The following is a 230686-nucleotide window of genomic DNA, read 5'->3' on the forward strand; positions in this document are numbered from 1 at the left end:
GGGTGCGATTGCACGTGTCGGCCAAGACGAAGCTGGACGCGGCGCTGGTCGGGACCGGTCAGGCGATGCCGGGTGAGGACCGTGAAACCTACCGCCGCATCGGCCAGTCCGTCACCGCGATGCTCGAAAACGCCCTGGTCCTCCGCGTGTCGGTGCCGGCGACCCTTCAGCTCATTCAGGTCGCGGCTGGGCGGATGGACGCCTTCTGGCAATACAGCCAGGTCCGCTCCGGACTGCTGGCGGGCGCCCTGCTGGTCGAGGAAGCCGGAGGGAGGATCTCCGATACCCAGGGTCGTCCGTGGAGCTTGACGAGTGGCGACTTCCTGGCCGCCGCTTCGCCCCTCCACGGCGCCGCGGTCGACGTGCTGTCCTCGATCTCCTGAGCAGACTTTCCCTCCACACTCACCGAAAGGGAGAACACTTGAATCGCATTGGCATCTTTGGAACAGGCCGTGTCGCCACGGCCCTTGCAACCCGGCTCGCCTCCAGCGGGCGCGACGTGATGATCGGGACACGGAACGTCGCCGACGCCTCGGCGAGGTGGGCCGGTCCGGCGGTCACGTTCGCGAATCACTCCCAGACCGCGCGCGAGGCCTCCCTCCTCATCAATGCAACTCCCGGTGACACCAGCCTGGAGCGGCTCGGTGCGCTCCGTGAGGAGTTGGACGGGAAGATCCTGGTGGATGTCTCGAATGCGACCCGTCGCGGCGCGGAAGGGCTGCCGGCGGGCCTGCTCTATCCCGACAGCAGCCTGGCCGAGCACCTGCAACAGGCTCTGCCCGGCACTCGGGTCGTCAAGACGCTCAACACCATGATCTTCACCGTCATGGTCGCCCCGCGCGGCCTCTCCGTTCCTCCGACAGCGTTCCTGTCGGGCAACGACGGCGAGGCGAAGGCGACCGTCCGCGAGCTGCTTCACGACCTGGGGTGGCCCTCCGACTGGATCGAGGACCTGGGTGACATCTTCACCGCCCGGGGGACGGAGGCCCTCATGCTGCTCGTGCCACACCTCATCCGTCGCCGTGGTTTCGCTCCCTTCGCGCTCACGGTCGCGAGGTGACCCGGCCACCGGGCGGCCCGCGATGTCGCCGTGCCGCCCTGTGAGTCAGGTCACAGCGCACGGGGAATCCACTGGCATAGAGTGGGTGGGGTCTCACCGCGAATGAACAGGCGCTGGCCTCCGAAGGAGACGCCGTGGCACACCGGGCAGGGTATTCCCTTCACGAGCAGCTTCACTCCAGCCACCGCTCGACGATCTTCCGGGCCACCCGGCTCAGGGACCAGTGCCCGGTCATCCTCAAGCTGACCAGCAGCGACTATCTCGACCGGCGCCGCACCCTGGAGCTGCGCCGCGAGTACGCCATCGCCCGCCGCGTCGCGGGGGAGGGCATCGTCCAGGTCCTGGGGCTGGAGCAGTTCCCCGACCGGGCGGCCCTCGTGCTGGAGGACTTCGGGGGCGCCTCCCTGCGCCATCTGCTGGACGAGCGTGGACCCCTGGAGGTGACCACCTTCCTCGACTTCGCCGTGCGCATCGGCACGGCACTGGGGCACATCCACCAGCACGGCGTCATCCACAAGGACATCAAGCCGCACAACATCATCGTCAATCCGGCCACCGGGGTGCTGAAGATCACCGACTTCTCCCTCGCGGTAGCTCTCTCGCTGGAGACCGTCCCGCCCGAACTCCCCACGCATCTGACAGGCACACTGGCCTACATGGCGCCCGAGCAGACCGGACGCATGAACCGGGGCGTGGACTGCCGTGCGGACTTCTACGCCCTGGGCGCCACCTTCTTCGAGCTGCTCACCGGCCGGCGCGTCTTCTCCACGATGGCACCGCTGGAGCTGCTCCACGCGCACGTCGCCCAGGTGCCTCCCTCGCCGCGAGACTTCAACCCCGAGGTGCCGGAGTTCCTCGCGGCCATCGTGCTCAAGCTGCTGGCCAAGGCTCCGGAGGACCGTTACCAGAGCACCTGGGGGCTCATCGCCGACCTCGAGGCGTGTCAGCACCAGCTTCGCGAAGGGGGCGGGCTGCCTCCCTTCTCCCTGGGCCTCTCGGACCGGCCCCACCAGTACCACCCACCCCAGGGACTGTATGGACGCGGCTCGGACGTCGCCGTGCTGACCGGGACGTATGCGCACGCCGCGGCCGGCCGTGGCCAGCTCCTGTTCGTGTCCGGCCCCACGGGCATTGGCAAGTCCTCGCTCGTCAACGAGCTGTACCGGGTGACGGCCGCCAGCCGGGGGCGTGTCGCCATTGGCAAGTGTGACCAGTTCCTGCGCAGCGAGCCCTTCGACGCCGTCCACCAGGCGCTGCAACACCTGGTGCGGCAGACGCTCGAGGAAGGGGAGGTGGAGACGGCCGTCATGCGCGAGCGCCTCCAGCAGGTGCTTGGGGTGAACACCTCCGTCCTCGTCGAGGCCGTCCCGGACACCCGCGCGCTGGTGGGTGAGCAACCTGCGTCCCCACCGCTGCCCGCCTCCGAGTCCAGGAACCGCCTCACCCTCGTGCTCGCGCGCGCGCTCCAGGCGTTCGCGACCTCCGAGCGTCCACTCGCCCTCTTCCTGGATGATCTGCAGTGGACCGACAGCGCCACGCTCTCCCTGCTGCGGACCCTCGCCCGGGACTCGTCCACCCAGCACCTGCTGCTCGTTGGCGCCTACCGTGATACCGAGGTCTCCACGACGCACCCACTCACCCTCGCCCTCGACGAGCTGCGCGCCGGCGGCACGCCCTGGGTGCAACTCCCGCTGACGCCCCTGGGTCTCGAGGATGTTGCCCGGATGGTGCGGGAGACCACCGCCGCGGAAGCCGGGCGCGCGCTGGAGTTCGCCCGTCTCATCCATTCCAGGACGGGTGGCAATCCCTTCTCCGTCAAGTTGTTCCTGCGCTTCCTGTACGAGCAAGGGCTGCTCCGCTTCGACCCACGAAACCGCCGGTGGCAGTGGGACCTCGCCCGCATCGAGACCCAGGGAGTCCCGGAGGACGTCGCCGTGCAGTTGGTGGCCGAGAGCCTCCGGTTGCCGGAGGAGACCCGAGTCCTGCTCCAACTCGCGGCGTGCCTGGGCGTGGCGTTTGGCTTCCGCGACCTCACGCTGGCCCATGGCGCCACGGCCGGGGAGACGGCACGCGCCCTCTGGACCGCCATCGAGCAGCGACTCGTGTTCCCGCTCGGCAAGGACTACGTCCTGCTCGATCCACAGAGCGGCGCGGTGGACCTCACGGACCTCGATGTGTCCTTCCGCTTCGTGCACGACCGGGTCCGGCAGGCCACCTATTCGCTCATTCCCGAGGAGGAGCGCGCCGGGCGGCATCTGGAGGTGGGCCTGCGCCTGTACGAGCATGCCCGCGCCACGAAGACGCTCGACGAGCGGGTATTCGCCATCCTTCCGCACCTGAGCCACGCGCCGGAGCGCATCGGCCCGGACGCACTGAGGCTGGAGCTGGCCGACCTCCACCTGGTGGCGGGACAGCGGGCGAAGGCCTCGGGCGCCTACCGCGCCGCGGGTGAGTTCCTCCGCACCGGTGGCAGGCTCATCCCTCCCTCGGCCCGTGAGCGCGAGCACGAGCGGACGTTCGCGCTCCAGAAGGAGCTCATGGAGTGCCTCTATCTGGCGGGCGAATTCGAGGTGGCGGCCGCCGGATTCTCCACCCTGCTCGCCCAGGCGCGCACCCCGGCCCAGCGAGCCAGCGTCCTCTGCCTGCAGGCCATCTTGAGCTCCCTCGGGCATCGGCACGGCGAGGCGGTGGAGCTCGGCCTCGAGGGACTGCGCCTGCTCGGAATCGACCTTCCCTCCGCACCCGACGAGGCCACCCTCGCCGCGGAGCTGCGGGAGGTGGAGACCGTGCTGGCGGGCCGAGAGCCCCAGGCGTTGCTCGACCTGCCCCGGATGAGCGATTCCAACGCGGAGCTCGCCTCCGAGTTGCTCAATGCCATCTCGGTCGCCGCCTACATGGCCGCCCAGAAGCTCCTCGTCCTCATGGCGTTCCGGCAGGTCCGGCTGAGCCTGGAGCATGGCAACTGCCGCTTCTCGCCTCATGGTTACTCCGCCTATGGCTTCGTCGTCTCGACGCTCCTCGACGACCCCGTCAACGGCCGGCGTTTCGGCCTGCTCGCCATCGAGCTCGCCACGCGCATCCAGGAGCCGAGGCAATACGCGCGTGCCCTCTACATTCAGGGAGGTTTCATCGAGTTTTGGACGCAGAGCGCACGGGCCGACATTCCCCAGCTCGCTGAGGTCTGCAATATCCTCCTGGAGAGTGGGGACTGGCCGTATGCGGAAGTTTGCTTCATCTTGCTGTGCTGGCGGCGCCTGTCCCTGGGAGAGCCACTCCCAGAACTCCTGACGGAGAGCCAGAAATTCACCGACCTGTTGGGGACCCTGAAGGATCCCGACAACCAATATCTGCACAGCCTGTTCCGACAGACGTTGTTGTTGCTGACCGGCGTCCAGGAGCTGCCAGGACAGACCCTCCAGCTCTCCCTGCTCCAGTGGCCCGCGAACAAGGCTCACGCCGGGCGGGTGTTGCTCGAGCAGCACTATCTGTTCCGTCAATTCGAGCAGGCAATGGGGGTGGCGGAGGAGAGCGCCGGGACGATGAGCGCGGTTCCCGGGATGTTCCTGCAGACCACACATGCTTTCTATTACGCACTGAGCGCGGCCGCGGTGTTCCCGGCGGCCAGCGAGCACCGCAAACAGGAGTTGCTCGCGCTCATGGAGCAGCGGTGTGCGTACCTGGAGAAATGCGCCCAGCGCGCGCCGGAGAACTTCTCACCCTATCTCCTGCTGGTCCGCGCGGAGTTCGCCCGCGTGCGGGGGCAGCACGCCGAGGCGCACACCCGTTACGAGGAAGCCATCGCCGCGGCGCGCGCCAGCGGCTTCACCAGCGTGGAAGCCATCGCCTGTGAACAGGCCTGTCGCTTCCAGGCGGAGCTGAACCGTCCACCCCTGGCCGCCGCCTACCTGATGGAAGCCCTCAACACGTATGAGCGGTGGGGTGCCGCGGGCAAGGTCCTGCACCTCGCCGCCGAGCAGGCGCACCTCCTGCATTTCCACAGCGGCACCCTCCGCGGATGGGATCACAAGCTCCAGCGTGACGGCCTGCCGAGGGCACGCCCCCCGAGCGGCGAGTTCCCGGTGCTCGCTTCCACCTCCGACCTGTCCAGCACGGACTCCTTCACCGAGGTGCTCGACGTGTCCTCGGTGATGAAGGCCTCCCAGGCCATCTCCCGGGAGCTGCACTTCCCGCAGCTCGCCGCCAAACTCATCGACATCCTCATGGAGAGCACGGGCGCCCAGCGCGGTGTGCTCGTGCTCCAACGGGAGGAGGACTTCTTCGTCGAGGCCTCGGGCGAGGTGGGCAATGGCAGCGCGCCACTGCAGCCCGTGCAACGCATGGCCCACAGCGACATGCTCTGCCAGAGCATCGCCGAGCTGGTGCTCCACACCGGCACGCACCTGCTGCTCGACGATGCCTCCGCCCAGGAGCCCTTCCGGGGCGAGCCCTATATCACCCGCCACGGCGTCCGCTCGGTGCTCTGCGTCCCCATCCTCCACCGCAAGCAATTGCTCGGCCTCGTCTACCTGGAGAACAACCTCACCGCGGGTGCCTTCAACGCCAATCGCCTCCGGGCGGCTGGCATGCTGTTGGCCCAGGCCGCCATCTCCATCGAGAACGCCGGGCTCTACCGCAAGCTCGCGGAGTCCAACCGGACGCTCGAGCAGCGTGTCCAGGAGCGCACGGAGCAGCTGCACTCCAAGAACGCCGAGCTGCAGCGCGCCTTGCAAAGCCTCAAGACGATGCAGGCGCAGATCATCACCCAGGAGAAGTTCGCCTTCCTCGGCTCGCTCACCGCGGGGATCGCCCACGAGCTGAAGAATCCCCTGAACTTCGTGAAGAACTTCTCCGAGCTCTCCCTCGAGCTGGTGCGGGAGCTTCGCGAGGCAGGGGTCAATCGGGAGGAGTCCGGCCCCTTGTTGGAGGAGTTGGAGCAGAACATCTCCAAGGTGTGTACGCACGAGCAGCGGGCCAGCGGCATCATCAATGGGATGCTGCGGCACGCGCGCAACAACCGGAGTGAGCCGCAGCCCATCTCCATCAACCAGATCGTGGAGGAGGCGGTCCGGCTCGTCCACCACGGGCTGCGCGCCATGCGTCCTCCGCGCGACGTGCGCATCGACACCTTCTTCGACGACACCTTGCCCCAGTGTCACCTGGTGCCCGAGGACCTGAGCCGCGTCATTCTCAACCTGGTGGACAACGCCTGTTACTCGGCCCACCAGAAGGCCCAGCGCAACCCGGTGGAGTCCCCCCGGTTGAAGGTGTCCACCTGCTGGACAGGCTCCGAGGTGGAGATCCGCGTCCATGACAACGGCGGCGGTGTCCCCGCCACGGTGCGCGACAAGCTCTTCACGCCTTTCTTCACCACGAAGCCGGCGGGCGAGGGAACCGGGCTGGGCCTGTCCCTCAGTCATGAGATCATCGTCGGCGCGCTCGGCGGCAAGATGCGGGTGGAGTCCGAGGAGGGGCTCTACGCGCAGTTCACCGTGGTGCTCCCGGGTGAACTCGCGCGACGTCCGGCCAGGGGCTGACCTCGGGTTTTGCTCGGTCGCCTCGGACTCCGGCTGCCGTGGGAGGGGCCCCTGTGCCTGAGTCCAGGAAGTTGTCGACCAGTCAACACGAGGCTTAATGTTGCTCTTGACATGGGTGGATGACACCCAGGTGGGAGAACGTCCATGCTGTCTTGCTCGGAGGGACGGAGAAGCCGCTCATCCGCCGGCCGGTCCTCGAGCCCTGGAACTCCCTGCGCCAGGGACTCCCCGGGCCGACCGGCTCCTTCGTGCCAGATGACGGCCGGGTGGCCGCCCTCCTCGACATGGCCGCATTCCCCCCCGCGGGCCTTGAAGGTGGCGCAGCCCGTCGCCGCGGCCTGAAACCTTCCTCTCCGCTGCTGCCTCCCATGATCTGGTTCCAGAATCTGAAGATCGCCACGAAGCTGCTCGTCTCCTTCCTCACCCTGCTTGCCCTGATGGGCTTCATGGGCCTCTTCGCGCTCGAACAGATGCGTCAGATGCGCCATGCGTCCGACGAGGTCATCGACAACTGGATGCCGAGCACCCTCCACGTCTCGGACGCGAACACCAATACCTCGGACTTCCGCATCGCCGAGCTGCAGCACGTCCTCTCCCTCAACCCCGAGGAGATGTCCGGCTACGAGCGGCAGATGCGCGAGCAGCTCGACAGGCTCGATCGCAACCTCGACCGGTACGAGGCGCTCATCTCCCTGGAGGAGGAGCGCCGCGTGTTCGACGAGTTCATGGTGCTCTGGAAGGAGTACCTCGAGGAGCACGACAAGGTCATCGCTCTCTCGAGGGGCAACAAGAACCAGGAGGCTCGCGGTCTGCTCCGCCGCCGTTCCCAGCAGGCCTTCGACGCCGCCAGCGCCAAGCTGTCCCAGCTGGCGGAGATCAATCTGAAGGCGGGTCAGCGGGCCTCGGATTCGGCGGACAGGACCCATGAGACGGCGCAGCAGTGGATCCTCTGGGCGCTGGGGGGCGCCATGCTCGTGGGCCTGCTGCTCTGCTACTTCCTCGCCCGGGCCATCTCGCGGCCGCTGCTCGGCGCGGTGACGGTGGCGAACCGCATCGCCGAGGGAGACCTCACCGTGCGCATCGACGTGGCGACGGAGGACGAGACGGGCCGGTTGCTGGCGGCCATGCAGCGCATGGTGCGCAAGCTGGCCGAGGTCATCGGTGAGGTGCGCGAGGGCTCCGATGCGCTCGCCTCGGCCTCCGCGCAGGTGTCCTCCTCCTCGCAGAGTCTGGCGCAGGGCACCAGCGAGCAGGCCAGCAGCGTGGAGGAGACCACCTCCAGCCTGGAGCAGATGTCGGCCAGCATTGGCCAGAACCGGGATCACAGCCGACAGATGGCGCAGATGGCCCTGCAGGGGGCCCAGGATGCCGAGGAGAGTGGCCAGGCGGTGAAGGAGACGGTGGTGGCCATGGGCTCCATCGCGGAGAAGATCTCCATCATCGAGGAGATCGCCTACCAGACGAACCTGCTGGCGCTCAACGCGGCCATCGAGGCGGCGAGGGCGGGAGTGCACGGCAAGGGCTTCGCGGTGGTGGCCACGGAGGTGCGCAAGCTGGCGGAGCGCAGCCGGACGGCGGCACGGGAGATCTCGGGGCTGGCCGCGGGCAGCGTGAAGGTGGCGACACGCTCGGGGGAGCTGTTGTCGGAGCTGGTGCCCTCCATCCGCAAGACGACGGACCTGGTGCAGGAGGTGGTGGCGGCCTCGGTGGAGCAGGCCAGCGGCGTGGGGCAGATGAGCAAGGCGATGGCGCACGTGGACCAGGTGACGCAGCGCAACGCGTCGGCCTCGGAGGAGCTGGCGTCCACGGCGGAGGAGCTCTCCTCCCAGGCGGAGGCGCTCAGTCAGTTGGTGTCCTTCTTCCGAGTGGCCGAAGGGGAGCGCGGCTCACGGCCGAGGCAGCGCCCCGCGGCACCGAGGGCGTCCATCTCGCATGGGCTGAAGGCCACGGCGCGGGAGCTCGGGTCCGCGGCGCCGTCCGCGCGGGAGTCGCCCTCCACGGCACTCCCGGACGAGGACCGTGAGTACAAGCGCTTCTAGGAGACGGCCATGAGCGAAGAGGTTCCCGAGACCTCCACGCAGTACCTCAGCTTCATCCTGGCCGGGGAGGAGTTCGCGCTCGGCATCCTGCAGGTGAAGGAGATCATCGAGTACGACACGGTGACGCGCATCCCCGGCGCGCCCGTGTGGGTGAGAGGGGTCTTCAACCTGAGAGGCAGCGTGGTGCCCGTGGTGGACCTGGCGGTGAAGCTGGGTCTGCCGCCGGCCACGGTGACGAAGTGGAGCTGCATCGTGGTGGTGGAGGTGAAGCTGGGCGGGGAGCAGCTCGTGCTGGGCCTGCTGGTGGATGCCATCGGGCAGGCGCTGGAGCTCCAGCCCTCGGAGGTGGTGCCGCCGCCGTCGTTCGGCGCGCCGGTGCATGTGGACTACCTGCTGGGGATGGGGCTGCCCGCGGGGGAGAAGAAGTTCGTGTTGTTGATGGATCTCGACAAGGTGCTCAGCACCCAGGAAGTGCTGCTGGCCAGCACGCTGCGGACCGAGGCGGAGGCACCCGTCCAGGAGGAGCCCTGAACCAGGCCGGCGGCCATGGAGGCCCCTCGTATTAGCGCCGGACATCCGGGTTGCGGCCGGTATTCGGCCCACGTATAGGGAAGGGCACCGTGTCGCTGGCTCTTCGTCTCTTCACGCTCGCTCTTCTCCTCGGCTGGCAGGCCGTCGCCAGCGGCGTGGGGCTCGCGCACTTCTGCCCGAAGCAGGCCGCGACGCTCTCCGCCTGCAACTGCCCTCACGGGGAGAAGAAGGTGGAGACGGCCCCGCGCGACGAGACGACGTTGCGCAAGGACTGCTGCGACGCGCTGGACCGGGACATCCCCGCGCCGGCCCTCGTGGATGTGTCCAGTCACGTCTCTCCGCCCGGAGTACCCCAGTCTCCACCGCCGGTGTGGCTCACCGTCCAGGCTCCCGAGGACAGCGGCCGCTTGTCACTCGCCCTCTGGGACGCGCCCCATGCCCAGGGGCCCCCCGTCTTCCTCCGCATCCGCTCGCTCCTCATCTGAGCCCTTCGGGCGCGCGCCCCGGGACCCTGGCCCTCCTTCCGCCCTGGCGAGAAGAGGCTCGAGTCCCCGAGCGCCGCGGCGAACGGGAGAGGAGTGGCCTGGCTCATTCGCGCCGCGCTGCCCCTCCGCCTGTCGAAAAGCTCTGAGGGGTCGGGCGTGCTTTCGCGCTCCGCCCAGTCATTCCCTTTGATTGATTCGAGAAGGACTGAGAGGAACCCATGGAAATCGTACTGGTCTCGTTGGTGGGCATGTTGGCGTTCGGTGGCCTCTTCCTCCTGCTGTGTCCGGAGTGGTGGAGCACGAGCCTGGGGACACTCAAGGAGGAGAAGCCGCCGGAGAAGAGGAAGGATTCCGGCGGGGACGCTCGGGGCACCAAGACAGGCACGTGAGCGGAATGGGGGCGCGGCTGAGCGCCGGCTCCCGTGGAGTCAGACGAGCCGCTTGCCCTTGACCAGGTCGAGACCCAGCGGGTTGCCGCGGAAGTGGATGGGATCCAGCATCACCCGGCGGATCCTCCAGCCCTCGGCGGTCTTCTCCAGATCATGGGTATAGCGGATGACGACGGTCCACTCCTGGGTGACGCCGCCCACGGAGAAGAAGTGGCCGACGTCCGCATAGGCCATCACCTGGGCCTCCGTGTCGCCCTTGAAGTGGGTCCGCACGGTGTTGGCCGTGGCGTGCTGGACCCTGCTGAAGGCGGCCAGGGCGTTGCCGCCCACCTGGGCCATCTGCTCCCGCGCCATGGTGACGGGCTCGCCCTCGAAGAGCCGACTGTAGTCCGCGGTGACCTGGGGCGTGAAGACGTTCACCCAGCGGCTCCAGTCTCCCGTGTCCTTGCCGAAGTCGATGGCCTGTCCGTACTCGGCCACCAGTTCCCGGATGGCGATCCAATCCAGTGTGTACTGGAGATCCTGAGCCTTCATGTCGGTACACCTCCGTGTGAGGCCCGAGCATTCAACGAACAGGGCCTCCACGGCCAGCACCTGGGCGCGGCGAGGAGGCGATGGACGCGCGGCGGCGAAGGTTCAGTCGAGCAGGTGGGGGTTGCGCAGGACGAGGAGTCCGGCCTGCACGGTGCTCACGTAGTCATTGAGGTGGCCGGCGCGGGCGAGCGCGCTGGCATCGCGCAGGCCCGTCGCGCTCAGCACCTCGTCCACCTTCTTGTCGCCCTGGTTGTAGGCCGCGAGCGCCAGGCGCCAGTCGCCATAGCGGCCGTGCAGATCGGAGAAGAGGGCCGCGGCGGCCTCCGTCTCGCGCGCCACGTCGAGCCGCTCGTCACGCTCCGCGTCGACCTGGAGTCCATACTGGCGCGCCGTCGAGGGGATGAACATCCACACCCCCGCGCCCCTCATGCCTGGAGCCAGCGAGGGACTCGTCGACGTCTCCGGCATGTTGGACACCGCCGACTCCACCATCGCCACGGCCAGCAGCCCCTCCGGCAGCCCCCGGGCGCGCAGCGTGCGCGTGAGCGCCTCGCGGTGGGTGGCCAGGTTCCCCAGGGCCTTCTTCATGAAGGCGCGACCCTTGGGCGTGGTCACCAGGTGGTTGAGTTTCTCCACCACCAGCTCATCCATCACCACGGGAAGGTCGCCTTCGGGCTGCGAGGAGCGCGCGAGCGACTGGGCCTCGGCGAGTGTCACCGCGCGGCCACGGGTGGCGCTCTGCGCCCACAGGGTGAGGGGGACGAGCGTCAGGGCGATGGTGGCGACGAGCCCGAGGGCGCGGTGGTTCCGGCTCGGACGGGATTGGAACAGCATTTCGATCCTCCTGGTGGTGGGGTGGGCCATGCCCGTGACACTGACGGGAAGCGGGGGGGAGCCGGAGGCGCGCAGGGCCGCGTCGAGCAGGCAGCGCGCGTAGTCGTGCGGACGGGCCTTGCCTCCAGACACGAGCGCCTCGTCACAGGCGAGCTCCTGGCAGGTGGCGAGCCACCGCCCGAAGGCGCGCACCGCGGGGTTCCAGAAGAAGAGCCCGTCCAGCAACAGGCGCACGTAGGCGAGCACCGTGTCGCGTTGGCGGTGGTGTTGCAACTCGTGCAGGACCGTCATCCGCAGGGCCGCTGGGTCCTCCAGGAGATGGGCGGGCACTGCCACCCAGGCGCTGGGGTGGGGCACCGGACGTGGGAACCAGGTGGAGAAGGCGGTGGCCCCGGTATCGAGGAGGACCACGGCCACACGGCCCACCTGGCGCACACGGGGCAGCGCGTCGAGCTGGCGGAGCAGCCGCAGGTGTTGGCGGAGTTCCCGCGCGCAGTGCACCCCCGTGGCCGTCCCGAGCAGCAGCGCCACGGCCAGCCCCACCGGGAAGGACGTGGGCGTCTCGGTGGGGCGGGGCACGGTGGCGCGCGGTGGCGCGTTCCAGGCCGGCTCTGGCAGTCGCGTGGTGAGCCGCACCACGGAGCGATCGAAGGTGAAGAGCGGTCCGGTGGGCACCAGCCCGCGCACGCTCATGCACGCGGGAGGGAGCAGGAGCGCGAGCGCCAACGTCACGCGCCCGGCCCACAACGTCTGCCGTGCCGACAGCGGGAAGCCCAGCCGCCCCAAGAGGGCGAGGGCGGCACGCAGCAGCGCGTAGCCCAAGGGGAGCAGCAGTGCCACGCTCACATAGCCCGTGGTCCACGTGCTCGCGAGGGCGCTCATGACCGGGAGCCCTTCTTGGCGAGCAGCTTGCGGATCTGCTCCACCTCCTCGGGGGAGAGCGGAACGGCCTCGACCAGGCGCTCCACCAGCGCGGAGGGCGTGCCGTCGAACACCGTCTCCACCAGGTGGCGCACGCTCTGCAGCTCGTAGGCCTCGCGCGGCAGGAGCGCCGAGTACAGGTGACCCCGGCCCTCCTTCCGGCTGCGCAGCACCCCCTTCTGCTCGAGGATGCGCAGCACGGTGGACACCGACGTGTAGGCCAGCTTCCGCTCCGGCGGCAGCGCCTCGAGCACGTCCGCTACGCTCACCTCGTCGTGGCGCCAGACGATCTGCATCAACTCCAGCTCCACCGGCGTGAGCGGCTTGGGAGCTTCGCTCTGCGATGACTTGGACACGGTCCCGACCTCCGAGACCGTAAACTACTAAGACCTTAGTCGATTGGCAACTAAGGTCTTAGTTCTTCGTCATCCGGGAGCCGGGGAGGGTGGGGGACGTCCTATTGCAGCGCGCCGTGGATGGCGCGAAGCAGGGACTGCTCGCTCGAGGTGCTCTGGTCGCCGGCCAGCTCCCAGATCATGATTCCGCCGTACTGCTTGCCCAGGGTCGTCTTCGCGCGCATGGTCGCGAGCCCGTTGTACGAGTACTGGGCGCCGTCGGCGTTGATCCAATCCGCGTTCCAGGCGTTCGGGTACTTCGCCAGGATGTCCTTGTAGAGCACGTACTTGCTGCTCTGGCCGCCACAGTTGCCCCAGCAGTAGCCGTAGAAGGGCACGCCGAGCACGATCTTGTCCTTCGACACTCCCTTGTTCGCATAGAAGGTGAGCGCGGTCTGGGCCTGCGCATAGCTCGAGTGCTCGCCCGCGCCCGTCCAGGTGCCCGCGTTGTCGTAGGACATGACGGTGATGAAGTCGAAGGAGCGCAGCGTGGTGTCCGACATGCCGTACTGCATCCACTGCGCGACGGCGGCCGTCACGGGAAGACCGCGCGGACGCGCCTTGGCGATCAATTTCGCGATGAACGTGTCGTACAAGGTGCCCATGCGATCCGGCGCTTCCACGTCCACGTCGATGCCGTCCATGTTGTTGGAGACCACGAAGTCGATGATGTGGTCCACGAAGGCATCGACCTTGTCGGGCTGGTAGAAGGGCGTGATCCGACCGTCTCCACCGCCACCACAGAGCGAGGGGAACACCTTCACGCCCTTGGCATGCGCGGCGTTCACGAACGTCGCGAGATCACTGCTCGGCGCCAGCTCGAGGTGCCCGTTCGCATCGCCCAGGGCGAAGGCGAGGTTCACATGCGTGAGCTTGGCGAAGTCCACCCGGCCGACCCAGCTCGCGTAGGAGCCGTACCAGTTGGGCAGATAGCCCACGACGCGCGTGCCCGTCGTCGTCGGCGGCGGCGTCGTCGGGCCCGAGGGCAGGCCGGAGATCGCCAACTGCTCCCAACTGCCGAACGCGCCGCCGTACGCGAACACCGTGCCGCCGCCGCCATTCTCCGCGGACACCCAGTGGCCCGTCGTCACCGTCTGCAGGCCGACGATGTCGCCGTTGGCGATCACTCCGCTTCCACTCTGCTTGACGATGCGGAACGTCTCCCACCCGAGCGCATTCGCGCTGGCGGCGTTGAGCGAGGAGCCTCCGCCGTTGGCGGCCTGGAAGTACTGCCCGGTGCCCGCGATGATGAAGACCGTGTCCCCGCTCTCGAGCGAGCCACCGTTGATGTCATCGAGGGTGAACTTCTCCCAGGCCTGGGCGCTCGTCGCCGTCGCGATGACCGCGCCACCGCCGTTGTTCTGGGCACCCACGTAGCGGTTGCCGAGCACCGTCTTGAAACTCACGCCCGAGGTGCGCAACGCACTCGCGGAGACCTCGGAGGCACCGTCTTGCCCGTCGGGCGAGCCGCTCGCCGGGGTGCACGCGCTCGTGAGCAACAGCGTCGCGCACGCGGCACCCAGGATCCACCTGGAGGGGTTGTCATGGCGTCTGGAACGGGTCTTGGTCGGACGAAGGCTGGAATGGGTCATTTCGACCAAGGAGATGCCGGACCCTCGCTTCGGGTCAAAAGGAATTAACCGTCAAACCCGGAAAATGGAGATTTTGACCTTTCTTGTAAAATTTACATTCCCCGGTTTCCAGGCTCAGAGTCCGAAGGGGTTCTTTCCCGCGTAGAGAACCTCATTCTGGTGCAACTTGAGGGTGTCCTGGATGCGGAACTCATAGAGGTCGGACGTCTTCATGATCCGGATCCCCGGATCGAGGCGTACCACGAGGATGTGGGAACCCCGGCCCTCGTGCGTCGGTTGTGCCAGGAAGAGGTTCATGTGCGCGTCTGGTTGGCTGAAAGGCTCCTGGGTGAAGTAGACGTGCCCCTTGCGATTGGGACGGATGAGGCCCTCCTGGAGGATGGTCCGAAGCCCTGTCTCATCGGTGTAGTGAATGAATACGTCCGGATCTGCCTGCAGCAGACTGCGGATTTCGATGGAGTTCATGGCCATTTGCCTTTCGGGTCAGGGGGCTCGCGCGGGCAGGACGGAGAGCCGATGGGGCTCATCGTCGGGTTCGAAGGCCAGGGTGTGGATGGGCCCGAGGAATTCCTCGCGTTGTCGCGCCGAGCAGGTGGGCAGGAAGACTCTCAACACACGCGGATCATAGAACCGGAAGTAGAGGCGATGGTCGTTGTCCTCGGCCTCGACCATCAAGAACTTGCGCAGATGGCGCCTGAGCTCGAGGAACGGTGAGGGACAGGTCAGGTAGATGCCCCAGTTCTGCATCCAGCCCTCGAGCGTCAAGGACTCCAGCAGCCGTGACCGAGGCGGAAGGCTCACGAGGTAGGGGGCCACCTCCGCGAGTGCTTGTCCCTGTGGACCCTCGTAGAGGGATTGGTACTCCTCCACGGACTCCTGGAGCAACTCCAGGATCCGGGGCGTGCGCGCGGCGTCGAGGATGGCGAACAGCGGCGCCTCCGCGGCGAGCGACTGCAAGACCCGAAGGTGTTGCTGTGCGGCATCTCTCGCCTCGGGAGGAGGCGGCTCCTTGGGAGGGGTGAAGCCCTCGATGAACACCGAGAAGTCGGTCGAGCCCGCGCGGATCCAGCTCTTGTTGAAGACCTCCGCGGCCGCTGCCTTCTGTCCATCCAGCAGGGTGCCCGTGGCGCTTCCCAGGTCGCGAAGCCGGCAGTGCTGACCGTCCCACGACAGCTCGAAGTGCTCCTGGGACATCCCCGCATCGTTGGGGAGCGAAACCCCCACGGTCTTCCCTCGTCCGACGCGAAGCGCCTGGGCCGGCTGGACGATGAACTTGTTGGGGGAGAGGGCCCCCCAAAGAACCTGGATGATCAGTCGTCTTGCTTCCATCATACCCACTCGGTGCCGAGCGCCGCCGCGGGCATGTGCGCGAGTGGCTCGGCCTCCAGATCGATGCCGTGCGCGGTCAGCCAGGGGCTCATGCCAGTGCCAATCTCGTCCGAATCGATTTGCCAGGAGCCTCCCAATTCGAGGGTCTTGGCTTCCACGGCCTTGAGGAACGCGTTCAACCGCGGGGTGTGGCGGCCCGCGAGTTCGCGATTGCCGAACATCCGCTTGTCGTCGAACTCGGGATGCGCCATGCCGAAGATCCACGGAAACCAGATGTCGGAGTGGATGGAGAAGCGCACCTCGGGTGGCCAATCCAGGGGAGCGTTCTTCGGCTCGCGTGAACCCGGGGGATATTCGAGGCGCCTGCCCGTCACCCGGACCGGTGGGTAATGCCTCAGGCAGTCGAGTGGAAAGGCGTCCGGCGCCGGCTCGAACCGGAGCAGCAATGCTCCCAGATCGGTGCATGCTCCTTCCACGACCTTTCCGTTGACGCCGTGCCACGACAGGGTGGCCTGGGCCGTGGATGACTGCGGATGCCCCGGCGCCATCGCGGCTCCCGTGAAGCCGAAAAGGTCGACGACGTGATGCTCCTGGTACAGCTTGGACAAGAGGGGTCCGAGTTCGCCGCCATGTTCCGCGGTGTAGCCGAGGAGCGGCGCCTCGATGATCTTCAGCACCTGGTAGCGAGCTCCCTCTTCGAGCACGTCGAGGACGAACCGCAGCAGCGACTCGGGCTGGGAGCGCAGTGGCGTCAGGTCCGCGACCCAGGTGGCTAAGGGGTTATCGGTTTGTGCCCACAGATTGCGCATGGTCATTTCAGTTCGCCGGGCGAGAAGGTGTGGGTTCCGTGCTGGTTGACGATTCGCACGACCCCGGGCGTGGTGTCTTTGGGTTGCAGGCTATCAAGGTTGTCGGCTCTCCCGCGCCACCCAACTGCTCCACCGCTGATTGCAGGTTGCCGAGGAACGTGTTGAGCGACGTTCCCGTCACGGACTTCATCTGGATGGCTTCCATGCCTGTGTGATCGACGACATCCGCCTGGCCACTCCGCGCATCGTTCTTCTGCAACTTACGGCCCTCCAGGGCCACTTCGTGGCCCCTCCTCGCGCGATGATGGACTTCCAGGAGCTTAGGCCTGGGACTGCGCGTCCCGCTGGGCTTGCTCTTGCTCCCTCTTCCTCTTCTCACACTCCTCACAGAAGGGCGTACCGTCCCGAGCGGCCACCACGACGGTCTGCGCTTGCGCGGACGAGCCGATGATGACCGTGGGGCAACCGGCCACGAGGACCCCCCCATGGGAGGTGCCATCCCCCAGGCGCGCGGCGGGCTTGCCCCCGATGATGACCGTGGACTCGCCCTGGGAGATGGAGTCGGGTGGTCCGCCGAAGCACACCAGGCTGTCACCTATGCGAGCGGCGGGCATGCCGCCGATGATGACGGTGGACTCGCCGGAGGAGGTGGGCCCTCCGACATGGGGGACCGGTCCAGGCTCCACCTTGGGACACACATGCATGTCGCTGATGCGCGCGGCTGGAGGCATGGGGTTCTCCCTCGGCGTCAGGTGCCGTCGTCGGCCAGGGTGGGCTGGGTGGGCTGCGCTGGAGCGGCATCCGTGGGCGCGGTGGGTTTCGCGCCGCTGCCAGGTATGGGCGCCCCGCTGGTGTTGATGTAGACCATGGTGCCCTTGATGGAGATGCCACTGGCGTCGATGGTGATGAACCCTCCCGGCCCCCGGATGGTCAATCCACTCGCGGCCTCGATGACGACGTTCGTGGACTTGAGGTGGATTTCCTGGCCGGCCTCCAGTGCGTGTTTCTGTCCCACCGTCACCTGGAGATCCTTGCCCACGGTGAGCGATTGGGTTGCGTCCACCTGCTCGTTGAGGTTGCCCTTCACGTGCAGATGGCTGTTCTTGAGGATGAGTTCCTTCTTGTGGGCCTCGATGATGATGTCCTGGTTTCCCTCGCCGTCGATGCCGCCCACCAGCAGCTTCATGTCTCCGCCGATGTGCTCCTGGTGGTGCCGGTGGATCTTGAGGCTCTTGTCCCGGTAGATCATCTCGTTCTGATCGCCGACCTTCCCCTCCTTGAGCTGGCTGCCAATGGTCTGGTGGCGATCATGCAGGATGTTCTCGAAGGAGTCGTTCTTCACATGCTTGTCCATGTTGCGCTGGGCATGCATGAAGATCTGCTCCTGGCCCTTCTTGTCCTCGAAGCGCAGCTCGTTGTAGCCGTTGCCGTCCAGGGAAGTGTTGGACTTGATGGTGCTCTTGGTCTTCTCGTCCGGTAGCGGGTAGGGCACCGGGTTGGCTCCGTTGTACACGCGCCCGGTGATGATGGGCCGGTCCGGGTCGCCCTCGATGAAGTCGACGATGACCTCCTGCCCGATACGGGGGATGAACATCGCGCCCCAGGACTCGCCCGCCCAGAGCTGGCTCACGCGGATCCAACAGGAGCTGCGCTCATTGCGCTGGCCTTGCCGATCCCAGTGGAACTGGACCTTCACCCGTCCGTACTCGTCCGTGTAGATCTCCTCTCCCGAGGGGCCAACGACCACCGCGGTCTGCACCCCACGCACCTGGGGCCGAGGTGTCGTCCGGGGCGGGCGGAAGGGCGTCTGCTCCGCGATGCAGGTGAAGTTGTTGGAGTAGTTGAAGTCTCCTCCGTCGGACTCCTCGTCGAGCACCTGGGACTGGTGGCCATAATGGCCCACGCTGGTGAGCAGGTAGCGCGCGTTGTAGTCGACGCGGGAGTGCTCCGACAGCGTGAACAGGGAGCCCGGGCAGAAGCGCTCGCAATCGCTCTCGCCCTGGCCCACCTTGCGGCCCGCCTGCCACTCCTCCAGCCGCAGCTTCGCCAGGCGCTTGCCCTTGGCGGAGCTGCCCTCGCCGGGGTGTTGGTACTCGCCCGGATAGTCGTAGACCTCCAGGTCCGCGTCCTCCTGCGCCTTGCCATCCGCGTGCAGGGACAGGTCCGGCTTCTTGAAGTTGAAGTCGCGCAGGCTCACCGTGCCGGGTTGGATCTCCTCGGCGAAGCGGAACCGCTGGACGTGTTCCTCTTCGGTGACGAAGCCGGCCGGCCGGCGGAAGGGCAGCAGCTCGCCGCCCGGGATGGGCTGGTTCGCCGAGACGCTGTCTCCCATGACGAGGACATGTTTGTCCGCGTGGTGCTCGAAGTAATAGAAGATGCCATCTTCTTCCATGAGCCGGCTGACGAACGCCCAGTCCGACTCGCGGTACTGCACGCAGTAGTTGCGGGGCTCGTAGGTGTTGCTCAAGGAGAACTTGAAGTGGTCGCTCGAGATGCCCGCTTTCTCGAAGACCTTCTTGAGGATGTCCGGGGTGGTCTCGTCCTGGAAGATGCGGCAGTCGTGGCGGTGCCGGAGGCGCCACGTCTGGGGCACGAGGCTGGCGTGGTAGATGGCATGGCGGTGCAGCTCGTTGACCTGCTCGAAGCGGCTGATGATGCCATGCACGAAGCGCGGCTCCGACTCCCCCACCAGGGTGAGCAGGGCCGTCTTGCCCACCACGTCGGAGAAGTCGAGCGATTGATTCTCGCAGGCCAGCTTCAGGTGGAACTCGAACGGGCTCGACATCGCCTCGGTTCCGGAGAATTGGATGACCCGCATCTCGTCCGGACAGCCGTTGACGGCGAAGCGGAACAACGAGGTGCTTCCCAGCAATGAGGCTCGTGCGACCATGACACCTTCCCTGGGGACTCAGCCGCCAATGACGGGAGATTTCCGGACGTACCGGGGGGAACGAAGCTGCTCGAGCATGAACGCGGCCAGATCGGCCCGCGCGATGCGCAACGGCACCTTGCCCTGATCGATGGATACCTGATGCCGTCCGCTCGCCGCGGCATCCGTGAGCCGCGTGGGCCGGACGATCACCCACTCGAGGGCGCTCTCTCGAATCACCTCCACGCGCTGCTGCCAGCCGCTGGTGTTCGTCCTCGGGCGGAAGCGGGCCATGAGCTTGTCGAAGAGCGCCGCGGGTCCCCAGCCATCTCCCTGCTCGTGGAAGGGGACATAGATGAGGCGCCACACCTGATGACGTTGCATCGCCGCGACGATGTTCTCCGTCCCGCGGGCGATGGCCTCGGCGTCCTTGCGCCCCGTGGGGCCCAGCGCGCAGAGCACGGCGTGGTGGTTCTTCACGGCATCCTCCACCGCGCTGGCGTCCTCGACCCGGCCCTGGATGTGCCGCAGCCGGGCATGGGCCGGGGGGAGCGCGCGCGTGTCCCGCGCGAACGCGGTGACCCGGTGTCCCGCCGCGAGCGCCTGCTCCACCAGACACCGCCCCGTGCGGCCCGTGGCACCGAAGACGAGCAGCGGCAGGCCGGGCTCCGGAGCCGGCTCCTTCTTGCGCTCCGGCCCGTACGTGACCGCGTCTCCCCGGCCCGTCACCGAGACGCCAATCTCCTCTGGCAGGGGCTTCTTCACGGCGTGCTCTTCGCCTGGGCCACGGAGGCAGGCTCGATGGGGATGGCGCCCGCCAACAACTCCAGCTCCATCAACCGCACCCACATGGACGCGTCCGTCGCCACCAGGCGGTTGCCCTCGACCCGGAGCTTGCGCTCGGACTGGGCCCGCCGGTACGCGCGGGGCGGCATGGCGGGGAGCTTGGGATTCAGATCGTCCATCGCCACCTCCTCGTTGATGGAGATGCCCTCGGGCGTGTACTTGAGCGTGGCGGTCTGCTGCACCTTGCGGTGCATCCCGCTGGGCAGCTTGAGCAACTGCTCCCGGGCGAAGGGGAACCACGCGGGGCCCAGGCACTTGCCGTCCTTGCTCATCACGGACTCGGAGAAGAACCGGCCATTGCGCATGGGGAGGATGCGGGCGAACCGCCGGCACACCGTGGGAGTGTCCAGGCTGCATTGCTCGCCCTCGGCGACCAGGAGGGTCGTGTCACCGCTGCGCTCCAGCCGGAGCTGGGAGTGGAGGGGAAAGGCGCGGAGGCTGCCGAGCGCGCGCACGACGATGCCCTTGTCCGTGCGCTCCACCAGTCCCACGGGTCCCAGGGCCTCGCCGTTGGCGTAGCGCCGCGCGATGACCCACACCAACCGGAGGTCCGCCCGGAGTGTCGTCATCACGAGATCCTCGTCCGAGAGCTGCTTGGACATGGGCAGGAGTTCGGCGTCGGGGCCGGCTTCCCGGCACTCGTCCGCCACGGGCTCCTGCCACACCACCGGGGAGCCCGAGCAGTCCAGCGTGGGCCTCGCCAGGGTGCGCGCCTCACGGTCGAAGCCGTGGAGCAACAGGTCGAACCACTCCTCCGCGGAGAGGACGGGCCGCTTCTCCCGGGCCACGTCGATGGAGCAGAGGGCTTGGGAAGGGGGCCGGGCCGCGCATCCGAAGAGGAGCAGCAGTCCCGTGCTCACAAGGGTCGTCAGTCGTTTCATGGTGTTCCTGGCCTCTCGACGCAAGGCATCACGCCCGGGTCTCGGTGAAGTGGGTGTCCCAGCCGCCCTCGGAGGTGAGCCCCACGTGCAGGCGGGCTGGAGCACTTCCTCCGGCCAGGCACTGCAACAGGTTCCGGGAGACCTCGGGCATCAGCGAGCCGCGCAGCAGGTGTTCCACGTTGCGCGCGCCCGTCTCCGACTCGGTGCACCGGCGGGCCAGCACGTCCACGAGCTCGGGGGCGAAGGTCGTTTCAATCCGATGGGTGGCGCGCAGCCGGTCGGCGAGCACCGTGAGCTTCATGGCGGCGATCTGCTTCATCACCTCCTGGCCCACGGGGAAGAAGGGGACGATCGTCATGCGCGCGAGCAGGGCGGGCTTGAAGTGCTGGCTGAGCGTGGGCCGGATCGCCGCCACCACGTCCTCCGTGCTCGGCGTGGCGCCCCGCTCGTGCATCCGCATCACCACGTCCGAGCCCAGGTTGCTGGTGAGGATGAGCACGGTGTTGCGGAAGTCGACCGCGCGGCCCTCGCCGTCGGTGAGCATCCCCTTGTCGAACACCTGGTAGAAGAGGTTCATCACCTCCAGGTCGGCCTTCTCGCACTCGTCCAGGAGGACGACGGAGTAGGGCCGCTGGCGCACCGCCTCCGTCAGCAGGCCTCCCTCGCCATACCCCACGTACCCCGGTGGAGAGCCGATGAGCCGGGAGACGGTGTGCTTCTCCTGGAACTCGGACATGTTGAGCGTGGTCATGAACCGCTCGCCGCCATAGAGGCTGTCGGCCAGCGCGAGCGCTGTCTCCGTCTTCCCCACGCCGCTGGGGCCCACGAAGAGCAGCACCCCGATGGGGGCTTCCGGATCGCGGATGCCGGCCTGGGCGACGCGCAGCGTCTCGGCCACCTTCTGGATCGCCGCGGGCTGTCCGCGCACCCGCGCCTCGAGCCGCTGCTCCAGGTTGAGCACGGCCTCCATCGCGTCGGTGCGCATCTTCCCCACGGGAATGCCGGTCCACCCCGCCACCACCTGGGCCACCACCTCCGCGTCCACGTCCCCGTGCACCAGCGGCTCCTCGCCCCGGACCCGGGCCAGCGCCGCCGCTGCCTCGTCCACCGCGCTCCGGAACGCTCCGGGCTCCTGTCCGGCGGGTACCTCCGACAAGGCCTTGCGCGCCGCCTGGAGCGCGGCCACCGAGGCGCGCTCCTCCTCCCAGCGTCCCTTCAGGGTGGCCACCTGATCGTGCAGGGCGCGCAGCTTCGCCTCCAGGTCCTCCAGCTCCGCCGCGTCTCCCGAGTGGCCGTCCGCGAGATCCCTGCGCCGCGCGTCCCGCTCCCGCTCCACGCCGGCGATCCGGGCCTCCAGCCCCGTCAGCTCCTCGGGCCGGGTGGACTGCGCGATGCGCACGCGCGCGGCCGCCGTGTCCAGCAGATCCACCGCCTTGTCCGGCAACTGCCGCCCGGTGATGTAGCGCTGGGACAGGCGCACCGCCGCGGTGATGGCCTCGTCCCGGATGATGACGCCATGGGCCGTCTCGTAGGTGGCGCGCAGGCCCCGGAGCATCAGCACCGCGTCCTCCTCGCCCGGCTCCTCCACCTTGACGGGCTGGAAGCGGCGCTCCAGCGCGGCGTCCTTCTCGAAGTACTTCTTGTACTCGGACCAGGTGGTGGCCGCGATGGTGCGCAGCTCGCCCCGGGCGAGCGCGGGCTTGAGCAGGTTGGCGGCGTCACTGCCCCCCGCGGCGCCTCCCGCCCCGATGAGGGTGTGCGCCTCGTCGATGAAGAGCACGAGCGGCACGGCGGAGGCCTTCACCTCGGCGATCACCGCCTTGAGCCGGTTCTCGAACTCGCCCCGCACCCCCGCGCCCGCCTGCAGGAGCCCGATGTCCAGGCCCAGCACCTCCACGTTCTTCAGCGAGTCGGGCACCTCGCCCTTCACGATGGCCCAGGCCAGGCCCTCCACCAGCGCCGTCTTGCCCACGCCCGGCTCGCCCACCAGCAGGGGGTTGTTCTTGCGGCGCCGCGAGAGGATGTCCACGAGCTGCCCCACCTCGCGGTGCCGGCCGAAGACGGGATCGATCTTCCCCTCGCGCACCCGGGCGGTGAACGACGTGGCGAAGCGCTTCAGGGCGCCTTCCTCGGCTCCGCCCGCGGACGTGGGAGTGGAGGTGGGCCGTCCGCCCTCGGGCGGCGCCACCTCGACCGTCTCCGCCGAGGGCCGCAGCACCTCCGCGAGCGAGCGCTTGAGCTCATCGACGGGAATGGCGTCCAGCTCCGGGAAGTACTCGGCGGTGTAGCGGCTGCGCCGCAGGATGAACTGGGCGAAGAGCACCCCGGAGCGGATGCTCGAGTCCCCCAGGTGCAGGGACGCGAGCAGCCAGGCATCCTCGAACCACTGGAAGACGGACTCGGAGAAGACGGGCCGGGCGGCGCTCCCGGTGCGCAGCTCGCGCAGCGCCCGCTCCACGCCCTGGAGCAGCCGCCGTCGCTCCACCCCGAAGCGCTGGGCCAGCAGCGCCGTGTCGGAGTCCTCGGCCTCCAGCAGTTGCGCGAGCAGGTGCTCGACGACGATTTCGTGGCAGTGGCTGGTGTTGGCCCGGCCCACCGCTCCCTCGAGCAGCTGGGTCGCGGTGGGAGTCAGTCGCTTCACGAGGGCATGGGGTTCGACGCGCATGGTAGGGGCTCCGGAGACGGCTGGACTCAAGTGGAACCCGGCACGGTGATCCGGTTCTGCCGGTTCGTGCCGAGCCAGGTATCCCGTCCGAGCCGGGAGGGCTCTCGCTGGGCGAGTTGGAAGGTGTGCTGGACGCTCTCGCTGAGGAACAACTCGAAGGAGTACTCGAGGGGATCTCGCACGCAGAGCGACACCACCTCGCGCGCCATCGGGTACAGGTCCCCCTCGGGCATCAACCGCCGCCACGTCTGGGGCGGGAGCGGACCGATCTCGACCTTGAACCGGCCCGTCCTGTCGAAGGCCCGGCCTCCGAGCAGTGTGTTGCGTCCGAGCTGGTGGTTGGCGCGGCCCAGTTCCATCCTCGCGTCGATCTCCACCCACCGGCCCACGAACTGGTGCACGGTGACGCGGGCGCCGCCCAGGTCCTCCCCGAGCACGTCCTGCAGGGCCATCTCCAGCTTCTCGGCGGTGCGCACGTAGCTGGCGAGGATGGGGACGATGCGCAGCATCTTCCAGGCGGGCAGCTTGCTGGGCCGGCCGCGGTCGTAGGTGTCGAAACCGGCCAGGGCCAGCATGCGCCGGGACCACTGGTCGTCACAGCTGGACGTCAGCTCCGTGGTGACGCGGTAGCGCGACTCGATGCGGTAGAGCAGTGAGAGCAGCCGGTGGTGGAAGAGATCCAGGAACTCGCGCCGCACGGGGCGGTCGGGATCCTCCTGGGCGACCTCCTCGGCCACGTACATGGGCAGGGGCGACACCGAGCCGGTGAGGCCCAGGAACGAGGTGACGACCTCGAAGAGGGGCCGCTTGGTCAGCACGTCGTCTTCCTGGGCGGGCACCTGGCGCAACGCCATGTCGCTGACGTCCCCCGAGGAGAAACCCAGGGAGGGGTCATGCCGGAAGCGGATCTGCTCCTGGAGCACGGGCCCCAGCTCGCCCACCCGGGCGGCCCCCGCGGTGAGCCGCTCGAGGAACGCCACCAGGGGGAAGAACCCCAGGCGGTTGACCCGGGGCGCCAGGGCCGCGGAGGCCGCTACAAGAGCGTCTGGGTGCCGTTCCTCGGGAGCCACGAATACTCCATCTGCGAGGGCTGGAGCCGGAGCGCCAGCTCGTTGAAGGCGTTGAGGGTGACGTTCGACGCGAGCAGCTCGTCGAGGATGCAGCCGAAGAGGAAGGCGTCGCCGGTGCCCATGAAGCTCGTTCCGTCGATCTCCAGGAGGGTGCGGGTTCCCCGCACGGGCACGCCTTGCAGGAAGCGGGTGCAGGCGCGCACCTCCACCTTGCGCATGGCGTTGATGCGCAGCCGGTTGGCACGGCCCGTCAGGTCATCCGTGAGGGAGTGGAAGTTGTAGAGCTCCAGCAGGCGGCGCAGCACGTCGGCGTCCGCGAGCGACATCTGGTTGATGGCGAGGTGGGAGAGCAGCCGCCAGTGCAGCTCGGTGCCGAGCGGAGCCCGGGCGGGGCGGCTGACGGGGGTGATGTTCTTGAAGCGCGCCTGGGTGGGCGAGGTGAACGTGGCGAGGCACACGTCGCCCACCTGCAAGCGGGTGGGCAGCGAGCGGTTGGTGCACGTCAAGTCGACGGACAGGGTCTCCTCGGAGATCGACGGCACCACGTCCCGGGCCGTTTCAAGGGAGAGGTAGGTGTCGATGCCGTCATCGATGGGCGAGGCCGCGCGCCGCAGACGGTAGAAGGCGGGCTCGGCACCCTCGCCCGCGCCGTGCGCGAAGTCGAAGAAGGGCCGGTAGTTGCGCCGCTCGTTGCGGCCCGGCTGCAACCCCGTCACCTGATCCACCGAGTACACCTCGGAGTGCCGCGGCTCCATGTCCGAGGCGCGCAGCAGGTGCTCGCCATCCAGCGTGTGGTGGCGCAGCGGGTGGGCCGAGGCCGAGAAGAGGTTGAGGGCGGGCGTGCAGTGCAGCCGGAACATGTCCTGGCCGATCCGTGCCTCCAGCGGGGGCGGACGCGACAGGTGGAAGGCCAGCTCGAAGCGATCCTCCGCCACGGCCGCGACGGTCTCCAACTGGTGCACCTCGAAGAAGAGGAACTTCTCGGGCAGGGTGAAGTACTCCTGGAGCTGCCGGTAGCCCTCGGACGAGCGGGGCCAGGGCAGCAGCCGGAAGTTCCGATCGAACCCGATGGGCTTGATGGCCTGCGGCGGCAGCCACACGCTCTGGCCGGAGCCCAGCCGCACCTCCACCCCGCGGCAGTAGCGCAGCAACCACAGCAGGATGAGGGCGCTGGTGGCGAGCTCCGAGTGGATGAACAGCCGCAAGCCGCCGGGCTTGAAGACCTCCAGGCGGCCCTGCTCGTGCGCCAGGAAGGACAGGCGCAGCACGGGGGCGGTGCTGGACGACTTGTCGAGCGACGCGTCCTCCAGCGTCAGGGGCAGCAGGTCCACCGGGGACGTGGTCCGGAAGAGACACGAGGTGCCGTCGATGGGGTTGGCCGCCAGCTCCGCGCCCGCCGGCACGTGGGCACGGCCGCGCAGCGCGCGCATCTGCGGGGTGAACTCGATGATGGTGGAGGCGGGCAGGGGGCGCAGGTAGTGGGGCAGCAGCAGGTCCGTCAGGACGTGCACCATCTCCGGGATGTCGTCCTCCACCCGCTCGCGGATGCGCGCCGTGAGGAAGGCGAAGCCCTCGAGCAGCCGCTCGACGTCGGGATCCGCCCCGCGCTCCACCAGCAGGCCCGCGATGGTGGGGTTGGCCAGGCCGAACGCCCGTCCCATCTCCCGGAGGTAGGTGAGTTCACTCAGGTAGTACTTGCTGAACATGCGCCCGCCTCACGGATTCACCACAACTCGAGCTGGCCGCCGGCACCGACCCTCGTCCGGAAGCGGAGGACCTCGCGGCTGCCCTTCAGGGCGAGCTGCGCGGTGATTTCGAACTTCAGCGCCGCGGGCTCGTGCACATCCGGCACGTGCACGACCACGACGTTCTTCAAACGCGGCTCGTACTCCTGGATGGCCGTCCGGATGGACGTCTGGATCTTCTGGAGGGCCGAGGGGTAGGAGTGGACGACATCGTTGAAGTCCAGGATGCCGTAGCCGGGGGAAGAGACGGACTCCCCCCGGCGGGTGTTGAGCAGCACCCGCAGGTGCCGGGTGATGGACTCGAGAGGTGTCTCCTTGTGGGAAGACGGATGCAGGTGGCCCTTCTCGAGCCGGGACAGGAGCCCGCGGGTAGACATGGGGTGGAACCTCGGGGGAACGCCTGGCTAGCGCTGATCCGACCAGGTGTCCTCGTGCTGCACGCCACCGTTCGTGTACGTCCACGAGATGGTGTGGAACACGAACGACAGCTCCTCGAGGGGCGGCTCGAAGGAGGTGGCGGGGACGATGGTGCTGGGCACGTACTGCTTGATGTGGTTGATGCGGCCCTGCTTGATGACGACGGTGTAGAACTGCTCCGTCGTGCCGTCACCCGTGGGGTTGGGGCGGAAGAACTTCATCGTCCCCTCGATGACGGCGTTCTCCACCAGCGCCTTCATGAGCAGGGGCGAGCTCTTGTCGATGCGCTTGCGGATGAGCAGCGGCGAGTACTGGCGCCGGCCGGACGCGATGCCCGAGCCGCGCTCACGCGCCGTGATGACCTCCTGCTCGTAATAGACGCACTCGATGGAGCCGTCGCGCCCGAGGCTCTTCTGGGTGCTCTCTCCCTTGATGTCCGCGCCATTGGCCTTCAGAAAGAGGTGTACTGTCTCTGCCATGTTGGGCTCTCCCGTTCAGTTACGTAGGGGTGGGTGAAGCGCCGGAGCACCGGCTCCGGACATGAGGAAGGCGGGACGGGCCGCTTTTGCGCCGCGGCGGCCCGTCTGGGATTGCGGCCCTCGGAGGGGGCCTATTCCTTGTCGAGCTTGCCGACGAGCGACAGGGTGAAGGACGCACCCATGTACTTGAAGTGCGGACGGACCTGGATGTTGCAGCGGTACCAGCCCGGCTGCCCGTCCACGTCCTCCACCTTCACCTGGGCCGCGCGCAGCGGCCGGCGCGAGCGCACCACGGGCGCGGGGTCATCCATGTCGGCCACGTACTGGCTCAGCCAGTGGTTGAGCTCGCGCTCCAGGTCCGAGCGCTCCTTCCAGCTGCCGATCTGCTCACGCTGCAGCACCTTGATGTAGTGCGCCAGGCGGCTCATGATGAACATGTAGGGCAGCTGGGTGCTCAGCCGGTAGTTCGTCTCCGCCTGCTTGCCCTCGGGCGTGCCACCGAAGTACTTGGCGCGCTGGACGGAGTTGGCCGAGAAGAAGGCCGCGTTGTCCGCGGACTTGCGGAACACCAGGCCGATGAAGCCTTCCTCGGACAGCTCGTACTCGCGGCGCTCGGTGAGCAGCACCTCGGTGGGAATCTTCGTCTGGATTTCCCCCAGCGCCTCGTACTGGTGCAGCGGGAGGTTCTCCACGGCGCCACCGGACTGGGGCCCGATGATGTTCGGGCTCCAGCGGAACTTGGCGAACGAGTCGGCCACCCGGCTGGCGAGCGCGATGGAGGCATGGCCCCACAGGTAGCGCTCGTGCTCGCCCACCACGTCCTCCTGGAAGTTGAAGGACTTCACGGGGATCGTCTTCTCCCCATAGGGCAGACGCAGCAGGAAGCGCGGCAGGCACAGGCCCACGTAACGCGAGTCCTCGCTGTCGCGGAACGAGTGCCAGCGGGCGTACTGGGGACCTCCCAACAGCGAGTTGAGGTCCTTCAGGTTGGGCATGTTGAGGTAGTTCGGCTCCCCGAAGAACTCCGCGCTGGCGTTGGAGAGGAACGGCGCGTGCGCCATGGAGGCCACCGCCGCGCACTTGCGCAACAGCTCGATGTCCTGGGGGCCCGGCCCGAAGTCGTAGTTGCCGCACAAGAGCCCGTAGGGCTTGCCGCCGAACACGCCGTACTCGTTCGAGTAGACGAGCCGGTACAGCCCGCTCTTGACCACCTCCGGCGCGTCCTCGAAGTCCTTGAGCAGATCCTCCTTGGAGACATTGAGCATCTCCACCCGGATGTTCTCGCGGAAGTCCACCTTGTCGATGAGGAACTTCAGCGAGCGCCACGTGGACTCCATCGCCTGGAAGTCCTTGTGGTGGATGATCTCGTTGACCTGGGAGCTCAGCCGCCGGTCCACCTCCGCGATCATCGCGTCCACCAGCGCCTTGTCCACGCGCTCCTCGGTGGAGCGCTGGGGCGACAGCATCTCGGTGATGAAGGCCTGCACACCGCGCATGGCGATGTCATAGCCCTCGTCCTGCGGCTTGAGCCGCGTCTCGGCCAGGATGGAGTTGAGCAGAGAGGCATTCGTCTGCACCGTCTCCACCGCGAGGCCGCCATTCTTCAGGACATTCGTCTCGGTGCTCATGGGTGTCTTTCCCTCTGGCGATTACTGCTTCTCGGGGGTGGTTTCGTCCTGGATGCCCAACTCGCGCATCAGCTTCTGCCGGCTGTCCGGATCTCCCAGCAGGGACTGGAGCTTGCGGCGGAACGCGGGGAGGTTGCCCAGGGGGCCCTTGAGCGCGTGCAGCGCCGAGCGCAACTCCAACAGCGTCTTGAGCTCCGGCACCTGGTTGACGACGCTCTCCGGCGAGAAATCCGCCAATGTCTTGAATTCCAGCGTCATCGGCAGCTCGGCGTCCTTGTCATTGGACAGACGGTCCGGCACCGACAGCGTCACCTTCAACTCCTGCTGCGCCATCACCTCGTTGAAGTTGTCCTTGTCCACGTTGATGGGCGCCCGCTCCTCCAGGGGCCGCGGGTCCGGCCGGTGGGTGAAGTCCCCCATCGTCAGGATCTTGAGCGGCAGCTCCACCTGCTCCTGGGCATTGCCGGTGGCGGGCTTGTAGACAATGTTGACGCGTTCAGTGGGCGCGACAGAACTTTCCTTGCTCATCGGCAGGGTGCTCCTTTGGGTGAGAGTCGAGGGGAGAAACAGCGCGGCGAACGGAGGGGTACTGGACGAACTGCGCGCGAGCGAGGATGAGCGAGCGGAGAAGAGTCACGCTGCCAGGAGTCTACTGTCCTAAACGGAAAGCAGCGGCCGGGTCAAGCTTTGACAGACGAATAAAGTGAGGCCAGCACTCGCGAGGAAGAGAAGAGGTGTTTTTTTGCACAGTGCGCGTCACGAGGAGGAGTCCTTCCAGGCACTCCGCGGACAACTGGGGCTCCCATTCATCCATCCCCTGGGTGGTGCTCTCGGCGACGAGCGTTTCGTAAAGGGCTTGTGCCATCAGGTGTTGTCCGGAAAGGACACACAACCTCCCAAGTAGGAGGCGTGCCTTGAAGCGGGCGCGGCCCGTGGTGGCCGTGGTCACCTGTTGTTGCAGCCGCGCGAGGGCCTCGGCAACCCGGTCCGCGGCGAGCAGTTCCCGGACGTCCGGGGGCAGGGTGTCGGCGCCATCCTCCGGGCGCTCGGTCGTGCGCGGCAGGGGCGCCGAGGGCACGGAGCGCTCCAGCACCTCGGCCTCCACCCACTTCCGGGTGCGCTCGTCGGCGAGCGGCGTCCCATCCGAGGCGAGCAGGCCCAACACCTCGGGCATCCGCTGCAGCAGCGCGCGCAGCTCCAGGCGCACGGCCTCGCGCGCGGGGGCATGCGTGGGCCCCAGGCCCGCCAGCGCGGCGGCGCCGTAGCGCTGGAGATCCAGCGCGAAGCGGTGCTGCCCCAGGTTCGACTCCGCTTCCTCCAGCAACTCCGCCCAGCGCGCATGGGTCTCCAGCCGGTCCAGCTTCTCGCGCAGGGACGCGGGGAGCGCGGGCAGCGGTGTCTTGCCCTCGGGTCCGGGCGCGGGGGGCTGGGTGAAGTGCAACCAGAGGCCCACCCGCAGCAGCCGGTAGGCGAGCGGGTTCGCCGCGTTCGCCTCGCGCAGCAGCCGGGCGGACTCGGCCAGCGAGGCGCCGAGGCCGCGCAGGGTGTCCAGGACGTTGTCCGGGCTTCCGGGCTGCTCCGCGGGAGGCACGGGCGGCGAGGCAAGCACCGGGGACGGCGCGGCCGGAACCGGAGGTGCCGCCAGACGTGCCGAGGGCTCGGCCGCGGGCATGGGGGGAGGTGGGGGGCGGGGTGTCGCGGAAGCGGGGAGGCGATTGCGCAGCCGCTCGACGCCCTCCAGCAGGGGCTTCAGAACGGGCCCCTGATCCTCGAAGCGGACGCGCGTGACCTCCGCCAGCCTCCGCGTGGCGGTCTCCAGGCCCTCCACCAACTCCCAGTCCTCGCCCGTGACCTGGACCGAGGGCAGGGACTCCGTCATCCGGGCCACGAACCAGCTCACGGCGTTCACGCGTCCGCGCAGGCGCTGGGCCTCCGGAAACAGCGTGGGCCAGTAGCGGTCGAGCACCTCGGTGAGCACCGTCACGCCCGTCACCGCGCCCCGGAGTCCCTCGGTGGCGTGGAGCCCATGGGCCAGGTACGAGGTGAGCCAGAGATCCTTGGTGCTCCGCTGGAGCAGCTCGCCCGCGTTGGCCACCACCTTGCTCCAGCTCACGGGCGTGCCCGTGGGGGACTCCAGCCGGGCCACTTCCTGCGCGACGAGATCGTACGCGGGCTCGTGTTTGGCGGACCGGCCGGCGGGCGCCTCCTCGGAGATGGGCTCCGTCCAGGTCCGGGCGCGCTCGCGAAGCTCTTCGAGGGAAGGGGGCATGAGGGGGCGCGCGGCTCAGCACGACAGGGCGTGGAGCAGTTCCTCGAGGTTCGTGGTGGGCGAGTCGATGCGCTGGCGCTGGGGCTCGGTCAGGGACTGGGCGGCCTGGCCGATGGCGGCCTCGCGGGGAGTCCGCAGGGGCCACACGCGGCGTCCCCCCTGGCTGGTGCGCGAGAGGTGGAGGAAGAGATCGGGCGTCATGGAGCCCAGGCACAGCAGGAGGCGGGGCTCTGGCGCGCCGGACCAGACGAAGGCCGGAGGCGCGGACGTCCAGTGCAACAGCCGGGTGGCGAGCTCCAGCCACGCCGAGGGTCCGAGTCCGGGGGCGACGGGACACTCGAGGACGACCTGCGCCGTGCCCTGCTGCCGGTGGTGCTCCCCGGCGCAGGCCGTGCGGAAGGTGTGGAAGGCGTAATAGGCGCCACCCGGCGGATCCTCGGGGCGGCGCAGGGGCTCGAGCAGCTCCGCGCCGCGCCGCCGCGCCAGGGTTCCCCGCCAGAGCCGCTCCGCATCGGAGAAGGCTCCGGACGGGGGGAAGGGCAGGGCGTCCACCCGCGCGGTGAGCATGGGGAGCGCCATGGACGCGGCGGCGTCCAGGAGCGCGGCCCCCTCCGAGAGGAAGGGGTGGAAGACGAGGGGCAGCAGGGCGAGCCGGTGGGCCGCCGTGGAGGCGGGCAGCTCGGTGAAGATCGCCAGGGGAAAGGCGCGGCCCACGCCGTCCGTGCTCGGCGCGAAGACCCCCAGCAGCACGTTCTTCTCCTTCGGGGCCGTGAACAGGAAGGAGGCCGTCCCGGAGGGCAGCTCGCAGCGGGCGGCGCGGGCCGCCTCGACCCCCTCCGCCAGCCAGCGCTGGAGCTGGAAGGCGAGGGGGCTGGCGGCGTTGATCCTCAGGAAGTCGGGCTGGCAGGGCGCCTTGCCCACCATACCGGCCCGGACGGAGAGGGCGCGCATGTCAGCGCACCGTGTCGTTGGCGATCAGCGTCTGGCAGCCCTTGCCGCGCAAGGCGATTCCCTGCGGCGGCAGCACCTTGGGATCCCGGAACAACTGCATCAACTTCATGGAGGTGTTCCCCGCCGCTCCGAAGAACGGGTGGGCCAGCCGCTCCGGGCGGATGTCGACGGAGACTTGGGCGCCGTTGAACTCCTGGATCTCCCAGGTGGCGGTGAAGAAGCGCCCGTCCGTGCTGGGCTCGATGTTCTTCACCCGCTCCAACAGCCGGAACAATCCCCACTCCCCCGGCTCCTTGAGTTCCGACATATCGCCCCTGATGTTGACGACCTGCAAGGTAGCGCCCAATTCACCGGCCTGCCCGGGCCAGATCAAACGCTGCCAGATATTGTCGGGGCCGTTGCGGTAGAGCACCTCGGTGCCGTCCATGATGAATTTGATGGAGGCGATTTCCGAGGCCGAGGTGTCCGGAGAGGTTCCCGCGCGGATGCGGATCTGGAACCGCACGAGTGGCTGCACCTCGTCCCCGGGGAACAGCGCCGTCGACAAGGAATTGAGCCGTTCCAGATAGCGGCACAAATCCTCCTTGTACATGTCCCTGGAGCCCAGGGCGAGGGAGCACCGCCTGCCATCCAGGATGACATCCTCCTGGAGCTGGCTCTTCACGAAGGTCTTCACCTGGCCATTGGCGGGGCGGAGGAACTCGGACAGCTCGGACAACGGAGCGTCCTGCTCCGAGTCCTTGGCGAACGGATAGCGGTTGCCCATGACGTTCATGAAGGGAGTCACGATCTCCTCGCACCACTGCTCGCTCTTCTTCGCGGACACGTCGCGGAAGACGATGTCGCGCACATCCCGCAGGGGGGGAAGGAGCAGCCTCGTGAAGAGGGCCTGATTTCCCTCCTGGGCCTTGATGAGCATCTCCACATCCCGGCGGGTGGTCTTGATCTTCTCCAGCAGCAGCCCGGATTCGCCCGGTTTGTCACGGACCACCAGGATGGTGTCGAGCACCAGGCGGAGCTGATCCTGGTAGGAGTCGAGCTGGGTCAGCTTCTCTTCCTTGTCGTTCGTGGCGAACTTCTTGTTGATGAAGGCGCTCACGCCACTGAAGTGGTCCGCCACGTTCCGCGGCCTGTACTGGGGTGCTTGGGGAACGCCCCCGGGCACCACGTCATCGAAATCCAACACGCCCTTGCGTGGATCAGGCATGAGGAAATCCATGACTCTCTCCTTGGTCGTGGGAGTCTTTTCCTCCGCGCCCTTCTCCACCAGGGGCTCGAGCTGGACGTTGTGCGTCACCGCCTGGAAGAGCCGGCCCAGGGGCGGAGTCGCGCCACGGGTGAGGCTCGTCAGCAGGCGCTCGGTCTGGTCGATGGTCTGGGGCTCCTCGACGCTGATCGACGACAGGAAGTCGCTCCATTCCTCGATGTACTGCTGGTAGTAGCGCGTGCGCAGCTCGGCCCTCAGGTTGCTCTCTTCCTCCCTCGAGTCACGATCGAGCACCCAGGCTTGCCGCTCCCGGAAGGACTCGTCCAGCACACGCTTGAGCCGGTCGTCCCAGGCCCGCTTGGTGAAAGCACCTCGCACCTTCTTTCCAGAGCGCATTTCCGGCACGGCGCCCACCATGTCGCCCAGCGCCAGGTCTGGGAATTCCTGCGCCGCATCGGCGATGAGTTGCTGAAGCTCCAGCTCCGCCAGCGGAACGCGGTTGAGCGCACGGCGCGCCTTGATGACCACCTCCGCGTCCCGGACGAAGCCCAGCTGCTGGGGATCGCGGGCCATCATCGCGATGTACATCTTGGCGTGTTGGACGATCTGCTCCTCCACCGACGTGTCCCGATCCTGCCCGCGGATGTTCCGCCAGTGCGTCACGATCTGCCAGACGAGCCAGGACTGGTGGTCCGCGTCGAGTTCCGGCTCCCGGATGCTGCGCGGCTGGGTGATGAGCAGGTACATCTTCAAGTCATTGAAGCTGCGCCCATAGGTGTCGGTACTGGGCGCCCACTCGGGACGCTCCTGGAGTTCGGAGAATTTTTGCAGATCCTGCTTGATGCGCGCGTGCTGCTTGCCGAGCAGCAGCCCCTTGAGCTGGTCGTTGTAGAACGACTGGGCCAGGGGAAAGAGCCGCCCTCCCTGGTACATGCCCATGCGTAGCCAGAACGGCGGCCCCTTCACCTGGTGCTGGTCCAGCACCTCGAGCTGACGTTGAAGGGGCGTCAGCTCCACGACCCGGCCGATGTCGTCCGTGGCCTCGAGCTTCACCGAGGTGATGGTGTCACGCACGCCCCGCACCAGCTCGAAGTTCTCCACGTAGGACACGGCGGGAAGCAGCAGCACCAGGGCGGCCGTGGCCAGGAAGGCCAGGGTGAGCGTGTAGCGCTGCTTGCGCAGCCGCATCTCCTCCATGGAGCTGCGCACCGCGAGCTTCTGATCCTGGAACATCACCTTGTTGAAGACATCCCAGAGGAAGAAGCTGCGCCCCTCCGTCTGCTCCACCGCGTTGCGTTGGGAACCGAAGACCTCGGCCGCCGCCCCCCGCACCTGCTGCCGCTCCGAGAGGCGCACGTCCTGGGTGCCGCTGGTGAAGTAGAGCCCGCGCATCACGGGCGTGTCCTGGAAGACGCTCTCCATGAACAGCGGCTGGATGAACTCCACCATGCTCTTGCGCAGGGCATCGAAGCGCTGGGGGAACTGGTAGATGCGCTCGCGCGTCTCGAGCTGACGCTCCTGCCCGACGCGCCGGATGGAGCGCTGCTCCAGCACGGCCGTCAGCTCATCGAAGCGCTTGAGCAGCAGCTCCGAGGGCGCTTCCTGCTGGGCGGACAACGGCACGGTGAAACCCCAGATCTGTCCCCGCTCCGAGCGCGGCAGGTCCGAGAACATCTCCACGAAGCCGTTGATCAGGTCGCACTTGGTGATCATCACGTAGATGGGCACCACGACCTTGAGCCGGGTCGTCACCTCGTCCACGCGCTCGCGGATGCGCTGGCCCAGCTCGCCGGCCGCCTGCGGGTCCGCGTTCATGAGATCCGTCACGCTCACCGTGACGATGAGCCCGTTGATGGGCCGGCTGGGGCGGTTGCGCGCCAGGATGTCGAGGAAGGACATCCACTCGTCCCGATCCTCCTCGCCCGTCGTGTAGCGGCCCGCCGTGTCCAGGAAGACGGCTTCGTTGGTGAGCCACCAGTCGCAGTTGCGCGTGCCACCCACGCCGCGAACGGCGCCGCCCCCCTTGCTCGACAGGTAGGGGAACTTCAGGCCCGAGTTGCGCAGGGCCGTGCTCTTGCCCGTCCCGGGCGGGCCGACCATCAGGTACCAGGGCAGCACCGCGAGGGCATCCCTGCCACCGCGCGCGAGCTTGGAGTTCTTGAGCGAGGCCACCGCCCGCGAGAACTCGGCCTTCATGGCCTGGACCTCGGGCTGGAGGTCCGGGCGCACCGTCCGGGCCTGTTCCTCTGCCTGGGCGGTGATGTCGTCCTCGATCTTCTTCGCCGCCGCCTTGCGCGCGCGTCGGCGGCGAATGAACGTCCGCACCAACATCAGCAGGAGAACGGCCCCCGTGGCGGCCAGGCCCATCCACGGCGCCAGGGCGAACTTGTAGACGGCTCCCCAGATGAGGGCGAGCAGGAGCGTGGCGAGGAGCGAGGCGATCATGGCGTGGCCCTCGTGATGTTGGCCAGGTGCAGCTCAATCTCGTGGATCATCCCGGAGGTGCCCCGGTCCAGGCTGAGCAGGAGCCCACCGTAGACGAGCAGCGCCAGGGCCACGGCGCCCAGGGACATGGCGAGCAGGGAGACCCGCCGCTTGGCGGTGGCCAACACCTCCGAGGGACGCTCGCCGTGGGGGGCGAGCACGCTGAAGTCGAAGGGGCTGGCCCGCTCCAGCTCCTTCTGCACGGTGTCGATGAGCGTGAGCAGCTCCAGCTCTCCGCCCCGGATGCGGTAGTGGCCCTGGAAGCCGAATAACAGGCAGAGGTAGTAGACCCGGAGGACCTCCGCGCCGTGGGGATCCTTGCGCAGGGCGTTCAGCCGGACGAAGAAGCCGTCACCCGCCACGTTCTCCTTGAAGTAGTGCAGCTGCAGCGGGTGCGTCATCCAGAACTGGCGATACTGATCGGACTTGCCGAGCACCAGCTCGTCCAGCAGCGCCACCAGGGCATAGGCCATGTCCTGCGCGTCCTGGTGGCTGAAGCCGAGCGCCGCGGCCCGCCGCAGCACCTCGTCCACGACGCCCCGGAGGCTGTGGCTCAGCTTCTCGGGAGGCGGCACCTGGCTCGCCTCCTTCTGTCGAAGCTGGATGATGACGTCGAAACAGTCCCTGGTGGCTTCGTTGACTCGATCCATGTCGCTCCCCCCGTGGCCTGGCGGTGATGGCGCTCACTGGCCGTTGGTCGGCACGGCGAGCAGCTCGATGGTGGTGCGGCTGATGTCGAAGGGATGCGGCAGGTACAGGGCCACGTTGCGCTCGCGCATCACGTTCTTCCAGTAGCCGTCCTGCACGGAGAGCGTGAAGTACGACGTCCCCGGCTGCACGGGGATCTCCGGCGGAGGCCGGTAGGTGACCTTGATGGGCACGCCCGGCGAGGCGGCATGGACGATGTCGCGGATCTCCGAGCCGCACGCCACCTTGACGAGCTTGGGGAGCTGCTCGGCCACCTGGGCCTCGGGCAGCTCGCTGCGCACGGTGAGGAAGAACTGGCCACAGCGCTCCATCCGCTCGTCCGAGAGCGACCCGCGGAAGATGCGGTCCGCGCCGAGCTCCATGAACACCGTCAGGCACTGCTCCAGGGCCACGGCGCGCAGCAGCTCGTTGATGCGGCGGAAGAGATCCTCGAAGGTGGCGCGCAGGTGGGTGTACTGGAACGTCGGCAACGCGGAGGGATCCGCGTCCGGGGTGAAGGTGCACAGCTGGCCCGCGCACCGCAGCAGCGTCTGGTACAGCTGCTGCGGGCTCACATTGCCGGCTTCCAGGACGTGCTGGAGGTAGGGGATGACGCCATTGAGGGCGTTGAGCTCCAGGAAGAGCGTGACGTCCGAGGCGGTGAACTCGAGCGCGGACTCGTTGCGGTGCCGCCGCCGCGAGGAGAGGGTGCGCTGCTTGCTGACCAGCAGGCGCAGCAGCAGCCGCAGCTCGTGCATCAGATAGGGCGAGGCGTCGATGCGCAGACAGGGCGGCACGTAGTTCGACACGAGCAGCAGGTTGCCGGACTTGTCCCGGGCCAGCTCGGCGATCTTGATGGCGTCGAAGTCGTCACGCTGCTCGTTCTCGAACAGCAGCCGCATGTTGCGCTGCGCGAAGGACACCGGCATGACCGAGGTGGAGGCGTGCAGGTCGCTGATGGGCTGGTTCTTGGGCGTGAAGCGGGGGCTCGCCCCCACCTGCCCACTGGGGCCGTAGCTCTCCACCCCGTTGCGCTCCTTGGGAATGCCCAGATAGACATTCAGGGTGTGCTCGGCGACCGCGAAGTGCCCCTCCACGAGCCGGGCCGCGGGAGCTTCTTCCTGCCCCCGCGAGAAGCTCACGGGCAGGCCATCCGGCAGCACTCCGGAGAAGCGCAGCAGTTGCACCTGGCCCGCGCGCAGCGCCTCCAGATCGAACTCCTGGGACACCACTCCCCACGTATAGGGAAACAGGGAGCCCAGCCGCGCCTCGACCAGGTTCTCGTGGTACAGGTCCTGCTGCTGCATGTGGTGGGGACTCATGAACATCCCCTCTGACCAGACGACGCGCTGCGGGGGCTTCATGACTTGCTCCACTGCGGCGTCACGCCGCCTTCCAGGTCGTCGAGGACCGGGTTGTTCATGGGGGAGGACGAGTTACGGAGGAGATCGATCTGGTAGCCCTGGAGCTTGAAGCGCAGCTGCTCGTCGGTGGTTCTCGGTCCACGCTGGCCCACGGGCTCGTCGGTACAGAGGTTCTTGGGAACGGAGGGCAGCACCGTCAGCGTTCGCCAGGAGTAGCCCAGGGGCTGACGGAACAGGCCCATCGCCACCACGAACTGGGTCTTGGGATCCCTCGGAATCCACCGCTCCACGGATTGGCCTGGCGCCACGGTGAACTCAGCGACCTGGAGGAGATCCTCCTTGAGCTGGGCTTCGGGTTTGTCCCACAGGGTGCGGAAGCTGGATTGCTCCGCGCGGAGGCTGTCCCGGAGTTGCAGGATTTGCACGAGGGTGGGCATGGATCGCCCGCGAGGATCAGGGTTGACGCGATCCGAGGCTTCCAGTCGGAGATAGAATGGCGGTGGCTTGTCACACGCCTCGAAGCGCTTTACCGAGCAAGCGGTGCTGGCGAGCACCATGAGTAGAGGCAGCACGAACCGGGCGAGCCCCGGATGGTCGAGACCATGGCCTGTCTGTCGCTTCTCTGATCGAACCCCTGGCATTGCCCCCTCGACTTCCGCGTCACGTTTCCCCGCCCCCCCCCACGTTCACGCGCGCTAGCAGCCAGACACGCCGCCCACTGGAGGACGAAGGAACGCGGCTCCAGGGCACGGTCTGTTGTGCGCGTTCGACGAATGACATGTGTCTTCGCGAAATCGCAAGGTGGCGACCCCGAACGGCTTCACTATTCGTTTAAGAGTCATTGACAGTGGGTGGAAGTGAACAAAGCCCCGGCCTGGAGTGTCCGGAAGACGACGTTCTCGGCTCCATGCCCGGAGTCATAGGGCTGGCGGACTTGCTGTGAACACTTCAAAACCTGTACGTCCTTAGCACCGCACCAGTCTGGGTTCCGCGAGCAGCAGGTGAGGGTTTCCCTTCGCCCGACGCGAAAACCTTGTTTTCCTTTGATTGAAACGGGCTCATGGTGGTTGTCACTAGCGGACTGAACATCCTGCGAGGGGGGGAGGCATGATTCGAGGCCAGTCCGTGTGGGGCATGTCTCCGAGAGAACTCGCGCTGACGGTGGGCCTGCTGCTCGTGGCGGGACCCGCGGGAGCGCAAGGCGTCTCCTTGGAACGGCTGGAGCTGAATCCCGGTGCCGCGGGCTCGCTCCTCCTGGGAACGGGAGAGTTGTTACCCCAGGGCGACATGCGCTTGTCTGTCGTGGGGCACTACCAGCACAACCCCTATGTCCTGTCCCGTGGTGGGGTCGTCGAGCAAATCGTCGGGAACCGGCTCACCACACACCTGGCGGCGGCCTACTCCCTGACGAACTGGCTCGAGGTGGAGGCGCAGGTTCCCGTGGTGGCCTTCCAGCGGGGGACGAATCTGATCGACAAGGGAATCGATTCGCCGGTTCGTTATGGACTGTCTACCCCGAGGTTGGGCGCGCGCTGGGGGCTCCTTTCCCAGCGAGACGGGAAGTGGGCGGACCTCGCGCTGGGGCTGGATGTCGGCTTGCCGCTCGGCAATGCGTCGGGGCTCTCGAGAGAGTCCGAGGCGCATGTCACACCGCAATTGATGTTCGGTCGGCGCCTCGGCTGGTTCCGGCTGGCGCTGGAGGCCCGGGCGCTGCTGCGCAAGAAGAGCCAGCCTTCGGCCGACGCCACCATCGAACGGTCGGAGGTCGGCAGCGAGCTGCGCTTTGGAGTCGTGGCGGCCACGGTGGGCCGGCGGTTGCGGTGGGAGTTCAACGTGGCGGGAACCGTTCCCCTGGTGAACCAGCCGAGATCGGTGGAGTTGTTGGTGGGCCCCCGCTACCTGGTGAATCCCACCTTGGAGGTGTTCGCGCTCGGGAGCGTGGGGGTGGGGGTCGCGCCAGGAACGCCGTTGTTCCGAGTGATGGTGGGGACCGCTTTTGGTGGTGTGACGCCTCCGCGGCTGCCCGGGGAGTCATCCGTCAATTGTTCGACGGACCTGAAGCACACGGCGGAGGAGTGCCCCGACCTCGACGAGGATTCGGATCAGATCCGTAATGGTATGGATCGATGCCCCTACGAGGTGGGCACGCTGGAGCGCAGTGGTTGTCCCTGGCGGGACGCGGACGGTGACGGAATCGAGGATGCGCTGGATGCGTGCCCGAACGAGGTGGGCGATGCGGCGTGGAAAGGCTGTCCCATGCCCGATGACGATGGGGACGGCGTGGAGAATGAGCGGGACTCCTGTCCGACCGTGGCGGGCCCACCGGACTCGCGCGGCTGCCCGAAGCATGACCAGGATGACGACGGAATCGAGGATGACGTCGACCTGTGCCCCCAGCAAAAGGGCGAGCCCAAGCTTCAAGGCTGTCCGGAGTCGGATCGGGACGGGGACACCATCGCCAACCGGTTTGACAGTTGCCCCAACGTAGCGGGGACCGTGGAGAACCATGGCTGTCCTCAGTACGAATTGCCGATGGTGACGCTCCAGCGCGCCCGCATGGACCTGATGGTGAAGGTCATGTTCGTGCCCTCTCAACCGGTGCTGGATTCCAGCTCGTATGCCCTCCTGAACTGGGTGGTGAAGGTCATGAACGAACACCCGGAGTTTCCGCTCGTCTCGGTGGGGGCCCACACGGACAACCGGGGTTCCCCCGATGCCAACCTGCAACTGTCACGCGCCCGGGCCGTGGCGGTGATGACGTACCTCATCCAGAAGGGTGTGGCCCCGGAACGGCTGGAGGCCAGAGGGTACGGCGATACACGGCCCATCGATAGCAATGCCACGTCCATCGGGCGAGAGAAGAACCGCCGGGTGGAGTTCGAAATCATCTGGCCCGACTAGGGCCCGTACGACGCGAGGACAGTGAACCCATGAATGCATGGTTGCGGGTCGTGCTGTTATTTGTGGGGCTCGGCTCGGTGCCGGTTCTGGCTGAAGAGCCTGATTCGATTGGGTTGGGTACTGGGCGGGACGGGCCTCTGACGGTGACGGAGGTGGGCCAGGTCATCAATCGTTATGCCCAGGTGATCGGGCCGGTCGCTCCAGGAGATGACGTCCTGCTGGTGGAGGATGCGAACGGATTCTCAGCGGGCGAGTTGGTAATGGTGCTGCAGGTGATGGGCTTGGCGCCGGAGCCTTCACCCGGGGCATCCAAGCCCCGGGCAGTTCCCCAGGATGCCGTGGGCCAGTGGGAGTTCGCTCGAGTGGCGAGGGTTGAAGAAGGGTCGCTGACGTTGACTGAACCGCTGGAGCATCCCTACGCGAATCAGGTGACCCAGGTGATTCGGGTTCCTGAATACACCCGAGTTCATGTCCAGAATGGAGCCAGCCTCCGCGCGGTGCCCTGGAATGGTCGTACGGGGGGGGTGATCGCGTTCCTTGCCACCGAGACTCTGCTCAATGACGGAGAGATCAGCGCGACGGGCGCCGGCTTCCGTGGCGGCAGCCATGTGCCGGAGTCGTTCAAGACAATGAGTTGCATGGGCATGGTCGTGGATACGAGCCCAAGCGCGCAAAAGGGAGAGGGTGCTGTCGTGAGTCAGTATGGTTTCACGGAAATGAGTCGTGAAGCCATGTCAACTGGAGGGAGTGGGGGATTTTGTCCGATGGCGGGAGGGGGAGGCGGTGGTAATGGAGAGGATGGTATCCGAGGCGCTGGGGTCGTGGAGTTGGGCGAAGATGGTCTGAAGTGGGGCGGGCCAGGGGGGACGAAGATCGTGTATACGATGTCTACCCCATTGGTGTTCGGAGGAGGCGGCGGGGCAGGGGGTGGGTATGGAGTGGATTGGCTTGTTCCCAGAGGTGGTTCTGGTGGGGGAGGGCTCATTGTTCGTGCTCGAGAGTTGATTGGGGCAGGCTTGCTCTCCGCTGATGGCGAGAAGGGTGAAGCCGCGAGCACTGGCGGAGCAGGAGGGGGCGGGGCAGGAGGCAGTATCTCCTTGCGATTTACTGGTTCTGCGGTGTGCGACGTTGTTTCGGCTCGTGGTGGCGCCGGTGGCGCTGCTGGGACCCACTTCATGGGCCCAGGTGGTGTCGGTGGAGATGGTGGTTCCGGACGCGTGGCACTTATGGCCGATTCTCATGGAAAGTGCCCTCTCCTCGTTGATTCTGGGCTCATGCGCAACCCACCCCCCCCACCAGTGATTCATGCCAACCAAGAAGCATATCAGAAAATGGAGGGACAGCTTTTCCCTAATCACGATGAAGCTGACGCTTGTGAGGCTCGTGATAATTTCGGGATTGATGCGCCAAAGGACAACATTTACATAAGGGCAGATGGAACACATGCTTTGGTTGTCGAAGGGCACGCCCCTAAACTTTCCGCTGGAGATGTCATCAGGGTGAAAGTCTTCTTCGGGGAAGAGCCTGGTGAGTTCGCTGCCGAGACAGATACCAATGAACATGGGTATTGGACGGTAACCATCAATCGTCCTCCAGGCAAGACTGGCGGCGAATTCAAAGACAATGAGTATTATGTGATTTATGCGAAGGCTGATAAGCCTTCGTGTAGGACTGAGTATGTTGATTTTCGAGTAGATCTGACGCCGCCTGATATTGTTTTTAATGTCAAGCCAATCTTGGTTTCTGATTCAAAATCGACTGTTTTTGAATTTTCGTCCACATCCGGCGATGTAGAGAAATTCGAATGCGCTAGGGGGATTGCTGACGATGCCACGCTAGATTTTGATGAATGCTACGACCCTATTCTTTCTAGTTGCGCCGCAGGTTATTTGCGCTGCGGGGCTGATCGGTTCACGGCCTTGGAAGGTTTTAACGTTTTCAAGGTGAAGGCTACTGATCATGTGGGAAATGAGAAGGTTTCCAACGCGTTCATATGGGAGGTTGACACAAGCGTTCAGGCCGTTGTGTTCCAGCGGCCCTCGGTTGATGATGATTTGTTTAATACTAAAAGGCCTTTCTTTTTTGGCCGGGTCGAGCCTGTTGAGGCTGGAGTCAATGTATCCATTAGTGTTGACAAGGAGGGTGGTCCCAGTGGTGTGGTTTCCGGAGTAGCGGTTTCGGATAAGTTTGGATATTGGTTTTTCTTTCTGCCTGATAAAGTGGAACTCGATCAAGGCCACTATAAGGTGGTTCCCAGGGCGGTTGATCGTGCGAAACATTCGTGGCCGCCGGATGGGGTAGATGAGTCCGTGGAATTTGTGATTGATACGGAGCCCCCTGTGACGACGATTAAGGGCCCGCCACGATCGCCTGAGTTGCATAAGTCACGAAAGTCGAGTTTTGTTTTTTCTACTGATGAAGAGGAGGGAGATGCCGTTACGTTTGAGTGTCAGTTTGTTGAGGGTGGGGTCAATGGTGGCCTTTCTTTCTCTTGTCCAAGGAATGTAAGTTTCGATAAGTTGGCAAATGGTAAGTATACCCTTTCGGTTCTAGCTAAGGATAAAGCGGGCAATGGGGCCACGGATGCGGTGACGTATACGTGGGAGGTTAGTATTGAGCCACCACTTCATCCAAGTATTACTGAGCCGGTTGATGGGTCGGTCGTGGATACGAGGACTCCCATGGTCTCCGGAACAGCTCTGGCTAAGGGTAAGGTGTATATTAGTGTTGATGGCGTTCCTGTTGGTAATTTCGTCCCTGTTGGTGAGGACAGTTCGTGGGCTTTTCAGCTGCCTTTCCGGCTGGATCCTGGCACGCATTCACTGCGTGGTCAGGTCGTGGATGAGAACGATACGTCTAGCGAGTTTTCCCCGGAGATCCATTTTGTTGTTTCGACTCCCCTTGATGAGGATGTGAGCCAAGCCATTGGTGGAGGTCTGGGGTGTAATGGCTCAGGCTCTGCTGGTTTCTTCTCTTATTTCTGGGGAGTGATGGTTTTGATTACGCTTGGTCGAAAGTATCACTCCTGATGCTTGACGGGACCGTTGATGTACAAATGGTGCCCGGCGGCCGACCCGGAATGGCTTCTGGGCTCAGGGGGTGGCGGCGGGCGAGATCCAGACCCCCCGGAACCGCTTGGAGGCGGGCTCCTTCAAGCGCTTGCACTCCACGCCGTCGATCAGGTGGGTTCCGTCGTCACTGAGCACGAGGATCTCGTCCTTGTCCTCGTACGAGACGAAGGCCTCCGGGTTGAGGCCGGAGAAGTCGGCACCGGTGACGACCGTGGGCCGCTCCGCTTTCCCATCCCAGACGAACAGGCGAGAGCCCTCGCTGCCGGACGCGGAGCCTCCGATGATGAGGTAGCGGCCCCTCCACCGGGACATGGAGCGGATGCCCTGGCCCCCCAGGTCCAGCAGCAGCGCGGGGCCCAGTCGCGCGGGCTTGCCCTGGAGCAACTCCAGCGGATTGAGCAGCGTGACGGCGAGCGCCTTGCCCTGGGGCCGCGGATTGCGGAAGCCGATCAGGAAGGACTTCCCATCCGCCATCACCGTCAGGCCCTCGATGTTGAGCCCGCCTTCCTCCTTGGGCGCCTTCTGGGAGGCTGGGGCGAGGCCGAATGGCTTGAGCTGGGGCGCGGCGAGCAGCTCGTCCAACAGGCGCGTGTACGGCTTGCCCTCGAGCCGCACGTCCTTGCCGTCCTCAGATGTACGGGTGGCGAAGAAGCGGAAGCGGTTGGTGTCGAGCTTCCCGGAGCTCTTGCGCCCATGCGACGTCATCCAGAAGGAGAGAGGAGGCAGGGGCGTCGCCGCCTCGATGTCCGTCTCGGGTGCCTGCTTCTTCCCCGCGGGAAGCCCCAGTGAGGAGGACAGGTCGAAGGTCTGCACCGGAGGGCCTCCGGTGTTGCCGTCGTAGACGCGCAGCACGTTGTTCTCGTCATCCCCCACGAGGAACAGGCCGCCCTTGAGCTCCACCGCGCCAGACGCGTCACACGTGCCCTCGAACGTCACGACTTTCCGGGTCGCGGGAGGGGGTGGGGTGGTGATCGCGGGCGCGGCGCCCAGGAAGGTGGTCAGCAGAAGCGAAGTCGTGAACATGGTCTCCCACCCTAGACCCTTCTCCTTACGGGGAGATGTCGTGCGGCTTTCTTCCTCGTCACCCTGGCGTGCCGCGGAGCGTGTCCGGGCCCGGGGGGTGAGGTAGATTGCGGAGATTCGGATGACCCTCTACGCGGAGATCGCCACCCTCATCGCCGAAGGCCGCGCCTTCGTGCTCGCCACGGTCATCGAGAGCGCGGGCAGTACGCCCCAGAAGCCCGGCTCGAAGATGGTGGTGCTCGAGGATGGTTCGCTGCGCGGCACCGTGGGCGGCGGCGCCATCGAGTTCCAGATCATCGAGGCCGCGCGCCAGCTCCTCTCGTCCCCCGAGCGCACCCGCACCCTCGAGACCCACCTCACCCACGAGCTGGGCATGTGCTGCGGCGGCCGGATGAAGGTCTTCCTCGAGAAGCACGAGGCCCCCATGCGCCTCACCCTCTTCGGCGCCGGGCACGTGGCCCGGGAGGTGGCGGCGCTCGCCCTCCACGTGGGCTTCCGCGTCTCCGTGGTGGACGCCCGGCCCGAGTGGGCCACGTCCGAGCGCTTCCCCGGGTGCGAGGTGCTCCTGAAGGATCCCGCTGACCACGCGCGCGCCCTGCGCTCCGACACCCGGGACTGCTTCTGCGTCACCACGCACGATCACCCCCTGGACCAGGCGGTGCTGGAGGCCCTGCTGCCCAAGCCCTCGGCCTACGTGGGCGTCATCGGGAGCCGGCGCAAGGCGGAGCGCTTCCGGATGCGCCTGGCGGCGGCCGGCGTGGAGGCGGCTGCACTGGAACGCCTCCGCTCACCCATGGGCCTGCCCATCGGCGCGCTGACGCCCGCGGAGATCGCCGTCTCCATCGTGGCGGAGCTCATCCAGGTGCACCGGAGCGCGTCTCCCCGGAAGTGAACCTCAGCGCTTCTTGAAGAGTGCCTCCGCGGCGCTCAGGAGCGCATCCCTCCGGTCCGCGTCGGGCCGTCCGCCCTCGCCCATCTGGAAGAGATCGCAGAAGTTGATGACGTCCTTGTCCGAGGGCACCTCGGCGAAGGGCTCCTTGCACTGCTTGGCCGCCGCCTCGTCGAAGTGGCGGCAGTTGCGGCAGTTGCGCAGCGCCGCGCCACAGTGGGGGCACGTCTCGCGCCTCCCCACCTGCGTGCCCACGATGTCCAGCCGGCCTCCGCACCGCGCACACCCTGGCATGCCTCACCTCCCGATTGGAGAGGCCCTCAGTCTACTCAGGTGCGCGAGCGCTGGACGCGCGCATGCAGGGGCACGGGCACCGGCTCGCTGGCCTGGGCCACCTGCACGTCCTCGCTGACTTCCTCCAGCTCGCCGTTGAGCTTGCGCAGCAGCCTCAGCACCCAGGCCGCCGCCGCCGCCGCCGCCGCGAACAGGATGCCCAGCGTCTGGCCGCGCTGCCACAGGTACGCCTGCTCCAGCACCGCCCGCCGCCTGGCGAACGTCTCCAGCTGCTGCGTGGCCAGCGTGTCGTTGAAGCTCTCGGCGTACTCGCTGGCCTGGGCCTTGCTCCGCTCCAGCAACCAGGCCGCCTCCGAGCGCAACTGCTCCGCGCGGTACCAGGACGCACCCGCCCCCGCCGCGGACAGCAGGCACACGCACACCGCAGTCGTCACGCTGAACAGTCGCATGTCCCCTCCAGCCCAAGGAAACCGAGGTTGGAAGACAACCCCTCACTGCTCCGGCTTTGCGAAGACAGTAGCCGATGGTAGGGACCCCGTCCGCCATGGGCAAGCCCTACCGTCCGAAAGACCATTATTTCAAGAAAGCCAAGCAAGAGGGTCTCCGCGCCCGTTCCGCCTTCAAGGTGGACGAGATTCTCAAACGCTACCCCTTCTTGAAGAAGGGGGCCACGGTGCTCGACCTGGGGGCGGCCCCCGGGGGCTTCCTGCAGATCCTCGCCGACACGGTGGGGCCGGGGGGACGCGTCATCGGCGTGGACATCGTGCCCATCCGGCCCTTCACCCAGCCCTTCGTGAAGACGGCGGTGCTGGACGTGCTGGCCGACGACTTCGACGCCAAGCTGCGCGAGATGTACGACGGGCCCTTCGACGCCGTCATCTCCGACATGGCCCCCAAGACGAGCGGCATCCGCACCACCGACGAGGCGCGCAGCCTGCGGCTGGCCCGCAAGGCGCTCGAGGTGTCCGTCACCCGGGGCCGCCCGGGTTCGGCCTTCGTCGCCAAGCTCTTCATGGGCGGCGAATTCGAGGAATTCCGTCAGGAGGTGCGTGCCCACTTCGAGGAGGTGAAGCTCGTCCGCCCGGAGGCCACTCGAGGGGCGAGTATGGAAGTGTACGTCATCGGGCTGGTTCGCATGGCCAGCGGGCCGAAATCAGAATAGACTGGATCCATGTCCAACCAGAAACCCCCCACGCGAGGCAATCGCTCGCGCAAGGCGATCACCGCCCTCGATGGCAACGACGAGTTCAGCGTCTTTTCCGTGGAGCCGGAGGCCTACCGGGATCCCGTCGATCTCGGCAAGGGAGGAGATACCCGGGGCCGCCCGGAGGACACGGCGGCGACGAGCTCGGTGGTGCGCTTCTTCCGCCGGATCTTCGGCGAGTAGTCCTCCCCCGGTGGCCGGGCCTCCGCCTCGTGCCGGAGGGGCCGGGGCCCCGGGGTGGATGGCCACATGCGGCCCACGGAGACCTTCGTCGTCGAGGACATCAACGAGGCCCACGGCTTCGCGCGGCTGCGCGTGGAAGGCGGCTCGGGCCTCTTGCACTGTGGGCTCTTTCCCGAGCAGGGCGATGGGGAGCTCAGCCCCCTGCGGCTGCAGATGGGAGACCGGGTGAGGGGCGTGCGCCGGGGACAGACGGTGTCCCAGGTGCAGTGGGTGTCGCGCGCCGCCCCGCCAGAGGCCCTGGTGCGGCGGATGGAGGAGCTGTCACGGCGGCTCGAGGCCCGTGGCCTGCGCGTCGCCGTGGCCCCCGAGTCGCTCGCGGACCACCAGTGGCGCGAGGGTCCCGGCAGTCCGCTCCTGGAGGCGCTCCAGCCCCAGCTGCGGCTCTTCTTCGCCTGGGACACGGCCCATCCCTTCGAGGACGAGCGGCTGCTCGACCGGGTGGAACAGGCCACGGCGGAGCACCTGCCGGGCTTCTCCGTGCTGCCGGTGCCCGGAGTCGCCCGGTTCCGCGTCGAGCCCGGCGCGCACGTCATCGTCGGCGGCGAGCCGGACTGGGAGGAGCCCGCCCGGCTCTTCGATCCGCTCGTGGAGCACATCAACCAGGAGCTGGGCCGCGCCAAGGCGCTCGTGCGCTGGATGCCCGTGCGCGACAACTGGGTGCTCGCCACCCAGGAGCTGGTGGACCTGCTGGTGTCCAATGGCGTCCTGCAGGGCCGCGCCTCGGCCTGAGCCCCGCCAGAGCCCGTTCGGGCTCTCATCGGACCTTCATCGGACCTTCAGAGGAGGGCGGGCTGGCTGGCCACGCGCTCCACGCACGCCACCACGTCGTTGGTGGGAGAGTTCACCACCCGGCCAACCTCCCAGGCCACCAGGGGCTCGTCCTCGTTGGGCACCAGCAGGGGCTGGAGCTCCGCGGCGTCCTGGGGCTCGGGGCGCAGCCATACCGCTTGCGCTTCCGGGCGCAGGATGACGGGCATGCGATCGTGGATGGGCGCCATGAGGCGGTTGGGGCCCGTGGTGATGACGGCGCAGGTTCGCAGCACCTCACCGGTGTCCGGGGCGGTCCACTCCTCCCACAGGCCGGCGAAGGCCAGGGGCCGTCCGTCCTCGCGCTTGAAGAGGTAGGGCGTCTTGGGCTTCGTGGACTGCTTCCACTCGAACCAGCCATCCACGAGCACCAGGCAGCGCCGGCGCTTGAGGGCGGAGCGGAAGCTGGGCTTCTCCGCCACCGTCTCGCCCCGGGCGTTGATGAGCTTGTTGCCGATGGAGGCCTCCTTGGCCCAGGAGGGGATGAGGCCCCAGCGCACGGCGTCCAGCATCCGCTCCCCGTCGTTGAGGACCACGGGCATCAGCTGGGTGGGGGCGAGGTTGTAGCGGGGGCGCTCGAGGGCGGAGCGGACGCCGGCGAGGCCCAGCTCACGGGCGATCGCCAGGGCGGGGGTCTGGATGGTGACGCGGCCACACATGCGCCCAGTATGCCCGGGAGCGGGGGGGCGTGCACGGGCCGCTCACTCGCCGCAGGTCGGCCGCTCGTCGGTGGGGTAGAGCGAGGCGATGCCATAGGTGCCGTTGCGCGTGCCGCACCAGATCCGCCACGCGGTGGGGCCCAGGTCCGCCGCCGCGTACACGCCGCCCTCCTTGCGGCCCCCATCACGGGCGCAGCAGCGGGCGAAGGCGCGGGTGCCAATGGCCACCATCCCCACGGGATCCGCCTGCTGGGTGAAGCCGCCGAGCTTCTTCTCGGCGCAGGACCAGGGCGCCACTCCCCGGTAGCGGATGACGTACTGGCCCTCGCGCAGTGCCTGGCCGCCACGCACCGGCCCGTCGAAGCACAGCTTGCCCTCGGACTCGAGCTGGGCGTAGCGCGGCAGGTAGTGCAGCCCGCCGATGGTGCGCGTGGTCCAGTCATCGCCGCAGAAGACGTGGGTGAAGGCGTTGCGCGGGCCGGTGCTCACCCAGAGGCCGGTGAGCCAGTCGACCTGGGTCTGGCGCGTGCCCGTCCGGCCCGCCGCGGACAGGGCCCGTTGGACGCGGGGATCCTCGTAGTGCGCGGCCATGAAGCGCCGCACGTCCCCCGCGCTCACCGCGGCGTCGGGACGCGCCGGGCACATGCCGAGCACCTCGCGGTCCACCGGCGTGAGCGCGGGCGCCTGGCTCATCAGGGGAGGGCGGGTGCACCGGGTCTCACAGCCCGTGGCCACGGGTGCCTGGGCGGGCAGGGGAGCCACCTCGGGCGCCCTGTCCCGCGAGGCGAGGAACTCACCACTCATGCGCGGCTTCTCGGGCAGATCCGCCGTGCCGTCGCACTTCACCCAGCCCTCGCCCGTCGCCGCCTTCAACTTGCACCACTCGCGTCCGGGCCCTCCCTTCTTGAGCACCGGGTAGGCGACGCCCGGCTCCACGGTGAAGACGACCGCGGAGGAACCGGGCTCCTTCACCGCGCGCAGGGTCTCGCCGGACACGAAGGCTCCCGCGGCGAGGGCGCGCGCGGGGGCGAGACACAGCAGGCTCAGGACGACAAGGAGGGCGGAGAGGCGGACGGGGCGCATGGCGCCGGGAGGATACCCTCTCCGGCCCGAAGGTCGGGCGGACGACGGTGGCCCGGTGCCTAGGCGAGCTTGAGCCGCGCCGACTTGTGCTTGCCCACCTGCACGAGGAACTCGCCCGCGGGCAGCTCGTGCTTGGGGTCCATGACCTTCTCGCCATTGACCCGGACGCCCCCCTGGCCCATGAGCTTGCGGCCCTCGGTGCCGGACGCCACGAGCTTCGCCTCCGCCAGCGCCTTGGCGAGCGCGATCGTCGGCGCGCCCCCGAGCGACACCTCCACCAGCGGTTGATCCTCGACGACGAGCTTCTTCTGCGAGTAGCGCTGCTCCCAGGCCTGCATGGCCTGCTCGGCGGCCTCGGGGGTGTGGAAGCGCGCGGCGATCTCCCGCGCGAAGCCCGACTTGGCCGTCTTGGGGTGCACGGCGCCGCTCGTCACCTGCTCCTTGAGCGTGGCGATCTCCTTGAGCGTGCGCGCGGAGAGCAGCTCGTAGTAGCGCCACATCAGGTCATCCGTGATGCTCATGAGCTTGCCGTAGATCTGCTCCGGCGACTCGCTCAGGCCCACGTAGTTGTCCAGGCTCTTGGACATCTTGTCGCCGGTGATCTTCCCGTCGACCAGCCGGGCATCCAGACCCTCGAGGATGGGGCCCGTCATGATGACCTGGGCCTCCATGCCCTCTTCCTTCATGAGCTGGCGGCCCACCAGCAGGTTGAAGAGCTGATCCGTCGCGCCCAGCTCCACGTCCGCCTTGAGCGCCACCGAGTCGTAGCCTTGCAGGAGCGGGTAGAGGAACTCGTGGATGGCGATGGAGCGGTTTTCACGGAAGCGCTTCTTGAAGTCATCGCGCTCGAGGATGCGCTGCACCGAGTAGCGAGCCGCCAGGCGGATCATCCCCTCGGTGCCCAGCTTGTCCAACCACTCGGAGTTGAAGCGCACCAGGGTGCGCTCCGGGTCGAGCACCTTGAACACCTGCTCCTGGTACGTCTGGGCGTTGACCTTGACCTCGTCGCGCGTGAGCGCGGGGCGCGTGGTGTTCTTGCCCGAGGGGTCTCCGATGAGCGCGGTGAAGTCGCCGATGAGGAACACCACCTGGTGGCCGAACTCCTGGAAGCGCCGCATGCGCGTGAGCAGCAGCGAGTGGCCCAGGTGCAGGTCGGGCCGGCTCGGATCGAAGCCCGCCTTGATGATGAGCGGCTTGCCCGTCTCATACGAGCGCTCGAGCTTCTTCTTGAGATCCTCGGGCACCTGGAGATCCACGGTGCCGCGGGTGACTTCCTCGAACTGCTCCTGGGGGGTCGCCTTGCGCAGGGGGGTTTCGGACATGACGGCGCGGAACCCTAGCCGAAGCGGCCGTGTTTGGCATGTCCTGAAGCCGGTGTCCGCGCGCCGGTCTATATACGTTCCCCCCCTGGACTCATCTCGATCGGGCGCCATGCTCCAGCTTCCTGGCTATTCGCTTCTCGGACTCCTGCAGTCCAGCTCCTCCAGCCTCCTCTACCGAGCCGTACGCGAGGCGGATCGCCAGCCCGTCATCCTCAAGACCCCTCGCTCCGAGTTTCCCGGCGCCCGGGAGCACGCCCGCCTGCGGGGCGAGTACTCGCTGCTGCGGCGCCTGAAGGGGGCGCCCGGTGTGCTCCAGGCCCACGGCCTCGAGTTCCTCCTGGCGCGGCCCGTGCTCGTCCTCGAGGACGTGGGGGGACGGGCCCTGTCGGAAGCGTTGGACCGGCCCTTCGGGCCCGAGCGCTTCCTGCCCCTGGCGCTCGCCCTGTGCACGACGCTGGCCGAGGTGCACCGCCGCGGCGTCATCCACAAGGACATCAAGCCCGCCAACATCCTGGTGTCGCCCGAGGGGCAGCCGTGGCTCATCGACTTCGGCATCGCGACGCTCCAGCAGGCCGAGCACGTGGAGGCCTCGTCCCCCCAGCTGGTGGAAGGGACGCTGGCCTACATGTCCCCGGAGCAGACCGGGCGGATGAACCGGACGCTGGACTACCGCACGGACTTCTACTCCCTGGGCGTCACCTTCTATCAGGTGCTCACCGGGCGGCTGCCGTTGCAGGGCCGGGACACGCTCGAGTGGTTCCATGCGCACCTGGCCCAGGCGCCCGTGCCCCCCCATCAGGTGGAGCCCTCCGTCCCGCCCATCCTCTCGGCGCTGGTGATGAAGCTTTTGTCCAAGGTGGCCGAGGAGCGCTACCAGGGGGCGGAGGGGTTGCGGTTGGATCTGGAGCGGTGCCAGCGGGGCTGGGAGGCGGGCGCGCTGGAGGACTTCCCGCTGGGACGCGAGGACGTGCCCGCGCGCTTCCAACTGCCCCAGCGCCTGTACGGCCGGGAGGCCGAGGTGGCCGCGCTGCGCTCGGCGTTCGAGCGGGTGGCGGGCGGGGGCGGGCTGGAGTGGGTGCTGGTCCGCGGCTACTCGGGCATCGGCAAGTCCTCCGTCGTGAATGAGCTGCAACAGCCCGTGCTGCGCCGCCGGGGCTTCTTCCTCCAGGGCAAGTTCGACCAGTTCCAGCGGGACGTGCCCTACGCCACGCTGGTGCAGGCCCTGCGGGGGCTCGTCCAGCAGGTGCTGGCGGGCAGTGACGCGCAGGTGGACGCCTGGCGCCAGCGGCTGCTGGAGGCGCTGGAGGGCCAGGGCCAGGTGATGGTGGAGCTGGTGCCCCAGCTGGCGCTGATCCTGGGCGAGCAGCCCGCCGCCGCCGAGCTGCCTCCGGCGGAGACCCAGAACCGCTTCCACCAGCTCTTCCTGCGCTTGCTGGGCGTGTTCGCCACGCGCGAGCACCCGCTGGTGCTCTTCCTCGATGACCTGCAGTGGGCGGACCTCGCCAGCCTCAAGCTGTTGGAAACGCTGACGTCGCGGCGGGAGCTGCCCTGGCTGTTGTTGATTGGGGCCTACCGGGACAACGAGGTGACGGCCGCGCACCCCCTGGCGTCGTTGCTGGAGGAAGCGCGCGCGTCGGGGGTACGGCTGGAGGACATCCAGCTCCAGCCCCTGTCGCTCGATCAGACGCGGCAACTGGTGGCGGACTCGCTGCCCGGCGCCGACGCGCGGGTGGTGGCGCCCCTGTCGGTCCTGGTGCAGGAGAAGACCGCGGGCAACCTCTTCTTCCTGCTCCAGTTGTTGCAGACGCTCCACCAGGAGCGGTTGGTGTTCCGGGCGCCCGGAGGGGGCTGGCGCTGGGACGAGGAGGGCGTGAAGGCGCGCGGCTATTCGGACAACGTGGTGGACTTCATGGCGGGGCGGCTGCGGCAGTTGCCCGAGGTCACACGGCGCCTGCTGCAACTGGCCTCGTATGGAGGCAACGTCATCTCCCTGTCCCTGCTCGGGCTCCTGTCCGGGCGGGACGTGGCGGAGGTGGAGAGCGGGCTGGAGCCCGCCCTGATGGAGGGGCTGGTGGTGCGCTCGGGGCCCCAGCACCTGCGCTTCCCGCACGATCGCATCCAGCAGGCCGCCCATGAGCTCATCCCCGCCGGGGAGCGGGACGCCCTCCACCTGCGCGTGGGCCGCTTGCTGCTCGACAGCCTCTCCGCCGAGGAGCTCTCGGAACGGCTCTTCGAGGTGGTGGGTCATCTCAACGCGGGCGTGGCGGGAATGGACGACGCCGCGGAGCGACTGCGGCTGGCCCACCTCAACGCCGAGGCGGGCTCGCGCGCCAGGTCCTCCACCGCCTATCACTCCGCCAGTGGCTACTTCGCCATGGCGTTCTCCCTGCTGCCCGGGGACCCCTGGGAGGCGGATCCCGACTTCGCGTTCAAGGTGCGTCTGGCGCAGGCGAGCAGCGAGTTGATGCGCGGCAATCTTTCCGAGTCGCTCGAGATGGTGAATGAGGCCTTGCCGCGGGCGCGCAGCCACGCGGACATGGCCAATGCCTATATCCTCAGGAGCGAGCTGCTGCGGACTTCCCAGCGCGCGCAGGTCTCCGTGGAGGGCCTCCTGGAGTGCCTGGCGAAGCTGGGCATGCCGCTGCCGCTCACTCCCTCGCCACGGGAACTCGGGGAGATGGAAGCGGAGGTGTGGGCGCTGTTGGATCGCCACCCCATCGAGAGCCTCCTCGCGCTGCCCGCCATGACGGACCCGGACATGAAGGTGCTCATGAGTGTGCTGTCCTCCCTGGCGCCCATGGCCTTTCCCATCGGCGTCGGCTTCGCCGCCCTGGTTTCGGGACGGATGGTGGCCTTGAGCATCCGCCATGGCAACGCGGAGGGGTCCGCGGTCGGATATGTCTCGTTCGCGCTCTGGTATGGCGGAACCCGCGGAAGATACCGCGAGGCGTATGCCATTGGACGGCTCGCGGTCGAGCTGGCCGAGCGCCAGGGCTTGTCCGCCTCCAAGAGCATGATTCTCACCATGTTCGCCTCCATCAACAGCTGGATCCGTCCGCTCTCCGATACGCGGAAGATCATGCTGTCGGGCTACCATCATGCCCAGATGACAGGCGGCTACTCGGTGGCGTGTTACACCTGCTTCACCCTCGTCTTGAACGCCATCATCAGCGGGCGGGAGCTGGGCGAGGTCTATCGGGAGGCGGAGAGCTTCCTGCCGTTCACGCGCAAGTATGCCGTCGCGCACGACATCATTCTCTATCTGCAGCGCATCGTGCAGCAGCTGCGAGGGTTGTCGCGGACGTTCCAATCCCCGAGCGGCGATGGCATCGAGGAAGACGCGCTCATGGCGCGGATCGCGAGAGGGGAGGGCTTCTTCTACTCCGTCTGGGCATCCATCATCCGGATGAAATCCGCCTACCTGTCGGGGGACCACGAGCACGCGCTCCGGCTGCGTGCCCAGGTCGAGCCCCTCATGGTGCACACGCCGCTCGAGGCCTCGCACATTCCCTTCAACCTGTATGGGGCGCTCGCCCTGGCCGTGGCCCATCGGAGCACGCCCGAGCCCGGGCGGCCCGCGGTGCTGGAGGAGATGAGGAAGCACCAGCGCCGGCTCGCGGAGTGGGCCGAGCATTGCCCCGCGAACTTCCTCGCACCCGAGCGCCTGGTGTCCGCGGAGCTGGCACGTGTGGAGGAGCGGCCACAAGAGGCCCTGCGCGCCTATGAGGGCGCCATCCAGGCCGCGCGCGTGCACGACACCCTCCCGTACGTGGGGCTCGCCAGTGAGCTGGCCGCGCGCTTTGGCGAGGAGCAGGGCCTGCACACCCTCGTCACCGCCTTCATCCGCCAGGCGCGCGAGGCCTACTTCCAATGGGGCGCGATGGGCAAGGTGCGCCAGTTGGACGAGCAGTGGCCCCTGCTCCTCACCGCCGTGTCGGTGTCCCAGGGCGGCACCACCACCCGGGACTCGGACACCCACGGCGTGGATGCCCTGGCCGTCATCCGGGCCCAACAGGCCATCTCCAGTGAGATCGTCCTGGATCGGCTGGTGGACACGCTCATGCGCGTGGCGGTGGAGAGCTCCGGCGCCCAGCGCGGCGCCTTGCTGCTGCTCCAGGAGGACGTGCTCCAGTTCGCCGCCGGGGTGCCCCCGCTGTCCACCACGGAAGCCGGGGCGCCCCCCTCCCCGGAGATGTTGCCGCTGTCGCTCGTGGCCTATGCGCGCCGCACCGGCGACTACGTCCTGCTGGATGACCTCGCCCAGCCCCATCCCTTCTCCGCCGACCCCTACTTCGCCACCAACGACGCGCGCTCCCTGCTCTGCCTGCCCCTGCGCCGCCAGGAGACCTTCTACGGGTTGCTGTACCTGGAGAACTCGCTCACCACCCAGGCCTTCTCCCATGGGCGCATCGCGCTCCTGGAGCACCTGGCGTCCCAGGCGTCCATCTCCATCGAGAACGCCCGCCTGTACGCCGAGGTCCGCAAGGCCGGGGCCGCCCTGCGCGAGGCCAACGAGGAGCTGGAAGCGCGCGTGCGCGAGCGCACCCAGGAGCTGAAACAGGCCCAGGCCCAGCTCGTGGAGACCGCCCGCATGGTGGGCATGGCGGAGGTCGCCTCCAGCGTCCTGCACGACGTGGGCAATGTCCTCAACAGCATCGTCGTGGACACCCAGCTCATGCGCGGCGCCGTGTCCAGCTCGCGCATGAGTCGGCTGCAGCAGCTCGCCTCCCTGTTGGAGGAGAAGCGCCCGGTGCTCGCGGACTTCTTCACCCGGGACACGCGCGGCCGCCACCTGGTGGACTACCTGCGCGCTCTCTCCGACGCGCTCTCCGCGGAGCACTCCACCCTGAGCCGGAGCCTGGAGGCGCTGGACGGCAACGTCTCGCGCGTGCGCGCCATCGTCCAGAACCAGCAGGCCCATGTCACCTCCACCCTGCTGATGGAGGAGTGCGATCTGCCCGCGCTGGTGGAGGAGGCCCTGCGGCTGCAGGAGGGCGCCTTGCGGCAGGCCGGCATCACCGTATCCCGGGAGCTGTGCCCCCTGCCGCCGGTGAAGGCCGACAAGCACCAGGTGTTGAAGATCCTGCTCAACCTGTTGAGCAATGCCCGTCAGGCCATGGAGGCCCAGGCGCCCGAGCGGCCGCGCCACCTCGTCATCCGTCTGTCGGCGGAAGGGGGCTGGGTGAGCCTGCAGGTGGTGGACACCGGCAAGGGCATCGCCTCGGAGGTGCGCCCGCGGCTCTTCACCCAGGGCTTCACCACGCGCGAGGGCGGCCATGGCATCGGCCTGCACTCGAGCGCCCTGGCCGCGCGGCTCATGCACGCCCACCTGTCGCTGGACAGCGGCGGGCCGGGCATGGGCGCCACCGCGACGCTGCTGCTGCCCCTCGCGCCCGTCCCGTCCGAGGAGGGGCGGGCACGGGGGAACTAGGTGCCCGGCAGGTGCTCACGGATGCGCTGGATGGAGCGCGCCTTGCCCGTCTTGTCATCCAGATCGAGGACCACGCCCTGGAGGTAGACGAGGTTCTTGGCGACTTCGTACTGGTTGTGGCGCAGCGTGACGAAGCGCTCGATGGACAGCTCCTTGCGTACGCCGATGACGGAGTCGAGCGGGCCGCACATGCCCACGTCGGTGATGAAGGCGGTGCCGCCCGGGAGGATGCGCTCGTCGGCCGTCTGCACGTGGGTGTGCGTGCCCACCACGGCGGACACCTTGCCGTCCAGGTGCGCGCCCATGGCGTTCTTCTCGCTGGTGGCCTCGCAGTGCATGTCCACGAGGATGCAGGGCGTCTGCTTGCGCAGCTCCGCCACGAGTTCCGGCGCCACCGCGAACGGGTTGTCCAGGGGCTTCATGAACACGCGCCCCTCGAGGTTGAGCACCCCGAGCTTGCGCCCGTCCGGCGTCTGGATGACGGTGTGCCCGCGTCCCGGCGCCCCCTTGGGGTAGTTGGCCGGCCGCAAGAGCAGGTGCGGATGCTCCTCCACCCACGGGAGGATGACCTTCTTGGTCCAGAAATGGTTGCCGCTCGTCAGGAGGTTGACCTCACTGTCGAGCAGCGCCTCGGCGGACTCGGGGGAGATGCCGGCACCGCCCTCGCTGTTCTCAGCGTTGGCGATGACCAGGTCCACCGAGTGCCGCGCGATCAACTTGGGCAGAAGGGTGCGCACGGCCAGCACTCCTGGCTTGCCCACCACATCACCCATGAAAAGGACTATCACGTGTCGAGGAAATCCCAGTCGCGGTAGAGCCCGCGCATCGTCTGCGACTCGGTGACGACGAGGTCCATGTCCACGTCGTCATTCGTCGTGGGCAGGGTGTCGACGATCTGGTCGCCGAAGGCAAGTCCCACGCGCCGGCTGCGCGCGGAGGCCGCCTTGAGGGTGGCGTCGTAGTAGCCGCCCCCACGTCCCAGCCGCTTGCCATCGCGCGTGAAGCCCAGGCCGGGCACCACGAAGAGATCGATCTGATCCACCGCGATGAGTTCCGACGAGTTGGTGGGCTCGCGCACCCCCAGGCGTCCCGGCTCCAGCTCCGCCTCGGACTTGATGGCGCGGAAGGCCAGGATGCGCCCGTGCACATGCGACAGCGGATAGCAGACGATCTTCTCGTCCTGCAGGGCCGCGATCAGGATGTCCCGGGTGGGCACCTCGCCTCGGATGGGGGCGTAGAGCGCCACCGTCCTCGCCTTGTTGTAGTAGGGGGTCGCCAGGAAGCGCGACTGAACCTTCAACCCCCGCTCGTCGATGATGTCGGGTGTCATCGCCTTGCGACGAGCCGTCAGCTCTTCACGCAGCGTCACCTTCCGACCCACTCCCTCTTGCGCCACCGTCTCGCTCACCTGCCCCACTCCCCGCCAAGAGAAAGAAAAAGCCCCCCGCGAAATGGCCGTGTGCCTAGCGTCCATTGAACCCTAAAAAGCCAGGTGGGGTTCGAAGTCATGGAACCGTAGGCTTCCCTCATCCCCGAAGGGGAGGGCTTGCTCATGGAACCTGAAACGGACCCCGTGATGGACGTATCGGTTCGAATTTCTGCTGGGCATCACGCGCCCCGCAGGGGACAAGACCTTACAATCAAATTCTAACGGACTTCGACACCAGGAAACTCCTGGAAACCCCAGAAGCATCTACGGGAATGATAAGGACGTGGGGGTGATGGGTCAAGCCATCGCCGCGCGTTTACAAGGCGGTCGGGGCCCTCGTATGATGCGGCGCTCCATCCATGGTGTCCGTTTCGAGAACAATCAGCCTGGCGGCGTTGATCGCCGTTGTTCCTGGCGCGCGGGGGGCGGAGCTCCCCCTCCAGGGCAGCTACCAGGCGGACATCTGGGGCACGGTGGAGTTGAGCACCGAGGGCGAACGCCTGGTGGGCCGGGCGAGCAAGGGCAACCCATGTGGGCTCGAGCCCGGGACGCCGGTGCTCGACGGGACGTTGCAGGGCCGGGTGCTCGTGGGGCAGTTCGAGCTGTGCCTGCAGGGCGAGGGCTGCCCGGAGCGGCAGTCCCTGCCGGTGCTCGGCTTCCACAGCCCCGAGGAGGGCTCGCTGACGGCCTACGTGCGCATCCAACAGGGGTGCCTGTCGCCGGTGTTGGGTCAGGAGGGGCTGGTGGTGCTGCGCTCGCCCAGGGCGGTGAGCGCGGCCCAGGAAGCCGCCGCGGCGGCGCGCGCCAGCCTGATGTCCGGGCGGGGGGCGAGCAGGCGCAACCCCGAGGCCGCCAAGGCGGCGCTGGAGCGGGGCGAGCAGTTGCTGCGCGAGAAGAAGTGGGGCGGCTCGGTCGCCGAGTTCGAGCGCAGCATCGCCCTGGGTGAGCAGAGCTGGGTGGCCTTCTTCGGGCTGGGCACCGCCCAGTTGATGCGCAACCAGCTCCCCGAGGCCGTCGAGATGCTGAGCCGGGCCCAGAAGCTCAACAAGCGCGAGCCGAACATCGCCTACACCCTGGCGTGTGCCTACAGCCGGCTGGGAAAGAAGGATCAGGCGCTGCTGTTCCTGGAGCAGGCGGTGAAGTCGGGATACGCGATCAAGGCGGGCTCGCAGGATCTCGGGCTGGAGAAGCTCCTGTTGTCGGATCCCGGCTCCATCGCGCGGTACACGGAGAACATCCAGGAGGCCTTCAAGAACGCCGAGGCCCCCGCCAGAAGGCGACAAGCCCAGGGACCGTGAGCGCGTGAGTTCCTCTGCTTCTCCGAGGGTTCCTCGCATCCTCGGCCACTACGAAATCCTGTCCGCCCTGGGCAAGGGGGGCATGGCCGAGGTCTTCCGCGCCCGGGTCCTGTCCGGACCGCGCCAGGGCTGGGTCGTGGCCCTCAAGCGGCTGTTGCCCTCGCTCGTGCAGGATCCCGCCTCGCTCGCGCTCTTCGACGCCGAGGCGCGCCTCACCCAGCTGCTCAACCACCCCAACATCGTCCAGGTGCTGGACGTGGGCTCGGTGGCCGATCAGCACTTCATGGTGATGGAGCTGGTGGACGGGCGCGACCTGGGCCACATCCTGCGCCGCTGCAAGCAGCGCGGCATCTACCTGCCCCTGGATTTCGCCCTCTACCTGTGCCGGGTGCTGCTCGACGCGCTCTCCTACGCCCACTCGCTCCCGGGGCCCAACGGCGGGCCGCTCGGGCTCTTCCACTGCGATGTGTCGCCCTCCAACCTGTTCATCTCCCGCCTGGGCGACATCAAGCTGGGGGACTTCGGCGTGGCGCGCCTGCGCGTGGACGGCGTGCTCCAGGGCGGGGAAGTGCTCGGCAAGCCCTACTACCTCTCGCCCGAGGCGCTCCAGGGCGAGCTGTCCCCTCAGGTGGACCTGTGGGCCGCCTGCGTCGTGCTGTACGAGCTGCTCACGCTCCAGCGCCCCTTCGTCGGCGCCACGCCGGAGGAGGTCTTCAAGAAGATCATCTACCGGGACTACGTGGCGCCCAGCCTCATCCGCCCGGAGATCCCCGAGCCCCTGGAGGAGATCATCGCCCGGGGCTTCAGCATCACCCCCGCGGAGCGCTTCACCAGCGCCGAGGACTTCGCCGCCGCCCTGACGCCCCACTACGACGAGTGGGTGGGCACGCCCCTGGCCATCGCCGCCGTGGTGCGCGGCCTGTTCGGCATCACCGACGCGAAGTAGCGAACTGGGCGGGAGGTGGGCGCCTGGTGGGTTGCTCGCCGCTGCCTGCCGGGAGCGCCGTGCGTGCGGAGATTTCTTCTCTGCGCGGGCGCAGGTGCGCCCAGGGAGGACGACGATCATGGCGAACCAGGAGCAGAAGAAGCCCCAGGAGCAGCGGGAGGCCCAACCGGAGCGCGAGACGGAGCGCCAGCCGTCCAAGCCCCAGGAGTCCCACGAGGGGCTGCCGGGCTATGGGCAGCCTCCGGACGAGGTGCGCAAGGGCTGGCTCCCCGAGCAGAAGTGGTGAGCAGAAGGGGTGCGCGACGCGGGGCGGGAGGCTAGGGGGTATTCAGCTCACGGGCCCGGGGCACGTGCCGCACGAGCGCCTCCACGACGCGCTCGACTTCCTCGCGGGTCGTGGTGGGGCCCAGGGAGAAGCGCAGGGTGGCGTGGGTGCGAGCCGGGGAGAGCCCCATGGCCCGCAGCACGTGCGAGGGCGTCAGCGTCCCCGAGGCACAGGCCGCTCCCGACGAGGCACAGATGCCGTCCAGGTCCAGGGCGATGAGCAGCGCCTCGCCGTCCGCTCCCTCCAGGGTGAGGCTGCTCGTGTTGGGCACCCGCGGGGCCACCTCGCCATTCACCGTCACGTCCGCGAGCCGTGAGCGCACCTCGCGCTCGAAGGTGTCGCGCAGGGCGCCCAGCCGCTCGGCGACGGCCGGCTGTTCCTGCCAGGCCAGCTCCAGCGCCAGGGCGAACGCCTCCGCGTAGGGGACGTTCTGGGTGCCACCGCGCCGCCCGGCCTCCTGGTGCCCGGGCGTCAGGGCCTGCACGTCCACGCCCTTGCGCACCACGAGCACTCCCGCGCCCGCGGGCCCGCCGAACTTGTGCGCCGAGAGCGAGAGCAGGTCCGCGTCCACCTCGCTCAGGCGCAGGGGCAGCTTTCCCGCCGCCTGCACCGCGTCCGTGTGGAACAGGATGCCGCGCTGACGGCACGCGCGCGACACGTCCGCCACCGGCTGCACCACGCCCGTCTCGTTGTTCGCCCACATCAGCGAGCACAACAGCGTGTCGGGCGTCAGGGCCTCGAGCAGCGCCTCGCGTGGCACCTGGCCCGTGGCGTCCGGCGGCAGCCGCACCACCTCCGCGCCCAGGGCCTCCAGGTGGTGGAGCGCCGCCAGCGCCGACGGATGCTCGATGGCCGTGCTCACCACGCGCCGCTTCCGGGGCTCCTTCCTCCCGAGCCACACCCCCTTGAGCGCCAGCGCGTCCGCCTCCGAGCCCGAGCCGGTGAAGCACACCTCCTTCGGCTCGCAGCCCAGCACCCGGGCCACCCGTGCGCGCGCCGCGTCCAGCCGGCCCCTCGCCTCGCGGCCCATCCGGTGCACGCTGGAGGCATTGCCGAAACCACCCTCGGTGAAGGCCCGCGACAGCAGCGTGGCCACCTCGGGCCGCACCGGCGCCGCCGCGTTGTAGTCCCAGTAGATCACGGCGAGGGCGCCGACAGGAGCGCCACCGGCCGCTCGTCCGCGACCCCGAAGGCATCGAGGAAGCGGTGCACCAGCTCGCGCTTGATGGCCTTGCGCTGGTTGGCGCGGCCCGACAACGGAATGCGCGCGCCCGCCATGCTGCCGTGGCCTCCGGCCGAGCCGCCGTAGTCCCCGCAGATCTCCCGGATGAGCCGGCCCGCGTTCATCCGCCGGTCCTTCACCCGCAGGGACAGGAAGAGCTGATTGCGGAACGTGGCGTACGCCAGCGACCACTTCATCCCCTCGAGGAACATCAGGCGCTCGGCCACCTCGGCCACCATGTCCGGCGAGTAGACCTCCTTGAGGTCCGTGACGATCGCCGTGTCCCCGTACACCTTCGCCCGCTCGTAGGCCGTGTGGTACATCTGGAAGTAGCGCGCGGGCAGCTCCGGGTGTTCGATCTGCCCGAGCAACTGCTTGTCCGCCCGGGGGAACAACCACAGGTACGTGTCGATGTCCGTCGGGGTCGTCTCGCGCCCCAGGTCGCGCGTGTCCGCCTTCAGGCCGTAGAAGAGCGCGGTGGCCACCTCCGTCGAGGGCTCCAGGCGCGCGGCGCGCAGGTACTCCACGAGCATCGTCGAGGTGGAGCCGTAGTCGCCGCCCACGTCCGCGAAGGGGGCCTCCAGGCTCTCGTCGCGCAGGGGGTGGTGGTCGATGATGATGTCCACCTCGCGGCGCAGCCGGGGCGGCACCGCGTGGTTGCCCGTGGGCGGCTGCGTGTCCACCAGCCCGAGCAGATCGTACTCGTCCAGGTCGACCTGGGAGATGGGCACCACGGGCAGGCGCAGCACCTTCACCAGCGCGATGTTCTCCGCGCGGCCGATGAGTCCGCTGTAGGCCACGCGCGCCTCGGCCACGTCCGCCCGCTCGCGCAGCAGTTGGGCCAGGGCCACCGCGGAAGCGAGCGAGTCGGGATCCGGGTTGTCGTGGGTGAGCACGAGGGCCTTCTTGTGCCCTCGGGCCACTTGAATCATCCGCTCCAACTTCGCTCGAGCGGGGAGGGTCGCCAGACGCGGTGGCGGAGGCTCGGTTTCTCCACCTCCGGACATCTTCCGGCCATTGGCTGTGGGGGTCGCGGGCATGAGATGGGTGTTTACTCGCTGTTGGCTCGCTCGGGCGTGGCGATTCGAGGAGGATCGGAAAGGAACCGCGCTTCTCCAAGAATGTTGACGGCGCGCCGCGCCTTCACGGGGAAGCCCCCGGGCGGGGGCCCGAGTGCTTCCCTGTCCACCATCCCGTGTCGCCGTCTAGTTGATCGCCTTGTAGCGCCGGGCCATGTCCTTGAAATACTTGATGCCGTTGTCGAGTGAGTTCTCGATGGCATCCATGAGCAGCGTGCGGAACAGGCCTTCCGCGCCGCGCAGGGACTCGTAGTAGCGCTGGCGATCGATGGAGTGGATGATCGCCGGCATGTAGCCGTGGCGCAGCAGCACGAGGTTGGTGAGCATCCGCCCCACCTTGCCGCTGTTCTCCGTGAAGGGGAACACCTGCATGAAGCGGTGCTGTACCACCGCCGCCTGCTTGATGGGATGGAACTCACGGAACTCGGCGCTGGCCGTGTAGTCCACGAGCTTCTCCAGTCCGGGCTGGATCTTCGCCGGCTGGGCGATCTCGTGGAAGTACGTGCGGTGCAGGGGCATGTCCTTGCGGTAGCCGCTGCGCTCGCGCTCCTTGGCGAGCTCCTTCTCGGTGCGATCCCGCCGCTCGATGTTGGCGCGCGTCGCCAGGGCCTCGGGCGTGTTGCCGCAGAGCAGATCGTGGATGCGCTTGATGGTGGTGAGGGTGATCTGCGCCTGCTTCTTGCCCGTGGCCGCCGCCTCCTCGCGCAGGTAGTCGCACGCGGCCTTGTGGTTGCGCACCTCGAGCACCACGGGGATCATCGCGGGATCCATGGTGGAGCGCTCGGGGAAGAGCGCCGAGACCAGCTCCTGCTGGGTGTACACCGTCCCCTCGAGCGCCGCGTCGTGGTAGATCCACGACATCTCGAAGCGCTCCAGGAAATCGCGGCCCTTGTCCTTGTAGATGCCAAGGTAGTCGCGCAGCGCTTCGTTCTTCTCGTCAATCTCTTGGTAGCGTTCCTTCACGGACGTGACGCTCCTTCACACCGGCTCACTATTATATACCGGCGGACTGGGACCGACAGGGCCCGGCCGGGCGATGAAACGGGCACGGGATTGTAGAAATTCCAGGGGGTTAGGGCAACGACGACACCGCGGCTCTATAGACTGACGAGGAAGACTTCACACGCCTGGTCCAACAAGTCCTTGGACAGGGCTGGGGGAATCTGCCGGTAGCGGGCAGCGTCCCGGATGAGCTGCACCAGGTCTCTCGGATGGCAGGCGCGCATCTGCATGTTGCGCGGCCGGTAGTAGTGCTCGAACAGGTAGGTGACCGCCTGGTCCACGTAGGGAATGCCGGCCGCCTGGCACACCTGGGCGAAGATCTCCCGGTAGACCTCCTCGTCGGGATTGCCGACTTCGATCTTGTACTTGATGCGCCGCAGGAAGGCGTCGTCCACCAGCTCCTTGGGGTCCAGGTTGGTGGAGAAGACGAGCAGCTGATCAAAGGGGATCTCGAACTTCTTGCCCGTGTGCAGGGTGAGGAAGTCCACCCGCTTCTCCAGGGGGACGATCCACCGGTTGAGCAAGTCCGTGGGGTGGACCTTCTGGCGGCCGAAGTCGTCGATGAGGAGCATCCCGCCGTTGGCCTTCACCTGGAAGGGCGCCTCGTAGAAGCGCGCGGTGGGCGAGTAGATGAGATCCAACGTCTCGAGCGTCAGCTCGCCGCCCACCACCACCGCCGGGCGCCGGCACAACTGCCAGCGGTGGTCCATCTCGAAGGTCTGCCGCCGACCGGCCGCGTCGCGCTCGGACTCGAGGTGGACGGGGGTGTGGTTGAGGGCATCGAAGACCTTGATGATCTGGTTGTCGATCTCCAGGCAGTGGGGGATGAAGACCTCGCCGCCGAACATGCGGCTGATGGCCTCCGCCAGGCTCGTCTTGCCATTGCCCGGAGGGCCGTAGAGGAAGAGCGAGCGGCCGGAGTTCACCGCCGGGCCCAGCTTGTCCATCAGGTCCGCGGACACGGTGAGGTGGGACAGGCCCAGCACCAGGTCCTCGCGGCTGATGACGGGGCTCTCCTCGGTCTGCGCGGTGATGAGGGCGTTGTACTGCTCGATGGGCACGGGGGCGGGACCCACGTAGGTGCTGCGCTCGATGGCGCCGCGCGCGTACTCCCGGCCCCGCTCGCTGAGCACGAAGTCCACCGAGGCGCGGCCAAAGCCCTTGCCTCCCCGCAGGTCCACCAGCTTCTCGGTGGCGAGGAAGTCCACCACGCGCTCCATCACATCCGGCCAGGGCAGGCGCAGCTCCTGGGCGATGTCCATGCCCGTGGCCGTGCCCTGGTAGTACAGGTAGCGCAGGGCGATGTCCGACAGCAGACCCATCTTCAACCCCGTCTCCTCCAGCGACTTCGGCTCCGGCGGAGCGATGTCGAGGATGGTGGGGTTTTCCAGGTTGAAGGGGTTGGGTGGGGCGGCGTACTCGGGACGCATCGATTCCTCTTTTAGCCTATCCGCCCCTGTCGGGGCACGTCTCGCGACGTGACCCCCTGGTTGCCAGGCGACTCAGATGTAGGTGAGCCAGTGCGTGTAGCGCGGCTCCAGGCCCCGGACGGCGCGGAAGTACGTCTCCTGGACGTACTGGGTGATGGGGCCGGGCTTGCCGGTGCCCACCATGCGGTCGTCCACCTCGCGCACGGGGGTGATTTCCGCGGCGGTGCCGGTGAAGAAGACCTCGTTGCAGATGTAGAGGGCGTCGCGGGTGACGGTGACCTCCTCCACCTCGCGGCCCGAGTCGCGCAGGATCTTCAGCACCGAGTCGCGGGTGATGCCGTCGAGGATGGGGGAGGAGAGGGGGGGCGTCTTGATGATGCCCTTCTTGTTGACGAGGAAGAGGTTCTCGCCGGAGGCCTCGGCGACGAAGCCGCTGATGTCCAGGAGGATGGCCTCGTCGTAGCCGCCGAGCACCGCCTCGCGCTTGGCGAGGATGGAGTTGACGTACTGGCCGGTGATCTTCCCGCGCACCATGTTGACGTTGACGTGCATGCGGGTGAAGGAGCTCACCTTGGCGCGGATGCCCTCGCGGATGCCCTTGTCGCCGAGGTACGCGCCCCAGTCCCAGGCGGTGACGGCCACGCGCGTGGGGTTGATGGCGCCCAGGCCCATGGCGCCATCGCCCATGAAGACGATGGGGCGCAGGTAGGCGCCATTGGCGAACAGCTCCTTCTGCGCGCGCAACAGATCCAAGCACGCCTCGGCGACCTGCTCGCGCGTGAAGGGCATCTTCATCATGCAGATGTGCGCCGAGTCGAACAGCCGATCGATGTGCTCCTGCAGGCGGAAGATGGCCAGCCGGCCGTCATGCGTGCGGTAGGCGCGGATGCCCTCGAAGCAGCCCAGCCCGTAGTGCAGGGCGTGGGTCATGACGTGCACCTGGCCCTCGTCCCATTTGACCATCTTGCCGTCGAGCCAGATCCGGTCGGAGCGCAGCACACTGGAGGAGGTGGAACTCATTCGGGAAGCTTCCTTTGGGACGGAGAGAGGTACGGACGCGGCGGCATTCTTCGCGGGCGGGATTTTCAAGTCAAAGCATCTGGTGGAGAACCGGCACGAAGCACCCGGGGCCGGTTCTCCACCCGCCGCGGGAAGAGGTAGCCCTGACGCAGCACGTCGGCCTCCCCGGCGGCGAGCAGTCCCTCGCGTCCTCGCTCCAGGGCCTGTCTTGGCGCCTCTCGTGGGGAGCCCGGGGCGCTCAGGCCTGGGCGATGCGCGCGAGCTGCTCCCGGGCCTTCTCGAGGTCCGACTCGTGCTTGAGCACCAGGTTCAACGTCGCCGCCACCAGCTCCGCCGACAGCACCTCCGCGTTGAGCAGGGCGAGGCCGCGCACCCAGTCGAGCGTCTCGCTGATGGAGGGCGACTTCTTCAAGTCCAGCTCGCGCAGCGCCGCCACCGCCTCCACCACCTGGGTGGCGAGCGTCTGGGACACCTCGGGCAGGCGCTGGCGGATGATGCGCAGCTCGCGCTCGCGGTCCGGAAAGCCGATGTGCAGGTGCAGGCAGCGCCGCTTGAGCGCGTCCGACAGCTCCCGCGCGTTGTTCGACGTGAGCACCACCCGCGGCACGTGCCTCGCCTCCAGGGTGCCCAGCTCGGGAATCGTCACCGCGTTGTCCGACAGCACCTCCAGCAGGAAGGCCTCGAACTCCGGATCCGCCTTGTCGATCTCGTCCACCAGCAGCAGCGCCGGCCGCTCCGAGCGCAGCGCCTGGAGCACCGGCCGCGGCAGCAGGAAGCGCTCGGAGAAGAACACCGCGTCGCTCGCCGCCAGCCGCTCGGCCGCCTCGCCCAGGGTGCCCGCTCCCTGGACCAGCTCGCCAATCTTGTCCTTGAGCAACTGGGTGTAGAGCAGCTGCTTGGCGTACTCCCACTCGTAGAGCGCCTTGGTCTCGTCCAACCCCTCGTAGCACTGCAGGCGGATGAACTCGCGACCCAGCGCCCGCGCGAGCGCCCGCGCCAGCTCCGTCTTGCCCACTCCCGCCGGGCCCTCCACCAGGATGGGTTTGGCCAGCCGGTCCGCCAGGAAGCTCGCCGTGGCGATCTCCGGCGAGGCCAGGTAGCCCACCTGCTCGAGCCGCGTCGCCGCGTCTTCCACGCCGCGCAGCGTGTGGGTGTCGGTCGGAGGGGGGGGGAGGCTCACACCCGTCAAATTAGTCGAAGAACTTTCAGACGACTGCGGCAAAAATGCCAGGGTGCCTGCCTCGCCGCTGCCCAGGCGACACACGCGGCTCGCGGCAAACGGGCGGAACGACTGCGGAATATTTTTCCCCATGCTGGGCACGTCACGTGCATGGAAACCGTCGAAGATCGAGCGACGGAGGCAGTGATGATGTCCTGGGTGTGGCGGATGATGCTGGTGGCGGTGGTGACCCTGGTTCCCGGGGCCTTCATGCTGCTCGTGTCCTACCTCGCGACCCGGACGATGTGGGAGCACTGGCGGCAGGCACAGCAGGAGTCCCTGGAGAGCGGCGTGCCGGTGTCGTTCCGGGACGTGCTGGCCACGGTGCACCTCAAGGAGCTGGTGCAGCAGGCGCGCGCCACGCTGTAGGCGTTCGCCGCGCGCGGTGAGCGCGGGACCCGGAGGCCCCGCGCTCCCAACGGCCGGAGTTACTTGTCCAGCTCGTCCACGAGCGACGTCCAGTCGGCCTCGTCCTCGGCGGCGGCGCCGGGCACCGGCATGATCATGGTGCGCTCGGGGGCGCTCTCGTCATCGGCGAGCGAGGGAGCCGGAGCCGGAGCGGGACGCTTCGCGGTGGCACCCGCGGCGGGCTTGGCGCCGGGACGAGCCGCGGGAGCGGCCCGGGGCGCCGCGGGAGCGATGGTGGGAACGGCCTGCTGGGTGGCCAGCAGATCGTCATCCTCCACCGGGGGCCTGGTGGCGGCCGGCTTCACCGTGTTGGGGGCGGCGCCGCCCTTCGTCTTGAAGCGGGCCAGCTCCAGCTCGGCGACCTTGAGGGCCTTGCTCTTCTCCTGCACGGACTGCTGCAGGCGCGCGATCTCCTGGGCCTTGAGCGCCTCGCGACGCTCCAGCTCCGCCTTCTGACGGACGGCGAGATCCTCGAGCTCCTTCTGCTGCTTGGCCTCCAGCTCCTTGCGCTCCTTGAGGGCGGTGGCGAGCTTGGTGGAGGCGTCGGTGGCCTTGGCCTCGGCGGCAGCCAGCTTCGCGTTGAGTTCCTTCTCCGCGCGCACCTTGGCACCCGCGGCGTTCTCCACCGCGAGCTCCATCTCCTGGACCTTCTTGGCGCGGGCGGCGAGCTGGGCCTGGGCCTCCTTGACGCGCTCCTCGGCCTCGGCGGCGCGGGCCTGGGCTTCCTGGCCGAGCTGGGCCACACGGGCCTCGGAGCGAGACAGCTTCGCGTTCAGCTCCTCCTGGGCACGCTTCGCCTCGGCGCGCTCCTGGGCCTGGGCCTGCTGGAGGGCCTGGGCCTGGGCGTGGGTCGCGGAGAGGTTGGCCGCGAGGCCCTCGCGCTCGGACTGGAGCTTGGACTGGGCGGCGGCGGCGGCGCGCAGTTGCTCGTCGCGGGCGGCCATCTGCTTGCGCAGGGCCTCCAGCTCCGAGTTGAGGCCGGCGAGCTGACGGGACAGCTCTTCCTGGGCGCGGCGCGCCTGCTCCGCCTCGTGCTGGCGGCGCTCCTCCTGCTGCTTGAGCTGCTCGGAGCGGGCGGCCACCTCGCCGCGCAGACGCTCGCGCTCCTGCGACAGGCCGCTGAGCTTCTGGAGGGTGTCGGACAGCTCCTGGTTCTTTCGCTCGGAGTCCTGCTCGAGGATGTCGATGCGGCGCTGGGACTCGGCGCTGAGCGTGTCGAGCCGCTCCTGCAGGTCGTTGCGCTCCCCCTCGGCCTGCGAGAGCTGCGAGCCGAGCTGGGTGACCTCGGAGACGCGGCTGCCCAGCTCCTGCTTGACGAGGAAGAGCTGCTCCTCGAGCTCCTGACCCTGATCGCGCGCCTGGGCGAGCTGGGACTCCAGGTCGGCCTGGGTGCTGGCCGCCTGCTGCTGGGTCTGCACGTGGGCGGCCTGTTCACCCGCGAGCGCCTCGCGCGTGGCGGAGAGGTTGCCCTGGGTCTCGGCCAGCTCGGCGCGCGTGAGGCCGAGCTGCTCGGACAGCTCCTCCTCCATGGCCTGCTTGAGGGCCTCGGTCTCCTGGAGGAGGCTGTTGACGCGGGCGATCTCCTTGTTCGCGGAGATCAGCTCGGCCTCGCGCTCGGCGCGCGCCTGCACGGTCTGGGCGAGCTCGTCGCGGGTCTGATCCAGCTGGCCCTGGGTCTCGGTGAAGGCCTGGGTGGTGGCATCCAGCTCGCCACGCGTGGCGGAGAGCGACTCCTCGGTCTGGGCCAGGGTGTCCTGGGTGGTGGCGAGGGTGGTCTGCGTCTCGGTCAGCGCCTGGGTGGTGGCGTCCAGCTCACCGCGCGTGGTGAGGAGCGTCTCCTCGGCCTGGGCGAGCTTGTCCTGGGTGTCGGTGAGGGTGGCCTGGGTGCTGGTGAGCGTCTGGGTGGTGGCATCCAGCTCGCCGCGCGTGGCGGAGAGCGACTCCTCGGTCTGGGCCAGGGTGTCCTGGGTGGTGGCGAGGGTGGTCTGCGTCTCGGTCAGCGCCTGGGTGGTGGCGTCCAGCTCGCCGCGCGTGGTGAGGAGCGTCTCCTCGGCCTGCGCGAGCTTGTCCTGGGTGTCGGTGAGGGTGGACTGCGTCTCGTTGAGCGTGGCCTGGGTGCTGGTGAGCGCCTGGGTGGTGGCGTCCAGCTCGCCGCGCGTGGTGAGCAGCGTCTCCTCGGCCTGGGCGAGCTTGTCCTCGGTGTCGGTGAGGGTGGACTGCGTCTCGCGGAGCGTCTGCGAGGTGGCGTCCAGCTCCCCGCGCGTGGTGGAGAGCGTCTCCTCGGTGGTGGCCAGCCGGGACTGGGTGTCGGTGAGCGTCTGGGTGGTGGCGTCCAGCTCCCCGCGCAGGGTGGCGAGGTCCGCGTCGCGCTCGGCGACGGTCTCCTGGAGCGCCTGCACCTGTCCGGTGAAGTCCGCCTCCATGGCGTTCTTGGCGGCTTCCAGCTCGTTGCGCGCCAGGGTGAGCGCTTCCAGCTCGGCCGTCAGCTCGTTCTCGCGATCGGCCAGGTGCGCCTTGGCGGCCTCGACCTCGCCTTCCAGCTCGCCGATGCGCTCCATCTGCTGCTGGATGTTGGCGTTGAGCTCCGCCTCGTGGTTCTCGTTGCGGGCGATCGTCTCCTGCAGCTCGGTCTCGAGCGTGGCGACCTTCGCGTCGCGCTCCTCCAGGCGCTGGTTGAGCAGCTGCTCCTCGGCGTCCTTGTCGAGCTGGAGCTGCTCGCGCTCGGCGGTGGTGCGCGCCAGGTCCGCGGAGAGGACGGAGATCTGCTCGTTGAGCCGGGCCTCGAGCTCGGCGCGCTCGGCGGAGATGCGCTGGATCTCCGCGTCCGCCTGGGCGCCATGCTGCTCGGCGGCGAGGGCGCGCGCCTCCAGGGTGCGCACGGTCGTGTCGCGCTCCTGCTCGGTCTGGGCCAGCCGCTCCTGCAGCGCCTGGATCTCCCCGGTGAGCTCGGAGTAGCGCTGATCGCGCTCGCCGATGGTGCGCGCCAGCTCGCCTTCCACTTCCTCGATGCGCTGCTGGCGGCGGCCGAGTTCGGCCTCGTGCGCCTGCACCGTCGTGGTGAGCCCCTGCTCCTTCACCTCGAACTCGAGGGTGACGATGTTCAGGTGCTTCTCGAGCTTCTCGTACTCGTCGCGCAGATAGCTCAGCTCGCCCCCGCGACGCGACAGCTCGTCCTCGAGGTTGGTCACCGAGCGGCGCAGGACGTTGATGTCCTTCTCCTTGGAGGCGACGACCTCGATGAGATCCTTCTCCGCGGAGAACTTCTGCAAGAGCAGGTCGTCCACGGTCGCGCCGTGCTCGCGCTCCTTCTGGAGCATGCCCTGCTGGGCCTCGTTGAAGCGGCGCAGCAGGTCATCCACCTGCATCTTCAGGCCCTGCAGCTCCACGTCCTTCTCGTGGAGGCGGTCCTCGACCGAGAGCAGCTCGCGCTCGCGCACGTTCCACACCTCGGACAGCCGGGCGATCTGCGCCTCGCGCACCTTCAACTCATCGCGCAACAGCTGCACCTTGCCCTCGGGCGTGCCCATCATGTCGCGTCGCGGCGGCGGGCGCCGGAGTTGACGCGACTCGGCGAGCAGCTCGGCCTTGCGGTCGGCGATGGACTGGAAGGCGCGCTCGAGGAAGGTGCGATCCTCCTCGGTGATGGCGCTGCGGCGCTCGCGCTTGGGCAGCCGGGGCGGAGCGCCCGCGGCGGTGGGGGCGCCCTTGAGCGGCGGCGGCGTGGAGGGCGCGCCGTCACGCGGTGCGGCATCCTGCTCGGATTCGCCCGGCGGCATGATGTCCACGCTCAGCGACGCGAGCTCTCCCATCTCGAAGGGGATGGAGAGGTAGCCGTCCGCGGCGCCCGGCGTCTGACGGTGCTGCTGCAGCCCGTCCGCGCCCGTGTCCGAGGAGAGCAGCAGCACCCGCAGGTTCTGCCCCCACTTGCCCTTCTTGATCTGCCCACAGAGGGAAAAGCCCGACTGGTCCGGCAGCTCGGCGCGGACCACGATGAGATCCGGGCGCCGCTTCTCCATCTCCCGCTGAGCATCGGCGGCGGTGGCCGCCATGGCCGTTTGATAACCCGCGCTCTTGAGCACGGTGGCCATGCTCAGGGCGAAGTCATTCTGGCTTTCAACAATGAGGACGCGACGCTCCATGAGCTCTTTTTTTTCCAGGCAAAAAGTTCAATGAAAACCGGCACATCCTAGACCCGGCAGGCAAGCCTTGGAAAGTTCCCCTTCCAAGCTTGGTCGGTTGGCACACGAGTCGCAGGAAGATCTGAATATTTATGAGGGTTTGCCGCGCGCACCGCCCTGGACCTTGGGGGGAGCGGCCGAGGAGGCGGGCAGCTCGTCCCGGCCGGGGAAGGTGGTGGGCGGGGTGTGCCGGGCGAAGTGGGTGCCCTCGGGCGGGCAGTAGCCGTGGGCGAGCTGGGCGAACCACGGGTTGAGCCGCGACTCGGGCGGCTGGCGCGGGGGAGCCTCGGTCTCCTGGATTTCCTCGCTGCTGATCTCCTCGGGCTCCTCCAGCGGATGGGCGTGGCGGGGCGTGGGCGAGGCCTCCTCCTCGGAGAGCACCTCGGCATGAGAGGAGGAGATCTCCTCGGGCTCCTCCTCGGCGACGGGCTGGAGGACGGGGGGCGCGGGAGCAGGGGGCGCGGGCACCGGCATGAGCACGGGGGGTTCGCTGGGTCGCGAGCCACTGGGAGGCCGGGGGGCCCGGGGCGGCAGCGGCGGAATGATGAGCGAGCCGCGCGCGGGAGTCGGCAGCTCCACGGACGGCCGGGAGGGCAGGGCGGGGGGCCGGAGTGGCTCGGGCTCCGGGACCACCGCGCGGCGCGGCTCGGGGGGCGTGGTGCGGCGCAGCTCGGGGGGCATGGGGCGCGGACCCATGGAGGGCCGGCTGGGAATGGGCGGAGGCGCTGGGACGGAGGGCGCGGCCGTCACGGCGGCTGGCGCCGGAATCGGGGGCGGAACCGAGGCTGGCGCCGGGACGGGGGCTGGAGCCGGGGCCGGGAGTGGAGCCGGAGGCCGCACGTGCTGCTCGGTCAGGGACTGGTCCTGATCGGCGGCGGGGGGATCACGTAGGGGGAGACCCATCACCACGGGTGGGCCCTCGGGACGGCGGGTGTCGGGCTCGGTCTTGACGAGCCGGGTATCGAGGCCGTCCTCGGACAGCAGCGCCTGGCCCACGACGACGGGCGGATCATCCAGCGCCGGAGGACCCTGTCCGGGATCCGTATCCTGGGTGTGGGTGGCCGGCCCGTCGGGCTCGACGGCCTGGACGGCGGGAGGGGCGGGCTCGGGAGCGGCCTCGGCGCTCACCGTGCCCATCATGCCGAGGACGCGGTTGGTGGGGGTGCCGGTGACGGCCGTGAGCTGAGGCTCGTTCTGCCGCTCGCCGGGACTCGCGCGTGCCGCGGCGTCCTTGCCGAGCAGCCCGTCATAGATGTCCAGGAGCTGGCCGCGGATGAGCCCCGCGTCGAGCGACCTGCTGGCGAAGGCCCGGGCGTGCTCACCGAGCGACAGGCGCCGGGGCACGTCGCGGGCGAGGGCGATGAGCTGCTCGGCGAGCGCCTGGGCATCTCCGGGCGGGTAGAAGACCCCCGCCGCGGCCGGGATGAGTTCGCGCGTGAGGGGCAGGTCCGCGGCGAGCACGGGCCGGCCCGCGGCGAGGTACTCGGACACCTTGGCGAGCGCGCCGCCCTGGACGCGGTTGCGGTCCACGTCGTCGAGCGGCACCACCCCCACGTCCGCGAGGGTGAGCACCTTGGCCAGGTTGTCATGGCTGACGGCGGGCTGGAACTCGACGTGTTGCTTGAGGTCGAGCTCGGCGACGAGATCTTCCAGGTGGGGCTGCCAGTCGGGGTGGCGCGGACCGACGAGCGACAGCCGCACGTCCACCTCGCGCACCGCGAGCGCCAGTCCCCGCAGCAGCCCGGCGAGGCCCTGCCAGGAGACCTGACTGCCCAGGTACATCAGCCGCATGGGGGCGCCGTCGGGCACGCCGAGCGCCTCGGGCTCATAGGGCCCCATGTCCACGGGGGCGCGCACCACGTGCACCGACTCGCTCGGCACGCCCAGGGATTGGATGAAGTCGCTCGTGGTGGTCGAGCCGGTGATGACCCGATCCACGTTCATCAGGCAGAACAGCTCCTGGCGCCGGATCTTGGAGAGGAACTTGCGGTCTCCCTCCAACTGCGGATGCGTGTAGCGCAGCTCCTGCGAGGGGAAGCTCTGCGCCTCGTAGACGAGCCGGTAGCCGTAGTCCCCCTTGAGCTCGCACAGGGCATAGCCGCCGAAGGGATCGGTGAAGTGGGCGAGGGCGTACTCCTCGCTCTCCAACTGGCGCCGCACGGCGCGCTCGAAGGCCTGGATGCGCGAGGCCAGGTCTCCCGAGCCCACGGGCACCCGGAGCAGACGCGCGTTCTCGTACTTCTCGATATGGGTGTGATCCGGCGTCTTGACCGAGAGCACCACCACCGAGAACCGATCGGGCAGTGCCTTCAAATACTCGGTCAGCCGGCGCGAGGAACCCGACGGGCCGGGGATGACGTCGAAGCTGCACAGCAGGAGTCTGGGCAGATCACTCAAGGCGGGCCGGAGAATACAAAGCCCGCTCCCGCCTTGTCACCGTCCCTCGCCACCTCGCGAGGTATCCCCACGAACAGTCGCGAAATCGTCCGTTGACCCGGGTTTGCGCCGGCCCTAAGCCCAGGTCCGCTTATGGCCGACCGCAAGAGCATCATGGTGGAACACCTCCGGGAATTCGCGCACACGCAGTGGGGGCGCGGGGTGGACAGGCTCAAGGCGCGCAAGGGCCTGCTCGGCGCACTGGTGACGCGCGTGGACGAGCTCGTCACCCTCATGGGGCTGCGCGAGCGGGCTGACGGCTCGACCGAGGCCCCCCCGGGTGTCTCCGCGACCCGGTCCCCTCCGGAACGGGAACAGCCCACGCCCCGGTCCGAGGCTCCCGCCGCGTCGAAGCGGCCCCTGCCCGGGGATGATGACGAGAAGACCCCCGTGTACGTGCCGACCCGGCCCGCGCGGGTGGTCGACTTCCCACCCAAGCAGTCGGCTCCACTCGAGGCCACTGCTTCTTCGGACGTGTCGACCCCCGCGCCCGTCGCGCCTCCCGAGCCCGCGAGGACCTCCGCCGAGCCGCTCGTGGAGGGCTTCTTCGTGGCGCGCATCGTCACCGGGGCTTCGAACGCGCCGCCTCCCGATGCGCCGGGCGGGCTGATCTCCAACGGGTCGCTCGGCTCGCTGCCGGTGGACTACGCGGACGACACCGTCATGTTGCTGCCCCGGGATCCCCACACGCTCTTCGTGTTCTGGGACTTCAAGGTCACCACCCGGGAGCGCGCCGCGCAGGGGCTGGAGTACCCACGGACCGTGATGCGGCTGTACGACGATCATGACACCCTGCTCGGCGTCATCGACGTCGCGCTCGAGTCGCGGAGCTTCTACATCGGCGGGCTGCCCGCGGGCCGGCCCTACCGGGTGGAGCTGCACTTCGTCGGCCGGGATGGCCGTTCGCGCCGCATCGGACACTCGTCCAACCGCGTCTTCCTGCCTCCAGCGGGGCCTTCCTCGGACACCTCGGTGCGCTTCCTGCGGGTGCCGTCCCCCGCCGCCTTGCGCGCCGTGCCTCGTCCCGGCTCCGTGTCCCTGCGGTTCGAGCCCGACGAGGAGCGCGACTACATCACCTGGCGCCGCGTGCTCCTGCCGGGAAGCGCCGAGCGTCTCGAGCCCCACGTTCCGTCGCGCGCGGCGCCTCCTGGCGAGCAGGTCGCTCCCACTCCGGGGTATCTGCACGTCCCGCGCGCCGAGGGCTCCTCGTCGGAAGGACGCGTGGGTGCGCCGAGGCCCGCCGAGAGTCCCTCCGGCGAGGCGCCAGTGCCGCCGGAGTCCGAGCGCGCGCCCCCGGAGCGTTGGGTGTGGTCGCACGGGCCTGGAGGCTCATCCGAGATCTGGCTGGATTCGGCCGGACCGTCGGGTTCCTCGGAGCAAGGGGCCCGGCCGATGGGAGTTCCCGCGGCGGGTGGTGACTCCCGAGGGCCCGCCGGGCCTTCCGCGCACGGGTTCGTGTCCCAGGGGCCCGCAGGCTCCTCGGAGCAGGCGTCGGGCGTGCCACGTGCGCGCGAAGGGGTCGTTCAGTGGATCGGCTCGCACGGGCCCGCGGGTTCCTCGGAGCAGGGGCCGGGCGTGTCGGGTGCGCGCGAAGGGGTCGTTCAGTGGATTGGCTCGCACGGGCCCGCGGGCTCCTCGGAGCAGGTGCCGGGCGCGTCGCAGCGAGGGGAAGGGGTTGTGCAATGGATGTGGGTCTACGGGCCGGTGGCCTCGGAACAGGGGCCGGGCCTGGCGGGTCCGCCCGGGGCTTCCGGGCAGTGGGTGTGGTCGAGCGGGCCGGCGGGCTCCTCGGAGCAGGGCCCCGGTCCAGCGGGTCCTCCTGGCGCCGCCGGGCAGTGGGTGTGGTCGAGCGGACCGGCGGGCTCCTCGGAGCAGGGCCCCGGTCCAGGAGGCCCATCCGGGGCCACCGGACTGTGGGTGTGGTCGAGCGGACCGGCGGGCTCCTCGGGTCCGGGGTGGTGAGGGAAAGACCATGAGCATCGGTTCCCTTGCCCTCGTGCTGCATGCGCACCTGCCGTTCGTGCGCCATCCCGAGTACGAGAACTTCCTGGAGGAGGACTGGCTCTACGAGGCCATCTCCGAGACGTATCTCCCGCTGCTGCTCACCTTCGATCGGCTGGCGGAGGAGGACGTTCCCTTCCGGTTGACGCTCACGCTCACGCCCACGCTCGTCACCATGTTGCGTGACGAGCTGCTCATGAGCCGTTATGCCCGGCGCCTGGATCAGCTCTGCGAGCTGGGCGCGCGCGAGGTGCATCGCACCCGGAACGATCCCGTCTTCGGCCGGCTCGCCCGCTTCCACCGCGACCACTTCGAGTCCCTGCGCCAGGCCTTCCATGATCGCTACAAGCGCGATCTGGTGAGCGCCTTCCGCCGGCTCCAGGACGCGGGGCACCTGGAGATCATCACCTGCAACGCCACGCACGGCTTCCTGCCGCTGATGCAGCAGACGCCCGAGGCGGTGCGCGCGCAGATCTCCGTGGCCGCCAGCCACTACCGGCTCACCTTCGGGCGGGACGCGCCGGGCATCTGGCTCGCCGAGTGTGGCTACTTCCCCGGGGTGGAGAAGTTCCTCGCGGCCGAGCGCATCCGCTACTTCTTCGTGGACACCCACGGCCTCACGGACGCGACGCCCCGGCCGCTCAATGGCCCCTTCGCGCCCATCTACACCGAGGTGGGCGTGGCCGCGTACGCGCGGGATCCGGAGAGCAGCCAGCAGGTGTGGAGCGCCGAGCGCGGCTATCCCGGCGATCCCCACTACCGGGAGTTCTACCGGGACATCGGCTGGGACCTGGAGCTGGACTACGTCCGGCCCTACATCCAGCCCACGGGAGACCGCAAGAACACGGGCTTCAAGTACTACCGCATCACCGGCAAGGGGCAGGACAAGCAGCCGTATGATCCGGACCTGGCGCGCGAGCGGGCGCACGTCCACGCGGGCAACTTCCTCTTCAACCGCGAGAAGCAGTTCGAGTGGCTCTCGGGCAAGGTGCGCGGACGCAAGCCGGTGGTGGTGGCGCCCTACGACGCGGAGCTCTTCGGCCACTGGTGGTTCGAGGGGCCCTGGTTCCTCGAGGCGCTGCTGCGCAAGGTGGCGCAGGAGCAGAAGACGTTCTCGCTGGTGACGCCCTCGGACGATCTCGCCGCGCATCCGGAGAACCAGGTGGCCACGCCGCCCCTGTGCTCCTGGGGAGCGGGGGGCTATGCGACCATGTGGCTGGATGGCTCCAACGATTGGATCTACCGCCACCTCCACCACTGCGCCCGGCAGATGATCGCCCTGGCGAAGGACTTCCCGGACGACTCGCCCACGCTGCAGCGCAGGGCCCTCAACCAGGCCGCGCGCGAGTTGCTGCTCGCGCAGTCCTCGGACTGGGCCTTCATCATGAAGACGGGGACCATGGTGGACTACGCGGTGCGCCGTACCCAGGAGCACGTGCTGCGCTTCCTGCGCCTGCACGAGCAGTTGCGCGGGGGCCGCATCGACGAGGAGCAACTCACCCGCTTCGAGGCGACGAGCACCGTGTTTCCCGAAATCGATTACCGCGTCTACCGTCCAGAGTGAGACAGCCGGAATCGGGCACCGCCCGCTCGTTCCCTTTGCTTTCGGGGAAGAGGGGGCGGCCCGCGTTGTTATGTCGCGCGGACAGGGCGCTTCCGCCTTGCTTCGCTGCCTTCGTGTCTTATGTCGGGAGAGTCATGACCAAACGAACGAATTTTCCGCGGAGTGCCATCGCGGGTGCCGCCCTCGTCGCACTGCCCTTGCTGGCGCACTCCCAGACGTCTCCGCAGCCTCCCCAGAACGTGCTCCAGCCCGCCACGAAGGAGGCGCAGGCCCTGCCCTCGCTCGCTCCGTTGGTCGAGTCCGTCAAGGGCGCCGTCGTCAACGTGGACGTCCAGGCCACCTCCACCCGGGGTGAGCGGCCGACGTCTCCCTTCGATCGTTTCTTCGGAGGCGAGGATCCGCGGGGCTCCCGCCGCGAGCCCATCCGCCAGGGCACGGGCTCGGGCTTCATCATCGACCCCAAGGGTCTGGTGCTGACCAACAACCACGTCGTGGAAGGCGCGGTGGCCATCCGCGTCCGGCTGGATGACGGGCGCAGCTTCGACGCGGAGATCGTCGGCAGGGATCCCCTCACCGACGTGGCGCTCATCCGGGTCAAGGCCAAGACGGACAACCTGCCCACGGTGAAGCTCGGTGACTCGGACGCGATGCGCGTGGGCGACTGGGTGGTGGCCATCGGCAACCCGTTCGGGCTGGCCTCGAGCGTGAGCAGCGGCATCCTCTCCGCGCGCGCGCGCAACATCCACTCCGGTCCCTATGACGACTTCCTGCAGACGGACGCCGCCATCAATCCGGGCAACTCGGGCGGTCCGCTCTTCAACCTCAAGGGCGAGGTGGTGGGCATCAACACCGCCATCGTCGGCGGCGGCACGGGCATTGGCTTCGCGGTGCCGAGCAACCAGGTGAAGGCGCTGCTGCCCCAGCTCGAGAAGGAGGGCGCGGTGACGCGCGCCTGGCTGGGCATCGGCATCCAGGACCTGGACGAGGATCTCGCCCGGGCCCTGCAACTGCCCGTCAAGGAAGGCGCCGTCGTCAACCAGGTGAACGACAACTCCCCGGCGGGACGCGCGGGCGTGAAGATGGATGACGTCATCGTCTCCATCGACGGGCAGAAGGTGGGCTCGGGCAGCTCGCTCACCCGCTCGGTGGCGCTCAAGAAGCCGGGCAGCACCTCCGCGCTGGATGTCTTCCGCGAGGGCAAGCGCCAGACGATCAAGGTGCAACTGGGCACGCGTCCGGACCTGGAGAACCTCGGGGTGCGTCCGCGCCAGGGCCAGGAGGACGAGGAGCAGTCCTCCAAGGCTCGCGTGGGCCTGTCCTTGAGCAACCTGGATCCGCGCATCGCCGAGCGGGCCGGGTTGGACTCGGCCAAGGGCGCGATGGTGACGGAGGTGCAGCCGGGCTCGCCCGCCGAGCGCGCCCAGTTGGAGCCGGGCATGGTGGTGGTGGAGGTCAACCGCAAGCCGGTGGCCAACGCTCAGGAGCTGGCGGGCATCATCCGCAAGGCGCCCGCGGGCAGCACGCTGCTGCTCCGCGTGGCGTTGCCGGGCGGGCGCGCGCTGCGTGCCCTGACCCTGCCCTGAGCCCGCCGCTCAGGCCTTGGCCATGGGGGCCGCGGACGGATCATGGGGGCGGCTCAAGCCCCGCTCCCGATCCGGGTGGACCTCCATGCCGGGCTCGTAGCTGGTGACGCGGTTGCGGCCGCCGCGCTTGCTCGCGTAGAGGGCGGAGTCGGCGCAATCCACCAGGTGATCCTGGGCGGCCGCGTCGGTGGGCAGGGTGGCCACGCCAATGGACACGGTGATGTGGCCGCCCGGCTGGGTGGGCGCGGCGAGCTGGGGGGCCTCCGCCACGGCGCGCCGCAGCTTCTCGGCCACCTCGTGCGCGTCCTTCTTGGACACGTTGGACAGCACGAGCATGAACTCCTCGCCGCCGTAGCGCGCGAGCGTGTCCACCTTGCGCACGCGCGCGCGCAGCACGTCGCACACCTTGCGCAGCGCCTCGTCGCCCGCGCGGTGGCCCGCGGCGTCGTTGAGCTTCTTGAAGTGATCGATGTCCACCATGAGGATGGACACGCTGGTGCCGAAGCGCTGGGCGCGCGCCACCTCCAGCTCCAGCCGGGAGAAGAGGTGGCGGCGGTTGGGCACGCCGGTGAGGGGATCCGTCAGGGTGAGCCGCACCGCCTCGGTGTGCAAGAGGGCGTTCTTCACCGCCGCGGCGACCTGGTCGGCCACCGTGGTGAGCAACTCCAGCTCCTGGGGAGAGAAGCTGGCCACCTCCGGGCGCTGGAAGTTGAGCACGCCCAGCACCGACTTCGTGTGCACCAGGGGCACGCTCAAGAGCGCCCCACGCTCCTGCTCTGGCCGCTCGTCGCGCCGGGCGTACTGGCTCGAGGGCTCCGCCACGTCCGGCACGTACACGCCGCGCTGGGTCGCCGCCGCGCGCCCGCAGATGCCCTCGCCGAAGCGGAACGTCATCCCCTCGAGTGCCGGGTCCGCCGGGAAGGTGCTCTTGATCTCCAGGAGCCCCTCCGCGTTGACGAGCATGATGGAGAAGTCCTGGATGTGGAGCCGCTCGGGGACGAGCTGGGTGATGCGCGCGAGCATCTCCGGCAGCTCGAGCGTGGAGTTGAGCGAGTGCGCCACGTCGAAGAGCAGGCCCAGCTCCGCGACGCGCTCCTCCAGCTCCTCGTTGAGGGAGAGCTTGTGCTTCGTCTCCTCGAGATCCCGGTGGGTGTCGATCTCCTCGGCCTTCATGGAGGTGAGGCGCGCCAGCATGGCGTTGAAGGCCGAGCCGAGCCGCGCCAGCTCGTCCGAGTCCCCCGCCTCGGCGCGCACCAGCACATCCCCCTCCTCGGCGCGTCGCATGGCGGCCATCAGCCGGCGCAGGGGGCGCACGAGGAAGAAGTGCAGCGACGTGCCGGTGGCGACGATGAGCAGGGTGCCCAGCACGAACACCGCCACCAGCGCGCCCATCAAGGCGTCGGTCAGCTCGCGGTGCACCACGGGCTCCGCCGCGCGCAGGTGCAGCAGACCCACGGGCCGCTCGCTCGCGCCCGCGTGACACCCCTCGCACGCCTTGTCCCCGAGTGGACGGAGCACTTCCGTCTGGTGCTCGTCCGAGCGCGCCCACTGGGGCCCGGGCGCCGTCAGCAGCGCCGCCGCCGGGTGGCGCAGGCCCACCTCTCGCGGCCGGATCGACCAGAGGATGCGCCCCTCGGGCGACAGCACGTTGAGCTCCGTGGTGGCGCCCAGCAGCCGGGTGTCGCTCGCCAGGAGCTCGGCGACGGGCGAGTGCGGGGGCTTGCCCGCGGGCGTGGTCAACCGGAAGGTGGCGTCCACGAACTCCGCGAGCACCAACGCTTCGTCATGGGTGGCGTCCCGCGTCGCCACGTGGGCCTGCCGCCAGAACAGCGCCACGACCACCAGGGCCGTGAACAGCCCCGGCAGGGCGACGCTCCGCAGGAGCTTCCTGCCGATGGTGTTGAAACCCGATGGCATGAGAGGGTGAGGGCCTCGCGAATGGGTGGATTGTCGGCCCGGTTAACGAACACTGTCAAACTGCATTCCTCCTGTATTCTCTGAAAAGGGAAGAACGAGGTTGCGTGGCGCGTCGGAAAGAATATCCGGGAGAGTTCCCTTCATGAGCCGTTCCTTCATTCAATCGTCCCTGCTCCCGGTTCCCCATGGCTTCTCCACCCGGGAGGGGGGAGTGTCCGAGGAGCCCTTCGCCTCGCTCAACCTGGGCTTCGCCGTGGGCGACGAGCGTGAGCGCGTGGTGGAGAACCACCGGCGCCTGGCCGAGCGACTGGGCGTCCCGCTCGCCACGCTGCACACGGTGAAGCAGGTGCACGGAGATCGCGTGGTGGAGGCGGGGGCGGGGGAGGGGAGCGAGGAGCCGCGGCCTCCCGAGGGCGAGGCGGATGGCCTCTGGACGGATCGGCCGGGGCATTGGGTGGGCGTGGGGACGGCGGACTGCGTGCCGGTGTTGCTGGTGGACCCCGAGGGCCAGCGCGTGGCGGCGGTGCACTCGGGCTGGAGGGGGACGGAGGCGCGCATCGTGGCGCGCGCGGTGGAGGCCCTGGCCGCGCGCGGCTCACGTCCGGAGCGGCTGCTCGCGGCGGTGGGCCCGTGCATCCAGCGCTGCTGCTACGTCGTCTCCGAGGAACTGGGCGAGCGCTTCACCGCTCGCTTCGGTCCCCAGGTCGTGGTGCGCGAGGGCGCCCAGGTGCGCCTGGATTTGTCACTCGCCGTGCGTGAGACGCTGCTGGGGGTGGGGTTGCTCGCGCAGCGGGTGGATGTGCTCACCCCCTGCAACGCGTGTGACGCGCGCCAGTTCTTCTCCCACCGGCGGGACGCGGGGCGCACGGGGCGTCACCTGAACTTCGTGGTGCACCGGTTTCCGGCCGCGTCCGGGCCGATTTCTTGACGGTCTCCGGCGCTGCTTCCTATCCTCCGCGAGGATCTCCCCCCAGGTCGCTCCGGAGCACCGCGCCATTCGCCGACTGCTTGCCATCGTCCCGCTGTGTGCGCTGACCGCGTGCGCCACCACGAACTCCGCCTCCCACACGACGGAGGTGGTGTCGTTGAGGGCCGAGGTGCGCTCGCTGCGCGAGGCCCAGTCGCACCTGGAAAAGCGCCTCGAGCGGATGGAGATGCTCGCGAGCGTGAAGCAGGCCCGGTCCTCGCGAGCCGACACGCCCGCCGCCGAGCCCGCCCCGGCCCCCGAGGCTCCGGCCACGGCCACGTCCGCCTTCGTCACGCCCGAGCTGGCGGTGGTGAAGCTCAAGCCCCGTGCCGAGCCCGCGCCCGCGCTGCCCGTGCGCGTGGACGTCGTCGAGCCCTCGGAAGACGACGTGGAGATGTTCGTGAGCGCCTCGCCCGACGAGGGCGCCACCGGTGACGAGGCCTTGTCGCCGAAGACGTCGGACTCCGGACTGGACGCCGCCTTCGAGCAGGCCGTGGCGGCGCTGCGCACCGGCAACGTGGAGGGCGGGGTGAGCACCCTGCTGGGCTTCGCCGAGAAGAACCCCCGTCACGCCCGCGCCGACAACGCGCTCTACTTCAGCGGGCTCGGGCAGATGGGGCTCAAGGACTTCTCCTCCGCGGCCGGCACGTTCGAGCGGCTCATCACCCGCTATCCCGCCGGCGACGCCGTGCTGGACGGCATGCTCCGGCTGGCCGAGTGCCGGCTGCGGCTCGAGCAGAAGGACGATGCCCGGGCCCTCTACACCCGTATCCTCACCCAGTTTCCGGGCACGGCCGCCGCTACCCAGGCGGAACAGCGGCTCGCGTCCCTCTCGCACTAAGCAGTCCGAAAGGAAGTCATCCGAATGCGCTCGCGGATCCTCTCCTCGCTCCTTCTCGCCGCCGTCCTCGCGCCGCCTGTCTGGGCGCAGTCGGACGAATCGGAGCCCGAGACCGGTGACGAGACCGAAGGCAGTGACGTGGTGGACGAGCCCCCCGCCGCGCGGCCGGGTCGCGTCACGCTTCCCCCGGGGCAGGGCGGCCGCGAGTCCGCGCCCGGCGAGGTCCACACCGTGCAGACCGGTGACACGCTGTGGGACCTGTCCCAGCGCTACCTGGGCAGCCCCTGGTACTGGCCCAAGGTCTGGTCCTACAACCCGGAGATCGCCAACCCGCACTGGATCTACCCCGGCAACAACGTGCGCTTCTTCGCCGCGGGCGAGGAAGTGCCCTCGCGCGTGGAGGCGGGCGTGGGCCCCGTGGGCCCCGGGGATTCCGGTGATGACGTCGTGCTCTCGGAGACGACGGGCGGCGACGTGGAGGTGAGCGGGAAGATCTCCTACACGCCCAAGTCCGGGCGCTCGGTGATGACGCAGGCCTTCGTCACCGCGCGCGAGCTGGACGAGGCGGGCCGCATCGAGGGCTCCAGCAGCGGCGCGGAGATGCTCTCCTTCCCGGACACCACCTACGTGCGCTTCAAGCGCAAGACGGACGCGAAGCTCGGCGACCGGTACGTGGTGTTCCACACCGCGGAGCAGATCTTCCACCCGGTGACGAAGAAGCCGGTGGGCTACCTCACCGAGTTCGTGGGCATGCTGCGCGTGACGGCGCTGGGCAAGGACTACGTCAAGGCGCAGGTCATGGAGACGTGGGATCCCGTGGTGCGCGGCGATCTGGTGGGCCCCTACGGCGAGCGCATGGCCGACGCCGTGGTTCCCCGCCGCAACGAGAAGGAGGTCAAGGGCATCATCCTCACCGCGCTCGTGCCCTACCTGAGCCTCAACGCGGAGCATCACATCCTGGTGATCGATCGGGGCAGCGCCGATGGCGTCCAGCCGGGCAACACCTTCACCGTCACCCGCCAGGGAGATCCCGCCCGGCAGGAAGTGCTCAAGCTGGAGCTGTCCTTCGGCAAGAAGACCCCACAGTCGACGCTGCCCACGGAGGACGTCGCCCTGTGCATGGTGACCGAGGTCAAGGAGCGCACCTCCAACTGCCTCATCGTCCGCTCCATCCAGGAAGTGGGCCCGGGCGACCCGGTGGTGATGCGCGTGGACGCGGCCCCCACGGCCCAGCGCTGACGCGCCCGCCTCGCCGCCCGGTCCAGGCGTCCGTGTGGACATCACACCCACGGAATCGCCCCCCGTGGGCCCTACTTCCAGGGACGTCCCGCTTGACCACCGGCGGTCAGGTGTTTATGTGTGCCGACCTCTTTCCGTCGGACCCATCTTCTATATAGGTGGCTCGGGGAAGGGGGTGGGGCATGGTGGACGTCACGGCGAACAGCTACACGGCGGAGCAACGCGCGCTCCTGGCACTCTGGTCGGTTCCGGGTCTGGGTCCGAGGACCCTGGAGCGTCTGCGCTCCTTTGCCAGGGGAGGGCTCGCTTCCCTGGCCGCCTGTCCGGTGAGGGATTGGCTCGCCGAAGCGCCGCTGCCGCCTCCCGTTCGCCGCCGGCTCGCCGAGGTCTCCGCGCTGGAACCGCTCGCCACCCAGTTGCTGGAGCGCTGTGCCCGGGCGGAGATGGGCCTGGCCTTCCAGGGCGAGCCCGCCTACCCGGCGCGCCTGGCCGAAACGGACGATGCCCCTCCGCTTCTGTTCTACCGGGGACAGGTGGGTCCGCCCCGGCGACGCGCCGCGTTGGTGGGCAGCCGTCATCCGGATCAGGGATTTCTTCCCTTTGCCCGGACGTTCGCGCGGCAGGTCGCGGAAGGGGGCGTGGGGGTGGTGTCGGGCGCCGCGGCTGGGGTGGACCGGGCGTGCCACTGGGGCGCGATGGATGCCGGGGGCGAGACGTGGGCCTTCCTCGGCTCGGCGCTGGACGAGCTGGATCCCGCCCAGGCCCGGCTGCTGCCGCACTTCCTGGCCCGAGGTGGGGTGTTCTTCAGCGAACTGCCCCCGGGCGTGCGGGCGAGCACGACGACGTTTCCCCGGCGCAACCGGCTCATTTCTGGCGCGTCGGATGCAGTGGTGGTTCTTCGGGCGGGGGTGGGTTCGGGCAGTCTCTACACGGCGGAGGCGGGCCGGGCGCAGGGCCGGGCGGTGCTCGCCCTGCCCGGAGACGTGCTGAACGAGGGGGCGGCGGGGTGCAATGCGTTGTTGCGTGATGGTCACGCCCGCGCGTGTCTGTCCGTTGAGGATGTCTGGCGGGCCGTGGGGATGCATCCCCTCCGGTACGTGCCGCCAGCGGAGGGTTCTTCATGGGAAGAACTCTCGGTGGAAGCGAGAGGGGCCTATCAGGTGTTGAACCGGGTTCCCAAGTCATTCGATGAGGTGTTGGCCGGCAGCCAGCTCTCCCCCGCGGCGCTCACCAGCGCCCTGGTGGAGTTGGAGCTGTCGGGATTCGTGATCCAGCACCCCGGCAGGTTGTTCGAGAGGGTCTGAGGAAAAGCATGGCGACGCGCACGAAGAAGACGGCGACCGCGGGCGAGCAGGAGGTCGAGGAGACGGCGGCCCCCGAGAAGCCGACCAAGAAGCCAGCGGCGCGCAAGAAGAGCGCCGCCAAGAAGAAGACCGCCGCGAAGAAGGCCTCCGCGAAGAAGGCGGCCGTCAAGCGCGGCAAGAAGGGCGAGCTCGCCACGGTGGAGGCCTCCGCCGAGGACGCCGACGCCGAGGCCGAGGCTCCCCGCCGCGGCAAGGGGCCGCACTACCTCGTGGTCGTCGAGTCGCCCGCCAAGGCGAAGACGATCAAGAAGTACCTGGGCTCGGGCTACACGGTGAAGGCGTCCGTGGGCCACATCCTCGACCTGCCCAAGAGCAAGATGGGCGTGGACCTGGAGCACGACTTCGAGCCCCAGTACGAGGTGATCAAAGGCAAGGAGAAGGTGCTCAACGAGCTGAAGAAGGCCGCCCAGGGCGTGGACAAGGTCTTCCTCGCCACGGACCCGGATCGCGAGGGCGAGGCCATCGCCTGGCACATCAACCAGCAGCTCGGCCACCCGGTCTCCTTCCGGGTGATGTTCAACGAGATCACCAAGCCGGCCATCCAGGAGGCCATCTCCAACCCGCGCCAGCTCAGCCAGGAGAACTACGACTCCCAGCAGACGCGCCGCATCCTGGACCGGCTCGTGGGCTATCAGATCTCGCCCATCCTCTGGAAGAAGGTGCGCCGGGGCCTGTCCGCGGGCCGCGTGCAGTCCGTCGCCGTGCGCCTCATCTGCGAGCGTGAGAGCGAGATCAAGGCCTTCGTGCCCCAGGAGTACTGGACGCTGGACGCGCTCTTGCAAGGCCAGTCCGGGCCGCCGTCCTTCAAGGCGAAGCTGTCGCGCGTGGACGGCAAGAAGGTGGAGCTCAAGGACCAGGCCACCACCCAGGGCCTCGTCGCCGAGGTGAAGAACGCTCCCTTCACCGTGAGCAAGGTGGACAAGCGTGAGCGGCGCCGCAACGCCCCCGCGCCCTTCATCACCTCCAAGCTCCAGCAGGAGGCCGCCAACCGGCTGCACTTCACCGCCAAGAAGACCATGGCGCTCGCCCAGCGGCTGTATGAAGGCGTGCTGCTCGGCGAGGAGGGCCAGACGGCGCTCATCACGTACATGCGTACGGACTCCACCCGTCTGTCCGATCAGGCCGTGGCGGGGGTGCGCGACTTCATCCTCCAGACGTATGGCGCGGACTACCTGCCCGAGGAGCCCGTCGTCTACCGCACCAAGAAGGGCGCCCAGGACGCGCACGAGGCCATCCGTCCCACCTCGCTCGAGTACCCGCCCTCCAAGGTGAAGGCCGCCTTCGACGCGATGAACGACGACATGGCCGCGGACATGTTCCGCCTCTACGAGCTCATCTGGAACCGCTTCGTGGCGTGCCAGACGAAGCCGGCCGTGTATGACCAGACGAGCGCGGACATCACCTCGGGCCGGGCCACGTTCCGCGCCTCGGGCTCCACGCTGAAGTTCCCCGGCTACCTGGCCATCTACGGCGCGAGCCTCACCCCCGAGGAGGAGGCCGCCCAGGAGAAGGCGCGCGCCGCCGGCGACGAGAGCGCCGACGACGCCACGGGCGAGCTGCCCGTGCTCAACGAGGGCGACAGCCTCGTGCTGCAGAAGCTGCTCGACGAGCAGCACTTCACCCAGCCCCCTCCGCGCTTCTCCGAGGCCACGCTCGTCAAGGAACTGGAGGAGCGGGGCATCGGCCGTCCCTCCACCTACGCCGCCATCCTCTCCACCATCCAGGACAAGAAGTACGCGGAGAAGATCGAGGGCCGCTTCCGCCCCACGGACCTGGGCCTCATCTGCAACGACTTGCTCGTCAAGCACTTCCCCCACGAGCTGGACGTGACGTTCACGGCCAGCATGGAGGAGAAGCTGGATCAGATCTCCGAGGGCGAGGCCAACTGGAAGGCCGTGCTCAAGGACTTCTACGCGCCCTTCAAGGAGACGCTCGAGAAGGCCGAGGCGGAGATGCGCGACGTCAAGCGCGAGGAGGTGAAGACCGACGTGGCGTGCGAGAAGTGCGGCAACGTCATGGTGATCAAATGGGGGAAGATGGGCCACTTCCTCGCGTGCTCGAACTATCCCGAGTGCAAGAACACCAAGGACTTCAAGCGCGACGCGGAAGGGAAGATCGTCATCGTGGAGGAGGAGACCACGGACGAGATGTGCGAGAACTGCGGCAAGAACATGGTCGTCAAGCGCGGCCGGTTCGGCAAGTTCCTCGCCTGCTCGGGCTACCCCGAGTGCAAGACGTCCAAGCCCATCTCCATCGGCGTGACGTGCCCGGACTGCAAGCAGGGCTACCTCACCGAGCGCCGCAGCCGTTTCGGGAAGATCTTCTTCGGGTGCAACCGCTACCCCGACTGCAAGTTCGCCGCGTGGGACCGGCCGCTGCCCGAGGCGTGCCCGCAGTGCCAGTCGCCCTACCTGGTGCAGAAGTTCTCCAAGCGTGACGGCCCCTTCGTGGCCTGCCCGAACAAGGAGTGCGACTACCGCCGGCAGATCACCGAGCCCGAGGCCATCCCTCCGGCGGCCAACGGGCCCGACGCGTCCTCGGCGGCCTGAGCCGTCCGTCTCGCGAAACCGGGGCGCTCGGGCAGACCGAGCGCCCTTGCCGCCTAGAGGGTGGGCACCGACTGGGCGTGGCCTCCGCGCGTCTCCAGCTCGTGGCTCGTCGCGTCCTCCTCGCAGCGGATGGCGAAGGGCATCGCCTCCAGCCGCTCGAGGGTGATGTCCGCGCCGCAATCCACGCACTCGCCGAACACGCCCGTGTCCATGCGACGCAGCGCGGCATCGATGAGCATCACCTCGCGCCGCTGCGCCTCCATCAGGCTGGACAGGGTGTAGTCCGCCAGCTCGGCCTGGGCCTGCTCCTCGTACTCGGGATCCCGATCCGAGGCCTTGAGCGCCGCGAGCTCGCGTTGGGCCCCCTCGCTCGTGCTGAGGATGGCGCGGCGGCGGCGCTGGAGGAGATCCCGAATCTTCAAGAGGTCATTGGCTCGCGTCATGGCCTGTCGCTCCATCAAAAGGGTGCACTGCGTTGGGTTCCTGCTTCGCGGTTTCGCGAGTCGAACTCGGCAAAAGTAGGAGTCCCCAAAAGGTAGGGTAACTGCCGTCGGCTGTCCCACCTGGAGCCTCGGCCGGAGAGCAAGCGGGGAAACGGGCACCGGCGGTCAGTTGGCGCGCCGGTCCGAGCGGAAGGGAGGGACAGGGCGGAAGGGGCCTGCTAACAGAGGCCGGATGGCTCGGGGCGGCGAGGGCCGCGCCCGGGAGAGAGGCAGGAAGCGGCACGTGAAGCATCAGCGGGTGACGGTGATTGGCGGGGGCCTCGCGGGCAGCGAGTGCGCCTGGCAACTGGCGAAGCGCGGAGTGCCGGTGACGTTGCGGGAGATGAAGCCGCAGCGGCGCTCGCCCGCGCACAAGACGGACACGTTCGCGGAGCTGGTGTGCTCCAACTCTTTGCGCTCGGACAACCCGGAGAGCGCCATTGGCTTGTTGCACGCGGAGCTGCGCGCGCTGTCCTCGGTGATTCTGGGCTGCGCGGACACGCACCGGGTGCCGGCCGGTGACGCGCTGGCGGTGGACCGGGACGCCTTCTCGGCGGCGGTGACGCGCTCGGTGCACGAGGCGCCCGGCGTGGAGGTGGTGGCGGGCGAGGTGGAGCAGCTGCCCGAGGGCGTGGTGGTGATCGCCACGGGGCCGCTCACCTCGGACGCGCTGACGAAGGAGCTCGAGCGCTACGTGGGGGAGAAGCTCTATTTCTACGACTCCATCGCGCCCATCGTCGCCGGGGACTCCATCGACATGAACATCGCCTTTCGCGCGAGCCGCTATGGCAAGGGCGGAGGGGACGACTACATCAACCTGCCGCTCACCGCCGAGGAGTACGCGCGCTTCATCGCCGAGGTGAAGGCGGGCCAGAAGCTGCAGCCGCACAGCTTCGAGGAACCCCGGTACTTCGAGGGGTGTCTGCCCATCGAGGTGATGGTGGAGCGGGGAGACCAGACGCTCGCCTTCGGGCCGATGAAGCCGGTGGGGCTGGTGGATCCGCGCACGGGCAAGGAGTCCCACGCGGTGGTGCAGCTGCGCATGGAGGACAAGGCGGGCACGTCGTGGAACATGGTGGGCTTCCAGACGCGGCTCACGTGGGGTGAGCAGAAGCGCATCTTCACCTCCTGCATCCCGGGCCTGGCCCAGGCCGAGTTCCTGCGCATGGGGCAGATCCACCGCAACACCTTCATCGACGCGCCGCGGCTGCTCGGGCGGGACTTGTCGCTCAAGGCCGAGTCGCGGCTGTTCTTCGCGGGGCAGATCACGGGGGTGGAGGGGTACGTGGAGTCGGCGGCGTGTGGCTACCTGGCGGCGCTGGCGGTGTACGCGCGGCTCACCGGCGGCGAGTTCGTGCCGCCGCCGGCCACCACGGCGCTCGGCGCGCTCTACCGGCACGTGACGGGCGAGGCGCACCCGGAGGACTACGACTACCAGCCCTCCAACATCATCTTCGGGCTGTTTCCGCCGCTGCAGGGCCGGCACAAGAAGGCGGACAAGCGGGTGAAGTACGCGGAGCGGGCGCGGGCGGACTTGGCCACGTGGCTGCCGAGCGTGCCCCCCGCCGAGGCGCCTGGGAGGACGGTATGAACCGACGAGCGGTGTGCATGGGAGCGCTGGTGGCGCTCGCGCTGGTGGGGTGCAAGCGCGGCGGGGACGACAAGGCGACCGGAGGAGGCGGGGCGGCCCGGGGCGCGGCGGTGGTGGGCGGCGCCGGGGTGCCGCTCGCCGTGGGCCCCGCGGAGGATCTGCGGGTGACGGAGGATGGGCGCTTCGCCTCGTACCTGACGAAGACGCGCAAGCCGACGGTGGAGGGCATTCCGCCGCAGATGCGCCTGGGCGAGCTGTACGTGGTGCCGGTGGAGGGCGGCGTGCCGCGCCGGCTGGGGGATGGGGTGACGAACGTGCCTGGCGGGCAGTTGTTCACCCCGGACTCCAAGCACGTGCTGTTCCTCACCGGGTACAACCTGGCCAACCAGTCCGGGGGGCTGCACGTGCTGGATCTGAACGAGCCCACGGCCGAGCCGAAGAAACTGGGCGAGGGGGTGACGTACTTCGTGCCGAGCCCCGACGGGACGAAGCTGGCCTTCGTGGAGGGGGGCGTGCTGAAGCTGGGCGCGCTGCCCGCGGGGCCCTTCCGCCCGGTGGGGGGCGAGGTGTCCACGGCGGGCTTCTCCCCGGATGGGGCGACGCTCCTCTTCAAGCGCAAGCTGACGGCGGGCGGGGGCCTGGTGGCGGTGGCGGTGGACTCGCCCGCGGACAAGCCGGCCGAGCCGCGCAAGCTGGCGGACCAGGTGGGCGACTTCGTGTCGTCGCCGGACTCGAAGTACGTGGCCTACCAGGTACGCAGCAGCGGCAACTCGACGTACGACTTGTACGTGGCGTCGCCGCCGGAGTGGACGGGCCTCAAGGTGGCCTCGGGCACGACGTCGTTCGCCTTCTCGCCGGACTCGAAGTGGCTGGCGCGCAACGACGGGGGCAAGCCCGAGGTGATGGGCGACCTGTACGTGGGCCCGGCGTCCGGGGAGCCCGGGCGCAAGGTGGGCGAGCGCGTGAAGGACGTGGCCTTCAGCCCGGACTCGCGCGCGCTGGGCTTCCTGGCGAAGTACGATCAGCCGGCGGGGGCGGGGCTGATGGGCGTGGTGACGCTGCCCGACGGCGAGCCGAAGCTCGTGGGCGGCCGCGTGCCCAACTTCACCTGGGGCACGGACGGCCAGTACGTGGCCTACCTCTCGCGCTTCCTCAAGCCCGTGTACTCGGTGGACCTGATGGTCTACCCGGTGGGTGCGGAGAAGGCGATCAAGGCCCAGGCGGGGGTGTTCGGCTATGGCTTCGCCCCGGGCAACTCGGCGCTCGTCTTCCGCTCGGGCTGCACCCGCGAGGGCCGGGCGTGTGACTTCCAGGCGCTGCCGCTGCCCCTCTCCGCCGAGGCGGCTCCCCAGCCGGCCACGTGGCTGCAGGGCATCTACAGCTACAAGCTGTCCGCGGATGGGGAGCGCGTGCTGGCGACGTCGGCGCGCATGGACTCGGACGCGTTCGACGTGGCCGTCTATGACGTGAAGACGAAGGCGCGCAAGACGCTGGACCAGGGGGCCCAGTTGCCGGCGTATTTCGCTGGCCCCGGGGACTCGCTGGCGGTGTACGTGCTCAAGGGCGCCAACGCGGGCGTGTACGCGGCGCCGGCGCGGCCGTGAGAAGCTTGCGGGAGGCCCGGCCGCGTCTAGGCTGGGGCCTCCCATGAGCACCGAGCCGCTGTCACCCCTGCTGGAGAAGTTCCGCGTCCACCTCGTCGACGAGAAGGGCGCCAGTGTGCACACGGTGCGCAACTACTTCATCGACCTGGTGGACTTCGAGCGCTACCTCGTCGAGCGCGCGAAGCTCTCGCTCCTGTCCGCCTCGCACGCCGCCATCCGCGGCTACCTGGGCACGCTGGCGGTGGAGCACGCGCCCGCCAGCCGCGCGCGCCGGCTCGCGAGCATCAAGAGCTTCTACAAGTTCCTGGTGCGCCAGAAGCTCCTGCCGGGCAGCCCCGCCAAGCTGGTGAAGAGCCCCAAGCTGCCCAAGAAGCTGCCCAAGGTGCTGCCGGTGGAGGAGCTGTTCGCCATCCTCGACATGCCTCCCCAGGACACGGTGCTGGGGCTGCGCGACCGGGCCATCCTCGAAATCCTCTACGGCGGCGGCCTGCGCATCAGCGAGCTGTGCGGGCTGAACCTGCTGGACGTGGAGCGGCGCGAGCGCATCATCCGGGTGATGGGCAAGGGCAGCAAGGAGCGCCTGTGCCCGGTGAACGCGCAGTCCATTCGCGCGCTGGAGGCCTACTTGGAGCGCCGGGGCGAGTTGCTCGCGGTGCCGCACGCGGGGCAGGACGCGGAGGCGGTGTTCCTCAACTACCGCGGCGGCCGGCTCACGCCCCGCAGCATCGCGCGGCACCTGGACGCCTACGTGCTGCAATGCGCGCTGCAGCGCAAGGTGAGCCCCCACGCGCTGCGCCACTCGTTCGCCACGCACCTGCTCGGCGGCGGGGCGGACATCCGCAGCATCCAGGAGCTGCTCGGCCACGCGAGCCTGTCCACCACCCAGCGCTACACGCACGTGAGCTGGGAGCAGCTCCAGGCCGTCTACGACGCCGCGCACCCCCGGGCGTGAGCGCGCGGCGCCGGGGCACTCACCACTCGATGTAGTACTCCGCTTCGTCCATCCCCATCCGGCGCACCTCCACCCGGCCCGTGCAGCCCACGCCCTGGAGCGCCGCCTCCAGCAGGCCCTGGTGGAACTCCACCGGCTGCATGTCGCCCTTGAAGTGCAGGCTCACGCGCCGCTCGCCCACCACGCTGAACTTGCGCTGCCCATAGCTCACGGCCGTGGAGTAGGCCGTGGGCGCGCTGGAGAACAGCCGCTTGGGGTCTCCCTGCCCGATGATGGTGGTCAACGTCCGGCCCACCCCGGACTGGAAGAACCCACCGACGGCCGCGGCGCCACACGCCCGGATGGCCGCTTGCGCGGAGCCGTACTGCGGGGCGAGCAGCTCACCCGCTTCGAAGAGCACCTGGAGGAAGTCGCGCGCGGGGTATGAGAAGAAATCCACCAGGGGTTTCTTGGCAATCTTGGCTCTCAACTCCGCCGCCGCGGCGGCCCCACGATGCTGCTCCACCAACTTGAAGACCGCGTTGAAGATGAGTCCTCGCACGGTGGCGGTCTCCGGCGCGAGTCCCATCCGCTGTGTGCACTCCTGGCTATTGAGCGATGGCATGGTTCAGGAATTCTGACACAATTAGCGCTCGGAATCTCCCCCCTGGGCACCGTGCCTCTCCACGGTAGATAGATAAGCCTTGAACCCTCTCCATCTCCTGGCTTCTGAGTCGTCTTCAGCGTTCGCAACGACACTCGCAGTCTTGGGTGCCTGGCTGAAGGAATTGGAAAATTCCGAGCGTGTCACAAAGACTCCCACTCAATTGGATTCATCTCGTCTGAGTGAACTCTTGATGGATGTCTGGAGAGCAGGAGGTGCGTCAAGGGCACCGGGCCTGGCGCGTGGCTCTCCGGACCAGAGCCGCTTCCGCGCCGAGCTCGGGCCCTACTTCTGGAAGAGCGCGGTGCTGCGGCGCTGCTGGGAGAAGCCCCGCGGCTACGCGGGAGACTTCCTGATGATGGAGGCGCTCTACCGGCGCAAGCCCGAGGGCCAGACGCCCATGGAGCTGTGGATGGACTCCTGGGCCCTGGAGCTGCCGGGCTTCCAGGCGGTGCGCAACCGACGGGATCTGCTGGCCCAGATGCTTCGCGCGGAGCATGCCCGGGGCGCACGCAAAGTGATGAACGTGGCGTCTGGTTCGGCGCCCGAGCTCGTCGCGGTGGCGCGCGACGTCTCCTTCGAGTCCGTGACGCTGTTGGATCAAGACCAGGGCGCGCTGGACTCGGCGCTCGGCCACTTCACGCGGGTGGGGGCGATGCCGGCCACGCGCCATCAGGCGCTGCGGCTGTGGTGCGGCTCGGTGCTGGAGCTCTTGCGCAACCGCAGCGACCTGCCCTCGGCCTCCCAGGACTTCATCTACTCCATCGGGCTCTTCGACTACCTGACGGAGCGCTTCGCCCGGCGGCTCACCACGAAGCTCTGGGATGGGCTGGCTCCGGGCGGTCTGCTGGTGCTGGGCAACTTCAACGCGAAGAACCCCATGCACCTGTTCACCGAGACCGCGCTGGACTGGTACCTCATCTACCGGGATCCGGAGGATCTGCTCAAGCTCGTGGAGGGCTTGCCCGGGCTGGAGCGCGCGGAGGTGCGGACCGAGGACACCGGCTGCCTTCACCTCCTGGTGGCGCGCAAGGCGAAGTAGCTCCGCCTCAGAACAGCTGCTCGGGATCTTCCTGGACGCCCGAGTCCTGGCTGGCGAGCTTGAGGATGGGGGCCTCGTCGGGCAGTTGGGACTCGAAGTGGGTCGCCACGGCGAACCACTCGCCCACCCGGCGCGTGCGCACCACCTTGATGGAGAAGGTCGAGCCCGGGAGCACGGGCAGGTGCACGGTGTAGTGATCCCCCACGCGCATCGCCACGGGGGTCACGAGCAGACACCCCGAGCGGGAGATGTTGAAGATCTCTCCGGCGAGCTCGACTTCTCCGCGCAGGATCTTGATGCGCATGCGAACGCGGTGGCGGGTATGGCGACGCCGATCAGAACTGCTCAGGTTGCTCACGGTGGATCTCCTGGCTCAGGGGCAGGAATGAGTGTGCCTTTCGGCCCCCCCCGGGCTTCATCATACCGGAGTCCACGCGCGGCCACCGAGCGCGTTCATCATGTGTTGGGTTGAAAGTCGCGTTCTTCGTGCGATGAGGGGCGAACGTTCCACCACGCTCTGCTCTCAAGGATTCGACCCATGCCCCCCGAGCCTTCCACGCCCTTCTTCCGCACGCTGTCCTGCGAGGGCGCCGCCTACTTCCTGCTGCGGCTCGCCCTGGGCCTCAACATCTTCCTGCACGGCGCGGTGCGTCTGCCCGCCCTGGGCGCCTTCGCCGACACGCTCGTGCAGGGCTTCGCCCAGACGCCCCTGCCGTCGCCGCTCGTGCGCGCCTTCGCGCTGCTGCTTCCCTTCCTCGAGGCCGTGCTCGGACTGCTGCTCACGCTGGGGCTGCTGACACGTGCCGCGCTCTTCGGCGGAGGGCTGCTCATGGTGGTGCTCATCTTCGGCACCGCGCTGCGCGGCCAGTGGGAGACGCTCGGGTTGCAGATGGGCTACGTGTTCCTCTACGCCGTGCTCCTGGTGACGGTGCGCTTCAATGCGCTCGCCCTCGACGGCGGGTGGAACGTCCACAAGCGGTGAGGGGGCGGACAGGCCCGTCGGGAGTCGTGGAAACGCCCGCGTCGCCTTGTTAAATGCCCCGGCATGTTCCATGGCACCACCATCCTCTGTGTTCGCCGAGAGGCGAAGGTCGTCATCGCCGGTGACGGTCAGATCAGTCTCGACAAGACGATCATGAAGAACACCGCGAAGAAGGTCCGCCGCATCGGTGACGGCTCCGTGCTCGCCGGCTTCGCGGGCAGCACCGCCGACGCCTTCACCCTCTTCGATCGCTTCGAGGCGCGGCTCAAGGAGCACCAGAAGAACCTCACCCGCGCCTGCGTGGAGCTGGGAAAGGATTGGAGAACCGACCGCTTCCTCCGCCGCCTGGAGGCCCTGCTCATCGTGGCCGACCGCGAGAAGACGTTCATCCTCTCCGGCTCGGGCGACGTCATCGAGCCGGACTTCGGCATCGCCGCGGTGGGCAGCGGGGGCACCTACGCGCTCGCCGCCGCCCGGGCCCTCATGACGCACACCCAATTGCCCGCGCGCGAGGTGGCCACCCACGCCATGCAGATCGCCGCCGACATCTGCGTCTACACCAACTCCAACGTCACCTACGAAGAGCTCTGAAGGGAGCCGCCACCGTGAGCAACACACGCAAGAGCCCCACCTTCACGCCCCGCGAGGTGGTGGGCGAGTTGGATCGCTACATCGTCGGGCAGAACGCCGCCAAGCGCGCCGTGGCCATCGCGCTGCGCAACCGCTGGCGCCGCCAGCAGGTCTCCGAGGACCTGCGCGATGAGATCCACCCGAAGAACATCATCATGATCGGCCCCACCGGCGTGGGGAAGACGGAGATCGCCCGGCGGCTGGCGAAGCTCGCCCAGGCCCCCTTCGTCAAGGTGGAGGCCTCCAAGTTCACCGAGGTGGGCTACGTGGGCCGCGACGTGGAGTCCATGGTGCGCGACCTCGTCGAGTCCGCCATCGCGCTCGTGCGCGACGAGGAGATGGAGCGGGTGCGCGCGCGCGCCACCGAGAACGCCGAGGACCGGCTCGCCCAGCTGCTCTCCGGCCAGGCCCCCGCCGCCCGTCCCACCGGCGGCATGGGCTTCATGGCGCCCCCGCCCCCGCCTCCCGCCGTGCCCCGGCTCAGCGACACCGAGCGCGACAAGCTCCGGGCCCAGCTGCGCGCCGGCACGCTCGATGACCAGGAGGTGGAGCTGGAGACGAGCGAGGGCGGCTCGCCCACCTTCCTGCGCAACTTCTCCGGCCAGGGCATGGAGGAGATCGGCGTCAACCTGCAGGATCTGTTCAAGAACATGCCCGGCATGAGCCGCTCGCGGCGGCGCAAGGTGCGCGCCCCCGAGGCGCTCAAGCTCCTGGAGCAGGAGGAGGCCGCGCGGCTGGTGGACACCGAGCGCGTCAACCGCGAGGCCCTGGTGCGCGCCGAGCACAGCGGCATCATCTTCATCGACGAGATCGACAAGATCGCCAGCCGCGAGGGGGGCGGCAAGGGCGCGGGCCCGGACGTGTCGCGCGAGGGCGTGCAGCGCGACATCCTCCCCATCGTCGAGGGCTCCACCGTCAACACCAAGTACGGCCAGGTGAAGACGGACCACATGCTCTTCATCGCCGCGGGCGCCTTCCACGTCTCCAAGCCGAGCGATCTCATCCCCGAGCTCCAGGGCCGCTTCCCCATCCGCGTGGAGCTCGAGCCGCTCAGCGGCGAGGATCTGGTCCGCATTCTGCGAGAGCCTCGCAATTCCCTCCTGCGCCAGTACACGGCGCTGCTCGACACGGAGGGCGTGCACCTGGATTTCTCCGACGAAGCCGTGTTGGAGATCGCCCGGATCGCACAGGGAGTCAACGAGCGGACGGAAAACATCGGGGCCCGGCGCCTGCATACGGTGCTCGAACGTCTGCTCGACGATGTATCATTCAACGCCAGTGAGCAGGGGCCCCGGACCCTGTTCATCGATGCATCCTATGTTCGCGAGCGGCTCGCGTCCGTGGTCCAGGACGAGGATCTCTCGCGTTACATCCTCTAGCAGACCCCAGGTCAGGAGAGTGCCCGTGTCGTCCACGCCTTCGCTGAACTCCACCCAGACCGAGACCACCCCTCGGGCGCCTTCCCCTTCGGCCAAGAACGAACAGTGGATCGAGAAAGCCAAGGCCCACCTGCTGCAGAACTACAAGCAGCAGCCGATCGTCCTGGAGCGCGGGTTGGGCTCGCGCGTGTGGGACGCGGACGGGCGCGAATATCTGGATCTGCTCGGGGGCATCGCCACGTGTGGACTCGGCCACTGCCACCCCGAGGTGGTCGCCGCGGTGCGCGGTCAGCTCGACAAGCTGTGGCACGTGTCCAACGTCTTCTACTCGGAGCCGCAGATCGAGCTGGCCGCCCGGCTCACCGCCGCCTCGGGTCTGGCTCGCGCCTTCTTCTGTAACTCGGGGGCCGAGGCCAACGAGGCGCTCATCAAGCTGGCGCGCAAGGTCCAGAAGGACCGCGGCCAGACCGAGCGCTACGAGGTCATCACGTTCGAGAACTCCTTCCACGGGCGCACGCTCGCCACGGTCACCGCCACGGGCCAGACGAAGTACCAGAAGGGCTTCGAGCCGCTGCCGCAGGGCTTCACGCACGTGCCCTATGGGGACCTCGAAGCGGTGCGCAAGGCGGTGGGTCCGCGTACCGCCGCCATCCTCGTGGAGCCCATCCAGGGCGAGGGTGGGGTGCGCGCGGCGCCTCCGGGCTTCCTCAAGGCCCTGCGCGCCCTGTGCGACGAGCACGGCCTGCTGCTGATGATCGATGAGATCCAGACCGGCATGGGCCGCACCGGCAAGGTCTTCGCCTTCCAGCACGAGGACGTCCTCCCGGACGCCATCAGCCTGGCGAAGTCGCTCGGCAACGGCCTGCCCATCGGCGCCATGCTGTGCTCCGAGGAGGCTGGCAAGAGCCTCACGGCGGGCACCCACGGCTCCACGTTCGGTGGCAACCTCATCGCCGCCGTCGCCGCCAACGTCGTGGCGCGCAAGGTGACCGAGCCCCAGATGCTGCGCGACGTGACGCAGAAGGGCGAGTACTTCCTCGGCCGCCTGCGCGAGCTGCAGCGCCGCCTGCCCACCATCATCAAGGAGGCGCGCGGTCTGGGTCTGCTCATCGGCGTGGAGCTCTTCCAGGACAGCGCCCCCATCATCGCCCGGTGCCGGGAGCTCGGCCTGCTCCTCAACGCCGCGGGCGAGAAGACGCTGCGCTTCGCCCCCGCCTTCACCGTGTCCCACGACGACCTCGACCACGGCGTGCGCATCCTCGAGCGGGCTCTCAAGCCCTGAGCCGCTCGCGGCCTGGCGCGGGGCGCGCTTCCCTCGACGACGCGCGCCTGTCCGTCGTCACTTCCACCGGGGAAAATTGATTTTCCCCCGAGTGAAACAATCCGTTGTCCGTGTTGACGCCCTTCCCGGGGAATCGTAGGATTCCAAGACCTCAGAAATTGAGAGGGAAGGGGAGTGGCCGGTGAAGAGAGATGCTCCGCGATCCGCGGCTCTGGGACTGGCGGCGACTCCAACCGCGATGGCGGCCCGTGCGGTCTCTCCCTTCCATCGCACCCCGCCCGAGGTGGTCCTGCCCGAGCTCGAGGTGAGCGTCGTCCTGCTGGAGGAGGAGGAGACGCCGTCCTATGGCACGGCCTCCCTGCCTTCCATCACCGCGGATGTGCTCGCCTTCCTCTCCGAGGGCGACATGGCCCAGGAGGAAGAGGCCCCGCCCGAGCCTCCCGCGCGCAAGGGCCCGGGGGTGAACACGCTGCTGGTGGGCGTGGACGAGTTGCTGTCGCTCGGGGATGTGTCCAGCGCGCTGGAACTGCTGGAGAAGGCCGAGCAGCTCGATCCGCTGGAGTCCCGGTTGGAGGGGGCGCGTGCGCGGTGCGAGCAGGCGCAGCGCGCCGCGCTGGAGCAGCGGCTGGGGAGCGTGAAGCAGGTGCCCCGGCTGAAGCTGCGCATGGCGGAGTTGATGAAGCTCAGCCTGGATGCGCGCATGGGCTTCCTGCTGTCGCGCATCGACGGACACCTGAACTATGAGGCGCTCTTCTCCGTGTCTGGCATGTCCCGAATGGAGACGATGCGCGTGCTGGTCCAGTTGTTGGATCAGGACATCATCACCCTCGCGCCCCGCTGACGCCGTGTGGAGGGGACGTCAATTCCCCAAGTTCGTCCACACCGCGCCCTCATCTCCGGCACACTGAGGCTTCCCCCAAGGACGGGAAGCCATCGTTACCGAACTCGCCATCATCCTGTTGCTCGTGCTCGCCAACGGCATCTTCGCGGGCGCGGAGCTCGCGCTCATCTCCATCCGCAAGACGCGGCTCCAGGAACTCCTCGAGCAGCGCAGCTCCGGCGCGCGTGCCGTCAAGGCGCTCCGGGACAATCCCGAGCGGTTGCTGGCCACGGTGCAGATTGGCATCACCGTGGTGGGCTCCACGGCGGCGGCTTTTGGTGGCGCGTCCATCGCCCAGCGCTTGAGTGGCCCCCTGGAAGGGCTCGGGCTGTCGGCGCACCAGGCCGAGAACCTGGCCTTCGCCCTGGTGGTGGGACTGGTGTCCTACCTCTCGCTGGTGCTGGGCGAGCTGGTGCCCAAGTCGCTCGCCCTGCGCTATTCCGAGCGCTACGCGCTCCTCATCGGCGCGCCCCTGCATGGACTGTCGCGGTTGATGAAGCCCATCGTGTGGCTGCTCACCTTCAGCTCCAACCTGGTGCTGCGCCTCTTCGGTGACAGCACTTCCTTCACCGAGTCGCGCCTGTCGTCCGATGAGCTCCAGCAGCTCGTGGAGGAGGCGGCGCGCAGCGGCAGCGTGCACCCGCGCACCGGGGAGATCGCCTCGCGGGCCTTCGATCTGGCGGAGCTCACCGTGACGGACGTCATGGTGCCGCGCACGAAGGTGGTGGCGATCCGCCGACATGCCACGCCCGACGAGGTCCGGCAGGTGCTCCTGGAGCAGAGCCACAGCCGGATGCCCGTGTACGAGGGGGATCTGGATCACATCTCCGGGTACGTGGTGGCCAAGGATCTGCTGTCCTTCGCGCTCGAGCAGCAGCTCATCCTCCTGGAGGACGTGCTGCGTCCGGCCTATTTCATCCCGGACTCGATGCGCGCCCTGGACGCGCTCCATCAGATGCAGGCGCGAAGGATCCAGCTCGCCCTCGTGGTGGATGAGCAGGGCGGGCTGCTCGGGCTCGTCACCATGAAGGATCTGGTGGAGGAACTGGTGGGCAGCATCTCCAGTGAGCGCGAGGTCCCGCCCGAGCACATCCGGCGCGAGCCGGACGGGACGGTGCTCGTGGACGCCACCCTCCCCATCCGGGAGGTGAACCGGGCGGTGGAGAGGCTGGAGCTGCCCGAGGACGGCAACTGGAGCACCCTGGGCGGGCTGTGTCTGTCGCTGGCCGGCGCCATCCCTCCCGCGGGGGCGCGCTTCACCCTGGGCGATGGCACCGTGCTCGAGGTGGCGGAGGCCTCGGCGCGCCGGGTGAAGCAGGTGCGCATCCACCCCCCGCCTCCCCGGAACGGGGACACCTGAGCCGCGCTCAGCGGTACTCGTACACCCGGAAGGCGTAGGTGCTCGCGGTCTCGTTGGCCGAGTAGAGATCGATGAACACCGTGGTGCTCGAGGCCGCCTGGAACTCCACGAAGGATTTCTGCTGGGTGAGGAAGGGGCTCTTCACGTTCTCGCGGATGAAGGCGGCCACCGTGGGCACGGTCCGGGTGGTGTCGAACTCGATGCGGTAGATGGCGTTGAGCACGACGGGGAAGGAGAACCAGTCCTCGTCCTGCCCGTACTCGAAGCGGCCGGAGACGAGGGTGCCGGAGGTGCCGCCCTGGGCGGGCACGAGCGCCGTGGCCTCCTCCGGGATGTCGCCGAAGTCATCCTGCACGGGGGTGGCGAGCTGGAGGGTGTAGGTGCCGATGGCGGGCGAGGGATCTCTCGGCGAGTGGCTCACGCGCACGGTGTAGGGCGCGCTGACGCGGGCCTTGAAGCCCACCTGCACGCCGGGGCTGCCATCCTGCGCCCTTATCCACCTGCCCTCGGGATCGAACACGTCCACGCGGGGCAGCAGCGCGCCCGGTCCCGGCGTCGCGGTGAGCACGTAGGCGTTGCGCGCGGTGGCGTCGATGCGGAAGAAGTCATAGTCGCCCACCGGCTCGATGCCCTGGGTGCGCGAGCGCGTGGCGTCGAGCGGCGCGGCCCGGGCGATACAGTCATCCGGCTCGGCGCTGTCCCCGGGGTGCTCGGGGCAGTTGGCGCTGGTGACGGGCTCGCAGCTCCCATTGGGCCTGGGCAGCGTGCCCTCGCGGCACAGGCAGATGGCCTGGCCGTTGTCGTTGGCGCAGGTGTTCTTGTCCGCCTGGGTGCAGGGGTTGGGATCGCAGGGATTCTTGGTGGGGGGCGTGCCCGGCTGCGACATGTCCAGACAGGCCGGGGCGAAGAGGAGGGAGGAGAGGAGGACGAGGCGGGAAGTGAGGGGGTTCATGGTCAGCGGCTCCCGGAGCGGTCGGCGTCCGGTGCGTCGCGCGAGCCGGGGGGCCGGTGATCGAGGGGATCCTCCACCTCGGAGGACGCCTCGCGGCGCTGGCGGTACTGCTCGCGCACGTAGGCGACGAGCTGGTCGAGGTAGGAGGAGAGGGGAGGGCAGCGGATGCCGGTGCCGTCCAGCAGCTCCAGGGTGTTGTGGGAGTTGTAGATGGCCAGGTGGTTGACGTAGCCGAGCGCGGTGCGCTGGGGGCGGGCGAGCTTCTCCAGCACGGGCAGGCGCAGCACCACGTCCGCGGCCCGGGCCGAGAGGTTGAAGCGCGGCAGCTTCTTGTTGGACTGCTCGGCGATGCGCTCGTAGACGCGGCGGGCGCTCATGGGGTTGGGGTCCACGAGGTGGAAGGTGCGGCCCACGGCGCGCGCGTCATGCGCCAGCGCCCACACGGCCCTCACCACGTAGTCCACCGGCACCACGTTGAGCGGGGCCACGCCGTTGCCCGGCAGGGGCATGGGGGCCACCAGCGGGCTCGTCACCAGGAGGATGCCCAGGTAGTAGGGCCCCTCGAAGCGATCGATCTCCCCGGTGCGCGAGTCGCCCACCACGGTGCTCGGGCGGAAGATGGTGATGGGCAGGCTGGAGGCGGCGCGCTGCAGGCGCTGCTCGGCGTGGAACTTGGTCTCCTCGTAGACGTTGCGGAAGGTCTGCCCGCAGTCCAGCTCGTCCTCGGCGATGACGCCCACCCGGTCCCCGGAGACATGGCAGGTGGAGAAGTGGTTGAAGCGCTCGAGGTGCTCGCAGTCGCGCGCCAGCTCCAGCATGTTGCGCGTGCCATCCACGTTGACGCGCCAGGCGGTCTCCTTGGGCACGCCCATGTAGAAGACGGCGGCCAGGTGGAAGATGTGCGTCACCCGGGAGCACAGCCGCTGGTACTCCTGGCCGGACAGGCCCAGGTGCATGTCCACGATGTCGCCGGTGAGCAGCTCCAGCGTGGCGCCCTTGCCGCGCAGGCCGGCGGCCAGCTGCTGGGCTTCCTTGAAGTGCTTGGGCTGCACCAGGGCGTAGACGTGGGCCTGGGGCTCCTCGCGGACGATGTGCTCGACCAGCCGTTAGCCGATGAAGCCGGGGTAGCCGGTGACGAAGTACGTCGGGGCCTTGCCGCTGGCTACCTTGCGCGTGTCGCTCATGGGCGGCGGAGCATACTCGGCCCTCAGCCGCGCGCGAGCAACGCGCGCCAGACCTCCTCGACCTGGACCCGGGTGGCTTCCAGGGTGCCCGAATTATCCACCACCCATGTGGCGTGCTCCCGCTTGCCGTCCAAGGGGAGCTGGGCGGCCAGCCGGGCCTCGGCCGCGGCCTCGTCCAGGCCATCGCGCCGCATCAGCCGGGCCCGTTGCAGCTCGCGCGGCACCCACACCAGCACCACGCCCTCCATCGCCCCGTGCAGCCGGTTCTCGATGAGCAGGGGGGCGTCGTAGAGCACGCGCTCCACGCCCGCCTCGGCGAGCGCCTGGGTGCGCTCGAGGAAGCGCTGGCCGATGAGCGGGTGGAGCAGGGCGTTGAGGGCGGCGCGCTCGGTGGCGTCCCCGAAGACCCGCGCGCCCAGCGCCGCCCGGTCCAGGCGCCCATCCGGCCCCACCACGCCGGGGAAGCGCTCGGCCACGGCCGCCAGTCCGGGGGTGCCCGGCTCCACCACCTCCCGGGCGATGAGGTCCGCGTCGAGCACCTCCGCGCCCAGCTCGCGGAACATCCGGCTCACCGTGCTCTTGCCGGAGGCGATCCCACCCGTCAGTCCATAGAGCTTCACCGGCGGCCTACTTCGCGGCCTGCGCGGAGGTGAAGGTGAGCGACTGCACCGTCTTGCCGTCCTCGTTGAGGAACACGGCCAGCCCCTGGCGGGCGTAGAAGAGGTAGGTGCGGAAGTCGTCCGTCAGCTTCTTCTGGTAGCACGGGGTGGAGGGCTGCTTGCCGGAGGACGGGCAGGCGGGCCCGTAGGTGCTCTCGATGGACTCCTTCTCGATCACCGGGCCCGGGAAGACCGAGATGCGCTCGACGTGCTGCGTGCCCACGTCCACGGTGAACTGCACCTGGCGCGTGCCCTTGATGGCCTTCTCGTCGAAGTAGGCGACCACCTCCTTGCCCTCGGTGGTGACCACGCGCGAGGGCTCTCCGAACTTCTGGATGAGGCTGTCGCGCTTGGTCTGTCCGGGCTCGATGCCCTGCCACGGTTTGGCCACCGCGGACGCGGCGGCGAGGAGCACGGCGACGCAGAAGAGGGTCTTCATCCTTCCTGGTGTACCGGATCTCCCCTCGCCCCCTCAAGCGCTCCGGGTGTTGCCAAGCCCTCTGTCGGCGGGGGGTGTTCCCCACCCGCGCCTTGCCCCCCTTGGAGGCGTCTGCTAGTGACCGGACCCGATGCCTGCTCGTGGCCCCTGGCTCCTGTCCCTCCTGCTCGTCCTCGTTCTCTCCGGTGCCGCCGGCGCGGCGGATTTCCTTGGCCCGGAGAGTTGCAAGGGCTGCCATCCGGCCGCCTATGAAGCCTGGATGCAGTCCAAGCATGCCCGGGCCGGAGACTCGCTCGCGCCCACCCAGCAGAAGGACGTGCGCTGCCTGTCCTGTCATGCGCCGGACCAGGCCAACCAGAGCGTGTCCCACGTCACGTGCGAGACGTGCCATGGCGCCGGCCAGCACTACTCGCCCTCCTATGTCATGAAGGACGCGGAGCTGGCCCGGCTGGTGGGCCTGGTGGACCCCTCGGAGAAGGCGTGCCGCAACTGTCACGACGCCTCGTCCCCCTCGCTCAAGCCCTTCAACTTCGTCGAGTCGCTCAAGGCGATCGACCACTGGTCCGCCGAGCGGGCCGGCAACAAGACGGCCCAGGCCGAGCCTCCCCAGGCCGAGCCCACCAAGAAGAAATAGCGTGATCAAAATCCTCGACGCCCGCTTCATCACCACGGCGGTGGAGCCCAAGGGCTACCCCACGAGTCTCGCCCCCGAGGTGGCCTTCGTGGGCCGCTCCAACGTGGGCAAGTCGTCCATGATCAACGCGCTCACGGGCCGCAAGAAGCTCGTGCGCGTGTCCAACACCCCCGGCCGCACCCGCACGCTCAACTTCTTCGACGTGGACGTGGAGCGCGACGGCAAGCCGCACCTGGTGCGCTTCGCGGACCTGCCCGGCTACGGCTTCGCCAAGGTGAGCAAGACCGAGCGCGCCGAGTGGCAGACGATGATCACCACCTACCTGGAGAAGCGCCGGGACCTGAAGGTGGTGGTGAGCATCATCGACGCCGAGGTGGGCCCCACCCCGGACGACTTCCAGACGCTCGACTACCTGCAGAACTACCGGCGCATCCTCGTGGTGGCCACGAAGATGGATCGCCTGCCCAAGGCGCGCCGCAAGCCGCGGCTCACCGCGCTCGCCGAGCAGCTCAGCCTGCCGCGCGAGGCGGTGCTGCCCTTCTCGGCCACCGACAAGCTGGGCCTGGACGAGGTGTGGGGGGCCCTGCTGGACAGCGTGAAGTGAAGGGCTGAAGGGCCGGGGGGAACCGTGGTAGGCACGGCGCCATGTCGAATGGCAATAGCGGAAGCAAGGCGCTGAACACCGTGCGCCGGCAGCTCGCGGCCCTCTCCGGCCGCAAGCGGCTGGAGGCCCTCGTCGAATCGGAGCATGCCCGCGCCCTGGTGCGCTCGCTGCCCGCGGAGGATCTGTACTTCACCATCATGGAGGTGGGCCTGCCCGACGCGGTGGACCTCGTGCAGCTCACCTCGCCCGAGCAGTTCCGCACCTTCGTGGACCTGGGCTCGTGGAAGCGCGACACGCTCGATCCGCTCGGCACCCTCAACTGGCTGCGCGCCGCGCGCGGAGACTCCGCCGAGGACTTCCTCAAGAAGGTGCGCTCCCTGGACGCCGAGGTCCTGGAGATGCTCGTGCGCGAGTTCACCGTCATCCACGACCTGGAGGAGGACCCGGACGTGAACCCGGCAGGCGTGACGATGGAGACGCCCGAGGGGCGCTACCTCATCGAGTTCAAGGGCGTGGAGGGCGCGGAGCTGGCGGCGCTGCGCGTGCTGCTCAACGATCTCATCGCGGACAACCCCTTCGAGGCGGTGCGCTTCCTGGAGGCCACGCGCTGGGAGGTGCCCGGGGAGCTGGAGGAGGTGGCCTACCGCTTCCGCTCGGCGCGGCTGCAGGACCTGGGCTTCCCGCCGCTGGACGAGGCCGTGCAGCTCTTCAGCCGCGTGGACACCGGGCCCGCGCCCACTCCGGCCGCGAGCGCCGCGCTCGCCAACACGCGCGAGCAGCCCGACTACCTGGAGGCCGCCTTCCGCGAGCTGGACGAGCGCGAGCGCGAGAACCTGGAGGCGGAGCTGCGCTACCTCGCCAACGCCACGCTCGTGGCCGAGGTGGAGGAGCCGGGGGACCTGGACGCCATCCGGCGCGTGGGCGAGATGGCCCGGGACTACCTGCTGCTCGCCCTGGAGCACCTCACCGGAGGCGACCCCGCGCGCGCCGCGCAGGTGGTGCGCGACACGGAAATCAAACGCATCTTCCAGGTGGGCTTCTCCCTGACGCTCGCGCTCAAGTTCCGCGCGGACCGGTTGATGAAGGGCACCTTCACGAAGGTGGAGGACGTGCCGCTGCTCTTCGCCGAGGAGGCCGCCGCCGTGGAGGCGCTGCGCCGCAAGCGTCCGCGGCGTACCCTGAAGGTGCCCGGGGCCGAGCCGGTGCCCTTCCGCTCGCGGCGCGAGCTGGCCGCCAGCGAGGAGGTGCTCGCCCGGGCCGAGGCGCAGGTGCCCCTGCTGGGGGCGCTGCTCGGGGGCTCGGCCGAGGCCGCCCGGGAGCGGCTGTCCCGCTTCAGCGAAGCGCCCCGGGAGTTGGGCATGGAGCGTTTGCTCGCGGCCGCCGTGGCCATCGCCCTCCTGGAGGGACGGGTGGATCCCCGCCCCCTGCCGCGCGAGGGCCGGCAGACGCTCGGCGCGCTGCTCTTCGAGGGCACCCCGGACGAGCCCCGTCTCAAGCCGGGCGTGGCGGACCGGGCCCTGGCGCTGCTGGAGCCCGCGGTGCCCGAGCCCTCCCGGCCCGAGCTGCGTCGCCAGGTGAACGCCGTCCTCGCCCGGTTGCTCGAGGAGATGGGCGCTGTGTTTCTCCAGGAGGGAAAGCTCAGCGCCATTGCCTCCCTTCTTCTGCCCATGGAGTGAAAAGCCGGTAATTCTTCCCGCTTCCCGTCCGTTGGTCCGAGGACTTCCACGGTAAATCCTTGGATCCACTGGGATTTGCCCTCCAGGGCCGTTGGCATATCGCCTGCTAACGCCCTGGGGTGGCCCGGTCCGCGCATGCGGTGACGGGACGTGGGAGGAGGGTCCGGATGGAGCTGGGCGATAAAGCGGAACGCCGGGACGTGGTGGCGTTCTACGCACTGACCGCCTTCGCGGCGCTGATGTACATGCTGCCGCAGGTGTGGTTTCCCGCGTTGGCCCCCTTGCGGCTGGCGCTGTTGGCATCGGGATTGGCCGCGGGGCTGATGGCCTTGCGGAGACTGGGGCGAGCCGAGCCCCTGCAGTTCGATGGAATCCGAGGCGGGGCGCTGCTGGCGTTCTCGGTGTTGGCGCTGGCCTCGATGTCGTGGTCGGTGAACCCGGAGGTGTCGCGCGCCACCGCCATCGAGCTGCTCAAGCTCACGGCGATCTACCTGACGCTGGTGAACGTCATCACCACGCCCCGGCGGCTGGCGGCCGTATGCGGCGCCATGGTGCTGGGTTCGATCGTGACGAGCTATGGCGTCATCGACTCGCACTTCACCGGCACGCCGGAGACGCTGGTGGAGGGCTACCGGGCGCACTGGGTCGAGGTGTACGCGGACCCCAACCGCTCGGCGATGAACATCGGCATCATCGTGCCGCTCGCGGTGGCCTTCCTGGCGCGCAAGGAGAGCGGCTGGGTGATGCGCTCGCTGTCGCTGCTGGCCATCGTCATGGCGGCGGTGGCCATCGTGTTCACCTACTCGCGCGGTGGCTTCATCGGCCTGACGGTGGCCATGGCGGTGTGGGCGCTGCGCGAGAAGAAGAAGATGCGCTCGGTGATGCTCGGCATCGCGCTGGCCATCGGCCTGGCGGTGTTCGCGCCCAAGAGCTTCTGGGAGCGCAACGAGACGGTGGCGGAGCTGCACCAGGACGCCTCGGCGATGGGCCGTGTGTACGCCTGGCAGGTGACGTCGCGCATGAGCCTGGACAAGCCGTTGCTCGGAGTGGGCGCGGGCGCGTTCCGCCACGCCTGGTTCGACTACGCGCCGCCCCAGGCCACGCGGGCCTACGTGGCGCACAACATCTTCCTGGACGTCATCGGTGAGCTGGGCTGGGTGGGCCTGCTCTTCTTCCTGGTGTTCGCCGGGAGCTCCACGGGTGGCGCCTTCGAGGCCTCGAGGGATCCACGCATGGGGTGGATGGCGCGAGGACTGGCGGCGGCGATGACGGGCTACCTCATCTGCGACATGTTCTCCGGCTACATCCTCTCGGCGCACCTGTATGTGCTCTTCGGGCTGGCGGCGAGCGCGCATCGCATCGCCCAGGCGTACGCGGTGAAGGAGACGGCGCGCGACGTGAAGCAGGCGGTGGTGCCGGGATGGGAGGGCTCGAACCATGCGGCGTGAGGAGACGCGGATGGCGCAAGCGCCTCTGCGCCTGGTGCAGTTCACCAAGTCCTTCTACTTCGGTGGCACCGAGGTGCAGGTGGTGGAGCTGTTGCGCGGCCTGCCCGCCAGCTACCGCGTACAGGTGTCCGTGCTGGACGCCGTGGGGCCGCTGATGGAGCCCATCCGCAAGATGGGCATCACCCCGGAGGAGTTCTCCCTGCGCGGCTCGCTCGCCCGGCCCAACACGCTCGCCCAGGTGATGCGCATGGCGCGCTGGCTCAAGCAGGAGCGGGTGGAGCTCGTCCACGTGCACGACTTCTACGCGACGGTGCTGGCGGTGCCGGCGGCGAAGCTCGCGGGGACGAAGGTGATCGTCGGGCGGTTGGACCTGGCGCACTGGCACGGCAAGGTGCGGCGGGCGCTGCTGCGCAAGCTCACCCACCTGGCGGACCACGTGGTGGGCAACGCGGAGGCCATCCGCGAGATGCTCGTGAAGGAGGAGGGCATCGCGCCGGAGAAGATCACGGTCATCCCCAACGGCCTGGACATCGTGCGCTTCGATCAGCGCCGGCGCGCGGGACTCCAGGCGCCGCTGCCGGACACGCACGGGGCGCCCGTGGTGGTGCACGTGGCGAACATGAACCACCCGGTGAAGCGGCAGGAGGATCTCCTGCGGGCCCTGGCGTTGGTGCGGCGCGCGGGGCACACGCTGCATGCCTTCCTCGTGGGGGATGGGCCGCGGCGGCCGGAGATGGAGAAGCTCGCGGGGGCGCTGGGCGTCTCGGACACCGTGCACTTCCTCAAGCACCGCGGGGACGTGCCCGCCATCTACGAGCGCGCGGACTTCGGCGTGCTGTGCTCCAGCGCCGAGGGCATGTCCAACGCGGTGATGGAGGGCATGGCCGCGGGGCTTCCCATGGTGGTGACGAACGTGGGCGGCAACCCGGAGCTGGTGGCGGATGGCGAGCGGGGCCTGGTGGTGCCGCCCCTGCGGCCGGATGCGCTGGGTGAGGCGTTCCTCCAGTTGCTCGGAGACCGGGAGAGGGGCCGGCGCATGGGGGCCCAGGCGCGCGCCTTCGTGGAGCGAGAGCTGTCGCTGACGCGGATGGTGCGTCGGCACGACGCGTTGTACCGGCGCGTGGCGCGAGGCGAATGAAATCGCCGGAGCGCGGGAGCGTAAGGGGAGGGGAACCCGCTGTTGCCCTCCGAGGAACGCTCCCATGCTCTCCACCGCCCTGATCGTCGTCCTGGCCTCCGCTCCCGCGCCCGCGTCCTGGCGGTTCGAGGCGGGGGCCACTCCCGAGGTGAGCCTCAGTGCCATCAATGGCTCCATCCAGGTGGAGGCCGTGGAGGGCCAGACAGTCTCGGTGGAGGCTCGGCGGGAGGATGGAGCAGACGTGAAGCCCTTCCTCGACGTGGAGCATGACGGGGACGAGGTGAGCGTGTCGGTGTGTTGTGGCCCCTGCGAGGAGGGGCGCGCGTCCCGCTGCGACAATCCGGTGCCCGTGCACCTCGTGGTGAAGCTCCCGCGGGGCTCCGAGCTGGAGGTGAGCGCGGTGGGGGCTCCGGTGAAGGTGACGGGGGTGACGGGCTCGCTGGAGGTGAACACGGTCAGCGGTGACGTGTCCCTGCTCGGCTCGCGTGGTCGTCTGGAGGTGGCCACGGTGGACGGTAGCGTGGAGCTGCGGCCCGATGATCTCGAGGACACGGAGGTGAGCACCGTGTCCGGCAACGTGAAGCTGAAGCTGCCGCGCGACGCGGGCGCTCAGGTGGAGTTCTCCTCGGTGGGAGGCCGCTTCAACGGCTCCGGGGTGTCCCTGGGCTCCATCGAGCGGCGCTACGGCAACGGCGGGAGCGCCGTGGAGGTCAACACCGTGAGCGGCTCGTTCGACCTCCAGTCCGACGCGGCCACGAACTGATCAGGACAAAGGGGGGCGGGGTGCTCGCCGGATGAACTCCAAGGCGCCGGCGAGCGCCTTCTTTTTCGGGTGTGAGCAGGGAGGCACGGCGTCCCGAGCGTCTGTCCGGTCGAGCGCGTGCGGGTCGTGGGGATGGAAGTTTCGCGAAGGGCAGGGATGTTCCAGCCGCGCCACACCTCCACCCCCGGAGCACAACGCATGCACAGAACCACCTTGCCCCTCGCTCGCTTGTCCGTCGTCGCCCTGTTGCTGTCGCTCGCCGCCTGCGGGCCCGAGTCGAATGTCGAACCGAGCGCGGCGGACGAGTCCACGCGCACCGCGGACACCCTGGCTTCGACTCCGATCGGTAACTTCAAGGATGGCCTCATCACCTACTACAACGCGACTGGCGCGGGCGCCTGCAGCTTCGACGCGAGCCCGCAGGACCTCGACGTGGCCGCCATCGCCCAGGGCGAGTACGAGAACAGCGGGGCGTGTGGCTCGTGCGCCGAGGTGCAGGGACCGCTGGGCACGGTGCGGGTGCGCATCGTGGATGTCTGCCCCGGGTGCACCACCGCGGGCCACCTGGACCTCAGCCGCGAGGCCTTCGCGAAGATCGCCAAGCCCATCGATGGCCGCGTGGCCGTGAAATGGCGCTTCGTCTCGTGCCCGGTGACGGGCCCCATCCAGTACCGCTTCAAGACGGGCAGCAGCCAGTACTGGACGGCCATCCAGGTGCGCAACCACGCCCTGCCCATCAAGAAGCTGGAGTACATGAGCAACGGCAAGTGGGTGGCGGTCCCGCGCCTGGACTACAACTACTTCGTGCAGGCCTCGGGGATGGGCACGGGCACCCTCCGGGTCCGGGTGACGGCCTCGAACGGGCAGGTGCTCGAGGACACCCTGCCGAGCATCCAGGCCGAGAAGACGTTCCCCGGCAAGGCCCAGTTCACGCCGTAGCCCGTGCGTGAGCCGGGTGGGGGGAGCGAGCGGGCGGAGGCGCCGGGACACGAAGGCTTGCCAGGGACGGGGCAAACCCGTCAGCCTTCGCCCAGGAGGCCCTCCGATGAAAGTCGCTCATTCCCCCCTTCATGCCCGCCACGATGGGGGCAAGGAACTGCATCGCGGCGAGCTGGTGCCGTGCTTCGAGATGCCGGTCCGCGCCGACTACATCCTGGCGGCGGTGCGACGCGCCGGCCTCGAGGTGCTCGAGCCGCGCCCGTTCCCGCTGGAGTCGCTGCTGCGCGTCCATGACGCCGGCTTCGTCGAGTTCCTGCGCACCGCCCACGCCGAGTGGCGCGCGGCCGGCAAGGCGGGCTTCATGTTGCCGAGCGGCTTTCCCGCCCGCGCCCTGCGACGTGATCACATCCCCTCCGGCATCAACGGCAAGATGGGCTACTACGCCTTCGATGCCAGCACGCCCATCGTCGAGGGCACCTGGGACGCCGCGCTCGCCGCCGCCCATTGCGCCCTGACGGCCGCCGCGTGGGTCGCCGAGGGCGACAAGAGCGCCTATGCCCTGTGCCGTCCTCCCGGACACCATGCCGCTCGCTCCGTCTACGGCGGCTACTGCTTCCTCAACAACGCGGCCCTGGCGGCGCAGCACCTGAGGGACCAGGGCTTCGGGCGGGTGGCGGTGCTGGACGTGGACTATCACCACGGCAATGGCACCCAGGACATCTTCTGGGAGCGCTCCGACGTGCTGTTCGTGTCCATCCACGCCACCCCGGAGACCGAGTACCCCTACTTCCTCGGCTACGCCGACGAGCGGGGCGAGGGCGCCGGAGAGGGGTACACCCGCAACTTCCCGCTGCCGCGGGGCTCCACCTGGAAGGAGTACGACACCGCCCTGGGCGCGGCGCTGGATGTCGTGGGCGGGTTCGCGCCGGATGCGCTCGTGGTGTCGCTCGGCGTGGATACCTACGAGGGTGATCCGATCAGCGCCTTCAAGCTCGCCACGGAGCACTTCCCGCTGATGGGAAGGCGCCTGGCCGGGCTGAAGGTGCCCACCGTCTTCGTGCAGGAAGGTGGCTACGCGGTGGAGGAGATCGGCACCAACGTCGCCGGAGTCCTGGAGGGCTTCCTGGGCGGGTAGGCCCTCGGCCCGAGGCCCTCACGGCGACTCGTACCCCGCGCCCGTTTCCAGCATCGCGGTGGCCTCGAGCGGCAGCTCCAGGGTGAAGGTGGAGCCGCCGCCGGGCGTCGGGGTGACCGTGATGTCACCCCGGTGGGCCTCCACCACCTGCCGGGCGATCCACAGCCCCAGTCCGAAGCCACCGTAATGGCGTGCGGAGACCGCGCGCTCGAAGCGCTCGAAGATGCGGGAGCGGTCCCGTGGAGCGATGCCGATGCCGTGGTCGATCACGATCACCCGGGCGACTCCTCCCTCCGTCTCGAGGTGCACCTCCACCGGCTTGCCCCTTCCGAACTTCACGGCGTTGGACAGCAGGTTGTCGATGACCTGGCGGATGCGCGTGGGGTCACACCTCGCCACGAGGGAGGCCTTCCCCCGCGAGACGAGGGTGCAGCCCGCGCGCTCGGCCTCGTCCCGCGCGTCCTCGACCGCCTCGGCCACGAGCGCCCCCAGGTCCACGTCGTGGAAGCGCAGGTGGAGCTGGCCGGTGTTGATCCTCGACACATCCAGGAGCGTTTCGACCAGCGCGGCCAGGTTGCGCACGGCCTGGCTGGCCGTGTCGAGCCGCGCCCCGACGCGCTCCCGGCTCTCCTCGCTCAGGCCTCGCGTCACGATCTCCAGTTGAAGGCGGAAGCGGGTCAGGGGCGTCTTCAGCTCGTGGCTGGCCACGGAGAGGAACTCGTCCCGGGCGTGCACGGCTTCCCGGAGACCGGCCTCGAGCGCCTCGTGGCGGAAGAGCTCCCGGCGCGTCCTCGCGAGCTCGAGGTTGGAGCGCACCCGGGCGAGCAACTCCCGGGCGGAGAACGGTTTCACGAGGTAGTCATCCGCTCCCGCGTCGAGCCCGCTCACGGCGGCTTCGGGACCGGCCTGGGCGGACAGCAGGAGGACGGGGATGGCGCGCAGCTCCGGATCCTCGCGGAGCCGCCGGAGCAGCCCCAGCCCGTCCAGGCCGGGCATCATCACGTCGCTGACGATGAGGTCCGGGCGCTGCGCGCGCGCGGCCTCGAACCCGGTGAGCCCGTCCACTGCCCGCTGGACTTCGAAATGGGGAGCGAGGATGCGGCGCAGGTAGTCGCGCATGTCCGCGTTGTCGTCGACGATGAGCACCCGGCCGGAAGGCTGCTCCCGTGGGGGCGGCGAGAGGGGAGGAGCCTGGGGGGCGGGGAGCGGCGCCTCCTCCTCCATGTCCTCGGGCAACCACCGGAGCGCCTCCTGGATGTAGTGCCTGGGCTCCGTCGCGGGGGATGCCCGCCGTGGCTCCTCCTGGAGCCGCTCCTTCGGCAGATGCGCCGAGCCCCGGGGAAGGCACACCGTGAACCGGGTGCCCCGGCCCACCTGGCTCTCCACCGAGATCGTCCCCTCGTGGAGCTCCACCAGCTCCCGCACGAGCGCCAGCCCGATACCACTCCCCTCGATGGAGCGGGCCCGGGCGTCTCGCACCCGGTGGAACCGCTCGAAGACGTGGGGCAGCTCGTGCGCGGGAATGCCCGTCCCCGTGTCTTCCACCTCGAGGAGGACGTGCCGTTCCTCCTCACGCAGCCGCACGGTGATGCCGCCCTCGAAGGTGAACTTGAAGGCATTCGACACCAGGTTGAGGACGATCATCTCCCACAGGCTCCGGTCGACGTAGACGGGCTCGGACAGGGGAGGACAGTCCACGACGAGTCTCAGCCCGGCGCGCTCCGTGGCGGACTGGAAGCCGCTGACCAGCTCCGCCGTGAGGACGTCGAGCGCGGTGGGCTGGTAGTGCGCCTCGGTGCGTCCCGCCTCGATGCGCGAGAAGTCGAGCAGGTTGTTCACCAGCCGCAGCAGGCGCTCGCTGTTGCGAATGACGACGTCGAGGGACTCGCCTCGAAGCGCCTGCTCCACGGAGGCGCGCGCGTCCTGGAGCGGCCCGAGCATCAGCGTCAGGGGCGTGCGGAACTCATGGGACACGTTGCTGAAGAAGGCCGTCTTGGCCCGATCCAGCTCCAGCAGGGCCTCGGCGCGCCGACGCTCCTCCTCGTAGGCGCGGGCACTCGCCACCGCGACGGCGATCTGCCCCGCGGCGAGCTCGAGGAAGGACCGGTAGCGCTCGTCGAGCGCGCAGAGCGGATTCAGGCCGACGACCAGGAAGCCAGAGGGGCGCGCCTGGCCCGCGCGAAGGATGGGCAACACGAGCGCGGACCGCGCGGGCTCGAGCAAGACCGTTTCCGGTGGCTCGCCGGTGGGCCGTGGTGACAGCTCGACGAGTTCCGCGGCGCCCGTCCGCGCCACCTTGGCCAGGGGCCAGGGGGCGTTCTCGACACTCAACGAGAGAAGGTCGGGGCACTGGGGCTGGTCCGCCAGGAGGCCCGAGGTACTCACCAGCCGCGCCTGCGTCTGCTCCTCTGTCGTCAAATAGAGCGCCGAGAACGGCACGTCCGCGGTGTTGCGGCTCAGCGTGCGAGCGATCGCGGCGCACGCCTCCTCCACCGTCTTCGCGCCCAGCACGGCTTCCCCCAGCTCCCGCGAGGTCCGCAGCCGGCGTTCGGCGAGCACATATTGGGTGGTCTCGGTCCCCGAGCAGAAGATGCCACTGACCTTCCCCTCCTCATCGAGCAGGGGCGCGAACGAGAAGGTGAAGTAGGTCTCTTCCAGGAACCCCCTGCGATTGACCTGGAGCGGAAGCTCTTCCGACCAGGAGGCGACTTTCGTGGAGACCACTTCCCGGAGTTGCGCCCCCAGGACATTCCAGACCTCCGGCCAGACGTCGCGAAAGGGTTTGCCGATCGCCCTGGGGTGCTTCATCTGGAGGATGGGGATGTAACCCTGGTTGTAGAGCAGGATGAACTCCGGCCCCCACAAGATGAGGGTGGGAAGGCGCTGACTGAGGCAGATGCGCACGGAGGTGCGCAGCAGTCGCGGCCATTGGCCCACCGGACCGAGCGGCGTTCGCTCCCAGTCCACGTCCCGGAGGAACGCGCCCATCTCTCCACTCGAGGCGAAGAGCTCGCCGGAAGGCTCGTGGCTCATCCTGGGAGCGCTCCCTCGGCGCCGTGCGTCGCGCGGCTGGCACCACGAGGGGCGGCCAACCGCTCCGAGCGCTCTCGCGGGAGCTGGCGGGAATCACGCGCGGCGGACCCCTCCCTTTCGGGCATTTCACTCCCTCGAGACATGTATCAGCGATAAGACTCCGAGGGCGCCCCGAGCAAGACGAAATGCCTCGGAGGCGTTGATTCCGTGAGCCTCGTGAACTCGCGAGGGCCGACCGGGCCCGGGCCTACGGGTGAGCCGCGAGGACGATCGAGAAGGGATGGCGATCCTCGGTCCGCAGATCAGGGTCGTAATCGCCCGTGGGCACGACGGTCACGATGAGGGTGCGCTTCTGGTCCGCCGCGAACTTCAGCTCCTTGGGGCCCGTGGAGAGATCCAACACCTCGCCATCGGAGTCCGGCGTCAGTCCGGGCACGGCCTGGACGATGAAGCGGCGCGACGCATCGCTGGGGGCCTCGAGCGACACATAAAGCGTGCCCGGGGTGCCCGCACCGGCCGACAGCTCGAGGTAGCTCGTGCCGAGCATCATCGGCGCGTTCTCACCGATGTCGATCTTCCCCGGTCTGGCCTCCTGCTGGGCCGCCAGCGCGAGTCTGGCCGCCCGGAGGTTCTCCAGACCGTCCTTGAAGTGACGGAAGTGTTTGTCGTCCACGTGGTCGCCCGTGTACCAGCGCCAGCGCGAGAACTCGGGGACGCTCTGCACGTAGCTCGAGCCGTGGCTGGCGAGCAGCGTGTCGAGCGCATCGGCGAAGTCCGGATCGTTGAGCGTCTGATCCTCCCCCGCGCCCGGCGGGTTGCGTGACGCCAGCCACATGCTCGAGAGGAACCGCGCGTCTCCCCCGAAGAAACGATCCTTCAGGAAGAGCAGGTACATGGAGGAGCCGTACATGTACCAGGTCTCGTACTCATCGTAGCGGTCGAGCGCCCAGTCGGGGTGGGCCTGGAAGTCATCGAAGTAGGTCTTGATGTAGCGGTTGGCGTACACCTGATCCGTGAAGACGGCGGACATCTCGAAGGTGATGGGGGACTCGTACCAGTCGTCCGCGGCCTGCGAGGCATGCGCCATCTCATGGACGACGGTCTCCTCGAGCTCGACACCGCCGTAGGGGCCCCACGGGTCGACGATCATGTAGCCGCGCCGGTCATCCCACGCCGTGGTGGGCTCGCCCGAGAGGACGTTGACGAGACAGCTCCGGTGCCCCTTCCACACGAACACGTCGAAGGACTCATCGGGCCCGCACTCTCCAGCATCGGTGATGGCCTGGCGCATGCCGAGCTGGTTGACGTGATAGTCCCAGCCCTTCTCGACGAACCCGAGCACCTGCTGAGCCGTCTCCCGCTCGCTCTCCTTGTAGTAGTGCACGAGCACGGGAAGCGTCGTGGAGCGGATGGAGTAGGGGAACATCTCGTTGAAGTCGGACCGCCCGCAGATGGGGGTGTTCTCGGCCAGCGGGTGCGTGTAGTCGGGGTCGGGGGGGTTGGGTTTGTCGTCCTCGGTGGGACCGCAGCTGGCGGCGGCGAGCCCCAGTCCGAGCGAGGCCAACCGGGACAAGCGCTTGAGCGCACCAGGACGCTGGGACGCACGCGAGAGGGGCTGCTTCGGAGCAGGGGTGGGGAACGACGAGGGCATGGAGTGGATTCCTTGGAACGTGGAGAGGGGCTGCGCCCATTTTCTCGAAGTCGGGGCTTCGTGGAGAGGGAGATCCGCCGCGTCTGACTCACGGGTGACGAATCGCGGAGACGATTGAAGTAACCACCCTCGCGCGGCCAATTTGACACTATGTGCCACTTTCGGCATAGGATGACGACAGCTCCAAGCCAGGTGGCTCGGAATGTTCAGCCCAAGGAGGGTGACGCATGAGCAAGGTATGGTTCGTTACTGGTTCTTCTCGCGGATTCGGACGCCAGTTCGTCAAGGCCGCCCTGGAGCGTGGAGACCGGGTGGCCGCGACGGCCCGGAACGCCGACTCCCTGTCGGACCTCGTCGGTCAGTTCGGCAAAGCCATCCATCCGCTGACCCTCGACGTCACCCACAAGGCCGCAGTGGAGGCCGCCCTCCGTGAGGCATCCGCGCATTTCGGCCGGCTGGACATCGTCGTCAACAATGCCGGCTACGGGCAGTTCGGGTTCGTCGAGGAGGTCTCCGAGCAGGAGGTCCGGGCCCAGATGGAGACCAACTTCTTCGGTGCGCTCTGGGTGACCCAGGCCGCTGTCGCGCTCATGCGCCAACAGGGCTCGGGTCACATCATCCAGATCTCCAGCATCGGTGGCGTTGCCGCCTTCCCCTCGCTCGGCATCTACCATGCGTCCAAGTGGGCGCTCGAGGCCATGAGCGAGTCACTGGCCCAGGAAGTCGCCGGGTTCGGCATCAAGGTAACGATTGTCGAGCCTGGAGCCTTCAGCACTGATTGGGGCGGAAGTTCCGCCGTGCACGCCAGGCAGAACGACGCCTACGCGGGCCTGCGCAAGGCCATGGCCGCTCGTCGCAGCGGCGCGTCCTACGGAGAGCCCGTGGGTGCCGCCAACGCGCTCCTGCGCATCGTGGATGCGCAGAACCCACCCCTGCGCGTCCTCTTCGGCGGCCAGCCCGTCGACATCGTCAAGGGTCTGTACGCCAAACGTCTGGAAACCTGGGCGCAGTGGGAAGAACTCTCCCGCGCGGCCGATGGCAAATGAACGGGGGAAAGCGATGACGCCGATGGATGAATCCCAGAAGCAGAGCGTGGAAGGTGTTCCGCCCCCGGCGGGGACTTGCCCTTTCAAACACCTGATGGAGGCACCCACTCCCTCCGGCGGCCCCGTGGTCCTCGACCGGGAGAATCCCGAGTTCCTGGCCACCGCCTACGCCACCTACGCTCGCCTGCGCGAGCAGGCCCCCGTGGTTCGCACCCTGTTCGCCAAGGGAGTCCTGGACACCGTCAGGGTGGACAGCCGCGTGGGCTCCACGGCGGACCTCGTCTCGAGTGAGGAGCGGCTCCTCGTCACTCGCTATGACGAGGCCGTAGCCGCGCTCCTCGATGGGAGCCTGTCCTCCGACTTCCGCGCGGGGATGACGCCCCAACAGCTCGAAGGCGTGGCCCACATGCCCGAGGAGGCCAAACCCCTCGCCGACAGCCTCATCTCGCGTGACCCGCCCGATCACACGCGCCTGCGCAAGCTCGTCCAGCCGAGCTTCACCGCCCGCGCCATGGAGACCTTGCGGCCACGCGTCCAGCGCATCACCGATGCCCTGCTCGACAAGGCCGAGCGCGAGGCCGCCGGGCGCGGACAGGCGGCGCCGGACCGCCAGATGGACCTGATCGAGGCGTTCGCCTACCCCATGCCCATCACGGTCATCAGCGACCTGCTCGGCATTCCCGAGGAGGACCGCGAGCGCATCAACCACCTGGCCGAGCTCCTCATGAACACCAACCGGTTCGACTCCTCGCTGGTGGCGGCGCGGCGGGAGCAGACGCGGCAATTCAACGCCTATCTGGAAGAGTTGTTCGAGCGCAAGCGGCGTGAGCCGGCCGAGGACATGATCAGCCAGATGGTCCATACGCGTGAGGACGGGGACATGCTCGGCCATGAGGAGATGATCTCCATGGTGCACACTCTCTTCTTCGCCGGGCACCTGACGACCGTGAACCTGATTGGCAATGGCATGGTCGCGTTGTTCTCCCACCCGGACCAGCACGCCCGCATGGTGGCCGACCCCGCGCTCGCCAAGGGAATGGTGGAAGAGACACTGCGCTACTGGGGTCCAGTCGATTACATCGGGACGCCGCGCACCACCATCGCGGACACGCAGTTGGGTGGAATCTCCATCCCCCAGGGGGCGAAGCTGTCGGTCTGCCTCAGCTCGGCCAACCGGGATCCCTCGCGCTTCCCCGACCCGGACGTGTATGACATCACGCGGCCCGAGGCTCACCGGAACATCGCCTTCGGCAAGGGCATCCATGTCTGCCTGGGCGCGCCCCTGGCCCGGCTCGAGGGGCAGGTTGCCTTCGAGACCCTGTTCCGGCGCTACCCGAAACTGCGGCTCGCGGTCCCCGTGGAGCAGTTGAAATGGGGCGCCGGAGTGGGCTCGGGCATTGGCCTGCGCGGCTTCGCGCGCATTCCCGTCCTGTTCTAGGCGATGTCGACGCGTCCATGAGTCGCCAGGGGGTCTAGGGGTTGCACGGAGTGGCACTATCGGCATGAGGTGCCGCCTGGTGCACCCGGAGGGGACGGCGTGTTACAGGGGGGCGAGGAAGGGACCGCGCATGGACGAGCGAAGCAAGAGCCCCGAGCAGCCAAACCTGCGCGAGCGCAAGCAACGCCTGCTCCGCTTGGAACTCGGAGAGGTGGCGCTCCGCCTGTTCGTCGAGCGAGGGTTCGCCGAGACCACCATCGAGGACATCGCGGAGGCGGCGGGCATCTCACGCCGAACGTTCTTCCGGTACTTCGAGACGAAGGAAGACGTCGTGCTCTGGCGGTTGCGCTACAGCAGCGAACAGATCGGCGCCTCGCTGGAGGCCCGGCCCGCCGACGAACCGCCCCTGCTGGCGGTGCGCAAGGCCCTGGACGCGGTGTCCGAGGCCTATATCACCGAGCCAGAGCGATACCGGAGCTACCTCCGATTCCTGCTCGAGACTCCCACGCTTCGAGCCCACTTCCTCGACACCCAGGAGCAGTGGAGGGCACTCCTGTCGCGAATCCTGGCCGCGAGGCTGGGCGCCGGACGCGGCAAGAAGGAGTTGGCCCAGCTCACCGCCGCGGTGGCGGTCGCCGCGCAGGATGTGGCCCTGCGCAGGTGGGCGGAGGACGGGTCCCGGAGTCTGCCGGACTATGTCGACGAGACCTTCGCGGCGCTTCCCGAGGTCTTGGCCGCCTCACCGGGCCCGAGCGCTCCCGCCGCGAAGCGCGCCCGGCGATAGCGGCGGCCCGGGGCCAGTCGGGGGCCGCGGTGGGTCCACTCCCCGCACCGCCGGGTGTACGCTGCCTCGCGCGGCGGACCCGACATCCGTCGCCCTCTCCCCCGGGATCCTCCTGACATGAAGATGAATGCTTCTGGGCTGCTCGTGGTCGGTGCGCTCCTCCTGCTCCAGGCGTGCGCGGCGCAAGCTCCCGCCAGCTCCCGCTACTTCGACTCGAGCGGGCGCCCGGATGTGCTGAGCGGCGGCGCGCGGCGCATCGAGATCTCCACCTCGCAGGGCAAATTCCACGTCTGGACGAAGCGCGTGGGGAACAACCCCACCATCAAGGTCCTGCTGTTGCACGGAGGCCCTGGCAACACGAGCGAGTACTTCGAGGCCGCGGACAGCTACTTCCCGGGCGCGAGCATCGAGTACTACTACTACGACCAGCTCGGCTCGTTCCGCAGCGACCAGCCCGACGACGCGAAGCTGGCGGCGCTGCTCGGCACGGAGCACTTCGTCGAGGAAGTCGAGCAGGTGCGCCAGGCGCTCGGCCTCGGCCGCGACAACTTCTACCTGCTGGGCCATTCGTGGGGAGGCATCCTCGCCATCGAGTACGCGCTCAAGTACCAGCAGCACCTCAAGGGCCTCATCATCTCCAACATGATGGCGAGCATCCCCGCGTACAACGAGTACGCGAAGAACGTGCTGATGCCTCAGATGGACCCAAAGGTGCTCGCCGAGGTGCAGGCGCTCGAGGCGGCGAAGGACTACGCGAATCCCCGCTACATGGAGTTGTTGGTGCCGCACTTCTACGAGCACCACGTCCTGCGCATGCCGTCGGCGCAGTGGCCCGAGCCGGCATCGCGCGCCTTCTCGCACGGCAACCAGAAGGTCTACGTGCCCATGCAGGGCCCGAGCGAGATGGGCGCGAGCGGCATCCTCGAGAAGTGGGACCGGACGAAGGACCTTCCGGCCATCACCGTGCCCACGCTCACCATCGGGGGGCGGTACGACACCATGGATCCCAAGCACATGGAGTGGATGGCGAGCCAGGTGCGGCGGGGCCGCTACCTGGACTGTCCCCAGGGCAGCCACATGTCCATGTATGACGATCAGCGGACGTACTTCACGGGCGTCATCCGCTTCATCCAGGACGTGGACATGGGCCGCTTCTGATGCCCTGCCTGGGCCAATGCCAGGCAGGGGCTGGAGTTCGTCAGTTCGCGGGAGGGTAGGGGCAGATCAGCGCGCCGGTGATGGGGTGCCGATAGCAGCCACTGGGGAGCTCCGCGGCCTGGGCCGAGCCCGGCACCAGGGTGAGTCCCGCCACGCCCACGCCAGCGACCGCGGAGAGAAGGGCAACGATGCGAAGGGTCTTCTTGGACATGCACGCACTCCTGCGATGGGTCAGTACGACGAGGGCATTCTAGCGCGGCCAGCGCCACTCGGGCTTCGACAGATGCTCGGCGAGAAACCCGGCGAGCGCCTCGATCTTGGCCGGGCGCACGCGGGCCGAGGGGGTGACGAAGTAGAGACCGCCCGTCGTCAGCGTCCAGTCCCTCAGGATGGTCTCCAGCCTTCCGTCGCGGAGGTATTCGCTCGCGATGAACTCGGGCAGCTCGGCGATGGCGAGGCCCGCGAGCACGGTGGGCACCAGGGCATCCGCGTTGGTGACGCGAAGCTGTCCGCCGGGCGTGACGGTCTCCTCGTCGCCGGCGGCGTTGGCCAGCCGCCAGACGTCGCTGCGCGCGCGATAGGCGTAACCCAGGCAGTCGCGGCCGTTCAGGTCGCGAGGGTGCTTCGGCCGGCCGTGCCGCTTCAGGTAGCTTGGTGCCGCGACGATGAAGCGTGAGACCGCGCAGAGCCGTCGCGCGACCAGCGATGGGTCCAGTTGCACCGCGATCCGGAGCGCCGCGTCGAAGCCCTGTCCCACCACGTCCACGGTCGCGTCCGAGAGGTGGAGATCGACCGACACTTCCGGGTAGGCGCGGAAGAACTCCGGCAGGAGCGGTGCCACCCAGCGCACCCCGAAGGACATCGGCACCGCCAGGCGGATGACGCCGCGAGGCCGGGAGGACAGCTCCCGCGCCGAGTCCTCCACCTGCTCGGCGTCGCGATAGATGCGGCTCGCGCTTTCCGCGACCGTCCGCCCGAACTCCGTCAGTGCCAGCTTCCGCGAGGTGCGATTGAAGAGCCGCGCGCCGAGCCGCTCCTCCAGCCGGCTGACGCCCCGTGAGACCGTCGCGACGGACAGGCCCATGGCGCGCGCGGCCGCCGCGAACGACCGCTCCTCGGCCACCTTGGCGAACATCGCCAGCCCCTCGAAATCCGGCAGTTTCGACATCGACAATCCTGCAACGATGGTTTGCGGACCTTTCTATTTCGCCCAGGTGAGCGTGTCGATACCTCTTGCCCATCGGCAAGACCATCCAAGGGAACCCACCATGAAGAGCCTCATCGCACTCGCCACCCTGGCGCTCGTTTCCACGACTTCGCTTTCCAGCCCGGCCCAGGCCGCGCCGAAGCAGACCGCCGCCGTGTCCGACGCGGCGCTGGTCCGCACGCTGCCGGGCTTCACCAACGGGGAGGCGACGGTCAATGGCGTGCGGCTGCACTACGTCGTCGGAGGGAAGGGCTCGCCGGTCGTGCTGCTCCCGGGCTGGCCGCAGACCTGGTGGGCCTTCCACAAGATCATGCCCGCGCTCGCCCGCGATCATCGGGTGATCTCCGTCGACCTGCGCGGAATGGGCAGCTCCGACAAGCCGGCCGACGGCTACGACAAGAAGACGATGGCCCGGGACATTCTCGAGCTGGTCCGCCAGCTCGGCCATGACAAGGTCGACCTCGTCGGCCACGACATCGGCGCCCAGGTCGCGTTCAGCTTCGCGGCCAACCATCCGGAGGCCACGCGCAAGCTCGTCCTGCTCGACGTGCCGCACCCGGACGCCCAGCTCGCCACCTGGCCCCTGCTGCCGGCCGTTGGCACCTTCGGCGACAAGATCGACGAGGCCCACCCGTTCGCCTGGTGGTTCGCCTTCCATCAGGTGAAGGGTCTGCCCGAGCAGATCCTCGAGGGCCGCCAGCACCTCGAGCAGGAGTGGTTCTTCCGCTACCTGCTCAAGGACGAGAGCGCCATCGATGCGAGGGATCGCGCGGTCTATGCCGCCGCCTATGCCAGCCGCGAGGCGATCCGCGCGGGCAACGCCTGGTATCAGGCCTTCCCTCAGGACATCGTCGATGACGGGAGCTACGGCAAGCTGACGATGCCGGTGCTCGGTCTGGGCGGCCCGGGCTTCGGGTGGTTGAAGGCCACGCTGTCGGGCAAGGCCACGGACCTGCGCGTGATCAAGGTCGAGGGCAGCGGACACTTCATCGCCGAGGAGAAGCCCGAGGCCACCCTCGGCTACCTCGCCGACTTCCTGAAGTAGCCACCACGGCCCACTGGCGTCCACCTCCAGATACGGAGCAGATATGAACGACTTCCAGCGTCCCTCGAGTCTTCCCTCCCGCCGCCAGCTCCTGCGGATGATGGCCGGAGCATCAGCCCTCGCCGCCGTGGGGGGCGAGACGATCGCCGAGGCGGCGGGCTCGTCCCCGGCCCCCGCCACCCCCCAGCTGACGCCGTTTCGCGTCTCGATTCCCCAGGCGGCGCTGAACGATCTCAAGCGACGGCTGGCGGCGACGCGGTGGCCCGAGCGCGAGACGGTGAACGACTGGTCCCAGGGCGTGCCGCTCGCCAAGGCGCAGGCGCTGATCGCCTACTGGCGCGACCGTTATGACTGGCGAAAGTTCGAGGCGCGGCTGAATGCCTTTCCCCAGTTCCGTACCCAGATTGACGGGCTCGGCATCCACTTCCTGCACGTCAAATCCTCCCATGCCAACGCGCTGCCGATCGTCCTCACCCATGGTTGGCCGGGCTCGATCGTCGAGTTCCTGAAGGTCATCGGTCCCCTCACCGAGCCCACCCGCCATGGAGGAAGGGCGGAGGATGCCTTCCACGTCGTGATCCCCTCGCTCCCGGGCTTTGGCTTCTCCGACAAGCCCGCGGAGACGGGCTGGGATGTCGCTCGCATCGCCAGGGCGTGGGGGGTGTTGATGCAGCGGCTGGGTTACACGAAGTGGGTGGCCCAGGGCGGCGATTGGGGTTCTGGTGTCACCCATGCGCTCGGCCATCTCCGCCCGGACGGACTGGTCGCTGCGCACGTCAACTGGCCGCTCGTGTTCCCGGAGAAGCTGCCGGAGCACCCGACTCCCGACGAGCAGGCCGCGATCGACGCCGCCGGGCGCTTCGCGAACGAGCAGTACGGCTACTTCAAGCAGCAGGCCACGCGCCCCCAGACGATTGGCTATGCCCTGGCGGACTCCCCGGCGGGCCAGGCGCTGTGGATCTACGAGAAGTTCCAGGCGTGGACCGACAACCGGGGCAATCCGGAGGACGCCCTGTCGATGGACGAGATGCTCGACAACATCACGCTGTACTGGTTGACCGACACGGCGGCCTCCTCGGCGCGTATCTACTGGCAGAACTCGCAAGGCAAGCCCTCCGGCTTCTCGGCGGGGCGCATCGAGCTGCCCATGGCGGCGACGACCTTCCCGCGTGAGCTCTACCGAGCGCCCAGGAAGTGGGCCGAGGCGCTGTGGCCGCATCTGCTCTACTGGGGCGAGGTGGACAAGGGCGGGCACTTCGCCGCCTTCGAGCAGCCGGCGGTGTTCGCGAACGAGCTGCGCGAGGCGTTCCGGACCGTCCGGTAGGTTGACGCGCGTAGGGAGAAGAGAGCGGCCCGTGCGGTGTCTCCCGCCTCCCTCCAGTGGTGCGCGAGGAGATCGGACGTCTCCTGTGCAGGTGGTCGCCAGTTCCACTCCTCGTCCTGAGGGTCGCCGCGCGCTGAGGAACACCCTTCGCCCCCGTCCGCACACTCCCCCTGATGGAAGTGTGCGGGTCCTTATCGTCACCGAGGCCTGGAAACTCTGGCCCGGGAGCACATCGGAGGGCACGGACTGGGAGATGAAGGCGGCATTCCGCCTCCCATTCACGACCAGAGCTCAGGCTGCGCTCTCAGCCTGAGCCGGTGAACGGTTACTCGATCGCCATCAGCGCGTGCAGGCGATGTTCGGGGCTCTTGACGCCGGGTGCTCCCGTTATCTTGATCTCCGCCCAGTCCACCGTGCCGGTGAAGCGGTTGTTCCCTTTGAGATCCTCGCACAAGGGGCCGCCAGTCTTGTTGCCGACCATCAGGAAGGCGTCCACGTTGAAGATGACCGGATTGGTCTTTGGGATGACGCCCTCGCCGAGTTGGATGTCGCTCGTCCCGTGGTTTCGGAAGAGTTTCACCGTGCCGCCCTGGCCGGTCTCCTCGCCGCCGTCGTACGTGAACTCCATGCGGACCTCGTACGTGCCCGACGGCAGCAAAGGCGCGTGCTCATCCTGACGGACGTAGAAGATCTCGAGCCCCAGGTAGTTGTAGACGTAAGTGAGAACTCCATTTTTGGCATAGAGGCCAAAACCGCCAAAATCGTTGCCACGGGCGAGGATCACGCCTTGCACTGGCCCAGATATATCGGCTGGCACTGTGATCTGTGCGGTGATGTCGAAAGAGCGGTTGAAGTTGTCGATCACGACCGGGTCGGCAACGAAACTACCGTCGACGTACCTTTGGCGGAGGACGCCCTCCGCGGGGGGCAGGCGCTCTATCTTTCGGTCGTCGAGGGGGAAGACGTTGTAACGGGCCGCCTCGATCTGAAAGAGGTTCTTCAGCTCCTCGAGCTTGTCGGGGTAGACTGCGGCGAGGTCTTTTGCCTGGGTCCAGTCCTCTTTAGACCTGTCCTCCGGCTTCTCGGCATACGTGAAGTAGAGCTCCCACTTGTCGTCTGCGTAGTCCGGTAGGTTGTACCACTGCCAGGGCTTCGAGTGGAGGGTGACGGCAGTCCAGCCTTCATGGTAGATGCCGCGATTGCCAAACATCTCGAAGTACTGGGTCCTGTGGCGCTCAACCGCGCTGGGTTCATTGAACGTATAGAAGAAGCTCAGACCCTCGATGGGTTTCTGCAGCACTCCGTCGACGCTCAACGGCTCCGGCAGCCCGATCGCTTCGAGGATCGTCGGAAGCACATCGGTCACGTAAGTGAACTGGTGTCGCCTGCTGCCCCCCGCAATGCCCTTTGGCCAATGGACGATCATGCCGTTGCGCGTGCCTCCGAAGTAGCTGGCGACTTGCTTGGTCCACTTATACGGCGTGCACATGGCCTGGGCCCAGCCGACGGCATAGTGATTATACGCTTTCTTGGTGCCGAAATCTTCTATGTGATTATTGATGATGTCTATCTGTTCCTGCTCCGTCATCTCGATGCCGTTGAAGCCGATCATCTCGTTGAAAGTGCCAAGAAACGTGCCTTCGGCGGAAGCTCCGTTGTCGCCGAGGATGTAGAAGATGAGCGTGTTCTCGAAGATATCAAGGGTCTTGAGCGTCTCGAGCACCCTGCCGATCTGGTAGTCGGTATGTTCGAGGAAGCCGGCGTAGATTTCCATCTCGCGCTTCAAGGCATCTCGGACCTCGGGCGGCGTGTCTAGCCAGTTTGGAATATCTTTGTCGGGAGTTGTCAGTTCCGCGTACGACGGGATGACGCTTAGCCCTTTTTGGCGCTCGAACGTGGCCGCGCGCAGGGCGTCCCAGCCTTCGTCGAATTTCCCTCTGTACTTGTTACTCCACTCTTCCGGGACCTGGTGGGGGGCGTGGGTCGCGCCTGGAGCGAAATACATGAAGAAGGGCTTGTCCGGCGCAAGGGACTTCTGAGTCTCAATCCACTTGATGGCCTGATCGGCTAGATCCGTGGTCAGGTGGTAGTTCCCACGTTCTGGCATTTCGATGTGAGTCGTTCCATCGTAGAGGGTAGGGTAGTACTGGTTGGTTTCGCCGCCCACGAAGCCATAGAACTTCTCGAACCCCATGTAGGTGGGCCAGTGGTCGAAGGGCCCCGTGGTGCCAGTTTCCCAGGTGGGCACCTCGTGGCACTTACCGAACTGAGCCGTCGAGTAGCCGTTGTACTTGAGTATCTTGGCGATCGAGGCGGCGCTGTTGGGGATCATCGAGGTGGCGCCGGGCGCCGTGGTCGCCATCTCGGTGATGCAACCCATGCCGACGGAGTGGGGGTTGCGGCCAGTCAGTAAGGCGGCGCGCGTCGGACTGCACAGGGCTGACGTATGGAAACGTGTGTACTTGAGGCCCCTCGCGGCGAGCTCCTTGGCTGTCGGAGTCGCGATGGGCCCTCCGAAGGTTTCAGAGGCGCCGAAACCCACATCGTCGATCAGGATGACGATGACGTTGGGGGCGCCCTCGGGCGGGCGGATCGGTAGGCGGGGAGGGAATTCAGGCTTCGGGTCCGCGGCATTGTACTTCGTCGGGCCGACATAGGGACGGTCGGGGATCGGCAAGATTTCGCGTTTGGGAAGGTCTCGATCCAACGGCATTGATGACTCCTGATTGCGGGGCACCCGTGGGGCACCCAAGAGAGCTGAATTCCTGTGCGAACGTCAAGAAGGTGTTTGGGCTCTACACTTGGCTTATAGCGTCTCGGCAATGGCTTGCATTCACGTGCCGGAGTGGGCCTGCCCCTGTTTGGTGGCTCTCCCGCAGTCTGTGTAATCGACGCGCTCACGCGGCGAGCAGCACGCTCGAAAAGCTTGAGTTCCGGTGAAGGTGTCAAAGGACTTGTTCCTTCGACCCTACCCATTTTTTCGATCCGGCCTCTGAAGGGCAGGCGATGAATCACTCGCCTGCGGGTTCGATGCAACCTTCAGAGAGGCTGTGCTCTCAGGGCACGTACAGCTCCGCCGTGGCAAGTGGGCGGGTGCCATCTTCGCCACCCACGACGAGAACCCTGCCTGAGGGAAGCAGCGTCGCGGTGTGAGCTCCGCGGGGCGCGGCCATGGAGGCGGTCGCGGACCAGGAAGAGGTGGCCGGGTCGTACAACTCCGCGGTGTTGTCATCGCTGCTGCCGTCGCCCCCCGCGACGAGCACCTGACCCGAAGCGAGCAGCGTGGCGGTGTGGCGGGAGCGGCCTTCGACCATGGCGCCAGCCGCGGACCAGCTGTTGGTGTCTGGATCGTACAGCTCAGAGGAAGAGGGCTCGGTGAGCGATTGCCCCCCTGAGATGAGCACCTTGCCAGAGGGGAGCAGCGTGGCCGCGTGAAGGCTATGGCTCGTCACCAGGGTGGCAGCTGGAGCCCACGAATCGGTGGCCGGGTCGTACACCTCGGCGCTGCTCAAGCTCCCGGAGCCATTGGACCCCCCTGAGACGAGGACCTTGCCCGAGGGGAGCAATGTGGCGGTGTGGTGGAAGCGGGCGGTGCTCATGGGGCTGGCCGGAAACCAGATGCTGGTGAACGGCTCGAACACCTCCACAGTGGCTAAAGCCTTGTTGCCATCGGTGCCGCCGGTGACGAGCACATTACCCGAGGGGAGCCGCGTGATGGTGTGATGGTAGCGGCCCATGGCCATGTCACCGGCGTAATACCAGGCGTCGGTAGCTGGATCGTACACCTCCGCCCTGCGCAGGGGGGTCGTCCCATTGTACCCCCCTGTGACGAGCACGGAACCATGTTCGGGGATGAATAGTGCGGCGTGAGCGAAGCGGCCATTGGACAAGGCACCGACTGGAGACCAGGAGTTGGTTGCTGGATCGTACGACTCCACACTGCTCAGGGGGGTTGTCCCATTGCGCCCCCCAGCGATGAGCACCCGGCCCGAGTCGAGCCGCGTGGCGGTGTGGTTGTCGCGGCTCGTGGACATGGACCCCGCGGACGTCCACCCAGTGACGCTGAGTTGAGCCGTGCCGCTCACGTCACCCAGGGTGGCGGTGAGGGTGACGGGCCCACCCCCGGCCACGCCGGTGCCCAGGCCCGTGCTGCTCACGGTGGCAATGGCGGTGTTGCTCGTCGTCCACGTCGCGCTGCTCGTCACATCGGCCGTGGTGCCGTCGCTGTAGCTGCCTTGAGCGGTGAACTGCTGTGTCGAGCCCTGGAGCACCGAAGCCGTCGCGGGGGTAAGCGTGATGGAGGTGAGCACGGGCGGCGGAGGGGTGATCTCAAGGGTTGCCTCGCCCAAGACTTCGTCCACGTTGACTGTGATGAGGGCGCTACCGGGCTGGAGAGCCGTCACCTTGACAGTGCCGTCCGGTTGCGGTTCGACGGAGGCCACTTGAGGAGCGGACGATGCCCATTGCTGTGAAGTGGAGGCGTCGAGGTCGACGACGCGGCCATCGTCATGGACGCGCTGGGCCTTCGCGGTGGTCTTCATCCCCGCGGAGATGCGGGTCTCCGCGAGGACGACACGGATCGAGAAATCGTCTGCTGGAGATGAAGACGGACACCCATGGCAACCAATGACTGTCAACGTCAAGCACAAGGCAAGCAGGGAGAGCGGTAGGTTTTTCATGCGAAGTGGCCCTGGGTTCATGGTGGGCGAAGGCCCAGACGGCCAGCAGCCAGAGGCGGTACCGGGTCATGCCTGTACGGCCATCTCTACTCAAGGTGTCAGGTCATGGATATTGGACCTAGTGCTTACACCGCGCGGGCTCAGCCCTGGCCCAGCCGGTCCACGAACCGCACCAGCTCCGCCACCGAGTCCACGCCTAGCTTCTGGATGACGCGGGCGCGGTGCACCTTGATGGTCTTCTCGGTGGTGCCCAGCCGCTGGGCGACCTCCTTGTTGGTCAGCCCCTGGGCCACCAGCGCGCAGACCTCGCGCTCGCGGGGAGTGAGGACGGCATGACGGGCATGCAGCGCGGCGGTCTCGGCGCGGCCAGCGCGGGCCGCCGCGTCCTTGTGCAAGGCCTCGGAGATGGCTCCCAGCAGTTGTTGCTCATCGAAGGGCTTCAGGAGGAAGTCCACGGCGCCGGCCTTCATGGCCCTGACGCTGGCCGGCACATCCCCGTGGCCGGAGATGAAGATGACAGGCAGGTGGCAGTTCTTGGACTCCATGGCCTGCTGCAGCTCCAGTCCGTTCAGCTCCGGCATCCGCAGGTCCAGCACGGCGCAGCCCGGCGTGTCCCCGGACAGCTGCGCGAGGAACTCGGAGGGCGAGGCGAAGGGCTTCGTGGCATGGCCGGCGGCCCGCAGCAGCCGCCCCAGCCCCCGCAGCACGGACTCATCGTCGTCCACGAGGAAGATGGTGGCGGGGGCTTGTGTCATGGCGAGGACTCCGTATGCGCCGCGGGAAGCACGAACCGTAGCAGAGCGCCCTGCCCCGGAGGGCTCTCGGCTTGCAGGCGGCCGCCGTGCGCCTCGACGATGGAGCGGCTGATGGACAGCCCCATGCCCAGCCCGTTCTCCTTGGTGGAGTAGAAGGGCTCGAAGACGAGGGCCAGCCGAGATGGCTCGATCCCCCCTCCCGAGTCCTGCACGCTCAGCTCCACCCGCCCCGGGCCTGGCGAGGCGGTGCGGACCTGAAGCTGGCGCTGGCCCGCGGGGACATCGGCCATGGCATCCAGGGCATTGAGGAGCAGGTTGAGCACCACCTGTTGGAGCTGGATGCCGTCCCCCTGGACGGCGGGCAGCGACGGGGCCAGCGCCAGCTGCAGGGTCACGCCGCGCAGGTGCATGTCGTTGGTCAGCAGTCGCGCCACCTCGCGCACCAGGTCATTGAGCGAGTGGAGCTCCTGCCGGGGCTCCCCCCGCTTGAGCAGCGCGCGCATGCGGTGAATGACTTCGCCCGCGCGCTTGTCGTCGGAGATGATGTCCCCGAGGGCCTCGCGCACCTCGTCCAGCTGCGCGGGGGTGGTGTTCAGCAGGCGGCGTGCGGCCTGGGCGTTGCTGAGGATGGCGGCCAGGGGCTGGTTGAGCTCATGCGCCAGTGAGGCGGCCAGCTCGCCCAGGGCGGCCACCCGGCTCACGTGGGCCAGCTGATCCAGGTTTCGACGCGCCTCCATCTCCGCGAGCTTCTCCAGGCGCTGGCGCTCGAGGAGCTCGGCCTGGGCACGCATGCGGCGGCGGCGCTCCACCACGAGTCCCCCGGCCACCAGCGCCTGCAGGCCGCTGAGCGTCAGGGCCCCCAGGACCCACCAGCGGTAGCGCTCCCAGAGCGAGGGCTCGTCGAAGGCGAGCCGCACCCCGGGAGGCACCCGATCGCGGGGGATGCCCCAGCGCCGCAGCGCGCGGGCATCGAGCGTCAGCGTGTCCACGGGGGCCGGCTTCAGGGGCGCGAGGAATTCCTCCTGCTCTCCGCGCAATACGCGGGAGGTGAGCAGGCCCAGCTGTTGGCCCACGGCCTCGTAGCTGACGAGCGCTCCGCCGACGAACCCCAGACCCAGGACGGTGTCGTGGAGGGCGAAGCAGGGCCGGTTGCTGGCGGAGAGAAACATGCGTGCGATCTCGCGCCCCACGAAGGGTCTCCCGCTGGGATCGGTGATGAAGGTGAAGGTGAGGACAGTGGTGTCGGCCGGCAGGGTCCTCGCGCGCTCGAGCAGCTCGGCCAGCGGCAGGCCGGTCAGGTCGATGAACTCCAGTCCCCGCTGCGCCAGCAGGGGCCGCAGGTCTCGCAGCATCCGCTCCTGCTCAGCGCGCTCCCACGGGCTGGCACCGTTGATGAGCGCCAGCCTCCGCGTGTCGGGCAGCAGCTGCAAGGCCAACTCCGCGGTGGCCCTCATGTCGTAATGCAGCAAGAGGCCCGCCACCCGCTCTGGGCGAGGGTGCTTTTCCCAGAGCCGCTCGTCCTCGGACAGGACGATGACCGGGATGTCCGGCCACAGCTCCTGGCGCAGCTCCAGGGTCAGCTGGATGGCGTCGGTGCGGAAGGTGATGAGTGCATCCGGCCGGCGCTCCCGGTACTTGGTCAGATACCAGGTACGCAGGGCTCGTGTGTGTTCAGGCCCACTCGCCCAGCCCAGATCCAGGCTCTCGACGTCCAAGGTGATCGGGCCGTCCCCGGTTTCCCACAAGGAAGAGCGGAGACTGGCGACGAGCATCGCCATGGCGGGCAGCGCCGTGTCCTCGGGGAGGAGCAGGAGCACGGACTTTCCAGCCGGACGAGCCTCCTGGGCCACTGCCTGGGGTGTCAGCGACAAGAGGAGGGCGATGAAGAAGACCGTGCGCCAGGACATGGTGGGGCTCTCCGAGTCCCACGAAGGTTATCAGGAGATAAGAGGTTCTTCGGAGAGACTCCCTCCGTGCGCTCGCCTCTTGTTCTTTCGGCTCTGCCTCCGTCAGTGAGAACCTCCACCTCGCGGGCCGTCAGCACTCAAACTCCCCGTGAACATCCGCTCGCCCCTTGAGGAGCAAGAGCTGTTCACGTCTGACCGTCACCCCCACGGTTGAGGTAGGCGGACACCATGCCGCTGCTGGCGACGGTGAGGTAGTCCATCCGGCCAGCAAGGCACCATGCATGACGCCGAGAACGGCGCCAAGGAGTCGACGAAGGACAGCGCCCTCCGTCGCTCAGGAGTCCGGAGCGACCACAGTGAGACGGACCGACTTCGCGACGTTTCCCGCCACTGTCCGGCCAATGGGGCAGAACTGCTCGGCTCGTTCGGAGAGGGTCCGGAGGGTTTCCTCGCTCGCGCTGGAGACGATGCGCGGGAGGAGCATGATCGCTTGGACCGAGGGCCGGGGGCCCATGTCCATCCGCAGCTCTCCTTCGAGCTCCAGACCCTCGTACGCAATCCCCGCCTTGTCGAGGATGATTCCGAAGGTGATGAGGTAACAGCTCGCGACGGCGCTCAGGAGCAGGTTCTCGGGGGTAGCGGCTTCTCCGAGCCCTTGGAAGTCCTTCGGCAGCGTCACGCGGGTCTCGAAGCCCTCGCTTGCCTGGAGGAACCCGCTTCCACCCGTGCCGCCCTTCCAGCGTGCCTTGATGTGTGTCTGGCTCATTCGTGACCTTCCTGTGAGGGCGCCTCTTCGCGCAGGGCAATCTCGCCAAGGTTCTGCAGGAGCGGAGTATTCTCGCAGGCCACGTACTCGGCCTCATGCCGCGCGTCGGTGTTGACGTGGCGATGCCAGGCCCAGACGGGAACGTAGACGGCGTCACCGGCCTTCCACTCGACCTTCCGGTCCTCGACGAGCGTGTAGCCTTGGCCCTTCGTGATGTAGAGGATTGTCTCGTAGTTGTGCCGGTGCAGCCGTGTGGATTGCCCGGCCCGCAGGTGCCCAATCGTCAGGCTGAGGGTTCGCGATGGCAGGTCCACGATCGCCACGCCGTGGCCCCGCTCGTCCGAGAACGCGCCGTGGACCTGCGCTGTCACTCCCGCGTGGTGCAACCGTTCGGGCACTCGAGCGCGGAGCACCGCCCGCGTTTGAGCGAAATCCTTCGAGCTAAAATGCACCGGAAGCCCTCCTCGAAGCGCCAGCGGATTGCTCCTCGGACGCGGAGAGGGCCGCGAAGAACGCGCGGCGCGCCTCGATGATCTCCTCCGCGGCCGCGCGCAGCACGTCCCGCTTGCCGGGCCGCTCGGCGAGCTCCCGCTCGATGATGTGCTTCATCGTCAGTGCATGGTCATCATCACCCTCGATGTGCATGGGAAAGAAGGTGAGGTCCCGTTCCGGGAAACCAGCACTCAGAAGGCCGGTGAGGATTTGCTGGTAGACGTGCGGGACGATGGCCTCCGCGCCGAGGCAGAGCGCGCCGAGTCCGACCAGGGGATCGGAGTCCGAACAGAGCCGCAACATGTTCCTCACCAGGGCCGTTGTCTCCGCGAGCGGCGGCTGGATCGAGGGCTCCAATCCGAAGGCGTCCAGCATCCGCCGGTAGATTTGCGAGTGGGGCACCTCGCCCATGCCGCCGAGCCCCATTTCCTCGAAGAGGTTCTCCGTCAGGGCGAAGCGGTCGGTCTCGCTGGTCAGGTTCGCCAGCAAGGCGCAGAGGTACCGCGTGAAGTGGCGGGAGTAGTGGTACTGCTGCACGAGGAATCTCTCGAGCACGCCGCGGGCCGCGATTCCTTGGCGGCAGCGGATGAGGAACTCGGTGGCATCGAGCCGCTCCAGGGATTCCCTCGGGAGCAGGCCGTTCCAGCGGGCCGACAGCTGAGTAGCAGGGGTCATTGCAGGATTCCTTTTCTTGTTTCAGGCTCAGGCCGCCGATTGCCGCGTGGGCCGGAGTTCATTCATTCGCAGAATCCGCTTCAGGACCTTGCCCGTGGTCCCCAGGGGGATGGCGTCCGCACCGACGGCCAGGACGCCTCCCAGCGTGGGCAGGCCCGCGCTCGCGAGCTCCTGGTTGAAACGGCCAGCCAGCTCCGACGTGTCATGGCCCGAGAGGTCCGAGTCCGGCCGTATCCGCACGTAGGCCACCGCGCGGACGGCACCCGTGGCCCCGTCTTCCTGGCCGAACACCGCGCAGTCCGCGATCGCCGGGAAGCGGCTCAGCAGGAACTCCTCGGTCTGCAGGCCATAGACCGGTCCGCTGGGCGTGAGGATCACGTCCGGAGTGCGATCCACGTGGAAGATACGGCCCTCCTCGTCGCGGTAGGCCAGGTCTCCGGTGAGGAAGTAGCCCGAGAGACGGGACCGGTACGTGAGCTGGCTGTTGTTCCAATACCCCGTTGTCACCGAAGGTGCTTTCACCCCGAGTCGCCCGACCTGGAATGGCGGAAGCTTGTCCCCCTCTTCGGAGAGGATCTGCGCATCCACCCATTCGAGCGGCCGCCCGACGCACCGGTTGTAGTGATTGGTCTTGAGCGTGTGGACGTGGCGGAACAGCGAGAACCCCATCTCGGAGGAGCCCATGCCGTCGATGAACACCGAACCGGGCTGCCGCTGGCCGTTCTGCTCATGGAAACCATGGCGGATGAGCGCCCGGATATGGCTCTCATGGGCCGCGTCGCCGCCATTGAACCAGAGGTTCACCGAGGAAAGATCGAAGGCGTCCATGTCGCACTCGGTCATCTCGACGTAGGTCTGCGGGAAGGAGACGACCATGCTGGGCTTGAACGTATCGATCTGCCGCAGCACCGCGCGTCCCGAGTGATCCGAGGCGATGTAGACCGGTGTCCCGCTCAGCAGCGCGAGCATGAGGTAGGCGATGGCGCAGTTATGGGAGTGGGGGAGCGATGACAGGATGCGCTCACCTCCGGTGACCCTGGGGACTCCCAGGCGGTAGCGCACCCCATGGAAGAAGCGCTCGTGCTGGAGCAGCACGGCCTTGGGAATGCCGGTCGTTCCCGAGGAGTGCGCGATCATGATCGGGTCATCGGCGGAGAACTCGTGCCGCCGGTAGGTGGGCAGGGATGCCTCCTGGGTTCCACGGATATCGGCCTCGGTCACGATGAACCCGGTCACGCTTTCCTGGACGAGGGGACGCAGGGCCTGGATGTGGGACGCATCCGTGAAGACGCCGGCCACGCCGACATTGCGCGCATGCACCGCGGCGATCCGGGGCTCCATGTTGCCGTTGGTGAGGACGCCGATCGCGCCCAGGTGCGTGAGCGCGAGGTAGTGGATGAGGTACTCCACCCCGTCGTCGAGGTAGACGAAGACGGGATCCGCGGTGCGTACCCCCAGCTTCTTGTAGAGCCGGGCGTAGAGGTGCGCGAGGCGGGCAAGCTGCTCGAGGCTGAGTTGCTGGAACTTCTCTCCCGTGAACGTCTTCAGCTCGCGCTCGAGATGGAGAATGGGCACTCGCGGGTCCGGGCTCACCTTCAGAGCCCAATCCAGGAAGTTGCCGGCGCCCAGCACCGGGTCCTTCGCGAGTTGGAGGCGGAGCTCGTCGGCGACGAGCGTGGATGGCATTGCGGTCATGGGTGATGGCTCTTTTCTACGGGTCAGGTGTAATCCAGTGACTTCCAGTCTTCGTTTTCGCCGAAGAGAAAACGGGGCTTCTGCATCGGGACCTCTCGTGAGAGCAGCGCTTCCGGAACGAAGTACTCCGCCGGGACGGCGGCGACCCTCACGCGGACTCCGGGGACAGTGGCTTCAATGGCTTGCAGGATGCGCCTGCACGCCGCGTCTTCGTTCCGCGTCTCCACGTGGATCTGGGCTTCCAGCGCACCGTCCCGGACGCGGGCTCGCCAGAACCACAAGCCTGTCTCCGCGGCGTTCGCATAGACGGCCTCTTCCAGCTCCAGGGCGGAGAATGCCCGGGTGCCAGCGTTCATCACGCCCGTCTTCCGTCCCAAGACGCGAATGGTTGGCAGCGTGCGGCCGCACTCACACGGTGCATGCGAGATCTCGACCACATCCTCCAGATCGTAGCGGATGAGGGGCATGGCCTCGCGGAACAGGGGCGTGACGACGAGGCTTCCCGCCCCTTCCTCACGGAAATCACCCGTCTGGGTATCGTGCACCTCGAAGTAGAGCCGGTCGCTCCAGAGGTGGAGCCGCCCCTGCTCGCACTCTCCCGCCAGGCTACCGGTCTCGGTCGAGCCGTAATCGATGAGGACGCGTTTTCCACCCCAGAGTGCCTCGATGTGGGCGCGCTTCGCGGCACTCAGGGGCTCTCCGGCGGCCAGGAAGGTTCGCAACCGGGGAAAATCTCGCGTGGGGGCCCGTCCCGCCCTTCGCGCGGCATAGGCCCAGAGAAGCGCTTCGGTAGGCATGCACCAGGCGACCGTCACCGGCAGGTCGTGCAGCAGCCGAAGCACCCGGGAGTAGGGCATGTTGGCCGAGCGATTGTCCGCGGGAACGATGGTGGCGCCCACGGAGCGGGCCGCGCCATGCATCTGGTGGGCGGTCGTCACCAGCGCATAGGGCGTCTTGATCAGCACCATGTCTTCCCGGCAAAGCCTCACGCCATTGCGCAGAAAGCGCGAGAGGATGTCTTCCCAATCGCTCTCGGTGATATACGAGGAGATGGGATGTCCGCTTGTTCCCGAGGACTCGTGGTAGGTGCTGAGCTGGCTTTGCGGGACAGCGAGAAGCCCGAAGGGGTAGGCCGCCCGCAGATCCTCCTTCCGCGTCAGTGGCAACCGCTCCCAGCTCCGCCGATCGAGCTTCTCCGCCCTTGGCAACCGGCCTTCGTAGTAGGGAGCGGACCGGGCGCGCAGAAGGGCCTCTTCCAGTTGCTGCCGGGGAAATGCATGCACCGGTGAGTTCATGAGCTGGCTCTCGCGAGGAGACGCCGGATGTTGCCGCCGGTGATTGCCTCCATGTCCGCGTCGCTCAGGGTGAGCTCCCGGACCTTGCAGAGTTCCGCCGCCGCGCTCTGCAGGGGGTACTCGGACCCGTACAGGAGCCGGGAGGCACCGAGCACGTCGGCCGCGTACTGAATCACGTGCTTGAAGGCCCCCGAGGTCTCGAAATAAAGGTTCGGGTACCCGGCAATCGCGTCGACCCCGTCGTAGTCGAGTTCGCCGATTCCGCCATGGCCCAGGATCAACCGGAGCCCGGTGTACCGCTCCGCCAGGCGCACCAGGTCCGTGACCCGGAATCCGTCACGGTCCAGGCAATGCAGATACACGGGATGCCCATGCTCTCGAGCCACATCCAGGTAGGCCGAGGTCCTCGGGGAATCGAGCGGCACCCCGTGAACCGCGGGCCCCAGTTTCAGGCCCGCGAAGCGTGGTCCGAGTTCCCGGTACTCCTTCGGGTCCAGCCAGGGATTGGCGAAGTAGAAAGGCACGAGCCGGCCCCCGGAATGCTCGCAGAGCGAGAGGACCGCGCGGTTGTCACACGTCAATCCCTGCGTCTCCGCTTGCGTCGGCTGTCTCAGGATCTGCCGGGAGAGCTGCCGGGGCGTCAGCAATCCTCCTCCCACGACGATGCAGCGCTCGACATCAAGCCGATCCATCGTGGTGAGGAGCCGCTCGAAAGCTTCCTGCGTCGCCAACAGGTGGGCGTGGCTATCGACGAATGCTGGCAAGGGCCACCTCCCGTTCACCGCGCGCGGGCTCGCCGTGGACGAGCTTCGAGAGGCGCTCCAAGAGCAACGCCGGACTCTTCTTCACGAAGATGTTGCGTCCAATGCAGACCCCCCGCGCTCCCGCCCGGAGCGCATTCGAGACGTGCTCCAGCAGGGGCTCGTCGCCCGTCAGCTCGCCCCCGGCGACGAAGACCAGGGCGTCGCCCTGCACGTCCTCGAGCGCTTCGCGGAGCAGTTCCGGCCGCTCACTCATCCCAATCTTGAGCGCATCCGTGCCCAGCTCCACGGCGGTGCGCATCAGCTGCTTGATCCGGTGCAAGCGCTGCGGCTCCTCGCCCACTTTGTCGTAGATCATGGTCAGGACGGGCAGTCCGTAGCGGGCGGCTCCATCCACCACTTGTCCCAGCATCTTCCAGTTCGCCCGGTCATTCCGTCCGTTGAAGTTGACCTGGAGCGACACCGCGTCGGCCCCGAGCAGCAGGGCCGTCTCGATGCTCGTCAGCCATTCCTTGTCATCGACCGAGTCGGAGAGGCTGCTCATCCCGTTCAGGTGCAGGATGACACCCTTGCGGTCCAGGGCGCCCTGGTCCGCCAGACGCGAGAGGATTCCCTTGTGTGCGACGACCGCATCGACGCCGGGATGGCCGATCCAGCGTGCGATGCGGGCCGTGGACTCGATTCCCGTCAGGGGACCCACGGTGAGCCCATGATCGATGGGGACGATCACTGCCCGCTGGCTGCTCGCGCCCAGGATCTTCCCGAGCCGTACCTTCTTCGCCGTGTTCATCTCGGGGACCTTTTTCAACTTTCCTTGATGTTCTCGTCGATCTTGATTCCGACGTGGCGGCCCGGCGCCGCCTTGTGGGCCAGGATCCGATCGCCCGGCCGCAGCTCGGTGATGTTGAGAGGCTTTGCCTCGGGCGAGAAGACACGCACGTGCCAGTCGTCCTGGAGAATCACGTTGATCGTCTCTCCCGAGGCGAAGCGAGCCTCGATGAGCCGCAGCGGCCGCAGTTCGGTCTTCATCCGGCCAACAGGCGCTTGCCGGGTGCTACCGTCGGAGGCAACCACCATCACGGCCGAACCCGCGTTGAGTTCGCTCATGTAATGGGTCCGATTCGCGGCGTTGTAGACGTAGCTGTGCACACCTCCCGCGTTGACGCGGAACGGACGCTTCTCCATGTAGGGCAGGAAGAACACCTCTGGGCAGCACAGCACCCCTCCCTGCGAGGTGGAGCCCACGATCATCCCCTCGGTCGGCTCGAACAGCGTCGCCAGATCGATGCAGCTCCGGAAGCCCATGCCGACCGGCTCGGACTTCGTGACCGTGGCCGGTTCGAGCGCGACGTGCTCCTGGCCACGCTCGGCGAGCCTGCGCGCGAAGCCTTCCAGCAACTCATGCTCGACTGGCGAGAACATCACGCCATCTGCTCCCACCTCCATGACGCCCAGGGTGACGATGGCGTCGTCGACGTCGGTGGGGTTCGCGATCTCCTTGATGAGGGTGGTGCCGGTGGCTTGCAGGGAGGCGATCACCAGCTCCAGAGGGATGTTCGTCGGGTCGCGGAAGCAGATCATCAGGAACGGATGGCGGAAGCCCTGCTGGATGGACCGGTGCAGGGACTCGCCGTCGTCGACGTACTGGTAGAGGCAGGTGGACAGGCCCGCCTCACCCGCGCGGGCCAGGAGGTCCTGATCCGCCGACACCGCGATCAGCGGGGACTGGGCCCGCTGGAGGACCTCCTGGTGCGTGCCCGCCGCGAGCAACGCCTCCAACTCCCCCAGGGACTCCAGACGAACCGCGACCTTCAGCCCTCCAGGAACCGCTGGCAGGAGGGCCTCGAGGTTCCGCGGATACAGCAGGACGCCCGTGTAGTGGAAGCGCCCCAGCCGCAGGAACAGGCCCTGATGGTCCTGCGGCGCCGAGAAGTCTTTCGTGTCGAACCAGAGCTGGGTCTGGTTCTGCTTCCCGGCTGTCGTGTTTCCGGTCATCGCCTCGAGGCGGATGGGCTTGCGGAGCACGGCCAGTTCCTCTGGCCGGGTGCTGGAGTATCCGTTCGTCAGTTCGTGTGTCATGCGACTTCCTTCTGGAGGTGATGGGTTGGGTTCAAAGGGAGTTCGGTTTCGTCGTGGCCGACCCAGGTGCCGCTTTCTTCATGGAAGGCGGAACGCACGTGGAGGCGGACACCGTGACGGGCCGCGAGCTGCACGGCGGAGCGCTGGAGGACCTGGGCCCCGGCTCTCACGAGGGTGTCCATTTGCTCGTAGGAGATGCGCTCCAGCTTCCGTGCGTGGGGATTGCGGCGTGGATCCTCGGCGAAGACCCCGTCGACATCCTTGAAGAGCTCACAGGCGTCGGCGCGGAGGCTGACGGCGAGCGCCACGGCCGTCATGTCCGAGCCACCGCGCCCGAGCGTGACGAGGCGTTCCTCCGCGTCAACGCCCTGGAAGCCCGCGATGACTGGCAACTCTCCCCGGGAGAGCGAGGCCTCCAGCCGCGCCGTTTCGATCTCGACGATGCCCGCGTTGCCGAAGCATCCGTCGGTCCGGATGCGGATCTGGCTGGCCAGGAAGGACCGCGCCCGAATGCCGAATTGTTGGAGTGCCAACGCCATCAGCCCCGCGGAGACTTGTTCGCCCGCCGCGAGCACCGCGTCGACCTCGGCGTGCGCTGTCTCGGAAGAGAGCTGGGCCGCGAGCTCGACCAGGCGATCCGTCTCGTCGCCCATGGCGCTCACCACGGCGATGACCTGATGGCCTCTTGAGAACTCGGCACCAATGCGGGCCGCCGCACTGCGGATGCGCGCGGCGGTCGCAAGCGCGGCGCCTCCAAACTTCATGACCTGCCGGCGGTTCACGCCGCCCAGGCCGGTGATTGTATGCATCACTACTTCCTCTCTGCGGGCACCGCGACATGCGCGGAAGTCGTGAGCGGACAATTCCCATGAAGATTGCCCCGGAGGGAGGGAACGGGACTGCAACCCAACGTTCCACACGCTGGAACAACGACGGAGAACCCTTGTCCCGGGACATCAACCTCAACCGCATCGAAGTCTTCAGAGAGGTCGCCACCAGTGGCAGCTTCACCAAGGCCGCATCGAAACTGAGGCAGCCGAAGTCACGCGTCAGCCGCAACATCTCGGCGCTGGAGGCCGAACTGGGCGTGCGGCTCATCCACCGCTCCTCGCGTCACTTCCGGCTGACGGAAGCGGGCCAGATCTTCTACCTGAGGATGCAGGGACTCATGGAGCAGGTGCACGAGGCCATCAACGAGCTCACGGAGAAGACCCGTGAAGTCTCGGGGCCCATCCGGCTCAGCGTGGCCGGGGACATCGGACAGTTCCTCATGAGCCGCGTCTGCCGGGACTTCCTGAAACTACATCCGGGAGTGCAGGTCGACCTTCACCTCTCGAACGACCATGTCGATCTGCTCGGCGGTTCGTTCGATCTCGCCGTGCGTGTGGGCCGGCTCAAGGACAGCTCCATCCTTCAGAGGAAGCTGGGAGAGACGTACCTGCTCTTTGCCGCGAGCCCGGGTTTTCTTCGCGAGCACGGCGGCCTGCCGAAGGAGCCGGTTGACCTCACCGGGCTTCCCTTTCTCGGCTTCTCCGGCTTCGGGCCCTTTCAACAGCGGTTGTTGGTGAGCAACGGCGGTGATGAGCGCCAGCTCCAGGTGAATAGCCTCTTCCTGTGCAATGACTTGCTGGTCGTGAAGTCCATGGCCATGGAAGGACTGGGGCTCGCCTGGCTTCCGGAGTTCCTCATGAAGGACGAACTTCAGAGCGGCTCACTGGTTCACGTGTTCCGTGGTTGGACGTCGCAGTCCTTCCCGATCCAGATCGTGCTGCCCCCGCAGCGGGACATCCCGTTGCGGATCAAAAGCTTCGTCGAGTTCGTCGCCGCGGCACTCCAGAAGGAATTCCGAGAAGGAGCGCCGCTCGGCCGCGACCGGTAATCTGGCCAGGGGAGACAGGATTTGAACCCGTCTCCCCTGCTCCGGCCCCGTCAGCGCAGGTAGAACGTCTGATTGTCTCCCCCGTGGCAAGGCCACTGGATGAAGTACGCTCCATTTGCTGTACTCGCGCCGCTCACGTCCAGGCACTTGCCGCTGTGCTTGGCAACGAGGCGGTAGCGGCCTTCCCAGTCCTGCACATAGAACCGCTGGTTGTTGCCACTATGGCATTCCCACTGAATGACGGCGGCACCATCCTCCGTGCTCGCACTACTGACATCCACGCACTTGCCGCTGTGCCTGGCCTTGATCGTGTAGGTCCCGTCATTCATCGGCGTCAGGAAGAACTGCTGGTTGTTGCCACCATTGCATCCCCATTGGATGATGCGTGCACCGTCGGACAGGCTGGCCCCCGTGACGTCCATGCACTTTCCGCTGTGCAGGGCGACCACCTGGTAGAAGTTGGGGGTCACCGTTGGAGAGGATTCGTCCGGGGCGAGTTCCGTCGCCTCGTCGACGAGGGTCTCACCTCCGCAGCCCACGGCCATGATCAGGGTACCTGCTACAGCCAGGATCTTGCAGCTCAGGATGTTTCTCATGCGAGATAGACCTCCGCCTGGTGGACAGCACGAGGCACAGTCGGCTCGACTTCCACCTTCGGAGAGGGTGGCGAGCCGTGAGAGGAGTCTTTGCAGTGTGCTGATCCTGGTAAACTGCCCTGGTGGGCTCTAGCTCTTTGCTGCGCTGCACACGGAGCCGGTTGTCAGCGTGCAGCCGAGCAGGTGTCTGGTATCGCGTGCACCCCTTGTGCGCCCTTCACGTCCCCCCGACTGGCGCACTCGCGGCGTCCTCTCCTTCAGCGGCTCCTTGCTGGCCGCTGCCTGGGGCGCCACGCTCTCCTCCTCCTGTCCTGCTTGGGGGCGCTCTTGAGCCGGCCTCCGTCCGCCTTTGACAATCCGTGCTGGGCTCCCCTAGCGTTGCGCTCCACGGAAGTGTGCCGCCGGCAGGGGGCACCCGACGAGGACGGGCCATGACGGGCGAGGAACTGCTGCAGCGCAAGTTGAAGTGGGAGAAGACGCCGGATGCCTTCCATCCGATGCGCACCGAGGTGGATGGACAGGAGCTGCGCATCCGCGTCGGCGACTTCCCCGAGGAGTCCCTGTACACGCTGCTCGCGGGCGACCAGGAACTCGCTCAGTTCGACGACTGGCCCAAGACGTGGCAGCGGCCCCCCTCCGACAAGTCCGCGGGCTTCTACGGCAAGTCCCGGGCCGCCAAGACGACCAGGCACGGCAAATAAATCCCGACGTCCTCTCCGCTCTCTCCGAAAGTCACCTCCATGACCATCAGGACGTCCCGGTCTCCACGCCCTAGCGCCTCGTCGCCCTCCTCGTCCACGCGTGCGAACACGTCCACGGGCGCCAGCACGCCCACGGGCGCCAGCACCCCCTCCTCGTCGACGTCCGCGGCCTCGTCCAACCGGGTCCGCGACAACTACTCGCCGCGGTCGCGAGACACCAAGACGGAGAAAGTGCTCGGCACGGGCGCGAACAACGCCCCGAAGATGAGCAACGCGGAAGTCCGCGCCTGGTACAACCAGAAGGTCGGCGAGATCCCGGCGCTCGACGCCCAGTGGAAGGCGGCGGGCCTGTCGCCCGAGCAGCGGGCCCGGAAGGCGGCGGGGATCCGCCACGAGGCCCGCCTCGAGGCGCGAGGGAAGATGGAGAACAAGGCCGACGTGGAAGCGCTGCAAGCACGGGACATGGAGGAGTACGGCAACAAGGACGGCCCCACCTTCGATGACCTCGTGAAGAAGGCCAAGAAGAAGGGACTTCAGGGCGACGCCGTCTACGAGTACATCCTCGGCAGCTCCAACCGGACCAACGCCGAGGTGAACGCGAAATTCGACCAGGGAGGAGCCAAACCCCCCGCGTCGGGTCACGCCAAGCTCTGAGCCGGGGGGGGACAGCATCGCTCCTGATACGCCTTTCCACGCGGCCTTATGCACTCGAGGCCGACGAGGCAGGACTTTCTAAGAATTTGAGATGGGCCCACGGGGTGCGTCCGCCTGACGGAGCCACACGGGGGCGGGCTGGCCGCGTGCCCCGGGTGCACTTGATCGCGCTTCCGCGCTCAACGATAATGTTGAGCTTTGTTGCCTTCCCAGGAGCAGGTCCATGCCCACTGTCAACCCCGCCGGCCCCAGGGTCCGAACGAACTCCAGCAGCTCCTCCTCCGCGCCGGCCTCCCCCAAGAACGAGGTCAAGACCGAGGTTCCCGCCTCCAGCACCCAGGCGAGCGCGTCCACCTCCTCGGCGCACGTGAAGGATACCTTCAGTAGCGCGCCTCCGCCTCCGCCCCCGCCGCCTCCGGGAATGCTCAAGGCCTCGGGGGGCCCGCCTCCGCCCCCGCCGCCTCCGGGAATGCTCAAGGCCTCGGGGGGCCCGCCTCCTCCTCCGGGAATGCCCAATCTCTCGGGGGGCCCGCCTCCCCCCCCACTTCTGGGAATGCCCAAGGCCAGCTCGGGGAGCAGACCCGTCTTCAATACCCGGCCAGCGGATCCGTTCGACAGACTCTTCGGGTCCACCGTGTCCAGTGAGCAGAAGGCAGCGTTGAAGGACGAGGCCAAGAATTCTCCCATCCATCAACCGCCAATGCCTGATGGGAGCGCTTCTCTGAAGGCGTTCCGGGATGCGCGCCCTCCTGCCATCAATGATTCGCCGCTCTACCAGGGCGGCAAGCAGACGCACCTACTCAATTGCAGCTTTTGCACCGTGGGCGCGATGACCAACAAGACCGCGAGCGATGTCGCCAAGGACCACATCGAGCAGAATTATTCCAAACATGCCTCCCTCAGTGACAATGCAAAACGCGCCTCGCAGGAAATGACCGTCTGGTCGGATCCGGCGCAGAATCCGGACAACGCGACGGCGGCCTACGACTTCAAGGGGCAGCTCGACGGGATGGGTAGCTATCTGAAAAAATATGCCGGCGACCCCGCCAACAAGGTGACCTTCAAGCAGGATACGCCGCTGAAGCCAAACTCCGAGGTCCCGGGAGGACACGAGCCGGCTCCCTACCCCAAGAACGAGCTGATCAAGCGGATGAATGAGTATCCCAACGGGACCCGGTTCGGGGTGATGGTGTTCGGATCCGAGGCAAACCAGACACACTGGGTCCAGGCCGAGAAGTATAACGGCAACCTGGTGTTCCAGGATTTCCAGCAGAACGCCAAGATGGACGTGATGAAAAATGGGAGGCCGACGGGTGCGCAAGCCACCAATGATCCGCGGATCACCAACAATCGTTTGCCCGTGGGGCCCGTGGATGGCAAGGACATCTACCAGTCGGGGATGTTCTTCGCGCTCGAGCCGACGAAATCCTGAGCACGACACCCGCGGCCCCGGCAGCTCACGCGAGCCCCGGGGACGCGTGAGGGGCGGGAAGGCTCAGGCGCCTCGGCCGTGCGCCGCCTCTTTCAGCTTCCCGGTATCCACGCGGACGAAGATCGAATCACCCACCGCGGTCAGCGTATCGCCGGCATGCACCTCGCAGAGGACCCGGCTCTTGCGGCCGACTTCGCCTTCGACGCGCGCGCGAAGGAGCAGGGGCACCCCCATGGGCGTGGGTTTGATGAACTTGACGCCCAGGTGGCCCGTGACGCATTCGATCCGCGGCAGGCTACCGGGCTCGCGCCCCTCGGCGCGGTAGTGGTAGGCCATGGCGGTCCAGTTCGAGTGGCAGTCGACCAGCATGGCGATCAGACCGCCGTACACCAGCTCGGGCCAACCCGTGTATCTGGCCTCGGGGAGGTGCCTGGCCATGACGTGGATGCCGTCGTCATGCCAATAGCTCTTGATGTGCAGACCGTGTGGATTGTTGCTGCCACAGCCGTAGCAGATGCCCTCTGGCGCGGCGATGTCTTGCAGGGGTGCGGTGTCCATGGCGGGGCCCTCGTCGGGAAGGGGGAGAGGAGACTCTCGGCTTTCTTCCGGGCTGTATCACGCCCGGTCCCACTCAGCCCACCAGGGCGCGGACGATGAAGTAGAGGATCGAGGGCGCCACGAGGCAGCCCAGGCCCGTGTGGAAGGTGGCCGTGAGCGCTCCGTAGGGCACGAGCTTGGGATCCGTGGCGGCCAGCCCTCCGGTCACCCCGCTCACCGTGCCCATGAAGCCGCCGAAGATCATGGCGGAGCGCGGGTTGTCGAGCCCGATGGACTTCGCCGCGAACGGCGTGCCCACCATGACGAGCACGGCCTTGAACACCCCCGTGGCGATGCCAAGCCACCACCGCGCCCACGAGGAAGGGCAGCACGGTGCCCAGGCCCAGCGCCAGGACGCCGATGAGGCCCGCCCGGCGCGCCTCCACCACGTTCACCTCGAAGGCCGTGGCCACGATGGCGAAGTCGCGCAGCATCGCGCCGCCCATCAGTCCCACGCCCGCGAAGACGGGCACGTCCGTCAGGCCCTGGTTGCCGCCCGTCAGCACTCCGCCCACGTACGCGAGCACCAGCCCCAGGAGGATGGCGATCGCCGAGCCGTGCACCTGGCCCCGGGTGAGGTGGCGGGAGATCAGGTTGGATACCCACATGAGGGCGCCCACCAGGGCGAAGGCGGTGATCAGCCCGTGCTTGCTCAGGATGGATTGAAGCTCGTGCATGGCGACCTCGGCTCAGGAATGGGACGTCGGCGCGAGGGGCTCCTCGCGGGAAGAGGGAGGCGGGCGGCCGAGCCGGCTGAGCAGCGCCGTGCCCGCGGCGCACAGGGCCGTCGCGCCGAGGCCCGCGAGGATGAGCTCGGCCACCTGCCGCGTCAGCATGGTGAGCGCCCGCTCGCGCGTGGACACCGGCGAGCCGTCGATGCCCGCGAGCACGGGCGTGCCGGGTGCCCGGAGGCCACTGTGGGCCAGGAGCTCGCCGAAGGCGCGCGCCGCCGACGCCAGCAGGGGCGTATGGGACGCCACGTGCACCGGAAGCACCGTCACCGAGCCGCCCTGGGCGGAGAGCTCCGGCTCGAGCCGCCGCAAGTCCTCTTCCCGTCCTCCCATGACGAAGCGGCCCGTGCCGTTGACGATGGCGAGGTGCACCGCGTGCGCCTCGAGCAGGGGCTCCAGCCGCTTGCGGCACAGGCCCCGCACCGCTCGCATGCCGCTGTCCGCCGGACCCGCGCCATCCATCGCCCGGGCGCGCGCCTGGGCGAGCGTGAACAGCTCCCCGGCGTCGAGGGCTCCCGCGCACCCGTAGGCGGCGAGCTACCCCACGCTGTAGCCCGCGAAGACGCGCGGCGTGGGCAGCCGGGAGCGCAGGGCCGTCCACGTCGCCAGTTGCACGGCGCACAGCAGCGGCTGGGCCAGGGCGTTGACATAGAGCGCCTCGGCGGGCCCCTTCATGAGCGTCCAGGGACTGGCTCCGAGCACCTCGCTCGCGGCGTCGAGCACCGCGCGGGCCTCGGGTTGCGTGCTCAGGGGCTCGAGCATCGCCGGGTGCTGCGCGCCCTGGCCCGGGCAGAGGATTCCCAGGCTCATGTCCGTTCCGCCCCGCGTCGCTGGTGGTGCACGAACCAGGCTGAAGAGGGCGCCCCGGTGGGTGTTGATGCCTCCGGTGGCCGCCAGCATCCGCCGCTCCGCGTCGAGGCCGAGCGCTCGCAGCACCGGGAAGTCCGCGCCCCCGGCTCCCGCGGCGGCGATGTCGCGGAAGTAGCCGCGCAGCGAGAACAGGCTGCGCATGAAGGTGCCCATGTCCATGTCGTCATGGCTGCCCGAGTCGAGCGGACTGACGAGGCCGGGCTTGGGGTGCAGGGCCAGCTCGGCGTATGGTTGTTGATGCATTGCTGATAGTTGGGATTGCAATCCGAGCAGCAGTTCGACGACGGGGCGCTGGCGTCACCACTTTCCGCGCCCCCTACACCTGAAGTTGCTTGCTCAGCGCGAACTGCTGGGTTCCGTAAGCGCTATCAGAGCGACTATCGGACGGCGTGCTCACCCTGTCAGCCGGTAGTCGCGGGAGAAGGCCTGGGGCACGTTGGGGCTCTCTCGAACGGAGGCCCTCATGATCAATCGGCGAGGTTTTTTGCGTGCTGGCGCGGCGGTGGGTACAGGTTTCTTGCTGCCGGATGTCCTTCGCCAGCAGGCCCACGCTGACACGTACCTCCTCCTGCCGCCCCCGCCACCCGGGCAGCGCTTCGTGAATCTGCTCCCGCTCCCGCGGCGGGTGGACGCCACCCGCGTGGGCCAGCTCCATGTGCAGATGGAAGAACTCCAGCAATGGCTGGGGCTCACCAGTCCCTCCGGCAGCAAACTCATGACCACGGTCTGGGGTTATGGACTGCGGGGCCAGAAGGCGAGCTATCCCGGTTCGACTCTCGAGGCCTTCAAGAACGTTCCGCTGGCGGTCGAGTGGCGCAACACCCTGCCTCGGCCCCTCCTTCCGTTTCCGCGGGCACACCTGCTGCCCGTCGACACCAGCATCCATCTGGCCAGTCCCGGGTTCGGAGTGCCCACGGTCACCCACCTGCACGGTGGCCACACCGAGCCCGAGAGTGATGGGCTACCCGAGGCCTGGTTCACCCAGCGCTATCTGGAACGGGGACCTGATTGGCGCAAGCAACTCTATCGCTATGACAACACCCAGGAGGCGGGGACGCTCTGGTACCACGACCATACGCTCGGCATCACCCGCCTCAACGTCTACGCCGGCCTGGCGGGATTCTATCTGCTGCGGGACGAGAACGAGCAGTTGCTGATGCCCCTCAATGTGTTGCCGAGCGGGCCGTATGAGATTGTACTCGCCATCCAGGACCGGATGTTCACCGACCAGGGCCAGCTCTTCTATCCGGCGACGCCTCCGCCCGACACGACGGCCCCCTTCCCCAGTGTGCTTCCGGAGTTCTTCGGCGATTTCATCCTGGTCAACGGCATGGCCTGGCCGCGGCTGGAGGTGGAGCCTCGCCAGTACCGCCTGCGCATGTTGAATGGCTCGGACTCGCGCTTCTACCGGCTCTTCTTCAACCAGGACATGCGCGGCCGCGTCTTCCAGGTGGGCACGGAACTGGGTCTGCTCGATCACCCGGTGCCGCTCGACGAGCCGTTCATTCTCGCGCCCGGAGAGCGCAGGGATCTGGTGATTGACTTCAAGGGGTTGGAGGGCGCGCGGCTCACCCTCCACAATGATGCGCCCGTCCCCTTCCCGGCGGGCGATCCGCTGGCGCCGGAGGATCCCACCCGGGACATCATGCGCTTCGACGTGAGCCTTCCCCTGCGCGGGCGCCCCTGGCCTTCCGCGGAGGTGCGCAAGGCGCTCCCGGGCGGCATTCCCGGCACACTGCGCCCCAAACATGGCCCTCTCCAGCCGCTCACGGCAACGCGAGAGCGCAAGGTGCTGCTCTTCGAGGGAACGGACAGATTCGGCCGCATCAGGCCGCTGCTCGGCGGGCAGGTTCAGCCCCAACGGCTCGAGACCTTCCTGTGGGACGAGCCCATCACCGAGAACCCCGTCCTGGGCACGGTGGAAGTCTGGGAGATCTACAACGTCACGGCGGACGCCCACCCCATCCACCTGCACATGGTCCACTTCCAGGTGCTCGGCCGGGCTCCCCTCACGGTGGCCGAGGGCGCGGTGACTCCCAAGGAACACTTCGACCCTCACACCGGGGAGAGCGAAGGCACGGGTGGCATCCTGGACCTCACCCAGGTCTCCGTGGGGGGGGTCCAACCGCCTCCGCCGGACGAGCAGGGCTGGAAGGACACCGTGCAAGCCTTCCCGGGTGAGGTCACCCGGATCGTCGCCCGCTTCGACAGGCCCGGGCGGTATGCCTGGCACTGCCACATCCTCTCGCATGAGGACCACGAGATGATGAGGCCCTACCAGGTGGTGAGCTGACCGCGGGTGGTCTCCGCTCTCTCTGGAGCTCCGGTGAGATCGGCCGGGCGCGCATCAGGAAGTTCGACAACAAGGGAAAGGACAACGAGCGCTTCTATTGGACGCTCACGGCGTGAAGCGCCGGCCTGGATCCGCCCCGGTCCGTGGCCCTGGTAGGGGAAGGAGCAACTGCAGCAGGTGGACCGGGCCGAAGGTGGTGAAGCCCACCTGGGCGCGCGAGTCTCCTTCCGTCAGTGAATGGGCTTTGGGCATGATGGGCTCGGCGGGGTGACCTCGGACCGCGCGGCCAGGGAGCGTCCTGGCCGCATGTCTGGGTATGAGGGAGCGGTCTGACAGTCGTTGGCTGGCGCCACGGCATCGGGAGCTGTCCGTCGCGATGTTTGGTTCGTGTCATTCATGGTCGTCGAGGCGAGCGAGGGGTCCTTCCGGCTGGCCTGCGAGGGAGCGGCCGGGACTTCCAGGCGAGCTGTGCGTATTGATTGCCAAGGACATCGCGACAGGCGGAGGGGAAGAAGGGAGACATGGCCGATACGCAGTGGAGCGAGGCAGGGCTGGAGGCGACCGACCCGGCGAGTGTCTCGCCGGACTCTCCGATGCTCTGGCTCGGAGGTGGCCTTCTCCCCCGCTTGCGCTGGGTGAGCCCCTCCCTCTTGCAGGCCCTCGGCCATTCCCTGGAGGAGTGCAAGGCACGGGACTTCGTCCAGCGGCTCGTGCACCCGGAGGACCTCGACCGGGTGCTGGAGGCCTGGCGGAGGGTCATCCGGACAGGTGGGTCGAGCTCGGTCGAGTTCCGTGCCGAGGCGACGCAGGGAAGGCTCGTTCACCTGTCCGTCGAGCTGAGCGCCGTCGAGTCCGCGGCGGATGGAGGGGGAGAGCTCATCGGCACCGTTCGAGTCCTCGTTCCCGCCGCGCGGCCCGTGTTCCAGTCACCGTCCACCACCTGTCCGTTGCTGGGGGAAACGCCGGAAGAGGTGGCCCAGGAACTCACTCGCTCCGAGCGCGAGCACGTGGAACTCACCGACACCGTCGATGGCATCGTCTGGTCCACGGATGCGAGGTTCCGCTTCACGTTCGTCAGCAAGCAGGCCGAGCGCCTGTTGGGCTATTCCACCCAGAAGTGGATGCAGGAGCCTGATTTCTGGGTGAAACACCTGCACCCCGAGGATCAGGACTGGGCTCCGGCCTTCTGTATGAAGGCGGCGATGGAGTGCAGGGCGCACGAATTCGAGTACCGGATGATCGCCGCGGATGGGCGCGTCGTGTGGCTGCGCGACATCGTCACGGTGATTTCCGAGGACGGCGTCCCTCGCGAGCTGCGCGGCATCATGGTGGACATCACCGAGCATCGCCGGGCTCGCGAGTACCTGGAGCACATGGTGTCGCTCCTGCGCGCCACCCTCGAATCGACCGCGGACGGGGTGGTGGTGGTCGACCAACGCCGGCGGGTCACGGCCTACAACAGGAGGTTCCTGGAGCTCTGGCGGATGTCCGACGAGTTCCGCAAGGACTGGGACGGCGAGAAGATGCTCAGGTACGCGCTCACCCAGGTCCAGCATCCGGAGCAGTTCCGCGAACGGGTTCTGGCGCTGCGCACGGCTCCCGAGCAGGAGAGCCACGACACCATCGAGATGCGCGATGGGCGCATTCTCGAGCGCTACTCCCGCCCCCAGCGGTTGGGAGACACCATCATCGGCCGTGTCTGGAGCTACCGGGACGTGACGACGGAGCGCCGTGCACAGGCGGAGCGCGAGCGGCTGCTGCACGAGGCCGAGGAAGCCATTCGCGTGCGCGATGACTTCCTGTCCATTGCCTCCCACGAGCTGAAGACTCCGCTCACCCCCCTCAAGCTCCATCTGCAGGTGCTGCGGCAGCGGGCGGTGTCCGGACAGCCCTTCCCGCTCCAACATGTGGAGAAGGCGCTCGCCCAGGTCGCGCGGCTCTCCGGGCTCATCAATGATCTGCTGGACACCTCGCGCATCCAGGCGGGACGGCTGGAGCTGCGGCACGAGCCCGTGCCGCTCCAGCAACTCACCCGCGAGGTGCTCGCGGACCTCCGCCCGGTCAGTCCTCACCACACGCTCGAGTACGAGGAGCCCGACGAGACGCTCACCATCCAGGGGGATCGGGGACGGCTCGCCCAGGTGCTGGTGAACCTGCTGGAGAACGCCATCAAGTACAGCCCCATGGGGGGAACCATCCGCCTCACGGTGGAGCGCTATGGTGGCCAGGCCCTCGTCTCGGTGACGGACAGGGGAATCGGCATCCCGTCGGACCAGAAGGCCCACCTCTTCGAGCGCTTCTTCCGGGCGCGCAACGCCCCCATCTCGGGCTTCGGAGGGCTGGGGCTGGGGCTCTACATCTGCCGTGACATCGTCGAGCACCACGGAGGCCGCATCTGGGTGGAGAGCGAGGTGGGATCCGGCTCGACCTTTCGTTTCACGCTCCCGGCGTTGGAGGGCGCGGCCGACGCGCACGCGCTTCCCGGGCCTTGAGTTTCGGTATCAAAACGTCCCTTGGGGAGGGGGCCGCATCCGGAGCGAAGCGAGGCTAGCGCGTACGCTCTGGCGTGCGGCCGCGAGCACCTCGTGCTTCGCGTTATCTGTCGCGAGACCACGCGCGATCATCACCGCCCCGACGCACTGATTGAGCAGCGCGAAGGCGGCCGATGAGTCGCCCACCTTCTCGGAGAGGACGGCCATCAGCTCCGAAAGCGCGCGCTCGAACACCTTCTTCGTCTCGTGCGGAGCGCGGCCCACCTCCGAGGCGAGCGGTGGCAGCACGCATCCCGCCTCCGGATGCCGCACGTGCGCGAGGCTGAGATAGGCGTCGAGGGCGAGGAGCAGTTGCTCTTCGTTGCGCGGCTCGAGCGTGGAGAAGCGAGCGCGCGTCGCCTCGAGCTCCGTCTCGACGATGGAGGACAGCAGCTCGTCCTTCCCTTCGAAGTGCCGATAGAACGCGCCGCTGGTGAACCCCGCCGCGCTCACGAGCGCATCCACTCCGCTGCCCGCGAACCCCTGCTGCTTGGCGAGCGAGGCACTGGCGCGTACGAGCTTCTCACGGGACCGCGACTTCTGTTCAGGGGGATGGCGCATGGGGTGCCCACGAGGATAACGTTCGTTATCTTCCTGGCAAGGGTCCCCCATGACCACCGAACAGACCGCCTGCATCCTGTGCTCCCGCAACTGCGGACTCCGCGTCGAAGTCGAGGGCTCACGCTTCACGAGCATTCGTGGCGATGAAGCGCATCCGGTGTCCAAGGGCTACCTCTGTCAGAAGGCCGCGCGGCTGCAGCACTACCAGGAGAACGCGGACCGCCTCGAGCATCCGCTGCGACGCGAGCCTGATGGCTCCTTCGTCCGCGTCGGCTGGGACGAGGCGCTCGCGGACATCGCCAGGCGCCTCATCGCCATCCGCGAACGGCACGGCGGGCGGGCGTTCGCGTTCTATGGCGGCGGTGGCCAGGGCAACCACCTGGGAGGCGCCTACAGCCGGCAGCTCACGAAGGCGATGAAGAGCCGCTTCGTCTACAGCGCCCTCGCACAGGAGAAGACGGGCGACTTCTGGGTCAATGGACGGCTCTTCGGGGATCAGCGGTGCCACCTCACCGAGGACGTGGAGCACGCGGACTTCGTGCTGTTCATCGGCACCAACCCGTTCCAGGCGCACGGCATCCCCAACGCACGCGACACCCTGCGCGAGCTGAAGAAGGATCCCGCGCGCCAGATGGTCGTGGTCGATCCGCGCAAGACGGAGACCGCGCGCCTCGCGGATGTCCACCTGCAGCTTCGCCCCGGCACCGACGCGTTCCTGATGGCGGCCATCCTCGCCATCATCGTGCGCGAGGGCCTGCATGACCGCGAGTTCCTCGCGCGGCGCTGCACCGGCTTCGACGCGCTGGAGGCGGAGCTGCGCTCGATACCGGTCGAGGACTACGTTCGCCGGGCCGACGTGCCCCTCGCCGACGTCGAGCGCGTGGCCCGGGGGTTCGCCCAGGCCCGCACGGCCTGTGTGCGCATCGACCTCGGCCTGCAACAGAGCCTCCACAGCACGCTCAACTCCTACCTCGAGAAGCTGCTGTTCCTCGTCACCGGCAACTTCGGCAAACGAGGAGGGAACAACTTCCACTCGTTCTTCCTCCCGTTGCTCGGCCACACCGACGAGCGGGACAGCCGGCACCCCCGCACGGCCCATCACAAGATGCATCCCATCTCCGGGATCTATCCGCCGAACATCCTGCCCAGCGAGATCGAGCATGAGGGAGAGGACCGCATCCGCGCGATGTTCGTCGACAGCGCCAACCCCGCGCTCACGGGCGCGAACACCGCCGCCTATGAGCGGGCCTTCTCCAAGCTCGAGCTGCTGGTCGTCGTGGACGTGGCCATGACGGAAACCGCCCGGCTCGCCCACTACGTCCTGCCCGCGGCGACGCAGTTCGAGAAGTGGGAGTGCACCGGCTTCAACCTCGAGTTCCCGGACAACGCGTTCCACCTGCGCCACCCCGTGTTCCCGCCGCGGGCGGAGGCCCTGCCGGAGCCAGAGATCTACACGCGCCTGCTCGAGGCGATGGGAGAACTCCCGACGTCCTTCCCACTGCTGCGACGCATCGCCACGCGCGAGCCCGCGGCGACGAAGCACGTCGTCTTCCTCGCGGCGATGGGCGCCCTGCTGGTGAAGAAGCCCCGCCTTCGGCCCTTCGCCGCGTCCATCATCTACCGCGCCCTGGGACCGACGCTCCGGACCCCCCGCGCGAGCGCCTCGCGCGTTCCACCCGCCGCGGCGGCGCCCCTGCTCGCCCTGGCCCTCCAGCTGGCGAACCAGGAGCCCGCCGCCGTGCGTCGTGCCGGGCACCGGGGCAACCGGCTCACGTTGGGCGTGTCGTTGTTCCACGCCATTCTGGAGCGCGCGGAGGGAACCCTGGTCACCCGGCATGAGTTCGAGGACACGTGGTCGTTCATCCGGCACCGTGACGGGCGCATCCATCTCGACATCCCCGAGATGCTCCAGGCGCTTCACGCGCTTCGCGACGAGCCTCCGGCGGACCACCCCCTGGTGCTGATCGCCGGCGAGCGCCGGGGATACAACGCGAACCAGATCTACCGGGATCCGGCGTGGCGGAAGACCGACCTCGACGGTGCCATGCGGATGCACCCCGACGACGCGCGTGCGCTCGGGTTGCGGCAAGGCGCGCGAGCCCTCTGCACCTCGGCGACGGGTGAGCTCCCCGTCACCATCGAACTCGACGAGATGCTCCGTCCAGGCATGGTCATCATTCCCCACGGATACGGCATGCGCTATCGCGGGGGCGAGCCGAACGGCCCGCAGATCAATCGCCTCACGGCGAGCGAGCATTGCGATCCGCTCGCGCGCACGCCGTACCACAAGCACGTTCCGGTGAGCGTGCGCGCCATCCAGGATGTGTCCGAGTCGTCGTAGGCCACCGTTATCGCCGGAAGACGCTCAGGGCGGGAAAGGTGTCGGCGGGAAAGGTGTCAAGCGACTCGTCACGACACCTTTGTCGCCTTGATTTTCCCTCGGATGTTGCAAGTATCGTGAGAACGGATGGGTCGACGTTCGATCCACATGCGGTGAGGATGGCGGTCGTGAGCGAGGCGTTTGACGAAGAGGGCGGCAAGCCCGTCCCCATGGGGTGTTGTCGGCACTCGTGCTCCCTCGTGCCGATTCCCGTGGACCCCATGCAGGCAAGCCATGACGCTCACCCAACTCCGCTATCTCATCGCCATCGTCGACGCCGGCCTCAACATCAGCCGCGCGGCTGAACGCGTTCACGCCACCCAGCCCGGCATTTCCAAGCAGATCCGGCTGTTGGAGGACGAACTCGGCCTGCAGCTGTTCACCCGCAGGGGAAAGAACCTCGAGCACCTGACCGATGCGGGCCACGAGGTGGTGCGCCGGGCGCGGCTGATGGTTCTCGAGGAGGCCAACATCCAGGCGCTGGCCGCCAACCACCGCAACCAGGACAGTGGCGAGCTCCGCATCTCCAGCTCGCATACCCAGGCGCGCTTCGTGCTGCCCTCGGCGGTGGCACGCCTGCGTCGGACCTATCCGTCCGTCGCGGTGCACCTGCTGCCGGCCGACGAGAAGAACCTGCTGGAGTGGGTCGGGCGGGGCGAGGTGGACCTGTCGATCGTCAGTGCCGTGGGCACGCCACAGGGCTGCGTGGCGGTTCCCGCCTTCCAGTGGCAACGGGTGCTGGTGGTGCCCAGGAAGCATCCGCTGGCCACGCTGAAGCGGTCGCCGACCATCGCCGACCTCGCCGCCTGTCCGCTGGTGACCTACGAATCGGCGCTGCGGCCCGAGTCCACCCTGCGCCAGGCCTTCCAGCTCGCCGGCTACACGCCCATGCTCGCCTGCACGGCACTGGACGCGGACTTGATCAAGACCTACGTGCGGGCCGGGCTGGGTGTGGGCATCCTGGCGGAAATGGCCGTGCTGGCCGACGACGCACGTGACCTGAAGGTCATTTCCCTGGGTGGCTTGCTGCCGGTCTGCACCACCTGGATCGTGCTTCGACGCGATCAGGTGTTGTGCAATTTCGCCATGGATTTCATCGCCGGGGTGGCACCGCGGGTCGACCCGCTCGACGTGCGCAGGGCTCTGGCGGGCGAGGCGGTGGACTGGGGGGCGGTGCCCTCGTGGTCCGAGTTCACCGCGGTGTCGCGCCTCGCGTCCTTGGGATGACACGCCACGCTCAGCGCTCCAGCTTCACGCTGGGGCGGGTGTTGGGGTAGATCTGCTCGATCTCGGGTTCCTTGCCCGGTTCGGGTTTCGGCCAGTGATAGGCGTTCACCGGCTGCGAGCGATTGACCCACAGCGCGTAGTACAGATGATCCGCGCGCGGGTCCGCCGTATTGGGATGCAACAGGATGGTCAGGCCCAGGCTGTTGAGCTGCAGCCAGGGAATGATGATGGGAACCAGGTCATTGGTGAAGCCGAAATAGAACGAGGGCGTGACATGAGGGCCGCGCGGTTCCAGGTTCCAGTCGCCCAGTTCGACGTTGAAGCGCTCGGCCGCCCATTTGCGGATCAGCGCCGCTTTTTCATGGGTGTCTTCGTCGAAGTAGACGTGCGCGTGGTAGCTCTTGATGTCGGTGTACCGGCGCGGCGTGGTGGGCAGCGTGCTCTCTCCCGGGCGTAGACTGACCGGGCGCGGTGTGGGTTGTTTGTAGGTTTCATAGCCCCACGGGCTCTGGCCGGGCGTGGGGCGAGGGGGTGCCGGTGGTGGCGTCGCACCGGGAGTCGGCCTGGCCTGCTCGGCCGCCAGCGCGTCGGTGGACAACGCGGTGGTGAGGAGCGTGGCGGCGGCCAGTCCGGTGTTGACGAGCAACTGGCGCCGTCCGGGCGACAGCAGGTCCGCCCAATCCTGATCGCTCTCGGCGGTGTGGATGGGTTTTCGTTCTTCCGACATCTGCGTCTCTCCCGCGCCGCGCGGCAGGCGAGCCCATGACACTGCCCGCGTGGCGGATCCACCATCAGTCAACCAGCGTCCCGGGCGCTGGGCCAATGACGGTTGGGAATATCCATATACTGGCACCAGGCTGAACAGGGTCCGCCGAGCCGTGTCAGGGCGCGGGTCCTCCGCCTCCCGTCATGCCCCCCACGGTCATGCCCACGAACTGCACGACCGTCCTGGAGAGCTGTCCCGTCAGTGCCGCGCCGAGGGTGGTGGCCAGGCTCGCGCCGAGCAGGGACAGGGAGGCGGCCACCGTCGTGAGGCCCGAGAGCCCGAGGAAGGTGCGCCAGTGGAAACGGTCGCCCCATGCCGCGCGTGCCACCCACACGTCGAAGCACAACCCCAGCAGGAGGAAGATCATCACCGAGTGCAGCATCGAGAAGACGAAGAGCACGAGGTCGTTCGTGCGCGAGAGCACTTCCAGCCACGAGGGCAACAGACAGAGCTGTGTCACCAGGCAGAGCCAGAGCGCCTTGCGCAGGCCCGTGCGTCCCCGGAGGCTCGAGAAGAAGAACCCGAACAGGGCCGCCGAGGCGAGGACGTTGACCGTGTAGAAGATGAGCAGGAAGCCCAGACCCTTCCAGGAAAAGGAAGGGGTCAGCCCCCACGCCGAGTAGGCCAGCGTCACCGGGAGGAAGAAGAGGCTCCCCAGGCGCATGGCCAGCTTCGCGTTCTCCCAGTCTCCCGCGAGGGGGCCATGTGCGAACACCAGGTCCCTGGCCGGGGTTCCCTCGAGCGAGAAATTCTTCTCGACCTCGGCGATCCGCAGCTCGAGCTTCGATGCGCGCTCCCGGTAGTCGTCCAGCGACAGCTCCCCCTTGGCGAGCTTCGTGCCGAGCACCTCGAGGGCGGCGTGCATCTGTTGCAGCCACGTCAGGGGCAGCTCCTCCAGCCACTGCTTGCGCAGGGACAGCACCTTGTCCCGTCCGGCGAGCAGGGCCTGGCGTCGCTCGGGTGGATGCAGCAGGACAGTGGGAAAGAGCGCGAGACCCAGCAGGGCGGGAAGCGCCCATCCCCCCACCTTGTCGTGCAGGCCGATCCCGTGGATCGCGAAGAGCAGGGCCCCCACCCACGGAATGGGCCCCGGCTCCCGCTGCTCGGTGGCGCTGGCCAGCAAGGCCAACAGCCCCAGCAGCAGGGCATGCCCCAGGACTTCCGGAAGGGCCGTGGAGGAGCGCAGCGCCTCCCAGACGATGGGGAGGTGGGACGCCTCGGCCTGGGCGCGCAGGGCGGGCATGGCCAGGGCATAGGCGATCAGCCCCGGCAGCAGCACGAACCAGCCCCACTCCCCTCGGGGCCAGGCCCGGCCGGAGGGCTGGAGCACCAAGAGGGTGAGGCAGAGCCCGAGCAGGCTGGAGGCCATGAACAGCCGCAGCCCCCAGAGGGCGTGCTCGGAGGGCGAGGGCAGCAGGACCGTCACCCCGAGCAGGAGGGCCGAGGCCCTCCAGGGGGAGGAGAGAAGACCTCCCCACCGCGAGTGGAAGGCGGGGAAGCGCCGGCGCACCAGCCGCGTCCCGACCAGCGTCACCAGCATCACCCCGAAGGGCCACAGGCCCGGGGGAAGACGCCGCGGCGGACCCACCAGCGGGCGCAGCAACTCGATGAGGGGGACCACCAGGATGAAGGCGACGAGCCACTCCGCGAGCAGCCGCGTGCGCCCGGCCCGGGGAAGCTCTGGGTCGAAGAGCTGGACGAGGCGGTGGGGAACCGGGGAGGGCGAGGGGAGCGCGGTCCGGGTCAGCCGGTGGGCCAGCAGGAAGAAGGCCGCGACGAGCAGGAGCAGCTCCGGGCCGGGTGTGAGCAGGAAGGAGGGGAGGGCCGCACGCGGCCTCGCCAGTTGCTGGGAGAACCGGCTCACGGGCCACAGGGAGGTCGTTTCGCCCGAGAAGGCAAGGCGGATCTCCGTCTCGCGCCCAGGGGCCTGTCCGGTGCCCTTCCACCTGCCGACCCCGCCTTCCATCGAGTCTGGTAGGGGGGTCACCGAGCGCAGCGCGAGCCCCGGACTCTCGATGATGAACTCGTCCGTGGCGCGCGAGAAGGGAAAGCCATCTCGTGAACGGAGCACCAGCGTCTCGAAGACCGGGTAGGCGCGGCGCGACAGTGGGATGGACTTCGAGAGCGTGACCTCGGAAGAACCGAGGGTGAGGGTGGGCGTGTGCGGCCCTCGTCGGACGAGGCGGTCGACCGGGGTGGCGTTGAGGAGGACAGGTTGGAACACGCGGGCGAGGGCCTCGTTCGTGTCGTCCGCCAACAAGCCCAGGGACGAGGCCTGCTCCCGGGGGAAGATGGACTCCACGCGCAGCAGGGCGCCCTCCTCCACGGCTCGCAGGCTCAGGACACGGCGCGGGGGCGCGATGCCGAGCAACTCGACGCTCTGGACCGTCACGCTCGGGGGAGTGCCCACGGAGAACTGGAGCACATTGCGGCCTGGCGCGAGCGCCACCCCCTGGAAGTGGAAGCGCCCGGAGGAGCACTCGGCGGTGAGCGGGCTCCCACCCAGGGAGAGCTCGATACGCCGGATGTGCGGGGCACAGCGTCCGGAGATGTCGAGCGACGTGGGGGCTGGCAGCCAGGAAGGGAGCGGCGGCTCCAACGAGAGCACGGCGTCTCGCGAGGGCCCGGCCGCCCTGGAATGGATGCGGAGCCGCACCTGCATCAGCAGCAGGGTCATCACCGCCAAGGCGCCGAACGTCAGCACCAGCCGGAGCCAGGGGAGGGGCACTTTCGATCGGGAGGTCGTCATGTCGGGTGGTCCGCGAGAATAGCCACCTTTGCCGCCGCTTGGATTGAGGGCGGGCAGCCAGACGCGAAGCTTCTTCTTCGTCAGACCACCGGGTGCCCCCACGTCTCCGGCGGTAATCTTCCCCCTTCCTCCGGAGCATGCGCGAGGCCCCCGGGCACCGCTTCCTGCTGCCCGAGGGGCTTGCCCTTGATGTTCGGCCTGTCGGCCCGCCGGGCCAATGGATGAGGCATGGCCGGGGAGTCAGCCTTTGGGTTGAGTTGTGATTCACATGGCATGCGGTGGTTCCGGTGCCATCTCTCCCCTGGCGGTGACGACGATCCCGAGCTGCTTCGGGCCGAGTTGATTCTGAGCCCCGGACGCGGGAACGGTGCGCCAGGGACTTTGCCCCGCTCTTCATGTCGGAATGACTGACTCCGCTCCTACGGCCAGTTGGGGGATGGCACCACGAGCAATCGCTCGGTGCCGGTGCAAGTGCAAGGGCTGAGTGGGGTCGTGGCCGCGGGCTCCTCCCATTCGGTGGCGGTGCGCTCCGATGGTGCCGTGTTGGGGTACAACTCCTACGGCCAGCTGGGCCATGCGCTCCCTTGTACACAACCACCGTCATTCACTCTTTGCTGTATTGATGCAAGACATCGAGGCAGGCGTGTCCCACACCCGAGGTGCCTGTTGGTTGGCTACTGGGGGTCGTTGCGAGAGTAGAATCGTGACGGCCACTTCCGTGTGTTTCCTCTGCGTCCGTGATAATCTCCGAGACTTCGCAAGTGCCCGAATTCGTTGGTGTCTTATAACATGTCTTATGTCGCTGCTCCGGCGGAGGAGGGGGGGATGAGCATCGCCGCAGGCGGCGGGAACGCACGATAGGCGCCCGGAGGGCGGGGGCCTTGCCTGGGCGATGGAAATGGGGGTAGAAGCACGGAGCATGACGTTTCGAGTAGGAGTCTGCGGAATGACCTCTCGTGTAATGGGGCTCGGCGTGTTGGTCGCCACGGCGGTTCATGCCCAGGCAGTGGCTCCAGCTCCACCTCCAGCTCCGTCCATGCCAGTGCCTGTTCCCCGGTACGTCCCCGCGGGAGCGGGGGCACCCAGGGTGGGCCAGCCGGGCGAGCAGAGCGCGCCGATGGAGCGCTCGCCGAACACGCGAGTGCTTCCGCCGACAAGGGAGCCTGGAATCTGGGCCGCGGATGAGCCGAAAGCGGTCAAGAAACCCGTGCCGGCGTCCCCGCCAGACATTGACGAGCTACTGGCTGCTCGGCCGAGTCCTGGCGCTCCCGAACTCCTGAGCTGTCGTCAGCGAGTCTTGCGCGCCTCCAAGAGTTCCGGCCAGGAGGAGACTCGACGCAACCTCCCACGAACCCCCAGGGAGTGCCTCACGGCGCGACTCCTCCTCCACTGTGCGAACGCGGAGTTGATGGAGTTCATGGACCAGGCCGCGTTCACACCCCAGCTCGAAGGCTCTAATCCGATTGAGGCACGGCGCCGTGAGGTCGACGCTGTCTTTTATTGGCAGTCGCGGATTTGTGAGTCCTTCCGCAGCTTGCCGCAAATTGAGTTGCTCTACAGAAACATAGTCGCCACACTCGAGAAACAATTCCGAGGTGCGAAATGAAGACCGTCGAGAGTGCGGTGTGGTTCTGCGAGAAGATTAAGGCCATTCGCGCTGCGGCGGGACATGATGCCGAGAAGCTTGAGGCGCTCTCACTGGCCCCGGAACTTGTTGCCGAGGTGGCAGACCGGTTTCCTGATGATCCCATTTTGGTTGATCAAGTGCGCACAGCCATCGAGCTAGAACTTCCGCTCGCCAGAGTGGGAATCTTTCTCTTAGACGGACCACCGACGGACGAGCAGATAGCGGAATTGCAGAGACGCAATGAGTCGGGGTAGCCCTTCGTCGTGCGTCACGGGGTTCTGGGCGCGAGGCGACCCGCCGGACCGATGAGCAGGTCGCCGAGTTGCGTGCACAAGGGCCTTGCGTGCGATGTCTTGACGGAGGTCATGTCGCGGCCTACGCCGCGATTAGCTGTGACGTCGCTGCGTCCAGAGCGGGGAGCCCGGCAGGTGTGCCGCCACCGCGTCCGGATAACCTTCAGGGCGCGCCAAATGCCCGAATTTATTTCGGTCGTATAAGGCATCTTCTGGCAACTCGCCTTATCGCTTGGTTGCGTGCGTGGTGGGGCCTTGTGCTGCTGCTCCGCACCTTGGCACGTTTGCACGATCCTGCTTCACTTCCTCGGTTTCACCCCTTCGCCTATACTGCCCACGTATCGCCGGAGGTTCGTCGCGAGGCGGCAGTTTCACTGATACAGGTCCAACCAAAAGGAATAACCCATGTTTGCGAGAACGCTCATAATTGTGGCGGGATGCATTGCACTGATGTTTGGATGCGCAGGGCAACCCGATGAGCCGCAGCAGATCGTCGACAATCTGCTCAAAGCCGGGTTCCTGGCCGACGACATCATGGTCGTCGGCGGGAAGGTCTACGTCGGACGGGACGCCGAGGTGTCTCTGGCCGCGTCGCGCGAGATGCTCGGGAGCGGCGATACCTCCGAGGAGCAATATCGAACCAACAACCTCGTCAGCACATCGCTGTCGAAGATCTGCATCAACGGCTCGACGTTCACCGGCGCGTTCAGCACGGCGCTCGACCTGGCCATACAGAACTACGACGAGCTGCCGCTCACCTTCGCCATGGCGCGGACTCCGAGCACCGGCTGCAGCTTCACCATCAACGCGGTCATCCAGCCGGGCGTGGTTGGAGGCTCGGCTGGGTTCCCGTCCGGCGGGCTGCCGTACCACACCATCAACATCGGCGGCGGGCTCTCCTCCTACAGCGTCGACGTCATCGAGCACGTCATCACGCACGAGATTGGCCACACCCTCGGGTTCCGCCACTCGGACTACTACAACCGCAGCATCAGCTGCGGCACTGGCGGTAACGAGGGCGGCGCCGACGTCGGCGCCATCCTCATTTCAGGCACGCCAACTACGGCGACCGTCGGGGGCTCCCTCATGAACTCCTGCTTCCGCAATGTCGAGACGGGTGAGTTCACCTCCGGTGACATCACCGCGCTGACGGTATTGTACAAGCAAAAGGGGGCTGCCAAGAGGGTAATTCGAGGCTTCTTTGGCAAGTGCCTGGACGCGGACGCAACGAGCTCCGGCACCAATGGTACCCGCATCCAGCTCTGGGACTGCAATGGATGGGACAACCAGAACTGGCAATTGCTGGCTGATGGCACTATCCGAAGTGTTGGAGGTAAGTGCCTGGACGCGGACGCCAACAACTCCGGCGCCAATGGTACCCGCGTCCAGCTCTGGGACTGCAATGGATGGGACAACCAGAAGTGGCAATTGCTGGCTGATGGCACTATCCGAAGTGTTGGCGGTAAATGCCTGGACGCGGACGCCAACAGCTCCGGCGCCAACGGCACCAGCGTCCAGCTCTGGGACTGCATTGGGTGGGAGAACCAGAAGTGGCGACCGCTGACTTATGGCACTATCCGAGGTGTTGGCGGCAAGTGCCTGGACGCGGACGCAACGAGCTCCGGCGCCAACGGCACCCGCGTCCAGCTCTGGGACTGCAATGGATGGGACAACCAGAACTGGCAATTGCTGGCTGATGGCACTATCCGAAGTGTTGGAGGTAAGTGCCTGGACGCGGACGCCAACAACTCCGGCGCCAATGGTACCCGCGTCCAGCTCTGGGACTGCAATGGATGGGACAACCAGAAGTGGCAATTGCTGGCTGACGGCACCCTCCGAAGTGTTGGCGGCAAATGCCTGGACGCGGACGCCAACAGCTCCGGCGCCAACGGCACCAGCGTCCAGCTCTGGGACTGCATTGGGTGGGAGAACCAGAAGTGGGTTGTCGATAATTAACTGGCGATGCGCTTCTGGTGGCCGTAGGTCTGTACTCCGGGCCTGCGGCTATGTACAGCCGGATGGCCAGTGGATCCAGGCGTGTCCTTGAGTCTAGCGAGAGCGTCCGTGATAATCTCCGAGGCCAGCCAAGTGCCCGGAATTATTGCGGTCGGATAATGCTGATTATGTCGCTGCTCCAGCGGAGGAGAGGGCGGGGCATCGTCACAGGCGGCGGGAACGCACTGTAGGCGCCCGGGGGTGGCCTTGCCTGGGCGATGACAACGGGGGTAGAAGCACGAGGCATGACGTTTCGAGTAGGAGCCTTCGGAGTGACCCCTCGTGTGATGGGGCTCGGCATGTTGGTCGCCACGGCGGTTCATGCCCAGGCAGTGGCTCCACCTCCAGCTCCGTCCACCCCAGTGCCTGTTCCCCGGTACGTCCCCGCGGGAGCGGGGGCACCCGTGGTGGGGCAGCCAGGCGATCAAGCCGCGCCGGTCGCACGCTCGCCCAACACTCGCGTGCTTCCACCAACACCCGAGCCTGGGCTTTGGGCTGCGGATGAGTTGGGCGCCGTCAAGAGGCCCACCGCCCCCCAGCCGGACGTCGACGAATTGCTCCTTGCCCAACCGAGTCCGGGCGCTCCCGCGCTGCCGTCAGCGAGTCTTGCGCGCCTCCAAGGCGTCTGGCAGCGAGGAGACCCGCCACAATCTCCCACGGACGGCTCGGGCGTGCCTGACGGCGCGCCTCCTCCTGTACTGCTTGAACCGGGAGGAAGCCGACTTCAAGCTTCTCCTGAATAAAACGCCCCGGCTGGCGGGCGTGGAGGAGCTGAGGGCGCAGCGCGAGCGCGAAGCCCTAAAAACACTCCTTTGGCAAGAGATGCTCTGCGAGTCGTTCCGCAGCCTGCCGGTAATCGAGAGTCTATATACCTCAGTCGTTGGGGCGCTTGAGAAACAATTCAAACGTCAGGTGACAGAGTGACGGTAGAAACTCCAGACCGCTTTGGCTGGGTCAACGACAAGTTAAGCGAGATCCGCGCCAACTCTGACCGCACCGTTGCGAAGATCGAGGAACTCACTCGCGACCCAGCGCTCGAGCGAGAGGCGCGCGAAAAGTTTCCAGACGACCCGTACATCCTCAAGATCCTCCATTGGGCTATGGAGAATGAGCGTATCCTGGCGAGACACGGCGTGTTTATCGATTACGTCGATCCCTTCGGCGAGCTTTAGAGTCCACACGTCTGCACCTCGCGACCTACACCTTGGGCGCCCGGGGGTGGCCTTGCCTGCGCGATGGAAACGGGGGAAGAAGCACGGGGCATGACGTTTCGAGTGTTACTTCGGCGTCTGGTGCACCCGGGTGGTGAGCCCCGCGTAGATGTCGTCGACGTCGGGCTCGCTGAATTGCAGATCCTCCGCGGGCGCCCTCGCGAACGGTGGGAGACAGAGCATGAGCGCACGGCGGGCGTGATGAATCGCCTGCGAGCGGCGATCCACCGCATGTTTGTCCGGGGCCTCGTCTCTTTCGATGCAGTGCTGGATGAACCTCAGGGCCTGGGTGAACTCGCCGTTGAGCACCAGGGCGGCTCGAGCGAAGTTGTCGCCGATCAGATAACGCTCCGTCCCCAGCGAGCCCTGAAAGCCCTCGATGCGCTTCTGGAGGTCATCCATCCTGCGGACAGCCTCTTGCCGTTGCTCGGCCACCGCCCTCACGTCTGTCCTGGTGGTCCCCAACAGGCCCACGGCGGACCACGCCAGGGTCAGGGAGAACTCCGTGCCCGACTCCGCCGCGAACACACGGTGGTAGGCGGCGATGCGTGACTTCGCCAACTCGGAGGCGTGTGCCTGGTCGCGCTTGAAGACCTCCAACCGTTTCTGCAGGAAGTAGGTGGCCAGGGCGAAGGCACCACCGAGAATCACCTTGTCCACGACGGTGAGCAGGAATTTCGGCCAGAAGTCGTCCCAGGGTGATGCCACGCATGCCTCCAAGAGTGTGCGGTGCCGACAGTAGCATCCTCGCGGCACGCGGGAGCCCGACATGGTCTCCGTGACCAGTCCGCCCATGGCCCGTTCATCTGGCGCGGTACGACCAGCGTGCGGGCCGACGTGGCGCGCGCCGTCCGACGGCTGGAGTTCTCACGTCGGGCGCTGGAACTCGATCCCGAGTCGCTCCGTGGTGTCGTGGAGTTCGGCCTCCGCCTCGCCGGAGCCGCACCGAACGCCCCGATCGCCCGCCCGCTTCACGAAGGCGCCCGGTGTGAGCCCGACGAGTTCCCGGAAGTCGGCGATGAGGTGCGCCTGGTCGTAATAGCCCGCGTCCGCGGCGATGCGTCCCCAGTCCTTCGAGCTCGCCGCCATCCCCACGGCACGCCGCAGGCGAACGGCCCGCGCGAAATCCTTCGGCCCGATGCCGACGCTCTCCGTGAAGGCGCGGCGAAGATGCCGCGCCGTGACGCCAAGCCGCTCCGCCACGCTCTCCACCCGAACCTCGTCTCCTTCGAACAAGCGAACCGCGCGCCGAGCGAGCCGTGCCGATGCCGGGTCGTCTGTCTGGTGGGCACGAAGGGCGATCGCGTGAGAGAGTCGGTGGAACATCTCCGGCAGGCTTCGCGCCGCGAGGAGCTCGAGGCAGAGGTCTCTGCCCGAACGGCCCCAGACGTCTTCCAGAGGCACGATCTGGTCCGTCAGCGCGCTCGCGGGCACGCCCAGGAGCTGCGCCGACCAGCCTGGCTTGAACTGAAGCATGACCGCCCGCGTGACGCCGGTTGCGTTCTTGAACAGCGCCCGCGTTCGCGGGCCCGCGACGCACACATCCCCTTTCCGACCCTCCTCGAACACTCGAAAGACGAGGATCGTTCTTCCGTCGGGCAGCCGCTCGTGACTTGCGCGTCCAGCGGCTGGAGCGAGACCGCGAACGTCCTCGACGAAGCGGGAAATGGGGAAGCTCGAGGCGGCGAAGTCCATCGTGCGCGACATCCTCGTATCCTCGCGCGTCCACCGAGGCCGTTCAATCAGCGCGGAAGGAACGATGAAAATGTCCGGTCCTTCCAATTCACGGAGCGCGCCGCGCGGCATGGTTCGCGCTCTCGTCTCCGGGCGTTTTCACGGGGCCGAGCCCACGAAAGGAAATCAGAATCATGAGCGAACCGACTTCCGCGGCCAACACCCCCAGCGCACCCACGCCGGTCCTCTCGGTCAGCCCCGTCGTGCTGCCAGCTCCCGGCCGCGCCGTCGAGCTCCAGGTGCGAGTCTCCGCGCCCGTGACCGGAAGCGAACTGCCCATCCTCTTGCTCTCGCACGGCCACGGCCGCTCCAACCACCTCTCCTCATTGAACGGCTACGCCCCGCTCGCCAACTACTATGCGGCACGCGGCTTCGTCGTGATTCAGCCCACCCATCTCGACTCGAAGACGCTCACCCTCGACTCCAAGGACCCCGAGGCGCCTCTGTACTGGCGAGCACGGGCCCAGGACATGAAGCGCATCCTCGATCAACTCGACGTGATCGAGCGCGCCGTCGCTGGGCTCGCCGGGCGCTTGGATCGAAGCAAGGTGGCCGTCATCGGGCACTCGATGGGCGGGCACACCGCGAGCCTGCTGCTTGGCGCGCGGCACACGAATTCCCCCGACGGAACGGAAGTGAACTTCGCGGAGCCCCGGATCAAGGCGGGCGTGCTGCTCGCCGCGCCCGGCAGAGGCGACGCCCTCAGCAAGTTCGCGGCCGAGAACTACCCCTTCTTCTCGACCATCGACTTCTCCACGATGACGACGCCCGCGCTCGTGGTCGCCGGCGACAAGGACGACTCCGCCTACCTGACGGTCGCGGGTGCCGACTGGCACGCCGATCCCTACTTCCTCTCCCCAAGCCCCAAGTCCCTGCTCACCCTGTTCGACGCAGGGCACGGGCTGGGCGGAGTCTCGGGATATGACGTCGCCGAGACCACGGACGAGAACCCCGAGCGAGTGGCTGCCGTTCAGCTTCTCACCTGGGCCTACCTCCGCACCGCGCTCTACCCCGGAGACTCCGCCTGGCAGGAAGCGCGAAACGCGCTGACGGGCGTAGCCGGGCCGCTCGGACGGGTCGAGTCCAAATAAGCGCGGGAGGTCCATCCGTCGCGGACCAGCCAACCCGCGCCTCCCGCGGAGCAGGTGTTCAAGTCCGGGGGCGATGCTCGGCGCCAATGGCCTCGCGCACCGAGCCGAGGCCATCCCGGGCGAGCAGGGGGCCCAGCCCCGCGAGCAGCCGGCGCACCATGCCGGGCCCCTCGTAGATGAAGCCGGTGTACACCTGCACCACCGAGGCCCCGGCGCGCAGCTTCTCGTACACGTCCTCGGCGGTGAAGACGCCGCCCACGCCGATGATGGGCAGCGTGCCGCCGCTGCGCGCGTAGGCCCGGCGGATGACGGCGTTGGCGGCCTCGCGCACGGGGGCTCCGGACAGGCCCCCGGCTTCCTTGGCCACCGGGTGCTCGAAGGGCCGAGCAATCGTGGTGTTGGTGGCGATGAGGCCGGCGAGCCCGCAGGCGCGCGCCACGTCCACCACCTCGTCCACGGCCTCGGGCGTGAGGTCCGGGGCGATCTTCAGGAACAGGGGCTTGCCGGGCGCCACCTGGGCGAGTCGCGCCTGGACGGCCTGGAGCAGCGCGGTGAGGAGTTCGGGCTCCTGCAACTGGCGCAGTCCGGGCGTGTTGGGAGAGCTCGCGTTGACCACCACGTAGTCCCCGAGCGGGGCGAGCGCGTCGACGCACGCGACGTAGTCGTCCACCGCGCGCTCCAGGGGCGTGTCCTTGTTCTTGCCGATGTTCACGCCTACGGGAGCGGGCCGCCAGGTGCGCGCGCGCAAGAGCTCCGCGGCGGGTGGGGCGCCGTGGTTGTTGAAACCCATGCGGTTGATGAGGGCGCGGTGCTCGGGGAGGCGGAAGAGGCGTGGGCGGGGGTTGCCCGGCTGGGGCCGCGGAGTGAGGGTGCCCACCTCCACCGCGGAGAAGCCCAGCGCGAACAGGCCGTCCACGGCCTCCGCCTCCTTGTCGAGCCCCGCGGCGAGCGCCACCGGATGCTCGAAGGAGAGGCCCGCCAGGCGCACCGCGGCGTCGTAGGTGGCGGGGGCGAGCGCGCGGGCACGCAGGCGCCGGCACAGCCCCAGGAAGTGTCCGAGGACACGCAGCGCGGCCATGCCCAGGCGGTGGGCGCGCTCGGCGGACAGGAGGAAGAGCAGGGCGCGCAGCAGGGCGTACATGGGGCTCACGCGGGGATGAAGGAGGCCTGGCGCGCCCAGGCGAGCGTCTGATCCACCTGGGCGGGAGTGAGCAGGCCGTTCTTCTCGACGAGCTCCACCTCGCGCAGCATGTCCGTCTCCAGCAGGTAGGTGCCGTCGGTGTTGAGGGTGAACTTGACGCCCCGGTCCCAGAAGGTGGCCAGGATGTGCTTGAGCTCGGCGATGCCGTCCACGGCGCGGGTGTGCAGGTTGGAGGTGGGGCAGATCTCCAGCACCACGCCGCGCTCGCGCAGCATCTTCATGGCCGTCTCGTCGTAGGCGGCGCGGATGCCGTGGCCGATGCGGTGCGGCTTGAGCTTGTCCACCACCGCCATGACGCCCTCGGCGCCGGTGCCCTGCGTCTCACCGGTGTGCACGGTGCACTTGAGGCCCGCCTGGCGCGCGCGCTCGAACAGCTCCTCGTACTGCGTCACCACGTCGGGCTCCAGCTCCAGCGCGTTCTTCTCCGTGCCGGCCAGGTCGATGCCGTACACGCCACGGTTGCGGTACTTGATCGCCTTGTCCACGAGGATGCTGTTGAGCCGGTGATCGAACTCGCGCGCCAGGCAGAAGATGAGGCCCGCCTTCACGCCGTACTCGAGCATGGCCCGGTCCATGCCGCGCAGGGCCGCGTGGATGATGTGGTCCAGGTCGAGCTCGGAGTTGAGGTTGCGCTTCATGGGGTTGAAGCGCAGCTCGATCTGGGTGACGCGGCTGCCGCGGTACTCCTTGCCGATGATCTCGTACACGCAGCGCTCGACGGCCAGGGGCGAGCTCTGGAGCTTCTCCGTCCAGGTGTGGAGGATCTTCAGGTAGTCCTCGAGGCTGCCCACCTTGCCGGGACGGGAGGTGATGAGTTCGACGAACTCGAAGTAGTCCTTCACCGGGAGCTTGAAGCCCTGCTGGTGCGCGAGGGACCAGAGGACATGGGGAGCCACGGAACTGCCCAGGTGGATGTGGAGATCAATCAGATCGCGTGCCATGGCGGCATGTATGCACGGAGCCGCCCAGGCGTCCAGCTACCGGCGCAGCAGCACGTAGACCGCGCCCGCCCCGCCGTCCTGGGGCCGTGCGGTGGCGAACGCCAGCACCGTCTTGCCGATTCGCTTCTGGCCGAGCCAATCGCGCAGCCACTCCTTGAGCACCGGGATTTGATCCTGGGAGTTCAGCCCCCGGCCGTGGACGATGAGCACGCAGCGCTTGCGGGCGCGGTGGCTGTCGGTGAGGAAGCGGTCCACGGCCTCCTGGGCCTGGGCCCGGGTCTTGCCGTGTAGATCCAACTGGCCCTGGAGGACGAAGTCGCCGCGGCGCAGCGAGCGCATGAGCCGCACGTCGAGTCCCGGAGCGGCGCCCTCGATGAACTCGTTCGAGCCGGAGATGTCGAAGTCACCCTGGCCCGCCACCATCTCGGCCAGCTCGGCGAGCGCCTCGGCGTTCTCGTCGATGATCTCCGGGAGGCGGGGATTGGGCACGGGGGCCTCGCCCCGGTTGGTGAGCTGCTCCACGCCGTCCATGGCGGACAGGAAGAGGGAGGCGTCGTCCTCCTCGCGGGCGCGCGAGGCCTTGGTCGGCTTGGGGGGCGGGGGAGGGGCCTGGGGCTTCTTGGGAGGCTCGGCCTCGGCCTGCTTCTTCTTGAGGTCCGTGAGAGCCGACTTGAAGGGGTTGTTGAACGCCTCGTTCTTCTTCTTGGGAGGGCCTCGGTCGCTCATGGTCCCTCTGTAATGCGTCAGGTGGGGCCGCGGTTCAACCGGGTTTTTGCCCGATGCGTGGCCCCTTCGTTGATCTAGAGAGTCCTGACAGGAGACCTCTTTGCCTTCCACGCCCTCTTCCGCCCTGGTCACCGGAACAGAATACGAACGGTTGTTGTCGAGCCTCCGGTTGAAGAGCCCCTGGGCCCTCGAAGAGCCTCCCGGGACCGCTTCGGACGAAGGCGTGGATGGTGCGCGGATGGCCGCGCGCGTGCGCGACAGCAGGGTCGATCACGGACCGTGGTGGTCGGCACTGGACGTGATCGATCAACAAGCGCGACTGGGAGCCCAGCGCGTCGCGATCGCGGACGCGGCCGTCGAGGTGACCTACGCGCGGCTGCGTGAGCGCACCCGCGCCCTGGCCGGGCGCTTGCGCACCCGGGGGATCGGCCGTGGGGATGTGGTCGCGGTCGTCATGGACCGTGGACTGGCGTTCATCGAGACCGCGCTCGCTCTCTGGCGGATCGGTGCGGCCTATCTTCCGCTGGCTCCGGCGCACCCGGAGGCATGGCGCGGGGACGTCATCCGGAGGGCGGGCGCGGTGCTGGTGGTGGGTCCGTCGCGGGCCAGCGCCGTACCGGGTGTCCCCCACCTCTCGCTCGACGAAGAGCCCGGCGCCAGCGAGCCCGCGGACGAGGACTCCGTGGACGAGGCGGCGCTCTCCCCAGAGGATCTGGCGTACATCATCTGCACGTCCGGCTCGACCGGCGAGCCCAAGCTGGTGATGATCGAGCATGGGGGAGTCGCCAACCTGCTCCATGCCCAGCGTGACGTCCTGGGGGAGCTGGGGCCACGGACGAGGGTGTTGCAGTTCGCCCACCCGTCCTTCGACGCGGCCTTGTTCGACATCCTGATGGCCCTGGCCAACGGCGGCCGTCTGGAGCTCATCGACGACTCGCGACTCTCCGGGGAGCCGCTGGCCGACGTGCTGCTGACCCGCCGGATCACCCACGCGGTGCTGCCGGTGTCCGTGCTGCGCACGCTGCGGCCTGGCCGGTTCACCGACCTGGAGCTGGTGATCAGCACCGGGGACGTGTGTCTCCCGGAGACCGCCCGGCAATGGTCGCCGTTCCACCGCTTCGTCAATGGATACGGGCCGACGGAGGTGACCGTGGGAAGCACGCTGCACACCGTGGTGGGCGATCCGGACGGCGAGCGGGTGCCCATCGGCCAACCCCTCTCCAACTACCATGTCGTCCTCCTCGACGAGCGCCTGCGCCCGGTGGCCGACGGGGCCCCGGGGGAGATCTGCATCGGCGGGAGCGGGGTCGGGCGGGGGTATCTGGGGCAACCCGCCCGCACCGCCGAGGCATTTGTTCCCGATCCCTTCAGCCCGGTGCCGGGCAGCCGCCTGTACCGTAGCGGGGATGTTGGCAGGCGGCGGGCGGACGGCACGCTCGAGTTTCTCGGTCGGCGTGATGACCAGGTGAAGGTCCGCGGCGCGCGCATCGAGCTCGGCCAGGTCGAGTCCGCCCTGGTCGCGCTGCCGGACGTGCGCGACGCGGTGGCCGTCATCGAGGGGAAGGGTGAGCGGCTCCTGGGCTATGTGCTACCGGTCGCGGCGGGGGGGCTATCGGCCGAGGCGATGCGCGCCGAGCTGCGCCGCCGCCTGCCCGGCTATCTGGTGCCGGATGTGATCGTGCGGGTCGATGAATGGCCACTGACCACGAGCGGCAAGGTGGACCGGGCCCGGCTGCCCCGCCCACGACGGCCGGACGGGGGATACCAACCGCCGCGCACGCCCCTGGAAGAGGCCCTGGCGGGGATCGCGGCGGAGTTGCTCCGGATGGAGCGGATCGGGGTGTGGGACGATCTGTTCGACCTGGGCGGCCATTCCCTGTTCGCCACGCAGCTCGCCGCCCGGGTGCGGAGCGCGCTGGGGGTGCACCTCGAGCTGAGTGCCGTGCTCGGGGCTCCGACGGTCGCCGAACTCGCCGCACACCTCGAAGACCGGCGGGAAGGGGGGGGGCCGGGCCCGCGCGTGGCCGAACCTGGCACCGGTATCGTTCCGTCCCATGCCCAGCAGCGTGTGTGGTTGATGCACAAGCTCAACCCGGACGCGCGGGCCTACCACTCGCAGGCGGTGTTCCGGTTGGTGGGAGCCCTGGATCTCACCGCGTTGCACGCCAGCCTCACCGACATCGTGCGGCGCCACGACGTGCTGCGCTCGCGCTTCCCCGAGGTGGAGGGGGAACTGCGCTGTGAGCTGGAGCCGCCCTGGGACGTGGAGGTCCCGCTGCGCGATCTGAGTGGCGCGGACGAGGCCCAGCAGGCACACCTGGTCGGTGAGGCCGTGCGCGACGTGTTCCAGACGCCGTTCTCGCTCGCCGAGGGCAGGCCCTTCCGCTGGCTGCTGCTCCGGCTGGGCGCGGACGAACATGTCTTCGTGCATGTCGAGCACCACATCGTGCACGACGGCTGGTCCTTCAATGTCTTCGTCCGCGAGCTGATCGATGGCTACACCGACCACGTGCGCCACGGCCGGGTGCGGCGTGCGGACCCGCCGGTGCGGTACTACGACTACGCTCGGTGGCAGCGGGAGTGGTGTGGTGGCGCTGCCGCCACGGCGCAGCGCCGCTTCTGGCGCCAGGAATTGGAGGGCGCCGAGACCGTGCTCCAGCTCCCCCGCCGCGCCAGGCCCGCGTCGAAGACGTTCCGCGGAGCGGCGCCCCGGATGGAGATCGACGGAGAGCTCGCGCGCCGCCTTCAAGACCTGGCCGATCGGAACAAGACCTCGCTGTTCACCACGCTCCTCGCGGCGTTCTTCGTCCTGCTGCACAGGTACACCGGGTCACCCGACATCCTCGTTGGGTCCGGGGTCGCCAATCGGCGCTGGCAGGACTCCGAGAAGCTCCTGGGAATGTTCGTCAACACGGTCGTGCTGCGCGGCCGGCTTCACGGCAACCCCACGTTCGAGGAGTTCCTGGGGCGGGTCCGGCGGACCTCCCTGGCCGTCTATGACAACCAGGAGCTGCCGTACGGGATGATCTTCGCGGAGTCACCCGCGAGGCAAAACGACGGGCTCCACCCGCTGATCCAGGCCATGTTCAGCTTCCACGACGCACCGCTGGGCCCGCTCGGCGCCGCTCCGCTCGACGTCTCCGTCGTCGAGGGACTGAGCAATGGTTCGGCCAAGTTCGAGCTGGCCGTCGTCGCCGTCCCCCGTTATGCCGCGCCGGGGCATATCAGCCGGTTGCCCGGGAACGTCGTGCACATCCCCCGGTCCGATGCCCCCGTGCGTGCCAGCCCGCGCTCGTCCCTGCAAGGCATCATGCTCGCCTGGGAGTTCGACCGGGACCTCTTCGAGGACTTCTTCATCACCGGGATGCTGTCCGCGTACCAGCGGCTGTTGCACGCCATCACCGACGCTCCGCGCACCCCGGTGTCGGAGCTGTCCTTGATGGACGATGCGCAGCGGCGCGCGCTCGTCTCCAGGGGACCCAGGCGTGACGCACCGGCGCGAGGGTTGCCCGAGCTCGTCGAGCACTGGGCCGAACGCATGCCGGACGCCCCCGCGGTGGTGTCGGGTGACTCGCCGATGTCCTACCGCGAGCTCACGCATCGGGCGGGACGGCTGGCGCGTCATCTGCGTGGCCTCGGGATCGGTCGGGGGGACCTGGTGGCGGTGTGCGTCCCGCATTCGGCCGGGCTCGTCGTGGCCCAACTGGGTGTCCTCCAGTCGGGGGCGGCCTTCCTCCCGTTGGAGCCCAACCACCCTTCCTCCTACCGGGAGAGGATCCTCCTGGATGCCGGGGTACGGGCCGTGGTCACGACGGCGGAGCTGGCCGACCAGGTATCGGGTATCCCGGTCGTGCGGCTGGACGACGTCTCCGACGCGCCCGGGAGCCCGCTGCCCTCGGGAGATGCCCGCGAGCTCGCGTACGTCATCTACACGTCCGGTTCGACCGGCAAGCCCAAGGGCGTCATGGTCGAGCACGGCTCGGTCGTGGCCCGGCTTCACGGGTCGGACCTGATCGATCTGGCGCCGGGCAAGAGGATGCTCGCCCTGGCGTCGGCGTCCTTCGATGTGTCGGTGCTGGAGATCTGGGGACCGCTGGTGAACGGCGCGGCGATCCACTTCCTGCCACCCGGCTGGGACGTGCGAGGCCTGGGACAATGCATCACCGGCAACGCGATCACCCACGCCTTCCTCACACCCGCGGTGTTCAACCAGGTGGTGGCCGAGACCCCGGAGGTGCTCGACCACATGGACCGGGTCCTGGTCGGAGGCGACATCGTCTCCCCGGACGCGTTCCGCGCGCTGCGGAGCCGGGGCATCACGCGGGTGACGAACGCCTACGGCCCGACCGAGACCACCATTCTGGCCAGCGGACAGCGGCTCGAGGACTGGCACGACGTCGAGGGGACCAGTGTGCCGATTGGCCGAGCCCTGTCCAACGCCCAGCTCGTCGTGCTCGACGCGTTCTCGCAGGTGGTTCCGCCGGGTGTGGTCGGAGAGATCTGTATCGGCGGACCCATCGTCGCACATGGTTACCTGGGCATGCCGGGCCTCACGTCCGAACGGTTCGTGCCCAACCCGTTGGGCTCCCTCCCGGGCGAACGGCTGTACCGCAGCGGAGACCTGGGCCGGTGGCTCCCCGGCGGGGTGATCGAGTTCCTGGGTCGCCGCGATGACCAGGTGAAGATCCGGGGCTTCCGGGTGGAACTGGCCGAGGTGCGAGCTGGACTGGCCGCCCATCCCGGGGTGCTCGACGCCGTCGCCCTCACCGACCGGGTGGGGGACGAGCCGCGGCTCATCGGCTACGTCGTGGCCGCACCGGGGGCCGCACTGTCCGGTCAGGCGATACGCGAGGACATGGCACGCAGGGTGCCCGGACATCTCGTGCCTGGTGTCGTCATGGTCGTCGAGGCGTGGCCGTTGACCACCAGCGGCAAGCTCGACCGGTCCTGCCTGCCCACACCGCACGGGAGCGCGGACGCGCCTTTCCTGGCGCCGCGGAACGAAACGGAGACCCGGATCGCCGCGCTCGTCATCGAGTTGCTGAAGGTGGACCGGATTGGTGTCCATGACAGCCTGTTCGCGCTGGGCATGCATTCGTTGCAGGCCATGAAGCTCGCCGCGCGGCTGAGCAGGATGGCCGGTCGGGAGGTTGGACTCTCCACGATCTTCACCCGCCCGACCGTCGCGCAACTGGCCGACGTGCTCTCCACGTTGCCTCCCGCGCGGTCCACGATTCCCAGGTTGCCCCGCGCATGACGACCGTGTTCCCGATGTCCTTCGCCCAGCGGCGGTTGTGCTTCCTGCATGGGCTCGATCCCACGGGATTCGCCCACAGCTCGGCCCGTTGCTTCCAGGTGACGGGTCCGCTGGACGTCACCGCCCTGCGCGCGGCCGTGGACGTGCTGGTGGCCCGGCACGAACCACTGCGGACCGTCTTTCCGCTCGGTGCGAGCCAACACGTCACGGTTCTGGCCGCCGCCTGCGGGGTCGTGCTCGGACACCAGGCGGGCAGGGAGCGGGTGTTGCTCGGCCTGGCCGTGGCCAACCGCGAGCTGCCAGAGGTCGAGCGCGTGCTGGGCTTCTTCGTCAACACCGTCGCGTTGCGGATCGATCTGAGCGGGGACCCGGACTTCCGCGAGCTGCTCGGGAGAGTGGCCGACGCCACCGCCGCCTATGCGCACCAGGATCTGCCTTTCGAGCAGCTCGTGGCCGAGCTCGCCCCCCCGAGAGACCCCGTCCGTTCGCCCCTCGTGCAGGTCAACTTCGCCCATCACCCGGCGGGATCCATGGGGGTGATGGCACTGCACGGCTGCGCGGTGCGCGAACACCTGCTGGACTTCGCCACCGCCAAGTTCGAGCTCACCCTGCGTGTCGAGGAGAGCGTGGACGGAGCGAGCGTCGTCTGGGCCGAGTTCGATGAGCGCGTCTTCGACACCGGATTCATCGACGGCCTGTTGTCCTCCTATGAGGAGGTCCTGCGCACCGCCGCTCTCGAGGTGCCGGTGTCCCGCCTGCTGTCCGCTCGAGGCGCGACGGAACGGGTCCTCACCCGGATCTTCGCCGACGTGCTCGGCGTCGAGACGGTAGGCCCGCACGATGACTTCTTCCGTCTTGGCGGCCATTCCCTGCTGTTGGTCGATGTGGCGGTCCGGGTTCGCGCCGAACTCGGTCGTGACATTGGATTGCGCGACCTGTACCAGACCCCCACGGTGGTTGGAGCCGCCGCTCGCCTCGAGCGAGCTGGAGACACACGATGAGCGATTCCTATCCATTGCCCAAGGACTGGAGGTGCCCCCTGGATCCTCCGGCCGGATTCAAGCGTCTCCGGCAGGAGGCGCCGGTGTCTCGGATTCGGGTGTGGGATGGCAGCACGCCGTGGCTGATCACCGGCTACGCGCAAGCCCTCGACGCCCTGGCCAACCCGCGCTTGAGCATGGACTTCAGGCTGCCGGGCTTCCCACACATCTCACCCGCGTCGGCGACCCGGAGAGACCGGCTCCTGCCGTTCCCGTTCCGCTCCGATGAAGAGTACCGGGCCCAGCGGGCGATGCTCCTCCAGGAGTTCTCGCCGCGGCGGATGGACGCCCTGCGACCGATCATCCAGCGCACGGTCGACGAGACGATCGACGCGATGCTGGCCGGACCGAGGCCGGCTGATCTGATGGCGGCCTTCGCGCTTCCCGTGGCCAGTCTGGTCATCTGCGAGCTGCTCGGCGTCCCTCGCGAGGACTACGAGCACCTGCACGTCCTCAGCCGCACCATCGGATCCCGCACGGCGGGGAGGGAGGCGGTCGATCGCGCGCTGGACGAGATGGATGGCTACTTCCAACGTCTGGTGGACGCGAACAAGAGCGAGCCCGGTGACACGCTCATGGGCCGTGTCGTGGCCGAACAGGTGCTTCAGGGAAAGCTGAGCGAGCAGGACGCGGTCTCGATGTTTCAATTCCTCTTCTTCACCGGGCACGGCCCGTCCGCGTACATGTTCGGGATGGGCGTGGTGGCGCTGCTGCTCCATCCGGATCAGATCGGCGAGTTCCTCGCGGCGAAGGATCCCACCCAGGCCGTCCAGGAACTCCTGCGCTACGTCACCGTCTCACAGAACGCTCGGCAACGCGCCGCCACGGAGGAGCTCACCATCGGCGGCCAGCTCATTCGAGCCGGGGAGGGGGTCCTGGTCCAGCTCGACTCGGCCAACCGCGACGAGACGGTCTTCTCCGATCCGGACCGTCTGGATGTCAACCGCGCCCCGCACCGCAACCTCGCGCTCGGCCATGGCATCCACCTGTGCATGGGACGCGCGCTCGCCCTCATCGAACTCGAGGTGGTGTTCGGCACGCTGTTCCGGCGCGTCCCCACCTTGCGGCTGGCCGTGCCCCTCGAGGACATCCCCTTCAAGCAGGACGAGAACCTGCTCGGCGCGCACGAGGTGCCGGTCTCCTGGTAGCCAGCTCGACCTGGGGCGGCTCTGGGCGCCCCGGTCCACACCCGCGCCCGGGCCTTGAAGCATGATCGTTCACGTCACGAGTGACCCCGGCGCGCGACCGTTTCGTGGGCAACCGCGCGGAAGTGTGCCGCGGCGGGCGAGGGGTGCTGGCCTGGAAAGGCGATGGCCAGCTCCGCCCATCCCGAGGCGCCGCCCAACTCCCTGAAGACCACCCCCTTTGGCCGAAACTCCCTGGCCGACTTCGGGGCGAGGGTGATGCCGAGGCCCGCCGCGACCATGCCGATGACCGATGACCAGGAACCGGCTTCCAGGAGGATGCGGGGAGAGAAGCCCGCGTCGACGCACATGCGCGTGATCGTGTCGTGCAGGCCGGGCGCCGAGTTCCGAGGGAACAGGATGAAGGGCTCGCTCGCCAGTGACGACAGGGTGATGATCTTCTCGCGAGCCCGGGGATGCCGCGTGGGGAGCGCGAGCGTGAAACGTTCCCGGAGCAGCCGCTCGACACTCACGCCCTCGTAGCGGAAAGGGGCCCGCACGAGTGCCAGATCCAGCTCTCCCGCCTGGAGCGCGGCGCCGAGGTCCAGCCCCTCGCGATCGTCGAGACGAAGCGTCACCTCCGCAAACCGGGACCGGAACCGGAGCACGATGCCCGGCAGGAGCCCAAACGCCGAAGATGCGCCGACGCCTATCCGCAGGGTCCCGAGCTCTCCGCGGGCCGTCCGCTGGACATTGAGGAGCACGTCGGTGCGTCTGGCCAGAAGCTCCCGGGCGTCGTTCAGGAGGCGGCTTCCCGCGGAGGTCAGGGCCACGCGTCGGCTGGTCCGGGTGAGCAGTTCCACGCCGAGCTCGGCTTCCAGCTTGCGGATCTGCTGACTGAACGGTGGCTGGGCCATGCCCACCCGAGTGGCGGCCCGGCCGAAGTGCAGTTCCTCCGCCACGGCGACGAAAAGCTGGAGCTGGCGAAATTCCATATCCAGACGATATCCGTCTTGATCCGCCTCGAAAGATATATTGGTGGTATTCGAGCCCACTGCCTACCCTTCACGGATGCGATGTCTCCTCGTCTCCGTCGGCATGCTGATCACGACCCTCGCCGGCTCGCCCGCTCCCGCCGTTCAGCCAGACCCGCGATTGGAACTCTCCGAGCGCTACCTCCGGCTCCCGGAACTCATTCGTGACAGCTTGAGCCCGCCGCGATGGCTGCGTGATGGAGAGCGGTTGGTCTTCTGGTCAGCGGTGGGGAAGGACAGCGGAACCTGGGTGCTCGTCAACGCCCGGACGGGGGCGATGAAGCCGCTGCTGTCCGGCGCCGAGTTGCGGACCCAGCTCTCACGGTGGGTGGGCAGGGCCATTCAACCTCCGCCGCAGATGGACTTCGTCATCGCGCCGGATCAACGGGGCATCCTCTTCCTTTTCGAAGGACAGCCCTTCCAGCTGGGTCTATCCAATGGCCGAGTCACGGCGCTCGCCCCGGGCGACCGGGCCGCCCTGGCGCTGTCCCCAGACAACGTCTTCTCTCCCGAAGGGCGAGCCGTCGCGGTGCAACACGAGGGGGGCTTCCTGGTGCAGGGGGAAGATGGACGCACGTGCGTCGAGCGCGGCGGTGAGGAAAACCACGGCTGGTGGATTCCCGACCGGGCCTGGTCTCCCGATGGCCGCTTCCTGATGGTCAGGCGTGACGATCTGCGCGGCGTCCACAAGATTCCCATCGTGGACTATACGAGTGCGCTCGAGCGCGTGACCCTGGTTCCCTACGTCAAGACGGGGACGCCGCTGGCACGGTCGGAATTCCATATCGTCGAGCCTTCGAGTGGCCGCGTGACACGCATCGCGCCGCCCGAGGGAGAAACCTATGGTTGGTTCGCCGGCTGGCGTCCCGATGGTGGCGAGGCGCTGCTGCTCCATCTCTCCCGTGATGGCAAGCGGCTGGAACTCTCGGCGGTGGATCCGGTCTCCGGCGAGAGCCGGAGGGTGCTGCGCGAGGAGCGGCCCGAGAGCTTCGTGGGGGGGCTGGACTTCGCCCTGGAAGGCTGGGCGCGGCAGGTCACGCCACTGCCGGACAACACCGGCTTCCTCTGGATGTCCGAGCGCGACGGATGGCGGCATGTCTATTTGTATGACTATGAAGGCAAGCTCGTGCGTCAGGTGACCCGGGGCACCTTCCCGGTTCATCAGGTGGCCGCCGTCGCGCCCAGGGGCGATGCGGTCTTCCTGCTGGCCTCCGCCGACCGTGCCGCGCCCTACGAGCACCTGCTCTACCGGGGAAGCCTGAAGGGCGGCGCGCTGAAGCGGCTGTCCTCGGGCTCCGGCATGCACAGCCTCTCCTTCTCCTCGTCGGGCGGATATTACGTCGACGCCTGGTCCTCGCGGACGCAGCCCCGGCTGCGGGAGGTGGCGTCCACGGACGGTGGGACCCGCTTTCGCCTCACGATCGCCGATGCGAGCGCCCTCGCGGAACTGGGCTACACGCCTCCGGAGGCGCTCACCGTCCTGGCCGCCGATGGCGTCACGCCATTGCACGGGGTGCTCTACAAGCCGCGCGACTTCGATCCCACCAGTCGCTATCCGGTCCTCACCTATATCTATGCCGGACCCTTCACCACGCTCGTGCCCTGGAACTTCGTCGGCAACGCCATGTCGCTCCAGGCCAACGCCCTGGCACAGGGGGGCTTCATCGTCATGCTGCTCGATCCCCGGGGCACGCCGGGCCGGAGCAAGGCGTTTCAGGATGTGACTCATGGCCGGGTCGGTCAGACGGAGATTCCCGACCATGTCGCCGGCCTGAAACAGACCGCTTCCACCCGTCCCTGGATGGACCTGACCCGTGTTGGAATCGTCGGCCACTCGTGGGGCGGCTACTTCGCCCTGCGCGGCATGCTGACGGCACCGGAGGTCTTCAAGGCGGGCTACGCGGGAGCGCCGGGCGCGCTGGAGGAGGAGGCGATCATCAACGAGCCCTATCTCGGCCTTCCGAGCGAGAATCCCGCCGGCTATCAGGCGGGCTCCAACCTCGCCCTGGCCGGCAACCTCCAGGGGCCGCTCAAGATGATGCATGGCACCAGCGACGTGAATGCGTCCCTGTCCACGACCCTGCGCATGGCGGACGCGCTGATCCGCGCGGACAAGCACTTCGAGTTGCTCCTGATGCCGGGACAGCCTCACACCCCAGAGCCGCCCGCGGCTCGCTACTACTTCGACGACATCCAGACGTTCTTCGCCCGGACCCTGGGCGCCGGTCCCCAGCAGGCGCGGCGCGAGGAGCATGAGGCCGGCGATGATTCCCGAGAAATCAGGTCCACGAGGTGAGCTTCCACGAACGCGACGGAGCCTTGCTCTTTGGCAACGCCGCGTGTTGAGTGCGCCGCCAGCGGAGGCCCTCCCCGGCCTTCGTGCATGGTCCCAGGACATCGTCACAGGGAGGGGTGCAATGTCGAAGTTCGTTCGCGGAATGGTTCTGTCGGGTGTGGTCGCGAGTCTCCTGCTGGCTCCGGCCATGGGCGCGGCGCAGGGTCGTACGTCCGTGAAGGTGGGCAAGGACGGCAATGTGGAGGTGAAGACGGGCAACACGGAGGTGAAGACCGGTGGCGCCGGGACGAGCGTCCGCACGGGTGACACCGAGGTGGAGACGCAGGGCGGCGAGGAGGGCGAGAGTGCCCGGGCCGAGAAGCAGTCGGACGACGCGCGGATCGAGATCTCGGGCGTGGGCGCCAAGGAGACGCACCGCTGCTCGTCGAAGACCGAGGTGGACATCAGCGGCAGCGACAACGAGGTCACGCTGACGGGGGATTGCAAGCGCGTGAGCGTGAGCGGTGCCGGCAACACGGTGAAGGTGGAGGCCGTCGGCGCCATCGACGTGACGGGCGCCAACAACACCGTCACCTGGAAGAAGGCCCTGGGCGCCAAGAAGCCCAAGGTGAGCCGCGATGGCGCCAACAACAAGGTGACGCAGGCGCCTTGAGGTAGCGGAACGAGCACACGGGAGGCGCGTATCGCCTCCCGTCCTCGGCAAGACGGGCAGCCGGAGTGAGCAGCCCGCCGACGTCTGACTTCAGGCGAGCCGGGGGACCTGTCAGAAAGCCGGAATCACCGCGCCGCCGTAGGTGGACTCGATGTAGCGGCGCACCTCGGTGGACTGGAGCGCCTTCAGCAGCGTCTTGATCTCGGGCCGTCCTTCGTCGCCCTTTCGCACGACCAGGATGTTCGCGTAGGGGTTGCCCTGAGCGGACTCCTGGGCCAGCGTCTTCGCGTCCAGCTGGAGGTTCTTCTTGGCCTCGAGGAAGTAGTTGCCGTTGATGATGGCGGCATCCACGTCCTGGAGGGTGCGCGGCTGCTGCTCGGCATCAATCTCCCGCAGGTCCAGCTTCTTCGGGTTGCCCACCACGTCCTTCAGGGTCCCGCTGGCTCCCACGCCTTCGCGGAGCTGGAGCAATCCCTGCTGCTCCAGCAGGCGGAGGGCCCGGCCCCCGTTGGTGGGATCGGCCGGGATGGTCACCTTCGCTCCCTCGGGCAGGGCGGCGATGGCCGTGTGCTTCGTCGAATAGACGCCCAGGGGCTCCAGATGCACCGCGCCCACGCTGGCCAGCGAGAGCTGGCGGTCGGCGCTGAACCGCTCGAGATACGGCACGTGCTGGAAGTAGTTCGCGTCCAGCTGTTTGTCCGCCAGCGCGATGTTCGGCTGGACGTAGTCGGTGAATTCGATCACCTCGATGCGAACGCCGTCACGTTCGGCCAGCGGGGCAGCCACGCGCAGGATTTCACCATGCGGCACGGGGTTGACGCCGACCTTCAACGTGCGGACGGCACCGGGCTGCTGCTGCTGCTCGGCGGGCGCGTCGGACTTCTTGTTGCAGCCCGCCACCGCCAGCACGGAGAGCAGCGATGAGGTGAACAGGACCTTGGACAAGTGCTTCATGGTTGGGACCTCCAGGGGAATCAATCGAGGGAACGCGCGGGACGCGAGGTGGTGCGATCGAACCGGGCCGCCAGTCCGTCCCCGATCCACTGGACGAACTGAACCAACACCAGCAGCACCACGAGACATCCCAACATGACGTCGGTGCGAAAGCGCATGTAGCCATACTTCACGGCGAGGTCGCCCAGGCCTCCTCCACCCACGGCGCCCGCCATGGCGCTGTAGCCCAGCAGGCTGATGATCATCAGCGCGGTGCCCCGGATGAGCGAGGGCAGCGCCTCGGGGATGAGCACGCGGAGGATGACCTGGCGGTGGGTGGAGCCCATGGCGACGGCGGCCTCCACCAGTCCGGCATCCACCTCCCGCAGGCTCTGCTCCACCACTCGGCCCATGAAGGGGATGGCCGCCACCACCAGTGGCACGATGGCGGCGGTGGTTCCAATCGTGGTGCCCACCAGCAGGCGGGTCAGCGGGACGATGGCCACCATGAGGATGATGAAGGGCACGGAGCGCCCCACGTTGACGAGCGTCCCCAGCACCCGGTGGAGCAGGGGTCGTTCCCACAGTCCGCCCCGGTCGGCGATCGCCAGCAGCACGCCCAGGGGCAGCCCCATCAGGAACACCAGCACCGCGGCCACCGACGTCATGTAGAGCGTCTCGAGGGTGGCCTTCCACAGCGAAACCAACAGCTCGCTAGACATGGGCCCGCTCCTCCAGCGTCAGGCCCTGCTCGCGCAGGAAGGCCATCGCCTGTTTGACCGCCTCCGGCTCGCCCGTGAGTTCGAAGAGCAAACGCCCCACCGGAGCCCCGGCCACGCGATCCAACGAGCCCTCCATCAGATTGGCGTCCACTTCGAAGCGGCGCGCCATGGTGGTGAGGACGGGCTGGCTGGCCTTCTCGCCCACGAAGGTCAGCTCCACCAACCGTCGTCCGGGATGGACCGGCCAGTCACGCGACGCGAACGGCGCGTAGAACAGCTCATGCAACCGCGAGCCCGGACGCGTCACCAGATCGATGACCTTTCCCTGCTCCACCAGCCGCCCCCGCTCCAACACCGCCACCGAATCGCAGATGTCCTTCACCACGTCCATCTGGTGGGTGATGAGCAGGATGGTCAGTCCGAGCTGGCGGTTGATGTCGCGCAGCAGCCCGAGCACCGAGCGTGTCGTCTCCGGATCCAGGGCGGAGGTGGCCTCGTCGGAGAGCAGTATCTTCGGCCGTGGAGCGAGTGCCCGGGCAATTCCCACCCGTTGCTTCTGGCCGCCGGAAAGCTGGGCAGGGTAGGCGTGGGCCCGGTCCGACAGCCCCACCAGTTGCAGCAGTTCCGCCACCCGCTCCTGGATGCGGGGGCGCGGCCAGCCGGCCACCTCCAGCGGATAGGCGACGTTGCCCGCCACCGTCTGCGAGGAGAAGAGGTTGAAGTGCTGGAAGATCATCCCGATGCCCTGTCGGGCCTGGCGGAGCTCATGCGGCTCGAGGGCCAGCATGTCCCGGCCCTCCACCCGCACCTCGCCCGACGTGGGACGCTCCAGGAGGTTGACGCAGCGGATGAGGGTGCTCTTGCCCGCGCCGCTCTGTCCCAGCACTCCGAACACCTCGCCAGGAGCGACCCGCAGGGAGACACCTTGCAGGGCGGCCACCTCGCGGCCCTCCTGCCTGTACACCTTGCTCACCTCTCGCAGCTCAATCACGCATCACTGCCACTCCGGCTCCCTCCATGAAGGAGGCCCGCACCACGCGAGGCCTCGGAGTGTCTCGGCGCAGGGGGGAGCCGGGGGAAGCGCTGCGCGTTGGGAATGGCGGAAATAGGGGGAAGGGGAGGGGATTGCAACGTGGAGGGGGGAAGAGGACCTCGGTGGAAACGAAAACGCCCCGGTCCGTTGTCGGGAACCGGGGCGGCGCAGAAGACGTCAGGCCTCTGGGCTGACGTTGCTTCTAGGCATGAAACGCGCGCGCACAAGCTCCCTCTTCACCCGGGCGACAGGTGATGGGACAGCGACAACATCGCTGGAGGGAGGCGTACACGTGCGGAGTGCTACGACGTGCGACGCGCGGTGTCAAGCCATGCCTGCGCCGATTCGACGTATTCGAAGCCCTTGGCGGTGATCGAGGCGCCCGCGGACCGGCTCCAGGATGTGCTGAGCGGTCCTCTCGCCGACGGCGGCGCGGTCGTGGACTCGGGTCAACGGGTGGCGCATGGGCCCGTGGAAGCGCTCATTGGTGCGCCGCGCCATCCTGCTCGCGGACGCGGGTCGAGAGCCGCCGCGAGGCCAAGGTCTTGAGTTGGAGATGAGCGCGACAAGCCGTCCGGCATTCGGCCTAGTCGAGTCCCGTCCATGGTGTGGATTGACTCGGTTTGCCGCGACCTCAATGCCTTGTCTCCCAACGCCTTCAGCAGCTTCAGCACTTCAATCGAGCGCGAGGTGACGTGATGACAGGTGAGGTGAAGGCAGGAGCCGTGCTATGCCCTCGCGTCGGCTGCTTCGGGTGGGGTCCTTCACCCCACTCATATACTGGGAACTCAAAGCATGATTGGTTCGAAGCGCTTCGCAACGATGCTCGCCGTACTGACCTCGACCCTCCCGCTCGCCGCCGCCGCGGAGGACGCCGCCGCCGCCCTGCCCCCGGGGACGTTCCAGATTCCCGGCACCGACACGACCGTGAAGGTGTTCGGGTTCGCGGAGGTGGATGCGACCTATGACTTCGACGGCCGCACCACCGACATCAACAACTTCGACTGGGCGAGCTTCGTCGCCGTGCAGCCGTTCGACAACCTCGGCGTCGAGGAGCCGAGGCGGCGGCAGGCGTTCATCACCGCCCGGGCCTCGCGTCTCGGTATCATGAGCAACACCCCCACGCCGCTCGGTCCCCTCACCGTGCTGCTGGAGGCTGACTTCAACGCGCCGAACACGTTCCAGGGCGAGCTGGCGACGAACAGCACCGCGTTCCGTCTGCGCCACGCGTATGGACAGCTCGGCGGTCTGCTCATCGGCCAGAGCTGGTCCACCTTCTTCGACGGGGAGTCGACGCCCGACACGGTGGACTTCAACCCCGCCGCCGCGCTCGCCCTCATGCGTCAGGCGGTGGCCCGCTACACGTTCACCTTCAGCCCCGAGGCTTCTCTCGCCCTCGCGATCGAGAATCCGCAGAGCATCACCTTCTCCTCGGACTATGACGCGGTGCCCGACTTCATCGGCGCCTTCCGCTACGGTGGGAAGTGGGGCCATCTGTCGGCCCGTGCGGTGACGCATGAGTTCCGCACCATCGAGCACAGCCAGCGCGCCTACGGTGTGGGCCTCTCGGGTAGCCTCAAGTTCGCCAATGAGACGCTCGTCGCCGCCGTGCAGGGCGGTGATGGCATCGGCCGCTACATGTTCAACTCGCTCCTCCAGGGCGCGTTCGATACGGGCGACCAGATCGAGCTGTGGCGGTCCTACGCGTACCACATCGGCCTCACCCACGCCTGGAGCCCCGCGGTCCGCTCGAACGTCATCTGGACCCAGACGTTCTTCGCCGAGAACGATCGGCTCGAGACCGCGCAGCGGGCGTTCTCCGAGGGCTCCGGAACCACCGACTTCATCCCGAACAAGCGGATCGACCAGCTGTTCGTGAATACGTTCTGGAAGATCACGAAGAACACCGAAGTGGGTCTCGAGTACACCTACGGCAAGCGCACGACGTTCGGACCGGAGAAGGGCACGCAGCACCGCGCCAACGTCCTGGCCCGCTTCAGCCTCTACTGAGAGGCTTCGGGAAGTCCTCCGAAGGAAGGTGGGAGGAGCACCCCGGCGAGTCCGGCCGGGGGATCCTCCTTGTAGAAACGCTCCGGCATGGTGCGCCCGGGCCTCGCTCGCATGAGGTGCGCGGCGGGGGTCTGGGCCACCGGACCCTGGGCGGTCCCCGGTAGCGGGAAGAGACTCGCGGCCCGAGGTGTTCTTCCTGGTCCGGTTGCCTCGCGGCGGCTCATGCGCCCGCGGGAGCCCGGTGCTGGGAGCGTGGTGATGAATCAGGCCCGGAATGGCCGTTCGGAGTGGTTCGAGTTGTCGGAGGAAGGCTGGCGGCGCTCCAACCGCGCCCGGCCGCTCGGTCAGCTCGTGCGTGAGGCCCTGCAGAACGCGTTCGACCAGCGCGCCAGCCGGGTGAAGGTGCGCCTGGAGGAGGACGAGGTCCGCATCGAGGACGACGCCCCCGCGGGCCTGGCACGCGACGAGTTCGCCTTCACCGTCTTCCTCGGGGAGAAGGACACGCCTCCCACGTGGCGGGGGCGCAAGGGCCGGGGCCTGAAGGAGATGATCGCCGCGAGCGACCGCGCCGAGGTGGAGACGGTGGGGCGCACGCTCGTCTTCGACAACACCGGGCGCCACGTGAAGCCCAACACGCGCGAGGTGGGCACCTGTCTGCGGCTCTTCCGCCGCACGAGCGCGAGCGAGCGCGAGGCCGCCGTCCAACTGCTGCGCCTCACCATTCCCCCGCCCGGCGTCGAGCTGGTCATCAACGGCCGCACGGTCCGGCCGCCGCGCGTGAAGGACTCGCTGGAGGACTGCCCGCTGGAGACGGTGGAGCTGCACCGGGGCGTGGAGCGGTATGTCGAGAGGCCCACCCGGGTGGACCTCTACCACCCGCGCCCTGGGGAGACGCCGCACCTCTTCGAGCTGGGACTGCCGGTGGAGCCGCACCACCTGCCCTGGCACGTGGACGTGCAGCAGCGCATTCCACTGGCGGCCGAGCGCGACGCGGCGAGGGACGCCTACAAGCGCACGCTGGCGGCCATCCTCCTCGAGTCGCTGGCGCCCGAGCTCAGCCGCCAGGAGCTGTCGGGGGCGTGGGTGACGGAGGTGCTCGCGCACTTCACGCTCGGCCCGGAGGCGCTCGAGGCCTACGTGGCGAAGGTGTTGCCCGCGCGGGCGGTGCTGTCGGTGGGTCCCCGGATGGATGACCGGGCGCGCCAGCTCGGCGCGAAGGTGGTGGACCTGCGGGGAATGCCGCTGCCGGCGGTGGAGCAACTCGAGACGCTGGTGGAGTCCGCGGAAGCGTACGTGGAGCGGATGGAGGGCCCGCCACGCGACGTGCGGGTGAACCCCGGGGCGCGGGCCGAGCGCTTCGTGGGGCTGGTGCGTTGTCTCTCTCTCGAACTCACCGGGCGCGAGGCGGGCGTGGAGTTCTTCGAGCGCAAGGTGCGCGACCCGAGCGCCCAGGTGGATGCGGAGTACGACCGCGAGCGCCACCTGCTGCGGGTGAACGTGCGGGGGCAGGTGCGATTGGACGATCCGCTGGAGCCTCGCACGCTCGGCATCATCCTGCATGAGCTGGCGCACGATCAGGGCGACGAGCACGACTTTGCTTTCATCGATCGGCTGGAGGGCTTCGCGGGCAAGGCGTTGCGGTGCCTGGTGGATCAACCCGATCTCCTGGCTCCCTACGCGAGCCCGAAGAAGCGGACGGGATAGCTCAAGACAGGGATGAGCGTGTGTTGTCTTTGTCTTCCTGCGGGAGCCTGGAGGCGGCGTTTTCCCGGGCCCTGGAGACCTGCGTTTTCAGATGGGTTTCGCGGTCTGTGTATACCTGACGCCCGGGGGGCCCTCGCTCCCCGGGAGTTCGCGGGCGGCGGGACTCACGCCGCCTGTTTGGATTGTGCCTGGTGCTCCTCCATGGCCCTGTGGCGCCCGAGGTAGTGCCCGAAGGCCTGGAGCATCCCATCCGCGTCCCGCAGCTTGCTCAGGCAGATGGAGCGCTTGCCCTTGAACAGGCCCCCCTCCTTGAGCTGCAGGTCCAGGTACTTCTTGAACAGCCGCTCCTCGGTGCTGGCGGACTTCACCTGGTCGAGCCGCACGGGCTGCTCCCACTCCGTGCAGTTCACCTGCGCGAAGTCGAGCTGGACCTCCAGCCCGGCCTCCTTGCCCGCGAAGGTGAGGGGCGGGAAGTGTTTCTCCACGTGCTGCCGCTCGGCCTCGGTGGACGGCACGTAGCGGTAGGCGAGCGCCAGGTCATGCGCCTGCGCGAAGCGCGCCTCGTATGCCCCCCACAGCCGTGCCTCGAGGAGGTCCGCCTCCAGGATGGCGCTCGTCCAGGAGGAGGTGGTGGGCTCGAGCAGGACCCGGGACACGTCGGCCGACGTGAGCACCTCGCCCACGTTCTCCAGGCGCGCGGAGAGGGGCGGGTGGGAGTCGAACGGGTGCGGCGTCACCGAGCCGTGCAGGTCGCCGTGCACGGCCTCGGAGCTGGCGTAGTCCGCGAAGCCGAGCGCCACCCGCTGCGCGATGGCCACCGTCTGCTGCTCACCACCGGCGAAGAGGTCGGACTCCACGCGGTCGCGGAAGCTCGCGTAGGCGCCGACCTTCACCAGCGAGCGGGCGATGTCCCGGCCCGAGGTGATGCCCGCGGCGAGCCGGTCCGCGGCGAGCTCGCTCGCGCGCCGGCTGCGCCCGAGCGACAGCTCGAACAGCCCGCGGTAGGCCACCATGAAGTGGAAGATGGGACGCGTGAGCACGCCCTCGTGCAGTGTCTGGAGGTAGTGTCCGAAGTGCGCGAGCATGGGCGCGAGCCGCTTGCCGTGGCCCGTGTCTCCTCCGAGCAGGTGCCCCATCTCGTGCGCGAGCACCGCGTCCGCTTCGGACCGCTCGAGCAGGCGCAACAGGGACAGGCTCACGAAGAGCGTCCGGCCGCTGAGCGTCCGCTCGCCCACGCGCACCTCGCTCTCGGTGACGAAGAAGTTGGTGTCGATGCCGGCGAGGATGTGGTCCGGCGGCGCGGTGCCCAGCCGCTCGCACATCTGGCGCACGTGGGCCCAGAGTTCGGGCGCGCGCGCCTCGTCGAGCACCTCCGCCTCCACCTCGAAGTCCATGGCGGGGCGGCGGAAGATGGCGACCACCACGTGGAAGAGGGCGAGGCCGGCGAGGATGCCGACCATCAGGATGAGCTTCGGGACGTAGCGCTCGAACCACACCGCCGTCATCCAGTAGGACAGCCACACGGCGAGGCCCCCCTGCGCGAGCGCCTGCAACGCCCCGGTGACCCGGAGCACGTTCCAGCCCACCACGAAGCCGCCGTACTGGAAGGGCCGTGAGACGAACGCCGCCAGGGCGCACAACAGGGCGATCACCGCGGAGACAATCCCCAGCACGAGGGAGGCGAGCGCCAGGCGGCCCATCCACTGGAACTGCCGCGCGTCCGAGCACGCCTCGCCGAGGCTTTCACGGAACCCCGCCAGCTCCTCGCCCTCGGCGAAGCAGGCCGCCGAGGCGGGCACGGCGCTGAAGAAGGCCAGCGTCTCCTTCCTCCGCTCTTCCTCGAGCTCGGTGTCCTGGGAAATCTGGCGCTCGATGGTGGCGAGCACGTCCCGGTCGAAGCGGTCGATGGCGTGTCCGGAGAACCACAGGCCAAACAGCGGCAGGGCGAAGAGCCAGAGGGCGGGCAGCGCGTAGACGCGCAGGAAGCCGGGAAGGGTGGAGGTGGGGTGCATGAAGGGCACTGGGCAGGAGAGGAGGCCGACGCTACCGCACCTGTTCGGAGACCAGGCCAGGCCTTGTCCAAGCCCTTGGAATCACATGTCTCGCCCGTGTCCTTGGCGAGCGGCCAGGTCGCGCCCCTGGCGAGAAGGCGGAATGACGAGGGCCAGCCAACTGTCCGGCGCCCGACCCCCTGTTCCCCGTCGAAGGCGGGGCTCGTACCTCGTACAAGGAGCGTGGATGCGTATCCGCCGTTCGTCGAAGGCCGTCTCGGCCCTGGCCGTCGTGGGTGTTCTGACTTCTGGCGCTGGAGTCCTCGCCGCCGCCCATGAGGCGGCCTTCCCCTCGGAGCTGTCCCTGTCCGCCGCCGCGGCCACGCCGGAGTTCTCCCGCGTGCTCTGGGTCTCCCCCTCGGGACAGGACACCGCCGCGGGCACCGAGTCGGCGCCCTTTCGCACCGTGGCCAAGGCGCTGTCGCAGCTGAAGCCGGGTGAGGCCATCTTCCTCAAGTCCGGCACGTACACGGAGCGGCCGCGGCTCGAGGAGAAGGGCGGCTCATCCAGCCTCTACCTCACGCTCAAGGCCGCGCCCGGTGCGAAGCCCGTCTTCAAGGGCGGCACCGGCAGCAAGACGCCCCTGTTGGACGTGCGCGGCGCGTACTGGCGTGTCGAGGGCCTCACCTTCGATGCGGCGGGGGACAAGGCCTTCGCGGCGTACTGGCGCGGCGAGGGCGCGCACCACGGCATTCTTCGCGGCTGCACGCTCAAGAATGGCACCGAGGGGGCGGGCGTCTACGTCGCCGACAAGGCCCGGGACGTGCTCATCGAGGGCAACTCCATCTCCAACTTCCAGCGCGCGGGAGATGACAGCCACGGAGTGTGCGTGCAGACCAACTCCAGGAACGTGATCGTCCGCGCCAACGACATCCACCACAACTCCGGCGATGGCGTGCAGTGCCTGAGTTCCGAGGGTGGCGCCACCGAGGAGGGCACCCCGTTCGACAACCTGCTCGTCGAGGACAATGACCTGCACGAGAACCAGGAGAACGGCGTGGACATCAAGACGTGCACCCACGTGACGCTCCGGGGCAACCGCATCTGGGGCCACCGCCGCACCCCGTCGTCGGCGGGAGAGGGCGTGGTGGTGCACCTGTCCGCGCGTGACGTCACGCTCGAGGACAACGAGGTGCGCGACAACGGCCGGGGCATCCAGATTGGCGGCATCCGCCAGGGCGAGCCTCCCACCCACATCGTCCTGCGGCGCAACCGCGTGTTCGACGGCTACAACGCCGAGAGCAATGATGGCTCGGGCATCCGCGTGGATGCCGCCATCGACGTGAAGGTGGACAACAACACGGTGTGGAACATGCCCGCCTACGGCCTCATCGTGGGCAATGGGGAGACCGGGCCCAGCCAGGGAGTGCGGGTGCGCAACAACATCCTGGGCGCGTGCTCTGCCGCGACGGTGCGGTTGGGCACGACCCTCGAGGACACCTCGTTCGATGGCAACCTGTACGCCTCGCTCAAGGGGGCGGCCGTGCTGCGCAAGGGTGGCAGCTACCTGAACCTCACCGCCTGGCGCTCGGCCACCGGGTGGGACGCGCACTCGCTGGACACGAGCCCCGCGTTCCTGAGCGGGGCCACCGAGGACTTCTGGCTCGACCTCGCCTCTCCCGCCCGGGACGCGGGCCTGTCCCTGGGCGACACGTACTGTGGTCAGGGCCCGGACATCGGCGCACGCGAGTCCGACTGCCCCTGAGCCCTCTGGCATCCCTCTTCCCGGGGTGGTGAACTTCCCTCTGGAGATCTCATGCCCGCTTCCTCGCCCGAGTTCCCACCCGTCGCCATCCTGTATCAGGCGGTCCCCGCGCCGGAGATCGATGGCATTCGCAAACCCATGAAGCCCGGGGGCTACAGTGACAGCGGGGCGGATATCGGCCATGCCCTGCGCGCGGCGGGTGTCCCGCTGATCACTCCCCGCCTGGAGCCCGACCCGGCTCAGGCCATGGATTGGGTCTTCCCCGATACCGCCGAGGGCATCGCCGAGGCGGTCCATCGGGGGGCCCGCGTGCTGTGGGCCAACACCGTGCTGTTCGCCGGGCACCCGCTGGAGTCCGTGGTGGGTCAGGGCGTGCGCGTCGTCGGCCAGCACCCGGCGCGGGTGGATCGGTACGATGACAAGTGGATCACCCAGGGGGAACTGCGCGAGGCGGGATGTCCCGTGCCCGCCTCCGTCCTGATTGGCATGAAGGAGGAGTCCGGCGCCCTGGCCGTGGGCTCCTTGTCCGAGGCGCGGCTCGATGAGCGGGGCTTGCGCTTTCCCCTCGTCATCAAGCCCGTGCGCGGGCGGGGCAGCGAGGGGGTGGGGGTGGTGCGCTCGCTCGCGGAGCTGGAGCGTTCCGCGGCCGGATTGCTCGCGGCCCGGGATCCGGTCCTGGGACTTCCCCGGTACGGCCAGCGGCTGATCCTGGAGCGCTTCCTGCCTGGCACCGAGGTGACCCTGACGGTGATGCCGCCGGGCGCCTACCTCATCGAGGGCACGGAGCGCACCTTCGCCTCGCACTGGGCTCTTCCCGCCGTCAGGCGTTTCAACCACCACGACGGCATCGCGCCCTACAGCGGCGTGGTCGCCGTGGTGGACAACAGCGTCCTGCTCTCGGAGCGGGAACAGGGCGAGCCCGTGATGCAACGGCTCTCGGCATGGTGCGCCCTGGCGGCGAGCAGGGTCCAGGCACTGGCTCCCATCCGGATCGACTGCCGTTCGGCCGAGGACGGAGAGTTCCTCCTGTTCGATCTGAACATGAAGCCCAACATGACAGGGCCCGGCCGGCCGGGGCGCGAGGCGCAGGACAGCCTCTGCTCCCTCGCGGCGCGCGGCGTGGGCTGGTCCTACCAGGACCTGCTGCTCAACATGCTGCGGCAGGCCTGGCCCTCGAGTGGCCAGGGCGCCATGCCACGGGAATGATCGAGCTGGGATGACCTGATTGTCTCTGGGGACGAGGGCTTCGCGTACCGGGTGACAGTCCGAGGCGCGGAGCAAGGACTTGTGCACACATGGCGCGGCAGTCCGAGCGCACGCGGTGCTCCGTTTCAGTACCCACCCTGGCATGTGGCTGGTTCCTCCACCCAGGGCTCCCTTCATGTTGAATTCCTGTCGTCGGCTCCACCGTGGTCCGCGCGGATGCGCGCTCGTGTTCCTCTTGCTCCTGGCCGGAGTGGCCTGTGCCCCTCGGGGTGAGCTTGATCAGGGCTTCGAACCCCTGCCAGCTCCTCCCGGGCTCCAATCCGTGGATGACTGGGAAAAGCAGTTCCTCTCCCATTGGGACGTCGAGCATGCGGAGAGCTTCCTGCCCGCTAGCACCTCGCGCGACAGCTGGCAGTTCTACAGCCTCGCCTATGGCATCGATGGCAACACCGCCATGTACCGGGCCACGGGGAAGGTTCAATACCTCGACCGGGCCCTGCTCTACGTCGACAACATGGTCCGCACGGCCCGGGACTCCTGGTCGCTCAAGGGGGGTCAATTCGAGGATGTGTACAGAGGTTGGGCCTCCGGGCACCCGGAAAGCCTGGGGCTGGAAGTGCCGCTGTACGAGAGCTATTGCTGGCGCTACGTGACCCGCCTGCTGCGCGTCATCCGTGAGACCCCCGCGCTCTACGGCAACGCCAGATACCGTGGGCAGTACCAACGTCTGCTGGAGTTCTCGGAGATGGACATTTTCGAGAAATGGTTTCAACGCGGAGCAGACGCCCATATCTACCGGGAGAACACGCACATGGCCTCGCACTGGGCCTCCATCGCGATGGACCTGGCGCTCATGACTTCCGACGAGGCACGCAAGGTGCGCTACCGGGAGGTGTTCGACAAAATCAACCGGGGTCTGCCCAACCATCCCTCGTCCCTGCGTGATCAGCTGGGCGCGAGCACCCTCGACGCGGCGGCCTCCTTCTGGAGCGACGAATGGGGGGTCCACTCCGGTCCTGGCCAGGACGTGTCCCACGGCAACGGCGTGGTGGCGTACATCGTCGAGGCGCATGGGGCGGGAATGGAATGGACAGACGAGGACGTGCGCGCCCTCCTCGTGACGCTCGACTCCGTCATCTGGCCTTCAGCTGGCCAGTACGCCCAATTCGTTGACGGCTCGGGGACGGGCGATGGCTGGTTCAACGATGGCTTCATGAAGCTCGGCCGTTACGACGCCGCTCTCCAGCTCCGGCTCGAGACCCACCTGGTCGGCTGGAACACCCAGTACTTCGGAAACGCCGCGCTCAACGTGCGGTTGTTGTCCGAACAACTCGCACGTTGAACCGTGTGGTCCATTCATGACTGGACGGGGGCCCCCGACTTCATGACACAATGGGACGGAGGGACACCCTGATACGCACCAGAAAACGACTCGCTGCGCCCGTACGGACATCTGGCCGCGTTGGAAGCCGCCCTCCTCGCAAACCCTCCAGCATCCGACTCTCGCACTGGAAGCCGCCGCGTTTCCCTGGTGTGAAAGGAGTTCACGGTTCATGAAGCTTCACATGATGTTTTCCTCGGTGTCCGCGCTCGTGTTGCTCGCGGGGTGCCCCGGCGCGTCCTCCGGGCCCACCGGGCCACAGCCTCAGTTGGCCACGGTCACCGTCACCTGTGCTTCGTCCTCCGTGAAGCAGAACAACAGCGTCCGTTGCAGCGCTCTCGCCACGGATCAGAACGGCGAGCCCTTCACCGTCCCGGCCTATACCTGGATGTCCAGTGACGAGAGCGTGGCGAAGGTGGATTCCCAGGGAACCGCCAGCGCGACCCGGATAGGGTCCGTGATCGTCACCGCCCGTGCCAGCTCCGATGGGGTGACGAAGCAGGGGCAGGCCTCGCTCACCGTCACCGAGCGCGTACCCACCGTGCACTCCGCCCACATCACCTCCGATGAGACGTGGCGCGCCAGTGACAACCCCCATGTCGTGCATGGGCTGTTGGAGGTGAACGGGGCGGACGCTCCCGCCACGCTCACCCTCGAGGCTGGGGTGGAGGTGCGCTTCGACGAGGATTCCCAACTGGAGGTCAAGAATGGCGCCTTGAAGGCGCAGGGCACCCAGGAGCAGCCCATCCTCCTGGTGGCCAATCAGTCCGAGCCCACCCGGGGCTTCTGGCGCGGCCTGCGGTTCGCCCAATCGGCGAGTGAATCGCTGATGGAGTACGTCACCCTGAGTGACTGTGGAAGAGCGGCTTCAGAGGAGACGGGGCGCTGCCTCTCCCTTCGCGACAATACGGCGCTCGTCGCGCGTGACCTCACGATCCGCAACAGTGGCGGCATGGGGGTGCGGCTCCTGGGCGACAGTGCGTTCGCGGCGGGTTCGGCCCGGCTCTCCGTCACCGGGTGCAGGCTCTATCCCCTGGACGTCGAAGGCAACCAGGTTGGTGCGTTGCCCACGGGTGGCACCTTCACGGGCAATGACAAGGATTCCATCATGGTCAACTCCAGCGTCACTCGCTCTCAGACCTGGCCCAACCTGGGCATTCCCTACGACTTTTTCGCCCCCGGCGTGGGTGTCACGGGCTCTGATTCCTCGACGCCCACGCTCACCCTTTCCGCCGGCATCGTCTTGCGCTTCCACGAATGGCACACATTCGAGGTCGTCCACGCGGACCTGATCGTGAATGGGACCGAGGAGGCCCCCGTCCGCTTCACGTCCAGTTCGGCCACGCCGCGGCCCGGAGATTGGAGGGGAGTGAAGCTCAGCGGCATCTCCTCCAATACCCGTCTCTCCCACACCATCATCGAGTACGCGGGAAATACTCTCTCCGGTGACGAGGGCAACCTGAACCTGTACGGGAGCTCCCGGTGCACGGACTGTCCCACGCTCGACCACGTCATCCTGCAGAAGAGCAGAGTCTATGGCATGACCCTCCAGGTTGGTGGGTCTCTCGGCTCGGCCACCACCGGGTTGACGATCCGCGACAACGGGAGTTACGCGATTCATGCACAAGCCGATTTCGTGGGGGGTCTGCCCGAGGGAGTGACCATGACCCTGAGTGGCAACTCGTCCGATGCGATGAGCGTCTACGGCTCTGTCAGGCACTCACAGACCTGGCCCAACCTGGGCTTTCCCTACGACATCTTCGGCAACCTGCGAGTCGAGAGCGATAGGGCGGAGCCCACCAGGATCACCACGCTCACCCTCTCCGCCGGTACGGTGTTACGCTTCTCGCCCGGGTCATCATTGGTTGTCGGCTCCCAGTACGCGGGAGACCGTGCGGCGGACCTGATTGTGAATGGGACCGAGGAGGCCCCTGTCCGCTTCACGTCCATGTCGGCCACGCCGCGGCCCGGAGATTGGGGGGGCGTGAATCTGAGCAAAAACATTACCTCCAATACCCGCCTCTCTCATGCCCTCATCGAGTATGCGGGGAGTCCTTCTTCTGAATGGGGCTCGAGCAACCTGAACATGTACGGGAGCTATTGGTGCACGGACTGTCCCACGCTCGACCACGTCATCCTGCAGAAGGGCAGGGGCTATGGCATGAGCCTCAACGATGGGTCTCTCGGCTCGGGCTCCACCGGATTGACGGTTCGCGATAACGGCAATCATGCGATCCGTGTGGCTGCCAACAGCGTGTGGAGCCTCCCCGCGGGAACAACCCTGAGCGGCAACTCGTCCGATGCGGTGGAGGTCTACTCCAGCGGCGTGACCACGACCCAGACCTGGCCCAATCTGGGGGTTCCCTACATCCTGACCCAGGGAATCGAGGTAAGCGCTGACTCTTACTCTTCGCCCTACCCGACGCTGACCTTGACGGCGGGGACCGAGCTGCGATTCCAGAAGGACACCGGGTTGGTGGCGGGCGGCAGTCGTGGCGGGGCGCTAGTGGTGGCGGGAACCGCGCAGGCTCCCGTCCGCTTCGTCCCCAACACGTCCACACCGTCCAAGGCCTTCTGGAGGGGAGTCCATGTCGCCACGAATGCGACGGGCAGCCGGATCGACCACGCGTTCATCTCCCATGCCGGGGCGGGTGGATCCTTCTTCTCCTTGCAGGGCAACCTGAACGTCTACCAGGAATACGGGGGGTTCGTGACCAACAGCACGTTCAGCGATGGTGGCGCCTGCGGCATCATGGTGAGCGCCCCCAGCTCCGGCGGCGGAGGGGTGACGACGAACTTCACCCTGCCCATGTACAACAACACCTTCCTCAACAACACCAACGCCCCTCAGTGCGCGAAATGAAGCCTCTCGCCTGAGCGCACTCGAGCCCATTCGCGCCAGCACGCGAATGGGCGGTCGTAGGAGCTGGGTGCGTTTCAGGCCGGTACACGGGTGGGGGGAGTCCCGGAAGGACGTGACTCTTCCACGAGCGTCTGGACGGGCCCGGAGCCCACGCGCAGTACGCGCCCGAAGCCGCGCTCCCGGCCCAGCTCGGGCACGGGCGCGCCGCCGTGCACCGCGAGCCGGCCGTTGATGAGCACCGTCTCCACCGCGCCCCCGTTCTGGTTCACCAGCCGCACGAAGCCATCGAAGCCCTCCACCGGGGACTCGCGGGGCGTGTCCAGCTCGGCGCCGAGCCGCTCCGGATCCAGCACCACCACGTCGGCCCTCCGGCCCGGCGCGAGCGTCCCCGCGTCCAGGCCCAGCCAGTCCGCGATCTCCCCCGTGAGCCGGTGCACCGCGCGCTCCACCGGCATCACCGGCTCCCCACGCTTGTCCGCCTCGCGCACCAGCCGCAGCATCCGCAGCGGGAAGTTGTAGTGCGCCATGTTGCGCAGGTGCGCCCCCGCGTCCGAGAAGCCGATGAGCACGTCCGGGTGGCTCACGATGGATTCCAGCGCGCGTGGCCGATCATTGCCCATCACCGTGTACCAGCGCAGCTCCGGCCCGTGGCGCGCCACGAGGTCCAGGAAGGTGTCCACCACGTCCTGCCCCCGCTCGCGGGCGATGTCCGCGAACGAGCGCCCCACCAGTGAGGGGTCCGGCGCCTTCAGCACCTCGGACTGGTTGAAGTCCCGGTGGAACACCTTGGGCAGCAGCCGGCTCTTCCACTGCCGCTTGAAGTGGGCGCGATACGCCGGATCTTCCAGCAACCGCCTGCGCTCGGCCGCCTCCTGCAGGTGCAGCGCCGCCGCTCCCGCGCCAAACTCCTCGAAGACCACGAGATCGATCCCGTCCGACCACAGGTCGAAGATCTCCGGCAGCGCCTGCCAGCGGAAGTCCGCCCTCAGCATCCGGTTGAAGAAGCGCGACAGCAGGCCGACCTGCCAGTGGATGCCCCGGTTGGCGCGGGTGTCCATCATGGAGATGACCGTCGTCTTCAGCGGCTGGCGGAACAGCCCCATGCTCTCCCACAGGAAGAGCAGGACGTTCACCTTGGTGGTGATGTCGGGCACGCCCTGGAAGACGCGCCGCCGCTCCCGGAGGATGCGCGTGAAGCGGCGGTACTCGGACCAGCTCGCGAAGGTGGAGGGCAGGGGACGGCTGCGGATGTCGCGGTTGCCGCCCATCTTGTCCCACCGCAGCGTCATGATGGAGAGGCCGGCGTAGCCCGCGTCGAGCCCCTCGTGCAGCAGGGCCTCCATGCGGCGCAGCTCCTGCGCCGAGGGCTTCACCCGCTCGTCCAGGCTGCGCTCCAGGCCCATCACGTAGGCCCGGATGGCCGAGTGGCCCACGAAGGAGCCCACGTTGGGCCCCAGCGGCAGCCCGTCCAGGTGCGAGAGGTACCCGCCGAGCGAGTCCCAGTCCTTCTCGCGCTCCAACAGCGCGCGCACCGCGTCGTAGGGGATGGCCTCCACGCGGCAGAACTGATCGGCGAGATCCTCGGGCGTGCCCACCGCGAGGCTGAGCGAGCAGCTGCCCACCATCACCGAGGTGACGCCATGCCGCACGGACTCGGAGAGCGAGGGGGCCAGCTCCACCTCGGCGTCGTAGTGGGTGTGCAGATCGATGAAGCCGGGCATCACCCAGCGTCCGGTGGCGTCGACGACGCGCGTGCCGGGCCCGTGGGGCAGGGGAGCCTCGCTGAGGGCCGCCACCCGCCCGTCGAGGATGCCCAGGTGCCGCACCTGGGGAGGGCTGCCTCGCCCGTCGAAGAAGAGTCCATTGGCGATGACGAGCTCGTACGGCGAAGCAGACATGGGGCCCTCTCGTGACAGCAACGGTCTCCGAGCCTAGCGGCCCCCCGGGAAGAAGACCCAAGGCCATCCTCGGGATCTTCCGGGAATGTGTTCCAGGGAGTGCTCTTGACGGAGTTGTTGCTCGGCGCCCGGGGTTGTTCCTCCACCATGCGCTGCCCGCGCCGCCTGGGCGCTGCATCCACCCTCGAGGAGTTCATGTCCGCAAAGCGTCGTGTCCTGGGAAGCGCCTCACTGGCGCTCGTGCTGGTTCCGCTCGCCTCGCTCGCCGAGCCGCCCGTCATTCCTCCGCGCGCGGAGACTCCCGTGCTGCACCGCTACGACGAGGCACCGCGCACCCCGGACTCGGACGATCCGGCCATCTGGATCCACCCGAGCCGTCCGGAGCGGGGCCTCGTCATCGGGGTGCTCAAGGAAGCCGGCTTGCAGGTTTACGACCTGAGCGGACGGGTGGTGCAGACCGTCCTCCCGGCGAATCGTCCAGCGATCTCGGCCGGGGATCCCATGGCGCCCGGGCCGCGGCCCGAAGCGGCGACCTCCGCGTGCCCGGAGAGCGAGAGCGGCGAGACGTTCGGACGCTTCAACAACGTGGACATCCAGTACGGCTTTCCGCTGCGCGGCGCGGATGGACGGGTCCGGAAGGTGGATCTGGCGGTGGTGACGGACCGTGGCTGTGACCGGCTGCGCATCTACGCCATCGACCCCGGGCGCGCGGGCGGACCGCTGTTCGATGTCACCGCGCGCGCGGCGCGGCGCGTCTTTCCGGAGCGGTTCGTGCGGCCTTCGCCCTTCCAGCCCACGGGAGAGCCGGAGGGCGTGAGGCCGAACCCGTTGGATGACCAGAACACGGCCTATGGGCTCGCGCTGTACCGCGACCCGTCCAATCGCTTCCACGCCTTCGTGACGCAGCGCAGCCGCGCCGTGGTGGCCTGGCTCGAGCTGTACGAGGCGGGCACGGAGCAGGTGGGCTACCGCGAGGTGCGCGAGTTCCGCTTCGACTCGCGCTTCTCCCTTCCCCGACCGGGCGGCGGTGGAGCGCTGGCGTGGTCGCCCTGCCGGGAGGAGCCGGCGGAGGATCCTCAGTTCGAGGGGCTCGTGGTGGATCAGCAGGAGGGCATCCTCTACGCGGCGCAGGAGGTGGTGGGGCTGTGGAAGATCCCGCTGAGCGTGTCGCTCCCACGCGTGGTGGACGTCCCGCGCGGTCGCCTCATCGAGCCGGTGAAGTCCTTCGGGGCCCCGTACTGGGCCGTCCCGGACGACGGCGAATACGCGTGTGAGTTGGAGGCCCCGGCCCCGGCGCCCGAGGGCACCATCGCCGTGCCGGGCAACCCCGCCGTGGGAGGCAAGCACCTGGAGGCGGATGCCGAGGGGCTCGCGCTGTACTACGCGGGAGACGAGAAGGGCTATCTCATCGTCTCCAGCCAGGGCGACGACACGTTCCATCTCTATGACCGCGAGGGGGGATGGACGCGCGAGCGGGGCAACCGCCATCTCGGCACCTTCCAGGTGGAGGGCGTGGGCGAGACGGACGGTCATGACGTGGTGAACGTGCCCATGGGCGCCGGGTTCCCCCGGGGACTCGTGGTCCTCCAGACGGGCAAGGCCCCGCCACCGCCGAGCACCGAGCCGGTGAATGGCTACGCGTACGACGGCTCGACGCGGTTCAAGCTCGTGCGCTGGGACGACATCGCGGAGGCGGTCCCTCCTGGTTTTAAAGTGGATACGGACGATTACCATCCGCGTGATCCGCACGACGACTGAGGCGCGCGCGTCAGCGGCCAGGCCGGGGCGCGCGGTGTAGCCTCGCGTCCATGTCTCCAGCGCCTGTCCGCATCCTCTTGTCCCAGACGTTCAACCCCTGGTTCAACCTCGCCACGGAGGACTGGATCTTCCGTGAGATGGACACTCGCACGCGCACACTCTTTCTCTGGCGCAACGCCAATACGGTCGTCATCGGCCGCAACCAGAACCCCTGGTCCGAGTGCAACCTGAAGCGCATGGAAGAGGAGCAGGTCTTCCTGGCGCGGAGGACCAGTGGCGGAGGCGCGGTGTTCCACGATCTGGGCAACACGTGCTTCACCTTCTTGTCTTCCCGGGAGGGCTACGACAAGGCCACGAACGTGACCATCCTCCTGGACGCGCTGAAGCGGCTCGGCGTGACGGCGGACGCCGCGGGGCGCAATGATCTGGTGATCCACCTGCCGGACGGACCGCGGAAGATCAGCGGCAGCGCGTACCGGGAGACGCGCGAGCGGGCCTTCCACCACGGCACCTTCCTCATCTCCACGGACCTCTCGCGCCTGTCCAACTACCTCACGCCCCACCCCAAGAAGCTCGAGTCCAAGGGCCACGCGTCCGTGCGCGCCCGGGTGATGAACATCACCGAGCACCAGCCCGAGGTGACCCACGAGGCCCTCGTGCAGGCGCTGATGTCCGCCTTCCAGGAGCACCACGGCGCCACGGCCGAGCCCGAGCTGTTGGACCAGGCCTTCCTGGAGCGCCAGCCCTCGCTCGCGGAGACATTCGAGCGCTTCTCCTCCTGGGACTGGCGCTTTGGCAATGCCCCCCAGTTCAACCACCAGATGGCCGAGTACCTCTCCTGGGGGTTCTTCCATGTCCACCTGGACGCCGAGAACGGCCATGTCAGCCGTGCCCAGGTGTTCTCGGACTCGCTCCACTCCGAGCCGGTGCAGGAGCTCCAGGACGCACTGGTGGGCACGCCCCACAGCCGGGCCGGGGTGGCGCGCGCCGTGGCTGGGGTCAAGGCCCGCCACCCAGCCCTGGAGCGGGAGCTGGGCGAGTTCGAGGCGTGGCTCATGACCCAGGTGGAAGTGTGAGGGCCGTTACCCGAGCGCCGCGCCCGCCTTGAGGGCCAGGGCGCGGTAGCCGAGCCGGCCCGCTTCCGCCTCGAGGATTCTCAGCTCCGCGGTGGCCCTGCTCTCTCCGCCCACGAGGGCCAACTCCGCCAGGAGCAGCCGCACCTTCAAGCACACGCCCAGCATCTCTCCCTGGGCCGCCTGGAGGCCGAGCGCCTGGAGTTCCCGTGCCGAGGCCTGTCGTTCCTCGGGCGTCCCCGTGCTCAGCGCCACCCGCGCCTCGGCGAGCACCACCTCCGCGGTGACGAGCACGTGCTCGTTGTTCACCGTCAGCGCCCGGGCCCGGGCGAGCGCCTCGCGGGCTCGCTGGGGCTCGCCCCCCGCCAGCAGGGCCCGGGCCCGCACCGCCTGGGCCCTGCCCTGCATGGTCAGATGCCGTTGCTCCGCGTAGAGCGCGCAGGCGCGCTCGGCCTGCGCCAGGGCGTCCAGGGGCCGTCGCGACTCCAGTTCCAGCCCCGCGAGGGCCAGCACCGTCTCGGCGATGAAGAGCCGCATGCCCTGGGCCTGGCGCAGCACCAGGGCCCGTTCCAACCACCGCCGGGCCAGGGTCAGCTCGCCCCGGTCCAGGTAGAGCTGGCCCAGCTCGTAGCTCGCCCACGCCTCCATGAACTCGTCGCCGAAGACGATGTTATGCACCTGCCTCGCCTGCTCGAGCAGACGTTGGGCCTCATCCAGGTCGCCGCACCGCCGCAGCACCATCCCCAGCTGCACGTCGTAGGCGGCCTCCTCGGCGCGCATCTCCAGCCGGCGGAACATCTCCTTCACCCGGCGCGTGTGCTTGAGCGCCACCTTCAGGTCCCCCAGGTTGCAGCTCAGCCACGCGGCATTGCCCAGGGCCTCGGCCTCGAGGACCCGATTCTTCAGCTCCCGGGCCACGCGCAGCGCGGTGGCGAAGGAGCTCCGGGCATCGCGCATCCGCCCCAGGTCGATGAGCACGATGGAGCGCGCGATGATGCCCCGGGCCGCCCCGCCCCGGTCCCCCTTGGCGAGCGACAGCCGCACGGATTCCTCCAGGTGCGCGAGGGCCTGCTCATGCTCGCCGAGGTTGCGCATGGCGAAGGCCTGGGTGAGGAGCGCGGAGGCGACGAGGAGTTCCTGGCCGGCCCGGCGTGCCCGGGCCACCGCCCGCTCGGCGTGCCGCCGCGAGGCCTGGAAGTCACCCGCCTGGGCCGTGGCCGTCGCCGCCACCAGGTCGATGCGCGCATCCTCGCCCACCGGCAGCCGCTGCAACGCCTCGAGGGTGGTCAGCGCCTCGCGCGTCAGGCCCGCGGAGGCCTGCGCTCCGACGAGCGCCGTGCCGTACTCCACGTTGTCGGGGAAGAACTCGAAGAGCGTGCGGTAGGCCTCGATGGCGAGCGTCCACTCGGCATGCATCTCGTGGTGGCGTGCCACCACCAACAGTCGCTCCTCGCGCGGCAGGCCCGCGGACAGCTCGAAGGCCCGGCGCGCGGAGGCCCGGGCGCGCGTCTCGAGGAAGAAGTGCTTGAAGGCGGTGGCGAGCGCGGAGTGGCCGGGGGCGAAGTTCGGCTCCAGCTCCACCACGCGCTCCAGCCGCTCGACGGCCCGTGGGGCTTCATGGTTGCGCAGCGCGAGGAGCCCCTCGGCATAGAGACGCGCGGCGTCGGGATGGGCGGGCATGGCGCCGCGCACCCGGCGGACCTGCTCGTCCGTCAGGGGTCCGATTCCCAGCCGCTCGCGCAGCCGGGCCCCCAGTCCCAGGACGATGGACAGCAACTCGCGCTCCATCCCGGTCTGGGTCAGCAGCACCGCCGTCTCCCCCGTGGTGGTCTCCTGCAGGCGCAGGTTGAGCCGGATCCCCGCGGAGTCCGCCGCCCCCAACACGAGGTAGGAGCCCGTGAGCACCAGCTCCACGCCCGAGTGGGCGCGGATGCGCTGGAGCGTGTCCGGGGCCAGGTTGTCCACCACGGGCAGGGAGAGCTCCCGGCTCATCCGGTCCACGCTCTCTCCCGACAGCAGGCGCACCTGGCTGCCCGCGGTGAGCTCCGCCGACAGCATCTCCGCCAGGGCCGTGGAGAGCCACGCCGAGGCGGCCTGGCCGGAGAGGTTGCGCGGGGCGAGCACGGCCACCACGCGCCGCGCCGCCGCGCGACTGCCCGGCGAGGTCATCACCGGGACGGACTCGACGGAGGGATGCTTCTCCGGGTGGGGGAGGGCCAGCGGGTGCTCGGGGGCACGGTAGGTGGTGGCGCCCCGTAGGGCCTCGATGAACTCACCCGCCGTGGTGAAGCGCTCCTGGGGCTGACGGGCCAGCCCGCGCAGCAGGGCCGCCTCCCAGGCGGCGGACAGCCCGGGAGCGAGGTGGCGGGGCGAGGGAGGTGGCTCGAAGAGACGCTTGACGGCGACGATCATGGGCGTGTTCCCCTGGAAGGGGAGCTGGCCCGTCGCCATCTCGAAGAGCACCACCCCGAAGGAGTAGAGGTCGGAGGCGGGTGTCAGGCTCCGGCCTTCGACCTGTTCGGGGGACATGTAGCCGAGGGTCCCCATCACGGTGCCCTCCTGCGTCGCGATGTCGTCGTCGAGCCCCTCGCCGCACGCCAGGCCGAAGTCCGTCACCACCGCGCGCGAGCCTCCGCAGGCGGTGGGCACCAGCATCACGTTGCCGCTCTTGAAGTCTCGGTGGATGACCTGCGCGGCATGCGCGGCATCGAGCGCCGCCGCCATCTGCTCGGCCAGGGGCAGCAGCTTCTCGGGCGTCAGCCGCCCGTGATGCGTCAGGAACTCCTTGAGGGTTTCACCTTCCAGGAACTCCATGGTGAGGAACGTGAACGCGGACTCGGCGGCCTCGGGCTCCGTTCCCAGGGGGTGCTCGCCCAGGTCGAACACCCTGCACACGTTGGGGTGCGTCACGCGGCGTGCCAGACGCAGCTCGCGCTTGAAGCGCTTGATCATCTGCGGAGCGGAAGCCCCCCTGGCGTGGATGACCTTGAGGGCCACGCGCTCGTGCAACGACAGGTCTTCCACCGCGTAGACAGCACCCATGGCCCCCTCGTCCACGAAGCGGAGGATCCGGTAGCGGCCCGCGATCAGCTCGCCCTCGGCGAGCCGCCGCGAGGAGGTGGCTCGGCCGCTGGGAACGGTGCACGTGATGTCCTTGTCCCGAGAGAACTCTCCGGGCACGGGGTCCTTTTGGGCACTGGGTGAGCGAAGACTCATGACGTGCGGCCCCGATGATGAACAGTTCCGCGCGGAGTGTAGCGGATGCGCTTTCACGGAAGGGGACGCGGATCACGACCCATTTCAAGTCTTCCTGGTAAAACCTGAGGGGTGTCCTGAGCCGAGAAGGTGTCAAACGTCTCTCGGGAAGGTTTCGGGAAGATGGCAGGCGCGTACCGCTCCCCATCGCGAGAAGGTAGCGTGGTCGCGCAGGAGGGACGTCATGCCGATGGAGTCGACGCTGCGTGCTGCGTTCGAGGCCGAGGGGGCGCCAACGTGGGCATTTTCACCCCCATGCCGATTCCCGAGGAGCTGCGAATCCTTTTGAACACGACCCGGTCCAATGGTGAACATAGACGGCCAGACGGTCCGTGAGCCGTTACACGCCCGTTCGTGGCACGACCTCGCGTGGTGCGTAAAGGACAGCATCCGTTGACGCTCGGGCACGTGCGGTGGCAATCGCTCCATTCGTGAAGCGGCCGTGACAGGACGCGCGGCGCGCACCCAGCGTAAAGGCCCGCGCGCTCCCCAGGGCAGGAGCACGCGGGCCGAGCACCGCTGGGGGCGCAGGGGCCCCCAACGGCTTGAATCAGCACTCCGTACCGCGAGCCCGGCTCAGAGCGACTCCAGGAACGCCAGCACCGCGGTCCGATCGGCCTTGCTCAGCGCCTCGAACTTGTCGCGGCTGTTGGTCGCCTCGCCCCCGTGCCAGGCGATGGCCTCCATCAGCGTGCGAGCACGTCCGTCATGCAGGTAGCGCACGTTCTGCGCGCCGCCCTGGACGTACTTCAGCGAGCCGATGCCCCAGAGCGGGGGAGTGCGCCACATGCCCGGTGCGGCCTGGCCTTCGGTCAACGTATCGGCCAACTCCGGCCCCATGTCGTGGAGCATCAGGTTGGTGTACGGATGAATGGTCTGGTTGCGCAGCTCGGCGAATGGATGGTTCGCTCCGGTCTTCAGCTGCGGGGTGTGGCAGGTCCCACACCGCGCCTGGGCGAACAGGGTGGCGCCGCGGCTGATCTGGGCGGGATCCACGTCATGCTCGGGCGCGACACGCATCCCGTCGGGGTAGCCGCTGCGCAGGCTGCGCTGGGCGGGGACTCCGAGCAGCGAGAGGTAGGAGGAGAGCCGCTCGATCTCCGTCTCGGAGATGGACGTCGCCGCGGTCGATGCGTTGCAATTGGCCACGCCCTTCTGGCAGTCGAGCGTCTTGTAGACGGGGGAGGTGACTCCCAAATCCTTGAGGAGCGCGGCGCCTGACTGATGACGCAAGCTGGCCTTGCCCGCCTTCCAACCGAACCGGCCGAGGTGCTGCTTGCCGGTCTCCGGGTTGTAGGCCCAGTTGGGCACACCCTTCACGCCATCGCCGTTGGCATCGGTCGGGTCGGCCAGGGCCAGGAGCGTCGACTCGTCCACGGCCTCGAGCAGGCCCAGGCCGACGACCTGGGGCGCCTGCCGGACGGAGTAGTGCGCGGGCACGGGCCCCTTGAAGGCGTAGACGGGCTTCTGCAATTCGACCGTCTCGCCATCGGGCAGGGTGCGCACGGTCTTCTCGTACGACTTCACGGAGACCGAGTAGTCGGGCGCACCCACGGCCTGGGCCCGCTGCTGCACGTTGATGCCGTAGGTGGGATCCGGAGTGTTCCCCGCGGTGGAACTCGCCGCGGCGGTCTCGATGGTCATGGTGTCCAGCGTGCTGCCTGGCGTGGGAACCTTGCTGCGCCCGTTGAGTGCGTGGCACTCGATGCACCGGGTGTTGTTGTAACGAGGCCCCAGTTGATTAGCGTGCTGGGTGAACGCGGGGTTGATGTCCGGGCTCTCGGAGTGCTTCCCATCGACGAACGAGGTGTGGAACAGCCGCCGACCCTCGACGAAGCGCCTGGTATCGGCGATGCCGATGTTGTTGGCCATCTGCTGGAACACCCGATGCGGCTCCTCGGAATAGTTGTAGGAGACGCTGGCCTCGCCACCCAGCAGGGTGCTGGCGGGCAGGGGGACGGAGTCGAGCAGGGGGGCAACGCCATACCACGCGCGGATGCCCACGCCCACCTGGTACAGGTTCTCGAATGAATAGTAGCGGCTGCCTCCGCCATCGATGATGGCCTTGTTGTCGGCCGTATGCGGGAGGAACGGCGCGGGGGCCAGCTCGATCACGTCACCTGGCTTGAACGGGGTGCCGGGCTTGGGGGCGCGCCAGTTGTCGGTGATCACCACCATGCAGTCTTCCCGCGCCGAGGTCGCGTGGCAGGTGTTCTTGTTTCCCTCCTTGGGATTCTGGAAGCCGACATTCATCTTCCAGCCGTACTCCCCGACGTTGGGATCATCGCGGCGGAACGCACTGAGGCCCGTGTTGATGAAGGTCCCATCGTTCACGCGCAGGGAGATCTCGATGCGCGAACGCCCGGCGGGGACCTGATCACGGATCATGAGACCGAAGGTCCGGTTCTGGAAGTACCACGTCGGGAAGTCGAAGTATCTGCCCGGGCCGACGTCGACGGGATCGAACCAGGGCTCACCTCGCTCGCGGGCATGCCGGTTGGTCGGACGGAAGCCCGCCAGGGTGACCAGGGTTCCATCGGCCTCGGTGTACTGGATCTGCTCGGCCACTGGCGTGCCGACGGCGTAGAGCGGGACGTATTCCGTTGCACCCAGCCCGGGAATGGGCACGGGCACGGGAGCGGCCTCCGGCGCGGCCGCGACCGTCGACGGTGCCGTGGACGCGGGGCTCGGCTGCGGCGAGGCGTCGCTGGTGCTCGAGTCGGCGGCGCCGCCGCACGCGGTGAGAGACAGCATGGCCGCGAACAACGCGGGCAGGGCGGCGGCCGGAGGTGGCCGCGCGAGATTTCTCTCTCTCCCAGCGGATGAGGCTCGGGTCTTCATTTCATTTTCTCCTCAAATGGAATGCAGCGGCGCTGCTCACTCCTTTTAACCAGCCGCAAGGCCGGAAAACAAGAACTTCTTGTAAGCAATTGGTAGGATGTCTGTCGTATGGTGGTTGATCTATCTTTCTCAGAAGATGGGAGGATGTAGGGGATTGGAGTAGCGGGCCGAGACAAGCCGCTGATGGTGCTGACGGAGGCTTCCGGTGACAAGGAGATCCAGCCGTCCCCGCGGACTTCAGCCCCACGGATGAAACCATCCTCCAGCGACGTCGACCTGGCATGCTCGATCATGAGCGTTCGTTGGTGTGGCCATTCACTTCGAGGACATGCTCCACCGCCTTCGCGCTGGCATCGTGAAAGCGGAGAGCGATATGGCCCACACGGATCGAACGGGTTGCCCCGTGGATGTTGCTTCCGATGGCACGCGAGACGGTGACCTCTAGCAGCGGACCATCCACGATTCGCGCTCACTCGGCCACCGTCAGATTCGCATGTTCACCATGCGTTCCTGCATATCGGCGCTTACAGCACCGTGAATGGCTCCGAAACCCCTTCATAGGGACTGATCTGCCCGGTCCATCCAGACTTCCAGTGGCCCTTGTGGCGGATGCGGTAGGTTCCGGCCGCGGCGTTCTTCGTGTCCCAGGTAATCGTGATCTTGGAGTAGGAGATGCCACTGCGTTCCCACCGGTAGGTCGTTTCCGGATCCCAGTCCCACGCGATCGCGACCCAGGCGTCGTTCACCTGTTTCTCGACCGCCAGGAACGAGCCCTGAGTCTGGAGATTGTTGTTCGGATGCCCGCCCCAGTACTGCACGGTCACCAGGCTGCCCCGCGCATAGCTCGCGGCCGGCTGGGTGATCACGCTCCCGAAGTCCTTGTCCAGCGGCTTGTCGTCCAGCACCACCTTCGGGGTCAGATCGACCGTCTGGCCCGTCACGTCCTCGGGCGTGGGGCCGGCCGGGACGGTGGCTCCGCTGACGATGGCCTTGCTGAGCTTGACGTATTCCTGCTGGAAGGCGGCCAGCTCGTTCGGGCCGAACTGCGTGCAGGCTCCCTCATACCACTGCAGGGCGTACTCCTCCCGGGTGGCCAGGTAGGACGCGTACGAGTTGGAGAGCCCGGCGATGACCGCCGTGTCGACGCCGACGCTCGCGAGCTCCGTCTTCACCGTGTCCTCCAGGCGGCGGCCCGCCATGGTGGTCACCTCGGTGGGGACGGCGACGATGGCCAGGTTGCCGATCTTCAATACCTGGAGGGGCATGATCTGCGGGGTCATGGTCGGACCGTTGATGTTGAGGCCCGCCACGCCGGTCGGGATCAGCACCGGTTTTTCCGCGTGGCACTGCTTGTACGCCGCGTCGCCGGTTGCCGGCCACGCGAAGGAGAAGACGCCGCCCAGGAGCTGGAAGAGCGCCGCCTTGCCGGCGCCCTCGCTCCACTGCACGCTGTCCACCGTGGTCCCGTTCGGGAAGAGCGGCGAGGGGCTCGGATTGTCATACGGGCTGCCGGCCGAGAAGGACGCCCCCATGCCGGCCGCGCAGGTCGTGGTTCCCGCGGAGGCGACGTAGAGCGTCCTCATATCCACCCACTCGTGGCGGAAATCCACCGAGCCGGTCAGCTCCCGCGTCGCGCCGTCATAAAGCTCTTTCGCCTTGTTGTATTGCTTGAGGGTGGCGTTCTCCAGGCTCTTGTTCTTCTCGAACGTCAGGTCGGGGGGCGCCTGGCCGAACCCGATGTTCGGCGTCACATCGCCGGCGTTGGCCTGGGCGAACGCGGCCACGAACGTCTTGGACGCCAGGTAATCCGTCGCCTTGTCCTTCTCGAAGAGGTACGACGCCCAGCCCTTGTTGTCGCCGCTGATCAACTTGTTCTCGGGGCCGATGCTGTCCGGGTGCACCGCGTACCAGTTCACCATGCCGAGCTCCTCGCCATCGAGGCCGACGAGCTTCAGGAGCGTCATGGTCTTGTCCGTGATGCCGTCATACCGGGCCCGCTCCGCCGCGGGGTTGTTGTTGTAGGCTTCCACCGCGCGGTTGCCGCCGACGCCCTCGATCGTTCCTTCGTTGACGAGGATCCTGCCGGGCTTCACGTTGTGATGGGCGCGCAGGATGGACTGGTAGATGCCGTCCACGATGGCGTCGAAATTCTGTTTCACGAACCCGTTGACGGTCACGTCATACAGGAAGTACCCCGAATAGCCCCCGGGGCCGCTGTGGGTATGCGTCGCCGACAGGAGGACGTTTTTCGTGTTGTAATATTGCGCGAGTTCGACATTGGCGGCGATCTTCTCGCTCACTTTCAGTTTCACGCTCTGGAAGAGTTGGCCCAGGTCGGCGCTGACGAAGACGACCCGCTTGTTACCGTCTCCGATGACGAATGCCCGTGACCGCAGCCGCATGTGGATGCCGGCGGTCTTCTGTTCCGATACGGCGAAGCCCATCATCGTGATCTCTCCGGCCGGGCCGGTGATGTCGTAGATGCCGCTTCCGATGAGAAAGACGTTGCCACCGGATTGCGCGGTCACACCGCTCATACCCTGCTCGCTCCGGAGCTGTACCGTCTCGTCCGGCGACGCGCCATTGTCCCGGGCGCTGTCCAAACACCCGGGGGCACAGAGGATGCTTCCCCAGAGCAGCAAGGAAAGACCCCGATGGATTCTGATCATGATCGTCCGCATGAATGTCCTCCCATCTGTTTTAAACAGAAAAGAAACAGGCAATGTACCAGTCATGTGGCTTTCATGAATGCATACAATTCAACATCGTGCCCGATGTTGAACAGTCCGCGCTCGAGGTCGGACGGGGAGGGCCAACTGACGGCCCTCTGAGCTGGCCGGCCTCTCCTCCCTTTGAGCCCTACACCCGCGTCACGCCGGGCCGGCGGTGACCGTCCGCCAGGTGGCTCTCCACGAGCCCCACGATGGCTCTGGACTGATACCCCCGTGCCAGGTGGATGACCTGGGTGGCGAACGGACCATACTGCTCACCCAGGTCCGTGAGTTGCGTCGCCCAGTGGAGGATGTCCCGCATGCTGCCGGCCAGCGCGAGTTGGTGAAGCACCGCCAGCTGCTCCTGGGGTGGGGGAGTCAGCTGTTGGGCGTTGTGTTCTCGCGCGGCGGGTTGTTCCCGGGGGGGCTCGTATGTCCAGTGCAATCCCAGGCAGGCGCTCATTTCCTTCAACAGCACCCCGTAATCGATGGGCTTGGCGATGAATGCGTTGGCTCCGGCCGCCAGGCTCCTGTCCCGATCATCTTGTGCGGCGCTGGCGGAGACGGCGAGAATCGGCACGTCCCGCCCATACGGCAACTGGCGAATCCGGTGCGTGGCCTCCATGCCGTCCATCACTGGCATCATGGTGTCCATCAGGATCAGGTCCGGCTGGAGGATTCGCGCCTTGTCCAATCCCTCGCGGCCGTTCTCCGCCTCGGTCACCTCGAAGCCGAGCCGGCCCAGCAGCTCGACCACCATCGCCCGGTTCCCGGCCACATCGTCCACCACCAGGACCTTCTTGCGCGGCCCCTGGTAGCCAGTCACGACGCCGTCCGGCGGTGGCGCCGCCATCTCGACCTTCACCACTGGCAGCTCCAGCTCGAACCAGAAGGTGCTGCCCTGGCCAGCCCGGCTCTCGACCTGGATATCCGCGCCCATCAGCCGCACGAACTGCCGACTGATGGCCAACCCCAGGCCGGTTCCCCCCTGCCGGCGCCTCGCCTCGCCCACCTGTTCGAACGGCTGGAACAGGATGCCCAGTTGGTCCTCGCTGATGCCGATGCCGGTATCCTGCACCTCGAAGCGTATCCGGTCGGGAGGCGTGAAGCGCACGCTCAGCCGTACCTGGCCGCTATCGGTGAACTTGACCGCATTGGATAACAGGTTGAGCAGCACCTGGCGCAAGCGCTTCTCGTCGGCCCGCACCCAGGCGGGCAGGTCCGGTGGCAGGTCGCAGATGAAGTCCAATCCCTTCTGCGCCGCCCTGACGCTGATCATCTCGGTGATGGTGCGCAGGAAACGGGCGAGCTGGAGGTCCGTGGCGTAGAGTTCCAACTTGCCCGCTTCAATCTTGGCGAAATCCAGGATGTCGTTGATCAGCGTCAGCAGATGCTCGCCGCTTTGTTGGATCACGTTCACACCCGCGATTTCCCGTTCACCCAGCTTCTTGTCCCGGCGCAGTATCTGCGCGTAGCCCAGAATGCCGTTCAGCGGAGTGCGCAATTCGTGGCTCATGTGGGCCAGGAACGTGCTCTTGGCGAGGTTGGCCGTTTCGGCCGCGTCCTTCGCTCGCCGCGCCTCGGCGAATACCGTTTCCAGGTGGCCGATGGTTTCGGCCAGACGCTGCGTCATGATGTTGATGCTGAGGGCGAGCACGCCGATCTCGTCGCTCGATTCGACCGCGGCGCGCGCGGACAGGTTACCGGCCGCCACCTGTTCCGCCACGCCGGTCAGACGGTGTACCGGACCGACGATGTTGCGCCAGAACAGGAATGCCATGGCGAAGCTGAAGATGACGGCCACCAGCCCGCCCGCCACGGATTGCAGGCGCGCCTTGGCGAGGCTGCTGCGCGCCCGCGCCAGATCGGTCTGCAACTGGGCCTGCTGCCGCTCGGTCACCTTCCCCAGCAGGCCGAGCAGGATATCCGCCTGCGGTGTGACCTGGGTGCGGTACAGGTACAGATCCTCGTACGCGTGTTCGCCGCCGAGGATGCTGACGAGTTCCAGCGCCAGCTCCGCGAATCCGGCCCGAGCCCGCGCGATGCCATCGAGCGTGGCCCGCTGCTCAGCGGATAGCAGGTGGCGCTTGCCAGACAGCTCATTCCAGATCGTCGCGTTGGTCGCCAACTGTGGCCCGTAGGCCAGCTTGAAATTGAGTTCCCCCGAGGCGCCGTAGGCCATCAGGTTGGTCGCCATCGCATCGAACGAGGTCTGGAAGCTCAGCATGTCGGCCAGCAGCTCGCGGTTCCGAGGCGAGGCGCCGCGTGTCTTCTGGAGATCGATCATCGTATCGACCTTCTCCAGGATCTGGATCCGCAGCGCTTGAATGTCGACCCGGGCGAGCCGTAGCGCGGGCCGGTTCTGGAGCGGGTTGTCATGCAGCTCGAACAAGTGCTGTGGCAGCTTGACCCAGCGCGCATAGGTCTCGGTCAGTTCGGTCACCCACCTGGCTTCTTCGTCGGGCCAGTTGACGGACATCGCCTGCAGCGAAGCCAGACTGTCCTCGAAGGACTTTCTCGCCAAGTGGTACTGCTCGATGTCCAGCGGATCGGACAGCACCAGGTAGCCGCGCACGTGCAGCTGCATCCGCAACAGGCTGGCCTGAGCCTGCGCGGAAGCCAGCGTCGCCGGTCCGCGTACGCCCTCGGTGAGGTTGATGTCTTCGGTGACGCTGCGCCCGGCAACGAAGCCCAGCGCCACGACCAGCAGCGTGACAGCGGCCAGCGTGCCGAATCCGAGCGTGAGCTTGCGTCCGATGCCCAGGGGCTTCAAGCGATCAGAACCCCATGGATGCCCGGTAGGCGCGTCGTTGCCGCTCGCGCCCGAGCCGGAGGGTGATTTCCTCGAAGTCGACGGCGGCCGCCTTCAAGGCCGCCTCCGGGCTCAACTGGCCGCTCTCGGCTTCCGCCAGGTGAACGTCGAGTGCCTGCCAATAGCTGTAGGCACCGGGAACGCGCAGATACGGCGATTGCAACCGGTTGCCGAAATTGTCGTAATAGGCGCGCAGGTAGTCGCGGACGTCCGCCTCATCCCAGCCCGCCTTCAGGTACGTGTCGAGCCGTCCGCTGCCGTCGGGTGGCAGGAAGTGGAAGCGGCGGCCCGGGTCGATGCCATCCCAGCCACGTGCCGCGTACACCTGGGACTTCTCCTTGCTCGCCATCAGCGCCAGCAGGTAATAGGCCGCTTCCGGCGCCTTCGAGTACTTGGAAATCACGCCGGCCCACGAGCCACCGGTGGTGTTGCCCACCCGGTTTGGCTGTCCGGTCTTGACCCACTTGTGTTGCGCGATGCTGTAGTGGCCGTGGGTGCCTGGAATGGGAGCGGCGCCGACCTTGCCCTTGACCTTGCTCCCTTCCTGCTGCGCCAGCGCGCCCAGATCGCCCCAGGTGAAGGTGAGCGCGGCGCGCCCCGCCAGGAAGTAGTCCCAGCTCTTTCCCAAATCCCAGGTCAACATCTCCCGGGGCCCCAAGCGGACCAGCTCGACCAGGACCTCGAGCGCTCGCACATGGCCGGGGCCATCGATCAGTGGCTTCATGGTCTTCGGATCGAACCAGTACAGACTGGGATTGTCCGGTCCGATCACGAAGGGCCCCGACAATGATATGTAGTTGAACATGCTGTGCGCACCGGGCCTCAGCGCTATCCCCAGGCCATTGTCGGAGACACCGTCGTCGTTGAGATCGCGGCCGTTGAAGTAATCAGCCACATCCCGGAACTGTTCCCAGGTCGTCGGTACGGCCAGCGCATAGCCGAACTTCCGCAGGAAGGCGGCCTGGTGCCGTGGGTCCTCGAGCAGGTCGCGGCGGTAGTACATGATCTGCCCGTCGTGGTCGTTGGCGACCATGTATTTCTTGCCGCCGTAGGAGAGCAGACCGCGTGGGCCCGGCAGCACCTCGGCGATGTCCCACTTCGGAAAGCGCGGGTCGTTGTAATACTTGTCGTAGGGGATGACGTAGTCGCCGGCCACCAGTTCGCCCAGCCACCAGGCGCAGGCGATTGCCGCATCGTACTTCCCAGCGCCATTGAGCACGTCGGAATAGAAGTTATCGAAATGCTCGCCGAATGGAACCTGGACAATCGTGAGGGTGGCGCCCGTGGCGGCCTCGAACTCGTCCTTCAACTCCGGAATGGCCCAGGCGATCGAACCGTTGGTCACGATCACTGTCACGTGCTGGCCGGCGAACGGGCAACCGCCGGGTTTGCACGCGGGTACCACCCGAGGAGGGATGAGGTCGCCTGTCTTGACCACCGTGACTCCGGTCCCCTCGGGCTTCAAGCTCCCGGGCAGGATGCGCGCGGGAGCCGGTTGCGCTTCCTTGGATTCTGGCGGCCCGCCGGCCAGCGATGTCGGAGCAACGAGGAGCGCCAGCAGGATGCCGAGCCACCAGTTCTTCGCCCCCCTGTCCGTGGGATGGCTCGACGCTCGGATACCGGGCTCGTCTGCATTCGATGGTTTCATGAACAGGCTCATGTTTCTCTCTAAAGCCCCATCGATGCCCGGTAGGCGCGCCGTTGCCGCTCGCGCCCGAGCCGGAGGGTGATTTCCTCGAAGTCGACGGCGGCCGCCTTCAAGGCCGCTTCCGGGCTCAACTGGCCGCTCTCGGCTTCCGCCAGGTGAACGTCGAGTGCCTGCCAATAGCTGTAGGCACCGGGAACGCGCAGATACGGCAACTGCAACCGGTTGCCGAAATTGTTGGAATAGGCGCGCAGGTAGTCGCGGATGTCCGCCTCATCCCAGCCCGCCTTCAGGTACGTGTCGAGCCGCCCGCTACCGTCGGGTGGCAGGAAGTGGAAGCGGCGGCCCGGGTCGATGCCATCCCAGCCGCGCGCCGCGTACACCTGGGACTTCTCCTTGCTCGCCATCAGCGCCAGCAGGTAATAGGCCGCTTCCGGCGCTTTCGAGTACTTGGAAATCACGCCGGCCCACGAGCCACCGGTGGTGTTGCCCACCCGGTTTGGCTGTCCGGTCTTGACCCACTTGTGTTGCGCGATGCTGTAGTGGCCGTGGGTGCCTGGAATGGGAGCGGCGCCGACCTTGCCCTTGACCTTGCTCCCTTCCTGCTGCGCCAGCGCGCCCAGATCGCCCCAGGTGAAGGTGAGCGCGGCGCGCCCCGCCAGGAAGTAGTCCCAGCTCTTTCCCAAATCCCAGGTCAACATCTCCCGGGGCCCCAAGCGGACCAGCTCGACCAGGACCTCGAGCGCCCGCACATGGCCGGGGCCATCGATCAGTGGCTTCATGGTCTTCGGATCGAACCAGTACAGACTGGGATTGTCCGGTCCGATCACGAAGGGCGCCGACAATGACATGTAGTTGAACATGCCCTGCGCACCGGGCCTCAGCGCTATCCCCAGGCCATTGTCGGAGACACCGTCGTCGTTGAGATCGCGGCCGTTGAAGTAATCAGCCACATCCCGGAACTGTTCCCAGGTCGTCGGTACGGCCAGCGCATAGCCGAACTTCCGCAGGAAGGCGGCCTGGTGCCGTGGGTCCTCGAGCAGGTCGCGGCGGTAGTACATGATCTGCCCGTCGTGGTCGTTGGCGACCATGTATTTCTTGCCGCCGTAGGAGAGCAGACCGCGTGGGCCCGGCAGCACCTCGGCGATGTCCCACTTCGGAAAGCGCGGGTCGTTGTAATACTTGTCGTAGGGGATGATGTAGTCGCCGGCCACCAGTTCGCCCAACCACCAGGCACCGGCGATTGCCGCGTCGTACTTGCCGGTGCGATTGGTCATATCGGAAATCAAATTGGCGAACACTTCCTCGTGCGGCAGGTAGACGATGTTGAGCCTGGCACCTGTGGCCGCTTCGAATTCGTCCTTCAATTCCAGCACTGGCCTCCCCAGCAGGCGGCTGTTGACCACCAGCACCGTCACGTTCTGGCCAGCGAATGGGCAATCGCCGGGCTTGCACGGTGGCACCACCCGGGGCGGAACGATATCGCCCATCTTGACCACGGAGGCGTCCGCGGGAGCGGTCGACGTCGATTGTTCCTGGTCCGCGCCCCACGCGGACCACACGAGCAACGGGAGCAGTCCTCCCAGCCACATCATCTTGCGGCTCATGTCACGTCTCCTCCCGGGGATGGGCGAGCGGGGGGCAGAGCGCACGCGGGCCGGGAACCCGCTCGCCGGTCTACTCCATCCCCCTGCTCATGCACTCGGCATCGCTTCGCGATAGGTACGGTCGGCCAGACTCGCCACATAGGTCATCAGCTCCAGGGGCTCCACCGGCTTGGCCAGGTGCATCTGGTATCCCGCCAGGAGCGCCCGTGTCCGATCCTCGGGGCGAGCGAACGCCGTCAGTGCCAGTGCCGGCACTGCCCCCCCTTGCTCCCGCGGCAGCCTCCGTACTTTCTGGATCAACGAATACCCGTTCTCCTCCGGCATGCCGATGTCGCTCACCAGCACCGTCGGATGGAAGCGGGCGAGCTCCGCGAGTGCCTCCGCGGCCGAGCACACCGTCCGCACCTCCGCATGGTGCTCCGCCAGAACCAGCTCAATCAACTGGCGCGTGTCGGGCTCGTCGTCCACCACCAGCACCCGCACCCCCTCCAGATCCACGAGCCTGCTGCCGTGGTTCGAGGAGGATTGACGCCGGGGCGCCACGGTTGCTCTTCCAGACCTGGCCCCGAGATGGATGGCCTCCCTGGGCAACTTCACCGTGAAGCTCGCACCCTGGTCCTTCCCCGCGCTGGCCACGTCCACCGTGCCCCCGTGCAACTCCACCAGGCTCAGCACGATCGCCAGACCCATCCCCAGCCCACCGTGCTGTCGCGTGCTCGTCGCGTCCGCTTGCCGGAACGGCTCGAACACGTGCGGCAGGAATTCGGGTTCGATGCCAATCCCCGTGTCGCTCACCGTGAGCTGCACATGGGGGCCCTGTTGACTCAGCGCCACCGTCACCCGCCCGCCTCGCGGCGTGAACTTGATGGCGTTGTTCACCAGATTCCAGGCGATCTGCTGCAGACGATTTGGATCCGCCATGAGCTGCCCGACCGGCGGGTCGAGCGCCTGTTCCAACTGGATGGCCTTCGCCTCCGCCGCCGGTTTCAGCGACTCCACCACCGCGTCGAGCACCACCGCCGGATCGACCACCCGCACGTCCAGACGCATGCGGCCGGAGACGATGCGTGACATGTCCAGGAGGTCGTCGATGAGCTGGGCCTGCGCCCGCGCGTTTCGCGCGATCGTCTCGAGCCCGCGACGCAGGTCCTGGGTCAGGGGGTGGCGGGAGAGGAGCAACTGCGCCCACCCGAGGATCGAGGTCAGAGGCGTCCGCAGCTCGTGGCTCAGCGTCGTCAGGAACTCGTCCTTCATCCGGCTGGTGCGTTCGATCTCCCCCCGTGCCGCCCGCTCACTGGCCAGGAGCACCTCCCGCTCTTCCTCAATCCGCTTGCGCTCGGTGATGTCCGTGGAGATCCCACAGATCGCATAGGGCGACCCCGACCCATCCTGGAGTGGGCATTTGATCGAGATGTAGGTGTGGAGCCCGTCGTCCTGTGGCATGAGCTCCTCTGCTTCCAGTGCCGTCCTGGTGGCCACCACCCGCTGGTCGAGAGCGCGAAATGCGTCGGCATTCGCCTTGGGGAACAAATCATAGTCGGTCTTGCCGAGGACCGACTCCGGGGTGAGGTGAAAGAGCGTCAGGAAGCGGCGGTTGGTCAACAAGTAGCGGCCCTCGACGTCCTTGACGGAGATCACCGCTGTCGAGTTGTCGATGATGGCTTGAAGCAGGCACTGGCTCTCACGCAAAGCCTCTTCAACCCGCTGGCGATCGGCGATCTCCGCCTTCAAGGTGGTGTTCGCGCTGGCCAGATCGGTCGTGCGCTCCTGCACCCGCTGCTCCAGCTCATCCTGGATGCGCCGCAGTGCCGCCTCTTTCTCGCGGCGCGTCGCGATCTCCCGCTGCAGTTGCGCGTTCTTGGCTTCGAGCTGTTTTCGCGCCTCACGCAGGGCCAGGTGCACCCGGGTTCGGGCGACCAGTTCTTCGATCTGGAACGGCTTGGTGACGAAATCGACCCCCCCCGCCTCGAACCCCGCGAGCTTGTCGGTCGTTTCCGAAAGACAGGTCATGAAGATGACCGGGATCTCGCGGGTACTTTCAGCCACCTTCAGGCGTCGGCAGGTCTCCAGGCCGTCCAGCCCCGGCATCACCACATCCAGCAGGATGATGTCGGGCCTCATGTGCTCGGCCCGCTCCAACGCCTCTTCACCATCCTGGGCGACCAACACCCGATAGCCCATGAGCTCCAGATGCTCCACCGCCACGCCCAGGTTGGCAGGCGTGTCATCCACGATCAGGATGGTGGAGGGACAGCTGTCAGGCGTGGTGGTGTCGCTCATGTTCCTCGCCCCCCCTGCGCCGCGAAGGCGGGCTTCGTGGTTCCGGTGCGCTCGGATGCTCGCTTCCCCAGCCATGTGCTGTCTGACCGGCTCCACGAGCGCCAGGGGAGAGCCCGGGTCCATGTCTCGGGTCGGAACCAGGCTTCCAAGGAATGGGTCGGAAGCGCGGCATGGGTCGATCCTGCAACTGGAGCGTCATTCCTTTCTCCTGGTGGAAGACCCTGGCGTGCGCTGCGGCCAACTGATCCTCATAGGCGCAACATGCGCGTTCCCAAGGGCCATTCCTCCCAGGGCTTTCTGGTACTTCCGCTGACCTGGGGGTGTTCCCTCGCCTCATGAAAGGGAGCCCCCGATATTCCAGGGGCTCGTCTGATGGGTTGCCCTGGCATGACCCGGAATGACTCCTCCAGCCAGTGGGGAGTCGGCGGCGGTGCCAGGCCGTCCACGCCCACCGCCTCCCAGGCCGCCGTCACGGCCGCCGCGTCGTCGCCGAGGTATTGGCATGCGATCGGGCTCGGACGCTCAGGGTCTGGTTGGACACCTGAATGGCTGAGAATCGATTTTCAATCCGTTGAGAAGAATGACAGACGACTCGTGACGCGGTCCGCGGCCAGGCCGGAAGGCGCGAGGGCTTTAGGGCGTGGAGGCGGCGGGGGCCGGCGCGGAGCCGAGGTGCAGGTAGCCAGAGGGGTTCTCGGCGGTCAATCGGAGTGAGTCGGTGGCGGTCGCTCTCGAGCCGACGCGAATGGGAGCCGAGGCGGCGTAGCCTTGGGGCAGACGGGAGAGCCAGCCGCACTCGAGCAGTACTTTCGTCGCGGCGGGACGCGGGTAGGTGAGGGTGAAGACAACCTCTTCCTTGTCCCGGGAGAGGGCGGCCTCGGTCTTCTTGGGTTCGAGAGGCCGATCGTTGACGCTCATGAGGCAGAGGCCTTTGGCGATGCGATCGAAGTTCGCCTGGCGGGCGGCGAAATCGGCGGGCGCGAAATAGACGCGGGGATTTGGGGTGAGGCCAGCGAGATGAGCGGCGACGGAGCGCGCGAGCAGGACGCGGAGCACGAGGGTGTCGGCGGTGGACCCGGTTTCGATCTCGGCGAGAAAAGGATCGTGGGCCCGCGCGGTGGAGGAGAGGCAGGTGCAGGCGAAGAGAACGAGGGCGAGGCGGCGGAGCATGGGGAGCGCGGTTCAGGGGTGAGGGGTGAAGCGTTCGCCGACGAGGATGTCTTCGCGTTCGCCGGGCGTGAGCTCGGGGCTGGTGCGGGCGTAGTGCTCGGCGGCGGCGGGATTGATGTCGCGCCACTCTCGGACGACGGTGCCGAGGGTGCGGGAGCGGAGGACGGGATCTCGGATGGCCTCGGCCCACGCGATGGCGAGTTCGGGCTGCGAGCCGATGAGGCCGGGGTGCTGCGCGATGCGCGCGACGATGACATCGTCTTCGGGGGAAGAGGGAAGGGCTTCGACCCAGGCGATCGCGGCGGGCGGGTCGCTTTCGAGCCAGTGGCCGAGCGCTGAGTCCAAGGCGATGTTGCGCACCGCCCCCGGAGGCAGATCGCTCGCATAGGAGGCGAGGGTGGCGGGATCGGCGGGAGCCCATTGCTGGACGACGGCGCTCCAGGCGATGTCGCGTGCCAGGGTGTCGGTGAGGGCGAGTGCCGCGGTGGCCGCGGCGCTTCGATCCTGGCTCGCCCAGCGGCCAAAGACGGAGGCGAGGGCGGGGCCGCGTTGATCCTCGGGCAGCGCGGCCCCGAGGCGGACGGCGGCGGCGTAGTCACCGCGTTCGCCGGTGGCGAGGACCGTGGCGAGGTCGGGAATGGGCTGAGCTGGGTGCCGTGGCGGCGCCGAAAGGGAAAGGGCGTGGTCGGCGGGCGAAGCAGGCCGCTCCACGGAAAGCGGAGTGGGCGGAGCCGTCCGCTCCGCGGGAGGCGGATCGGCCCGCCGGGAAGCCAGGGCCGGGCGCCGGAGCGACAAGCCGCCTGCCAAGGAGAGCGCCAAGGCGGCGAGCACGAGCATGGCTCGGAGTGGCGGGGAGGTGCGCATGGCGTCGGGCCGGAGTTGCCGGGCTCAGGGGATGGTGAGGTAGTCGATGTTGGCCAATCCCTGGCCGTTGGACTGGAGGCGCACGGTGTTGGTGGCGCCGGCGTTGAGGCCAACGTTCACGTCGAGCGTGGTCCAGTTGGTCCACCCGCCCGTGGAAGGGAAGGTAATCGACTGGCTGATGCCGTTGACGGTGAGCTGGCCCGTGCGACTGGTGCCGCTGCCGTTGGCGAAGCGGAACCTCAAGGTGCGCGGGGTGGCGCCGCCACCGGCGCCGTTGACGCGGGTCCACTCGACATAGCCGCCGGTGGTGTTGAAATCGGCGAACCCGCTGCCCGTGTAGCCAGCTCGGTTGTCGGTGATGGAGGTGCCACCGCCGACGGTGGTGTTGATCTCGGATTGGAGCACGAGGGGCACGTAGCTGATGTTCGGTGTAGAGGGCGTGCTCATGCCATTGCCAAGGAAGTAGTCGGGCTGGTGGGACTGCATGTAGCCCTTGACTGTCATTGCCATGCGATAGGCGGGATTGTGCGCCAGGGTGTAGAGGCGGGTCGAGGTGGGCGTCTTGGTGTGGCAGATGATGAGCTGCGTGCCGTCGGCGTTGGTGGAGATGATCTCCTCGCGCCAGTCGCCGATGATGTCGCCGTAGAAGAAGGGCGCGCCGCGGTCGCCGGTGCGGCCGCCGACGCCGCTACTGGTGCTGCTGCCGACGGTGAAGAGGCGGCTGAGCCCGCTGTTCGCGGCATCCCATTTCTCCACTTTTCCGTCGTTGAGCGTCTCGCTCAGCACGTCGCCGTCCCACCAGATGCGGAAGTTCGGGTAGGGCGTGGTGGAGTTCACGACCGCGCCGGTGTCGATGCGGTGGTAGCCGTGGAAGGACCAGTATTCCATTCCGGGAGTGGAGGGGTCGATGTCGCCGACGACACCGCGGGCGGTGTCCTCGACAGCCTCGCCATAGTGGGGGCGGATCGTGGCGCCGGTGGCGGCGTCATAGACCAGGTAGAGCAGCTTGTTCGGGTTGTCTTGCTGGATCGCGAAGCCTTCGAGGCCCGGGCGAGAAGGGTTCAGATCACCGATATGGAATCGGTCGCCGTGGACGACGTTGGGGTTGTCGAGGCCGACCTTGTAGCGCAAGGTGCCGTCGCCGTTGAGCACGTAGCCGCCATCGCAGACCTCGTCGGTGCCGTTGCGATCCACGTCGAAGATGCGGAACTGGTGGAAATCGGAGAGCGCGCCCGTGCGCAGCCACTTCCACTTCTGGGTCAGGCTGTTGTTGGCGGCGAAGTCGTAGGCGAGGACCATCAGGTTGAAGCCGCCGGAACCGACGCGGTTCTTGAGCTTGGCGACGATGCTCGGTGTGGTGCCGTTGAGGTAGCCGATGCCGAGGTGGGCGGCCATGGGACCGTCGGCGATGTAGTCCTTCGGGATGACGGCGCGAGCGCGCTCGGCGCCGGTGAGGCCGTTGATGACGGAGATGGCCTGTGCGTTGGTGCCGAGGCCGGAGAGGGTGGTGCCGTTGCCAAAGACGACGCCGTCGGCGGAGCGAAGGATGACCTCGGCGCGACCATCGCCGTCGAGGTCGTAGACCGTCACGCCGTCCCAGTGGCCGACGTCGACCACGGAAGGACCTGGCTCGATGTTGTCGCGGTCGAGGCTGCCAGGGCCGAGATCGATGACCCAGAGCGGGGTGCCGGTGCGGGTGTAGGCCTCGAGCTTCTGGGTGTCAGTGGCGAGGCTGGGCCGGCGGTCGAGGACGTAATCATACTCGCCGTCACCGTCGAGGTCTCCCACCCAGACAAAGCCGACGCTGTGGTTGGGCAGGCTGCGGATGGGGATGCGATAGGCCATCTCCAACGAGCCGTTGGCGGGGAGGGTGTAGGGGATGCTCGGGGCCTGCTCGACGCCGCCGACGACGGGCCGGACGTAGTAGGTGTAGGCGCTGGCCGTGGGAGCCGAGGTGTCGGTGTAGTTGCTGACCGTCAGCGGCGTCGAATTCACCTTCACCGCCGCGCCGCCATTGGTGGAGCGGTAGAGATTGTAGGTGGTGGACGCCGTGTCGAGGCCGAGGACGCGCCAGCTCACCCAGGTGGCGGTGGCGCTGTGACGGAGGGCGACGACGCCCCGGTCCAGTTTCTCCATCTTGCGCTGGGCATGGGAAGCCACGGGCATGAGGGTCAGTGCTGCGAGGCAGACCAGCAGTTTCTTGGGGCTCATGTGGGGGCGGGGGAAAAGAGGGGCGGGGCAAAACAGTCGCTCACCGAGGCAAGTCGCTCAACGGGGCGTGGGCTGTTGGGGGCCTGATTGCGGCAAGAATCTCCCCGCGAGCGACTTGACCCGACAGTACGATATATTTGAAAAAGCTGCAAAGGCAGTAAGTGAGTATCCGGCTACATCCAACCCGAGGACAAGGACTCGGGCTTCGTAACCCCTGTACAACCATGAATATCCATCTGCATTCACGGCTCCGTTGGGAGGCGCTCAGGAGAAGAGCCATCGGCTTGATGCTCTGCTGCGCCGTGTCGGGATGCATGACGGCCCGAAGCCCTGTCCGTTACGTTCCAGCTGAAGAGGCCGCCTGGTTCAAGTTCGGAAAGGATTTGCCCGCGGAGGGTAGGGTCGAGCTCTCCGGCACCCGGGTCATGGCCATGCAACTCGCCATGGAACGTTTCCTCCCGTGGGATGTGCGCCCCTCCGTACGGAGCAGCCCGGAGCGACATCTGCATCCTCCAGCGCCAGTCCTGGGACGTGGAGACGGCTCCAGGAAGAGAAGGCACCACGCTGGTCCGCTTCTCCCTCGCCCCTGGAGCCTGTTATCGGTGGGGTCCGCCCCTGGACATGGAATCCACCTACGAAGTGGACGTGCGGAACGGGCGACTGATGGAGGGGAACCCGATGAAGCCCCCGCCCGAGCTTCCCAGGGAAGGGAGGCTCCGCCTCGAAGGCAACGTCGCCGCGGCGATACAGCTCGCCCTGGAAGACTTCCTTCCGGGCAAGGCCCTGCCTCCCGAGGGCACCCGTCCAGAAGAGGCCTGTCTCTACCGGACCGACTCCTACGACGTCACGGCGGCTCCGGAGCCCACGGGAGTCGTTCAGGTCCGATTCACTGTCGATGAACAGGCCTGTCCGACGAATGCGCTGTGGGGCTCCTCTGGAGCCCTGGCCCGCATGGACAGAACCGCTCATGCCGTGGACATCCGCACGATGCGCATTCTCGCCGTCGGCAATCACGCGCACCTGAGACACACCGCACAGGCTCCCGCCGAGGAGAAACCACAGGAGGGTGTCAAAGAATTCGAGTGATAGCGCCTGCCGCGTGGAGGCCTGCCCCAACGGTCACGCGCTGCGCTTGAGCTGCCCCGGCGCTTCGCCCGTGTCCCTCGTCCACGGGCGAAGCCACGGCGCTTACCCGGCGTGGACGTGCACGATGTCGAAGCTGCCCGTGAGCCCGCCCCAGGTGCGCAGGCCCATGCGGCCGGAAGCGAACTGCGCATCGCGGCCCGCGCCCAGCGTCTGCCACGTGCCGCCGGGCTGCCACACCCCCATGGTCAGCGTGTCGCCCTGCACCGAGAAGCGGATGTTCATGTACTTGCCCGCGCCGGACGGCCAGGTGTAGGGGCCGCTGGCCAGGAGCGTCCACGTGCCCCCGTCGTTCTTCGACACCGCCCACTCGTAGCCGGCGCTCGTGCGCTTGAACTCCGCCTGGTAGTAGTGGCTCGCGTCCTGGGCGCGGGCGATCAGCGCGATGCCGGCGTTGAGCGGCGCGCCATTGGCGAGCACCGAGGCGTCCATCGTGTACGCTCGCCAGCCGGCATTGCCCGCCAGCGCGAGGTTCTCTCCTGTCCCGGTCGCGCAGTACTCGTAGGACACCGGGCGGCAGAGCGACCAGATGCCCTGCTGCGGCGACCACTGGCTGGCCGTGTTGCCCTCGAAGTCGTCGGTGAAGAGCTGGGGCTGCCAGGCCGGCTCCATCCGCCAGAGGTGATCCTGCGTCCCGTTGTCGCTGTACTGCACCACGTTGGCGCTGTCCGACCTGGACATGCCGTCGACGCCGAGGACGAGCCCGCTGTTGCGGTTGACGATCTTGAACTGGCCACTGCCCGCGTCGATGAACCGCCAGTGCTGGTCGCTCGTGCCGCTGTCCGGGGACTGCTGGATCTGCGCGCTCAGGGCCTTGGAGGCGTTGCGCACGGCCAGCACGAGGCCGCTGTTGAGGTTGACGACCTTGAACCAGCCGCCGCCCGCGTCCACCAACTCCCACTGGTGGTCCAGCGTCCCGTTGTCGGCGTACTGCTGCACGTTGGCGCTCGGATCCTGCGAGGCGGCGGCCACGGCCATCAGCTTGTCGCTGTTGACGTTCTGCAGGAGGAAGACCGGGGCCGACCAGGCCTCGAACTCGCTGAGTCCCCAGCCGGTGCCGCCACCGGCGTTGGGCGCGACCACGCGCAGCTGGGTCGTGGTCAGCGGCGGGAAGGTGATCTGGTTGACCGTGGTGGCCGTGGGCGCCGCGGGTGTCCGCGTCTGGCCAGGCACGCTCACCCAGGCGCTGCCCGTCCAGTACTGCAAGTCATAGCTCTTGGGCGTGCGCACGCCCCCGCCGTCGTCATAGAAGTACAGCCGCACGTCCGAGGTCGTGACGGGGTGCTGGAACTTCACGCCGAAGAAGTCACTGGCCTGGGTGGTCGCGTACGTGGTCCAGCGGGTGTTCTGGGGAATGCCATTGCGGAAGACGAGGCCGTCGATCGCGTTCCAGGCGTTGTCCCCGGCGCCACCGAACGTGTACGACGCGAAGGGCTGGGCCTTGTTCGCGATGCGCTGGCCATTGGCGGCGAAGTTGACCTTGCCGCCGCCATTGGACTGCACGAGCGGGGCGCCCACGTTGATCGTGACGGCGCCCAGGCCCGTCTGGCTGGCGGCCTTCACTCCGTCGACGTAGAGGTGCAGGCCCACGCCCTGGCCGTACCGGGTGCCGAGCCGGTCCCACAGCACGGTGACGTTGTGGCCGTGGTACGGGAGGTTCTCCAGCGCGAAGTAGTCCCACGACGCCGGGGCGAGCGGCCGGATCGTCAGCGTATTGCCGGCCTGGCCGCGCACGCCGATGAGTCCGGAGATGACGTTGTCGTTGTAGGTGGAGTGGTTGTAGTCCTCGCTGTGGCCGCCCCCGTCGTAGATCCACTTGTCGGTGTCGGCGTCATGAGCCTCGGCGATGTAGGGGACGCCGTTCTTGTACTGCGTCGCCGCGTAGCCGCGCAGCAAGCTCACGTAGTGGGCCGGGGTGATGGTCGTCTGCGCGGGGTAGTCGATGAGCAGGTTGGCCAGACCCGTCAGGGTCTGCGAGGTCTCGTAGGGCCAGGACGGTCCGGTCCAGCGGCAGCAGCCCTTGGAGGCTTCGTGGTTGAACCACTTGCTGCGCCGCTCGACCGTGGTGGGCCCGTAGGGCGCGGCGAAGCCCTGGGGATCCAGCAGCTGCGCGAACGCGGCGGAGTCCGAGGCCTGCGGCAGGTGGAACATCCAAGGCACGAAGCCGTGCTCCTCGCGAGTGCCGAGCAGGGCGTTGCCCGGGTTGTTGTCGCGGTGCATGTGGAAGAAGAAGGAGCGGTTCGGGTCCCACAACCGGGCCCGGGTCGCGGTCTGCAGCGCGCTCGCCCGGTTGTTGTATTCCGTCGCGGTCGCGGAGTCGCCCGCCAGGGTGGCGAGCTGGGCGATGGCGCGGGCATCCCCATACTGGTAGGCGTTGATGGTGGGCCGGTAGCCCGGTCCGCCGTGGTACGGGTCCGGGGACTCGTAGGACGCGGGGGTCAGCTCGGTGGCGTCCCAGACGGGCACCTGCCAGTAGAGGCCGAGCGAGGAGTTGAATTGGTTGTCCCAGCCCCGGTACTGCTTGATGAGGTTGGGCAGCTGGCCGATGGCGAACGCCTTGTCCCCGGTGACGAGGTAGTGCTGCCACACGGAGCTGGCGGCCCAGAAGCTGTACTCGTGGGCCCAGTCGGACGTGTTGGGGTTCACCGACTCGACCATGGGCTTGGGGAACTGTCCGGGCCCCGCCAGCCAGTAGTTGATGACGTCCTTCACGTACTGCTGATCACGCAGCCAGCGGCCCTCGTTGATGTGGTGGCCGGCCGCCGCGACGATGCCGCCGTACGGCGCTCCGTAGAAGACCGGGGTGAGGAACTCGTTGGACAGGTAGCCGTACTCCGCCCCGGTGTAGACCAGGTGCTCCTTGTAGGTCTGCCAGCGGTAGTAATAGACGGCCTGGAGCTGCGCGTCCGGCACCTCGAGGAAGGGAATGTTCGCCTCGAACCACGGCTTGTCGTTGATGCCGCCGAGCAGAGCGGTGTGGTTGAGGAAGGACGTGCCGGCCGTCGGGTTGCGGGCGTAGACGGTAGGCGCGTTGATCGCCCAGGCGGTGCCCGCCGCCACTCCGGCGGTCGCGGTGAGCAGGAGGGTGGTGGCGGCGCGGACGGCTCGCCGAGAGGGACGACCGGGGCTCGACCGGGGGGAGGGCATCGGGCACTCCTTCGTGGGGTAGGACGTGGGGCGCGGATGCTCCTCCTGTTCTTCCAGTGAAGTCAAGCTTTCCTTGGATTGGCCGCGACTTCCGCTCGAGCAGGGCGAGCCGCGGCCCGAGCCATCCGTCAGGGCGTTTGAAACGTCCATTGTTGATTCGTGCCGCCGGTCCACTGCCACTGTTGGACATTTGCTCCGTTGGCCGTGGAGTTGCCTGACACCTCCAAGGCCGACCCACTGCTGCTCAAGGGGGTGAGGCGATAGTAGCCGTCACTGGTGGCTGTGATTGTCCAGTGCTGATTCGCGGCGCCCGTGTAGGTGCGAATGTCGACGTTCGTTCCGTTGGCCGTCGAGGTGCTGGTGACCTGCAATGCCTTGCCGCTTTCCACGCCGGTGATCCGATACACGTCGTCGCCCAGATGGGTCAGCGTCCAACGCTGATTGTTCGCTCCGCCATAGGACCACTGCAGCACGTTGGTGTTGTCCGCCGTCCCATGCCCCGCGACATCGAGCGCCTTGTCGGGGCTGTCGCGCGGCGTGATGCGGTAGGTTCCGTTCTCGATGACTTCATCGCCGCCGCCGCCAGGGTTGCTCAGGAACTGTGTCAGCGGCGCATACCAATTGTTCGCGAGCTTGACGATGCCCGCGTCGTTGGGGTGCACGCCATCGCCCGTATCCGTGGCCGGGTTGAAACCAGTCCATTGATCCACGACGACGATCGGCGAAGCCGTCGTGCTCTTGCTCGCCGCCCAGCCGGGAATCGCGGCGTTGAACTCGAGGGTTCGCCGCGGACAGTCCGCGCAGCTCCCGGGCGCCACGGGAATGATCTGCGCCACCAGGATTTTCATGTTGGGATTGTTCGCACGCATCTGATCCACGAGCTTGCTGAAGGCAGCCAGAATCTGGCCAGGTGTCCGCGCGCTCCAGACATCGTTGGTGCCGAAATGCATGAGCACGATGTCCGGACTCGTCGCGCTCAACCAGCCGGGGAGAAGATTTTGATCCGCCACGTTGGTGGCCAGATATCCACCATGGCCTTCGTTGTCGCCGTCGTAGGCGACACCGCAACCCTGGGGCGGCAGCGTGCCGACGAAGTCGATATTCGTGAAGCCGGTGCTTTGCAGTTGGTTCCACAGTAGCGCGCGCCAACACCCCGGCGATCCGGTAATCGAATCGCCGAGAGGCATGATGCGTGTCTGTGCGATTGCCGGTCGTGGGCAGGCAAACAGCACGAAAAGCAGAACGGCCAGGAGGCCTGGCAAGCGCAGCGCGAGAGTCCGGTGCATGACACTTCCTTGTGTATGATGCGGAGCTTCTATTGATGCGCG

The 230686-nt window shown here is 67.8% G+C and carries 175 protein-coding genes, 1 other RNA gene and 1 pseudogene (1 of these 177 only partly in view); 78 read left to right on the forward strand and 99 right to left on the reverse strand.

The annotated features are described in order from the left end of the window. The 7 genes from D187_RS45965 to D187_RS56135 form a co-directional block, all read left to right on the forward strand. Nucleotides 1–383, forward strand: partial view of an inositol monophosphatase family protein gene (locus D187_RS45965; protein ID WP_002624147.1) — the 3' portion only. The gene continues 421 nt to the left of window position 1, outside the view; 383 of the gene's 804 nt are visible here — the last part of the coding sequence; the start codon falls outside the window, past its left edge; its stop codon occupies nucleotides 381–383. A gap of 38 nt (nucleotides 384–421) precedes the next feature. Further along, nucleotides 422–1060, forward strand: a complete 639-nt coding sequence (locus D187_RS45970) for an NADPH-dependent F420 reductase (protein ID WP_002624148.1) — start codon at nucleotides 422–424, stop codon at nucleotides 1058–1060. Nucleotides 1061–1194: 134 nt separating this feature from the next. Further along, complete coding sequence (locus tag D187_RS45975) at nucleotides 1195–6594, forward strand: trifunctional serine/threonine-protein kinase/ATP-binding protein/sensor histidine kinase (protein WP_002624150.1); 5400 nt, start codon at nucleotides 1195–1197, stop codon at nucleotides 6592–6594. A gap of 152 nt (nucleotides 6595–6746) precedes the next feature. After that, the gene (locus D187_RS45980; protein WP_051256831.1) at nucleotides 6747–8633 is read left to right on the forward strand and encodes a methyl-accepting chemotaxis protein; all 1887 of its coding nucleotides are present in this window, start codon (nucleotides 6747–6749) and stop codon (nucleotides 8631–8633) included. Nucleotides 8634–8642: 9 nt separating this feature from the next. After that, complete coding sequence (locus D187_RS45985) at nucleotides 8643–9164, forward strand: chemotaxis protein CheW (protein WP_002624152.1); 522 nt, start codon at nucleotides 8643–8645, stop codon at nucleotides 9162–9164. A gap of 89 nt (nucleotides 9165–9253) precedes the next feature. Further along, a complete protein-coding gene (locus D187_RS45990) occupies nucleotides 9254–9649 on the forward strand; it encodes a hypothetical protein (RefSeq protein ID WP_002624153.1) in 396 nt (131 codons plus the stop codon). Nucleotides 9650–9867: 218 nt separating this feature from the next. Next, on the forward strand, nucleotides 9868–10038 hold the full coding sequence (locus tag D187_RS56135) for a hypothetical protein (RefSeq protein WP_002624154.1): 171 nt from the start codon (nucleotides 9868–9870) through the stop codon (nucleotides 10036–10038). Nucleotides 10039–10077: 39 nt separating this feature from the next. Here the strand turns inward: D187_RS56135 and D187_RS45995 are convergent, their stop codons facing one another. From D187_RS45995 to tssJ, 25 genes are all read right to left on the reverse strand, one after another. Next, nucleotides 10078–10572, reverse strand: a complete 495-nt coding sequence (locus tag D187_RS45995) for a nuclear transport factor 2 family protein (RefSeq protein ID WP_002624155.1) — start codon at nucleotides 10570–10572, stop codon at nucleotides 10078–10080. A gap of 102 nt (nucleotides 10573–10674) precedes the next feature. After that, on the reverse strand, nucleotides 10675–12288 hold the full coding sequence (locus tag D187_RS46000) for a M56 and MltD domain-containing protein (protein WP_002624156.1): 1614 nt from the start codon (nucleotides 12286–12288) through the stop codon (nucleotides 10675–10677). Continuing rightward, nucleotides 12285–12683, reverse strand: coding sequence for a BlaI/MecI/CopY family transcriptional regulator (locus D187_RS46005; protein WP_002624157.1), 399 nt, complete (start codon nucleotides 12681–12683; stop codon nucleotides 12285–12287). The genes D187_RS46000 and D187_RS46005 overlap by 4 nt, the downstream gene beginning before the upstream one ends. Nucleotides 12684–12784: 101 nt before the next feature. Continuing rightward, nucleotides 12785–14314, reverse strand: a complete 1530-nt coding sequence (locus D187_RS46010) for a glycosyl hydrolase family 18 protein (RefSeq protein ID WP_002624158.1) — start codon at nucleotides 14312–14314, stop codon at nucleotides 12785–12787. Nucleotides 14315–14428: 114 nt separating this feature from the next. Next, nucleotides 14429–14779, reverse strand: coding sequence for a hypothetical protein (locus tag D187_RS46015; protein WP_002624160.1), 351 nt, complete (start codon nucleotides 14777–14779; stop codon nucleotides 14429–14431). A gap of 18 nt (nucleotides 14780–14797) precedes the next feature. Continuing rightward, on the reverse strand, nucleotides 14798–15646 hold the full coding sequence (locus D187_RS56610) for a DUF4123 domain-containing protein (protein WP_002624161.1): 849 nt from the start codon (nucleotides 15644–15646) through the stop codon (nucleotides 14798–14800). Beyond that, on the reverse strand, nucleotides 15643–16452 hold the full coding sequence (locus tag D187_RS56615; RefSeq protein WP_162159766.1) for a hypothetical protein: 810 nt from the start codon (nucleotides 16450–16452) through the stop codon (nucleotides 15643–15645). The genes D187_RS56610 and D187_RS56615 overlap by 4 nt, the downstream gene beginning before the upstream one ends. Before the next feature lie 7 nt (nucleotides 16453–16459). Continuing rightward, entirely contained in the window at nucleotides 16460–16711 is a 252-nt protein-coding gene (locus tag D187_RS56140; protein ID WP_155894040.1) for a hypothetical protein, read from the reverse strand. Nucleotides 16712–16772: 61 nt separating this feature from the next. Then, a complete protein-coding gene (locus D187_RS46030) occupies nucleotides 16773–17183 on the reverse strand; it encodes a PAAR domain-containing protein (RefSeq protein ID WP_002624163.1) in 411 nt (136 codons plus the stop codon). A 17-nt stretch (nucleotides 17184–17200) separates the two neighbouring features. Continuing rightward, on the reverse strand, nucleotides 17201–19342 hold the full coding sequence (locus D187_RS46035; RefSeq protein WP_002624164.1) for a type VI secretion system Vgr family protein: 2142 nt from the start codon (nucleotides 19340–19342) through the stop codon (nucleotides 17201–17203). An 18-nt stretch (nucleotides 19343–19360) separates the two neighbouring features. Further along, nucleotides 19361–20086: an NAD(P)-dependent oxidoreductase gene (locus D187_RS46040; protein WP_002624165.1), complete on the reverse strand. Its 726-nt coding sequence runs from the start codon at nucleotides 20084–20086 to the stop codon at nucleotides 19361–19363. Further along, nucleotides 20083–21048, reverse strand: coding sequence for a hypothetical protein (locus D187_RS46045; RefSeq protein ID WP_155894041.1), 966 nt, complete (start codon nucleotides 21046–21048; stop codon nucleotides 20083–20085). The genes D187_RS46040 and D187_RS46045 overlap by 4 nt, the downstream gene beginning before the upstream one ends. A gap of 28 nt (nucleotides 21049–21076) precedes the next feature. Then, nucleotides 21077–23713 (reverse strand): type VI secretion system ATPase TssH, encoded by a 2637-nt coding sequence (gene tssH / locus D187_RS46050; RefSeq protein ID WP_002624167.1) that lies wholly within the window; start codon nucleotides 23711–23713, stop codon nucleotides 21077–21079. Nucleotides 23714–23739: 26 nt separating this feature from the next. Further along, a complete protein-coding gene (gene tssG, locus D187_RS46055; protein ID WP_002624168.1) occupies nucleotides 23740–24783 on the reverse strand; it encodes a type VI secretion system baseplate subunit TssG in 1044 nt (347 codons plus the stop codon). Then, nucleotides 24747–26489: a type VI secretion system baseplate subunit TssF gene (gene tssF, locus D187_RS46060; RefSeq protein WP_002624169.1), complete on the reverse strand. Its 1743-nt coding sequence runs from the start codon at nucleotides 26487–26489 to the stop codon at nucleotides 24747–24749. Before tssF ends, tssG begins: the two co-directional genes overlap by 37 nt. A gap of 17 nt (nucleotides 26490–26506) precedes the next feature. Next, a complete protein-coding gene (tssE, locus tag D187_RS46065; protein ID WP_002624170.1) occupies nucleotides 26507–26905 on the reverse strand; it encodes a type VI secretion system baseplate subunit TssE in 399 nt (132 codons plus the stop codon). A 27-nt stretch (nucleotides 26906–26932) separates the two neighbouring features. Next, on the reverse strand, nucleotides 26933–27424 hold the full coding sequence (gene tssD / locus D187_RS46070; RefSeq protein ID WP_002624171.1) for a type VI secretion system tube protein TssD: 492 nt from the start codon (nucleotides 27422–27424) through the stop codon (nucleotides 26933–26935). 131 nt (nucleotides 27425–27555) lie between these two features. Continuing rightward, entirely contained in the window at nucleotides 27556–29052 is a 1497-nt protein-coding gene (gene tssC, locus D187_RS46075) for a type VI secretion system contractile sheath large subunit (RefSeq protein WP_002624172.1), read from the reverse strand. 21 nt (nucleotides 29053–29073) lie between these two features. Further along, on the reverse strand, nucleotides 29074–29580 hold the full coding sequence (tssB, locus tag D187_RS46080; protein ID WP_002624173.1) for a type VI secretion system contractile sheath small subunit: 507 nt from the start codon (nucleotides 29578–29580) through the stop codon (nucleotides 29074–29076). Between the two features lie 121 nt (nucleotides 29581–29701). Then, nucleotides 29702–31321, reverse strand: coding sequence for a type VI secretion system protein TssA (tssA, locus tag D187_RS46085; protein WP_002624174.1), 1620 nt, complete (start codon nucleotides 31319–31321; stop codon nucleotides 29702–29704). A 15-nt stretch (nucleotides 31322–31336) separates the two neighbouring features. Next, nucleotides 31337–32272: a type VI secretion system-associated protein TagF gene (tagF, locus tag D187_RS46090; RefSeq protein WP_002624175.1), complete on the reverse strand. Its 936-nt coding sequence runs from the start codon at nucleotides 32270–32272 to the stop codon at nucleotides 31337–31339. 1 nt (nucleotide 32273) lies between these two features. Then, nucleotides 32274–35924, reverse strand: coding sequence for a type VI secretion system membrane subunit TssM (tssM, locus tag D187_RS46095; RefSeq protein ID WP_002624176.1), 3651 nt, complete (start codon nucleotides 35922–35924; stop codon nucleotides 32274–32276). Further along, nucleotides 35921–36613 (reverse strand): DotU family type IV/VI secretion system protein, encoded by a 693-nt coding sequence (locus D187_RS46100; RefSeq protein ID WP_002624177.1) that lies wholly within the window; start codon nucleotides 36611–36613, stop codon nucleotides 35921–35923. The genes tssM and D187_RS46100 overlap by 4 nt, the downstream gene beginning before the upstream one ends. A gap of 33 nt (nucleotides 36614–36646) precedes the next feature. After that, on the reverse strand, nucleotides 36647–38014 hold the full coding sequence (gene tssK / locus D187_RS46105) for a type VI secretion system baseplate subunit TssK (RefSeq protein WP_002624178.1): 1368 nt from the start codon (nucleotides 38012–38014) through the stop codon (nucleotides 36647–36649). Continuing rightward, the gene (gene tssJ, locus D187_RS46110; RefSeq protein ID WP_002624179.1) at nucleotides 38011–38655 is read right to left on the reverse strand and encodes a type VI secretion system lipoprotein TssJ; all 645 of its coding nucleotides are present in this window, start codon (nucleotides 38653–38655) and stop codon (nucleotides 38011–38013) included. Before tssJ ends, tssK begins: the two co-directional genes overlap by 4 nt. A gap of 466 nt (nucleotides 38656–39121) precedes the next feature. Between tssJ and D187_RS46115 the strand changes: the two genes are divergently transcribed. Beyond that, nucleotides 39122–40915, forward strand: coding sequence for an OmpA family protein (locus D187_RS46115; RefSeq protein ID WP_002624180.1), 1794 nt, complete (start codon nucleotides 39122–39124; stop codon nucleotides 40913–40915). A gap of 29 nt (nucleotides 40916–40944) precedes the next feature. Then, complete coding sequence (gene agmC / locus D187_RS56145; RefSeq protein WP_002624181.1) at nucleotides 40945–43944, forward strand: adventurous gliding motility protein AgmC; 3000 nt, start codon at nucleotides 40945–40947, stop codon at nucleotides 43942–43944. Nucleotides 43945–44007: 63 nt separating this feature from the next. On the opposite strand, the gene D187_RS46125 is transcribed toward agmC, so the two are convergent. Next, entirely contained in the window at nucleotides 44008–45009 is a 1002-nt protein-coding gene (locus D187_RS46125) for a DUF3616 domain-containing protein (protein ID WP_002624182.1), read from the reverse strand. A 121-nt stretch (nucleotides 45010–45130) separates the two neighbouring features. Between D187_RS46125 and xdhC the strand changes: the two genes are divergently transcribed. Next, nucleotides 45131–45901 carry a xanthine dehydrogenase accessory protein XdhC gene (xdhC, locus tag D187_RS46130; RefSeq protein WP_002624183.1) on the forward strand — a complete coding sequence of 257 codons (771 nt, stop codon included), beginning with the start codon at nucleotides 45131–45133 and terminating at the stop codon, nucleotides 45899–45901. A 3-nt stretch (nucleotides 45902–45904) separates the two neighbouring features. Here xdhC and D187_RS46135 read toward each other — a convergent pair whose 3' ends face one another. Beyond that, on the reverse strand, nucleotides 45905–46192 hold the full coding sequence (locus D187_RS46135) for a hypothetical protein (protein WP_002624184.1): 288 nt from the start codon (nucleotides 46190–46192) through the stop codon (nucleotides 45905–45907). Between the two features lie 35 nt (nucleotides 46193–46227). Then, complete coding sequence (locus tag D187_RS46140; protein WP_002624185.1) at nucleotides 46228–46641, reverse strand: hypothetical protein; 414 nt, start codon at nucleotides 46639–46641, stop codon at nucleotides 46228–46230. A gap of 74 nt (nucleotides 46642–46715) precedes the next feature. On the opposite strand from D187_RS46140, the gene D187_RS46145 reads away from it, so the two are divergent. The 3 genes from D187_RS46145 (at nucleotide 46716) to D187_RS46155 (ending at nucleotide 48368) form a co-directional block, all read left to right on the forward strand. After that, nucleotides 46716–47354, forward strand: coding sequence for an SAM-dependent methyltransferase (locus D187_RS46145; protein ID WP_043435177.1), 639 nt, complete (start codon nucleotides 46716–46718; stop codon nucleotides 47352–47354). A gap of 9 nt (nucleotides 47355–47363) precedes the next feature. Further along, complete coding sequence (locus tag D187_RS46150) at nucleotides 47364–47579, forward strand: hypothetical protein (RefSeq protein WP_002624187.1); 216 nt, start codon at nucleotides 47364–47366, stop codon at nucleotides 47577–47579. Nucleotides 47580–47645: 66 nt separating this feature from the next. Further along, a complete protein-coding gene (locus tag D187_RS46155; protein WP_002624188.1) occupies nucleotides 47646–48368 on the forward strand; it encodes a hypothetical protein in 723 nt (240 codons plus the stop codon). Between the two features lie 47 nt (nucleotides 48369–48415). Here D187_RS46155 and D187_RS46160 read toward each other — a convergent pair whose 3' ends face one another. Genes D187_RS46160 through tyrS form a run of 3 tightly spaced genes read right to left on the reverse strand, consistent with a single transcriptional unit; the run spans nucleotide 48416 to nucleotide 51510 of the window. Next, nucleotides 48416–49105, reverse strand: a complete 690-nt coding sequence (locus D187_RS46160; protein WP_002624189.1) for an SOS response-associated peptidase — start codon at nucleotides 49103–49105, stop codon at nucleotides 48416–48418. A gap of 42 nt (nucleotides 49106–49147) precedes the next feature. Next, nucleotides 49148–50188, reverse strand: a complete 1041-nt coding sequence (locus tag D187_RS46165) for an EndoU domain-containing protein (RefSeq protein ID WP_002624190.1) — start codon at nucleotides 50186–50188, stop codon at nucleotides 49148–49150. Nucleotides 50189–50247: 59 nt separating this feature from the next. Further along, the gene (gene tyrS / locus D187_RS46170; protein WP_002624191.1) at nucleotides 50248–51510 is read right to left on the reverse strand and encodes a tyrosine--tRNA ligase; all 1263 of its coding nucleotides are present in this window, start codon (nucleotides 51508–51510) and stop codon (nucleotides 50248–50250) included. A 109-nt stretch (nucleotides 51511–51619) separates the two neighbouring features. Here tyrS and D187_RS46175 point away from each other — a divergent pair, with 109 nt between their 5' ends. Then, nucleotides 51620–56941, forward strand: a complete 5322-nt coding sequence (locus tag D187_RS46175) for a trifunctional serine/threonine-protein kinase/ATP-binding protein/sensor histidine kinase (RefSeq protein WP_002624192.1) — start codon at nucleotides 51620–51622, stop codon at nucleotides 56939–56941. Here the strand turns inward: D187_RS46175 and D187_RS46180 are convergent. The 3 genes from D187_RS46180 to ssrS all read right to left on the reverse strand — a co-directional run bounded on the left by D187_RS46180 (nucleotide 56938) and on the right by ssrS (nucleotide 58570). Continuing rightward, nucleotides 56938–57714: a TIGR00282 family metallophosphoesterase gene (locus tag D187_RS46180; RefSeq protein ID WP_002624193.1), complete on the reverse strand. Its 777-nt coding sequence runs from the start codon at nucleotides 57712–57714 to the stop codon at nucleotides 56938–56940. The two genes, D187_RS46175 and D187_RS46180, sit on opposite strands and share 4 nt — an antisense overlap. An 11-nt stretch (nucleotides 57715–57725) precedes the next feature. Next, complete coding sequence (locus tag D187_RS46185; protein WP_002624194.1) at nucleotides 57726–58349, reverse strand: 5-formyltetrahydrofolate cyclo-ligase; 624 nt, start codon at nucleotides 58347–58349, stop codon at nucleotides 57726–57728. Nucleotides 58350–58378: 29 nt separating this feature from the next. Beyond that, nucleotides 58379–58570: non-coding RNA, 6S RNA (gene ssrS / locus D187_RS51780), on the reverse strand. 159 nt (nucleotides 58571–58729) lie between these two features. Here ssrS and D187_RS46190 point away from each other — a divergent pair. The 3 genes from D187_RS46190 to D187_RS56895 all read left to right on the forward strand — a co-directional run bounded on the left by D187_RS46190 (nucleotide 58730) and on the right by D187_RS56895 (nucleotide 60900). Next, nucleotides 58730–59668 (forward strand): tetratricopeptide repeat protein, encoded by a 939-nt coding sequence (locus D187_RS46190; protein ID WP_002624195.1) that lies wholly within the window; start codon nucleotides 58730–58732, stop codon nucleotides 59666–59668. 4 nt (nucleotides 59669–59672) lie between these two features. Further along, a complete protein-coding gene (locus tag D187_RS46195) occupies nucleotides 59673–60614 on the forward strand; it encodes a serine/threonine-protein kinase (RefSeq protein WP_002624196.1) in 942 nt (313 codons plus the stop codon). 118 nt (nucleotides 60615–60732) lie between these two features. Next, entirely contained in the window at nucleotides 60733–60900 is a 168-nt protein-coding gene (locus D187_RS56895; RefSeq protein WP_002624197.1) for a hypothetical protein, read from the forward strand. Between the two features lie 31 nt (nucleotides 60901–60931). On the opposite strand, the gene D187_RS46200 is transcribed toward D187_RS56895, so the two are convergent. The 6 genes from D187_RS46200 to D187_RS46225 form a co-directional block, all read right to left on the reverse strand. Further along, nucleotides 60932–62080: a cysteine desulfurase family protein gene (locus tag D187_RS46200; protein ID WP_002624198.1), complete on the reverse strand. Its 1149-nt coding sequence runs from the start codon at nucleotides 62078–62080 to the stop codon at nucleotides 60932–60934. Next, on the reverse strand, nucleotides 62077–63201 hold the full coding sequence (locus D187_RS46205; RefSeq protein ID WP_002624199.1) for a DHH family phosphoesterase: 1125 nt from the start codon (nucleotides 63199–63201) through the stop codon (nucleotides 62077–62079). Before D187_RS46205 ends, D187_RS46200 begins: the two co-directional genes overlap by 4 nt. Nucleotides 63202–63366: 165 nt before the next feature. Further along, on the reverse strand, nucleotides 63367–64203 hold the full coding sequence (locus D187_RS46210) for a Fic family protein (RefSeq protein WP_002624201.1): 837 nt from the start codon (nucleotides 64201–64203) through the stop codon (nucleotides 63367–63369). Nucleotides 64204–64337: 134 nt separating this feature from the next. Then, nucleotides 64338–65672: a DUF8689 domain-containing protein gene (locus tag D187_RS46215; protein ID WP_002624202.1), complete on the reverse strand. Its 1335-nt coding sequence runs from the start codon at nucleotides 65670–65672 to the stop codon at nucleotides 64338–64340. Between the two features lie 72 nt (nucleotides 65673–65744). Next, nucleotides 65745–66692 (reverse strand): branched-chain amino acid transaminase, encoded by a 948-nt coding sequence (locus D187_RS46220; protein WP_002624203.1) that lies wholly within the window; start codon nucleotides 66690–66692, stop codon nucleotides 65745–65747. Between the two features lie 238 nt (nucleotides 66693–66930). After that, nucleotides 66931–67872 carry an AAA family ATPase gene (locus D187_RS46225; RefSeq protein ID WP_002624204.1) on the reverse strand — a complete coding sequence of 314 codons (942 nt, stop codon included), beginning with the start codon at nucleotides 67870–67872 and terminating at the stop codon, nucleotides 66931–66933. 186 nt (nucleotides 67873–68058) lie between these two features. Here D187_RS46225 and D187_RS46230 point away from each other — a divergent pair, with 186 nt between their 5' ends. Then, the gene (locus D187_RS46230; RefSeq protein ID WP_002624205.1) at nucleotides 68059–68280 is read left to right on the forward strand and encodes a hypothetical protein; all 222 of its coding nucleotides are present in this window, start codon (nucleotides 68059–68061) and stop codon (nucleotides 68278–68280) included. 59 nt (nucleotides 68281–68339) lie between these two features. On the opposite strand, the gene D187_RS46235 is transcribed toward D187_RS46230, so the two are convergent. Both D187_RS46235 and D187_RS46240 read right to left on the reverse strand, forming a co-directional pair. After that, nucleotides 68340–72458 carry a response regulator gene (locus tag D187_RS46235; protein WP_020918735.1) on the reverse strand — a complete coding sequence of 1373 codons (4119 nt, stop codon included), beginning with the start codon at nucleotides 72456–72458 and terminating at the stop codon, nucleotides 68340–68342. Nucleotides 72459–72587: 129 nt separating this feature from the next. After that, nucleotides 72588–74894 carry a glycosyltransferase gene (locus D187_RS46240; RefSeq protein WP_002627117.1) on the reverse strand — a complete coding sequence of 769 codons (2307 nt, stop codon included), beginning with the start codon at nucleotides 74892–74894 and terminating at the stop codon, nucleotides 72588–72590. 153 nt (nucleotides 74895–75047) lie between these two features. Here D187_RS46240 and D187_RS51395 point away from each other — a divergent pair, with 153 nt between their 5' ends. From D187_RS51395 to D187_RS46255, 3 genes are all read left to right on the forward strand, one after another. Further along, nucleotides 75048–76895 (forward strand): DUF4912 domain-containing protein, encoded by a 1848-nt coding sequence (locus tag D187_RS51395; protein WP_162159768.1) that lies wholly within the window; start codon nucleotides 75048–75050, stop codon nucleotides 76893–76895. A 10-nt stretch (nucleotides 76896–76905) separates the two neighbouring features. Then, the gene (locus tag D187_RS46250; protein ID WP_002627119.1) at nucleotides 76906–78498 is read left to right on the forward strand and encodes a glycoside hydrolase family 57 protein; all 1593 of its coding nucleotides are present in this window, start codon (nucleotides 76906–76908) and stop codon (nucleotides 78496–78498) included. A gap of 134 nt (nucleotides 78499–78632) precedes the next feature. Then, nucleotides 78633–80081 carry a Do family serine endopeptidase gene (locus D187_RS46255; RefSeq protein WP_002627120.1) on the forward strand — a complete coding sequence of 483 codons (1449 nt, stop codon included), beginning with the start codon at nucleotides 78633–78635 and terminating at the stop codon, nucleotides 80079–80081. A 9-nt stretch (nucleotides 80082–80090) separates the two neighbouring features. On the opposite strand, the gene D187_RS46260 is transcribed toward D187_RS46255, so the two are convergent. Beyond that, on the reverse strand, nucleotides 80091–81998 hold the full coding sequence (locus D187_RS46260; RefSeq protein ID WP_002627121.1) for a GGDEF domain-containing protein: 1908 nt from the start codon (nucleotides 81996–81998) through the stop codon (nucleotides 80091–80093). A 142-nt stretch (nucleotides 81999–82140) separates the two neighbouring features. On the opposite strand from D187_RS46260, the gene pgeF reads away from it, so the two are divergent. The 5 genes from pgeF (at nucleotide 82141) to topA (ending at nucleotide 88958) form a co-directional block, all read left to right on the forward strand. Next, a complete protein-coding gene (gene pgeF, locus D187_RS46265) occupies nucleotides 82141–82926 on the forward strand; it encodes a peptidoglycan editing factor PgeF (RefSeq protein WP_002627122.1) in 786 nt (261 codons plus the stop codon). A 151-nt stretch (nucleotides 82927–83077) separates the two neighbouring features. After that, nucleotides 83078–83806, forward strand: coding sequence for a tetratricopeptide repeat protein (locus D187_RS46270; RefSeq protein ID WP_245591998.1), 729 nt, complete (start codon nucleotides 83078–83080; stop codon nucleotides 83804–83806). Between the two features lie 24 nt (nucleotides 83807–83830). Continuing rightward, nucleotides 83831–85045, forward strand: coding sequence for a LysM peptidoglycan-binding domain-containing protein (locus D187_RS46275; protein ID WP_002627125.1), 1215 nt, complete (start codon nucleotides 83831–83833; stop codon nucleotides 85043–85045). Nucleotides 85046–85227: 182 nt separating this feature from the next. After that, nucleotides 85228–86349 carry a DNA-processing protein DprA gene (locus D187_RS46280; RefSeq protein WP_002627126.1) on the forward strand — a complete coding sequence of 374 codons (1122 nt, stop codon included), beginning with the start codon at nucleotides 85228–85230 and terminating at the stop codon, nucleotides 86347–86349. A gap of 8 nt (nucleotides 86350–86357) precedes the next feature. Next, the gene (topA, locus tag D187_RS46285) at nucleotides 86358–88958 is read left to right on the forward strand and encodes a type I DNA topoisomerase (RefSeq protein WP_002627127.1); all 2601 of its coding nucleotides are present in this window, start codon (nucleotides 86358–86360) and stop codon (nucleotides 88956–88958) included. A 53-nt stretch (nucleotides 88959–89011) separates the two neighbouring features. On the opposite strand, the gene D187_RS46290 is transcribed toward topA, so the two are convergent. Continuing rightward, entirely contained in the window at nucleotides 89012–89401 is a 390-nt protein-coding gene (locus D187_RS46290) for a TraR/DksA family transcriptional regulator (protein ID WP_002627128.1), read from the reverse strand. 232 nt (nucleotides 89402–89633) lie between these two features. Here D187_RS46290 and trmFO point away from each other — a divergent pair, with 232 nt between their 5' ends. The 3 genes from trmFO to D187_RS46305 are packed head-to-tail and all read left to right on the forward strand — an operon-like array spanning nucleotide 89634 to nucleotide 93587. Next, nucleotides 89634–91031, forward strand: coding sequence for a methylenetetrahydrofolate--tRNA-(uracil(54)-C(5))-methyltransferase (FADH(2)-oxidizing) TrmFO (gene trmFO, locus D187_RS46295; RefSeq protein ID WP_081714115.1), 1398 nt, complete (start codon nucleotides 89634–89636; stop codon nucleotides 91029–91031). Then, on the forward strand, nucleotides 91028–92635 hold the full coding sequence (locus D187_RS46300) for a hypothetical protein (RefSeq protein ID WP_043435183.1): 1608 nt from the start codon (nucleotides 91028–91030) through the stop codon (nucleotides 92633–92635). The genes trmFO and D187_RS46300 overlap by 4 nt, the downstream gene beginning before the upstream one ends. A gap of 43 nt (nucleotides 92636–92678) precedes the next feature. Beyond that, nucleotides 92679–93587, forward strand: coding sequence for a tyrosine recombinase XerC (locus D187_RS46305; protein WP_002627132.1), 909 nt, complete (start codon nucleotides 92679–92681; stop codon nucleotides 93585–93587). Nucleotides 93588–93606: 19 nt separating this feature from the next. Here the strand turns inward: D187_RS46305 and D187_RS46310 are convergent, their stop codons facing one another. Further along, nucleotides 93607–94191: a TIGR02265 family protein gene (locus tag D187_RS46310; protein ID WP_043435185.1), complete on the reverse strand. Its 585-nt coding sequence runs from the start codon at nucleotides 94189–94191 to the stop codon at nucleotides 93607–93609. A 232-nt stretch (nucleotides 94192–94423) separates the two neighbouring features. Here D187_RS46310 and D187_RS46315 point away from each other — a divergent pair, with 232 nt between their 5' ends. Then, the gene (locus tag D187_RS46315) at nucleotides 94424–95272 is read left to right on the forward strand and encodes a class I SAM-dependent methyltransferase (RefSeq protein ID WP_155894055.1); all 849 of its coding nucleotides are present in this window, start codon (nucleotides 94424–94426) and stop codon (nucleotides 95270–95272) included. Between the two features lie 7 nt (nucleotides 95273–95279). On the opposite strand, the gene D187_RS46320 is transcribed toward D187_RS46315, so the two are convergent. Continuing rightward, nucleotides 95280–95630, reverse strand: a complete 351-nt coding sequence (locus tag D187_RS46320) for a PilZ domain-containing protein (protein ID WP_245591999.1) — start codon at nucleotides 95628–95630, stop codon at nucleotides 95280–95282. A 180-nt stretch (nucleotides 95631–95810) separates the two neighbouring features. Between D187_RS46320 and D187_RS46325 the strand changes: the two genes are divergently transcribed. The 6 genes from D187_RS46325 (at nucleotide 95811) to D187_RS46350 (ending at nucleotide 101785) form a co-directional block, all read left to right on the forward strand. Beyond that, on the forward strand, nucleotides 95811–96254 hold the full coding sequence (locus D187_RS46325; protein WP_002627136.1) for a DoxX family membrane protein: 444 nt from the start codon (nucleotides 95811–95813) through the stop codon (nucleotides 96252–96254). Between the two features lie 63 nt (nucleotides 96255–96317). Next, entirely contained in the window at nucleotides 96318–96845 is a 528-nt protein-coding gene (hslV, locus tag D187_RS46330; protein WP_002627137.1) for an ATP-dependent protease subunit HslV, read from the forward strand. A 14-nt stretch (nucleotides 96846–96859) separates the two neighbouring features. Further along, nucleotides 96860–98263: an ATP-dependent protease ATPase subunit HslU gene (hslU, locus tag D187_RS46335; protein ID WP_002627138.1), complete on the forward strand. Its 1404-nt coding sequence runs from the start codon at nucleotides 96860–96862 to the stop codon at nucleotides 98261–98263. Between the two features lie 25 nt (nucleotides 98264–98288). After that, on the forward strand, nucleotides 98289–99545 hold the full coding sequence (locus tag D187_RS46340) for an aspartate aminotransferase family protein (RefSeq protein ID WP_002627139.1): 1257 nt from the start codon (nucleotides 98289–98291) through the stop codon (nucleotides 99543–99545). Between the two features lie 238 nt (nucleotides 99546–99783). Continuing rightward, nucleotides 99784–100386, forward strand: coding sequence for a hypothetical protein (locus D187_RS51400; protein WP_002627140.1), 603 nt, complete (start codon nucleotides 99784–99786; stop codon nucleotides 100384–100386). A gap of 118 nt (nucleotides 100387–100504) precedes the next feature. Beyond that, the gene (locus D187_RS46350) at nucleotides 100505–101785 is read left to right on the forward strand and encodes a hemolysin family protein (RefSeq protein ID WP_002627141.1); all 1281 of its coding nucleotides are present in this window, start codon (nucleotides 100505–100507) and stop codon (nucleotides 101783–101785) included. A gap of 7 nt (nucleotides 101786–101792) precedes the next feature. Here D187_RS46350 and D187_RS46355 read toward each other — a convergent pair whose 3' ends face one another. The 4 genes from D187_RS46355 to D187_RS46370 form a co-directional block, all read right to left on the reverse strand. Then, the gene (locus tag D187_RS46355; protein WP_002627142.1) at nucleotides 101793–102737 is read right to left on the reverse strand and encodes a hypothetical protein; all 945 of its coding nucleotides are present in this window, start codon (nucleotides 102735–102737) and stop codon (nucleotides 101793–101795) included. A 2-nt stretch (nucleotides 102738–102739) separates the two neighbouring features. Further along, nucleotides 102740–103840, reverse strand: coding sequence for an SDR family oxidoreductase (locus D187_RS46360; RefSeq protein WP_245592009.1), 1101 nt, complete (start codon nucleotides 103838–103840; stop codon nucleotides 102740–102742). Between the two features lie 104 nt (nucleotides 103841–103944). After that, complete coding sequence (coaE, locus tag D187_RS46365) at nucleotides 103945–104541, reverse strand: dephospho-CoA kinase (protein WP_002627144.1); 597 nt, start codon at nucleotides 104539–104541, stop codon at nucleotides 103945–103947. 7 nt (nucleotides 104542–104548) lie between these two features. Next, the gene (locus D187_RS46370) at nucleotides 104549–105019 is read right to left on the reverse strand and encodes a hypothetical protein (protein WP_002627145.1); all 471 of its coding nucleotides are present in this window, start codon (nucleotides 105017–105019) and stop codon (nucleotides 104549–104551) included. Nucleotides 105020–105149: 130 nt separating this feature from the next. Here D187_RS46370 and D187_RS46375 point away from each other — a divergent pair, with 130 nt between their 5' ends. From D187_RS46375 to D187_RS46410, 8 genes are all read left to right on the forward strand, one after another. Continuing rightward, nucleotides 105150–105653: a cytochrome c3 family protein gene (locus D187_RS46375; protein ID WP_002627146.1), complete on the forward strand. Its 504-nt coding sequence runs from the start codon at nucleotides 105150–105152 to the stop codon at nucleotides 105651–105653. 1 nt (nucleotide 105654) lies between these two features. Next, complete coding sequence (yihA, locus tag D187_RS46380) at nucleotides 105655–106257, forward strand: ribosome biogenesis GTP-binding protein YihA/YsxC (protein WP_002627147.1); 603 nt, start codon at nucleotides 105655–105657, stop codon at nucleotides 106255–106257. Nucleotides 106258–106298: 41 nt separating this feature from the next. Then, nucleotides 106299–107933, forward strand: a complete 1635-nt coding sequence (locus D187_RS46385; protein WP_002627148.1) for a DUF6178 family protein — start codon at nucleotides 106299–106301, stop codon at nucleotides 107931–107933. 167 nt (nucleotides 107934–108100) lie between these two features. Next, entirely contained in the window at nucleotides 108101–109381 is a 1281-nt protein-coding gene (locus tag D187_RS46390; RefSeq protein WP_002627149.1) for an O-antigen ligase family protein, read from the forward strand. After that, the gene (locus D187_RS46395; protein WP_043435189.1) at nucleotides 109371–110519 is read left to right on the forward strand and encodes a glycosyltransferase; all 1149 of its coding nucleotides are present in this window, start codon (nucleotides 109371–109373) and stop codon (nucleotides 110517–110519) included. Before D187_RS46390 ends, D187_RS46395 begins: the two co-directional genes overlap by 11 nt. Before the next feature lie 64 nt (nucleotides 110520–110583). After that, nucleotides 110584–111282: a DUF4097 family beta strand repeat-containing protein gene (locus D187_RS54495; protein ID WP_002627151.1), complete on the forward strand. Its 699-nt coding sequence runs from the start codon at nucleotides 110584–110586 to the stop codon at nucleotides 111280–111282. Between the two features lie 198 nt (nucleotides 111283–111480). Continuing rightward, nucleotides 111481–112221 (forward strand): expansin EXLX1 family cellulose-binding protein, encoded by a 741-nt coding sequence (locus tag D187_RS46405; RefSeq protein WP_051256845.1) that lies wholly within the window; start codon nucleotides 111481–111483, stop codon nucleotides 112219–112221. Between the two features lie 106 nt (nucleotides 112222–112327). Next, nucleotides 112328–113356, forward strand: a complete 1029-nt coding sequence (locus tag D187_RS46410) for a histone deacetylase family protein (RefSeq protein ID WP_002627153.1) — start codon at nucleotides 112328–112330, stop codon at nucleotides 113354–113356. An 18-nt stretch (nucleotides 113357–113374) separates the two neighbouring features. Here D187_RS46410 and D187_RS46415 read toward each other — a convergent pair whose 3' ends face one another. Beyond that, on the reverse strand, nucleotides 113375–116389 hold the full coding sequence (locus D187_RS46415; RefSeq protein ID WP_002627154.1) for a PAS domain-containing sensor histidine kinase: 3015 nt from the start codon (nucleotides 116387–116389) through the stop codon (nucleotides 113375–113377). Nucleotides 116390–116636: 247 nt separating this feature from the next. Then, nucleotides 116637–118040 carry a hypothetical protein gene (locus D187_RS46420; RefSeq protein WP_002627155.1) on the reverse strand — a complete coding sequence of 468 codons (1404 nt, stop codon included), beginning with the start codon at nucleotides 118038–118040 and terminating at the stop codon, nucleotides 116637–116639. A 227-nt stretch (nucleotides 118041–118267) separates the two neighbouring features. On the opposite strand from D187_RS46420, the gene D187_RS46425 reads away from it, so the two are divergent. The 4 genes from D187_RS46425 to D187_RS46440 all read left to right on the forward strand — a co-directional run bounded on the left by D187_RS46425 (nucleotide 118268) and on the right by D187_RS46440 (nucleotide 122466). Continuing rightward, a complete protein-coding gene (locus D187_RS46425) occupies nucleotides 118268–119086 on the forward strand; it encodes an SDR family oxidoreductase (RefSeq protein ID WP_002627156.1) in 819 nt (272 codons plus the stop codon). Nucleotides 119087–119180: 94 nt separating this feature from the next. Continuing rightward, nucleotides 119181–120524 carry a cytochrome P450 family protein gene (locus D187_RS46430; RefSeq protein WP_043435363.1) on the forward strand — a complete coding sequence of 448 codons (1344 nt, stop codon included), beginning with the start codon at nucleotides 119181–119183 and terminating at the stop codon, nucleotides 120522–120524. 130 nt (nucleotides 120525–120654) lie between these two features. Beyond that, entirely contained in the window at nucleotides 120655–121308 is a 654-nt protein-coding gene (locus D187_RS46435) for a TetR family transcriptional regulator (RefSeq protein WP_002627158.1), read from the forward strand. A gap of 117 nt (nucleotides 121309–121425) precedes the next feature. Next, entirely contained in the window at nucleotides 121426–122466 is a 1041-nt protein-coding gene (locus D187_RS46440; RefSeq protein WP_002627159.1) for a proline iminopeptidase-family hydrolase, read from the forward strand. Between the two features lie 40 nt (nucleotides 122467–122506). Here D187_RS46440 and D187_RS56900 read toward each other — a convergent pair whose 3' ends face one another. Further along, on the reverse strand, nucleotides 122507–122677 hold the full coding sequence (locus tag D187_RS56900; protein ID WP_002627160.1) for a hypothetical protein: 171 nt from the start codon (nucleotides 122675–122677) through the stop codon (nucleotides 122507–122509). Nucleotides 122678–122716: 39 nt separating this feature from the next. Then, nucleotides 122717–123634 (reverse strand): LysR family transcriptional regulator, encoded by a 918-nt coding sequence (locus tag D187_RS46445; RefSeq protein ID WP_002627161.1) that lies wholly within the window; start codon nucleotides 123632–123634, stop codon nucleotides 122717–122719. A gap of 100 nt (nucleotides 123635–123734) precedes the next feature. On the opposite strand from D187_RS46445, the gene D187_RS46450 reads away from it, so the two are divergent. Beyond that, on the forward strand, nucleotides 123735–124718 hold the full coding sequence (locus D187_RS46450) for an alpha/beta fold hydrolase (protein ID WP_002627162.1): 984 nt from the start codon (nucleotides 123735–123737) through the stop codon (nucleotides 124716–124718). A 43-nt stretch (nucleotides 124719–124761) separates the two neighbouring features. Further along, nucleotides 124762–126042: an epoxide hydrolase family protein gene (locus D187_RS46455; protein WP_002627163.1), complete on the forward strand. Its 1281-nt coding sequence runs from the start codon at nucleotides 124762–124764 to the stop codon at nucleotides 126040–126042. 325 nt (nucleotides 126043–126367) lie between these two features. Here the strand turns inward: D187_RS46455 and D187_RS46460 are convergent, their stop codons facing one another. The 13 genes from D187_RS46460 to D187_RS46520 form a co-directional block, all read right to left on the reverse strand. Continuing rightward, nucleotides 126368–128755, reverse strand: a complete 2388-nt coding sequence (locus tag D187_RS46460) for an arylsulfatase (RefSeq protein ID WP_002627164.1) — start codon at nucleotides 128753–128755, stop codon at nucleotides 126368–126370. Nucleotides 128756–129098: 343 nt separating this feature from the next. Continuing rightward, complete coding sequence (locus D187_RS46465; protein WP_002627165.1) at nucleotides 129099–130391, reverse strand: Kelch repeat-containing protein; 1293 nt, start codon at nucleotides 130389–130391, stop codon at nucleotides 129099–129101. 470 nt (nucleotides 130392–130861) lie between these two features. Then, nucleotides 130862–131476: a response regulator transcription factor gene (locus D187_RS46470; protein WP_002627166.1), complete on the reverse strand. Its 615-nt coding sequence runs from the start codon at nucleotides 131474–131476 to the stop codon at nucleotides 130862–130864. Beyond that, entirely contained in the window at nucleotides 131473–133383 is a 1911-nt protein-coding gene (locus D187_RS46475) for a sensor histidine kinase (RefSeq protein WP_002627167.1), read from the reverse strand. Before D187_RS46475 ends, D187_RS46470 begins: the two co-directional genes overlap by 4 nt. A gap of 334 nt (nucleotides 133384–133717) precedes the next feature. Continuing rightward, nucleotides 133718–134149, reverse strand: a complete 432-nt coding sequence (locus tag D187_RS46480; RefSeq protein ID WP_002627168.1) for an OsmC family protein — start codon at nucleotides 134147–134149, stop codon at nucleotides 133718–133720. Continuing rightward, nucleotides 134146–134472 carry a cupin domain-containing protein gene (locus D187_RS46485; protein ID WP_245592000.1) on the reverse strand — a complete coding sequence of 109 codons (327 nt, stop codon included), beginning with the start codon at nucleotides 134470–134472 and terminating at the stop codon, nucleotides 134146–134148. Before D187_RS46485 ends, D187_RS46480 begins: the two co-directional genes overlap by 4 nt. 118 nt (nucleotides 134473–134590) lie before the next feature. After that, on the reverse strand, nucleotides 134591–135316 hold the full coding sequence (locus D187_RS46490) for an iron-containing redox enzyme family protein (protein WP_002627170.1): 726 nt from the start codon (nucleotides 135314–135316) through the stop codon (nucleotides 134591–134593). A 27-nt stretch (nucleotides 135317–135343) separates the two neighbouring features. Then, the gene (locus D187_RS46495; RefSeq protein ID WP_002627171.1) at nucleotides 135344–137011 is read right to left on the reverse strand and encodes a class I adenylate-forming enzyme family protein; all 1668 of its coding nucleotides are present in this window, start codon (nucleotides 137009–137011) and stop codon (nucleotides 135344–135346) included. 23 nt (nucleotides 137012–137034) lie between these two features. Further along, nucleotides 137035–138306, reverse strand: a complete 1272-nt coding sequence (locus D187_RS46500; protein ID WP_002627172.1) for a phenylacetate--CoA ligase family protein — start codon at nucleotides 138304–138306, stop codon at nucleotides 137035–137037. Continuing rightward, nucleotides 138303–139070, reverse strand: a complete 768-nt coding sequence (locus D187_RS46505; protein ID WP_020918738.1) for an amidohydrolase family protein — start codon at nucleotides 139068–139070, stop codon at nucleotides 138303–138305. The genes D187_RS46500 and D187_RS46505 overlap by 4 nt, the downstream gene beginning before the upstream one ends. Continuing rightward, nucleotides 139051–139875 carry a class I fructose-bisphosphate aldolase gene (locus tag D187_RS46510; RefSeq protein WP_155894044.1) on the reverse strand — a complete coding sequence of 275 codons (825 nt, stop codon included), beginning with the start codon at nucleotides 139873–139875 and terminating at the stop codon, nucleotides 139051–139053. The genes D187_RS46505 and D187_RS46510 overlap by 20 nt, the downstream gene beginning before the upstream one ends. Beyond that, complete coding sequence (locus D187_RS46515) at nucleotides 139872–141146, reverse strand: 3-dehydroquinate synthase II domain-containing protein (RefSeq protein ID WP_002627175.1); 1275 nt, start codon at nucleotides 141144–141146, stop codon at nucleotides 139872–139874. The genes D187_RS46510 and D187_RS46515 overlap by 4 nt, the downstream gene beginning before the upstream one ends. Next, nucleotides 141143–141928, reverse strand: coding sequence for an amino acid kinase family protein (locus tag D187_RS46520; RefSeq protein ID WP_162159769.1), 786 nt, complete (start codon nucleotides 141926–141928; stop codon nucleotides 141143–141145). Before D187_RS46520 ends, D187_RS46515 begins: the two co-directional genes overlap by 4 nt. Nucleotides 141929–142089: 161 nt before the next feature. Between D187_RS46520 and D187_RS46525 the strand changes: the two genes are divergently transcribed. Then, complete coding sequence (locus tag D187_RS46525; RefSeq protein ID WP_002627177.1) at nucleotides 142090–143025, forward strand: LysR family transcriptional regulator; 936 nt, start codon at nucleotides 142090–142092, stop codon at nucleotides 143023–143025. Nucleotides 143026–143075: 50 nt separating this feature from the next. Here the strand turns inward: D187_RS46525 and D187_RS46530 are convergent, their stop codons facing one another. Further along, nucleotides 143076–143621, reverse strand: a complete 546-nt coding sequence (locus D187_RS46530) for an RICIN domain-containing protein (protein WP_081714120.1) — start codon at nucleotides 143619–143621, stop codon at nucleotides 143076–143078. 431 nt (nucleotides 143622–144052) lie between these two features. Between D187_RS46530 and D187_RS46535 the strand changes: the two genes are divergently transcribed. The 3 genes from D187_RS46535 (at nucleotide 144053) to D187_RS56620 (ending at nucleotide 146408) form a co-directional block, all read left to right on the forward strand. Continuing rightward, nucleotides 144053–144322 (forward strand): hypothetical protein, encoded by a 270-nt coding sequence (locus D187_RS46535; RefSeq protein ID WP_002627179.1) that lies wholly within the window; start codon nucleotides 144053–144055, stop codon nucleotides 144320–144322. 39 nt (nucleotides 144323–144361) lie between these two features. Next, nucleotides 144362–144976, forward strand: coding sequence for a hypothetical protein (locus D187_RS46545; protein ID WP_155894046.1), 615 nt, complete (start codon nucleotides 144362–144364; stop codon nucleotides 144974–144976). 658 nt (nucleotides 144977–145634) lie between these two features. Beyond that, nucleotides 145635–146408, forward strand: a complete 774-nt coding sequence (locus tag D187_RS56620) for a hypothetical protein (protein WP_162159765.1) — start codon at nucleotides 145635–145637, stop codon at nucleotides 146406–146408. Between the two features lie 63 nt (nucleotides 146409–146471). On the opposite strand, the gene D187_RS46560 is transcribed toward D187_RS56620, so the two are convergent. The 4 genes and pseudogenes from D187_RS46560 to D187_RS57310 all read right to left on the reverse strand — a co-directional run bounded on the left by D187_RS46560 (nucleotide 146472) and on the right by D187_RS57310 (nucleotide 148849). Further along, the gene (locus D187_RS46560; protein ID WP_002627183.1) at nucleotides 146472–146966 is read right to left on the reverse strand and encodes a PaaI family thioesterase; all 495 of its coding nucleotides are present in this window, start codon (nucleotides 146964–146966) and stop codon (nucleotides 146472–146474) included. 73 nt (nucleotides 146967–147039) lie between these two features. Next, a pseudogene (locus D187_RS46565) lies at nucleotides 147040–147682 on the reverse strand (hypothetical protein). A gap of 12 nt (nucleotides 147683–147694) precedes the next feature. Further along, nucleotides 147695–148168 carry a hypothetical protein gene (locus tag D187_RS51405; protein WP_155894047.1) on the reverse strand — a complete coding sequence of 158 codons (474 nt, stop codon included), beginning with the start codon at nucleotides 148166–148168 and terminating at the stop codon, nucleotides 147695–147697. A 105-nt stretch (nucleotides 148169–148273) separates the two neighbouring features. Then, entirely contained in the window at nucleotides 148274–148849 is a 576-nt protein-coding gene (locus tag D187_RS57310) for a triphosphoribosyl-dephospho-CoA synthase (RefSeq protein WP_002627186.1), read from the reverse strand. Between the two features lie 220 nt (nucleotides 148850–149069). Between D187_RS57310 and D187_RS46580 the strand changes: the two genes are divergently transcribed. Beyond that, nucleotides 149070–150899 carry a multicopper oxidase family protein gene (locus D187_RS46580; RefSeq protein WP_002627187.1) on the forward strand — a complete coding sequence of 610 codons (1830 nt, stop codon included), beginning with the start codon at nucleotides 149070–149072 and terminating at the stop codon, nucleotides 150897–150899. A gap of 105 nt (nucleotides 150900–151004) precedes the next feature. Here D187_RS46580 and D187_RS56155 read toward each other — a convergent pair whose 3' ends face one another. Further along, entirely contained in the window at nucleotides 151005–151151 is a 147-nt protein-coding gene (locus D187_RS56155; RefSeq protein ID WP_002627188.1) for a hypothetical protein, read from the reverse strand. 269 nt (nucleotides 151152–151420) lie between these two features. Between D187_RS56155 and D187_RS46585 the strand changes: the two genes are divergently transcribed. After that, a complete protein-coding gene (locus D187_RS46585) occupies nucleotides 151421–153391 on the forward strand; it encodes an ATP-binding protein (RefSeq protein WP_002627189.1) in 1971 nt (656 codons plus the stop codon). Nucleotides 153392–153400: 9 nt separating this feature from the next. Here the strand turns inward: D187_RS46585 and D187_RS46590 are convergent, their stop codons facing one another. After that, nucleotides 153401–153991 (reverse strand): TetR/AcrR family transcriptional regulator, encoded by a 591-nt coding sequence (locus D187_RS46590; protein ID WP_002627190.1) that lies wholly within the window; start codon nucleotides 153989–153991, stop codon nucleotides 153401–153403. Nucleotides 153992–154040: 49 nt separating this feature from the next. On the opposite strand from D187_RS46590, the gene D187_RS46595 reads away from it, so the two are divergent. Continuing rightward, nucleotides 154041–156332: a molybdopterin-dependent oxidoreductase gene (locus tag D187_RS46595; protein WP_002627191.1), complete on the forward strand. Its 2292-nt coding sequence runs from the start codon at nucleotides 154041–154043 to the stop codon at nucleotides 156330–156332. 273 nt (nucleotides 156333–156605) lie between these two features. After that, entirely contained in the window at nucleotides 156606–157598 is a 993-nt protein-coding gene (locus D187_RS46600; RefSeq protein ID WP_002627192.1) for a LysR substrate-binding domain-containing protein, read from the forward strand. Between the two features lie 10 nt (nucleotides 157599–157608). On the opposite strand, the gene D187_RS46605 is transcribed toward D187_RS46600, so the two are convergent. Both D187_RS46605 and D187_RS46610 read right to left on the reverse strand, forming a co-directional pair. Beyond that, nucleotides 157609–158325 carry a DOPA 4,5-dioxygenase family protein gene (locus D187_RS46605; RefSeq protein WP_002627193.1) on the reverse strand — a complete coding sequence of 239 codons (717 nt, stop codon included), beginning with the start codon at nucleotides 158323–158325 and terminating at the stop codon, nucleotides 157609–157611. Between the two features lie 154 nt (nucleotides 158326–158479). Continuing rightward, a complete protein-coding gene (locus tag D187_RS46610) occupies nucleotides 158480–161113 on the reverse strand; it encodes a hypothetical protein (protein ID WP_155894048.1) in 2634 nt (877 codons plus the stop codon). Nucleotides 161114–161578: 465 nt separating this feature from the next. On the opposite strand from D187_RS46610, the gene D187_RS53430 reads away from it, so the two are divergent. The 5 genes from D187_RS53430 to D187_RS46630 all read left to right on the forward strand — a co-directional run bounded on the left by D187_RS53430 (nucleotide 161579) and on the right by D187_RS46630 (nucleotide 166200). Next, entirely contained in the window at nucleotides 161579–161812 is a 234-nt protein-coding gene (locus D187_RS53430) for an RCC1 domain-containing protein (protein ID WP_306413603.1), read from the forward strand. Between the two features lie 903 nt (nucleotides 161813–162715). Then, entirely contained in the window at nucleotides 162716–162994 is a 279-nt protein-coding gene (locus tag D187_RS46615) for a hypothetical protein (RefSeq protein ID WP_043435209.1), read from the forward strand. Between the two features lie 444 nt (nucleotides 162995–163438). Beyond that, on the forward strand, nucleotides 163439–164989 hold the full coding sequence (locus tag D187_RS59050; RefSeq protein WP_002627196.1) for a M57 family metalloprotease: 1551 nt from the start codon (nucleotides 163439–163441) through the stop codon (nucleotides 164987–164989). Nucleotides 164990–165634: 645 nt separating this feature from the next. Then, nucleotides 165635–165952: a hypothetical protein gene (locus D187_RS46625; RefSeq protein WP_043435214.1), complete on the forward strand. Its 318-nt coding sequence runs from the start codon at nucleotides 165635–165637 to the stop codon at nucleotides 165950–165952. Next, on the forward strand, nucleotides 165949–166200 hold the full coding sequence (locus D187_RS46630; RefSeq protein ID WP_020918744.1) for a hypothetical protein: 252 nt from the start codon (nucleotides 165949–165951) through the stop codon (nucleotides 166198–166200). The genes D187_RS46625 and D187_RS46630 overlap by 4 nt, the downstream gene beginning before the upstream one ends. Before the next feature lie 105 nt (nucleotides 166201–166305). Here D187_RS46630 and D187_RS46635 read toward each other — a convergent pair whose 3' ends face one another. Together D187_RS46635 and D187_RS46640 are read right to left on the reverse strand one after the other, a co-directional pair. Next, nucleotides 166306–166947, reverse strand: a complete 642-nt coding sequence (locus D187_RS46635; protein ID WP_002627197.1) for a hypothetical protein — start codon at nucleotides 166945–166947, stop codon at nucleotides 166306–166308. Between the two features lie 159 nt (nucleotides 166948–167106). Next, entirely contained in the window at nucleotides 167107–167946 is an 840-nt protein-coding gene (locus D187_RS46640; RefSeq protein WP_002627198.1) for a helix-turn-helix domain-containing protein, read from the reverse strand. A gap of 161 nt (nucleotides 167947–168107) precedes the next feature. Here D187_RS46640 and D187_RS46645 point away from each other — a divergent pair, with 161 nt between their 5' ends. Further along, a complete protein-coding gene (locus tag D187_RS46645) occupies nucleotides 168108–169064 on the forward strand; it encodes an alpha/beta hydrolase family protein (RefSeq protein ID WP_002627199.1) in 957 nt (318 codons plus the stop codon). Nucleotides 169065–169122: 58 nt separating this feature from the next. On the opposite strand, the gene D187_RS46650 is transcribed toward D187_RS46645, so the two are convergent. The 3 genes from D187_RS46650 to D187_RS46660 are packed head-to-tail and all read right to left on the reverse strand — an operon-like array spanning nucleotide 169123 to nucleotide 171932. Further along, the gene (locus D187_RS46650) at nucleotides 169123–170205 is read right to left on the reverse strand and encodes a quinone-dependent dihydroorotate dehydrogenase (RefSeq protein ID WP_002627200.1); all 1083 of its coding nucleotides are present in this window, start codon (nucleotides 170203–170205) and stop codon (nucleotides 169123–169125) included. A gap of 5 nt (nucleotides 170206–170210) precedes the next feature. Further along, nucleotides 170211–171206 carry an amidohydrolase family protein gene (locus D187_RS46655; protein ID WP_002627201.1) on the reverse strand — a complete coding sequence of 332 codons (996 nt, stop codon included), beginning with the start codon at nucleotides 171204–171206 and terminating at the stop codon, nucleotides 170211–170213. Nucleotides 171207–171242: 36 nt separating this feature from the next. Next, a complete protein-coding gene (locus tag D187_RS46660) occupies nucleotides 171243–171932 on the reverse strand; it encodes a Smr/MutS family protein (protein ID WP_002627202.1) in 690 nt (229 codons plus the stop codon). 100 nt (nucleotides 171933–172032) lie between these two features. Between D187_RS46660 and D187_RS46665 the strand changes: the two genes are divergently transcribed. From D187_RS46665 to D187_RS46675, 3 genes are read left to right on the forward strand one after another with little or no spacing between them, the layout of a single operon-like run. Continuing rightward, a complete protein-coding gene (locus D187_RS46665) occupies nucleotides 172033–177189 on the forward strand; it encodes a non-ribosomal peptide synthetase (protein WP_002627203.1) in 5157 nt (1718 codons plus the stop codon). Further along, nucleotides 177186–178190 carry a condensation domain-containing protein gene (locus tag D187_RS46670; RefSeq protein ID WP_002627204.1) on the forward strand — a complete coding sequence of 335 codons (1005 nt, stop codon included), beginning with the start codon at nucleotides 177186–177188 and terminating at the stop codon, nucleotides 178188–178190. The genes D187_RS46665 and D187_RS46670 overlap by 4 nt, the downstream gene beginning before the upstream one ends. Continuing rightward, nucleotides 178187–179377: a cytochrome P450 gene (locus D187_RS46675; RefSeq protein WP_002627205.1), complete on the forward strand. Its 1191-nt coding sequence runs from the start codon at nucleotides 178187–178189 to the stop codon at nucleotides 179375–179377. Before D187_RS46670 ends, D187_RS46675 begins: the two co-directional genes overlap by 4 nt. Nucleotides 179378–179451: 74 nt before the next feature. On the opposite strand, the gene D187_RS46680 is transcribed toward D187_RS46675, so the two are convergent. Continuing rightward, entirely contained in the window at nucleotides 179452–180408 is a 957-nt protein-coding gene (locus D187_RS46680) for a LysR family transcriptional regulator (protein ID WP_002627206.1), read from the reverse strand. Between the two features lie 16 nt (nucleotides 180409–180424). Here D187_RS46680 and D187_RS46685 point away from each other — a divergent pair, with 16 nt between their 5' ends. Together D187_RS46685 and D187_RS46690 are read left to right on the forward strand one after the other, a co-directional pair. Continuing rightward, complete coding sequence (locus D187_RS46685; protein WP_002627207.1) at nucleotides 180425–182683, forward strand: S9 family peptidase; 2259 nt, start codon at nucleotides 180425–180427, stop codon at nucleotides 182681–182683. 121 nt (nucleotides 182684–182804) lie between these two features. Beyond that, the gene (locus tag D187_RS46690) at nucleotides 182805–183335 is read left to right on the forward strand and encodes a DUF3060 domain-containing protein (RefSeq protein WP_002627208.1); all 531 of its coding nucleotides are present in this window, start codon (nucleotides 182805–182807) and stop codon (nucleotides 183333–183335) included. A gap of 111 nt (nucleotides 183336–183446) precedes the next feature. Here D187_RS46690 and D187_RS46695 read toward each other — a convergent pair whose 3' ends face one another. The 3 genes from D187_RS46695 to D187_RS46705 are packed head-to-tail and all read right to left on the reverse strand — an operon-like array spanning nucleotide 183447 to nucleotide 185981. After that, complete coding sequence (locus D187_RS46695) at nucleotides 183447–184289, reverse strand: MetQ/NlpA family ABC transporter substrate-binding protein (RefSeq protein WP_002627209.1); 843 nt, start codon at nucleotides 184287–184289, stop codon at nucleotides 183447–183449. Between the two features lie 20 nt (nucleotides 184290–184309). Next, the gene (locus D187_RS46700; RefSeq protein ID WP_002627210.1) at nucleotides 184310–184990 is read right to left on the reverse strand and encodes a methionine ABC transporter permease; all 681 of its coding nucleotides are present in this window, start codon (nucleotides 184988–184990) and stop codon (nucleotides 184310–184312) included. Next, nucleotides 184983–185981 (reverse strand): methionine ABC transporter ATP-binding protein, encoded by a 999-nt coding sequence (locus tag D187_RS46705; protein WP_002627211.1) that lies wholly within the window; start codon nucleotides 185979–185981, stop codon nucleotides 184983–184985. The genes D187_RS46700 and D187_RS46705 overlap by 8 nt, the downstream gene beginning before the upstream one ends. Nucleotides 185982–186818: 837 nt before the next feature. Here D187_RS46705 and D187_RS46710 point away from each other — a divergent pair. Together D187_RS46710 and D187_RS46715 are read left to right on the forward strand one after the other, a co-directional pair. Beyond that, nucleotides 186819–188033, forward strand: a complete 1215-nt coding sequence (locus D187_RS46710) for a DcaP family trimeric outer membrane transporter (protein WP_081714121.1) — start codon at nucleotides 186819–186821, stop codon at nucleotides 188031–188033. Between the two features lie 258 nt (nucleotides 188034–188291). Then, on the forward strand, nucleotides 188292–189737 hold the full coding sequence (locus tag D187_RS46715; protein WP_002627215.1) for an ATP-binding protein: 1446 nt from the start codon (nucleotides 188292–188294) through the stop codon (nucleotides 189735–189737). Nucleotides 189738–189901: 164 nt separating this feature from the next. Here the strand turns inward: D187_RS46715 and D187_RS46720 are convergent, their stop codons facing one another. Continuing rightward, on the reverse strand, nucleotides 189902–191749 hold the full coding sequence (locus D187_RS46720) for a M48 family metallopeptidase (RefSeq protein ID WP_043435404.1): 1848 nt from the start codon (nucleotides 191747–191749) through the stop codon (nucleotides 189902–189904). Nucleotides 191750–191975: 226 nt separating this feature from the next. Here D187_RS46720 and D187_RS46725 point away from each other — a divergent pair, with 226 nt between their 5' ends. The 4 genes from D187_RS46725 (at nucleotide 191976) to D187_RS46740 (ending at nucleotide 198943) form a co-directional block, all read left to right on the forward strand. Beyond that, nucleotides 191976–193493 (forward strand): right-handed parallel beta-helix repeat-containing protein, encoded by a 1518-nt coding sequence (locus D187_RS46725; RefSeq protein WP_002627217.1) that lies wholly within the window; start codon nucleotides 191976–191978, stop codon nucleotides 193491–193493. A gap of 51 nt (nucleotides 193494–193544) precedes the next feature. Beyond that, nucleotides 193545–194699: a D-alanine--D-alanine ligase family protein gene (locus D187_RS46730; RefSeq protein ID WP_002627218.1), complete on the forward strand. Its 1155-nt coding sequence runs from the start codon at nucleotides 193545–193547 to the stop codon at nucleotides 194697–194699. Nucleotides 194700–194925: 226 nt separating this feature from the next. Continuing rightward, nucleotides 194926–196041 (forward strand): hypothetical protein, encoded by a 1116-nt coding sequence (locus tag D187_RS46735; protein WP_002627219.1) that lies wholly within the window; start codon nucleotides 194926–194928, stop codon nucleotides 196039–196041. A 211-nt stretch (nucleotides 196042–196252) separates the two neighbouring features. Further along, nucleotides 196253–198943, forward strand: coding sequence for a beta-helix domain-containing protein (locus tag D187_RS46740; RefSeq protein ID WP_002627220.1), 2691 nt, complete (start codon nucleotides 196253–196255; stop codon nucleotides 198941–198943). A gap of 74 nt (nucleotides 198944–199017) precedes the next feature. Here D187_RS46740 and D187_RS46745 read toward each other — a convergent pair whose 3' ends face one another. Then, nucleotides 199018–200841: an N-acyl-D-amino-acid deacylase family protein gene (locus D187_RS46745; RefSeq protein ID WP_002627221.1), complete on the reverse strand. Its 1824-nt coding sequence runs from the start codon at nucleotides 200839–200841 to the stop codon at nucleotides 199018–199020. A gap of 195 nt (nucleotides 200842–201036) precedes the next feature. Here D187_RS46745 and D187_RS46750 point away from each other — a divergent pair, with 195 nt between their 5' ends. Continuing rightward, nucleotides 201037–202599: a phytase gene (locus tag D187_RS46750; protein ID WP_043435409.1), complete on the forward strand. Its 1563-nt coding sequence runs from the start codon at nucleotides 201037–201039 to the stop codon at nucleotides 202597–202599. A 50-nt stretch (nucleotides 202600–202649) separates the two neighbouring features. Next, nucleotides 202650–203675 carry a lipoate--protein ligase gene (gene lplA, locus D187_RS46755; RefSeq protein ID WP_002627223.1) on the forward strand — a complete coding sequence of 342 codons (1026 nt, stop codon included), beginning with the start codon at nucleotides 202650–202652 and terminating at the stop codon, nucleotides 203673–203675. 6 nt (nucleotides 203676–203681) lie between these two features. Here lplA and D187_RS46760 read toward each other — a convergent pair whose 3' ends face one another. From D187_RS46760 to D187_RS46805, 10 genes are all read right to left on the reverse strand, one after another. Continuing rightward, nucleotides 203682–206852 carry a protein kinase domain-containing protein gene (locus D187_RS46760; RefSeq protein WP_002627224.1) on the reverse strand — a complete coding sequence of 1057 codons (3171 nt, stop codon included), beginning with the start codon at nucleotides 206850–206852 and terminating at the stop codon, nucleotides 203682–203684. Nucleotides 206853–207503: 651 nt separating this feature from the next. Then, the gene (locus D187_RS46765) at nucleotides 207504–209768 is read right to left on the reverse strand and encodes a di-heme oxidoreductase family protein (protein WP_002627225.1); all 2265 of its coding nucleotides are present in this window, start codon (nucleotides 209766–209768) and stop codon (nucleotides 207504–207506) included. A 524-nt stretch (nucleotides 209769–210292) separates the two neighbouring features. Beyond that, nucleotides 210293–212503: a neutral/alkaline ceramidase gene (locus D187_RS46770; protein WP_002627227.1), complete on the reverse strand. Its 2211-nt coding sequence runs from the start codon at nucleotides 212501–212503 to the stop codon at nucleotides 210293–210295. 124 nt (nucleotides 212504–212627) lie between these two features. After that, on the reverse strand, nucleotides 212628–215252 hold the full coding sequence (locus D187_RS51415; protein ID WP_002627228.1) for an ATP-binding protein: 2625 nt from the start codon (nucleotides 215250–215252) through the stop codon (nucleotides 212628–212630). Nucleotides 215253–215256: 4 nt separating this feature from the next. Continuing rightward, the gene (locus tag D187_RS46780) at nucleotides 215257–216951 is read right to left on the reverse strand and encodes an ABC transporter substrate-binding protein (RefSeq protein ID WP_245592002.1); all 1695 of its coding nucleotides are present in this window, start codon (nucleotides 216949–216951) and stop codon (nucleotides 215257–215259) included. 8 nt (nucleotides 216952–216959) lie between these two features. Then, nucleotides 216960–218543, reverse strand: coding sequence for an ABC transporter substrate-binding protein (locus D187_RS46785; protein WP_002627230.1), 1584 nt, complete (start codon nucleotides 218541–218543; stop codon nucleotides 216960–216962). 87 nt (nucleotides 218544–218630) lie between these two features. Further along, nucleotides 218631–220823 carry a hybrid sensor histidine kinase/response regulator gene (locus D187_RS46790; RefSeq protein WP_002627231.1) on the reverse strand — a complete coding sequence of 731 codons (2193 nt, stop codon included), beginning with the start codon at nucleotides 220821–220823 and terminating at the stop codon, nucleotides 218631–218633. A 633-nt stretch (nucleotides 220824–221456) separates the two neighbouring features. Continuing rightward, entirely contained in the window at nucleotides 221457–221993 is a 537-nt protein-coding gene (locus D187_RS46795; protein WP_002627233.1) for a hypothetical protein, read from the reverse strand. Between the two features lie 12 nt (nucleotides 221994–222005). After that, complete coding sequence (locus tag D187_RS46800; protein WP_043435231.1) at nucleotides 222006–222830, reverse strand: hypothetical protein; 825 nt, start codon at nucleotides 222828–222830, stop codon at nucleotides 222006–222008. 51 nt (nucleotides 222831–222881) lie between these two features. Further along, the gene (locus tag D187_RS46805) at nucleotides 222882–225068 is read right to left on the reverse strand and encodes a rhamnogalacturonan lyase family protein (RefSeq protein WP_081714123.1); all 2187 of its coding nucleotides are present in this window, start codon (nucleotides 225066–225068) and stop codon (nucleotides 222882–222884) included. 678 nt (nucleotides 225069–225746) lie between these two features. Here D187_RS46805 and D187_RS51420 point away from each other — a divergent pair. Further along, the gene (locus D187_RS51420; RefSeq protein WP_020918751.1) at nucleotides 225747–226154 is read left to right on the forward strand and encodes a hypothetical protein; all 408 of its coding nucleotides are present in this window, start codon (nucleotides 225747–225749) and stop codon (nucleotides 226152–226154) included. A gap of 102 nt (nucleotides 226155–226256) precedes the next feature. Here D187_RS51420 and D187_RS46815 read toward each other — a convergent pair whose 3' ends face one another. Further along, the gene (locus tag D187_RS46815) at nucleotides 226257–229358 is read right to left on the reverse strand and encodes an MGH1-like glycoside hydrolase domain-containing protein (protein ID WP_051256837.1); all 3102 of its coding nucleotides are present in this window, start codon (nucleotides 229356–229358) and stop codon (nucleotides 226257–226259) included. A 128-nt stretch (nucleotides 229359–229486) separates the two neighbouring features. Further along, nucleotides 229487–230644, reverse strand: a complete 1158-nt coding sequence (locus tag D187_RS46820) for an RICIN domain-containing protein (RefSeq protein ID WP_043435233.1) — start codon at nucleotides 230642–230644, stop codon at nucleotides 229487–229489. Nucleotides 230645–230686 lie beyond the last annotated feature (42 nt).

It is taken from the genome of Cystobacter fuscus DSM 2262, from assembly GCF_000335475.2.
In the GTDB taxonomy this organism is placed as follows: domain Bacteria; phylum Myxococcota; class Myxococcia; order Myxococcales; family Myxococcaceae; genus Cystobacter; species Cystobacter fuscus.

What these genes read in the sequence shown, in the direction of transcription:
- D187_RS46535 (WP_002627179.1), top strand. Translation starts at nt 144,053, where the DNA reads ATGACGGGCGAGGAACTGCTGCAGCGCAAGTTGAAGTGGGAGAAGACG.
- D187_RS46685 (WP_002627207.1), top strand. Translation starts at nt 180,425, where the DNA reads ATGCGATGTCTCCTCGTCTCCGTCGGCATGCTGATCACGACCCTCGCC.
- D187_RS46590 (WP_002627190.1), bottom strand. Translation starts at nt 153,991, where the DNA reads ATGCGCCATCCCCCTGAACAGAAGTCGCGGTCCCGTGAGAAGCTCGTA.
- D187_RS59050 (WP_002627196.1), top strand. Translation starts at nt 163,439, where the DNA reads ATGTTTGCGAGAACGCTCATAATTGTGGCGGGATGCATTGCACTGATG.
- D187_RS46740 (WP_002627220.1), top strand. Translation starts at nt 196,253, where the DNA reads ATGAAGCTTCACATGATGTTTTCCTCGGTGTCCGCGCTCGTGTTGCTC.
- D187_RS46455 (WP_002627163.1), top strand. Translation starts at nt 124,762, where the DNA reads ATGAACGACTTCCAGCGTCCCTCGAGTCTTCCCTCCCGCCGCCAGCTC.
- D187_RS51395 (WP_162159768.1), top strand. Translation starts at nt 75,048, where the DNA reads ATGGTGGAACACCTCCGGGAATTCGCGCACACGCAGTGGGGGCGCGGG.
- D187_RS46765 (WP_002627225.1), bottom strand. Translation starts at nt 209,768, where the DNA reads ATGAAGACCCGAGCCTCATCCGCTGGGAGAGAGAGAAATCTCGCGCGG.
- tssJ (WP_002624179.1), bottom strand. Translation starts at nt 38,655, where the DNA reads ATGCCAGGGGTTCGATCAGAGAAGCGACAGACAGGCCATGGTCTCGAC.
- D187_RS46430 (WP_043435363.1), top strand. Translation starts at nt 119,181, where the DNA reads ATGGAGGCACCCACTCCCTCCGGCGGCCCCGTGGTCCTCGACCGGGAG.
- D187_RS46275 (WP_002627125.1), top strand. Translation starts at nt 83,831, where the DNA reads ATGCGCTCGCGGATCCTCTCCTCGCTCCTTCTCGCCGCCGTCCTCGCG.
- D187_RS46595 (WP_002627191.1), top strand. Translation starts at nt 154,041, where the DNA reads ATGACCACCGAACAGACCGCCTGCATCCTGTGCTCCCGCAACTGCGGA.
- D187_RS51400 (WP_002627140.1), top strand. Translation starts at nt 99,784, where the DNA reads ATGGCGGCCCGTGCGGTCTCTCCCTTCCATCGCACCCCGCCCGAGGTG.
- D187_RS46100 (WP_002624177.1), bottom strand. Translation starts at nt 36,613, where the DNA reads ATGGATCGAGTCAACGAAGCCACCAGGGACTGTTTCGACGTCATCATC.
- D187_RS46145 (WP_043435177.1), top strand. Translation starts at nt 46,716, where the DNA reads ATGGTAGGGACCCCGTCCGCCATGGGCAAGCCCTACCGTCCGAAAGAC.
- D187_RS46690 (WP_002627208.1), top strand. Translation starts at nt 182,805, where the DNA reads ATGTCGAAGTTCGTTCGCGGAATGGTTCTGTCGGGTGTGGTCGCGAGT.
- D187_RS46420 (WP_002627155.1), bottom strand. Translation starts at nt 118,040, where the DNA reads ATGCCCTCGTCGTTCCCCACCCCTGCTCCGAAGCAGCCCCTCTCGCGT.
- trmFO (WP_081714115.1), top strand. Translation starts at nt 89,634, where the DNA reads ATGGCTCGGGGCGGCGAGGGCCGCGCCCGGGAGAGAGGCAGGAAGCGG.
- D187_RS46470 (WP_002627166.1), bottom strand. Translation starts at nt 131,476, where the DNA reads ATGACACAAGCCCCCGCCACCATCTTCCTCGTGGACGACGATGAGTCC.
- D187_RS46655 (WP_002627201.1), bottom strand. Translation starts at nt 171,206, where the DNA reads ATGGCACGCGATCTGATTGATCTCCACATCCACCTGGGCAGTTCCGTG.
- D187_RS46475 (WP_002627167.1), bottom strand. Translation starts at nt 133,383, where the DNA reads ATGTCCTGGCGCACGGTCTTCTTCATCGCCCTCCTCTTGTCGCTGACA.
- D187_RS46585 (WP_002627189.1), top strand. Translation starts at nt 151,421, where the DNA reads ATGGCCGATACGCAGTGGAGCGAGGCAGGGCTGGAGGCGACCGACCCG.
- D187_RS46800 (WP_043435231.1), bottom strand. Translation starts at nt 222,830, where the DNA reads ATGCTCGTGCTCGCCGCCTTGGCGCTCTCCTTGGCAGGCGGCTTGTCG.
- D187_RS46235 (WP_020918735.1), bottom strand. Translation starts at nt 72,458, where the DNA reads ATGGAGCGTCGCGTCCTCATTGTTGAAAGCCAGAATGACTTCGCCCTG.
- D187_RS46165 (WP_002624190.1), bottom strand. Translation starts at nt 50,188, where the DNA reads ATGCGCCCCGTCCGCCTCTCCGCCCTCCTTGTCGTCCTGAGCCTGCTG.
- D187_RS46115 (WP_002624180.1), top strand. Translation starts at nt 39,122, where the DNA reads ATGATTCGAGGCCAGTCCGTGTGGGGCATGTCTCCGAGAGAACTCGCG.
- D187_RS46600 (WP_002627192.1), top strand. Translation starts at nt 156,606, where the DNA reads ATGACGCTCACCCAACTCCGCTATCTCATCGCCATCGTCGACGCCGGC.
- D187_RS46125 (WP_002624182.1), bottom strand. Translation starts at nt 45,009, where the DNA reads ATGTTCACGACTTCGCTTCTGCTGACCACCTTCCTGGGCGCCGCGCCC.
- D187_RS51420 (WP_020918751.1), top strand. Translation starts at nt 225,747, where the DNA reads ATGAAGCCCCCGCCCGAGCTTCCCAGGGAAGGGAGGCTCCGCCTCGAA.
- D187_RS46500 (WP_002627172.1), bottom strand. Translation starts at nt 138,306, where the DNA reads ATGAACTCACCGGTGCATGCATTTCCCCGGCAGCAACTGGAAGAGGCC.
- D187_RS46545 (WP_155894046.1), top strand. Translation starts at nt 144,362, where the DNA reads ATGACCATCAGGACGTCCCGGTCTCCACGCCCTAGCGCCTCGTCGCCC.
- D187_RS46610 (WP_155894048.1), bottom strand. Translation starts at nt 161,113, where the DNA reads ATGACGACCTCCCGATCGAAAGTGCCCCTCCCCTGGCTCCGGCTGGTG.
- tssC (WP_002624172.1), bottom strand. Translation starts at nt 29,052, where the DNA reads ATGAGCACCGAGACGAATGTCCTGAAGAATGGCGGCCTCGCGGTGGAG.
- D187_RS46805 (WP_081714123.1), bottom strand. Translation starts at nt 225,068, where the DNA reads ATGAGCCCCAAGAAACTGCTGGTCTGCCTCGCAGCACTGACCCTCATG.
- D187_RS46495 (WP_002627171.1), bottom strand. Translation starts at nt 137,011, where the DNA reads ATGACCGCAATGCCATCCACGCTCGTCGCCGACGAGCTCCGCCTCCAA.
- D187_RS46745 (WP_002627221.1), bottom strand. Translation starts at nt 200,841, where the DNA reads ATGTCTGCTTCGCCGTACGAGCTCGTCATCGCCAATGGACTCTTCTTC.
- tyrS (WP_002624191.1), bottom strand. Translation starts at nt 51,510, where the DNA reads ATGTCCGAAACCCCCCTGCGCAAGGCGACCCCCCAGGAGCAGTTCGAG.
- D187_RS46260 (WP_002627121.1), bottom strand. Translation starts at nt 81,998, where the DNA reads ATGCCATCGGGTTTCAACACCATCGGCAGGAAGCTCCTGCGGAGCGTC.
- D187_RS56900 (WP_002627160.1), bottom strand. Translation starts at nt 122,677, where the DNA reads ATGTCCAAGAAGACCCTTCGCATCGTTGCCCTTCTCTCCGCGGTCGCT.
- D187_RS46045 (WP_155894041.1), bottom strand. Translation starts at nt 21,048, where the DNA reads ATGAAACGACTGACGACCCTTGTGAGCACGGGACTGCTGCTCCTCTTC.
- D187_RS46795 (WP_002627233.1), bottom strand. Translation starts at nt 221,993, where the DNA reads ATGCTCCGCCGCCTCGCCCTCGTTCTCTTCGCCTGCACCTGCCTCTCC.
- D187_RS46310 (WP_043435185.1), bottom strand. Translation starts at nt 94,191, where the DNA reads ATGCCATCGCTCAATAGCCAGGAGTGCACACAGCGGATGGGACTCGCG.
- D187_RS45985 (WP_002624152.1), top strand. Translation starts at nt 8,643, where the DNA reads ATGAGCGAAGAGGTTCCCGAGACCTCCACGCAGTACCTCAGCTTCATC.
- D187_RS56155 (WP_002627188.1), bottom strand. Translation starts at nt 151,151, where the DNA reads ATGCCCAAAGCCCATTCACTGACGGAAGGAGACTCGCGCGCCCAGGTG.
- D187_RS46140 (WP_002624185.1), bottom strand. Translation starts at nt 46,641, where the DNA reads ATGCGACTGTTCAGCGTGACGACTGCGGTGTGCGTGTGCCTGCTGTCC.
- D187_RS46280 (WP_002627126.1), top strand. Translation starts at nt 85,228, where the DNA reads ATGGTGGACGTCACGGCGAACAGCTACACGGCGGAGCAACGCGCGCTC.
- D187_RS46010 (WP_002624158.1), bottom strand. Translation starts at nt 14,314, where the DNA reads ATGACCCATTCCAGCCTTCGTCCGACCAAGACCCGTTCCAGACGCCAT.
- D187_RS46375 (WP_002627146.1), top strand. Translation starts at nt 105,150, where the DNA reads ATGCCTGCTCGTGGCCCCTGGCTCCTGTCCCTCCTGCTCGTCCTCGTT.
- D187_RS46135 (WP_002624184.1), bottom strand. Translation starts at nt 46,192, where the DNA reads ATGCCAGGGTGTGCGCGGTGCGGAGGCCGGCTGGACATCGTGGGCACG.
- D187_RS46030 (WP_002624163.1), bottom strand. Translation starts at nt 17,183, where the DNA reads ATGCCTCCAGCCGCGCGCATCAGCGACATGCATGTGTGTCCCAAGGTG.
- D187_RS46605 (WP_002627193.1), bottom strand. Translation starts at nt 158,325, where the DNA reads ATGTCGGAAGAACGAAAACCCATCCACACCGCCGAGAGCGATCAGGAT.
- D187_RS46450 (WP_002627162.1), top strand. Translation starts at nt 123,735, where the DNA reads ATGAAGAGCCTCATCGCACTCGCCACCCTGGCGCTCGTTTCCACGACT.
- D187_RS56895 (WP_002624197.1), top strand. Translation starts at nt 60,733, where the DNA reads ATGGCGAACCAGGAGCAGAAGAAGCCCCAGGAGCAGCGGGAGGCCCAA.
- D187_RS46725 (WP_002627217.1), top strand. Translation starts at nt 191,976, where the DNA reads ATGCGTATCCGCCGTTCGTCGAAGGCCGTCTCGGCCCTGGCCGTCGTG.
- D187_RS46715 (WP_002627215.1), top strand. Translation starts at nt 188,292, where the DNA reads ATGAATCAGGCCCGGAATGGCCGTTCGGAGTGGTTCGAGTTGTCGGAG.
- D187_RS46675 (WP_002627205.1), top strand. Translation starts at nt 178,187, where the DNA reads ATGAGCGATTCCTATCCATTGCCCAAGGACTGGAGGTGCCCCCTGGAT.
- D187_RS46445 (WP_002627161.1), bottom strand. Translation starts at nt 123,634, where the DNA reads ATGTCGAAACTGCCGGATTTCGAGGGGCTGGCGATGTTCGCCAAGGTG.
- D187_RS46180 (WP_002624193.1), bottom strand. Translation starts at nt 57,714, where the DNA reads ATGGGTGATGTGGTGGGCAAGCCAGGAGTGCTGGCCGTGCGCACCCTT.
- topA (WP_002627127.1), top strand. Translation starts at nt 86,358, where the DNA reads ATGGCGACGCGCACGAAGAAGACGGCGACCGCGGGCGAGCAGGAGGTC.
- D187_RS46770 (WP_002627227.1), bottom strand. Translation starts at nt 212,503, where the DNA reads ATGACTGGTACATTGCCTGTTTCTTTTCTGTTTAAAACAGATGGGAGG.
- lplA (WP_002627223.1), top strand. Translation starts at nt 202,650, where the DNA reads ATGTCTCCAGCGCCTGTCCGCATCCTCTTGTCCCAGACGTTCAACCCC.
- tssH (WP_002624167.1), bottom strand. Translation starts at nt 23,713, where the DNA reads ATGCGCGTCGAACCCCATGCCCTCGTGAAGCGACTGACTCCCACCGCG.
- D187_RS46250 (WP_002627119.1), top strand. Translation starts at nt 76,906, where the DNA reads ATGAGCATCGGTTCCCTTGCCCTCGTGCTGCATGCGCACCTGCCGTTC.
- tagF (WP_002624175.1), bottom strand. Translation starts at nt 32,272, where the DNA reads ATGCGCGCCCTCTCCGTCCGGGCCGGTATGGTGGGCAAGGCGCCCTGC.
- hslV (WP_002627137.1), top strand. Translation starts at nt 96,318, where the DNA reads ATGTTCCATGGCACCACCATCCTCTGTGTTCGCCGAGAGGCGAAGGTC.
- D187_RS46615 (WP_043435209.1), top strand. Translation starts at nt 162,716, where the DNA reads ATGAAGACCGTCGAGAGTGCGGTGTGGTTCTGCGAGAAGATTAAGGCC.
- tssM (WP_002624176.1), bottom strand. Translation starts at nt 35,924, where the DNA reads ATGATCGCCTCGCTCCTCGCCACGCTCCTGCTCGCCCTCATCTGGGGA.
- D187_RS56615 (WP_162159766.1), bottom strand. Translation starts at nt 16,452, where the DNA reads ATGCGCAATCTGTGGGCACAAACCGATAACCCCTTAGCCACCTGGGTC.
- D187_RS51405 (WP_155894047.1), bottom strand. Translation starts at nt 148,168, where the DNA reads ATGCGAGCGGTGCGGGGCCTGTGCCGCAAGCGGCTGGAGCCCCTGCTC.
- D187_RS46515 (WP_002627175.1), bottom strand. Translation starts at nt 141,146, where the DNA reads ATGACACACGAACTGACGAACGGATACTCCAGCACCCGGCCAGAGGAA.
- D187_RS46480 (WP_002627168.1), bottom strand. Translation starts at nt 134,149, where the DNA reads ATGAGCCAGACACACATCAAGGCACGCTGGAAGGGCGGCACGGGTGGA.
- D187_RS46750 (WP_043435409.1), top strand. Translation starts at nt 201,037, where the DNA reads ATGTCCGCAAAGCGTCGTGTCCTGGGAAGCGCCTCACTGGCGCTCGTG.
- D187_RS46660 (WP_002627202.1), bottom strand. Translation starts at nt 171,932, where the DNA reads ATGAGCGACCGAGGCCCTCCCAAGAAGAAGAACGAGGCGTTCAACAAC.
- xdhC (WP_002624183.1), top strand. Translation starts at nt 45,131, where the DNA reads ATGACCCTCTACGCGGAGATCGCCACCCTCATCGCCGAAGGCCGCGCC.
- D187_RS46325 (WP_002627136.1), top strand. Translation starts at nt 95,811, where the DNA reads ATGCCCCCCGAGCCTTCCACGCCCTTCTTCCGCACGCTGTCCTGCGAG.
- D187_RS46300 (WP_043435183.1), top strand. Translation starts at nt 91,028, where the DNA reads ATGAACCGACGAGCGGTGTGCATGGGAGCGCTGGTGGCGCTCGCGCTG.
- D187_RS46410 (WP_002627153.1), top strand. Translation starts at nt 112,328, where the DNA reads ATGAAAGTCGCTCATTCCCCCCTTCATGCCCGCCACGATGGGGGCAAG.
- D187_RS46290 (WP_002627128.1), bottom strand. Translation starts at nt 89,401, where the DNA reads ATGACGCGAGCCAATGACCTCTTGAAGATTCGGGATCTCCTCCAGCGC.
- D187_RS46230 (WP_002624205.1), top strand. Translation starts at nt 68,059, where the DNA reads ATGATGTCCTGGGTGTGGCGGATGATGCTGGTGGCGGTGGTGACCCTG.
- D187_RS46710 (WP_081714121.1), top strand. Translation starts at nt 186,819, where the DNA reads ATGATTGGTTCGAAGCGCTTCGCAACGATGCTCGCCGTACTGACCTCG.
- D187_RS46405 (WP_051256845.1), top strand. Translation starts at nt 111,481, where the DNA reads ATGCACAGAACCACCTTGCCCCTCGCTCGCTTGTCCGTCGTCGCCCTG.
- D187_RS46305 (WP_002627132.1), top strand. Translation starts at nt 92,679, where the DNA reads ATGAGCACCGAGCCGCTGTCACCCCTGCTGGAGAAGTTCCGCGTCCAC.
- D187_RS56135 (WP_002624154.1), top strand. Translation starts at nt 9,868, where the DNA reads ATGGAAATCGTACTGGTCTCGTTGGTGGGCATGTTGGCGTTCGGTGGC.
- D187_RS46160 (WP_002624189.1), bottom strand. Translation starts at nt 49,105, where the DNA reads ATGTGTGGCCGCGTCACCATCCAGACCCCCGCCCTGGCGATCGCCCGT.
- D187_RS46440 (WP_002627159.1), top strand. Translation starts at nt 121,426, where the DNA reads ATGAAGATGAATGCTTCTGGGCTGCTCGTGGTCGGTGCGCTCCTCCTG.
- D187_RS46175 (WP_002624192.1), top strand. Translation starts at nt 51,620, where the DNA reads ATGCTCCAGCTTCCTGGCTATTCGCTTCTCGGACTCCTGCAGTCCAGC.
- pgeF (WP_002627122.1), top strand. Translation starts at nt 82,141, where the DNA reads ATGAGCCGTTCCTTCATTCAATCGTCCCTGCTCCCGGTTCCCCATGGC.
- D187_RS46785 (WP_002627230.1), bottom strand. Translation starts at nt 218,543, where the DNA reads ATGAGCCGCAAGATGATGTGGCTGGGAGGACTGCTCCCGTTGCTCGTG.
- D187_RS46460 (WP_002627164.1), bottom strand. Translation starts at nt 128,755, where the DNA reads ATGCCGTTGGATCGAGACCTTCCCAAACGCGAAATCTTGCCGATCCCC.
- D187_RS46650 (WP_002627200.1), bottom strand. Translation starts at nt 170,205, where the DNA reads ATGTACGCCCTGCTGCGCGCCCTGCTCTTCCTCCTGTCCGCCGAGCGC.
- D187_RS46370 (WP_002627145.1), bottom strand. Translation starts at nt 105,019, where the DNA reads ATGAAGACCCTCTTCTGCGTCGCCGTGCTCCTCGCCGCCGCGTCCGCG.
- D187_RS46415 (WP_002627154.1), bottom strand. Translation starts at nt 116,389, where the DNA reads ATGAGCCACGAGCCTTCCGGCGAGCTCTTCGCCTCGAGTGGAGAGATG.
- D187_RS46560 (WP_002627183.1), bottom strand. Translation starts at nt 146,966, where the DNA reads ATGGACACCGCACCCCTGCAAGACATCGCCGCGCCAGAGGGCATCTGC.
- D187_RS46730 (WP_002627218.1), top strand. Translation starts at nt 193,545, where the DNA reads ATGCCCGCTTCCTCGCCCGAGTTCCCACCCGTCGCCATCCTGTATCAG.
- tssD (WP_002624171.1), bottom strand. Translation starts at nt 27,424, where the DNA reads ATGGCAGAGACAGTACACCTCTTTCTGAAGGCCAATGGCGCGGACATC.
- D187_RS46035 (WP_002624164.1), bottom strand. Translation starts at nt 19,342, where the DNA reads ATGGTCGCACGAGCCTCATTGCTGGGAAGCACCTCGTTGTTCCGCTTC.
- D187_RS46190 (WP_002624195.1), top strand. Translation starts at nt 58,730, where the DNA reads ATGGTGTCCGTTTCGAGAACAATCAGCCTGGCGGCGTTGATCGCCGTT.
- D187_RS57310 (WP_002627186.1), bottom strand. Translation starts at nt 148,849, where the DNA reads ATGCATCAACAACCATACGCCGAGCTGGCCCTGCACCCCAAGCCCGGC.
- D187_RS46355 (WP_002627142.1), bottom strand. Translation starts at nt 102,737, where the DNA reads ATGAACCCCCTCACTTCCCGCCTCGTCCTCCTCTCCTCCCTCCTCTTC.
- D187_RS46015 (WP_002624160.1), bottom strand. Translation starts at nt 14,779, where the DNA reads ATGAACTCCATCGAAATCCGCAGTCTGCTGCAGGCAGATCCGGACGTA.
- D187_RS46000 (WP_002624156.1), bottom strand. Translation starts at nt 12,288, where the DNA reads ATGAGCGCCCTCGCGAGCACGTGGACCACGGGCTATGTGAGCGTGGCA.
- D187_RS46435 (WP_002627158.1), top strand. Translation starts at nt 120,655, where the DNA reads ATGGACGAGCGAAGCAAGAGCCCCGAGCAGCCAAACCTGCGCGAGCGC.
- tssE (WP_002624170.1), bottom strand. Translation starts at nt 26,905, where the DNA reads ATGTCTACCCGCGGGCTCCTGTCCCGGCTCGAGAAGGGCCACCTGCAT.
- D187_RS46580 (WP_002627187.1), top strand. Translation starts at nt 149,070, where the DNA reads ATGATCAATCGGCGAGGTTTTTTGCGTGCTGGCGCGGCGGTGGGTACA.
- tssA (WP_002624174.1), bottom strand. Translation starts at nt 31,321, where the DNA reads ATGCCCCCTTCCCTCGAAGAGCTTCGCGAGCGCGCCCGGACCTGGACG.
- D187_RS46700 (WP_002627210.1), bottom strand. Translation starts at nt 184,990, where the DNA reads ATGTCTAGCGAGCTGTTGGTTTCGCTGTGGAAGGCCACCCTCGAGACG.
- D187_RS46395 (WP_043435189.1), top strand. Translation starts at nt 109,371, where the DNA reads ATGCGGCGTGAGGAGACGCGGATGGCGCAAGCGCCTCTGCGCCTGGTG.
- D187_RS46670 (WP_002627204.1), top strand. Translation starts at nt 177,186, where the DNA reads ATGACGACCGTGTTCCCGATGTCCTTCGCCCAGCGGCGGTTGTGCTTC.
- tssB (WP_002624173.1), bottom strand. Translation starts at nt 29,580, where the DNA reads ATGAGCAAGGAAAGTTCTGTCGCGCCCACTGAACGCGTCAACATTGTC.
- agmC (WP_002624181.1), top strand. Translation starts at nt 40,945, where the DNA reads ATGAATGCATGGTTGCGGGTCGTGCTGTTATTTGTGGGGCTCGGCTCG.
- D187_RS46385 (WP_002627148.1), top strand. Translation starts at nt 106,299, where the DNA reads ATGTCGAATGGCAATAGCGGAAGCAAGGCGCTGAACACCGTGCGCCGG.
- D187_RS46155 (WP_002624188.1), top strand. Translation starts at nt 47,646, where the DNA reads ATGCGGCCCACGGAGACCTTCGTCGTCGAGGACATCAACGAGGCCCAC.
- D187_RS46215 (WP_002624202.1), bottom strand. Translation starts at nt 65,672, where the DNA reads ATGCGTCCCGAGTACGCCGCCCCACCCAACCCCTTCAACCTGGAAAAC.
- tssF (WP_002624169.1), bottom strand. Translation starts at nt 26,489, where the DNA reads ATGTTCAGCAAGTACTACCTGAGTGAACTCACCTACCTCCGGGAGATG.
- D187_RS46315 (WP_155894055.1), top strand. Translation starts at nt 94,424, where the DNA reads ATGGATGTCTGGAGAGCAGGAGGTGCGTCAAGGGCACCGGGCCTGGCG.
- D187_RS56610 (WP_002624161.1), bottom strand. Translation starts at nt 15,646, where the DNA reads ATGATGGAAGCAAGACGACTGATCATCCAGGTTCTTTGGGGGGCCCTC.
- D187_RS46780 (WP_245592002.1), bottom strand. Translation starts at nt 216,951, where the DNA reads ATGAGCCTGTTCATGAAACCATCGAATGCAGACGAGCCCGGTATCCGA.
- D187_RS46640 (WP_002627198.1), bottom strand. Translation starts at nt 167,946, where the DNA reads ATGTCGCGCACGATGGACTTCGCCGCCTCGAGCTTCCCCATTTCCCGC.
- D187_RS46490 (WP_002627170.1), bottom strand. Translation starts at nt 135,316, where the DNA reads ATGACCCCTGCTACTCAGCTGTCGGCCCGCTGGAACGGCCTGCTCCCG.
- D187_RS46820 (WP_043435233.1), bottom strand. Translation starts at nt 230,644, where the DNA reads ATGCACCGGACTCTCGCGCTGCGCTTGCCAGGCCTCCTGGCCGTTCTG.
- D187_RS45995 (WP_002624155.1), bottom strand. Translation starts at nt 10,572, where the DNA reads ATGAAGGCTCAGGATCTCCAGTACACACTGGATTGGATCGCCATCCGG.
- D187_RS46790 (WP_002627231.1), bottom strand. Translation starts at nt 220,823, where the DNA reads ATGAGCGACACCACCACGCCTGACAGCTGTCCCTCCACCATCCTGATC.
- D187_RS46645 (WP_002627199.1), top strand. Translation starts at nt 168,108, where the DNA reads ATGAGCGAACCGACTTCCGCGGCCAACACCCCCAGCGCACCCACGCCG.
- tssK (WP_002624178.1), bottom strand. Translation starts at nt 38,014, where the DNA reads ATGAAGCCCCCGCAGCGCGTCGTCTGGTCAGAGGGGATGTTCATGAGT.
- D187_RS46205 (WP_002624199.1), bottom strand. Translation starts at nt 63,201, where the DNA reads ATGCCCGCGACCCCCACAGCCAATGGCCGGAAGATGTCCGGAGGTGGA.
- D187_RS46390 (WP_002627149.1), top strand. Translation starts at nt 108,101, where the DNA reads ATGGAGCTGGGCGATAAAGCGGAACGCCGGGACGTGGTGGCGTTCTAC.
- D187_RS54495 (WP_002627151.1), top strand. Translation starts at nt 110,584, where the DNA reads ATGCTCTCCACCGCCCTGATCGTCGTCCTGGCCTCCGCTCCCGCGCCC.
- D187_RS46255 (WP_002627120.1), top strand. Translation starts at nt 78,633, where the DNA reads ATGACCAAACGAACGAATTTTCCGCGGAGTGCCATCGCGGGTGCCGCC.
- D187_RS46150 (WP_002624187.1), top strand. Translation starts at nt 47,364, where the DNA reads ATGTCCAACCAGAAACCCCCCACGCGAGGCAATCGCTCGCGCAAGGCG.
- D187_RS46815 (WP_051256837.1), bottom strand. Translation starts at nt 229,358, where the DNA reads ATGCCCTCCCCCCGGTCGAGCCCCGGTCGTCCCTCTCGGCGAGCCGTC.
- D187_RS46220 (WP_002624203.1), bottom strand. Translation starts at nt 66,692, where the DNA reads ATGAGTTCCACCTCCTCCAGTGTGCTGCGCTCCGACCGGATCTGGCTC.
- D187_RS46695 (WP_002627209.1), bottom strand. Translation starts at nt 184,289, where the DNA reads ATGAAGCACTTGTCCAAGGTCCTGTTCACCTCATCGCTGCTCTCCGTG.
- D187_RS46530 (WP_081714120.1), bottom strand. Translation starts at nt 143,621, where the DNA reads ATGAGAAACATCCTGAGCTGCAAGATCCTGGCTGTAGCAGGTACCCTG.
- D187_RS46720 (WP_043435404.1), bottom strand. Translation starts at nt 191,749, where the DNA reads ATGCACCCCACCTCCACCCTTCCCGGCTTCCTGCGCGTCTACGCGCTG.
- D187_RS46425 (WP_002627156.1), top strand. Translation starts at nt 118,268, where the DNA reads ATGAGCAAGGTATGGTTCGTTACTGGTTCTTCTCGCGGATTCGGACGC.